The organism is Paenibacillus sp. cl141a (assembly GCF_900109305.1).
GTDB classification, from domain to species: domain Bacteria; phylum Bacillota; class Bacilli; order Paenibacillales; family Paenibacillaceae; genus Paenibacillus_AQ; species Paenibacillus_AQ lautus_A.
In genome coordinates, this window is the sequence record NZ_FNZO01000008.1 from 115,343 (window position 1) to 281,838 (window position 166,496).

General features: G+C 50.6%; 160 protein-coding genes and 1 pseudogene. 34 read left to right on the forward strand and 127 right to left on the reverse strand.

Translation table 11 applies throughout. The features are described 5' to 3' along the window. Window positions 1-121: 121 nt before the first annotated feature. On the reverse strand, window positions 122-2,047 hold the full coding sequence (locus BMX45_RS20965) for an LTA synthase family protein (RefSeq protein ID WP_090911502.1): 1,926 nt from the start codon (window positions 2,045-2,047) through the stop codon (window positions 122-124). Between the two features lie 173 nt (window positions 2,048-2,220). Between BMX45_RS20965 and BMX45_RS20970 the strand changes: the two genes are divergently transcribed. Continuing rightward, window positions 2,221-3,162: an NAD-dependent epimerase/dehydratase family protein gene (locus BMX45_RS20970; RefSeq protein ID WP_090911504.1), complete on the forward strand. Its 942-nt coding sequence runs from the start codon at window positions 2,221-2,223 to the stop codon at window positions 3,160-3,162. Window positions 3,163-3,243: 81 nt separating this feature from the next. Here BMX45_RS20970 and BMX45_RS20975 read toward each other — a convergent pair whose 3' ends face one another. From BMX45_RS20975 to BMX45_RS20990, 4 genes are all read right to left on the reverse strand, one after another. Then, window positions 3,244-3,570, reverse strand: coding sequence for an AzlD domain-containing protein (locus tag BMX45_RS20975; RefSeq protein ID WP_090911506.1), 327 nt, complete (start codon window positions 3,568-3,570; stop codon window positions 3,244-3,246). Further along, window positions 3,561-4,295 carry an AzlC family ABC transporter permease gene (locus BMX45_RS20980; protein ID WP_090911765.1) on the reverse strand — a complete coding sequence of 245 codons (735 nt, stop codon included), beginning with the start codon at window positions 4,293-4,295 and terminating at the stop codon, window positions 3,561-3,563. The genes BMX45_RS20975 and BMX45_RS20980 overlap by 10 nt, the downstream gene beginning before the upstream one ends. Before the next feature lie 166 nt (window positions 4,296-4,461). Beyond that, window positions 4,462-5,598 (reverse strand): alcohol dehydrogenase catalytic domain-containing protein, encoded by a 1,137-nt coding sequence (locus BMX45_RS20985; protein ID WP_090911767.1) that lies wholly within the window; start codon window positions 5,596-5,598, stop codon window positions 4,462-4,464. Between the two features lie 111 nt (window positions 5,599-5,709). Continuing rightward, a complete protein-coding gene (locus BMX45_RS20990; protein WP_090911508.1) occupies window positions 5,710-6,627 on the reverse strand; it encodes a DMT family transporter in 918 nt (305 codons plus the stop codon). A gap of 77 nt (window positions 6,628-6,704) precedes the next feature. On the opposite strand from BMX45_RS20990, the gene BMX45_RS20995 reads away from it, so the two are divergent. Then, window positions 6,705-8,057, forward strand: a complete 1,353-nt coding sequence (locus BMX45_RS20995) for a TrkH family potassium uptake protein (protein ID WP_090911510.1) — start codon at window positions 6,705-6,707, stop codon at window positions 8,055-8,057. A gap of 87 nt (window positions 8,058-8,144) precedes the next feature. Here the strand turns inward: BMX45_RS20995 and BMX45_RS21000 are convergent, their stop codons facing one another. Further along, window positions 8,145-8,432, reverse strand: coding sequence for a hypothetical protein (locus BMX45_RS21000; protein ID WP_090911512.1), 288 nt, complete (start codon window positions 8,430-8,432; stop codon window positions 8,145-8,147). Window positions 8,433-8,577: 145 nt separating this feature from the next. On the opposite strand from BMX45_RS21000, the gene BMX45_RS21005 reads away from it, so the two are divergent. The 4 genes from BMX45_RS21005 (at window position 8,578) to BMX45_RS21020 (ending at window position 12,956) form a co-directional block, all read left to right on the forward strand. Next, complete coding sequence (locus BMX45_RS21005; protein WP_090911514.1) at window positions 8,578-9,810, forward strand: aminopeptidase; 1,233 nt, start codon at window positions 8,578-8,580, stop codon at window positions 9,808-9,810. 169 nt (window positions 9,811-9,979) lie between these two features. Beyond that, entirely contained in the window at window positions 9,980-11,209 is a 1,230-nt protein-coding gene (locus BMX45_RS21010; RefSeq protein ID WP_090911516.1) for an aminopeptidase, read from the forward strand. Window positions 11,210-11,569: 360 nt separating this feature from the next. Next, complete coding sequence (locus tag BMX45_RS21015) at window positions 11,570-12,160, forward strand: RNA polymerase sigma factor (RefSeq protein ID WP_090911769.1); 591 nt, start codon at window positions 11,570-11,572, stop codon at window positions 12,158-12,160. Further along, on the forward strand, window positions 12,138-12,956 hold the full coding sequence (locus tag BMX45_RS21020; RefSeq protein WP_090911518.1) for a DUF4367 domain-containing protein: 819 nt from the start codon (window positions 12,138-12,140) through the stop codon (window positions 12,954-12,956). Before BMX45_RS21015 ends, BMX45_RS21020 begins: the two co-directional genes overlap by 23 nt. 66 nt (window positions 12,957-13,022) lie before the next feature. On the opposite strand, the gene BMX45_RS21025 is transcribed toward BMX45_RS21020, so the two are convergent. The 5 genes from BMX45_RS21025 to BMX45_RS21045 form a co-directional block, all read right to left on the reverse strand. Continuing rightward, window positions 13,023-13,520, reverse strand: a complete 498-nt coding sequence (locus BMX45_RS21025; RefSeq protein WP_090911519.1) for a hypothetical protein — start codon at window positions 13,518-13,520, stop codon at window positions 13,023-13,025. A 162-nt stretch (window positions 13,521-13,682) separates the two neighbouring features. Continuing rightward, a complete protein-coding gene (locus BMX45_RS21030) occupies window positions 13,683-15,002 on the reverse strand; it encodes a hemolysin family protein (protein ID WP_090911521.1) in 1,320 nt (439 codons plus the stop codon). 442 nt (window positions 15,003-15,444) lie between these two features. Then, window positions 15,445-15,879, reverse strand: a complete 435-nt coding sequence (gerQ, locus tag BMX45_RS21035) for a spore coat protein GerQ (RefSeq protein ID WP_090911523.1) — start codon at window positions 15,877-15,879, stop codon at window positions 15,445-15,447. Window positions 15,880-15,934: 55 nt separating this feature from the next. Next, complete coding sequence (locus tag BMX45_RS21040; RefSeq protein WP_090911525.1) at window positions 15,935-16,357, reverse strand: cell wall hydrolase; 423 nt, start codon at window positions 16,355-16,357, stop codon at window positions 15,935-15,937. A 131-nt stretch (window positions 16,358-16,488) separates the two neighbouring features. After that, on the reverse strand, window positions 16,489-19,173 hold the full coding sequence (locus tag BMX45_RS21045) for a glycoside hydrolase family 78 protein (protein WP_090911527.1): 2,685 nt from the start codon (window positions 19,171-19,173) through the stop codon (window positions 16,489-16,491). A gap of 200 nt (window positions 19,174-19,373) precedes the next feature. Here BMX45_RS21045 and BMX45_RS21050 point away from each other — a divergent pair, with 200 nt between their 5' ends. Next, window positions 19,374-20,246, forward strand: coding sequence for an AraC family transcriptional regulator (locus BMX45_RS21050; RefSeq protein ID WP_090911529.1), 873 nt, complete (start codon window positions 19,374-19,376; stop codon window positions 20,244-20,246). A gap of 235 nt (window positions 20,247-20,481) precedes the next feature. Here BMX45_RS21050 and BMX45_RS21055 read toward each other — a convergent pair whose 3' ends face one another. The 7 genes from BMX45_RS21055 to BMX45_RS21085 form a co-directional block, all read right to left on the reverse strand. After that, on the reverse strand, window positions 20,482-21,570 hold the full coding sequence (locus BMX45_RS21055; RefSeq protein ID WP_090911531.1) for a copper resistance D family protein: 1,089 nt from the start codon (window positions 21,568-21,570) through the stop codon (window positions 20,482-20,484). Continuing rightward, window positions 21,570-22,196: a copper resistance CopC family protein gene (locus BMX45_RS21060; RefSeq protein WP_090911533.1), complete on the reverse strand. Its 627-nt coding sequence runs from the start codon at window positions 22,194-22,196 to the stop codon at window positions 21,570-21,572. Before BMX45_RS21060 ends, BMX45_RS21055 begins: the two co-directional genes overlap by 1 nt. A gap of 173 nt (window positions 22,197-22,369) precedes the next feature. Then, window positions 22,370-23,497 carry a glycoside hydrolase family 88 protein gene (locus BMX45_RS21065; RefSeq protein ID WP_090911535.1) on the reverse strand — a complete coding sequence of 376 codons (1,128 nt, stop codon included), beginning with the start codon at window positions 23,495-23,497 and terminating at the stop codon, window positions 22,370-22,372. A gap of 14 nt (window positions 23,498-23,511) precedes the next feature. Continuing rightward, window positions 23,512-24,393 carry a carbohydrate ABC transporter permease gene (locus BMX45_RS21070; protein ID WP_036665327.1) on the reverse strand — a complete coding sequence of 294 codons (882 nt, stop codon included), beginning with the start codon at window positions 24,391-24,393 and terminating at the stop codon, window positions 23,512-23,514. 13 nt (window positions 24,394-24,406) lie between these two features. Next, entirely contained in the window at window positions 24,407-25,366 is a 960-nt protein-coding gene (locus BMX45_RS21075) for an ABC transporter permease (protein WP_090911771.1), read from the reverse strand. A gap of 84 nt (window positions 25,367-25,450) precedes the next feature. Then, complete coding sequence (locus tag BMX45_RS21080) at window positions 25,451-27,082, reverse strand: extracellular solute-binding protein (RefSeq protein WP_090911537.1); 1,632 nt, start codon at window positions 27,080-27,082, stop codon at window positions 25,451-25,453. Between the two features lie 137 nt (window positions 27,083-27,219). Continuing rightward, window positions 27,220-29,553, reverse strand: a complete 2,334-nt coding sequence (locus tag BMX45_RS21085) for an AraC family transcriptional regulator (protein WP_090911539.1) — start codon at window positions 29,551-29,553, stop codon at window positions 27,220-27,222. 215 nt (window positions 29,554-29,768) lie between these two features. Between BMX45_RS21085 and BMX45_RS21090 the strand changes: the two genes are divergently transcribed. Beyond that, a complete protein-coding gene (locus BMX45_RS21090) occupies window positions 29,769-30,317 on the forward strand; it encodes a carbohydrate binding domain-containing protein (RefSeq protein WP_254778182.1) in 549 nt (182 codons plus the stop codon). Between the two features lie 90 nt (window positions 30,318-30,407). On the opposite strand, the gene BMX45_RS21095 is transcribed toward BMX45_RS21090, so the two are convergent. The 4 genes from BMX45_RS21095 to BMX45_RS21110 all read right to left on the reverse strand — a co-directional run bounded on the left by BMX45_RS21095 (window position 30,408) and on the right by BMX45_RS21110 (window position 33,548). Further along, a complete protein-coding gene (locus BMX45_RS21095) occupies window positions 30,408-31,157 on the reverse strand; it encodes an SDR family NAD(P)-dependent oxidoreductase (RefSeq protein WP_090911542.1) in 750 nt (249 codons plus the stop codon). A 65-nt stretch (window positions 31,158-31,222) separates the two neighbouring features. Next, the gene (locus tag BMX45_RS21100; RefSeq protein ID WP_009589448.1) at window positions 31,223-31,639 is read right to left on the reverse strand and encodes a DUF2500 domain-containing protein; all 417 of its coding nucleotides are present in this window, start codon (window positions 31,637-31,639) and stop codon (window positions 31,223-31,225) included. 218 nt (window positions 31,640-31,857) lie between these two features. After that, window positions 31,858-32,040 (reverse strand): hypothetical protein, encoded by a 183-nt coding sequence (locus tag BMX45_RS21105; protein WP_009589477.1) that lies wholly within the window; start codon window positions 32,038-32,040, stop codon window positions 31,858-31,860. A gap of 209 nt (window positions 32,041-32,249) precedes the next feature. Further along, a complete protein-coding gene (locus BMX45_RS21110) occupies window positions 32,250-33,548 on the reverse strand; it encodes a YCF48-related protein (RefSeq protein WP_090911546.1) in 1,299 nt (432 codons plus the stop codon). A 222-nt stretch (window positions 33,549-33,770) separates the two neighbouring features. Between BMX45_RS21110 and tlp the strand changes: the two genes are divergently transcribed. Next, window positions 33,771-33,998 carry a small acid-soluble spore protein Tlp gene (gene tlp / locus BMX45_RS21115; protein WP_009589405.1) on the forward strand — a complete coding sequence of 76 codons (228 nt, stop codon included), beginning with the start codon at window positions 33,771-33,773 and terminating at the stop codon, window positions 33,996-33,998. A gap of 57 nt (window positions 33,999-34,055) precedes the next feature. Here tlp and BMX45_RS21120 read toward each other — a convergent pair whose 3' ends face one another. Genes BMX45_RS21120 through BMX45_RS21140 form a run of 5 tightly spaced genes read right to left on the reverse strand, consistent with a single transcriptional unit; the run spans window position 34,056 to window position 35,764 of the window. Further along, entirely contained in the window at window positions 34,056-34,475 is a 420-nt protein-coding gene (locus tag BMX45_RS21120) for a spore germination protein GerPE (protein WP_090911548.1), read from the reverse strand. Next, window positions 34,472-34,657 carry a spore gernimation protein GerPD gene (locus BMX45_RS21125; protein ID WP_090911550.1) on the reverse strand — a complete coding sequence of 62 codons (186 nt, stop codon included), beginning with the start codon at window positions 34,655-34,657 and terminating at the stop codon, window positions 34,472-34,474. The genes BMX45_RS21120 and BMX45_RS21125 overlap by 4 nt, the downstream gene beginning before the upstream one ends. Then, a complete protein-coding gene (gene gerPC, locus BMX45_RS21130; RefSeq protein ID WP_090911552.1) occupies window positions 34,635-35,249 on the reverse strand; it encodes a spore germination protein GerPC in 615 nt (204 codons plus the stop codon). The genes BMX45_RS21125 and gerPC overlap by 23 nt, the downstream gene beginning before the upstream one ends. Before the next feature lie 47 nt (window positions 35,250-35,296). Further along, complete coding sequence (locus BMX45_RS21135) at window positions 35,297-35,524, reverse strand: spore germination protein GerPB (RefSeq protein ID WP_090911554.1); 228 nt, start codon at window positions 35,522-35,524, stop codon at window positions 35,297-35,299. An 18-nt stretch (window positions 35,525-35,542) separates the two neighbouring features. Further along, on the reverse strand, window positions 35,543-35,764 hold the full coding sequence (locus BMX45_RS21140; protein WP_090911556.1) for a spore germination protein: 222 nt from the start codon (window positions 35,762-35,764) through the stop codon (window positions 35,543-35,545). 121 nt (window positions 35,765-35,885) lie between these two features. Between BMX45_RS21140 and BMX45_RS21145 the strand changes: the two genes are divergently transcribed. Continuing rightward, the gene (locus BMX45_RS21145) at window positions 35,886-36,347 is read left to right on the forward strand and encodes an alpha-crystallin domain-containing protein (RefSeq protein ID WP_090911558.1); all 462 of its coding nucleotides are present in this window, start codon (window positions 35,886-35,888) and stop codon (window positions 36,345-36,347) included. 350 nt (window positions 36,348-36,697) lie between these two features. On the opposite strand, the gene BMX45_RS21150 is transcribed toward BMX45_RS21145, so the two are convergent. The 8 genes from BMX45_RS21150 to BMX45_RS21185 all read right to left on the reverse strand — a co-directional run bounded on the left by BMX45_RS21150 (window position 36,698) and on the right by BMX45_RS21185 (window position 44,296). Further along, a complete protein-coding gene (locus tag BMX45_RS21150; RefSeq protein WP_090911560.1) occupies window positions 36,698-37,333 on the reverse strand; it encodes an NAD(P)-dependent oxidoreductase in 636 nt (211 codons plus the stop codon). 56 nt (window positions 37,334-37,389) lie between these two features. Further along, the gene (locus BMX45_RS21155) at window positions 37,390-37,824 is read right to left on the reverse strand and encodes a MarR family winged helix-turn-helix transcriptional regulator (RefSeq protein WP_090911562.1); all 435 of its coding nucleotides are present in this window, start codon (window positions 37,822-37,824) and stop codon (window positions 37,390-37,392) included. Window positions 37,825-38,177: 353 nt separating this feature from the next. Further along, on the reverse strand, window positions 38,178-39,050 hold the full coding sequence (locus tag BMX45_RS21160) for a carbohydrate ABC transporter permease (RefSeq protein ID WP_090911563.1): 873 nt from the start codon (window positions 39,048-39,050) through the stop codon (window positions 38,178-38,180). Between the two features lie 21 nt (window positions 39,051-39,071). Further along, window positions 39,072-39,929 carry a carbohydrate ABC transporter permease gene (locus tag BMX45_RS21165; RefSeq protein WP_009589479.1) on the reverse strand — a complete coding sequence of 286 codons (858 nt, stop codon included), beginning with the start codon at window positions 39,927-39,929 and terminating at the stop codon, window positions 39,072-39,074. Window positions 39,930-40,046: 117 nt separating this feature from the next. Continuing rightward, window positions 40,047-41,393 (reverse strand): ABC transporter substrate-binding protein, encoded by a 1,347-nt coding sequence (locus tag BMX45_RS21170; RefSeq protein ID WP_090911566.1) that lies wholly within the window; start codon window positions 41,391-41,393, stop codon window positions 40,047-40,049. 532 nt (window positions 41,394-41,925) lie between these two features. Continuing rightward, the gene (locus BMX45_RS21175; RefSeq protein WP_090911773.1) at window positions 41,926-42,813 is read right to left on the reverse strand and encodes an aldo/keto reductase; all 888 of its coding nucleotides are present in this window, start codon (window positions 42,811-42,813) and stop codon (window positions 41,926-41,928) included. A gap of 124 nt (window positions 42,814-42,937) precedes the next feature. Next, complete coding sequence (locus tag BMX45_RS21180) at window positions 42,938-43,711, reverse strand: SDR family NAD(P)-dependent oxidoreductase (protein WP_090911568.1); 774 nt, start codon at window positions 43,709-43,711, stop codon at window positions 42,938-42,940. Window positions 43,712-43,792: 81 nt separating this feature from the next. After that, window positions 43,793-44,296 carry a GNAT family N-acetyltransferase gene (locus BMX45_RS21185; protein WP_090911570.1) on the reverse strand — a complete coding sequence of 168 codons (504 nt, stop codon included), beginning with the start codon at window positions 44,294-44,296 and terminating at the stop codon, window positions 43,793-43,795. A 180-nt stretch (window positions 44,297-44,476) separates the two neighbouring features. Here BMX45_RS21185 and xerS point away from each other — a divergent pair, with 180 nt between their 5' ends. Beyond that, window positions 44,477-45,559 (forward strand): tyrosine recombinase XerS, encoded by a 1,083-nt coding sequence (gene xerS / locus BMX45_RS21190; RefSeq protein ID WP_090911573.1) that lies wholly within the window; start codon window positions 44,477-44,479, stop codon window positions 45,557-45,559. 10 nt (window positions 45,560-45,569) lie between these two features. Here the strand turns inward: xerS and mobB are convergent, their stop codons facing one another. The 7 genes from mobB to BMX45_RS21225 form a co-directional block, all read right to left on the reverse strand. Beyond that, window positions 45,570-46,073: a molybdopterin-guanine dinucleotide biosynthesis protein B gene (mobB, locus tag BMX45_RS21195; protein ID WP_090911576.1), complete on the reverse strand. Its 504-nt coding sequence runs from the start codon at window positions 46,071-46,073 to the stop codon at window positions 45,570-45,572. Beyond that, entirely contained in the window at window positions 46,070-47,359 is a 1,290-nt protein-coding gene (glp, locus tag BMX45_RS21200; RefSeq protein ID WP_090911578.1) for a molybdopterin molybdotransferase MoeA, read from the reverse strand. The genes mobB and glp overlap by 4 nt, the downstream gene beginning before the upstream one ends. A gap of 188 nt (window positions 47,360-47,547) precedes the next feature. Beyond that, window positions 47,548-48,279 carry a DUF4247 domain-containing protein gene (locus tag BMX45_RS21205; RefSeq protein ID WP_090911580.1) on the reverse strand — a complete coding sequence of 244 codons (732 nt, stop codon included), beginning with the start codon at window positions 48,277-48,279 and terminating at the stop codon, window positions 47,548-47,550. A 10-nt stretch (window positions 48,280-48,289) separates the two neighbouring features. Next, window positions 48,290-48,796, reverse strand: coding sequence for a DUF4178 domain-containing protein (locus tag BMX45_RS21210; protein ID WP_009589430.1), 507 nt, complete (start codon window positions 48,794-48,796; stop codon window positions 48,290-48,292). A gap of 31 nt (window positions 48,797-48,827) precedes the next feature. Then, the gene (locus tag BMX45_RS21215) at window positions 48,828-49,232 is read right to left on the reverse strand and encodes a DUF350 domain-containing protein (RefSeq protein WP_090911581.1); all 405 of its coding nucleotides are present in this window, start codon (window positions 49,230-49,232) and stop codon (window positions 48,828-48,830) included. Window positions 49,233-49,431: 199 nt separating this feature from the next. Further along, entirely contained in the window at window positions 49,432-50,100 is a 669-nt protein-coding gene (locus tag BMX45_RS21220; protein WP_009589445.1) for a PspA/IM30 family protein, read from the reverse strand. Between the two features lie 162 nt (window positions 50,101-50,262). Continuing rightward, the gene (locus BMX45_RS21225) at window positions 50,263-51,285 is read right to left on the reverse strand and encodes an NADH:flavin oxidoreductase/NADH oxidase (RefSeq protein WP_090911583.1); all 1,023 of its coding nucleotides are present in this window, start codon (window positions 51,283-51,285) and stop codon (window positions 50,263-50,265) included. 166 nt (window positions 51,286-51,451) lie between these two features. Between BMX45_RS21225 and BMX45_RS21230 the strand changes: the two genes are divergently transcribed. After that, window positions 51,452-52,300 (forward strand): polysaccharide deacetylase family protein, encoded by an 849-nt coding sequence (locus BMX45_RS21230; RefSeq protein ID WP_090911585.1) that lies wholly within the window; start codon window positions 51,452-51,454, stop codon window positions 52,298-52,300. 79 nt (window positions 52,301-52,379) lie between these two features. On the opposite strand, the gene BMX45_RS21235 is transcribed toward BMX45_RS21230, so the two are convergent. From BMX45_RS21235 to BMX45_RS21245, 3 genes are all read right to left on the reverse strand, one after another. Continuing rightward, a complete protein-coding gene (locus BMX45_RS21235) occupies window positions 52,380-53,111 on the reverse strand; it encodes a 3D domain-containing protein (RefSeq protein WP_090911587.1) in 732 nt (243 codons plus the stop codon). Between the two features lie 185 nt (window positions 53,112-53,296). Then, entirely contained in the window at window positions 53,297-54,019 is a 723-nt protein-coding gene (locus tag BMX45_RS21240; RefSeq protein WP_175495177.1) for an amino acid ABC transporter ATP-binding protein, read from the reverse strand. Then, window positions 54,006-55,448, reverse strand: a complete 1,443-nt coding sequence (locus tag BMX45_RS21245; protein ID WP_090911591.1) for an ABC transporter substrate-binding protein/permease — start codon at window positions 55,446-55,448, stop codon at window positions 54,006-54,008. Before BMX45_RS21245 ends, BMX45_RS21240 begins: the two co-directional genes overlap by 14 nt. Before the next feature lie 576 nt (window positions 55,449-56,024). Here BMX45_RS21245 and BMX45_RS21250 point away from each other — a divergent pair. After that, entirely contained in the window at window positions 56,025-57,773 is a 1,749-nt protein-coding gene (locus tag BMX45_RS21250) for an alpha-glycosidase (protein ID WP_090911593.1), read from the forward strand. A 91-nt stretch (window positions 57,774-57,864) separates the two neighbouring features. On the opposite strand, the gene glgA is transcribed toward BMX45_RS21250, so the two are convergent. Continuing rightward, window positions 57,865-59,298, reverse strand: coding sequence for a glycogen synthase GlgA (gene glgA / locus BMX45_RS21255; protein WP_090911595.1), 1,434 nt, complete (start codon window positions 59,296-59,298; stop codon window positions 57,865-57,867). Further along, window positions 59,295-61,274: a 1,4-alpha-glucan branching protein GlgB gene (gene glgB / locus BMX45_RS21260; protein ID WP_090911597.1), complete on the reverse strand. Its 1,980-nt coding sequence runs from the start codon at window positions 61,272-61,274 to the stop codon at window positions 59,295-59,297. Before glgB ends, glgA begins: the two co-directional genes overlap by 4 nt. Before the next feature lie 223 nt (window positions 61,275-61,497). Here glgB and BMX45_RS21265 point away from each other — a divergent pair, with 223 nt between their 5' ends. Further along, on the forward strand, window positions 61,498-62,712 hold the full coding sequence (locus BMX45_RS21265) for a glucose-1-phosphate adenylyltransferase (RefSeq protein WP_090911599.1): 1,215 nt from the start codon (window positions 61,498-61,500) through the stop codon (window positions 62,710-62,712). 129 nt (window positions 62,713-62,841) lie between these two features. On the opposite strand, the gene BMX45_RS21270 is transcribed toward BMX45_RS21265, so the two are convergent. The 6 genes from BMX45_RS21270 to BMX45_RS21295 all read right to left on the reverse strand — a co-directional run bounded on the left by BMX45_RS21270 (window position 62,842) and on the right by BMX45_RS21295 (window position 69,009). Beyond that, window positions 62,842-63,369: a GNAT family N-acetyltransferase gene (locus BMX45_RS21270; RefSeq protein WP_090911601.1), complete on the reverse strand. Its 528-nt coding sequence runs from the start codon at window positions 63,367-63,369 to the stop codon at window positions 62,842-62,844. A gap of 117 nt (window positions 63,370-63,486) precedes the next feature. Next, window positions 63,487-64,941 (reverse strand): sensor histidine kinase, encoded by a 1,455-nt coding sequence (locus BMX45_RS21275; protein WP_090911603.1) that lies wholly within the window; start codon window positions 64,939-64,941, stop codon window positions 63,487-63,489. After that, entirely contained in the window at window positions 64,938-65,636 is a 699-nt protein-coding gene (locus BMX45_RS21280; RefSeq protein WP_009589197.1) for a response regulator transcription factor, read from the reverse strand. The genes BMX45_RS21275 and BMX45_RS21280 overlap by 4 nt, the downstream gene beginning before the upstream one ends. 3 nt (window positions 65,637-65,639) lie before the next feature. After that, window positions 65,640-66,974, reverse strand: coding sequence for a VCBS repeat-containing protein (locus tag BMX45_RS21285; protein ID WP_254778176.1), 1,335 nt, complete (start codon window positions 66,972-66,974; stop codon window positions 65,640-65,642). Between the two features lie 50 nt (window positions 66,975-67,024). After that, window positions 67,025-67,744, reverse strand: a complete 720-nt coding sequence (locus BMX45_RS21290; protein WP_009589188.1) for a phosphonate ABC transporter ATP-binding protein — start codon at window positions 67,742-67,744, stop codon at window positions 67,025-67,027. A gap of 83 nt (window positions 67,745-67,827) precedes the next feature. Next, window positions 67,828-69,009, reverse strand: a complete 1,182-nt coding sequence (locus tag BMX45_RS21295; RefSeq protein WP_090911605.1) for an MFS transporter — start codon at window positions 69,007-69,009, stop codon at window positions 67,828-67,830. Window positions 69,010-69,138: 129 nt separating this feature from the next. On the opposite strand from BMX45_RS21295, the gene BMX45_RS21300 reads away from it, so the two are divergent. Next, window positions 69,139-70,056, forward strand: coding sequence for an ArsR/SmtB family transcription factor (locus tag BMX45_RS21300; RefSeq protein ID WP_090911607.1), 918 nt, complete (start codon window positions 69,139-69,141; stop codon window positions 70,054-70,056). Window positions 70,057-70,072: 16 nt separating this feature from the next. Then, entirely contained in the window at window positions 70,073-70,810 is a 738-nt protein-coding gene (locus tag BMX45_RS21305; RefSeq protein WP_090911779.1) for an HAD family hydrolase, read from the forward strand. A gap of 72 nt (window positions 70,811-70,882) precedes the next feature. On the opposite strand, the gene BMX45_RS21310 is transcribed toward BMX45_RS21305, so the two are convergent. From BMX45_RS21310 to pdhA, 8 genes are all read right to left on the reverse strand, one after another. Beyond that, window positions 70,883-73,171: a type IA DNA topoisomerase gene (locus BMX45_RS21310; protein WP_090911609.1), complete on the reverse strand. Its 2,289-nt coding sequence runs from the start codon at window positions 73,169-73,171 to the stop codon at window positions 70,883-70,885. A gap of 115 nt (window positions 73,172-73,286) precedes the next feature. Next, window positions 73,287-74,774 (reverse strand): glutamate synthase subunit beta, encoded by a 1,488-nt coding sequence (locus tag BMX45_RS21315; protein ID WP_009589191.1) that lies wholly within the window; start codon window positions 74,772-74,774, stop codon window positions 73,287-73,289. A gap of 341 nt (window positions 74,775-75,115) precedes the next feature. After that, complete coding sequence (locus BMX45_RS21320) at window positions 75,116-75,604, reverse strand: dihydrofolate reductase (protein ID WP_090911611.1); 489 nt, start codon at window positions 75,602-75,604, stop codon at window positions 75,116-75,118. Window positions 75,605-75,671: 67 nt separating this feature from the next. After that, on the reverse strand, window positions 75,672-76,466 hold the full coding sequence (gene thyA / locus BMX45_RS21325) for a thymidylate synthase (RefSeq protein ID WP_090911613.1): 795 nt from the start codon (window positions 76,464-76,466) through the stop codon (window positions 75,672-75,674). Window positions 76,467-76,662: 196 nt separating this feature from the next. Next, entirely contained in the window at window positions 76,663-78,078 is a 1,416-nt protein-coding gene (lpdA, locus tag BMX45_RS21330; protein ID WP_009589200.1) for a dihydrolipoyl dehydrogenase, read from the reverse strand. Between the two features lie 3 nt (window positions 78,079-78,081). After that, window positions 78,082-79,404 (reverse strand): dihydrolipoamide acetyltransferase family protein, encoded by a 1,323-nt coding sequence (locus BMX45_RS21335; protein WP_090911615.1) that lies wholly within the window; start codon window positions 79,402-79,404, stop codon window positions 78,082-78,084. 29 nt (window positions 79,405-79,433) lie between these two features. Continuing rightward, complete coding sequence (locus tag BMX45_RS21340; protein ID WP_090911616.1) at window positions 79,434-80,411, reverse strand: alpha-ketoacid dehydrogenase subunit beta; 978 nt, start codon at window positions 80,409-80,411, stop codon at window positions 79,434-79,436. Window positions 80,412-80,577: 166 nt separating this feature from the next. After that, complete coding sequence (gene pdhA / locus BMX45_RS21345) at window positions 80,578-81,645, reverse strand: pyruvate dehydrogenase (acetyl-transferring) E1 component subunit alpha (protein ID WP_036665657.1); 1,068 nt, start codon at window positions 81,643-81,645, stop codon at window positions 80,578-80,580. Window positions 81,646-81,901: 256 nt separating this feature from the next. Here pdhA and BMX45_RS21350 point away from each other — a divergent pair, with 256 nt between their 5' ends. After that, on the forward strand, window positions 81,902-82,630 hold the full coding sequence (locus BMX45_RS21350; RefSeq protein WP_090911618.1) for an alpha/beta hydrolase: 729 nt from the start codon (window positions 81,902-81,904) through the stop codon (window positions 82,628-82,630). 304 nt (window positions 82,631-82,934) lie between these two features. Here BMX45_RS21350 and BMX45_RS21355 read toward each other — a convergent pair whose 3' ends face one another. Continuing rightward, window positions 82,935-83,399 (reverse strand): low molecular weight protein-tyrosine-phosphatase, encoded by a 465-nt coding sequence (locus BMX45_RS21355; protein WP_090911620.1) that lies wholly within the window; start codon window positions 83,397-83,399, stop codon window positions 82,935-82,937. Between the two features lie 72 nt (window positions 83,400-83,471). Then, window positions 83,472-84,119, reverse strand: coding sequence for a trimeric intracellular cation channel family protein (locus tag BMX45_RS21360; RefSeq protein ID WP_090911781.1), 648 nt, complete (start codon window positions 84,117-84,119; stop codon window positions 83,472-83,474). A gap of 137 nt (window positions 84,120-84,256) precedes the next feature. Here BMX45_RS21360 and BMX45_RS21365 point away from each other — a divergent pair, with 137 nt between their 5' ends. Together BMX45_RS21365 and BMX45_RS21370 are read left to right on the forward strand one after the other, a co-directional pair. Next, a complete protein-coding gene (locus BMX45_RS21365; protein ID WP_009595987.1) occupies window positions 84,257-84,901 on the forward strand; it encodes a thiamine diphosphokinase in 645 nt (214 codons plus the stop codon). A 265-nt stretch (window positions 84,902-85,166) separates the two neighbouring features. Continuing rightward, window positions 85,167-85,661 carry a C40 family peptidase gene (locus BMX45_RS21370; protein WP_090911622.1) on the forward strand — a complete coding sequence of 165 codons (495 nt, stop codon included), beginning with the start codon at window positions 85,167-85,169 and terminating at the stop codon, window positions 85,659-85,661. Window positions 85,662-85,701: 40 nt separating this feature from the next. On the opposite strand, the gene BMX45_RS21375 is transcribed toward BMX45_RS21370, so the two are convergent. After that, window positions 85,702-86,421 carry a response regulator transcription factor gene (locus tag BMX45_RS21375; protein WP_090911625.1) on the reverse strand — a complete coding sequence of 240 codons (720 nt, stop codon included), beginning with the start codon at window positions 86,419-86,421 and terminating at the stop codon, window positions 85,702-85,704. Between the two features lie 267 nt (window positions 86,422-86,688). Between BMX45_RS21375 and BMX45_RS21380 the strand changes: the two genes are divergently transcribed. Then, entirely contained in the window at window positions 86,689-90,051 is a 3,363-nt protein-coding gene (locus tag BMX45_RS21380) for a discoidin domain-containing protein (RefSeq protein ID WP_090911627.1), read from the forward strand. 84 nt (window positions 90,052-90,135) lie between these two features. Here BMX45_RS21380 and BMX45_RS21385 read toward each other — a convergent pair whose 3' ends face one another. The 20 genes from BMX45_RS21385 to BMX45_RS21480 all read right to left on the reverse strand — a co-directional run bounded on the left by BMX45_RS21385 (window position 90,136) and on the right by BMX45_RS21480 (window position 110,079). Further along, window positions 90,136-91,212 carry a ThiF family adenylyltransferase gene (locus tag BMX45_RS21385; RefSeq protein ID WP_090911783.1) on the reverse strand — a complete coding sequence of 359 codons (1,077 nt, stop codon included), beginning with the start codon at window positions 91,210-91,212 and terminating at the stop codon, window positions 90,136-90,138. Between the two features lie 183 nt (window positions 91,213-91,395). Continuing rightward, the gene (locus tag BMX45_RS21390) at window positions 91,396-92,205 is read right to left on the reverse strand and encodes an aminoglycoside phosphotransferase family protein (protein ID WP_090911628.1); all 810 of its coding nucleotides are present in this window, start codon (window positions 92,203-92,205) and stop codon (window positions 91,396-91,398) included. 312 nt (window positions 92,206-92,517) lie between these two features. Continuing rightward, on the reverse strand, window positions 92,518-94,071 hold the full coding sequence (locus BMX45_RS21395; protein WP_009596021.1) for an ABC-F family ATP-binding cassette domain-containing protein: 1,554 nt from the start codon (window positions 94,069-94,071) through the stop codon (window positions 92,518-92,520). 122 nt (window positions 94,072-94,193) lie between these two features. Beyond that, complete coding sequence (locus BMX45_RS21400; protein WP_090911630.1) at window positions 94,194-95,183, reverse strand: hypothetical protein; 990 nt, start codon at window positions 95,181-95,183, stop codon at window positions 94,194-94,196. Beyond that, the gene (locus BMX45_RS21405; protein WP_090911632.1) at window positions 95,170-95,724 is read right to left on the reverse strand and encodes a hypothetical protein; all 555 of its coding nucleotides are present in this window, start codon (window positions 95,722-95,724) and stop codon (window positions 95,170-95,172) included. Before BMX45_RS21405 ends, BMX45_RS21400 begins: the two co-directional genes overlap by 14 nt. Window positions 95,725-95,729: 5 nt before the next feature. Beyond that, complete coding sequence (locus BMX45_RS21410; RefSeq protein WP_254778177.1) at window positions 95,730-96,125, reverse strand: hypothetical protein; 396 nt, start codon at window positions 96,123-96,125, stop codon at window positions 95,730-95,732. 24 nt (window positions 96,126-96,149) lie between these two features. Then, window positions 96,150-96,608, reverse strand: coding sequence for a hypothetical protein (locus BMX45_RS21415; protein WP_009596009.1), 459 nt, complete (start codon window positions 96,606-96,608; stop codon window positions 96,150-96,152). Window positions 96,609-96,690: 82 nt separating this feature from the next. Next, window positions 96,691-98,763: a hypothetical protein gene (locus tag BMX45_RS21420; RefSeq protein WP_090911634.1), complete on the reverse strand. Its 2,073-nt coding sequence runs from the start codon at window positions 98,761-98,763 to the stop codon at window positions 96,691-96,693. Beyond that, window positions 98,753-100,657 (reverse strand): ATPase, T2SS/T4P/T4SS family, encoded by a 1,905-nt coding sequence (locus tag BMX45_RS21425; protein WP_090911636.1) that lies wholly within the window; start codon window positions 100,655-100,657, stop codon window positions 98,753-98,755. The genes BMX45_RS21420 and BMX45_RS21425 overlap by 11 nt, the downstream gene beginning before the upstream one ends. Continuing rightward, window positions 100,644-101,513 (reverse strand): CpaE/TadZ family protein, encoded by an 870-nt coding sequence (locus BMX45_RS21430; RefSeq protein ID WP_090911638.1) that lies wholly within the window; start codon window positions 101,511-101,513, stop codon window positions 100,644-100,646. Before BMX45_RS21430 ends, BMX45_RS21425 begins: the two co-directional genes overlap by 14 nt. Continuing rightward, on the reverse strand, window positions 101,510-102,217 hold the full coding sequence (locus BMX45_RS21435) for a hypothetical protein (RefSeq protein WP_090911640.1): 708 nt from the start codon (window positions 102,215-102,217) through the stop codon (window positions 101,510-101,512). The genes BMX45_RS21430 and BMX45_RS21435 overlap by 4 nt, the downstream gene beginning before the upstream one ends. Window positions 102,218-102,271: 54 nt before the next feature. Then, on the reverse strand, window positions 102,272-103,375 hold the full coding sequence (locus tag BMX45_RS21440) for an SAF domain-containing protein (protein WP_090911642.1): 1,104 nt from the start codon (window positions 103,373-103,375) through the stop codon (window positions 102,272-102,274). Between the two features lie 28 nt (window positions 103,376-103,403). Beyond that, window positions 103,404-104,870 (reverse strand): serine/threonine protein kinase, encoded by a 1,467-nt coding sequence (locus tag BMX45_RS21445; RefSeq protein ID WP_090911644.1) that lies wholly within the window; start codon window positions 104,868-104,870, stop codon window positions 103,404-103,406. Window positions 104,871-105,030: 160 nt separating this feature from the next. Next, entirely contained in the window at window positions 105,031-106,107 is a 1,077-nt protein-coding gene (locus BMX45_RS21450; RefSeq protein WP_090911647.1) for an SAM-dependent methyltransferase, read from the reverse strand. 5 nt (window positions 106,108-106,112) lie between these two features. Further along, window positions 106,113-106,886 (reverse strand): ABC transporter ATP-binding protein, encoded by a 774-nt coding sequence (locus BMX45_RS21455; RefSeq protein WP_090911649.1) that lies wholly within the window; start codon window positions 106,884-106,886, stop codon window positions 106,113-106,115. After that, the gene (locus BMX45_RS21460) at window positions 106,883-107,230 is read right to left on the reverse strand and encodes a thioredoxin family protein (protein ID WP_090911651.1); all 348 of its coding nucleotides are present in this window, start codon (window positions 107,228-107,230) and stop codon (window positions 106,883-106,885) included. Before BMX45_RS21460 ends, BMX45_RS21455 begins: the two co-directional genes overlap by 4 nt. Further along, the gene (locus BMX45_RS21465; RefSeq protein ID WP_015734679.1) at window positions 107,227-107,565 is read right to left on the reverse strand and encodes a cyclic-phosphate processing receiver domain-containing protein; all 339 of its coding nucleotides are present in this window, start codon (window positions 107,563-107,565) and stop codon (window positions 107,227-107,229) included. The genes BMX45_RS21460 and BMX45_RS21465 overlap by 4 nt, the downstream gene beginning before the upstream one ends. Window positions 107,566-107,580: 15 nt before the next feature. Beyond that, window positions 107,581-108,429 carry a deoxyribonuclease IV gene (locus tag BMX45_RS21470; protein WP_090911653.1) on the reverse strand — a complete coding sequence of 283 codons (849 nt, stop codon included), beginning with the start codon at window positions 108,427-108,429 and terminating at the stop codon, window positions 107,581-107,583. After that, window positions 108,419-109,237 (reverse strand): Fpg/Nei family DNA glycosylase, encoded by an 819-nt coding sequence (locus tag BMX45_RS21475; protein ID WP_090911655.1) that lies wholly within the window; start codon window positions 109,235-109,237, stop codon window positions 108,419-108,421. Before BMX45_RS21475 ends, BMX45_RS21470 begins: the two co-directional genes overlap by 11 nt. A 53-nt stretch (window positions 109,238-109,290) precedes the next feature. After that, on the reverse strand, window positions 109,291-110,079 hold the full coding sequence (locus BMX45_RS21480; RefSeq protein WP_090911657.1) for a TIGR01457 family HAD-type hydrolase: 789 nt from the start codon (window positions 110,077-110,079) through the stop codon (window positions 109,291-109,293). On the opposite strand from BMX45_RS21480, the gene BMX45_RS31415 reads away from it, so the two are divergent. Beyond that, the gene (locus BMX45_RS31415; RefSeq protein ID WP_175495178.1) at window positions 110,078-110,392 is read left to right on the forward strand and encodes a hypothetical protein; all 315 of its coding nucleotides are present in this window, start codon (window positions 110,078-110,080) and stop codon (window positions 110,390-110,392) included. The two genes, BMX45_RS21480 and BMX45_RS31415, sit on opposite strands and share 2 nt — an antisense overlap. A gap of 48 nt (window positions 110,393-110,440) precedes the next feature. Here BMX45_RS31415 and rnz read toward each other — a convergent pair whose 3' ends face one another. Continuing rightward, complete coding sequence (gene rnz, locus BMX45_RS21490; RefSeq protein ID WP_090911661.1) at window positions 110,441-111,367, reverse strand: ribonuclease Z; 927 nt, start codon at window positions 111,365-111,367, stop codon at window positions 110,441-110,443. 86 nt (window positions 111,368-111,453) lie between these two features. Beyond that, a complete protein-coding gene (gene metH, locus BMX45_RS21495; protein WP_090911663.1) occupies window positions 111,454-114,894 on the reverse strand; it encodes a methionine synthase in 3,441 nt (1,146 codons plus the stop codon). Between the two features lie 169 nt (window positions 114,895-115,063). On the opposite strand from metH, the gene BMX45_RS21500 reads away from it, so the two are divergent. Further along, window positions 115,064-115,600 carry a cupin domain-containing protein gene (locus BMX45_RS21500; protein ID WP_090911665.1) on the forward strand — a complete coding sequence of 179 codons (537 nt, stop codon included), beginning with the start codon at window positions 115,064-115,066 and terminating at the stop codon, window positions 115,598-115,600. Window positions 115,601-115,699: 99 nt separating this feature from the next. On the opposite strand, the gene BMX45_RS21505 is transcribed toward BMX45_RS21500, so the two are convergent. The 5 genes from BMX45_RS21505 to BMX45_RS21525 all read right to left on the reverse strand — a co-directional run bounded on the left by BMX45_RS21505 (window position 115,700) and on the right by BMX45_RS21525 (window position 118,774). Next, entirely contained in the window at window positions 115,700-116,104 is a 405-nt protein-coding gene (locus BMX45_RS21505; RefSeq protein ID WP_090911668.1) for a FixH family protein, read from the reverse strand. 281 nt (window positions 116,105-116,385) lie between these two features. After that, window positions 116,386-117,177 (reverse strand): HAD family hydrolase, encoded by a 792-nt coding sequence (locus tag BMX45_RS21510; RefSeq protein WP_090911670.1) that lies wholly within the window; start codon window positions 117,175-117,177, stop codon window positions 116,386-116,388. Window positions 117,178-117,220: 43 nt separating this feature from the next. Further along, window positions 117,221-117,745: a hypothetical protein gene (locus BMX45_RS21515; protein ID WP_090911672.1), complete on the reverse strand. Its 525-nt coding sequence runs from the start codon at window positions 117,743-117,745 to the stop codon at window positions 117,221-117,223. A gap of 159 nt (window positions 117,746-117,904) precedes the next feature. Next, window positions 117,905-118,111, reverse strand: coding sequence for a DUF896 domain-containing protein (locus tag BMX45_RS21520; protein WP_015734670.1), 207 nt, complete (start codon window positions 118,109-118,111; stop codon window positions 117,905-117,907). Between the two features lie 291 nt (window positions 118,112-118,402). Beyond that, window positions 118,403-118,774: a LysM peptidoglycan-binding domain-containing protein gene (locus BMX45_RS21525; RefSeq protein WP_090911787.1), complete on the reverse strand. Its 372-nt coding sequence runs from the start codon at window positions 118,772-118,774 to the stop codon at window positions 118,403-118,405. Window positions 118,775-118,950: 176 nt separating this feature from the next. On the opposite strand from BMX45_RS21525, the gene lexA reads away from it, so the two are divergent. Beyond that, a complete protein-coding gene (gene lexA, locus BMX45_RS21530; protein WP_009596010.1) occupies window positions 118,951-119,577 on the forward strand; it encodes a transcriptional repressor LexA in 627 nt (208 codons plus the stop codon). A gap of 67 nt (window positions 119,578-119,644) precedes the next feature. Here lexA and BMX45_RS21535 read toward each other — a convergent pair whose 3' ends face one another. The 22 genes from BMX45_RS21535 to BMX45_RS21640 all read right to left on the reverse strand — a co-directional run bounded on the left by BMX45_RS21535 (window position 119,645) and on the right by BMX45_RS21640 (window position 145,686). Then, window positions 119,645-120,451 carry a hypothetical protein gene (locus tag BMX45_RS21535; RefSeq protein ID WP_090911674.1) on the reverse strand — a complete coding sequence of 269 codons (807 nt, stop codon included), beginning with the start codon at window positions 120,449-120,451 and terminating at the stop codon, window positions 119,645-119,647. Beyond that, on the reverse strand, window positions 120,444-120,980 hold the full coding sequence (locus BMX45_RS21540; protein WP_090911676.1) for an RNA polymerase sigma factor: 537 nt from the start codon (window positions 120,978-120,980) through the stop codon (window positions 120,444-120,446). Before BMX45_RS21540 ends, BMX45_RS21535 begins: the two co-directional genes overlap by 8 nt. A gap of 320 nt (window positions 120,981-121,300) precedes the next feature. Then, window positions 121,301-122,629, reverse strand: coding sequence for a type I glutamate--ammonia ligase (gene glnA / locus BMX45_RS21545; RefSeq protein WP_015734665.1), 1,329 nt, complete (start codon window positions 122,627-122,629; stop codon window positions 121,301-121,303). Window positions 122,630-122,689: 60 nt separating this feature from the next. Next, complete coding sequence (locus BMX45_RS21550) at window positions 122,690-123,100, reverse strand: MerR family transcriptional regulator (protein WP_006209652.1); 411 nt, start codon at window positions 123,098-123,100, stop codon at window positions 122,690-122,692. An 81-nt stretch (window positions 123,101-123,181) separates the two neighbouring features. After that, the gene (locus BMX45_RS21555; RefSeq protein WP_090911678.1) at window positions 123,182-124,435 is read right to left on the reverse strand and encodes a methionine gamma-lyase family protein; all 1,254 of its coding nucleotides are present in this window, start codon (window positions 124,433-124,435) and stop codon (window positions 123,182-123,184) included. Window positions 124,436-124,582: 147 nt separating this feature from the next. Then, a complete protein-coding gene (gene hflX, locus BMX45_RS21560) occupies window positions 124,583-125,875 on the reverse strand; it encodes a GTPase HflX (RefSeq protein WP_090911680.1) in 1,293 nt (430 codons plus the stop codon). Between the two features lie 121 nt (window positions 125,876-125,996). Continuing rightward, window positions 125,997-126,980, reverse strand: a complete 984-nt coding sequence (locus tag BMX45_RS21565) for an AAA family ATPase (protein ID WP_090911682.1) — start codon at window positions 126,978-126,980, stop codon at window positions 125,997-125,999. A gap of 82 nt (window positions 126,981-127,062) precedes the next feature. After that, the gene (locus BMX45_RS21570) at window positions 127,063-127,716 is read right to left on the reverse strand and encodes a YdcF family protein (protein WP_090911684.1); all 654 of its coding nucleotides are present in this window, start codon (window positions 127,714-127,716) and stop codon (window positions 127,063-127,065) included. After that, window positions 127,716-128,273 (reverse strand): ribonuclease FAU-1 family protein, encoded by a 558-nt coding sequence (locus BMX45_RS21575; protein ID WP_015734660.1) that lies wholly within the window; start codon window positions 128,271-128,273, stop codon window positions 127,716-127,718. The genes BMX45_RS21570 and BMX45_RS21575 overlap by 1 nt, the downstream gene beginning before the upstream one ends. Window positions 128,274-128,372: 99 nt before the next feature. Then, a complete protein-coding gene (locus tag BMX45_RS21580; protein WP_090911686.1) occupies window positions 128,373-131,060 on the reverse strand; it encodes a PBP1A family penicillin-binding protein in 2,688 nt (895 codons plus the stop codon). A 186-nt stretch (window positions 131,061-131,246) separates the two neighbouring features. Then, on the reverse strand, window positions 131,247-131,486 hold the full coding sequence (gene hfq, locus BMX45_RS21585) for an RNA chaperone Hfq (RefSeq protein WP_009590863.1): 240 nt from the start codon (window positions 131,484-131,486) through the stop codon (window positions 131,247-131,249). Between the two features lie 53 nt (window positions 131,487-131,539). Next, window positions 131,540-132,487, reverse strand: a complete 948-nt coding sequence (miaA, locus tag BMX45_RS21590; protein ID WP_090911688.1) for a tRNA (adenosine(37)-N6)-dimethylallyltransferase MiaA — start codon at window positions 132,485-132,487, stop codon at window positions 131,540-131,542. Continuing rightward, entirely contained in the window at window positions 132,477-133,256 is a 780-nt protein-coding gene (locus BMX45_RS21595) for a class I SAM-dependent methyltransferase (RefSeq protein WP_090911690.1), read from the reverse strand. The genes miaA and BMX45_RS21595 overlap by 11 nt, the downstream gene beginning before the upstream one ends. A 17-nt stretch (window positions 133,257-133,273) precedes the next feature. After that, window positions 133,274-135,250 (reverse strand): DNA mismatch repair endonuclease MutL, encoded by a 1,977-nt coding sequence (mutL, locus tag BMX45_RS21600; RefSeq protein ID WP_090911692.1) that lies wholly within the window; start codon window positions 135,248-135,250, stop codon window positions 133,274-133,276. A gap of 38 nt (window positions 135,251-135,288) precedes the next feature. Beyond that, the gene (gene mutS, locus BMX45_RS21605) at window positions 135,289-138,060 is read right to left on the reverse strand and encodes a DNA mismatch repair protein MutS (RefSeq protein ID WP_090911694.1); all 2,772 of its coding nucleotides are present in this window, start codon (window positions 138,058-138,060) and stop codon (window positions 135,289-135,291) included. 61 nt (window positions 138,061-138,121) lie between these two features. Continuing rightward, entirely contained in the window at window positions 138,122-139,387 is a 1,266-nt protein-coding gene (locus BMX45_RS21610; RefSeq protein ID WP_090911696.1) for a putative amidoligase domain-containing protein, read from the reverse strand. 106 nt (window positions 139,388-139,493) lie between these two features. Next, entirely contained in the window at window positions 139,494-140,054 is a 561-nt protein-coding gene (locus BMX45_RS21615) for an outer spore coat protein CotE (RefSeq protein ID WP_090911698.1), read from the reverse strand. A 128-nt stretch (window positions 140,055-140,182) separates the two neighbouring features. Next, window positions 140,183-141,163, reverse strand: coding sequence for an aromatic acid exporter family protein (locus BMX45_RS21620; RefSeq protein WP_090911700.1), 981 nt, complete (start codon window positions 141,161-141,163; stop codon window positions 140,183-140,185). A gap of 146 nt (window positions 141,164-141,309) precedes the next feature. After that, window positions 141,310-142,143, reverse strand: a complete 834-nt coding sequence (locus BMX45_RS21625; RefSeq protein WP_090911703.1) for an ABC transporter permease — start codon at window positions 142,141-142,143, stop codon at window positions 141,310-141,312. A gap of 5 nt (window positions 142,144-142,148) precedes the next feature. After that, window positions 142,149-142,922, reverse strand: coding sequence for an ABC transporter ATP-binding protein (locus tag BMX45_RS21630; RefSeq protein ID WP_015734650.1), 774 nt, complete (start codon window positions 142,920-142,922; stop codon window positions 142,149-142,151). A gap of 41 nt (window positions 142,923-142,963) precedes the next feature. Beyond that, a complete protein-coding gene (locus tag BMX45_RS21635) occupies window positions 142,964-143,968 on the reverse strand; it encodes an ABC transporter substrate-binding protein (RefSeq protein ID WP_090911705.1) in 1,005 nt (334 codons plus the stop codon). A 200-nt stretch (window positions 143,969-144,168) separates the two neighbouring features. Beyond that, on the reverse strand, window positions 144,169-145,686 hold the full coding sequence (locus BMX45_RS21640) for a carboxypeptidase M32 (RefSeq protein ID WP_090911707.1): 1,518 nt from the start codon (window positions 145,684-145,686) through the stop codon (window positions 144,169-144,171). Window positions 145,687-145,815: 129 nt separating this feature from the next. Between BMX45_RS21640 and BMX45_RS21645 the strand changes: the two genes are divergently transcribed. The 5 genes from BMX45_RS21645 (at window position 145,816) to BMX45_RS21665 (ending at window position 148,331) form a co-directional block, all read left to right on the forward strand. Then, window positions 145,816-146,145, forward strand: a complete 330-nt coding sequence (locus tag BMX45_RS21645; protein WP_090911709.1) for an iron-sulfur cluster biosynthesis family protein — start codon at window positions 145,816-145,818, stop codon at window positions 146,143-146,145. A gap of 49 nt (window positions 146,146-146,194) precedes the next feature. Then, window positions 146,195-146,764 (forward strand): beta-class carbonic anhydrase, encoded by a 570-nt coding sequence (locus BMX45_RS21650; protein ID WP_090911712.1) that lies wholly within the window; start codon window positions 146,195-146,197, stop codon window positions 146,762-146,764. A 204-nt stretch (window positions 146,765-146,968) separates the two neighbouring features. Beyond that, on the forward strand, window positions 146,969-147,547 hold the full coding sequence (locus tag BMX45_RS21655; protein ID WP_015734646.1) for a PadR family transcriptional regulator: 579 nt from the start codon (window positions 146,969-146,971) through the stop codon (window positions 147,545-147,547). A gap of 55 nt (window positions 147,548-147,602) precedes the next feature. After that, window positions 147,603-148,049, forward strand: a complete 447-nt coding sequence (locus BMX45_RS21660; protein ID WP_090911714.1) for a hypothetical protein — start codon at window positions 147,603-147,605, stop codon at window positions 148,047-148,049. A gap of 3 nt (window positions 148,050-148,052) precedes the next feature. Beyond that, window positions 148,053-148,331: a YxcD family protein gene (locus BMX45_RS21665; protein ID WP_090911716.1), complete on the forward strand. Its 279-nt coding sequence runs from the start codon at window positions 148,053-148,055 to the stop codon at window positions 148,329-148,331. Window positions 148,332-148,626: 295 nt separating this feature from the next. On the opposite strand, the gene BMX45_RS21670 is transcribed toward BMX45_RS21665, so the two are convergent. Continuing rightward, window positions 148,627-149,088, reverse strand: a complete 462-nt coding sequence (locus BMX45_RS21670; RefSeq protein WP_090911718.1) for a hypothetical protein — start codon at window positions 149,086-149,088, stop codon at window positions 148,627-148,629. 409 nt (window positions 149,089-149,497) lie between these two features. Here BMX45_RS21670 and BMX45_RS21675 point away from each other — a divergent pair, with 409 nt between their 5' ends. Beyond that, window positions 149,498-151,336 carry a UbiD family decarboxylase gene (locus BMX45_RS21675; protein ID WP_090911720.1) on the forward strand — a complete coding sequence of 613 codons (1,839 nt, stop codon included), beginning with the start codon at window positions 149,498-149,500 and terminating at the stop codon, window positions 151,334-151,336. 211 nt (window positions 151,337-151,547) lie between these two features. Further along, window positions 151,548-152,075 carry a GNAT family N-acetyltransferase gene (locus BMX45_RS21680; protein WP_090911722.1) on the forward strand — a complete coding sequence of 176 codons (528 nt, stop codon included), beginning with the start codon at window positions 151,548-151,550 and terminating at the stop codon, window positions 152,073-152,075. Window positions 152,076-152,103: 28 nt separating this feature from the next. On the opposite strand, the gene BMX45_RS21685 is transcribed toward BMX45_RS21680, so the two are convergent. Further along, window positions 152,104-152,901: a formate/nitrite transporter family protein gene (locus tag BMX45_RS21685; RefSeq protein ID WP_090911724.1), complete on the reverse strand. Its 798-nt coding sequence runs from the start codon at window positions 152,899-152,901 to the stop codon at window positions 152,104-152,106. Window positions 152,902-153,229: 328 nt separating this feature from the next. Between BMX45_RS21685 and BMX45_RS21690 the strand changes: the two genes are divergently transcribed. After that, entirely contained in the window at window positions 153,230-153,826 is a 597-nt protein-coding gene (locus BMX45_RS21690) for a YjgB family protein (protein ID WP_009591384.1), read from the forward strand. A gap of 89 nt (window positions 153,827-153,915) precedes the next feature. Here the strand turns inward: BMX45_RS21690 and BMX45_RS21695 are convergent, their stop codons facing one another. The 3 genes from BMX45_RS21695 to BMX45_RS21705 all read right to left on the reverse strand — a co-directional run bounded on the left by BMX45_RS21695 (window position 153,916) and on the right by BMX45_RS21705 (window position 157,578). Then, the gene (locus BMX45_RS21695; protein WP_090911726.1) at window positions 153,916-154,917 is read right to left on the reverse strand and encodes a phosphotransferase enzyme family protein; all 1,002 of its coding nucleotides are present in this window, start codon (window positions 154,915-154,917) and stop codon (window positions 153,916-153,918) included. 129 nt (window positions 154,918-155,046) lie between these two features. Next, window positions 155,047-156,033: a formylglycine-generating enzyme family protein gene (locus tag BMX45_RS21700; RefSeq protein WP_090911728.1), complete on the reverse strand. Its 987-nt coding sequence runs from the start codon at window positions 156,031-156,033 to the stop codon at window positions 155,047-155,049. A gap of 84 nt (window positions 156,034-156,117) precedes the next feature. Continuing rightward, window positions 156,118-157,578: a sulfatase family protein gene (locus tag BMX45_RS21705; RefSeq protein ID WP_090911730.1), complete on the reverse strand. Its 1,461-nt coding sequence runs from the start codon at window positions 157,576-157,578 to the stop codon at window positions 156,118-156,120. 257 nt (window positions 157,579-157,835) lie between these two features. On the opposite strand from BMX45_RS21705, the gene BMX45_RS21710 reads away from it, so the two are divergent. Then, entirely contained in the window at window positions 157,836-158,627 is a 792-nt protein-coding gene (locus BMX45_RS21710; RefSeq protein ID WP_254778178.1) for a helix-turn-helix domain-containing protein, read from the forward strand. Between the two features lie 17 nt (window positions 158,628-158,644). Here BMX45_RS21710 and BMX45_RS21715 read toward each other — a convergent pair whose 3' ends face one another. The 9 genes from BMX45_RS21715 to BMX45_RS21755 all read right to left on the reverse strand — a co-directional run bounded on the left by BMX45_RS21715 (window position 158,645) and on the right by BMX45_RS21755 (window position 164,182). Further along, the gene (locus tag BMX45_RS21715) at window positions 158,645-159,250 is read right to left on the reverse strand and encodes a class I SAM-dependent methyltransferase (protein ID WP_090911734.1); all 606 of its coding nucleotides are present in this window, start codon (window positions 159,248-159,250) and stop codon (window positions 158,645-158,647) included. A 113-nt stretch (window positions 159,251-159,363) separates the two neighbouring features. After that, window positions 159,364-160,146, reverse strand: a complete 783-nt coding sequence (locus tag BMX45_RS21720; protein WP_090911736.1) for a sulfite exporter TauE/SafE family protein — start codon at window positions 160,144-160,146, stop codon at window positions 159,364-159,366. A 174-nt stretch (window positions 160,147-160,320) separates the two neighbouring features. Then, entirely contained in the window at window positions 160,321-161,448 is a 1,128-nt protein-coding gene (locus BMX45_RS21725) for an MBL fold metallo-hydrolase (RefSeq protein WP_090911738.1), read from the reverse strand. Window positions 161,449-161,557: 109 nt separating this feature from the next. After that, entirely contained in the window at window positions 161,558-162,145 is a 588-nt protein-coding gene (locus BMX45_RS21730; RefSeq protein ID WP_090911740.1) for a sulfurtransferase TusA family protein, read from the reverse strand. A gap of 110 nt (window positions 162,146-162,255) precedes the next feature. Continuing rightward, the gene (locus BMX45_RS21735; protein ID WP_090911742.1) at window positions 162,256-162,552 is read right to left on the reverse strand and encodes a rhodanese-like domain-containing protein; all 297 of its coding nucleotides are present in this window, start codon (window positions 162,550-162,552) and stop codon (window positions 162,256-162,258) included. A gap of 29 nt (window positions 162,553-162,581) precedes the next feature. After that, on the reverse strand, window positions 162,582-162,947 hold the full coding sequence (locus BMX45_RS21740; RefSeq protein WP_090911744.1) for a rhodanese-like domain-containing protein: 366 nt from the start codon (window positions 162,945-162,947) through the stop codon (window positions 162,582-162,584). A 45-nt stretch (window positions 162,948-162,992) separates the two neighbouring features. Continuing rightward, complete coding sequence (locus tag BMX45_RS21745; protein WP_015734628.1) at window positions 162,993-163,478, reverse strand: DsrE/DsrF/DrsH-like family protein; 486 nt, start codon at window positions 163,476-163,478, stop codon at window positions 162,993-162,995. 88 nt (window positions 163,479-163,566) lie between these two features. Then, window positions 163,567-163,794, reverse strand: a complete 228-nt coding sequence (locus BMX45_RS21750) for a sulfurtransferase TusA family protein (protein ID WP_090911746.1) — start codon at window positions 163,792-163,794, stop codon at window positions 163,567-163,569. Window positions 163,795-163,921: 127 nt separating this feature from the next. Then, a complete protein-coding gene (locus BMX45_RS21755) occupies window positions 163,922-164,182 on the reverse strand; it encodes a metal-sensitive transcriptional regulator (RefSeq protein ID WP_009591350.1) in 261 nt (86 codons plus the stop codon). 260 nt (window positions 164,183-164,442) lie between these two features. On the opposite strand from BMX45_RS21755, the gene BMX45_RS21760 reads away from it, so the two are divergent. Continuing rightward, entirely contained in the window at window positions 164,443-166,095 is a 1,653-nt protein-coding gene (locus BMX45_RS21760) for a CoA-disulfide reductase (protein ID WP_090911748.1), read from the forward strand. A gap of 130 nt (window positions 166,096-166,225) precedes the next feature. Further along, a pseudogene (locus tag BMX45_RS21765) lies at window positions 166,226-166,496 on the forward strand (helix-turn-helix domain-containing protein); the annotation flags it as partial.

Below are 166,496 nucleotides of genomic sequence, written 5' to 3' on the forward strand. Positions count from 1 at the left end.
CAGGCCACGAAAGTGAGGCAATCCTCCATTGAAGCCTCCGCAAAAAAATAGGGACTGCTTCATCAAAGCCGGCATCCGGCTTAATGAAACAATCCCTTTCCTATTTAACGAATTGTTGGCTTTACGGTGCCCGCTTGGGCAGCATTTTCACGTACTCATCGGACATTTTCATCAGCTGCAATATATAGTCGTAATCGCTGCGGTATTTTTCGAAATCCGTTACGGGCTCAAGCGTCTGCAGGGATACTGCGGTACCGTCCTCAAACCCGTCACCCGGCACGAACAGAATGTCGTTATTAAAGAAAGATCCCGTCGGCAAATAATACCTCATCCCGATTACGTTGCGGTCCACGTTCAGCAGGTCATGCCCAAACGCGTTGAACCCCTCCTCATCGAGCGAGACGCCCAGAAGGTTTGCGACGGTAGGCAGAATATCCACCTGTCCCCCCACCTGCTCAACGACCTTCCCTTCCTTCATGCCGGGAACATGAATGATGAGCGGTATGTTAAATCGACTGACGCGCTCATGGTAAGGAATACCCAGCGTTGACGAGATCATATCCGCATCCGCTTCTGCCGGATTGATGCCAAAGTGATCTCCATATACGACCAGGACGGTTTCATCCCACAGCCCGTTCTGCTTCAGGCGGTCTACCAGCGTTCCCAGCGCATAATCGGAATAGTTCACCGACTTCAGATAGTTTCCCAAATGGGTCCCTTCCAGCTCGGCAGGCAAGGTGATTTTCGCGAATTCATCCTTCACATGGTATGGAGAATGATTGGAGACCGTGATGTAATGGGCATAGGTAGGTTTATTCTGCTGTTGGTTCTCCAGCAGCTTGTCTACGCCGACTCGGAACAGCTCTTCATCGGAAGGACCGAATTCATTGAAGTTATCATTCGTAAAACACGGCTTGTCGTAATAATGCTGAAAATCAAGCGCCGGGTACATCTTGCTGCGATCCCAGAACTTCACGTCATTCACGTGGAATGTGCCGGTTGCATAGCCATGCTTGTTCAAGAGCCGCGGAAGGCCCGGCAGCTCCTTATTTCCGAAACCGGTGGACATGGCAACCGTTCCTGTCGGATAGATCGAGGTATTCACCGCAAATTCGGCATCCGATGTATTGCCTTGGCCGATCTGTTGGAAGACGTGTGGGAAATACAGGCCGCCTTCCGCAAGTTCGTTCATCACCGGGGTCAATTCCTGGCCATTCAGGGATTGACCCACCGGAAAGTTCTGCAAGGACTCCATCTGGACGATGATCAGATTTTTGCCTTTTGCAGCGCCGAAATAGTCCGGCTTTTTCTTTGCTTCCTTGACGTAAGGATACGTCGCCAGCAGCTGCTGGGACCGCAGGATGGTGTCCTGCAGACTTCCCTCGGCCAGCGCACGTTTCTCCTGCGAGTTACGCACGACAGCAGACACCTGGTAGTTCATGAACCCCATTTGCTCCGCCCGCACGATTTCATTCTCGATTCCCCATTCTTTGCGAATGATCAGTCCGGACAGAACAACCGCTACGATAAGAACAACGGTCATGGAAGTACGCCACATCAGACCAGGCCTGCGTGAGTAGGTTACGGAATAGCCGGAACGAGCTCCACCGAAATGCAAGCCCCTTTGGGAGCGCGAACGAATTTTTCGGACCGCCCATATGACCAGCAGAAGCAGCAGGTCCAGGAAGAAGAGAAAATGCTCCGGCTCTAGCAAAGCTGTAATGCTGGCCCGTACCTGATTTACTTGACCGATACCCGCAAGCGCGGTATACGTCGGTATGGACCCAAAATGAACGTTATAAACAGCCGATGCAAACATGATGAAAGATAAGACGATATTTAGGATCACATAGACCGTCTTTTTCCCTCTGACCGGCAGCAGCAGTTCCAGAAAACTAATCAGGGCGAGGAGCGACAGTGCGTCGGTAAGCACCTTCCCCCATGCAATCCCATTAAACAGAAACACTCTTAGAAGGATCAGCTTGACTAAGAGCGTCAAAAAAACGAGCACACATAATTTCAACCTTTGTTCAAGGTAGCGTTCCATTTCCCATTCCCTCTTTTGTAAAAGTAATGTTAATTTGCAGCTTCCATTATAACAGGAATGTAAACACCGATCTATTCCGCCCATTCCTTCGCTCCCCCGTCAAGTGTCCAATGCATGATCCATCCGTACCACGTAGGATAATGCATCCCAATCAAAGGCTGGAGGGTTTATGCATGAAGATGGTTGTAACCGGCGGAGCGGGCTTCATCGGCTCCCACCTGGTAAACGGACTCGTTAATCAAGGCTATGAAGTCCATGTAATTGATAACCTGACAACCGGAGATCCAGGTCGCCTTCACAGTGAGGCGATTTTACATGTAGCTGATGTTAACAGTCAGCAGACAACGGCATACATCTCGGTGCTGAAGCCGGAAGTCGTCTTTCATTTGGCCGCACAGGCCGAGGTGCAGCGATCGATCCAGGAACCTCGGCTTGATGCGGATGCCAATGTCATGGGTACGATAAACATACTGGATGCTTGCCGTAAGGCCGGCGTTCGTAAGATCGTGTTTGCTTCGACAGCCGGTGTGTATGGAGACCTCGAGAGATCTCAGCTAACGGAAGACGATCCGGTTAACCCCGTCACCTTCTATGCGCTATCGAAAGCAGCAGGCGAACAATATATCCGTCTTTATTACCACTTCTTCGGCCTGCAATACACCATTCTTCGTTATGGGAACGTCTACGGGCCGGGTCAGACCGCAAAGGGAGAAGGCGGTGTCGTGGCGGTTTTCGGCGAACGTCTGTATCAAGGCGCGCCGCTCCCAATATACGGCGATGGTCTGCAGACCCGGGATTTCATTTACGTCAAAGATGTGGTTGACGCGACCCTTGCCTCCATCCTTCATGGTGATCAAAGTGTGCTTCATGTTAGCACCGGCACCGACCATTCTGTCAATACGCTCGTCGATCTCATCAGAAGGCTGCACCCAGACCGCATCGATGTCGATTATCTGCCCGCCAAGATCGGCGATATTCGGCACAGCTGCCTGAATAATGAAAAGACCCGGGAGCGGCTGCGGTGGAGTCCGTTGTTCAGCCTGGAAGAAGGCATGGAAGAAACCTACCGTCACTGGCTTGGCACACCAGTTTCCCAAAGTGACTTTAGCAAATGAACATAAAACAGCCGTATTCCTCGTCATTCGAAGGAATACGGCTGTTTGTAAGCGTTCCGGTTTACATAACGCTTCCTTTGGTCAAATCAGCAATCGGAGCACCACCAACGTCAGGATCCCGACAATGACGGTAGCAAACAGGCTTTTCGTAAGAAATGCGGTCAGAAAAGCAGGGACAGCCGCTACCAGTTCCAGTGTATGGCCCCCCGGATCCACGCGTCCATCACTAACGAGCAGCTCCTGCGCTAAAAGCGCCGCCATGACCGCGATCGGCACATGATCCAGCCAACGGATCATCAATTCCGGAATGCGGAGCTTGCTCAGAATCATGAGCGGCAGAACCCTTGGAATCAGGGTGACGACAGCGCATCCGATAATCAGTATGGCGATATGCCATCTTATTTCCATCGTTCGATCACCATCCCTGCTGTAGCCGCAACCATGATCGCAGCGATGACCGCTGCGCTTCCCGGCATGAACGTACTCATCGCAATTACCGAAACGGCGGCAACCATAATCACCATGAAGTCCAGTTTATACTTCTTTCGGCTGATCCATTGCAGGGCCAGCAATCCGATAAACATCCCAGGCAATGCAAAATCAAGGCCAAACTTCTCCGGCTCCGGTATCCACGCTCCGACAAGACCTCCCGCAACGTTCGCTGCACACCAGAACAGATACGCTGTGATATTCAGTCCCACCATCCACCGATAACCCAGCCTCTTCTGCTCGGCCGCCTTGGATGCCGCCACACCGAACGTTTCGTCGGTTAGCAGGGAACCGATGAAGAAGCTTTTTCCCGAGGACAACCCTTTAAAATACGGTGCAATCGCTGCGCTTAACAGCAGATGCCTGGCATTGACGAAAAATATCGTGACAATAATGGATAAGACCGGGCTTGCGGCGGCCACCATCCCCGCGGCGATGAATTGTCCGGAGCCCGCATAGAGCAGCAGCGAAAGGAGCGCGATCTCGAGCAGGCTGAAACCTGCGGTACGCTCGACGACGCCTGCCGCAAAACCAATGCTCAGGTATCCCAGCAGTGTTGGTATGCAATCCTTGAATCCTTGTAGATAGGAATTGGCCTGGTTTCCCTCGATATCGGCGGGAAGCCGTTCTGACTTGGTGCTCATCTGTGTTCGATTCCTCTCTCCCTCTACAATTCTATTTTTCATTACTATGAATATTTCTTGCTGGCTTGTCAACGCCAGGGATCGTTTTTTTCCATACAAATAAAAAAGCGTTCCGGACGTGCTGCTCATCTTCCGAAACGCTCCTCGTTTTAATTGGATGCGTGGTCTAAGGCTTCAGGATGACTTTGATACAGCCATCCTTCCTCTCATTGAAAATATCATAGCCAAGGGCAGCCTTCTCCATCGGAAACCGGTGGGTAATGATATCCGAAGGATCCACTGTCCCCTCTTTCAACATTTGATACAGGCGGGGCATGTAATGAATGACCGGGGCAAGACCCATTTTCAACGTAATATTGCGTTCAAACAGCTCTCCTAACGGAAATGCATTGTAGATAAGCCCATATACGCCCGTAAGCTGGATGGTCCCATATTTGCGCACCATTCTCGCAGCCATGCGAAAAGCTCCCAAGGAGCCCCCCTGAAGCTTCAGTATGCTACCCAGCATCTCAACGCCGGTCCGTTTGGCATCCAGTCCTACGCAATCGATAACAACATCAGCGCCGCCCTTGGTTATCTCAAGGATATAGTTCTCGATCTCGGGTATCTTCTCAAAGTTGTAGGTTTCCACATGATTGGTGCGGCTGGCATGCGCCAGCCTGTAGTCCACATGGTCGATGGCGATGACCCGCTTCGCTCCTTTCAGCCATGCAAACTTCTGCGTTAACAGTCCTATCGGGCCGCATCCGAGGATAATGACGACATCGCCGGGCTTAACTCCTCCGTTCTCCACGCTCCACATGGCGGTTGGCAGTGCATCGGACAGCAAGAGGAGCTTTTCATCCTCCATCTCGGCAACCTTCGGAATGACAAAGGGCATGAAATTTCCGTAAGGTACCCGCAGCAGTTCCGCCTGCGCGCCTTGAAAGCCGCCGTACGCGTCGCTGTATCCCAAAAAACCGCCGGTATTCTTTGCTTCGTTCGCATAATCGCATTGGCTCTCCATTTGATTCTGGCAGAAGATGCATTTGCCGCAGGACACGATAAAAGGAATGATCACACGATCTCCCACTTTGACCCTGCTTACTTCTGGCCCTGCATCCACGACGACCCCCATCGGCTCATGGCCGATAACGTAATCATCGTTAAGCTGCTTCAGCTCGCCGTTATATAAATGCAAGTCAGATCCGCAGATGGCCGTGGTGGTAACCCGAATCAAGATATCGTCGCTGTGCTGAAGAACGGCGTCCTTCATTTCCTTCACTTTGATCCGATGTCTGCCTTGATAAGTGACTGCTTTCACACGCGCCCCCATTCCAAGCCTTCATCCCATAAATGTAATAATTTGGCTTTTTTATGTTCAGTGTGCGCTATTTTTGCGGGAACTAGTCCATCAAGGCAAAAAAATGCGGAATCAGCCCAGCACTTCAGGCTGGATGTCGACCGGCTGCTTTTTGGTCCTGCCGACTTTCAAGAACAATACCAGCCCTAACAGCACCAGCGCTCCGCCTGCGGCTTGCAGTGAATTCATCGACTCATTCAGCAGGAGAAAAGCCAGCAGACTCGCTCCAACCGGCTCTCCGAGAACGCTCATCGACACGGTGGAGGCCGTCGCATACTTCATCAGCCAATTGAATAACAGATGACCGAATACCGTGGGCACGACGGCCAACAAGGCGAATATCCCCCACTCGCGAGCGGAATACCCGGTCAGCGGAATCTGCATGCCCACGTTATATACCGCCAATACGGCAGCAGCTACCGCAAAAACCAGCCAGCTGTACAGGAATGACGGCAGCCGTCTGAGCAGCAGTTGTCCGAGCAGCATATGGACGGCCACCGCGGCCGTCCCCAGCAAAGACATGATATCGCCGGTCAGATGCCCCTTGCTCCCGCTGAAGCCGCTGCTGCCAATGAGAAGGAACACGCCGAGAAAGGCGATGGCCATGCCTCCTATAGCCGCCAGCGACGTTTTCTCCTTAAACCAGATGTAGGCGCCGATCATCACGAATACCGGCTGAAGGGCCAGGATGATCGTAGAACTGGCTACGCTCGTCCACTTCAGGGAACCCATCCATAACAAAAAGTGCAGAGCCAGCATCGCGCCGGACAGAATCAGCAGAAGCGCTTCGGAGCGCTTCAGCGATCGGATAACGGGCATGTATCTTCCTGCGAACGGCAGCATGATCAGAAACGTAATCACTAATCGGTACATGGCCTGAATGGAAACGGGACTGCCGGACCATTTTACGAAAATCGATGAAAAGGATATGGCTATAATCCCTATAAATAACGGGATAAAAACGGGAATCGGTGCTCGGTTCGAATTCATGATGGTTAAATGATTCACCTTTCGTGTTATATTAGAGATTGATTTCAAAATTAAACTTTCGGTAAAGGATAATCGGCATGAAAAAGAAAGACCTACGCAATCAAATGACGCCTCCTAAATTTCTGGCGATCGGTTTCGCATCGATCACACTGATCGGAACTTTTCTGCTTAAGCTCCCTATCGCTACCGCCGACGGGACTTCGACTCCGCTGGTAGATGCTCTCTTTACGGCCGTGTCTGCCATTAGCGTGACGGGGTTAACCGTCGTGGATACGGGCACCCACTGGTCGATATTTGGACAAATTGTCATGCTTATGCTGGTTCAGCTTGGCGGCTTGGGGTTTATGACCTCGGCCACCTGGATTGCATTGATGTTCAACCGCAGAATCTCGCTTCGGGAGCGTATGATCCTTCAGGAAGCGATGGGACAATACCAAATACAAGGCATCGTGGATCTCATCCGAAGAGTGCTGGTCTACACGCTGATCATAGAAGGCGCGGGCGCCTTGCTGCTGGCGCTCAGGTTCTCTGCCATCATGCCGCTTTCCGATGCGGCGTACTTCGGCATTTTCCAGAGCATCTCCATCTTCAACAATGCAGGCTTTGATCTCTTTGGCCAAATTCACGGACCCTTCTCAGGGTTTGCCACCTATGTAGCGGATCCTTTCGTGAATATTATCCTGATGTTGTTGATCTTCCTTGGGGGCATCGGCTTCATCGTTATTTTTGATCTCATCGAGTATCCGAAATGCAAAAAGCTTTCCCTTCATTCCAAGGTTGTCTTGACAGTGACTTCCCTGTTAATCGTGATCGGGGCGGTCATGATCTTTATTCTGGAGCACAGCAATCCCAAAACCTTGGGGCCTCTTTCGTATCCGGTTAAGATCATGGCTTCCATATTCCAATCGATCACGCCTCGTTCGGGTGGCGTCAGTACCCTGGACATTGCGAGTTTGGAACAATCGTCCCAGTTCTTCATGATTCTCCTGATGTTCATCGGGGCAGCGCCCGGATCGACCGGAGGCGGCATCAAGGTGACGACCTTCGCCGTGCTGATCGGTGCCGTCGTCACGATGATTCAGGGAAAACGCGATGTGGTGCTCTATCGCAACCGCATCTCCCAAGCCCTGGTTTACCGCTCCATTACGCTGACGATTCTATCGCTGCTGCTATTGGTAGGCGCTTCGATGTTCCTGTCCGTTACGGAGTCAGGCGAGTTCTTAAGGATTCTGTTCGAAGCCGTATCCGCCTTCGGCACGGCCGGGTTATCCATGGGTCTTACCACTGAGCTCTCCGGGGTTGGCAAGGTTACCATTGCCATGCTCATGTTCCTCGGCCGGCTGGGACCGCTAACGCTTGCGTACGCGCTTAGCCGCAAAAATAACAAGGAGCTGTACCGGCATCCCGAGGGACGAATCACAATCGGGTAAGCATCCGGCACGCTCATCGCCCCATGAAAACAAACCGTACGCCTCGATTGAAGAGAGGTGTACGGTTTGTTTCTTAAATACGTTTCTTTAATCCGCCCCTGATTCCCCGAACTCGCTGGCATCAATGGCTGCATCCAGCAAATCGTCAAACAGCTCGTCATCGTTTTCGATCCGCTCGTCTATTTGGAGAAACTGCTCCTCGATTCCCGGCTCCCCGGCAAAGTTCAGACTGTAATCCCAATCCCGGCCGTTCTTGCTCAGGAAGGTAATCTCGTAGGATGAGGCATGTCCATCTATAGAAAATACGGTATATCCCACGAATTGATCGGCATCATCCCGCTTCATATCCGCACGCTCGATTCGGACTTGTGACACGTTTTCACGCTCCTTCGTTACGTTGTAAAGCACTCACCAGACTCAGTATATCACTTTTCTTGATCGCTGATTATGGTTTTTCTTATACAGTTCGATCTAGTATAATATGGGGTGTTACATTATTAATTGCATAGGAGGGTTCCAAATGTCCGATTTCAATACATACCTGCACAAATATGCCGAGTTGGCCGTAAAGGTTGGAGTCAACATACAGGAAGGGCAAACGCTGGTGGTCCATGCTCCTGTCGATTCCGCCGAGTTTACCCGCTTGATCGCGAAGAAGGCATACGAAGCGGGGGCCCGCCTCGTTAAGATCCTGTGGACCGACGAAACGATAACAAGGCTTCAATTCGAAAAAGCTGCGGATGACGTGTTTACCGAAGCGCCAAAATGGTATGCCGGAGAAATGACCGAGCTGGTCGAGAACGGGGCAGCCGTTCTGCACGTGCTGGCCGAGAACCCCGACCTGCTCAGCGGCATCGATTCCGAGCGCATCGGAAACTTCTACAAGGCGCGCGGCGAAGCATTGAAGCAGTACCGTGCCTATCAGCAGTCCGACAAGTTCAGCTGGTGCCTGGTCGCAGTTCCTTCGGCGGCGTGGGCCGCGAAGGTATTCCCGGATGCTCCGGAATCCGAGCAGGTCGGCAAATTGTGGGATGCGATTTTCCACACCGTACGTGTGGACCAGGAGAACCCGGTAGAGGCTTGGAACCAACATCTCGAAGTGCTTGAAGCCAAATCCTCCGTGCTGAACGCCAAGAAATACAAGAAGCTCCACTATGTTGCGCCGGGAACCGATCTTACCATCGAGCTGCCGGAAGGACACATTTGGGCACAAGGCGACAGCATCAACGAACGTGGACACTCCTTCGTGGCTAACATGCCGACAGAGGAAGTCTTTACCGCTCCTCTCAAAACAGGCGTCAACGGCACCGTACATAGTACGAAGCCATTGAGTTATGCCGGTAACATCATAAACAACTTCTCCCTTACTTTTGCAGAAGGCAAGGTGGTCAGCTTCACGGCGGAGCAAGGGTATGAGACTTTGGAGCGTCTCCTGAACATGGATGAAGGTGCCCGTTACCTTGGTGAAGTGGCGCTTGTGCCGCATCAATCCCCGATCTCGGAGTCGAACATCCTGTATTACAACACGTTGTTTGACGAGAATGCCTCCAATCACCTGGCGCTCGGCAGCGCTTATGCTTTCTGTCTCGAGGGCGGCAAGGACATGAATCAGGAGCAGCTGATTCAGAGCGGTCTCAATACGAGCGTAACCCACGTCGACTTCATGATCGGCTCCGGCGACATGGATATTTTCGGCGTTACGGCAGATGGCAAGGAAGAACCCGTATTCCTGAAAGGAAACTGGGCATTTTAAGAATAGATGCAGCATAGAGCAGCTATTTCTCGCGAAGTAGCTGCTTTCTTTTAAACTTTTTCGGACTTTAATTGACCCGAGGTTGATTTACAAACTTAAAAATTGTGCGATAATCTAAACAACGCTTGAAGTTGCTATGAGGCAGCATATAAGAAATGGAGGGTCTGTCATGTCCAGCTTTGAACAAAAATTGGAACGCTATGCGGAACTAGCAGTCAAGGTCGGCGCCAACGTGCAGCCGGGACAAACGCTGGTGGTTAACGCTATGATCGAGGCGGCGCCACTGGTGCGTCTGATCGTGAAGAAAGCCTACGAAACGGGTGCCAAGCAAGTGAAAGTGAATTACAGTGACGAGATCGTGAATCGGATTCGGTACGATCTGGCGCCCGACGAAGTTTTTTTGGAACCGCCGACTTATTACGCAGATGAAGTAACCGAACTAGCCGAACAAGGAGCCGCTTTCTTGACGATTCTCTCCTCGAACCCCGACCTGTTAAAAGGTGTAGATCCCGAGCGTATATCCAATTATCAACGTACATATGGCGCAGCCATGTCGAAATACCGGCAATACCAGCAGGCCGACAAAATGAGCTGGACCGGCATCGCGTACGCTTCCCCCGATTGGGCTGCCAAGGTGTTTCCTGACGTTCCTGCCGGCCAGCAGGTGGACAAAATGTGGGACGCGATTTTCCACGCGGTTCGCGCGGACCTGGAAGATCCTATTGGGGCGTGGGAGGAGCATATCCATACCCTTCAACGCAAATCGGATGAGCTCAATGCCAAGAAATATCACAAGCTCCGGTTCACTTCACCTGGAACCGATCTGACGATCGAGCTGCCGGAGGGTCATATATGGGCCCAGGCGGGCAGCCACAACGAAAAAGGCGAGCGCTTCGTTGCCAACATCCCGACGGAGGAAGTATTCACCGCCCCTCTCAAAACCGGCGTCAACGGCACCGTACGCAGCACGAAGCCTTTGAGCTACGGCGGCAACATCATCGACAATTTCTCGATTACCTTCGAGAACGGGCGCATCGTCGATTTTTCAGCCGAACAAGGCCAGGATACTTTAACCCGACTGATCTCCATGGACGAAGGGTCGCATTATCTGGGCGAGGTGGCTCTTGTCCCCCACCGCTCCCCGATCTCGGAAAGCGGCATCCTGTATTACAACACGCTGTTTGATGAAAATGCATCCTGTCACCTGGCCATCGGGAGCGCATATGCCTTCAACCTTGAAGGCGGCAAGACCATGACGTCCGAACAGCTCCAGGCAAGCGGCCTGAACACCAGCATTACCCACGTCGACTTCATGATGGGCTCCAAGGAACTTCAGATTACGGGAATCACGCATGATGGCAAGGAAGAGCCGGTCTTCATCGATGGCAACTGGGCATAATCGCTATATTTCCCGTTACCATGACTAGCAACTCCGCATTCGATTAAGAACGATCAACAGGGCAGCCTGATTCTCAAAGGCTGCCCTGTTTTTTATCTGGTCCATCCCCGCCCTTTCTCTTGCCGAGTCAATCCCAGATTCGATTAATACCCGCAGATGGCCGAGCATATGATGAAGAGATGGGCGCAGCTCATTGGCTTGCCGATCACAGAGGCGAAAAGCGGGCCCAATACCAAGATAAGCCGGGATGCCTACGGTCTCCAGAGTCGGCTGTTACTAGAATTTGTAGGGCTTTTTTACCCGATATGTTGTAAAATGATGAGAGAAATAGGATGGTTACACCAGAGAGGGGATTATCGCGTGTCCAACCGATTACAGCTCCTCCTTGCAGCAGATTTCGCTGATTTGAGCGAACCTATTCAGGAAGAAATCTATTATGAATTCTATGACCTCGTTTATGGGCAAATACTGTATGTCGTACGGGATCATGCTGCTGTTGAGGATATCATTCAGGAGTCCTTTATCAAAGTGATCACAAGCAAGCCGAAGTTCGAAACGGAAAGCAAGATGCGGGGATGGCTCCGTGTCGTCGCCAAAAACTCAACCATGAATTATTTAAGAAAAAATAAAAAATACCGTAACCAAGTGGATGTCGATAGTGTTTTTATTAATGAAGAGGACGTGGTAGTTTCTTCCACGAACGTCGAACACCAGGTGGAATCGAATTTGCTGGAGGAGTCGATCGGGCAGTACCTCGACCAATTGAAGCCTGAATACAAGCTATTGATTGAGTATCGTTGGAAGCACAGCCTGACCTACAGGGAAATCGCGGATCTGCTGAATACTCGCGAAGAGATCGTGAAGCAGCGTTTGTTCCGGGCCAGGGAATCCGTTAAGAAAATGCTGTATAGAGAGTGGGGTGAATTGGATGAGCAACGAAAAATACGATGATTGGTTTGACGAGGCCTTTGATGAAGCCTTTGATCGTGCAGCTTCACGTTCCTCACTCCCTACTGACAACGAATCCAAGCGACAATCCTGGCAGCAAGTCAAGCTGCAGGTCGAGAAACTTAACAAACGGAAACAGCGACGCCGCAGCTTTCAGTTGGCCGGTGTTATCGCAGCTTCCATGGCATTCGGTGCATTCGTGTTCTCCCAGCCTGCCGTCACGCAAGCCGTATCACCAATCTATCAGCAGATCGTGGATTGGGGCAATGGCATTACGGGCCAGATATTCGGCAAGAAAGAGCCCGTCGATCCCAGCAAGGCCCTTACTGCGCCTCCGCCGGAGATAAGCCCTGCGCCAGATAACGCCGATCAAGTTCCGCCCGCTGAATTGGTGGAAACCGAAGACGTTCCCTTTACGGATTCCGACGAATCCTTAATCGAATCGCAAAAGCGCGTATTATTCAAGATACCCGAAATCGGCTATATCCCGCCAGGCTTTGAGTTCCATGAGGCGACGGGAATCGCGGAAAGCGAAAGCGCACCGATCCTGGATCTTCATCTTCACTACAAGAATGCGGATGAGAAGGTATTCTACATCGATTTAATCGACATGACGGCTGAACGGTCCATCGGCCTTGGAGGAAAGGTTACCGAGACGCTGAAGCTGAAATCCGGAGCCGTAGCCTACCTGACTGAAACCAACCTCCGCTTTTTGCATGACAATGACAAAATATTGGTGAATATCAGCGGATTGTTCTCTAGAGAAGAATTCATTAAAATCGCCAACAGCATACACTAAAACCATACCTGCACACACAAAGAAGGACACTTGCATAAAGTGTCCTTCTTTGATAACCTATCGAAATTACTGCTCTACTAATATCGAGTTCGTATAATAAGTGCCTTCCTCATATGTACCGTTCTCATTAATCCAATGAATGGTTTTGCCACGGTAATAGTAGCCTGCCTGAACGTTGAAATTTTTGGTCCCGCTAAGCGAAAGCTTGTTGGATCCATTTTCATATGCACTGCCAGCATCCACCCAAGCCGACCCTGTCCAGCGCTGTAGAACATAATTAATGCCGATGCTATCCACGGCTTGTCCAGCGCCCGTAAATCCGTTGATGCTCACTTGGGTGCCGCTTGCCTTGCTAATCGTAGAATAGTAGTTGATCAAATATTTATTCGCTAGGAGGCTGTTGGAAGAATTCAAATTCATTTCAACCGGAGGCGGAGTCGTTAAAGCACCGGGTGCAATGTCTGCAGCGGAGTCCGCGTAAGCCCCTCCTGCCAGGGATAAACTTAATAAAACGTTGACTGCAAGTGCTGAAGCTATACGTTTTGGACTGCGTACTTTCGACATAATATCACCTTTCTTTCAATATGATAGGAACATCCATATTTTAACACGCCGTGTCAGCGTAAAAGTTTCTAATTTTTCACGGTTTGATATAATTTTTGAAACTTTTCTGCAAATAAAAAGAAGCAACGACATTTAATGTCGTTGCTTCTTCTAATATCCAGTTTAAGCGCCCGCTTCTTCCTGTATCAGCTGCTGCTCTTGCCTGATCAGGCGTATCCGGGATATGCGTTTATTCTCGGTCTCCTCAATCACAAATCGACAGTCTTCGTATATAACAGACTGGCCTTTGTGCGGAAGCAGCACCTCCAGGCGCGCAGACAGCCATCCACCGATGGTATCGTAATCTTCTGTATCCACATTCAGACCAAATTGGTCATTGATTTCATCGATCAGCATCAATCCATCAATGGAGTATTCATCCTCCCCCACCTTTTCAATGCCAGGACGCTCTTCGTCAAACTCGTCTTGAATTTCACCGACGATTTCTTCCATGATGTCCTCCAGGGTCACGAGGCCCGAGGTACCGCCGTATTCATCGATAAGAATGGCGATTTGCGTCTTGCTCCGCTGCATTCTTCGCAGCAGTTCGCTGATCTTGATCGACTCAGGAACAGCAATGATCGGGCGAATCAGGGAAAGCTGGTCGCCAGCGAAGCCGCGCATCAGATCTTTAATGTGAATAAAGCCAATGATATGATCCTTGTCTTCGTCGCAGATCGGATAACGGGTTCGCATGCCCTCGCTTGCAATCTTCAGATTTTCTTCCAATGAAAGATTGTTGTATAAGCAGATCATTTCTGTACGGGGGATCATGATCTCCCTTGCCGTCGTATCGGCAAATTCAAAAATGTTGTCTACCAGTGTCATCTCCGTGCTATCCATCAATCCGCTCTCGCTGCTCTCTTTCATCATATCCCGCAGTTCTTCTTCTGTATGAACATTGCGTTCAACCACCGGCTTCATCCGGAATATGCGGAGAACGTTATTGGAAAGCCCATTGGCAAACCAGATAAACGGGAACATGATGGTGTAAAATACCCGCAGCGGGCCTGCGGACAGCAGCGTGATTTGTTCCGCCTTGCGTACGGCCACCGTCTTAGGCGCTAATGCACCGAATACGATATGCATGAGTGCGATCAAGATGAAGGCTACTACCAAGGACACCGCATGAACGGCTGTGTTGCTCCATCCTATTCCGTTGAACCAAGGCGTAATCATGGCGGAAATCGTTCTCTCGCCGATCCAGCCAAGGCCGATGGACACGATGGTAATCCCAAACTGGCAAGCGGATATATATCCGTCCAGGTTCTTCAGTATGTTCTGCGCAAATTGTGCACGTCTATGTCCTTCTTCGACCAGAGCGTCAATCCGGCTGCTCTTCACTTTAACAAAAGCCAATTCAGCCGATACAAAAAATCCGTTTAATAGGACGAGAATCAATACCAAGGTTAAACTTATCAAACTCGGTAAGGGGTCACTCAATCGATCTCCTACCCGCCATACAGCATGCTATGACGAATAGGAACACCTCCTTCGGTTATTAAAAATGTGTGGTGCCATCAAGCATAACAGCGTGTTCGGACTACGCATCAACTTCCCAATGGTCTCATCTCCTTGTCTTATTCCGACTTATCAAGCTATATAAGTAATTATATAGTACTACGATACACAGTCAAACGTTGTCTTATGACATTAATCATCGTTGTTATGAGCTTTAATTTGATTCTCAGCCCTTAACACTCGTTTTCCGATGAATTGAACGATTCTATGAATAATAAACATTCAGAATGTTAAAATAATACGATGCGGCCGCGCGCAGTGGCGTTAGAAAAACGCATGCCATTGAATATTCTGCCAAGGCCAAATGAAATAACCCCCGTCTACGCCTAAGTAAACGAAGGTTATTATGCATATGCGAATCGATTTATCTAGCCGTTGGAGGCGGGTTTCCGATAACGCCCGGATATTGATAATGAAGCGGCTCGTCGAACACGACATAATCCAGGTTTACCATAAGCAGGATGATACGGCGTCCTGTCGACCGTTCGCTGATGATAATATGATCCCGTCCGGCGGCTTCGATCACGCCTGTGAACACTTTGGCATTCCACTGCGAATTATTTTCATACGTCATGTAAAAGGTTCCCTGTTTGCCGAGGTTCAGCCGAAGAATATTCTCCACGTAAGATTGTTCGAATTGCGGCGGTGCCGGAACTACGGTGCCTCCTGGAGTCATCGGGCTTCCGCTAGGCACCTGCGGTGGAACGTTCGCCGTATAACCAGCCGTCCCGCGGTTCGGCACTCCCGGATAACGGATTCCATTCATGAAGTTCACAGGCGGCACACCTTGATTGTACATAAGTAATTTCCTCCTTTAATGTATATCTCCCGCCTAAGCGGTTGAGTAACGTGAATCAAAAGACTGTCGGACAGTCGGCATATGTCGGGGTAAAGAAACAATGTGCTTTGAATCGGCCTGTGTTCTGCTGATTGTACCAGGTTGCCGGGCAATCCCCGGCCGGACGGAAAAACCACAGCGCGTTGCTGGCCGGCCATATCCGCTCCCCATTGATCACTCTTTGGGCAAGCCGACGATCCCGATCCCTGGCCCGTTGATAAAAATAGCCCTTTTGTGTTGCTTCAAAACCGCCCGGGTTCTGAAAAACCATATCGTTCATGTTGCGGATGTTTTGAAAATCCAGGCAGTTGCCCAGTATCCGGTTCACGCCGACATTCCCGACCATGAGCATACCCTGCTCGCCTTCACCTTCTGCCTCTGCGCGGATCAATCTTGCCAGAAGATCCACATCACTCGAATTCGTTTTGATGACTGCCACAGAGTTCCCCTCGCTTCCTTAAGATCACTTTGTATCGTATGTGCATTCGCCCATAAATGTGCCTGGATACGAAAAAAAGTTCTTTACCGCGTCCATCGCGGTAAAGAACTTTAGTCTCCTGCTATCATGCCTTACTTCGCTTTAGGATTGTTGTATACATAACGGAACGTATACTCCCCCGATCCCGCTTGAATCACAACACCCGCTTCGCCATCAACCGCAGAATGGATCCCCTTTGCTTCGTTTAGAGGGAGCGTGCTGCCTTCCTTAACGTTTGAAACGTCAAAAACACCCGGCAGACAAATTTCAGCAGTCGTATTAGGCGGAATGCACACTTCCAGCTGAAACTCGCCATCATCTTCCATCCGCCAGCATGACCGGACGGTTCCATACATCGTATCGATTTTGCCTTCCGCCCATGTCAGGCCTTCGCCCGGTACAGGCGCAATCCGGATAAGTTTATAACCCGGCGCATCCTCCACGGTCTGTATGCCGGCAACCGAACGATACAGCCATTCGCCAATGGCTCCGTATGCATAATGATTGAATGAATTCATGTCGCGGCTCCAGAAGCTGCCGTCTTGCTTGATGCCGTCCCAATGCTCCCATATCGTCGTGGCGCCTTTCGTTACCGGATACAGCCATGAAGGATAGTCCTGCTGCAGCAACAGCTTATACGCCGCATCATGCATGCCGTACCGGCTTAACACATGATTAATATAAGGCGTGCCCACAAAACCGGTCGTTAAATGAAAGCGGCTCTCCTCCAGCAATGCATAAAGACGATCCGCCGCGCGGTTTTCCGCCGCCTCATCCAGCAGCCCGAACATAAGCGCAAGCACATGCGCGGTCTGAGTCGATGCCGCGAGCCTTCCGGACAGGGTCACGAATTCCTTACGGAATGCTACGGCAACCTTTTCTTTTAGCTCGGCATACAAGGCAGCGTCTTGTTCTCGTCCCAATACGACCGCGGTTTTCCTAAGCAGTTCCACCGAATAACCATAAAACGCCGAAGCGATGAAGTCCCGTTCCGTAGCCCCAACATAGTCCCCGGATTTCGCGTCCAGTCCCAGCCAATCGCCGAAATGGAAGCCGGTATTCCACAGATATTCGTGCTCCCCTTGAGCTTGAATGTAGGAGACCCAGCGCTTCATGCTCTCATATTGACGCTCCAATATCCGTCGATCGCCAAAATTGACATACACCGTCCATGGGCAAATGACCGCTGCATCTCCCCATGCGGCCGAAGCATAGGCTTCATCGCCGAGCACATGCGGAACAACGAACGGAACCGCTCCGTCATCGCGCTGTTCCGCGGCCAGGTCCGACAGCCACTTCGTGAAGAAAGGTGCCACGTTGGCAAGATAGGCCGCCGTCCCGATGAACATCTGCGCATCGCCGGTCCAGCCAAGCCGCTCGTCACGCTGCGGGCAATCCGTGGGCACGTCGAGGAAATTCCCCTTTAGTCCCCATCGAATGTTGCTCTGCAATTGATTCACCATGGGATCCGAGCATTGAAAAGTTCCGGTTTCTTGGAAATCCGAATGGAGCACGACCGCTTCGAAATGCCGGAGGTCCAGCTGCTCTTCCGTGAAACCGTCTAAACGCACGTATCGGAAGCCTTGAAACGTAAAATGAGGTTCATGGATTTCCTTCCCGCCGCCTTTTAACGTGTATTGAATCGTTTGTTTAGCGGTTCGGAGATTCTCCGTATAAAAGTTGCCTTCAGCATCCAGGATTTCCGCATGCTGCAACGTCACCGTTGTGCCCTCCGCACCGGACACGCTAAAACGGACCCAGCCTACCAAATTCTGCCCGAAGTCGATGACGGTTTCACCTTTGGGCGTGGTCAGATATTCCACGGGCCGAACCGTTTGAACGGCTCTCACGGGTTCGTTGATCTGGGGCTTCAGCTTGTCGTAACCTTGGTCGATCGTTTCCACGCCATGCCAATCATCGGAGTTATAACCTGCCGAACTGAAACCGTCCAGTTCGAGCCGCGCATCATAGGTTTCGCCATGGTATAGCTCCGACATGGTGATCGGGCCTTTGGCCGACTGCCAGCTTGAATCGGTTGCCATCACTTCTTCGCTGCCGTCAGCATACGTGATATGCAGCTCCAGCAAAAGCGCTAATCGATCTCCATAAATCGCGTGCCGATTCTCCCAGCCCAGCTGTCCCTTGTACCAACCGTTACCGAGCCAAGCGCCGATCGCGTTTTGGCCTGATTTCAGCATCTCGGTCACGTCATAGGTCTGCGTCTGAATCGTATGATCGTAACTCGTCCAGCCTGGCGTGAAATAACAGTCTCCTACTCTCTGTCCGTTAAGCTCAAGTTCATAAAGGCCCAGCGCCGTAACATATATTCTTGCTTTCGTAATGGGCGACTTTAAGCTGAAGCTCTTGCGGAGCAGCGGGAGGTGACCGGCTTCAACAGGCAGCAAGGATCGTGGTGCAGATATCCATTGTCCGACCCATGGCTCCCCTTCCAGTTTTCCTGTCTCCCAGTAGGCCGTGTCGGACCATTCCGTCAATTCCCCGGCCTGGTTCCAGGCACGCACGCGATAGAAATAGCGCTTACATGATGTTGCGCTCAGCCCCGTTAATTCCACATGAACCGACTGCGACGAGGCTGTTTTCCCTGATGTCCAGCAGGGCTTGGCAAATTCCTTCTCGTTGGAAACCTCAATCTCATAAGCGGTTTGGCTGACGGCTCTTTCGTCCGAGGCTAACCTCCAACTGATGCGCGGCTTTCGCTCTCCGATACCTATCGGTTGATGAAGATATTCGCATCGTACATCCGTTACGCTGAACATGCCCATTCCTCCGTTCACTTCAAGAAGGCTGCTTCAACAATCCGTTTGAATTAGCCGCTTGGCTTGATATACGCTTTCATTTCTGTACCTGTTTCAACTATTATTATAAGTGAACTTACAAGCAGGATAATGGGGATAACGGACAATTTAATGTGGTAGAACAGACATCCATCCTCGATCAATGAAAAGGAGCAAGCAGGATGAAACGACCGATGGAAACCTATTACGGAGATTATTTTTTTCGGGATGACACCCTGATGTATGTAAATCGTAACGCGGAGAATTTTTCGGGGTCTTACCATAACCATGATTTTCTGGAAATTGCGTATATTGCAGAGGGAGAAGGCTTCCATCACATGGAGAGCTCGGTGCAGCGGGTTCGCAAAGGTCATATGTTCTATATACCGCTCGGAATGCCTCACGTCTTTCGGCCTACCTCTTCGAACGGGAATCCGCTCATCGTGAACAATTGCATATTCTCCGTTAAACTCCTGCCGAAACTGATTGCCTTTGCTTCCGATTCGAAGACAGCCTCCTTATTGAAACAGATGGAAGACGGCTCGCTTGGGTACCGCGTTATTACGGATCAGCATGACCGTTTCGAGAAGCTGTTCGTCTCCCTCTATGAACAATATGCCATTCAAATTAGCGGCTCAGCCGTCTATTTGCATACGCTGCTGTTACAGTTGATTATTGAGTTCAGCCGGGCCATCGAGCAATCGTTGCCTAAGAGCTCGGAGCCTTCGCCTCCCTCTTTTCATGATGTCCTTCAATACGTGGAGGGACACTACATGCATGAGCTCACGCTGACGCGTCTTGCGCAGAACAGCGGCTTCAGCGAACGCCATCTTCAGCGATTGTTCCGCAGATATACAGGCCAGAGCTGGCATCATTATCTGCAGACCGTACGCATTCGAATGAGCCGCGAGCTGCTGCGAACCACGACAGACAAAATCAGTATGATCGCCGAAAGGGTCGGTTACAAGGACATGCATTCCTTCAATTCGGTATTCAAGCGAAGCACAGGACTCACGCCGGGTCAATATCGCTCCGAAACCCGGCATCATGGATAAATGACCGAATTCTCCAGCAAATAAAGAAAGCATGGCCAGTACGGATGCATCAGTAGGAGATGCTAAGCGAATAAATTTCACTTTTTCCATATCATAACTTCCCCCAGTTCAAGAGTCGGTGCATGTTCGATCTTCAACCCAAGTATATCACCTTTATCCAGCCATCTATCATTGCTCCCATACCAAAAAAAGGCCCTGCTGACTAAACAGCAAGGACCTTTCACATAAAAACAAATTAAACGGCGGTAACCGAGAACATCAGGCCGCAATAAATCAGCACAACGGCGCCTATCCCGCTTAACAGCCCAACGGCTGCTGCCCGGTTCCTGCGAAATACGTTCACGACATTCCAGAGGAGACCAAGCCCAAGGCACAGGCAGAGTATCCCGATCCAGCTCCACGTAAAGGCCAATTCACCGATCGTAAATCCGGGATGGAACCAAACAAACGTTGCTGCAGGGCCATATGACGCCAATGTATCCACGACCTCGTGCGGCGCCGGCTGCTGGTTCATGTAACCAGTGACGATAAAAATCAGCCAGATCAGGATTCCTTCGCTTCGTGCCCATGCCGCAGGTCGATAGCTTATATCCCTGCGCAGCTTGCGCTTGACGAGATAACCGTTAACGAACGCGAACACCAGCAGCGGCAGAATAAGTATATGCTTGACCAGCAGGGCCTGACCGTAGGATAACGTCCAGCTGTTTACGGGTTCCGGCGTCACGGCCGTCATCAGGAACAGACCCGATCCGATGACAAGGATGACGCAGGCGATGGCTAATGGATGGAACCATCGGAGAAACGCAATCCAGCGATCATGTTCCGTGCTGTACCATCCCGTAAGCAGCAGCGTTCCCGTCCATATGGCCATCGCCGTGAAATGGCCGAAGAAAGCAAGCTGACCAACGCCGTCAAACAGGGATGCAGCGTGGTTGAACGATGACATGGCGACGGCAATACCCAACATAACAGCGGGCATAAGCCAGCGTAAGGGAGAGCCGGGTTTTCGGCGGACGATCAGGGTCAGTACCGCCATTAGGATCGAAAGAACCAGTATCCAGGCATAACGCTCGCCCTCGCTGAATTTGAACATGATGCTGTTAAAGGACTGCCAGAATCCGATATCATCCTTGAAGAACATGATGATTTGCAGCAACGGCACAAATCCGAATAGGATGATGGCCGCCCCCGCCGCTGGCCCGAGCCAGGCCGGAACCGAAATGTCCGGCTTATAAGCCTTCGGTACCAGGGACAGCACCGTGATCCCGGCCAGAATGGCGTATGCTAAATATAAAAACGGCTCGCTTAACCAATAATAAGACATTACTTTCTTTTCCGGGATGCTTTAATTCCAAAGTATCCTGCGACAACGGCCACGATGACGATAATCACGATCCACACCGTCGACCCGTTTCCTTCGGATGTGTCATTAACCGGCGTATTCTCCGCCTGCTGATTCGGGTCCGCCGTCTGATCTGCGTTGTCTGCGTTGTCTGCGGCTGTATCATCCGCCGGTGCTGTTTCATCCGGTGTATTTCCTGTATCCGCAGGCGTTTCTTCGGTATCGGCAGAAGTCTCCGGAGCATCAACTTCGAAAGCATACGTTCCGTCAACGGGATGTCCATCTCCCCCAACGATCTTCCATTCCACCGTGTAAGAACTGGATGGAAGCGGTGCTGCCAGCGTTCCGGCCATGGTGTTCTGGTTAACCTTGATTTCCGATACTTCTACCTCTTCGCCTTGCGCATTCTTCACCTTGAGGGTGCTTAAGTTTTCATCGATATTTTCATTGAATGACAGATTGACTTCCTTCACGCTTTCCGTGATCTTGGCGTCTGCCGCGGGCGTACTGGATTCCAGCTTGGAATGCGCCCACGTTGCTGTCGGGAACACCAGTACAAGCAGCAGACCCAAGGTCAGCAGAACCGAAGTTTTCACATGTTTCAACATGCCTATCTCCTCCAAACCATTTATCTTAAATTTGAATCTTCCCCATCATAACAAAGACGTTCTCTCAATGCTAATGAGTATATTGTGAACAATGATCCTATCCTATTTTACACAAAAAAGGGAACGCCGCACAGATTGCGGCATCCCCGTTATAGTTCACGGATTCGGTTCTACTATCCTCTCTCGTACCAATAGCCAGGTATCCCTTTGGTCAGTCGCAGCAAGGCCTCGAGATAATAATAATCCCCCCAGATCATGTAATCGTCCGGTCCCATCCCGCCTCTGACATAATAGGAACCATGCTTGATCAAGCCTTCCTCGGCAGCTTCACCGATGGTGGAATAACGGTTTACTAGGGAGATCATGGACTTCTCGACGGCGTCTGTCAATAGCCCTTTATTGCCATCTTCCTCTTCCAGGTGTTCCAAGATCTCCAGCATCCCGCATGCGGCGATGGCGGAAGCGGAACTGTCGCGAGGCGTACCCGCTTCGATCGGAACGTCAAAATCCCAATAGGCGACATGGTCTTCCGGCAAATGCTCGATAAAATAGCGGGCGGCTCGCACGGCGGTATCCAAATATTTCGGATCTCGGGTATAACGGTAGGAAAGCGCAAATCCGTAGATGGCCCATGCTTGCCCGCGCGTCCAGGTGGAGCCGTCGTGATATCCTTGGTGCGTCCCACCGCCGATGGGCTTCCCGTCCGACGGCAGGAAGTAGAAGGTATGGTACGAAGAATCATCCCCTCGCATTAAATAACGGCGGCTCTTCTCCGCGTGCGCGACGGCCACGCGATTGTAGCGTTCGTCGCCAGTTTGGTCATACGCCCAAAACAGCAGCGGTATGTTCATCATGCAGTCGATGATAATGCGGCCGCCGTTCTTCTCGTCGCCCTTCCGGCCCCAGGCCTGAATATACTGGCCTTCTTCCCGCCAGCGCAGCATCAGATGGTCTGCTGCTTTTAGGGCCAGCTGCTTGCCCTCTTCATGTTCATCCACAATCCACGCAGCCAATGCGGAGGGCAGGTACAGAAATCCGATATCATGATGATCCAGATGCCGCTTTTCCTCCAGCCGCGCCTTGTAATCCTCCAATTGAGCGATTGCCGTATCCTTAAACAGCGGGTCTTTCGTATATTCATAACACAGCCAGATCATTCCGGTGTAGAATCCTTCAATCCAGTCATTGCTTTCTCCCCACTCGTATCGCTTCTCCGCCGTGATGTGAGGGAATTTCATCGGAAATAAACCGATGTTCCTCTTGGTCTTTTCTACCGCATCCATGATGGCCTGTTCCCACATGGTTCACATACCTCCTATTCTTTGATGGCGCCGATCATGACGCCCTTCACGAAATATTTCTGCAAGAACGGATACAGAAACAAGATCGGCAGCGTCGCCACCATAATCGTTGCATACTTAATCGTTTCGCCAACCGGCATCCGATCCCCCCCTCCTACCGAGGTCATCATGCTGCTGGTATCGTTCTGGATCAGAATCTCGCGCAGGATCAACTGCAGCGGAAACAAGTCCCGATCCCTTAAATAGATGAGGGCATCAAACCATTTATTCCAATGCCACACCCCGTAAAAGAGCACCATGACCGCAATGACCGGCAGCGATAACGGGATGATGATCCGGAACAGAATGGTCCAGTCGGTGGCTCCGTCGATCCGCGCGGATTCCTCGAGCGCATCGGGCACCCCTTGAAATGCCGTTCGCATAATAATCAAGTTCCATGTCGTCATGGCGCTTGGAATAATCAATGCCCAGTACGTATCAAGCAGACCCATATTTTTCACGAGCAGGTATTTCGGGATGAGCCCGCCGTCAAAAAACATCGTCATCACGATCAGCATCATGATGGCGCCTTTCCACATCACGTTTTTCCTGGATAAACCATAGGCTCCGAGAGCCGTCATCAGAATGTTCAGCGTCGTGCCGACGACCACATAAAATATCGTGTTCAGATAACTTCGTATGATATTCGGGTTCTCGAATACCATACGATAGGAGTCCAGCGAGAAGCCCTTGGGCCACAGCAGGATGCCCCGGTGCTGAACGAATTCGGCCGGCGTGCTGATCGAAGCAAACAATACGTAGAGAAACGGATATAACGTTATGATCGATAACAAACACAATAGAATGACATTCGCAGAATCAAACAGGACTTCACTGACCGATCTAGTAGTTCGCATGAGATCCCCCTCTCTACCACAGCTTCGTGTCGGTAAACCGCTTGCTGAGATAATTGGCTCCAATGAGCAGCGCAAAGTTAATCAAAGAATTGAACATGCCGACAGCGGCGCTGAAGCTGTAGCTTGCCTCCAGTATCCCCTTGCGGTAGACATATGTCCCGATCACGTCTGCCGTCTCGTAGATGACCGGGTTGTACATGATCAGGATCTTCTCATCCTGCAGCGCCATAAAGGAACCGATCCGCAAGATGAGCAGAATGATCACGGTCGGCAGGATGCCCGGGAGGGTAATTTGAAGCATCTGCTTCCAGCGGCCGGCACCGTCCACTTTCGCCGCCTCATACAGGGACGGATCGATATTGGAAATGGCCGCCAGATATATGATGGAGCCCCACCCAATCCCTTGCCAGATAGCGGACGAGGTATAGATGGTGCGGAACCATTCCGGCAGCCGCATGAACGAAATCGGCTTGCCGCCGAAGTAGGTGATGATATGGTTGATCAGGCCGTCCACCGCCAAAAAATCCACCAGCATCCCGACAACAACGACAACAGAAATGAAATGGGGAATATACGTAATGGATTGTACGGTCCGCTTAAAGATCCGATGTCGCACCTCGTTCAGCATCAAGGCCAGCACGATGGAGGCGGGAAATACGAAGATAAGATCGTACGCGCCAAGGATAATGGTATTGGAAACGACCCGCTCAAAGAAAAATCCGTTAAAAAAATCGCTGAAATGTTGAAAGCCGGCCCAAGGGCTATTCCAGATGCCGAGCCCTGCGGAGAAGTTCTTGAACGCAATCTGCAGGCCGTATAACGGTCCGTAATGAAACACGGCATAAAACGCCACAACCGGCAGCAGCATCAGGTAGATCGTGGTATTCCGGCGAAAGTCCTTCGCTGCTCTTGCGCTGAAACGCTCGGGTTTGCTCTGGATCGTCATGCGTTTGGTTTCTTCCTTTGGCTGCACCATATGCCCTCCTCTGTGAAAAATAACCCGCATGAAGAAGGATACGGCTCGCCCGTTTGCTCCCTCTTCATGCGCTTCTACAACTTACCGGCTGTTAAAACGGTCCAGCGCAGACTGCTGAATCTGAAGGGCTTCTTCAATGCCCATTCCCTGCACCGTTTGGACAAATTGATCGAAGCCGCTGATCGGCTCCACGCCCATAATGAATTTGTTGACCATCTCTTCGTAATACGTATTAATATCGTTCATGATCGAGGCATAACGCGTGCTCTCTTCTGCCGTCGGCGAAATAATCGGCATTAAACGGTCGTTCTCCGCCTTCATCCATGTCTCAATGGCCGCTTTTTGCTGAGGAAGCGCGGAATACTGCTCGACGTAACGGCGATCCTGGACGAAAGGTCCCGAATAACTAGCCAGGTTGTATTTCGACAGCGCCTGGGTGATCGATAGCCCACCAGGATTCTTCATCACTTCGTCGGTATAGGTCGGGTACCCGTCCTTCATCTCGTAGCTGACTCCCTCAACTCCAAAATTAAACAGCATGTGCCCTTCTTCCCCATATTTGTAATCGAGCCATTTCACCGTTTCCGCCGGGAACTTGTTCGCTTTCGTCACAGCTGCCCCAAACCCGTTGAACGGCGAATCCTTCTGTCCAAGAAGCGGCGTGTCCCCCTTCTTTAGCACAACGTTCGGTGCGCCCGCAAAATTGACGTCCGGATTGCTTTTTAACATGAGTTCGGAATAGCGGCCGAGGCTGCTGCCCATGTATCCGGAGAAGGCACCCACTTGATTGTTGGTCACTTTGGCATCTTTGAGCGTCCCGTCCGTTGCCGCATAATCCTGATCGATCAGGCCTTCGGCATACCATTGGCTCATCGTCTCCAAATAAGATTTGAATTCCGGTTGGATGGGGCCGTACTGTACCTTCCCGTCCACCTGATAAAATCCTGTCGTAATTCCCCACGCGCCGACAAATGCATGGTTAATGCCCGTCATATCCATATCAAGCAGAAGCGGGATTTCATCCGCCTGGCCGTTCCCGTTGGGATCCTGGGTCTTGATCGCTTTTAATACTTCATACCACTCGTCAATCGTTTCCGGCACTTGCAGATTGAGCTGATCCAGCCAGTCCTTGCGGATGATAAGGCCGTTAAAGGTCAGCAGATACTCGTCGCCGCGGATGAACGGGAATACGTAAATGTTTCCGCCATCCGTCGTAATCAGCTTTTTGTATTCCGGGTGTTCGTTCAGCAGTTTCGATAGATTCGGAGCATGCTCTTCAATCAGCTCATTCAGGCGAATGATCGAACCGTCCGATATCGCTTTATCCGGCCCTCCGGATACGTTCGCCCAGCCATGCTCCACGACATCCGGCAAATTGCCCGACGAAACCATAATATTGAAGGCGTCTGCCTCCTGCCCTGCCGGCGGATGTTGGAACTTAACCTTGGTTCCTGTCAATTTCTCCATTTCCTGATAGGCGGCGATGCCGTTCATATCCTGCATCGTGGCCGATGCGTTGGCATTCAGCGATACCCAATAGGTCAGCTGGCCGGGATACCCCGTTTCTCCGCCTGAGGCAACGCCCGCTCCTTCCTTGCCTTTGTCGCCGGCGGGCTCCTCGGCTCCCGAGCCTTTTCCGCTGCACCCGGCAATCATAGCCACAATCAGCATGAAGATGGCCAGTCTCGTCATACGTTTCCGGTTTGTTTTCAAATCACGACGCCTCCCTTTTTTCCTAATGAATGATCATCCGAAATGTCCAGGCCGAGTTGATGCCAGCCCTGCCTCAAATATTAATGCTTAAGCGCTTTTAACGTATATCGTACAGTTTCAGGATCCATATACAGCGATTAAGAATTGAGATGATCATTTCTTAAGGTTGATGATAGGGAATGCAGGGTTTCCTTGTATTTTCCCGGGGTGATCCCTTCGTATTTCTTGAATACCCGGATAAAACCGACATCGCTGGTATAACCGACGGAACGGGCGATGTGCGAGATCGTATTTTTGGCATCCCGCATCATTTCCTTGGAGCGCTCGATCCGAATTTTGGCCAGGTAATCGGTCAGATTGGTCCCGCTGTTCTTCTTGAAGAAGGCCGACAGATAGGGCGGCGTGATATCGAATTGCTCGGCAATGGAAGCCAGGCTGATCATGGCATCGTCGTGATGCTCCGCAATGTAGCTTTTTATCTTATCCAGGAGCTGCGAGGAGGAATCGCCTCTCTGGTCTCTTACGTACAGGCAGACCTGGCCGAACATCCATTTCACTTCCCGGTACAGCTCCTCTACCGTGCTGCCTTCGGTAATGTCTTCGATCGATTTGCCTGCCTCGCCGAATACGTCCTCGTATTTCAAATTTAAAGCATTGAGCAGCTTGAACATCGTGCTGAGCAGGTTCGCGAACATGAGTCGGCCGAGCTCGGGCGAGATGGATTGACCGCTGAAGTTGTTGTGGTACAGACGTTGAATGATATCCTGAGCCTTATCCGGATCCCCGCTTTTCATGGCGTTAATGAGCTGGATTTCCGTCTCAATGGGAAAATCATAATACACCCCTGTTTTCTGCTTCATTTCATCGTAGAATAAAATCGGTTTATAGGCCGTAAAAATGGAATATTCCAGCGCCTTCAAGCTTTCGGTATATCCGCTGGCCAAACATCCAAGATCCGAACGGATATCGCTGATCGCGATCGTAATCTCGGATTTGAAACGCTGTTCGATAACCAGCTTCACTTGTTCCGCCCAATCGTACAGCTCGCCCGCCTTGTCCTGCAGAGGTTCCGGCATATTCAGAATCATGGCAACCTGGTTCTTCTCCAAATCCACGGAATACGCGGTAAAGGGATGAATTTCTTCGGCCACCTTCCCGGTGACGAAGCGGATCAGGGCCCATTCGCTTTCCCGTTCGTTATGTATGAACCCGCTGGCATCCCTCAGCTCGATCAGGACAACGGCAAAGCCGGGATGCGGAAACGATATCCCCATGAATTCCAGGGCACGCTTCGACATATCGGCCGCATCCACGTTTCCCTTCAATAAACGCTGCAAAAAGTTGGAACGGATCACCGGCGTTTGCCTCGACAATTGCTCCTTCATCTCCGTCTGTTTGCCAAAGGAATCGGCCATCGTGGATTTGATGAAATCATATTCGTTGCGTACCTTTCCCTCCTTGGCCGGATGGGACTGGCGGATGAAGCGGATAATGTCGCGCAGGGGATAATACGCCCGGTACGTCATATACGCGCAAGCGGCAACGCCGGCGGCCAGGCAGATGACCAGAACGCCGGCGGCCATTCGTTTGACCATATTGACCTTTTCCATAAACACTTTTTCCGGCACGACCGACACGTACTCCCATCCGCTGCGCGCGGATCTGGACGACACCGTCATGACGGCCTGCTTATCCTCCGCTTTCCCCATATTGGATACCTCGGTATCACCGGCACGCAGGATCACTTGACCGCTGGCATCCTTAATGGATATCGTTCCGTTGTTGGTTTTCACGATCTCCTCGAGCAAGCCTGTAATCTGCCTTTCGTCGATCAGCATGACAAGAGCGCCTTTGGGGTTGCTTTTCTCGCCAAATGGAAGCGTTTGCATATATGTGAGCATTCGTTTCTGGTTCAGGCCTTTGCCAACCTCCGTTACGGGCAGATACCGGTTGAAATGAACGCCGCGCAGTATATCCGCTTGGTATTGTTGAAAGGTTAAGCTTTCATATCCGTAGATATCGGAGAACAAGACGCTGGACGTCGTTTTTAAGGTTGGGCTGAGAACCGTATCGCTCTCATCAAGATATACATAAAAATCGGTGATAAAACTGCTGCTGTTCCGGTACCGCTGCATTTCCTGCATGAAGGTGTAGTAATTGTAATGCTCCGCTCCGGTTTGAGGGGATCCTGCCTTTAACAGCGCATCCAGTCTCGGATGTGAAGTAATGTTTCGGGAAATCAAATGCATTTCATCCAATCGGCTGTCCACGACCTGCTTGGCCTGTTCGATGAGTGCCATGTTGGAGTTGTTGGCATTCTCGATCATAATTCGCTCGATTTGGGTATACAGACCCCAGAACACGATGACCGGGATCAGCAGTACCACAAGATAGGACATGAGCAACGTAACGAACACGGATACGCGATTGGAGCGCTCATTTCTTGCAGTGGTTGTCGTCAATTTCCCCATACCCTCATTCCTTCCATTCTTTAGATGTGTTCTTTCCGTACTTACATTAATTACATCATACTGTTTTTATTTAACATGAACAGGTTTTCTTCAAAAATGTTAATGCATCACAAAATCGTATCATACTCGAACGCTGCGGCTTTCTCTACGATGGAAGTGTTCCGGTTTCATGGCCGGAAATCGAGAACAGTCGCGAGGGAATGGATGTGAAACGAATGGCTCTGATTGTACTCATGCTGATTACGGGGCTTCATGGCTTTTTGCCGTCCCCATTGGCATGGGCAGAGAGCGAACGAGATCAGGTACAGGAGGGTTTGCTTGTGAACAGCGGTTTTGAGGCAACGAAGGCGGGGGCCAGTTGGTCAGGCGGAATCAAGCCGGCAAATTGGGGACAGTGGCTTCCAACAGGCTCGCCCATATTGGAAGTAGATTCGGGAATATTCAAATCCGGGAAACAATCGGTCAGCATCGAAGGTCCCGCAGGAACGTCCAGCCGGGCAGCCATAACCCTGTCCATCCCCGTAGTGGTCGGGAAAACGTATCGGATCAGCGGCTGGGTCAAAACGGAGCCCGTCAGCAATGCTGCGCTCATCCGATATCAAATGAAGCGAACCGGAACGGGCAAAGCTTGGTTTGACGATGTGTTGGTTAAGGGAGCCGCTTCAATCCATCGCGATCGAACCGGATGTGGCCTATCTGAATACGAGCGAGACCACATAACACCTTCCGTCCGTTATGAGCCAGGTTCGTCACCTCCCCCTTGAGATATTCGCCACTGTTTTGCTCATACGGGTTATAACCAGAAGAGGATCGTCCACCGGGGGACGATCCTCTTTTTATTTAATCGTAACAAGTTAAGGTTCATATATCATTTTGCGGGTCATGCCGCCGTCCACCACCAGATGGGACCCAGTTACAAAGTCATTGTCCGGATCGGTAAAATAAAAGCAGGCTTTGGCGATATCGGCCGGAATCCCGACCCGACCCGCAGGGTGCTGCTTATGGTCCTCGGACCGAAGCTCTTCATAATCCCCGGTTTCAATCCAGCCCGGGCTTACGCAATTCACCCGAATTCCATCGGGCCCCAGACTAACGGCCATGGCATGGCTCAACGCAACGATGGCTCCCTTGGAAGCCGCATAAGCTTCCGAATTCGGCTCGGACATGATGGAACGCGTGGAGGATATATTGACGACAGCCCCGCCATTCCCACTCTTTTTCATATATGCGGCAGCTTCGCGGGTAGCCAAAAAACAGCTTCTGGCGTTCGTGTTGATGACGTCGTCCCATTCTCCCACCGTAAGCTCATATGGTGATTTCCATCGGGAGACCCCGGCGTTGTTTATTAAGATATCGATGGTGCCCCCATATTGGGCCGCTTGGTTCATCAGTCGTTTAATCTCTTCTTCCTTCCTAACGTCGCAGGGGATGAAGACGGCATGGAATCCTTGATCCTTCAAGGTGTTTGCCGTCAGGTTGCCCTGCTCTTCTTGAACATCGCTTACGATCACTCGAGCTCCGCTAGCCGCATAAGCTTCAGCCAATCCGCGGCCTATCCCGTTCGCAGCGCCCGTTATCACGACCGTTTTATCTTGAAATTTCATAGGCAGCTCCTCCTTCTCCAACATTATATACCACAGGAGAAGGCATCATAAAATGAACCAGCCTCTTATTTAGGTTGTTCATAACCCCGGACCACATGAAGATGCGCTCTGGGGTGCCTGACGAATCCGTAGTACCGGGTTCCCTGAAAACGAAGCAGTCCCTCGTCCCCCTCCGCGCACATGCCGAATTCCTCGCCGTTTACGGCAAATTCCATGCGATCTCCGCTCTCCACTTCGAATGTCAAGTAATAGGTGGTACGAGTACGGCTCGACATCGTATCATCCGTCTGCTGTGTATGTTTCACTTCCGTTCGTTTGCTCACAATTTTGGAATCGACCGCTAGCAAAGGCTGTCGGTTATTCTGACTCCATTGCAGGATTCCCTTACCGGCCGACAGCAAAATGATCCCGATGACGACGATGAAAAACACGGGCATAACGCTGCCGAAAAAATCGAACATCCAATCTGACCCCGATCCCATACGGCTCCCCCCTCCACCTTGTCTTGAAATATGTATATGCTTTATGTCGGACAATTTAACTCATACATCATGGAAAGTTTGATTGAAATTTTAAAGAACTTGTCCCTTTCTGGGAGCGTCAAAAAAAGCTGATGCCGGCAATTTGCCAGTCATCAGCTTCTTCATGGAACTTTATAACGCCCTGATCCATTCATTGTCTTCATCTTGTTCATACCCGCTTAATCGTAAGCCAATCTCATCCATTTCATCGTTTCTTCTTGTCCCGTCATTTCATGGTCCTGCGGTGTCATGTCCTGCTCATTCCAGCAAGCCAGACATTGCTCCTCCGTCTGACATAAACATGCATCATCGCAATGGTAGCACAAGCGAAGGAAATTTATCGTCATTTGATCGGTATGCATAAGGATCGTCCCCTTCTAAACATTTTGACGTACCTGATTACATCTTTATAGTAGCATACAGGTTGAATTTTATTTGTGATTTATTTCACAATATATCGTGTTTATAAAGGCTTTATCGGAACCGTTGGTTTTAGCCGATAAAGCCTTTGTTATCGAGCAAGTCATCTTGATTAGCAATTCTGATCCTGCTTGCATGTTATTAGTCGGTATTACAACCCCTGCCAGGTTACGCCGCCGTCACTGCTTTTCATCAGGCGCGATCGGTTTTTGTCCGCCGTTTCAATTAGCATCCAACCGACATCCGACGATGTGAATTGCATTTTGACCACATTCGGATATTTTGCAAGATTATCGGTCAACAGCTTGCTTCTCGGGAATGGCGTCCAGGTCTTGCCCATGTCACTCGTATGATAGACAATGCCGTTCACCATTCTCCATCCGTCATGCAGACGACGGAAGACAGGCTGGAGGGTTCCCTTCCCGCTATTCCCCGTCATGGGAAACGAAACCAAATTCCATGATTTCCCCGTATCGGCCGTAAAGTAACCCAAATAGTTCGCCTGATCTTCCTTCACGCAGGTAACCGGTATATAAACCTCGCTTCCGCTTCCGCCTTTGCCCAGATACATGGGAGTCCCGGCAAAAACGGAACCGCACGCATCCAGCAGCTTGCTTTTGAATACTTGCCCGGAAGACTTCCACTTCTGGCCTCCGTCACGTGTTATATACAACTTGGATGATTGCATTTCACGGATGGTCGCAAACCCGATAAGCGAATCCGTAAACGTTAATCCGATGACGGATCCGGTTCGCGGAATGACACTTCCTGGAATTCGGGATGTTGGATACTCCGTATTCTGCATAATCTCATCCCATACTCCGCCATTATTGCTGGTGTGAAACAGCGACTTCTCTTCCGATCCCTTGGAGAGATTGCCTTTAGCCATGATCCATCCCTGCTGGGATGAAACGAAGGACATTGCCGTGACGACTCCCGTCTCCGGAAGCGAAGAGAGCTTCCAACTGCCGCCCCCGTCAGTCGTATTGAGCAGGATTGTTTCGGCCGATCTCTGTTTGTTTCGTATAATCCAACCATGATTTTTATCCGTGAACACGATGTCTTTCCCATACTCCAGCTTGTCAACGAATTGGACATTGGATGATGGAGAGATATCGACCCAGGTCTCACCGTAATCTTGGGTCTGATAGAGACGCAGTTCTGTGTTCGTGATCCCCCAAGCAATCCCCGTTGACTCATTGAGCAGATGGAAATCCGTTAACCGTGTATGTATCTGATATTTGCTTTTTTCCTCTGGTGCTTTCATGGCCGTATCCGGTGTTACTAGTGTGATGGTCTGACCTTCTTCTTCATCTTCAATCGATTCAGGAGGGTCTTCTACAGTAGAAGTTTGCTGTTGTTGTTTTATCGGTTCTGAGTTACAAGCTGCTAACATGAGTACAATCATGATTAGCATGCCGAGCCAGAATATAAAACGTCTAGATATCAAGAATTCTTCCTCCTCTTATTCGATGTCATGCCGGCAAGTCTGCTTTTTCGACATTATAACATATTACATCCTACGGAAATGTAAAGAACCGGCTTGCAAAATTTACAATACTGTAGCTTTTTTGATAGCGTTATTCTCAGATGCATAAGGATGTTTCTATTATGGAAGACTTTTGAGGTGTGTGAATGAGCAAGATCATTACATATAAGGAGGTGAACTTTCATGGCTAAACCTGATAATCGCGAAGACAATGTCGAACATTTGCAGCAGGCGGTCCAAAACACCATCGAGAACTTCCGTGAAGCAGAAGATTATCTACAGGAGTTCGGAGATGAGATACCCGCAAGCGAGAAAGAACAGATTCAAGACCGCAATGCTCGTCGCGAAAAGAGTATTTCCGGCTTCCGTGAAGAGATTAAAGACGAGGCTGCCCATCAGCAAGGAGAATAATCTGCAGATCGCAAAAAACAGGAGGAGCTTCATAAGCTCCTCCTGTTTTTTGCCGCACTAGAGTGGGCTCTTTCTGACAATGACGCCTGTATAATTCTTTAATTCTTGGGACGCATCCGTAATAAAGTGCCTGATCGCCTTCACCCTTGATTCCATTTCCATCGTATCGTTCGAACCTACCTGCACAACCGATGAAGACGCTGTCGCTATCACGTCCAGGCATCCCACATGAATCGTTTTATAGTCATGTATAACGTCTAAGTCTACTTCTGACGGAAGCTGCCATGCAGGTATGGATCTCGAAAAAATCGGATAGTCCTCATAGTTGCCTTCGTCCTCAAAAAAAACCGGAACTTGACGTTGAATCGCCAATGCTCGGGTATAGGCATCGATATGTCCGGAATCGCCGCAAATGCATGCCGAACTATTTGAAATATTGATGATATATACGTTATCAACCAGTACATGGCGCTTCATGGCGCGGTACCCGATGATAACGGAACGAGCGGGGTGATCTGCAGGGATTCGGAAGGTGTATCGTAGATGGAACTGCTATTAATGACCCGGGTATCTCCGATCAACAGCACGGATGAGCTGGAAATCGCCGTAATACGGATCGAACCAACCCGAAGCTCTTTATTGATGACCGTCATTTTCATTCGTATTCCTCTTTCCTTGTTGCAAATGATGAAGATGCTGCTCGACTGCCGTATCGATTTCTTTTTTTATTTGATTTGCGATCGTTTGCTCAACATCACCCGGATTCATCGAGGCGCTGTTCGTTTGATATTGCTGTAAGTAAACATTGATGCGATCTTCGAGTTGTTTTCGGATATCTTCTATCATCACCGCAGCATATTGATCTCCAAGTTCGTGATTGGACTGGGGATTCATTTCGAGTCGCGCCGGCACCGCATGTTCCAAGTGGCTTGAAACTTGCTGATATATGTTTGAGTATAGATTCCTTCCGGCAGCTCCCGCCTGGATTTGTTCTGCGGGCTGGCCATTGACGGTGATATCCCCCAGAGACTTCCCATCTGAGGGTGTTACTCCAATATTTAAGGTCCCTTCCAATTTTTCGATTTTCAATAAATCAAATTTATATTCGACGTGATCCGTCGGCTTTTGATTGCCCTGTTGTAATTGATTTATATCATTACGCATTTCTTTTAGCATTTGTTCCATTCTGTTAAGCTGCTCCGACTGGGACTGAAGACAATGGAACAATTGCTGGATATGGTATTGATACATGGCATCTCCCCCCGTTCCCTAATGATTGTATGCGTAAGTTATGAGCCTCATTCTGGCCGATATAGATCTTCAATCGGCGCAGATAACGGAACCAGTGGATTGTTATTAGGCTGAGGCTCAAATTCAGGAGCAGGGCCCGTAAAACCACCCGTGTTATAAATGTTGGATAACGCGCGGATCTCGCCTGCAGTTCCAATCTGAAGCACCGAGGAATTGGTCACCGCGCCCACTCGAAGCTGCTGTATATTAATGCATTGGTGTACCGTTAGATTCACAGAGGATCACAACCTTAATTAAACATTTGGCGAATCAATAAGGTCCGGATCGAATGTATTCGTGCTGCTGGCCTGGTTGTTTGTAGTATTCACACCAATAGTATCGCCGGTGGTGAACGAGTTGGCGCCGGAATAAGCTTTTGTCGTGCTGTTTAAATCGATGACTCCTGTATTTCCAACTAATACCGTAGAACTGGGGCCCACGTTTACGATTTTCATATTGCCGATAATTGAAACCACAATTCCACCTCTTTATTCAAAATCGTCCGCTTCGATTTATTCTATGTGGTCGGATGCCCAGATGTCACTATAACATTCCTTCGCCCATACACTGGAAGCAAAGAACGTAGGAGGGATTATCGTGAGCTCAAGATCCAAAAAGCCGGACTGGTTGACACAGGACTCTTTCTTTAACAACAATTCCTTTCCATTTAAGGATCTGAATCATCTCAATGAGGATTATCAGTTGGATCCCACGATCATTGAGGATTATGTAAAGGATACGATCCGAAAAGCGACTGCCGGAAACGAAATTCTACCGGACCCGCACTCGCTTCGCTATGAAACGTTTGATACTCATAACTTTCTGGTCGTGAAATGTTATGTGCCCAAACGCATCCATCCGGAAAATTTATGGATTCAGCTGAACCGGACGCAGATCAAAATCAACGGCTTGCCAAAAGAACAACACCAAACCATATCATTACCAGTCCCCATTCTGCCTGCGCAATCCATCGCGACCTATAGACAGCCTACGCTTCAAATTAAGATGCCGAAAATGTCTTCCGGCCGCCTGCGCGATATCAATATTCGTTTCTTGTGAGATCAGACGGTTAACGACAAGGACAGCCGACAGAAACACCATTCAAAACAACCTGGATGCATTATCCGTTGCATGCAGGTTGTTTTGATTCATCTTATCTAATACTTTTAGATGCCTAGATGCCTAAATTGCGATCTCGTAATGAGGGTTTTTCTTTGTTTAAACCTTTATCATAGCTGCTTTGTAAGTGGTCGGGCTGTATTTATAAGGATGTAGCTAGATATAGTTTGAGGTGTTTACTATTGTGAATTTTTCATATGCTGAAATAACATAACATAAAAAACAAGCTGATTTCAGTTACGAAACCAGCTTATTCAAGGATCTATATGAAGGCCGCATGCCCGGGACTGTTATGCCTCGGATACGACCGTATAGCGCTCGTTGAGATGTTTAGGCTGCTCAAGTTCATCCAATACCGCGATGACGTAATCGGCATAGCTGATGTAGCTTTTACCGCTAGCGTTGCCAAAGACGTGATCTTTGCCCTCCTGATAGCTGCCCGTCCGCCGACCTTCCGGATTAAAGAACGCAGCCGGACTTAGATACGTCCATTTTACATCCGACGTTTGTTCCAGGTCCTTCAAATTCTCGCCGGCGTGGAATGCCGTCGGATAATATTCCTTGGGAAAATCAGGCGTTTCCAACAGTCGAAGAGTTTTGGCTTCGTCCACAAACAAGCTGCCGGCTCCTCCGACAACAAACAGTCTGGTATTCGTGCCTTTTAGTGCTTGTATCAACACCCGGCCTACTTCCACATATTGAGTCTCCTGCCCTGGCGCCGCGCCAAATGCATTCACGACAACGTCGAACTGCTGAAGATCTGCGCCTGTCAGATCCAGCACGTTCTTCTCCAAAATGTTTATGCTGGAATCGGAGATTCTGGATGCATCACGCACGATCGCCGTTACTTCATGACCGCGTGCTTGCGCCTCCTTGAGAATCAGACTTCCCGCTTTCCCTGTCGCACCGATAATACCAATCTGCATTTCGAATCTCTCCTTTATCAATTGTATGTGCAAATGAGTGGTGAAAAAGACAGAGGCTACTTTCCCCTTTTCAGCAATTCGCTGGATTCATGGAGAAGTTTCGCTAACTGTTCGCTATGCTCCTTCCCCAAGAGGGTGACATACTCTCCGTATAGCTTTTCAAAATATTGGTTCAGCTCCTGATATAACGCCATCCCCTCGTCCGTCAAGAAAATATGCGTTTCTTTCCATTCGGATTTGCGCTTTACCAGAAGTTTCTCCTCCAGCTTATCAATGAATCGGGTGCTTGTGGATGGAGCAATCGACAATTTATCGCTAAGCTCTTTCTGCGTAATTCCGGGATATTGATGGATGACCACCAGCACATAGGAGTACGTTGGGGATAAGCCGGCTTTTGCAAATGCATCCTCCGCCATCTTAGTCATGGAACGTGCAAACCGATTTGACGTAAAGAACAGGCATGAGCTTAAAATGGAATCATCGATGTTCATATCCAGCCACCTCTCATTTGTATATACAAATTAACATTGAACTGTGTTATTGTCAATAACTTTATTTTAGTTAGTTTAAATACTTTTTATTCTTTCGTTTGTCGATAAGTTCGGATTTAACCGTAAGCATGCTCCACAGAAGGCAGAACGTGTTATTAGTGCTTTTGTGAATTTTTCATATATTGAAATATTATTCTCTCCTATTGGATTATAAACAAACCGTTGACCTTGACATTACTGTCAAGATCCACACTGTATTCGAAGCAACTGAAATCTAACAACGAATAGGCAAGTCAAACAGGCGACTTCATGTCCCCTTTTGACTTGCCTATTCGTTAAGTTCGCCGTTTTCCTTAGCCTTTGACGGCCCCCTCGGTCAGACCTTTCTGGATATATTTCGAGATAAACAGATATACAATCAGAACCGGAATCACCGTCAATGATACTGCCGTCGCCATCAGACCAAAGTCCGTTCCGTATTGCGAGCTGATCTCATTGAGCAAAGCAACGATTGGACGGACATTCTCTTTGTTCACAAAGATCAATGCCGAGAACAAATCGTTATACGACCACATAAACACGAAGATGCTTGCCGACGCGAATACGGGCTGAGAGATCGGAACGAAGATCTTCACAAACATCTGCCATCGGTTGCAGCCGTCCATGAATGCCGCTTCTTCAAGCTCTTTCGGAATGGTTGCCATGTAACCGGCAATAACCAAGGTCGCAAACGTCAGATTGCCTGCCGTTTGGGGAAAGATCAAACCCCAGTATGTATTGACCAGACTGGTTTTGATAAGCAGCTCATATACCGGAACCACGGTTGCAAACGCAGGAATCAGCAGCGTCGCATACAAAATGGAATAAATGGTTCTCTTGCCTCGAAAGTTGAACCTGGACAACACATAAGCAGCTAATCCTCCAAGCAATAATACCAAAAATACAGTGCTGAAGGACATCACCAAACTATTCATATAACTTCTTCCGATATTAATGCGGTCAAATGCGTTCTGATAGTTAACAAACACCGGTTCCCAGGCGATGCCAAAGGAATTATTCATCACATCGCGGGATACTTTGAACGAGTTGTTCACGATCCAGAATAACGGATAGATGGTTGTTAAGGACCACGCTGTCAAAATCACGTACATCAACGTGGTGCCTAGACTAAACCGACGCTTCCTAACGCGCTGAGTTTTGTGTTCAACGACGATGGTTGGCTCCATAACAGTACACCCCTATAATGCTTAGTATGTAATCTCGTCTCTTTTCAACAAACGGTTGGCAATCAACGCAAGCAGCACGCCAAAGACCACCATGTATATCGCAACCGCTGATCCGTAACCAAAGTTCTGGTCCACCATGGCCTTTTTGTACATGTACGTCCCCAGCACCTCGGTTCCGTTCTGGCCGCTTGTGATGACCCAGATGAACTCGAACACCTTCAACGTACCCGTAATGGCAAGGGTAATAACGACCTTGATGTCACTCATGATAAGCGGAATTGTAAGCATCGTTGTTTTTTTGAGGCCCGTGATTCCTTCCAATTTTGCGGCTTCATAATAATCCGAAGGTATTTTGGACATGGCAGTCAAGAACAGAACGAAATAAAAGCCCACATAATGCCATACCGTCGGGATCGATACCGCTTTAAGCGCATTTTTCGCATCCAGCCACAATACCTTCTCGATGTTGAAATTCGCCAGCAAGTTGTTCAGCAAACCGAAGTTGTAGTTGTAGAAGAGCACAAACAACAAAGATATGGCTGTACCGGATATAACCACCGGGAAGAAGAATACGGTTCGATAAAACCCTTTCAGTTTCGAAATATTATCTACCAGGACAGCCAGCACAAGCGCAATTCCCACTTGGAATACGATCACATAGAGCATAATTTCCAGCGTGTGCAGCGTTGCAGCGCCAAGCAGCTTATCCGTAACGAGTCTCTCATAGTTAGCCCAGCCCACAAACTTTTTATCGAAAAAGCCGCTTGTGCGATAAAAGCTGAGATACAAACTCTTAAAGAACGGATAATATAGAAAGATTGTCATGATGGCTGCTGCGGGTAATAAAAACAGCACAATGTACTTGCGATCACCCTTCATATTAATCACCCTTGATGTTTATTTTTCTTCATCGTCCATGCCGAAATGACTACGCCGCCCGAATGAAAGCAGAGGGGCGGCGTACGTCACTTTTATTTCTACCGTTTCTGATAACAACTATTTTTTGTTGGCATCCTCGGTTTTCTTCGCTTCTTCGATCGCTTGAGTAGGAGTTTTCTTGCCTTCCACTACAGGCTGAACGCTGGCGCGCAGGTTGCCGAACGTTTCTTGCGAAACTTTACTGTCAACCGGTGCGCTGATGGAAGCTGCTTTTGCTGCCATAGCGAAACCGTCGAGTGCGACTTGCGGCAATCCGGTCACTTCAACGTCAGCAGCAGGTGTGCCGCCGTTAGCTGAAGCGATTTTTTGAATGGACGCCGGGGAAGTCAAATGTTTCAGCAATGCGATGGCTGTTTCTTTTTTGGCTGCATCGTCATAAGTGGCTTTGGAGAGGTAGAAGCCGGAACCGAATCCGCCTACGATATCGTTGCCGCTGCCCACGCCGCCAGGAACCGTCGGGAATGGCACAACCGTGGAATTGTCGCGAGTATCGTCGCTCCAGCCGCCGATGGCCCAGGATCCTTCAATGGTCATGGCAGCCAGGCCTTCGCTGTAATAGTTTCCGGACATACTCAGGTCGATCGTTGCGGCATCTTTAGGGAATGCGCCAAGATCATACAATTCTTTCATAGCGGCATAAGCTTTTTCCCAGTTTGGATCGATGCCATCGAGCAGGCCTTTATTTTGTCCTTCAGGGCCAGCCGCAGACAAAATGGTGTGCTCGATCAGGTAGTGCGATTGGTCAAACGGTACGGACAAAGGAATAATGCCTTTTGCGGACAATGCCTTAACGGCCGTGGTCAGCTTCGCCCAATCGGTTGGGAGCTCCAGACCATTTTCTTCCAAGATTTTTTTGTTAACGAACAAGCCTTCGTAGAAGCCAGTCAATGGTGCAGCGTAAATGTTGCCGTCTTTCTGCTTGGCAAGCTCAAGCGCATCAGGAATGAATCCGTTCTTCCAGTCAGCGTCAGCGTCGAGAACTTCGTTCAGCGGCACGACTTTGCCGGCATTGACGAACCCTTCTGCGTCAGCCCCGATGAAGTAGAACAACAGGTCTGGCTCGTTGCCGCTGTTCATATCGGTGTTGACTTTCGTTCTGAAACCGTCATCATTAGCTGACATGGTGTCGTTATCAATCTTTACGTTTGGATGCTCTTTCGTGAATTCATCCAACGCCGCCTGGAAGGCTTCGCGAGCTGCGTCAGTTCCTCCGAACGTCGAGAACACGCGAAGTGAAACCGGAGCGGCTTCATCCTTCTTCTCTTCAGCCGGCGGAGTTGTTTCCGTCTTCGACGTATCTCCTTCAGCAGCAGGAGTGTTGGTGCCACCGCTGTTTCCGCAGGCTGCGAGGAACATGGAGAGCAGCAACATGACACTCATGAGTAACATGGAAGTCCTTTTCATTTCTAATCCCCCTAAGTATGTTTTCAGAACCTGATGTAAACACTTGCTGTCTACCAGAATTTTATTCCAAGCCCTATGGCTTTCAAAGGGGGACATTCATCTTTAGCAGGGGGAAATATTTCCATGTCAACTTTTCTTCGCATCCTATCTCATCTTTTGACCATGTCATTGTGCTAGGTTAAAGCATAGTGAAGCAGGAACATCGGAGCGGCAAAAGTAACGAAAGTGGTCGGCATTTCTCTATTGTGAATTTTTCATATGTTGAATTAATATAATTATTTACCATGTGAAACGCCCATTCTCTTTTATTCGACAAAAAAAGACCCGCCACTCGCATGGCCGGCCTTCTCCGGAAACATCATCCCACTTCGTCTCGATCGATCTGCCGAAGCGCGGCATCCGCGATCTCATCACTGCAAAAGAGCTTGTCAAGAAATCTTGACAAGCTCTTCCGGGATACCATACGGTATTTATGGCGCATCAACCTCTTACTCTATTCGGTCTGAATCTCAGGTTCTAAGCAAGCCGCGATCTACACCTTACCCACCCAGTCGGATCCGGCAACCTCTCTCCAGCGGCCGCGGATGGATTCGTAAACCTCCTCCGGCAATTTCCCCTTCTCGAGCAGTGCGGCATTTTGCCCCCACAGGTCTGGATTTGCCGTACCCACGATGGCCGTCGCTACGCCCGGCGTGCTCAATGTGAACCGTAATGCCGTCTCAACGCCTTGCTGAACGTCTGAGAGGAAATCGTAATTCAGCTCGCCGAGTCGAACCCAGTATGGATAGGCATAGTCCCGCTCGCTTAATGTTTCATGCTTCCAGGCTACGTTGGCTACGGGACGTTTGGCAATAACCCCTATTCCCTGCTTCATGGCAAGTGGAATCGTGAGGTCGATTGCCTCCTGGTCCGCAATGTTCAACGAAGTTTCAAAGCTGTCGAACGCGCCGGTTTGAAGGGCGTAAAGTGCATCCGTCGAATCGCCGCTGTAGCCGATATACCGCGTCTTCCCCTGCTCTTTTGCTTTTTTCAACACCTCGATCACGGCGCCCTGCCGCAGAATTTCCTCCGAGCAGCTGTGAAGGTGAATGACATCAACGTGGTCCACCTTCAGCCGCTTCAAGCTTCGGTCAATGCTCTGTTCAAGCATCACCGGATCCCAATCCGGGTAGTCCAGTCCGGAGGCGTGCCCGCATTTCGTAAACAAGTAATAATCATCTCTGCGGCCCGACAGCGCTTTGCCGATCAATTCCTCGCTATGGCCGTAACATTCCGCGGTATCAATCATGTTAAGGCCTGCGTCAATCGCGCTGTGCAGCAGCCGGTCCACCGTCTTCTGATCCGACTGGCCGATCTCGGCACCGCCGAAACCCAATACACTGACCTGCATATCCGTCCGTCCAAAAGCTCTACGTTCCATCGTCATCCACTCTCCTCCCTATGATTACCATTCATCATTACCCGATATGGATAATCTTGAAAGCTTTGTTCCGATAACATTGCCAAAGGATTCAAGCATCTGCATCCATGAAAAGAATCCCCTATCAAAATCCATAAATGCTAAGCCCGCCGTCCACCAGCAGCGTCTGCCCGGTCATGTAATTGGCGGCTTCGGAAGCCAGGAAAACAACGGGCCCCACCACTTCTTCCAGGTTTCCTACGCGTTTTAGCGGCGTCCGGTCCAGGATAGCCTGCATGTAAGTCTCGTCATTCAGCAGCTTCTCGGTCAGCGGCGTCCGGAAATACCAAGGCCCGACGGCGTTGACCTGGATTCCATACTGCGCCCACTCCATCGCCAGCACCTTGGTCATATGGATTAGAGCAGCCTTGGTCGATCCATAGACAACGCCCGTGCGTAGGGCGGTATGGCCGCCTACGGAAGAAATGTTGATGATTCTTCCATTCCCCTGCTCCTTCATATAACGGGCAGCGGTTTGAGATGCGACAAACGCCGATTTCAAATTGGTCTGTACGATTAAGTCCCATTCGTCATCGGTCACTTCCAGCGCCGGCGTACGAATGTTCATGCCGGCATTGTTCACCAATATATCGATTTGCCCCGCCTGGTCCACAAATTTGCGGATCGCCGCCTCCATCTCTTCCCGAATTGTCAGATCGCCTGGCAGCACATAGGCTTGACCTTTTTTCAAGCCGGCAATCAGACCCGCGGTCTCCTCCAGATCGCTTCGGGTTCGGGACATCAGGCCAACGTCGCATCCGGCCTCCGCCAAGCCTACGGCTATCGCGCGCCCGATTCCCCGCCCCGCCCCTGTTACAAAGGCTTTTTTTCCTTCCAGATGAAAGCTGGGCAAATACATTCGAATCCCTCCAAGTTATAGATATGCAAACAGCTCAGGTATTCAATTGAAACACGTCATGGTTGATTTCATGCTGACTTACTAGGAATTGAAATATTGCGAAGGATTAAAACGAACCGGGTCCACGTATTCCTCATAACGCCCGCCCGTATAGGACTCGATGACTTTTCGCCAGAAAGCCTGGGCCGGTATATTGCTGCTGACCTGCGTCACCTTCCAGCGTCCCTGGAATTGATCGAACAGCCAGGTCGCGGCCCAAGTCCCCAATCCCGTACGCCTGTATTTTTGCATAACGAAAAATTCCGTCATGTAATAGTCGGCTTCCGCGGCGTTGTCCATACGCTCGATCAAGGCAAAACCGGCCGGCCGTTGATCAAACGTAATCAGAAACGGATATTTCCGTTCCCGCTTTTTCCAGAACTCATCGAGATCCGGATAGGGTAAAAACAATCCTTGATCGTTCACCGAGATATCCAGGTATTTAGTAAAATCGTACAAGTACAGTTGCATCAAGTTTACGATAACGGCTTGCTTCCGTTTGGGAACCAGCTCAATTCCCATGCGTTCCGCTCGTTCTGAAATCATGCTGCCGCCTCCCTAGGCATTTCACTATCATATTAAATGCTTCCCATCTTCATCATAGTATCCGTCTATGTTGAAACACAAGCAGCCATCGGATCGAGGAGACGATCGTGTGAGGCATTAAGCACGACGGACTTTCCATATGTTACACTAGTATATAATGACAATCATTCGAGGTGGAACATGAATATACAAAAAGATATCGACCGCGCAAGACTCGATGAGAAAGCGCCGGCCATGCCTTGGTTTGTGCAGCAATTTATCGACTACAAACTTCCGGATCTCTCCCCCTCCACGCTGCTCGAATATGTAAGGGACTATGAAACGTTTTTTAATTGGCTCCGGTCGGAAGGGCTCTCACATGCCGCCTCTAACCGAGACGTGACGCTGCTTGAGCTGGAGACCCTCCGCATGGACAGCATCACAGGTTACCGATTATATTTGACCACGCGCCGGGAAGGCACCAACTCCCGAATTACGGTTTCCCGCAAACTGTCATCGCTTCGCTCTCTGTTCCATTATTTAAGCCAGATTGCGGAGGATGAGGATTTTTACCCGCTCCTTAAGCGCAACATCATGGCGAAAGTGGAGATCAAACGAATTCACAAGCCCAAAGATACGGCTGCCAAGTTGAAAGGAAAAATACTGGAAGAAGAAGAGCTTCAGGATTTCATCACTTACATTCACGAAGGATACGGACAAGATGTGGAAAATAACAAACAGGCTCTATACGCTCATGAACAGAACAAAGTCCGAGATGCCTGCATTGCCAGCCTTATTCTAAACTCCGGTCTTCGCGTATCCGAAGTGGTCAACTTGAATCTTGCAGACATCGACCTGAACAATAAAATGCTGCATGTGTATCGTAAGGGCAATAACGATGAAACCTTCAAAACCCCGGTCTACTTCCGGGCGCAGGCCAAAGACGATCTCGAGCATTATCTGCAGATGCGGCAGACCCGCTATAAGGTGCCGAAAAAAGAAAAAGCTCTTTTCGTCGCGCTGCGCAACGGCCAGAATGAAGGACAGCGCATGACGAAACGGGCAATTCAGGCAATGATCATTAAATACGCCAAGCGTTTTGGCAAGCCGTCCCTGACCGTGCACAAGCTGCGGCACTCGTTTGCAACGGATTACTATCTTCAAAATGACATATATAAAACGAAAGAACAATTGGGGCACGCTTCCACCGAAACGACCGAAGTATATGCCCATTTGACGGACAAAACGATGTCCGAGGCGATAGAGCGGCGTTCCGACGAATAATTATGGTTTTTTACAATGATAGTATAAGCGACGCGATCCGCTCCGTCTCATTCCAAGTAAACAAAGGAACCGCCAGCCGATGCTGAATCTCCTGCACGCCGGGCGGTTCCTTTAGCATGTCGGGATTCACGACGATGCCCCGGATCTCCTCGACCTGATCCAGCAGCCCCCTGTCCTCCATTCCCCGCAGCAGTACCAGTTTCGGGTAAGGCATCCTCTTATACCCTTCGACCAGCATCATGTCATAATCAGTGTACATATGTATCAACGTATCGAGGTCCAGCTCCGTTTCCCTCAGCATGGCCGTCCGGCCCGGCGAGGCAATGGCAACCCCCTCGGCTCCGGCCTCGCGGAATTTGTACGTATCCGTCCCTTCCCGGTCCATGTCAAAGCCATGCCCATCATGCTTGATGACGGCTAACCTGATGCCTTGTCGTTTCAATTGTGGAATCAGAGCCGCAATGAGCGTGGTTTTGCCGCTGTTCTTATACCCGCAGAACTGGAAGACCTTCATGACCAACCCCCTGGAAGAACGAGCACCTGCACGGCTTGGCCTTTAACCGCTCCTCTAAGCTCTGGCGGTATAACAATCAAACAGTCGCTGTCCTTGATCGTGATCATGACACTTGATTCATCCAGGGTGGCGGGCGTGGCTACAAGTTTGCCGTTTACCGCTTGGAGACTGCCCCTGACAAAACGGGTAAAATTATTCACCTTTGCATAATCCGAACCCAGCTCGGCTGTCCATTCGGTTAAATACAGCTGCTCCATGCCCAGCATTTTTCGAATCGAAGGTCTGACAAACAACAGAAATCCGACAAAGCATGCCCCAGGATTACCGGAGAGCGCGAAGAGCAGCTTCCCCTCCTTCACCGCCGCGGTTGTCACGCTGCCCGGACGCATCGTGACTTTATTGAACAACATGTCCAATCCGCCGGATGTCACCAGCTCCCCCATAATATCGTAATCGCCTACGGAGACGCCGCCTGTCGTAACCACGATGTCATAATTCTGGAGCGCTTCCTCCACCTTCTGACGGGCAAGCTCGATATGATCGGGAATGGCCTCCATGATCACCGGAACGCCGCCCGCTTCCCGAATTTGCGATGCAAGCATATAGGTGTTGCTGTTACGGATTTTACCGGGCTCAAGCGGCTCGGTTATGTCGAGCAGCTCGGTTCCCGTCGAGAAGATTCCCACGACCGGTTGACGATACACGCCAACCTTATGTATGCCAAACGTAGCCAGAACCGAAATCTCTCCCGGCCCGATGCGAGTCCCTCGGCGGAGAATCATATCGCCTTCCTGGAGTTCGAACCCGAGAGGGGTAATATTCTTTCCCTTCTCGATGGAACGCTTAAAGCCTACATAGGTTATACCATCCTCCACGCGAAGCTCCGTCGCTTCAAGCATCACGACAGCGTCCGCGCCTTCGGGCACCTGGGCGCCCGTCATGATACGGGAAGCCTTCCCTTGTACGATCGGCACGGAGGAGACATACCCGCACGGGATATGGTCGACGACCTCAAGCCAAACCTTTTCCCCCTGATCGCATGGCGCCAAATCCGCTGACGACACCGCATAGCCGTCCATGCCCGAACGGGCAAAAGCCGGGAACGGGTGGGGAGCGACGACATCCGAAGCAAGCACCCGGCCATCGCTGTCCTGCAGCCGAATGAGCTCCTCCTGGCCGCAATCCGCATAAGAAGTTGCTAACGCTTGCGCGTCTGATACCTGTAGTGCGCGCCGATCGAATTTATGGTTTGGTTTCTTGGGCGATATCGGTTCCTGATCATTCACAACGCATTCCTCGCTTTCTGACTATATCCCAGACTGATAATCTTACTGTACTACATTCTGAGCGATCTTCAAACCGAGCGGCTGATCTCCAAGCAATCGCTTGTACGTATCTGACCAGTTGTATATTTTCGTTTCGAAACAGTAAAAAACGCATGGCCCTTAGACCATGCGCATGAAGCGTATTGTTCTTATCTTCGGCCCCTTCGGGAAATCTTACCGGATCCGATCCGGGTCTTGGGCTTCTTGTACGATTTCTTCGGCGAATCGAACAAACTTCCGCCGCTTTCGCCGCGTTTGATCGAGCCGCGGTCACCACTCGAATCCGGATTGCGTCTGAACAGGCTTCCGCCCGTGCCGACCGTATCCTGACCGCGCCGTGTAATTTTCCCGCTCCGGTCAACCGTCAACGGCGGAGCGATCTTCTTATCTTGGCTTGTCGGCTTTTTATAGTTCCCTTGAGCCGGTTTATGCACATCCTTGCTGGTATAGCCGCGATAGCCCCCGCCGCCCATCGAATCAAACAAATTCCCGATAAGGACGGCGGTCAAGTATCCCTGCAGGAAATTGGAATCGTAATTGCGCTGAACGTATTCCTTGGAATCGATTTCGATCAGCGTATCGGCCGGCTTCTGGGGATCCTGCTGCAAATGGTAATACTCATCGCCATACACCAGGAACATTCGCTCCGGATCCTCGGGAGACGATTGATCCGGCGAATTCGCCGCCATGAGCTCGCCCGCCACTTCGGGAACGCTTTTATCAGCTGCCCGATACACATAGGATGTTGCATTTCCGTCCCGATTGACGGACTCCAGCGGATACGTCTCCTTGATATTCGGCGCTCCGCATCCGCTTAATAATGATACGAACAGACTCAGTACCAGTATGATTTTTACAGATAAAAAAGAGCGTTCCTTCATGCCACCACTCCTAAGTCGCCCGGATAACCCTTACGTCCCCCGGTATCACTTTCTCACCTTCATAGAGCATAAACCGTCCATTCTGCCATTCGATTCGCAGCAGCTTGTAATCATCCGATTGGTACTGCCATACGTGCTGCTCCCCGCTTTGCATAAACGCGGTACGGCCGGATATCGAAACATGTCCGCCGTATTCCTCTTCCAAATGAAACACATGATCGTCCAGATCGATGATGGACGGCACCTCGTCCGGCGAATCCAGGCGTCCATCGATGGGCGCATAGAGTGCATATTGAACCGTCTCGCGTTCTTCGATGTGAAGATAAGCAATGGTGCTGCCATCCTGGAGCGTCAGTACGACCGCGTTGCGGCCTCGATTGTGCACGCGGCCCGTAACTTCGTAAGTAACCAGAGACACTTCGCAAATATCGCCCGGAGCCAGCTGCAACATGCTCTTCTCTACCTTGGGCGGCTCGGGCTTGCTAAATAAATTGCTGATTCTTTTCCACATACTCATCTTTCCTAATCCCCTATCTCCATTATGCGTTCTATAGGCAAGCGGTAATAATTAACGCTCCGACCACATGCAGCGATCCTGCGAACAAACCGTAACCGGTTTTGCCCTCGCGGGTTCCCTTATCCAGGTTCAGCTTGCCGAAATTGCGAAGCATGATCTCTGTCAACGCTTCGAGAACAAACAAAATGATAAACGAAACAACCGATACCACAATCGCCTCCAGCAGGTGATAGGATGTTCCGATCGACACGGATAAAATATATCCTTGGGCGACCAGCTTGAGGATCAGCCTTGTGGTTACCGCCATGTTACCCGCTTTCACTTCTTCAAGATCGTTATATTTCGTGAACAGGGAATCCACGAACATCAATACAAACAACAGCAGCCCTCCGACAGCTGTCCAAAGCAATACACGCAAGATCATATCAAAATCCATCTCTAAGCCTCCACACATTCAACATACATATCAACTTGCCCTGATCAGACTGCTTTCATTGAAGATAGACAATCTTAAAGGGGGAGTCCCGTATATATCCGGTACCAAACAAAAGCGAAGGAGAAGCACAGTAGTATTCAGCCCTGCTGCGTCTCCCTCGCCATCGATACTATTTACCTGTCAGACCACCAGACCCGGATTACTTGTTCTCGTACTGCTTCATCAAGGCTGCAAGCTCATCCTCAACGGCTTTGTCCTTGCCGAGGTTCTCGAACTCTTCATCGAGGGATTTCTCGCGCGTCGACATTTCGTTGCTTGCTTCGGCACGCGCTTCCATGGCCAGCATCTTTTCTTCCATCCGCTTCAACCCGGCCGAAGCCGTGTCAGAACCGAAACCGTTCATTGCTTTGTTGATCTCGGTTTGCGCTTTAGCCGCATTATAACGGGCAACCAGCGTCTCGCGCTTGTTCTTCATCGCTGTAAGCTGCTTGCGCATTTCCTCCAGCTTGCCGCGCAGGTTGTCGGCTGCCAGCTTGTTCTGATCGTAACTTGCTTTGTACTCGTCGCGCTTGGCTTCAGCTGCCTTCTTCTCTTCCAGCGCACGGCGGGCAAGTTCAACGTTTTGCGCCTGCGCTGCCGTATGAGCCTGCTGCGTGCGTTTTTCCACGAGAGCAGCCTGCTCCTCATAAAGGGCTTTGAAGCGTTTCTCGATGGCGATTTGAGCGGCTACCGCTTTCTCGGCATCTTCAAGGTCTTCGGTCATATCGCGAATGTACTGGTCCGTCATCTTGATCGGGTCTTCTGCCTTGTCGATAATCGCGTTAATATTGGACATGGTCAAGTCACGCAATCTTTTAAATATGGACATCGTTCTCTTCCTCTCGCTTTCGCTTTAAAATACTGGTATATGTTAAATGTTTACGTTGCATGATCCCAAACGGTTTCAAAATTTTTAAGAGGTTGTTCAAAAAGTCATGTTTTGATCACCTTTTCGGTGCTGAAAACCTGAAATTTTGATCATGTACTACTTTTAATATCCACGTTCATACTGCTTCGGAACTTTCTGTTCTTCATCAAGCGCTTTGGCAGCATGAACCGCCCAGTACGGATCCCGCAGCATGCCCCTTCCAATCGCCACCATATCCGCCTTGCCCGATAAAACCACCTCTTGGGCGACATTGTAATCGTCAAGCAGCCCTACCGCAATTACGGGGACCTTCAGCAGTTGTTTGAACTCGGCAGCCAGATCGACCTGATAACCCGGCTTCGCTTCCGGACCGCCATTGGAACCGACTCCCCCTTCTCCACCTGAGGAGATATGAAAAATATCGACCCCGGCATCCCGGTATCGTTTGCAGATTTCCGCACAGTACTGCACATCATAACCGCCGTCCACATATTCTTTTGCAGACACCCGCATGATGATCGGCATGCCTTCGGGCAGCGCTTCCTTAACGGCCTGGACAACCCGTTCACCGAACAGGGGAAGGTCTCGGCCATATTCGTCACTGCGTTGATTCGTCAGGGGCGAATGAAACTGATGGATCAGGTAACCATGCGCGCCATGAATCTCAACCGTGTCGAATCCGGCTTCAACAGCCCGTCGAGCTCCTTCCTTGAAGGCCAGAATGAGATCTTCCACTTCGGCAGCGGAGAGTGCCTTCGGCATTTTGTAATGGGAACTGAACGGGATTGCCGAGGGGGCTACCGACGGCTCGGCATCCTGCGCCTTTCGGCCGGCATGGCCGAGCTGGATGCCAATCTTCGTTCCGTAAGAATGCACGGCATCGACAATACGCCGGTAAGCAGGAATTTGATTGTCGTCCCAGATCCCGGTATCCTGATTCGTTATGCGTCCGTCCGGGTGAACGCCCGTCATTTCCACGATAATTAAACCAGTGCCTCCCACGGCACGGCTGACGTAATGCACAAAATGCCAATCATTCGGAATCCCGTCCCCGGCCTGAACGGAATATTGACACATCGGTGGCATAACAATGCGGTTCTTGAGGGTCAAATTCTTGAAATTGTAGGGTGTAAACAAGTCAGCCAAGCGATTATCTCCTTCCACATCCAAATGATTAAGATGTAATAAAATCTGTTAGGGGTTATTATACACCTTTCCGAGGGAAAACTAAAAACTCTCGGTTTCCCATATTGAGGATAATTGTTTGTCCAACTGGGCATACCATACTAAAAAGCTAAAGGGGCCGATCGTGATGTTCAAAAGATGCCGTGCAGGAATCTGCCTGCTCTGGATCCTATCATTCTTTATCGTTGTGCCGGGCATCCCGGTAAACGCGTCCGCGCTACATAATCAATCACAACAACCTCAGGATGCTACCGTCATGTCGGAGTCCGGCCAAGCCATGGATCATTCGAAACGAAATAAGAGCAAGCCATCAGATGGCGCGCCGTCTTTAAGCCAATTGCTGCGAAAATACCCGGACACGTTTCGCGCAAGCGGACCACGGGTCAAACAGGTCGCGCTTACCTTTGATGATGTACCGGACCCCCGATTTACCGGAAAAGTACTCGATGTGCTGAAGGAACAGCAGGTGAAGGCCACCTTTTTTGCGGTAGGAGAACGTGCCAAGAAACACCCCGAGCTCATGAAACGCATCCATGAAGAAGGTCATGCCATTGGCAATCACTCTTACAATCATGCCCAACTAAACAAGCTGAGCCTGGAGAAATTCATAAGCCAAATTGAGCGTACCAACACGATTTTGAAGTCGCTGACCGGCGTCCACCCGCGGCTGATCCGTCCTCCTTATGGCGATATTAATGAAGAACAGCTGCAGTGGGCTCGTAAAAACGGGTACAAGGTCGTGAATTGGAATGTCGATTCCCTCGATTGGAAGGGACTGCAAAAGGAAGAGGTCAAAAGCAATATTTTATCTGCGGTCGGTCCCGGCTCGATCATTCTTCAGCATGCGGGAGGCGGCGTGGGATCCAATCTATCCGGGACTATTGAAGCGCTCCCCGACATCATAACGGAACTTCGAAACAAGGGGTACAGCTTCGTGACGCTTCCGGATATGTTAAACGTGCCGGAATCGCAATAATGTCTGAATGAATGCCAAAAGACGGCTGACTGGGAGTTGACCAATCAAGCCGTCTTTACGATTCCTAACGATATATGAATTAATCGATAATGAACAATTTGATATCCTGGATGCCGAATTGATTTACGGATGATTGGGAGCCTGGGATGAAGATATCAATCTTATTCCCTTTTATGGCTCCGCCGATATCACGTGCTTCTGCTACAAATGCCTTTTTAGGCAGTCCTGGATGCTCATGTCCTGTTACAAGCACCTTGGTACCGAGCGGAATTACCTTGGGATCAACGGCGATGGTGCCAAGCTTAAGGGAATTCCCGAAATAGTCAACCGCGCCCCAACCGCCGTTCTCGCTTGCAGCAGAGGAATACGCTGTAGCTTTAACGGACAAAGTTTTGCTGTAATTAAACGTCTTGCCCCATGCTTCGACTACGTTATTCTGCGGGATAACATTCAAGCTTGGGGTGAAACCGGAGTTTCCTGGAGCGATGGGCGCCGCGGATGCCGCCGAGTTCATCGATACCGTCCCTGGTATGTTGATTTTGAGCCCCTGGTAAATATTCGTTGCCTTAATTGTTGGGTTAGCTTTCATCAGCTTGTCCATATTAACGCCGTACTGTTTGGACAAGAAATAGAACGTATCGCCGTTCTTGGCAACATGCACGGAGCTTGCATGTGCTTGCAGCCCGCCTCCGGCAAAAGTCAGTCCGAGTGCCACGGCTGTAACGGCAAACCATTTTGCTGTTCTTCCAGCGATCTTATTATTTTTGTTAAGTCCACGATTTCTTGTCCAAGATTTCATTTGTTGTAACATCTTAAGATGCCTCCCTTATATGTAGCTTGGTAAATCGGATGTAGTATGTCAACGAACATGAATATATCACAATTTTGTAACCTATACTGCAAGCAATTGTTACCAACACACAAAGAAAAACAGCGCCCTGCCTGAAACACCAGGCTAGGCGCTGTTTTTAATTTGTTACATTCAGGATGAAAAAGTTACAACACCTTGCTTAAAAACTCTTGCGTTCGGGGATGGGTCGGATTGCCGAACAGTTGGTCCGGCGTGCCTTCCTCCACGATATTGCCGCCGTCCATGAACAGGATCCGATCTCCCACTTCGCGGGCGAAGCCCATCTCATGGGTCACGATGACCATCGTCATTCCGCCTTCGGCAAGCTTCTTCATCACTTCCAAAACCTCGCCCACCATCTCGGGATCGAGTGCGGAGGTCGGCTCGTCAAACAGCATGACATGGGGCTGCATCGCGAGTGCTCGCGCAATGGCAATTCTCTGCTTCTGTCCGCCGGACAGCTGGGAAGGATAAGCCTCCTTCTTGTCTTGCAGTCCGACCGACTTCAGCAGCTCGTCGGCAGTCGCCTCCGCTTCCTTGGCGGAGACCCCTTTTACTTGGATAGGGGCGAGCGTGATGTTATCGATGACCTTTTTGTGCGGAAACAGGTTAAACTGCTGAAATACCATCCCCATTTTCTCGCGGGTGGCATTGATATTGTGGTTCTTGGCGGTGATCAGCTCACCCTCGAATGAAATTTCGCCGCTGGTCGGCACTTCCAGCAGATTGAGACAGCGCAAGAAGGTGCTTTTGCCGGAGCCGCTCGGTCCGATGACAACCACCACTTCACCCTTTGCGATCTCGATATTGATGCCTTTCAATATGTCCAGCTTGCCAAACGATTTATGAAGATCCTTAACGGTTATCACTTGCACTCAACTTCCTTTCCCAGACACCCAGAAGCTTCGAAAGAACGAATGTCAGAATAAAGTAGATCATGGCCGCCACAAGCAGCGGATTCAGCGGGGCAAAGGTTGAACCGCGCAAAATCTGAGCTTGGTACATAATATCGAATACCCCGATGAACGATACGATGGAGGATTCCTTGATGATGACAACAAACTCATTGCCGATGGCAGGCAGAACGCCCTTTAACGCTTGCGGCAAAATAATGTGGCGCATGGCTTTGCCCTTGGTCATCCCGAGCGAGCGTGCAGCCTCCAGTTGTCCCCGATCCACGCCCTGGATGCCTGCTCGGAATATTTCGGCCAAATAGGCAGCGCTGTTGATGGAGAGCGTTAAAATACCCGACTGGATCGGCGAGAATTTAATATCAAACGCCGCCAAGCTGTAATGGATAATAAACAGCTGGACCAGCATCGGCGTGCCGCGAATGATTTCAATATATGCGGTAGCCAAGAACTTAAGGATTTTTACGCCGGACATCCGCATTAATGCGATAATCAATCCGAGAATGAATCCGAAAAATACGCCGAGGGCCGAAATAAGCAACGTAAATTGAATGCCTTTGGCATAATAGTCGCGATATTTCCAGAAAAATTCAAAGGTATTCAAATTCTCTGCTGTTCGTCCTGCAGCCAAATCGCTGGCATCGTCGACAAATTTCTGGATCTGGTTATTTTCTTTTAAGCGCTCGAGCGTAGCATTAATGCTGCCAAGCAGCTCTTCGTTTCCTTTGCGGACCCCGATGGCATATGCGTCGTTCTCCGCCGTCGGCTTGGCCTCCGTGATGGCCATGGTCGCTTCGTTCATGTTGGCCTTTGCGATCGGATACTCCGCAAGGACGACATCCACGCGCTCGGATTCCAGCTGCAGCAGCAAATCCGGGATTTTATCGAGGGAAACTACATTGGCATTCGGTATCGTTTTTGCGATGGATTCCTGAATAGAGCTTTTCTGAACTCCGATCCGGGCTCCTTCCAAGCTTTCAAGCGTATTGAATTTCAGGGCGTCTTCCTTGCGGACTACGACCGATTGTTCCGCAGCGTAATAAGGCTCCGAGAAATCAATGCTTTTTCGGCGGTCTTCCGTTGGATTCATGCCCGATATGACGAAATCCACGCGGCCGCTCGTCAGCTCCGGCAAGAGCGCATCAAAGGACGTATCCTTGATGATGAGCTCTGCGCCAAGATCCTTGGCGATTTCCTTCGCGATATCGATATCAAATCCGACGATGGTATCCACGCCATCTATCGTTTTATGGAACTCATATGGCGCATAGTCGGCACTGGTGCCGAGAATCACCGTCTTTTTCTCGCCCTCCGCATGGACGATGCTGCCGAAAGACAGCACGACCACCAGGAACAGGGTCATCCACGCTGTAAATTTACGTTTCATATGTCTCGTTTCTCCCCTAACTGTTACAAATAGATTAAACCTTTAGAAAAAAAGCAACTGAGTCATTATAAAACAAGATGCATGAATATGCAATGAAAATTGATGGTTTCCAATTTGCAACTTACAAACAAGATCAGCTTGTAGTAGCATGTCACTCCACTATTTTAATACAACGGTCAAATCATCATACTTAAAGTGATCATGTCACACATGATTCAGTCTGTGAAGTGTATCTATTATTAAAATAAACAAGCGGGCTTGAACCATTCAATCCCAATAATAATGGGATTTAATGTTAATCACTTATCCTATCCGCAATCTTCTCATCTCCTAGCATTAAAATGTAAACACAGGGCTTTAGAATCATCCAAAATAGGAATTAAGAGTGTGGAATATACGAATGGAACACTTTATGGACGGATGCATAATCTATCGGCTGCCTTCCCATCTTATAGAAAGCGCATGATTTCGGTCCATCTACGTTGCAAGCCGCCTGTCTCATTCACTGTCTGATTCAGGCAAGCCAGCAGCTGGTTATTAATTAGCTATAGCTTTACTCATATAGGAGGTGTAACCATGCTGTTAGAAGCGCTGTATCATGTTCCTAGGGATAAATGGGCCTATGCTTACGATACACATACCATTCATCTTCGGATTCGAACCAAGAAGAACGACATTGATTCAGTTGTTGCCATGACGGGCGACAAATATGATTGGGACCGTACGTACTTCGAAATCACCATGGAAAAGGCCGCCTCTGACGACATGTTTGATTACTGGGAATGCGGAGTCAGGCCCAAATACAAAAGGTTGTCATACGGATTCCGGATTCATGCGGGAGATGAAACGGTGTATATGGTGGACAGCGGAATCGGATGGGATTACCCCTATCCGCCGGCAGGCTACTTTGAATTTCCGTACATACATGAAGTCGATGTATTCAAAGTACCGGAATGGGCCAAAGAAGCCGTATTCTACCAAATCATGACGGAACGCTTTGCCAACGGGAACCCGGCCATCAGTCCTGATGGAACCGAAGCCTGGGGCGGCAAGCCGGAGGTGGACAATTTCTTCGGCGGTGACCTGCAGGGCGTGCTGGATCATCTGGATGATCTGGTTGACCTGGGCATTAACGCCATTTATTTTACCCCCCTCTTCCTCTCCCCCTCCAATCATAAATACGACACGGTAGATTACAAGCAGGTGGATCCGCACTTTGGCGACAACGATCTGTTGAAAAAGGTAGTGGATACTTGCCACGCGAAAGGCATTCGAGTGATTCTGGATGCGGTATTCAATCACTGCAGCGAGGAGTTCCCGCCCTTTCAGGACGTTCTGAAGCATGGCGAGAAGTCCAAATATGCCGAGTGGTTTCATGTGAACCGGTTTCCTTGCGAAATCAAGGACGGCATACCGACATACGACACCTTCGGCTTCTTCGGAAACATGCCGAAATTCAATACCGCCAATCCCGAAGTCAAGGCGTACTTGCTGGGCGTCGCCGAGTATTGGATTAAGGAGATCAATCTTGACGGCTGGCGTTTGGATGTTGCGAATGAAATCGACCATCATTTCTGGCGGGATTTCAGGCAGGTTGTCAAGAAGGCGAAACCCGAGGCTTACATCGTGGGCGAGGTTTGGTCCGACTCGTTGATCTGGCTGCAAGGCGACCAGTTCGATTCCGTGATGAATTACCCTTTTGCCGATAAGGTGCTGGAGTTTTTCAACGGCAACATGGACGGACTCACCTTCGCCAACCGTATCGGCTCGATCCTGATGCGTTATCCGCAGCAGACGAACGAAGTGGTATTCAACCTGCTTTGCAGCCACGATACGCCAAGGCTGCTTACCCGCGTGGGAGAAGATATCCGGCGCATGAAACTCACCGTCGTATTCCTGTTCACCTTCATGGGCACGCCGTGCATCTTTTACGGGGATGAAATCGGCTTGACCGGGGATGGAGACCCGGATTGCCGCAAATGCATGGAATGGGATCCCAAGAAGCGAAACCAGGAGCTGTATGCATTTTATCAAGGCATGATCGCGCTGCGGAAAGAGCATAAGGCCTTGCGGCAAGGTCGCTTCCGCTTCCTGCAGGCGAATCTTCATGATCCTTGCATCGTGTACGAACGTGCCGACGAAACCATGCATTTTATCGTCTGGATCAACAACAGCGACTCGAAGCGTACCCTATCGCATCCCATCGTCACGACCGATTGGATCGATGCCGAAACCCAAGAGCCTGTAAAACCGGTAAACGGTACGATGCATATCGATTTGGAACCGTACGCGTACCGCATTTTATGCCGGGAGTTGAAACATTAGCTTCGATCATATTCAAACAGCACAGGGGTGCCTGGATAGCTTGTTATTCCTTCGCTATCCGGGCACCCCTGCGTCCTGAAAGCCATGGTTATCATCGGCTGGTGATCTGATGATAGATTTCCTGATATTCCTTCGCCGAAACGTTCCAGCTGTAATCCCCGCCGAGAGCATTCTTGCTCACTTTACGCCAGTGCTCGGGCATGCGATATATGGAGGTCGCGCGGCGGATGGTGTTCATCATGTCATGCGCATTGTAATCCTTGAAGGAGAAGCCGTTCCCTTCGCCCGTATACTCGTTGTATGCCTGAACCGTATCGTTCAGTCCGCCCGTTTCCCGGACAATGGGGACGCTGCCGTACCGCATGGCAATCAGCTGGCTGATGCCGCACGGTTCGAATTTGGAAGGCATCAGGAACAGGTCGCTGCCGGCATAAAAACGCCGCGATAACGGCTCATTGAACCGGATCTGGGCCGACATTTTGGTGGGATAGCGATTTGCCGCTTCCCTGAACCAATGCTCATAGGAAGGATCTCCCGTTCCCAGGACAACGAACTGAATCTCATCATAGTAGAGCAGTTCATCCAGAATGCGAATAACCAAATCGAGTCCTTTCGAATCGACCAATCGCGTTACCATCGACATCAATGGAATATGCGGCGCCACGGGAAGATTCAGCTCTTCCTGTAAGGCGATTTTGTTCTGCGTTTTTTTGTTCAATCCGCTCCGGAACTTCGTGGCGATATGCGGATCTGTCGCCGGATTGTAGCTTTTGGTATCAATGCCGTTCACAATCCCGCTCAATCTCGAGCCTTGGGCCGACAGAAGCCCGTCAAGTCCGTATCCGTAATAACCCGTCTGGATTTCCGTGGCATAGGTAGGGCTGACCGTCGTTACGTGATCTGCGTAAACGATGCCCGCTTTCATGAAATTCACGTTTCCGTAATACTCCACGCCTTCGGCCGTGAAATGCCGGCTGTGAATGCCGAGCAGATCAACCAGCACCTCGTACGGGTACACGCCCTGATACAACAGATTATGGATCGTGAACACGGTTCGAATCCCCGCATAGAAGGGATCATGATGATAGACGTCTTCAAGAAGCAGCGGAATCATGGCGGTATGCCAGTCGTGACAGTGAAGCACATCCGGCTGGAATCCGATTACCGGCAGAACCTCAAGCACGGCACGGTTGAAGAAAGAGAAGCGTTCGCCATCGTCCATGTAACCATAAATGCCGTCTCGGCCAAAATAGTACTCATTATCCACGAAATAGATCGTTACGCCGTCTTCCACCAGGGACTCGATGCCGCAATATTGCTCGCGCCAGCCAACCCGCACCCGGGTTTCTCCCACATGCTCCATTCGCTTCCTGTATTCTTCCGGAATGCCGCGATATTTCGGCAGCACGACTCGAATATCCTCGCCCATGCCGCGAAGGGATTTAGGCAAAGCCGCGATCACATCCGCCAGTCCGCCTGTCTTGATGTATGGTCCGCATTCCGAAGCTGCAAATAACAATTTCAATCCTGCTTCCCCCTTTTGCTCCGTTTCGTTTTTTGTTCTGTTTTCTCTCTTGCCGCTGCCGCCTTCAGCGACGCGTCCGATCGATCTTGCGATTTCCTCGATCGAGGCGGCTTTTTCTTTAAAACAACCATGCCTAATGGAGGCAGCTTGATCTCCAGGCTGTGGGTTTGGCCATGCCAGGTCTTCTTCTCCGCTTTCATCTCAGCGTCGTTCAGCAGTCCGGAGCCGCCGTAATCGGCATGATCGGAATTGAGAATTTCCACATATTGCCCCGCTCTCGGCAAACCGATCCGATATTGGTCATATGCCTTTGGCTGAAAATTAATGACGATGATCAGCGTATCGCCGGGCTTGGTGCCCATTCTCATATACGATACGACACTCTGCTCATGATCATCTGCGCTGAGCCATTCAAAGCCTTCCCATCGATGATCCTGCTCCCATAGCGCCTTTTCATCCACGTACATGCGGTTTAGAGCTGCCGTATATGCCAACTGCTTGCGGTGGCTTTCATAGTCCAGCAGCAGCCAGTCGAGCTGCTCCTGATCCTTCCATTCGATAAACTGGCCGAACTCTCCCCCCATGAACAGCAGCTTCTTCCCGGGCTGGGTGATCTGGTATCCAAGCAAAATCCGCAGTCCCGCAAACTTTTGTTCATAGCTTCCCGGCATTTTATTAAGCAGCGATTTCTTTCCATGGACGACTTCATCGTGTGAAAGCGGCAATGTAAAATTCTCCGAATAGGCATAACAAATGGGAAATGTAAGTAAATTATGATGGGTAGGCCGCTGATCGAACTCTTGTTCAATATAAGACAGCGTGTCATTCATCCAGCCCATATTCCATTTGTAATTGAAGCCAAGACCCCCTTCATGCACAGGTGCCGTAACCCCCGCCCATGCGCTCGACTCCTCGGCCATCATCAAAGCATTCGGGTAATATCGAAACACGGCTTTATTCAATTCCTGTAGAAAGGATATCGCCTCCAGGTTTTCCAAGCCTCCGTGCTCGTTAAGGCTGTACTGACCCTCACGCTTCTCAAAATCAAGACGGATCATGCTCGTCACGGCATCAACGCGAAGACCATCAATATGATACATATCCATCCAAAATAAGGCATTGGAGATGAGGAATGAAATTACCTCCGGCTTGGCATAATCGAAAGACAATGTTCCCCAGCCCGGTTTCTCGGCTTTTTGGGGGTCTTCGTACTCATAAAGAGGCGCCCCGTCAAACTGCCGAAGCCCGTGGGCATCCTTGGCAAAATGTGCGGGCACCCAGTCGAGCAGCACGCCGATGCCGGCTTGGTGCAGCTGGTCGACGAGGTACATGAAATCATGGGGAGTTCCGTATCTGCTCGTCAGCGCATAAAATCCGGTGCCCTGATAGCCCCACGAAAGATCGTAGGGATGCTCCGCCAAGGGCATAAATTCTACGTGGGTATAACTCATTTCCTGCAAATAAGGAATCAGCTGATCGGCCAATTCCCGATATGTAAAGAACGAACCGTCCTCTTTTTGCCGCCAGGTTCCGAAGTGCATTTCATAAATGTTCACCGGCTTGGCATATGGGGATTTGTTCTTCCTTCTCCATGCGGCATCATTCCAGCGATATCCTGAGAGGTCGGTCACCACCGATGCCGTTGCAGGTCGTACTTCGGCATGAAATGCATAAGGATCGGCCTTTAGGAATGTTTCTCCGAAGGGCCCCGTGATCTGATATTTGTAAAAAGTTCCAGTCTCCATCCCAGGGAAAAACCGACTCCAAATTCCCGAATCGGGCATCCTATATAACGGGTCTTGGGAACCATCCCAGCCGTTCCAGTCTCCGGCAAGTCCTACCTGCCTGGCATTCGGAGCCCACACCGTAAAACGCACGCCCTCTTCTCCTTCTTCTGTGGCAAGGTGTGCACCCATACATTGGTAACTGTGAAACCAGGTTCCTTCATGAAATAAATACACTTGTTCCGGAGTCATGTTTCCTTCCCTAACTGCTTGGTTCAATCGTCGTCACCTGCTTTTTCTTAAAAATCCAATATTATTAATGCTATTACCCCATTCTAACCAGGTTGAAAATAAAAAATGTCCCTGAAAAATAATTTTGTAATTTTCAAATTACTTTTTCAATATAATCGTTTCAAACCCCGGGAATGTCGTTTATGTAATGAACAACGTGAAAATACATTGGGAGGGAAACGTGATGAAGAAAAAAGACTGTATTGCTATGCTTCTGGCGGGTGGAGAAGGTAAACGATTGGCTCCCCTTACGTCCAGGCTGGCAAAACCCGCCGTTCCGTTTGGCGGACATTATCGTATAATCGATTTTCCTCTCAGCAATTGTGTAAACTCCGGAATCGATACGGTTGGAGTGCTTACGCAATATGAGGCAGAATCATTACACGAACATATCGGCGAAGGCGAACCCTGGGGATTAACACATACAGGACGTGAAGGCATTACCCTTCTTCCATCCAACAGCACACACCAAGACGGGTACTTGGGAACGGCAGATGCCATTTATAAAAACATTCAATACATCGATGATCAAAATCCAGAGCATGTACTCATTTTGTCCGGGGACCACATTTACCAGATGGATTACCGGGAGATGCTTGAAGCCCATATGAAGCAAGGGGCTCCTGCCACGATCTCCGTGATGGAAGTACCTTGGGAAGACGCCAGCCGATTTGGCGTCATGAGCGTTGACGATAATCTCAATATCATTGAATTTGCCGAAAAACCGGCAGAACCGCAAAGCAATCTTGCCTCCATGGGCATTTATTTGTTCCGTTGGGACTATCTGAAGCAGCACCTGATCGAAGATGCGTCTGACCCGAACTCCAGCCATGATTTCGGAAAGGATGTCATCCCTAAGATGCTGTCCGGAGAAGAGTCGCTGCTAGCATTCCGCTTCCAGGGCTACTGGCGCGATGTCGGCACCGTAGAAAGCCTCTGGGAAGCCCATATGGATGTGCTTAGCCAAAATGAGCTAGTCCTTGAGAGAGCCGATTGGCCTATGTATACGCGCGCTTGGAAAACCAAGCTGTCGGCAGCACGGACCCGAAATGTGGAGCATACGGACTGCCTGATTCATGACCAATGCACCTTCGAAGGAAAAGCCAAAAGCTCCGTTATCTTCTGCGGATCAGAAATCGGCAAATACTCCATCGTGAAGGATAGCGTGGTCATGCCGAACGCCAAAATCGGCAAAGGCGTCCATATCGAGCACGCCATCATCGGGGAAGGTGCAGTGATCAAGGACGGCGCCGTTGTGAAAGGGGCTCCCGGCAACGTCGTGGTCGTAGGACCGTACGAGACGGTGCTTCCGAAACCAACTGTTCGTACCCAGCCAGCCCGGCTCCTTCAGGATGTATACGAAAAAGGACGCTTGCGTGCCAATGTCTCTTCATCCTGAACGAATGTCATGAACAGAATAGAGCTCTGAGAATTTCTAACACAAAAAAGCGATCCGCTACGGATCGCTTTTTCTCATGTATCGTGCCCTGCTGACTTTGCGCATGCGACGGAGGTTCAAACTTTAGGATCAAGAAACAAAATTCTTTTCATATAAATTCACGATGCGACCGCCCATATCCTGCTCGGCCACGAATTGAAATCCCTGACGCTGGTAAAATCGATTCAGCGTTGGCAAATGGGATACGCAATCCAATCGGAAGCCCCGTTTTCCTTTGGAAACCAAATACGATTCCGCAAAGGAAATCATTTTGTTCCCAAGCTCCAGCCCCCGATAAGCGAAGCGCACGGTCAGCCGATGCAAATAACCGTATGACGGATCGTCCCGCTTCCCCCAGTAGTCAGGATCCCCGTACTGCAGCGTAAACATGCCGGCCGCCTTGTCTTCATGCCACAGGATGAATACTTCGCGCTCTTCCAGGTACTGTTTCATGAGGTCCAGGGAAAAAAGCGAGGGACTCCACTGCTTGCGCCCTTGCTGCTCCATCACCTCGGCCGCCTCCGTCAGAAGCGCCAGCATCGCTCCTGCATGTACGGCTTCTGCCCGTCGTAGTTCAAACCGCCCCTGCTCCGTTGAAAACATGGCTTGCGATTCCACTCCTCTACTCCCCCTCTATAAAAATGCCCCACACAGTGGAGCCTATGCTCCGATCCTTAATCCAAATACTTTGCGGGTGAAAAGTTGAGAAAAGCTTTGCCGGATTACCGGCAAAGCTTAGGCCATCGGCCCGGCTGCGTCTTCCTCACCGTTCTCCAACCCGCCGGCCATCGGTATTTTCCCCTCGGGCAGCGGCAGCTTGACGATCACGGCGGTTCCGTGCCCAAGCTCGCTTTCCATTTCCATCGTGCCCCCGTGAAGCTCAACGAGCTGCTGCGTGATCGCTAATCCCAGTCCCGTTCCCCCGTTAAGAGGATTCACCTGGAAGAACCGATCCTTTACCCGCCGAAGATGCTCGTCCGAGATGCCAATCCCCTGATCTTGTACGGTAACGATAACAAACTTCTCTTCCATCGCGAAGGACAGGTTGATTACCCCGTTCTCATGCGAGAATTTAACCGCGTTGTCCACGATATTCAGGAATACCTGCTTCAAGCGGTTGACATCCCCATAGATAATCGGCTTCTCGTCGGACTCCAATTTGATCTGAACGCCCTTCTTCTCGGCTTTCGTCCACAGATTGAGCATGATCTCTTGCAGCAGCTCCCGTAAATTCACGATGCCCTTCACCAGCTTCATCTCATTCTGCTGGAGCTTGGAAAAATCCAGCAGTTCTTCGACAAGGCCGATCAACCGATCGGTTTCCTTCGTGATGATCTGCATTCCGATTTTCGTTTCTTCCGGATCGTAGCCGCCGGAGTCAAGCGTTTCGCTCCAGCCCTTGATGCTTGTGAGCGGTGTTCGCAGCTCATGCGAGATCGAGGAGATAAAGTCATCCTTCACCTGATTGCTTCGCACAATCTCCTGCGCCATGTAGTTCAAGGTCGACGAAAGCTCACCAAGTTCGTATTTGTAATCGCCCTTGATCCGTACGTTGAACTTGCCTTTGGCCATCTGAGCGGACACCGTGGTAATGTTGTTGAGCGGCTTTACGATGGAATTGGCCAGCCCAATGCTGAAAGCAAGCACGATCGCCAGAACGGCCGCCCCGATGCTGATGGCAAACAGCGTCATTTTCATCAGCTTGTCGTTTACGTATTCCAGCGAAGTCACGTAACGGAGAATATACGTATTTTCAAAACCGTTCGAAACGGACTGGGACACCGCCATCACGATCTGGCCCGTCCCTTGCTGTTTGCCGATCCAACGGCTCGTATTCCCTGCAAGCGCCTGGGTGACATCGCTGGTCTTGATGGTTTGTTCTATTTCGAAGCCGGTCGAAGTCGAGAGAACTTGACCAGCCGGGTTCAAAATTTGAAGCTCTGTATTATACAGTTCAAAATGGCGAACCATCTCGCTCAGCTGATTGACGTTGTCCGACGAGGTCAGTCGAAAGGGCTGATAGAAATCGTTGGCGGTACGGATATGGTTCACCATATGGTTGTACACCGTATCGTAATAATACGATCGTAAAGCGATTAGAAAAATAACCTCAATCAGCAGCAAGGCGATGAACACTACCAGGAAGTAGTGCAGCACGATTTGCCGCCGAATGCCTTTTTTGATGATCATTGTCCCTGACCCTTCCATTTATAGCCGTGTCCCCATACCGTCTGGAGGTATTCCGGCTCGGAAGGATTGCCTTCGATTTTTTGGCGCAGTCTCCGAATGTTCACGTCCACGATTTTGGGATCGCCCATATATTCTTTGCCCCATACGTGATCAAGCAGCACATCACGGCTAAGCGGCGTGTTTTCTTTTTCCAGGAAGAACTGCACCAGCGAGAACTCCGTAGGCGTCAGCTCCACCGGCTGCCCGTTCTTCTTGAATTGCTTGGAAATCAGATCCAGCGTGAACGGACCCGATTGAAAGGATACCTTGGCGGCACCCGCACGCTGAACGTTCACCCTGCGCAGAAGGGATTGCAGCCGGGCGATCAGTTCCGTCGGGCTGAACGGTTTGCTTACGTGGTCATCCGCTCCGACGGATAGGGCATACACTTTGTCCTGCTCCTGAACTTTTGCCGTCAGAAAAATAATGCCGATCCGCTCGTTCGTTTCCCGGATTCTGCGGCATACTTCAAAGCCGTCGATTCCCGGAACCATGACGTCGAGCAAGGCGATATCGATATCTGGCGTCGTTTGCAGCAAGCGAAGGGCCTCATTGCCGTTCTCGGTCTCCAGCACCTCAAAGCCGTTCCGTTTCAGATTAATTACGATAAAACTGCGAATGGATTCTTCATCTTCTAATATGAGCACTTTACTCAAGGTCTAGTTCCCCTTTCTTTCGATAGGAGCCACATTATTGCTGCTTGGCTTTTTATCTTTTTTACTCAATTTCAGATCGCCATGGCTTCGATAAGCGATGACGCGGTTTTTCTCCTTCACTAAGATCTCCCAATCGGATTCGGCTTTCCCCCACTGGGCCGTGGAGAAAAACTTGATTTCTGCGACGGACTCTCCCGTGTCGGTCAGGACAAAATTCAGGTAAGCATTTTTGTTGGATTCCGGCGTAATGGTAATTTTATTGTACATATCCGGCGGAAAATCCAGATAGAAGCGATTATTCATATCGTAGTATCTTTGGAGCACGAATTGAAGACCTTCTACTTCGTTGCTCTCTCGGACCTCTCCGTCCCACTGGAAGTACGTGGTGAAGAACGGGATTTCCTCCAAGATCAGCCGATCTTCCCAGCCGCTTGGCCTTGTAAGCACGCCAAATTCTAAAATGCCGTCATCGTTTACGTCCTCGCTCTCCACCGGCAGTTCCTTGTACGTAAGCAGTTCATCCTGGAGCACGTCAATAAACTTGTTGTCCTCCATGATAATGAGCTTGGAATAGGAAGAGTTGGACACGACCGAAGCATCCAAGATGATACCTTCTTTGTTTTTGGCCACTTTACCTGCGACAACATTGTAATAACTTTCGATATTTGGTCCCAAATCCAGTTTGTTCAGCTCAACGAAAGCATCCTCGAATTTGTCGTATTGATAGGTGCTGATATACGAGAGCTCCTTCTGCTGGAGGTATACCACCGTAATATCCTTGACCTTGTCCCCGTTCATGTCTCCGATATTGAAGTGCGTATACGGCAAAGCCGGGATTTTTTCGAGCGAATCCCCGGAGAATGAATACACGGCCAGCAGATTCTGAAGATTCTCTTCTCCGCGGGAGAAACCGGCTACGATGTCAACCTTGCCGTCGTTTGTGAAATCAACGAAATCAAATGACTCCAGAACCGTCCCTTCTCCGTCGAAATCGAGGCTCTTCACCCAGGTATCACCCTGCTGCTGCATGATCATGCCGTGGATTTTCACCTCTTCATCCGGCGTCTGATAGAAGACGACGGCTTCCATAACGCCGTCGTTGTCCAGGTCATGAATTCGGATCGAACTGCTGTCGACGTCGCTTCGCGGCCGAATGATAGCGCCGTTGTCCAGTTTGATCTTCTGGAGCGCGGACTGGATAGCGCCGTTCAGCGTCGCTTTGTCCGTCGGCAGATCCGGTCGCTTCATTAAAGACACCGGATCCTGGATAAAGGTACAGCCGCTTATGATAAATAGTAACAAGCCGGCCAAGAGGGCTTGCATCACTCTATATTTCAATAAGTATCAACTCATTTCTATGCTTTCGCCTTGCGTCAAGTGATCGATAATTACAGTCTTGACTTCTCGCCATGGGTTAAACGTCTTCCGGTCACATCCACTACCAGCTGGCCGCCCGACAGCCCCATGATACGGGTGCAGTATTTCTCCGCAAGCTCCAGCGGGATGACGGTAAATACCGTCAGGCGCTCTTCCTCGCACAAGGTTTTTAGCGTCTTCAAAACATGCTCGGCAGAGGCCGGATCGAGTCCCGTGACAGGCTCGTCCGCCAAAATCACCTTAGCGCCGTGAACGAGCGCCCTCGCAATGGCAATCCGCTGCTTCTCGCCGCCGCTCAGCTCGCCGGCTTTGCGTTTTGCCTTATCCAGCAAACCCAGGTGCTCGATCGTATCCATAGCTCCCATATAATCATCAGACCGGACCATCCCGGTAACCATCCGCCACAGCGGCGTTTGGCTGGATTGCCCGATCAAAACATTCTTAAGCGCCGTTCGATTTACGTTTAGGGAAGGATTCTGCTCGAGATAAGCCCATTCCCGTCGAATTCTTCGTTTTCCGGCTGGATTCATCATATCTTCGCCGTCAATCGTCAGTTTGCCGCCGTCCCATTTTTGCTGCATCGACAGACAGCTCATCAGCAAACTTTTTCCGCTTCCGCTCGCACCGATCAGACCGATCATTTCCCCGTGTTCCATCTGAAATGTGATATCCTTTAACACCGGCGTACGTTCAGGACCCATCGTTTTCTTCAGCCGATCCACTTTAATCATGTTATCGTCTCTCCCGTCAAGTGCATATTCCTACTCTCTAGTTTAGAAGAAAGCGAAAGCAATTGCCATGAGAACGCATGTTTCTATTTGTCGGGTGAAACGCGGTTGCCTTTGAACCATAAACCCGTGCACGCAAACAGAATATACAAGCCGCCGAGCAAAACGAAGATTCCCCCGTTCCACCCGGTTTCCATGATAGCGCCGCCCGCATTCGGCCCTGCGATACTGCCGGCATTGAAATGAAAGGAAGCCACGACGTTGGCCGCCGGCAGCAGAACCCGGGGAAGGATGTCCGCGGCATAGGCCAGACCGAGGGAGAAGAAAGATCCGACCAAGCCGCCGGCCATCGTCAGTAATAGTAAGGTTGCCCAGAAATTCGTTCCGGCTACCGGAATCAGCAGGAAACAGCAGCCCCCCACGATCCCCGCGATCGTCAGCACCCGCTTGCGTCCGAATTTATCGCTCCAAATGCCGAGGGGAAGCTGCAGCAGGAGTCCGCCGATGCCGACAAAGGGCAGCAATGTCGAAATTTCGCCTAGAGTGAACCCGCTTCTTAACCCATAGACCGGGAAATTGCTGTTAATCCCCGCTTCCATGTATCCGTACAAAAATGCAGGAATCAAAGCAAACCAGGCCAGCCGGTAGCTTTTGAGATAGCGGCCTGCCGGCTGCTGCTCTCCTTGCTCGTTTTTTTCCGGCTTCAAATTCGGAAGTTTGAATAGAACGACCAGCAGAATGAACAAGAACAGCACAGCCAGAATCAGAAACGGTACCGCTTCGCCGTATTTCAGAAGAGGAATGCCGAGCGGCCCTACACTAAATCCCAGACCGTAGGACATGCCGTAAAAGGAAATGCTCCGCCCCCGGTTCTTCACGGTTGACATCATCAGCACCCACAGCTGAGCGGCATAATGCAGCGCGCTATCGCCGATGCCCACAAGCACCCGCAGCACAAACCAGACGGCTACGCTCGGAATCAACGGGAAAGCGACCAGCGACAGCATCACCAGCACGAGACCCGATACAATCAGTTTTTTGAAACCGACCCAGCCGAGAAGCCGTTCCGCAACCAGCGTCATGGCAAATGAGCCTACATATAAAGCAGCCGCGTTCAATCCGTTCATGGAGGATGAGATGCCCATCCGTTCCAAAAAAATAGCCAGCACAGGCAATAGCAGTCCCTGGCTTAAACCAGCCGCAACCACGACGGCAATTAAAATAAAATAATGAGTTCTCCCTTGACGGGGGGTAACAGCTTCTGTCACTGAAATATAGTCCTCCTCTAATATGAAAAAACGATGAATTTAAACAGCCAAATGAACATTATAGTGGACAAGCCCAATCGATACAAGCCATAATAATAACAATGCCATCAATTGGGAGGGTATCCGTTCATGAAATATAAAGTTAGTATCGATGTATCCATGGTGTATGAGCTGCTGGGCAGCTTCATGATATATGCAACAAGGAAATGGACCGATAACCTGGATATTGGAAAACAGCTGATAACGGAGATGGATGAGCGATTGCCGCAGCATGTACGTGTCCAGTTCAGTGGAGCCCGCTCATGGCCGCTCGCGGATTACGATGTCTTGTACGCCCTGATCATGCTTCGAGGAGAGCACCTTGAAATCCCTGATTTTCTGGGCTGGATCGAATCTTCCCCGGTGGAAGAGCTTCAAGCCCTGCTTCAGCCTCACTTGCCGTCCCTCACGCGGGATGAAACGTCCAGAATTCGAGAAAACTACACACCGTTGATGAAGCTGTGGTATGAGCACTACTTTTCCGAAGTGGAGCCTGACCTGTACCATCTTCTGGAGGAAGATGCCGAAGAGAAACGAATGCTGCTTCCGAAAATGGACGACGAAAATCTGATCGAATATGCTTCCAGCGGAGTCATTCTGGATAACGTGCCGCAAGAAAACGTGGTCTTGTTCCCGGGTACGCATTTTCGTCCGATCAATACCTATTGCTTCTATGATAATGTACTCCTGCTGCAGTACCCTATTGATATACCGGAAGAAGATGAGGATGAACCGCCCGTCGTTCTCCTGCGCATGACCGAGGCTCTCGCGGATCCGGAACGTCTGCGTTTGCTTAGATATATTGCGGATGAGCCGAAGGCCGTGTCCGAAATGGCGGCCGAATTGGGACAGCCCTATGAGCAATTGATGCACCACCTGATGATCTTGAGGGCGGCAGGCCTGCTGCGCTCCCATCTGAAATCCGAAAATAACGAAAGATTCAGCCTGCGGCCGGATGGTGCGGCCGAGCTGCAAATGTTCCTGGAGACTTACATTCGACTTTCCTAGTATGAAGGAGCGTACCATGAGTAAAACATCACAGCATATTATCTTCGACATGGATGATACATTAATACATTGCAACAAGTATTTCGACCTGATTCTCGGCGATTATTTCGAATGGATGACCGAGTGGTTTCAGCCGTATGGAGTAACCACCCAAGAAGTCCGAGCCAAGCAAATGGAAATCGACGTAGCCGGCATCGACAAGCTGGGATTCGCGAGTGCGAACTTCCCACAGTCCCTGATCGATACATACCATTTTTTCGGCCAAATTCACGGGAGGGATAGCTCGCCTAAGGAAGAGGAGCTTCTCTACCAGTTGGGGCTCAGCGTGTACGAGCAGGAGATTGAAGCCTACCCCGGCATGGTCGAAACGCTGGAGAAGCTTCAAGAGGATGGCCACTGCCTCTATCTCTATACCGGGGGCGAAACCACAATACAGAAGCGAAAAATCGAACAGATGAAGCTGTCGGACTATTTTAAAGACCGAATTTATATCCGCCAGCATAAAAACCTCACGGCGCTTGAGGAGATCCTCGGCATGGGGTCGTTCGTACGCTCTGATACGTGGATGATCGGCAACTCGCTCCGCACGGATGTCGTTCCAGCATTGACGGCGGGCATTAACAGCATCTACATCAAGCAGCAGCGCGAGTGGCAGTATAATCTGGTCGAGCTGAAGCAAGAGCCGCATAATGTGCTCTATACCGTTTCGTCATTGACCGAAGTGCCGGAAGTCATTGAAGAGCATTTAACTTAATCGAACGGACAAAGAGCCCATCCTGGAGTGATATCCCGGATCGGCTCTTTATTTTGGCGTACCCTCGACGTCTTACGATTTAACGGCCGCACTGGAGTCTACGGCCTGAACGGCCAGCTGCCCGTTACCGCCCGCAGCAAGGATAAGCCTGCCCTTATACGTGCTGCCGTCCTCGTTCTTAAAGGATAACACTTGGGTCTTTCCCTGAAGCAGCAAGGATTTCAGCATCGCATGAGAAATTTGTTTACCGGCAAATTCCTTCCAGATGACGTAGCTGCAGCCGGTTTTGAAATTCGCGCAGCCGTAACCTTTGCGTCCTTCAATAATATGCCCGTCACATCCGGGTCTTGGGCAGCGCCCCAAGGGAGATCGTACAGACGGCGCTTCATTTGAAGCGGCAGGCGCTGATTTCGGAGTGGGCTTGCTCGTGCGCTCAACCTTCGCTTTCGAGGCTGGGGCCGCTTTAGACGCGCTTCGCTTCCCTCTTCCTTTGGACTTGTCCTCATCTCCGCCGAAAAGCGACGAAGGCGCCGGACGCTGCGAGGAGACCTTGTTTATGATCGAAACGGTGAACTTCTGCACGTTTTGCATGAATACGTCAGCAGAAGCTTCGCCTTTGGAGATCTGGTGGAGGCGCCGCTCCCATTGGCCTGTCATCTCGGGCGAAGCCAGCAATTCGACGCCGGCATGCCGAATCAGCTCCACCGCCGTTCTACCTTTTTGCGTTACGGTGATTTTTTTGCCCTGCATCGTAATATATCCGACCTTTTTCAAACGCTCGATGGTGGCTGCCCGGGTTGCCGGCGTTCCAAGACCGCTATCCTTCATTGCATCCCGAAGCGCTTCATCCTCAATGGACTTACCGGCGCTTTCCATGGCCTTCAGCAGCGTGCCTTCCGTATAATTTTTTGGCGGCTGGGTAGCCTTTTCCTTCACTTCGGATTTTTTGCATTGCACCGGCTTGTCGGGAGTAAGGTCAAAGGCACGGTCGTTCCATTCCTGGTTCTCCTCTTCCTCGTCCTCCTTCCCTTTCTTGGAAGATTTGGATTTCTTCTTATCCGTATCCTGAATTAACACCTTCCATCCAAGCGACAAAAGCTCCTTGATTCCCGTCTTGAATGTTTCCCCCTCGACCTCGGTGAGCACCGTATGCTGCTTGTACATGGCTGGAGGATAAAAATGCGACAGAAACCGGGTGATGACCAGATCGTAGATATGCTGCTCTTCCTTGCTGAGCGTGCCCGGCCGCTTTAATGTCGGCAGAATGGCATGGTGATCCTCCACCCGCTGCGGATTGCATACCGCTTTGTTGTTGACGTGCACCCGGCTCGGATCCGCTCCTGCGGCCATTGATGCATACGAGGTCGATTTGAGCATATGAAGGGCCTTGTGCATGCCTTCGATATTCTGTTCATTCACATAGTTGGAGTTCGTACGCGGATAGGAAATCACCTTGTGGCGTTCATATAACGCTTGCGCAAGATCCAGCGTTTTTTTGGCAGAGTAACCGTACTTGGCATTGGCTTCACGCTGAAGCAGGGTCAAATCATACAATTTGAACGGATATTCCTTCGTTTCCTTCACTTCATATTTAGTGATCGTGCCGTTCTTGCCATGGACCTTGGCTGCAATCGTCTCTGCTTTCTCCTGCGAGGTCAGCCGCTCTCCCTGCCAGGTTCCCGTATACTCCAGCTGATCCTGCTTGAACAAAGCTTTCACGTCGTAGAACGTTTGCGATTCGAAGGCTTCGATCTCCTTCTGCCGGTCATAGATCAGTGCCAGCACCGGCGTCTGCACCCGGCCAACCGACAGCAACGTCTGATGGCGGGTCGTAAAGGCACGCGACGCATTCATGCCGATCAACCAATCGGCTTCGCTGCGTGCGCGCGCAGCTTGCGTTAAATTCTCGAATTCGACGCTGTCCTTGAGCTCCGCAAAGCCGCGGCCAATGCTTTCCGGCGTTAAATCCGAGATCCATAGTCTTTTTACAGGCTGTTTCAGTTTTAATTGTTGTTGGATTAGTGCGAAAATATATTGTCCTTCTCGTCCCGCATCACAGGCATTCACGATATGGCTGCAGCGCTTGGCTACTTCTCCAATGACCTTCAACTGATCCTTGGTTTTCGGATTCGGGATGATTTTGAATTGCTCCGGAATGATAGGCAGGTCCCGCAAATTCCAGCGTTTGTACTTCGGATCATATGCATCCGGCTCCGCCAGCCCAACCAGATGTCCGATAGCCCAAGTTATGATGTATTGCTCACCTTCAAGATATGTACGGTTGTTCTTGGCCCGCGGCTCGATGACCGCAGCGATATTCCGTCCCATATCCGGCTTTTCGGCAATGACCAACGTTTTCAAATGACATTCTCCTCCCCGATGAGCAGCCTGGCGCGGAGGCTAACTCCAAAAAGGACTTCGCTCTCGCGAAGTCCCTTTAACTACTATATTCATGATAGCATATTTAGGAGAAGGATTAAACCAGTACGGTCGCGCCCATCAGATATTTGTCTACCTCGCGTGCCACCTCGCGGCCTTCATTGATCGCCCACACGACAAGGCTTTGTCCGCGGCGCATGTCGCCGGCTGCAAATACTTTATCCACATTCGTCGTATATTTGCCATACGGCGCTTTAACATTGGAACGACGGTCCGTTTCAAGTCCAAGCTGTTCTACCAGCGTCTGCTCCGGTCCGTCAAAACCGATCGCGATGAACGCCATTTGTGCCGGAAACGCTTTTTCCGTTCCTGGAATCGGCTGATACACTTTACGGCCGGTTTCATCTACAATGCGCTCGATTTGAACGGTATGAAGCTCTTTCAGATTCCCTTCATCATCCCCGACGAATTTCGTGGTCATAATGGAGAATTCCCGCGGATCGTTGCCAAACAGCGCTTTGGCTTCCTCATGGGCGTAATCCAGTGTATACACGTTCGGGAATTGCGGCCAAGGGTTCGCAATCGGATCACGCTGCAGCGGAGCCTGTTTATGCGTACCGAACTGGGTAACGCTGCTGCAGCCGTGACGCAGCGCTGTCGCCACGCAGTCGGAGCCGGTGTCGCCGCCGCCGATGACGATAACGTCCTTGTCTTTTGCCGACAAGTAGTTGCCGTCTTCAAGACCGGAATCCAGCAGGCTCTTGATCGTTCCGTTCAGGTAATCCATCGCGTAATGAATGCCCTTGAGATCACTGCCCTCAATGTTGAATTCGCGCGGCTTTGTTGCACCGCCGCAAAGTACGACGGCATCATAATCTTCCATCAGCTGCTTGGCGGGAATATCCTTGCCGATCTCGGTGTTCACAACAAATTCGACGCCTTCCGCCGCGAGCAGATCGACACGGCGCTGCACGATACCCTTGTCCAGCTTCATGGACGGTATCCCGTAGGTCAACAAGCCGCCAATGCGGTCTGCACGCTCGTAGACGGTGACGGAATGGCCCGCTTTGTTCAGCTGTGCTGCTGCCGCCAGTCCTGCCGGACCGGAACCGACAACGGCTACGCGTCTTCCCGTGCGCTTCTCGGGCGGCTCCGGAACGACCCAGCCTTCTTCAAAGCCCTTGTCGATAATCGCCTGCTCGATGGATTTGATCGTAACCGGCTCCCCGATCAAGCCGACGGTACAAGAACCCTCGCAAGGCGCTGGACAAACGCGTCCGGTAAACTCAGGGAAATTGTTCGTTTTGTGGAGACGCTCCAGAGCTTCTCTCCACAAGCCCCGATATACAAGATTGTTCCATTCCGGGATCAGGTTGTGGATCGGGCAGCCCGATGTGCCGCCGATCATATCGATTCCTGTATGGCAGTATGGCGTACCGCAGTCCATGCAGCGTGCTCCCTGGGTCTGGAGCTCATCTTCTTCTAAATGTTTATGAAACTCTTCCCAGTCTTTAACTCGTTCAGCCGGGCTCCGGTCTGCCGGAAGCTGGCGCTGATATTCCATAAATCCTGTTGGTGTAGACATACTGCTTTACCCCCATCCGTTCTATCCATGCTGATTACCATGTACAATTTATCATATCATAAATCATCCGACATCGATCGTCAGATGAGCCAAGAAACAGGTTTCAGCCTGATTTATTTTTTCTATTTATGCTAAAAAAATTTTTATCAAAGCATGAACCCCCACTACTTGCGGCTATTTAAGCAGGCATTTGCATAAACATTAGAAATATAGTAGCATTTCGCTTTTCGCCTGTTAAATGGACTATATGCATGATCATTTGTATTATCCTACTATGAAAGCATTGTCAACATGGACGGAAGGCAGTAAGTCTATCCCTCCGAATCGTGCCATCGAGCTGTTTATTTGCGTTCAAACGTAACGAAACGGTAGGCATACGGATTTTTTTCATCCGTGATGCCGGGAACTTCTTCGACGATCTTCCATTCAGCCCAGTTCACTTCGGGAAAGTACGTATCCCCTTCAAAACTCTCGTCAATGAACGTGCAGTACAGACGATCCGCTTTCGGCAGCATCAATTCATAAATCTGCGATCCGCCAATCACCATCAGTTCCTCGTTCTTCGAATAGGGCAGCGCGTTCTCGATGTCATGGATCACGATGCCTTGATCCTCCGTCAACGTAAAGCTCTCATCTCTCGTCAGCACGATGTTCTTTCGGTGAGGCAGCGGCTTGCCGCCAAAGGAATCCCAAGTCTTGCGCCCCATCAGGATCGTTTTATGGAGGGTTTTCTCCTTGAAGAAGGCCATATCCCGCGGCAAGCGCCACGGCATCGTGCCGTTCAGCCCGATCACCTGATCCTTGCCCATTGCCCATATCATCGATATCATTACACAGTCTCTCCTTCTATTAATCTTATGGATGTCACGCATGGAGCCTCCATAACCCAATTTATACTTATACGGCTACCGTCGCCTTAATGGTAGGATGATACTGATAACCCTCAAATTCAAAATCCTCGAACGTATAATCAAAAATGCTGTCCGGCTTGCGTTTGATCACCAGCTTCGGCAGCGCATACGGTTCGCGTTCAAGCTGCGTTCTAACCTGCTCCATATGGTTGGAATAGATATGGACATCGCCGCCCGACCAGATGAATTCACCCGGCTCCAGGTCGCACTGCTGGGCAACCATATGGGTTAGCAGCGCATAACTGGCAATGTTGAACGGCAGCCCGAGGAAGCTGTCCACCGAGCGCATGGTAAGCATACAGGAAAGCTTCCCGCCCGCCACGTAGAACTGGAATACAAAATGGCACGGAGGCAGCTTCATGTTATCAATCTCCGCCACGTTCCACGCACTGACGATATGGCGTCTGGAATCGGGATTATTCTTAATCGAATCGATGACATTGGCGATCTGATCGATATGGCGTCCATCCGGCGTTTCCCATGCCCGCCACTGCGAGCCGTAGACAGGTCCCAAATCCCCGTTTTCATCCGCCCATTCGTCCCATATCCGCACACCGTTCTCTTTTAGGTACCGGATATTCGTTTCACCGCTCAAGAACCACAGAAGCTCATGTACGACCGATTTCAGGTGAATCCGCTTGGTTGTCATTAGCGGAAACCCTTGGGATAGGTCAAAACGCAGCTGTCTTCCGAATACGGACAACGTTCCCGTTCCCGTCCGGTCTCCCTTCTCTACGCCATGATCCAGTATGTCCTGCAGCAGCTCCAAATATTGTTTCATCTCATAGTCACCTCACTAAAATCTCATATCCTCAGTCTACCATGTTCACGGAATGTTTGGGATGCTTAAAATAACCCTGCCCGGAGGGGGCGGATATCCGTTGGCCTATCTGCATAAAAAAACAGGAGGCAGAAACCGCCTGCGCGTTCTCTGCCTCCTGGCTGAATATATAATGACTCGAAAATTCGTCTTCGGATTAACGGGCAATGATGTGGATCGGATGACCCATAACCAATTCCGCCGCTTCCATTACGATCTCTCCCAGTGTCGGATGCGCATGGATGGTCAAAGCTACATCTTCAAGCGTAGCGCCCATCTCAATAGCAAGGCCGAGCTCGGCAATCAGGTTGGAAGCTTCCAGACCCACGATTTGCGCTCCGAGAATAAGCCCTGTTCCCTCTTCGGCCACGATTTTCACGAAGCCTTCCGGATGGTTCAAGGATACGGAACGTCCGTTGCCTGCGTAAGGGAATTTGCCAGCTTTCACTTTATGGCCTTTTTCCTTCGCTTGAGCTTCGGTGTAACCTACGCTGGAGCATTCAGGATCCGTGAACACAACGGCCGGGATACATTTGTAATCCACGACGGACGGCATTCCGGAGATCGCTTCAGCAGCCACTTTACCTTCGTAGGAAGCTTTGTGTGCAAGCGCCAGACCGGACACGATATCCCCAATCGCGAAGATATGCGGAATGCTGGTGCGTCCTTGATGGTCGACTTTCACGAATCCGCGCTCATCCATATCGAGGCCGATCAGGTCCAGACCAAGCTCTCCGTCCGTGTTCGGACGACGGCCAACCGTAACCAGCAAGTAATCTGCTGTTACTTCTTTGGTTTCGCCATTCACGGAGTACTTCACGGTAACTTCTTTATCATTTTGCTCAGCACTTTCAGCTTTAGCGCCTGTGATAATTTCGATACCGGTTTTCTTCATGTTCTTGGTAACGAGGCTTGTCATGTCTTTGTCGAAACCAGCCAGAACGCTGTCCAGACCTTCGATGATCGTTACTTTGGAACCGAATTTGGAGTACATTTGACCCAGCTCGGCACCGATGTAGCCGCCGCCGATGACAATCATGCTCTTCGGTACTTCAGGCAGGTTCAATGCTTCGGTGGAAGACAAGATGCGTCCGCCAAACGGGAATGGCTTCAGTTCGATTGGACGGGAACCCGTAGCAATGATGCAGTTCTTGAAGCGGTAACGCGGAGATTCATGATCATTGAATACACGCGCTTCGTTTTCGTTGATGAACATGCACTCGCCGTTGAAAACTTCCACTTTGTTGCCTTTCAGCAAACCGGCTACGCCGCCGGTCATTTTTTTGACAACGCCGTTTTTGAATTCCTGCGTTTTCGCGAAATCAACCGTTACGTTCTCCACGGAAATACCGAAAGCATCGGCATGCTTCGCGGATTCGAACTGATGAGCTGCAGCGATCAAAGCCTTGGAAGGAATACAACCACGGTTCAAGCAAACGCCGCCGAGTTCCGATTTATCCACGATCAGAACCTTTTGACCCAGCTGGGCGGCACGAATCGCCGCCACATAACCACCAGGACCAGCACCAATGACTAGAGTATCAATATCTAAAGAAGCATCTCCAACTACCATTAGTTACACCTCCATAACAAGCAGCTCAGGGTTAGCGAGCAGTTGTTTAATATAGTTCATAAAGTTTTGAGCCGTTGCGCCGTCGATGATACGGTGGTCAAAGCTCAAGGACAATGCCATAACAGGTGCTGCTACAATCTCGCCGTTCTTCACAACCGCTTTTTCACTGATGCGGCCGGTACCGAGGATAGCAACCTCTGGGAAGTTGATGATTGGTGTAAAGAACATGCCGCCTGCGGAACCGATGTTCGTGATGGAAATCGTGCTGCCCTTCATTTCGTTAGGAGCCAGTTTGCCCTCACGGCCGCGTGCAGCCAGGTCACGGATGCTGTCAGCGATCATCCAGATGCTCTTACGATCCGCATCTTTGATAACCGGTACGATCAAGCCGTTATCTGTATCCGTGGCGATACCGATGTTGTAGTACTTTTTGTACACGATTTCGTTCGCTTCTTCGTCGATCATCGCGTTCAAAGCAGGGAATTGACGGCTTGCCGCAACAAGTGCTTTAACGATGAATGGCAGATACGTAACTTTCGTGCCCTTCTTCTCAGCGATCGGTTTCATGCGGGTACGGAACGCTACCAGCTCAGTTACGTCCACTTCGTCCATGATCGTAACGTGAGGAGCCGTGTAAGCCGATTTAACCATAGCATTCGAGATCGCTTTGCGGATACCTTTGAATGGTACGCGCTCTTCTTCTGCACGAGTATCCACCGCTGCGGATGCTGCTGCAGGAGCCCCTTTCGTCTTCGAAGCCGCTTCTTGCGCCGGAGCCGCTGCCGCTTGGCCGCCACCGTTCTTGAAGGCTTCCACATCTTCGCGAGTCACTTTTCCGTTGTTGCCGGAGCCTTGAACTTGTGCGATGTCAACGCCTTGCTCGCGAGCGAATTTGCGCACGCTTGGCGTAGCCAGAACTTCACGGTTAGGTGCTGCAGGCGTCGCTGCTTCGCCGTTTCCGCCTTGTTTAGCATCAGCCGGAGCATCTTGAGCCGGGGAAGAAGTCGTATCTGCGCTGCCTTTCGCTGCGTCAGCTTCTTGAGCGGACTGCTCTTCGGCAGGAGCCTCTTGCTCAGGAATGTCGCCTTCAGCATCGATGATTGCAACCACTTCACCGACACGGCATACTTGACCGTCCTTGGCAAAAACTTCTTGAACCGTACCGTTCACGGGACAAGGAACTTCTACGACCGCCTTGTCGTTCTGCACTTCCATGATGATGTCGTCGTCTGTTACTTTGTCGCCCGGCTTGATATGCATTTTGATGATTTCACCTTCATGCAAACCTTCGCCCAGCTCTGGAAAACGATATTCAAATTTTGCCAACTGAAAAACCTCCCTAGAAATTGCTGCTATTAGAAATTCAATACTTTATTTACGGCATCAACGATACGGGCCGGAGTAGGCAACCAAGCGTCCTCGATTTGAGCGAATGGGTACACGGTGTCTGGCGGCGTAACGCGAAGCACCGGTGCTTCCAGGTGGAGAATCGCTTTCTCGTTGATTTGAGCGATCACTTCTGCGGCTACGCCGGCAGATTTCTGCGCTTCTTGAACCACGATGGCGCGGTTGGTTTTCTTGACCGAAGCCAGCACGGTATCGATGTCGATTGGAGAAATGGTGCGCAGGTCGATGATTTCGGCTTTGATTCCGTTCTTCTCAAGCTCGTCTGCCGCTTTCGTAGCAGTATGAACCATCAGGCCGTAAGCGATGATCGTAACGTCCGTTCCTTCGCGAACCACGTTAGCCTTGCCAAGCTCAACGGTGTAATCACCTTCAGGAACTTCAGCGCGGAACGCATGGTACAGGTTCAAGTGCTCCATGAAGAATACAGGGTCATTGTCGCGAATCGCTGCGATCATGAGTCCTTTTGCATCATAAGGATTGGAAGGTACTACAACTTTAATACCCGGGGTTTGTGTGATCAAACCTTCGAGTGCGTCGGTATGCAGCTCAGCCGCTTTTACTCCGCCGCCGAATGGTGTACGGAACACGATCGGGGAGTTGTAGCGTCCGCCGGAACGGTAACGCATGCGCGCTGCTTGAACGACGATTTGGTCAAGAGCTTCAAAGATGAATCCAACGAATTGAATTTCTGCGATCGGACGGAAGCCTTGGATGCCGAGACCTACTGCCAAACCGCCGATAGCGGACTCTGCCAGCGGCGTATCGAATACGCGCTCTTCCCCGAATTCTTTTTGAAGGCCTTCCGTTACCCGGAAAACACCGCCGACATTACCTACGTCTTCACCGAAGATGACAACGTTAGGGTCACGGCTCAATTCAACGCGCATGGCGTCGCGAATCGCTTCTTTCATGTTCATTTGTGCCATTGCTTCATTTCCTCCTTAAGAAATACAGTTCACTGTTCTTCCAGTGTGATGCCTTATAAGGCTGTATATCGATGTTAAACGTTATTTAAAAACAAGACCTGATGCGCCCATGACAAACCGGATGATCATCCAGGATCAACCTCTGACAATCATCGGCCCGTCATTCTTATTGGAAATCGGCTTTCTGTTCTTCCAAATGTTTCGGCGTTTGCTCGAACATGCTGTCGATCAAACCAGGTACCGTCATTTTTTCCGTTTGTTCTGCTTTTTTGATTTGCTCGTTGACTTTCGCTTTCGCTTCTTCTTTCACGCGAGCTGTATCTTCTTCTGTCCAGAGGCCTTTCGCTTCCAGGTACTTCGCAAGACGCGCGATCGGATCCTTCTCGTTCCACTCGCCCTCTTCTTCCTTCGTACGATATTTCGTAGCGTCGTCAGACAAGGAATGCGGACGGAAACGGTATGTCACGGCTTCGATCAGCGTTGCGCCTTCACCGTTGCGGCCGCGCTCTGCAGCATCCTGAACCGCTTTGATCACCGCGAGTACGTCCATGCCGTCTACTTTAACGCCTTTGATGCCGGCTGCAACAGCTTTGTGCGCGATAGACAACGCTGCTGTTTGCTTGGAGAACGGAGTCGTGATTGCATAGCCGTTGTTTTGTACGAAGAAGATGACCGGCAGTTTGTACACGCCTGCATAGTTCAGGCCTTCGTAGAAGTCGCCCTCGGAAGAGCCGCCGTCACCGGTATACGTAATCACCACTTGTTTTTGCTTCTTCAATTTGTAGCCCATAGCTATACCCATGGCATGCAGGATTTGCGCGCCGATGATGATCTGAGGCATCAATACGTTAACGCCTTCGGGAATTTGTCCGCCATGCTGATGTCCTCGGGAATAAAGGAATGCTTGGTAAAGCGGAAGTCCATGCCATACGATTTGCGGCATATCGCGGTAGCCCGGGCAGATAAAGTCGTCTTTCTCAAGCGCGAACTCGCTGCCTACCATCGTAGCTTCTTGACCGGATACAGGAGCGTAGAAACCGAGACGTCCTTGACGGCCGAGGTTAACGGCGCGGTCGTCCCAAGTACGGGTAAATACCATGCGGTACATAATTTCTTTCAGTTGATCGTCCGACAATTCAGGCAGAAGATCTTTGTTTACGATTTTGCCATCCGGGGAAAGTACAGATAGAGTACCTACTTCCTCGGTATATACTTCATAAGGAACCTTGGTCATTTTTTTCACCTCAATAAATATTTGAATATCAAGTTCCGCTGTTATAGAATTATTATACACCTGTTTCACTCCATTCGTCAAAGAAATACGGGATAAAATTTCATATTCCTTTACGTTTGTATGTATAACAGTTGACGAATAATACTATAACAGTATGACAAACATCATAGAACAGCAGACAACTTCAACATGTCAGGGTAATTTTAACTTATTGTTTACCGCATTTCAAAAACTAACCCGAAAAAGGTGACGAATGATGACGAATGAACGTTTATTGAAGCGAACCATCGTAAAAGAAGTGATTGACAGCAAGTTTTTGCAGGAGACTCGAACGCTGCGCATCTATCTTCCTCCCGGATACAATGAAATCCTCAGCTATCCCGTCGTTTACTGTCAGGACGGAGAGGAATTTTTCAACTTCGGCCGCATCGCGACCTGGGCCAACCAGCTCATCCTCGAAGAAGGCGTGGAGCCGTTCATCATTGTGGGCGTGGAAGTGAACACCAAGGTACGAACCGAGGAGTACGCGCCGTTCGGCAACCGCTTCGATGCTTACCTGTCCTGCTTCGCCGAAGAGATTATTCCCTTCGTGGAGCAAAAATATCCCGTGCGCAAAGAGCCTGCGGAAAGAGTGCTGGCCGGCGACTCCCTTGGGGGAAGCGTCTCCGTGCATTTGGCGTTGCGTTATCCGCATCTTTTCACAAGAATCATCAGCTTGTCCGGGGCCTACTATGAGAAGACCCAGAACATGATTCAGGAAGAGCGTGATTTGTCCTGGCTCGACATTTACATGATTGTAGGCTTGCAAGAAGACAACTACGCAACTGATACAGGTGTCTATAACTTCGTCGAATTAAATCGCTCAACAAAGGCTTTGCTGGAAGAACGGGGTGCCACCGTATCATATCTGGAAAAAGAAGGTCGTCACCTATGGGGATTTTGGCAAAAAGAGCTCCCTGCTGCCCTTATGTACTTCCTTGGTTAAATGTATGAATCGGCAAAATCCATGGGCTATATAAATGACCTGTTACTGCAAAATGGTTTAGCTGTCCCACTCAAGGACTACACGCGTTACGATTGAAATCCGTTGGCAAAAAAGAATACCTGTGAGGCAAGCTCTGACGTGATCGCCCTAAGCTTCTGCCCCACTCCAAAAAAAGATGAACAACCGCGCATTTTTTATGGAATGTGCATTGTTCATCTTTTATGTTCAGCAGCCCGTTCTTCTTGGTATCGCTTTCAATGATGTTCGTCAAAAAAGCGGCTGATTCACCGCTTGTTCGAATCGATTATAGCTTTTCTTCCATGATTTTGTCCAGTAAGATGTCGCACCCCGCATCAATCAGCCGGTACACTTCGTCAAAGTTTCCGGTGAAATACGGATCGGGCACCTCGCGCAATTTTTCGTTCGGCAGCAAATCCATGAACTTCAGAATCTCAGCCTGATCGCCTCCCGCTAACTTGCGGATATTCGCTACATTCGAATCATCCATGCCGATAACGTAATCGAAACGTTCAAGGTCCTCGCTGACGACCTTGCGCGCGACCATTCCTTCATAACTGATTCGCCAGCTGTCGAGCAGCTTTCTCGTGCCTTCATGGGGAACGCTGCCGATATGCCAATCTCCGGTGCCGGCTGAATCCACGCTTATTTGATCCTGCAGCCCGCGTTTTACAATTTTATGCCGCAGCACCGCTTCCGCCATGGGCGAGCGGCAGATATTGCCCAAACATACAAACAAAACGGATACCATGGTCCTTCCACCTCCACGCTATGATGAATCGCATTCGAGAAATTTTTTGTTTATTCTGTTCCATACCTTATATTAACCGGATCTGACTTCTTTTCCGCTGGCTGCCGAAGGCTGGGCTGCATGCAGCGACCTTCTCGGCAATCTCCATTTATATAGAACGGACAACATCCTGAAAATGATGACTATAACAAATAAGGTCAACAGCTGCCAGGTCTTGGTGGCGACCCCTAAGCCGAGAGCGACACCTGCTGCCATGGCCCAGACCGCGTAAATCTCGTCGCGCAGCACGAGCGGCTTCCGCCCGGCCAGCAAATCGCGGACCATTCCCCCGCCGCTGCCCGTCAGCACAGCCGCCACGATGACCGCGCTCAATGGGTGATTCATTTGCGTAGCATATAACGCTCCTTGAATCGCGAAGGCGGATAGCCCGATCGCATCAAACAAGGCCTCCGTTTTCTTCCAATGCTGAATTAAGCCAAGCGGCAGCACAAACGCCACGAAAACCGAAATCATCGCCAGCATGATTAAATCTCCCTGACCCCACAGGGTGGTAACCGGCACGCCAATCAGGACGTTTCTTATAATACCCCCGCCGAAGGCCGTGACCAATCCAAGCACCACAACCCCCAAAATATCGTATTCCTCTTCCATTGCCACAAAAGCTCCGGACATGGCAAACGCAATGGTGCCAATGATGCTGAATACGTCAAACACATGCATGTCCAAAATTCAGTTCCCCCGCTCCCCCGTCAATTTACATACTACATTGTAGCCGCGCCTAATAAAATTGTGCAAGCATGAAAACTGCACTATACTAGAATTCAATGACAATTCTCTTGAAAAAGGAGGAATATATAATGAAACACACTCGCGTCCTGATCTTCACAGGTGGGGAGTTGTCAACGGGATTCCTGAATGAGGTCCAAGAAGGGGATTTCATTATAGGAGCCGATCGCGGCGCTCTCTTCTTGATTGAGCATGGAATCAAACCCGATCTATCCGTCGGAGATTTCGATTCCATTCCGCCCGAACAGATGGATCGTGTCCACTCTATGAGCGGAAAGGTCATCGATTGTGACCCGATCGATAAAAATTTGACCGATACCGAGCTTGCCTTCGAACTGGCTATGGAACGCTCGCCCGAATCCATCATGATTCTGGGGGCTACGGGCACGCGCCTGGATCATACGCTGGCGAATATCCACATGCTCATACGCGGCCTTCAGCATCATATCCCGTGTTCTATATTAGATGAAAATAATTTTATTACCCTGACGGGCTCCAGCTGTCTTGTCGAGAACAAAGGGTTTACATATGTCTCCCTGCTGCCGCTCACCACGGAAGTTACCGGCATTTATCTCGAAGGTTTTCAGTATCCGCTCCAAGATGCCACATTGCGATTGGGACAGTCGCTCGGAGTCAGCAACAGGCTGGCCGAGGAGAAAGGAACGGTTCGGATCGAAGGCGGTCTGCTGCTCATTATTCAAAGCAAGGATCGCTAATCATTACTATTTTGTCATCTTTAATCGCAAAATTTTTACCACGTAATTCTTTTGAAAAACCCTTGTATATCAAGGGTTTTTCTTGTTTTCAACTCGTGAATCAGTCGCAATTCTTAATTTTTTGTTACTTTTAATGATATTTTAATAATTCGCTTTCATTTCATGCGGCCCAAGGACTTGCGGCGATTATCCAAAATATAGTCGGTTTCAAATCTGATATACTCGGTTCATCGCAACAAACAAAACTGCTTGGAGGTCATACAACATGAATCGACAGAATTGGATTAAGAAGGCCGTAGTGATCAGCTTGAGCGCAACTTTGGGCGTAGGCGCAGTACTAACTGTTGCACCGCCGGCACCTGTTGAAGCAGCATCCGTAAGCACAGGAACTCGAGTTGTTAACTTTGGTAAACAATATATGGGAACACCTTATAAATTCGGAGCATCCACATCCACGACAAGAGTGTTTGATTGCTCTTCCTTCATGAAACATATCTTTAAACAATACGGCGTGAACCTGCCGCGTACGTCCGCTGCCCAATCCAAGGTCGGCAAGGCCGTTTCGAAATCGAATCTGAGAGCCGGCGATCTGGTATTCTTCTCGAGCGGAAGCCGTGCGAATGGCAGAAACGTAACACACGTTGCCGTTTATATGGGCAACAACAAAATCTTGCACACTTACGGCAAGCCTGGCGTAACGATCTCCAGCCTGTCCGGCAACTGGAGCAAGACTTACCTGAAAGCTCGTCGCGTACTGTAGTCTTATTCTCCACTTATCATATCGAAGACCGTCTTTCCGCTCAGGGAAGGCGGTCTTTTTTGCTTGCATCGATTTCTTCCTGGGACAAAAGCTTATAACCGGCTCCCCGTATCGTACGCAGCAGTTTTTGCTTGCGCCCTTTATCGATCTTCTCTCTCAAATGGAGAATGTAAACATCGACCACGTTGGTGCCCGTATGAAAATCATAATCCCATACCTGTTTTAAAATATCCTCACGCGTGCATACCTGCCCCTGCCTTCGAGCCAAAAACAACAGCAAATTGTACTCGCGATGAGTCAGTTCCACGGGCTCCTCTTCCCGAATTACATTGCGGCTCAAAGGATCGATCACCAGATCTCCGATTCGGATGATCTCCTCCTGTTCCGCGCGTCCCGTCTGAAAAAGCCTCAGCAAATTGGCAATTCGCGCCAAAAGCTCCCTCTCATCCCTGTCATTTGGGATGTAGTCATGGGCTCCAGCCTCCAAAGCATGAATCGCTTCATTAGAACCGTCGCTTCCGATGACAATGATCGGGAGCTGCTCCCCTCTGCCCGTCAGTCGCTCCACGAGATTGAATTGGTTCATACCCGGCAGTCTGCTGTCGATGAGCAGCAGGTCTGCGCCTGCGCGCTGCAAAGCGGCAACCACTTCCGAATAATTCGCAGCGTCTGTCACCTTATAGCCCGCTTGTTCTAGTATCTCCGTTAGCGTCTGGATCCGAGCTTGATTGTCTGCCGCGATCAAAATGACTTTGTCCACGGGTTCTCCCCCGCTTTCATCGCTTAATAATGTAAGTATGTCTGTTTCATCCTGCTTTCACTCCTGCAATGGATGATGAACAACCAGAACTCATTTTCTTACAAAAATTCAAGCTGGATCCAAAAGATGCTGGGATCGCATACGATTTCCGTAGAATTGCATCTTATTTCGGTCGAGACGTTATTTTTATAATGGATATAAGATCAGGAAAGGGGGATATCTTTACTCGGTAGAACTCATCAACCATGATGAAGGAGGAAAAATAATATGCGCAACAAACTCGTGGGATGGCCTCTTGTCGTAGTCATGCTGGTATCCATTGTATTCACGGCCGCAGGGCCTCCCGCTAAGGCTTCTGCAGCAGGCGGAACAAACCTATCCATCGGTAAAAACGTGACGGCTAGCGGCCAATCCCAAACCTACGGGCCGTCCAACGTAAACGATGGCAATCCAAATTCGTACTGGGAAAGCACCAACCATGCGTTCCCGCAATGGATACAAGTTGATCTCGGTACCGCCACCAGCATCAACGAATTCGTCCTAAAACTTCCTGCCAGCTGGGAGCCGCGGACTCAAACGCTGAGCGTACAAGGCAGCTTGAACGGCACGACATTCACAAATATCAAAGGTCCGTCCGACTATGCATTCGACCCTGCCGAAGGAAATTCTGTGACCGTCAGCTTTGACGAAACGAGCACGAGATATGTTCGTTTAAGCGTAACCAACAATACGACATGGCCGGCTGCGCAGCTGTCTGAATTTGAAATTTATGGACCATCGGTCTCCCCGCCGACGCCTCCAACGGGAAACAATATCGCGAGCGGCAAACCGATCACCGCCTCCTCAAGCACATTTACGTATGTAGCGTCCTATGCTAACGACAACAACGTCCAAACTTACTGGGAAGGCGGCAGCAATCCCAGTACACTGACCCTGGACCTGGAATCAAACCATGATATTACCTCCATTGTACTGAAACTGAATCCGTCTCCGGAATGGAGCGTCCGCACGCAAACCATACAAGTTCTTGGGCATGACCAAACTACAACGACCTTTAGTAATCTGGTGTCGGCGCAGTCCTATACGTTCGCCCCCGCTTCCGGCAATTTCGTAACGATCCCGGTAAATGCAACGGTTAAACGTCTGCAATTGAATATAACATCGAATTCCGGCGCCCCCGCGGGACAGATTGCCGAAATTGAAGTGTATGGCACCGCCGGCGAGAATCCGGACCTTACCATTACGGATATGACCTGGACCCCGTCTTCTCCGAGCGAAAACGATGAGATCACACTGCATGCCACGGTTAAAAACATTGGAAGTTCGGAAGCCGACGCTACGACGGTCAATTTTTACCTGAATGACGCTAAAGCAGGCTCCTCTCCGGTGGGGCCGCTTGCAGCAGGAGCTTCCGCCACGGTATCCCTGCAAGCTGGAGCCCAAGCGGCAGCATCGTATGCACTCAGCGCTAAGGTCGACGAGGATGACGACATCATCGAGCTAAACGATGGGAACAACAGCTATTCCCATTCGTCCCCTTTGGTTATTGGCAGCGCGGATAGCTCCGATTTGGTAGGAACGATACAGTGGGCCCCAACCACGCCTATGGCCGGCAATGCCGTAGCCTTCACCGTCAATCTTAAGAACCAAGGCAACAAAGCCACGGCTAGCGGCTCACATGCGATTTCCGTTGCACTGAAGAATCCGGCCGGCTCAACGATCCAGACCTTTAACGGTAGCTACCATGGTGCCCTTGCCGCAGGCGCATCCGCCACCGTCCAAATTCCCGGCACATGGACCGCTGCGAACGGCAGCTATACATTAACAACCTCCGTGGCACCCGATGCTAACGAAGTACCGGTTAAACGGGAGAACAATGTCAGTCATGCCAACCTAACCGTGTACTCATCACGCGGTGCCAGCATGCCGTATACCCGCTATGATACCGATGACGCCATACGCGGCGGCGGCGCATTGCTAAAGTCAGCGCCCACGTTCGATCAAGCGCTCACGGCATCGGAAGCATCCGGACAACGTTATGTTGCTCTCCCTACAAGCGGATCCAACCTCGAATGGACGGTTCGAGAAGGCGAAGGGGGCGCCGGTATCACCATGCGATATACGATGCCGGACTCATCGGACGGCATGGGATTAAACGGCTCGCTCGACGTCTATGTAAACGGTTCGAAGAAGAAGACGGTTCCATTAACGTCTTACTACAGCTGGCAGTATTTTTCCAGCGATCATCCGGCAGATGCGCCTGGAGGAGGACGTCCTCTATTCCGTTTCGATGAAGTACACTGGAAACTGGATACGCCGCTTCAGCCGGGAGACAAAATCCGTATTCAAAAGTCTAATGCGGATAACCTGGAATACGGCGTTGATTTCATCGAAATCGAGCCGGTACCTGCCGCTATCGCCCGTCCTGCCAACTCGGTCTCCGTCACGGATTTCGGTGCGATCCCGAACGATGGCCAAGATGACCTAACGGCATTCGAGGCTGCCGTGCAGGCAGCGGCCTCATCAGGCAAAACCCTATACATTCCTGAGGGGACGTTCCATTTGGGCAATATGTGGAAGATTGGCTCGGTCGGCAATCTGATCGATGACATGAAGATTATGGGGGCAGGCATCTGGCACACCAACATCCAATTTACCAACCCGAATGCGGCTTCCGGGGGGATCTCGCTTCGAATCGCGGGCCAGCTGGATTTCAGCCATATCTACCTCAACTCGAATCTGCGGTCCCGATATAATCAGAATGCCATTTACAAAGGATTCATGGACAATTTCGGCACCAACTCCAAGATTCACAATGTGTGGGTGGAGCATTTCGAATGCGGATTCTGGGTTGGCGATTATGCCCATACGCCGGCCAAGATCGCAGAAGGGCTGGTCATAGAAAACAGCCGGATCCGCAACAACTTAGCGGATGGGGTTAATTTTGCGCAGGGGACCAGCCATTCGACGGTGCGCAACAGCAGCATTCGAAATAACGGCGACGATGGACTCGCTGTCTGGACGAGTAACGTGAACGGTGCACCAGTGGGTGTTAACAACACCTTCTCCTATAACACCATCGAAAACAACTGGCGCGCGGCGGCCATCGCTTTCTTTGGGGGAAGCGGTCACAAGGCCACTCACAATTTGATTGTAGACACCGTTGGCGGTTCCGGCATCCGAATGAACACGGTATTCCCGGGATACCATTTCCAGAACAATACCGGCATTCTGTTCTCCGACACCACCATCATGGGCAGTGGTACCAGTAAAGACTTGTACAACGGAGAGCGCGGCGCCATCGATCTTGAAGCATCGAGTGATCCGATCCGCAATGTTACGTTTACCAACATCGATATTCTGAACACCCAGCGCAGTGCGGTACAGTTCGGTTATGGCGGCGGGTTTGAGAACATCGTGTTTAACCATATCCGTATAGACGGTACGGGACTTGACGGAATAACGTCCTCGAGATTCTCGAGTCCGCATCCGGGTGCGGCGATCTACACGTACACGGGCAACGGGTCCGCAACATTCAACAATCTGACCATGCAGAATATCGCTCACCCTGATCTGTATTTCATCCAGAACGGTTTCCATTTAATTTTGAATGAAGCGATTGGGGATTAAACGATAAAAGGAGTGGGCCTGTGAGGCTCACTCCTTTGTCGTTTACGATGTTGGATGAAGCACGTTAGCTTTACTCCTTCTTATTTAACCGCCAACGTATTGATTATATAGCGATCTAGCCTTGGCGATATCCGATGTGCCATGCACCAGGGTTCTGCCGTCTTGAAATATAACCAAACGGTGCGGACTTGCCTGAAAAATGATCATATATGGGGTAACGGTAGCTTTTCCTTGACGCAGGCTGTTCAATCGATCCGCCATCTCCTCCAGTTGAAGCTGCATGGGTCTGCCCGGCCTGATCTGCACGGTGTCCCTGCCGCACAGCACTTCGCTTTTATCGGCATGTTCAGCCGACAGATATGGGTATGTCGGTTCCTCGCCGCATGTGGAGCAGTCCGATTTTTTCGCACGGTCTACTCCAAATTCCAACTGTTCGTTACGCCATAAATCAAAAGACAACATCTTTTTCCTCAGGGCTTGACGGTTTCCGGATAACAGCTTCAGCGCCTCCATCGTTTGATGGGCAGCGACCATCTGTACCGCTTGGGGGAGAATGCCGTTAATGTCGCAAGTGTCGCCGCCTGAAGGAATCACTCCAAGCAAGCAGTTCAAACATGGGGTTTCTCCCGGTAAAAACGTATAACTCATCCCGGAGCTCCCGACACATCCCCCGTAAATCCACGGAATTCCATGCTTGAAACCGATGTCGTTCAAGATCAGCCGGGTACCAAAATTATCGGTAGCGTCCATCATCAAGTCAACGCCTTGGCACAGCACCGACAATTCGTGGGCTCGTACATCCATAACGACACCCTCCACGCTGACGTCCGAGTTGATCTCGGATAACCGCTTGGCAGCAGCTACGGCCTTTGGCAGCCGGTGGATGGCATCCTGCTCGGTAAACAGCTGCTGACGCTGCAAATTGCTCCATTCCACGTAATCCCGGTCCACGATGGTCACGTGTCCGACGCCTGCGCGAACCAAGGTCTCCGACACGGCGCTTCCCAGCGCCCCTGCGCCGAGAACGAGCACGCGGCTGTTCCGGAGGCGAAGCTGTCCTTCCTTTCCCAATGGCGTGAACCGCTCTTGCCTGGAATACCGATCCTCTCTTTCCGCTTTAGCAGCCTCCTTGCCCTCCGAGGACTCCAAAGCAGTGTTCATTTGGTGTCCCTCGAGGGTTGCCTTCCCCCTGTTATCATGTAATCCAGACATGTAGGTTTCCTCCCGATCCATTTCTCCGAACATGCTAATGAAGTTTGACTTTCATAAAATCTGACTAAAAGCTATTCATGATCAAAAATACCCATCCTGCTAAAGAGGATGGGCGGTTTAACGAATTTCGCCTTAATACAATCGGGTATTCAGCGCCTTCTCAAGGATACTACGATGACGCAGTATCCAGGCAGCGCTCCGAGCTCTCCAGGCGATCCCCCACAACAGACCTTCCGTTTCCGGCGATACCTGCTGCTCTATGGCTTCTTCAGCCGTTTCCCGCACGACCACCTCTACGATCATATTCAACAAGTCCGTTCGAAGAGAAGGATCGACGCCATAAGCGTCAACCAATAAACGGAGCTGCCTTGCACGGGCATTAGCATCCGGCAAGCCGACTCTTTCGGCAACATCATCATCGTGCAGCTGCGGGAAGAGCCAGCATACCCGGGCTAATTCAACAAGCGGATGTACAGGTCCCGCGAATTCCCAGTCAATTAAAGCGTAAGGCATCCCATCGCGGGTAACCATATTCCAAGGTGCAATATCACCATGGCTATATACAACCCCGGCATCGCCCATTTCACGAAGAAACCACGGTTTCCATACTCCGTGGGTACCCGGCGAGAATGTAGCGGAAGCGTCATGAAGCTGACGTAACAATTGTCCTACAGCGACGATGGCTTCATCGCTCCAAGGTCCGGGATGAACAAATTCCCCCTCTACATAACTTAACGTCTCTTGACCTTCCTCATTCCAACCCGAGCCAATAATATCGGGCAGGGACGTAAACCCTGCATGCTTCAAATGCCTTAATAAGGAGTGTACGGACGGGGTCCATTCCCCGCAGGGGCGATACACAACCTGACCTCGTCGTACAACCGACTTCTCAGCGGAGAGAATAAGGCCCTCTCCCTGTCCTGTTGGATTTTCCGAATTCATGAACTCGTCTCCCCTTCGGAAGGGGATAACACGGTTAATGGGGCTATGGAAGTGTATTCCCTTCATATATTGATGCCCCGATGGTCAAATCCATGTCTTCCATCAACATCTCCTCCGTTCATGTCAAGTTGCTTCTAGCATATCATAAAAAAGGATTCATCCATAGCAGGACCGAGAGCCGAAGACGATCGAGTACGCCAAAAAGGATGACCAGCAGCGTGCTTCCGGTCATCCTTAAGGAAAAACGATAAAACTCGTTTAGATTCAGGTTCATCATCCAACTTGTGAGCAGGATCGTGATCGTCGATAGGGTCAAGCGTTCTGGTTGGACCAATCTTCGACGTTCCAGATCTTCGTTACCCAATCTTCATAAAATTCAGGTTCGTGGGAAACCAACAGGATGGTGCCTTTGTATTCCTTCAAGGCACGTTTTAGTTCCTCTTTGGCCACAACGTCAAGATGGTTTGTCGGTTCGTCAAACAGAATCCAGTTGCTCTCTCGCATCAGAAGTTTACACAGACGGACTTTTGCCTGTTCGCCACCGCTAAGCGCCTTCATCGGACGGGTAATATGCTCGTTTTTGAGTCCGCAGCGAGCAAGGGCCGCACGAACCTCGTGCTGGTTCAAATGTGAGAATTCGTTCCACACGTCATCAATCGGCGTGATATTCCCCGGACGTACTTCCTGCTCGAAATAAGCGGGCACGAGAAAGTCCCCCTGATATGTCTTGCCCGAGAAGGCCGGGATTTTCCCTAAAATGGTCTTGAGCAGCGTTGATTTACCCACACCATTACATCCGACAATGGCAATCTTCTCTCCGCGTTCGATCATGATGCTCATTTTGGGAAGCAATGGCCGATCGTAGCCGATCTCAAAATCAATGCCCTCAAATACCGTTTTACCGCTGGCGCGGGCTTCCTTGAAGTTAAACACGGGTTTAGCCGCTTCCTCAGGACGGTCAATCCGATCCAAGCGATCCAACTGCTTCTCCCGGCTCTTTGCTCGGCCGGACGTGGAGTAGCGGGCCTTGTTCCGCTGAATGAAATCTTCCTGTTTCTTAATGAACTCCTGCTGCTTCTCGTAGGCATCGATATGCTGATTCTTGTTGATATCGGCCATTTCCAGAAACTTCTCGTAGTTCGCTGTATAACGCGTTAATTTCGCAAATTCCAAATGATAGATGACGTCGACCACCTGGTTCATAAATTCCGTATCATGGGAAATCAAAATGAACGCATAAGGGTACTGCTTCAAATATTGAGTCAGCCATTCAATGTGCTCGACATCCAGATAGTTGGTAGGCTCGTCCAATAGAAGAACGTTAGGCTTCTCCAGCAGAAGCTTTGCCAGCAGCACCTTGGTGCGCTGTCCTCCGCTTAATGTCGCTACATCGCGATCCAGGCCAATCACGGACAACCCAAGACCGTTCGCCATTTCTTCAACCTTTACGTCCAGCATGTAGAAATCCCCGATGTCCAGCTGCTCCTGAATCTCACCCATCTGTTCGAGCAGAAGCTCCAGCTCTTCAGGCGTTGCATCACTCATCTTATTGGTGATTTCCATCATTTCTTTTTCCAGTTCCAGCAGGGGGAGAAAGGCATCCTTCAGTACATCGCGCACCGTTTTGCCCGGTGTCAGCTTGGTATGCTGATCCAAGTATCCGTAACGGATTTTCGGCGTCCACTCTACCTTGCCGCTGTCTTTAAGCAGCTGACCCGTCAAAATATTCATTAACGTTGATTTGCCTACGCCGTTTGCTCCAACAAGACCGACATGTTCGCCGGCCAGCAAACGAAAAGATACATTCTTGAATAGAGTACGATCCCCGAAATTATGCGATACGTTCTCTACGGTCAATAAACTCATGGCTATAGTAACTCCTGTCTGTATAAAATGAACTTATTTCATGTTAATTTAGCGAATTGTACACAGTCAAGAGTTTATTGTAACATATCCTCGAGTCCGGTCGAAACTACGATTTTCGGGGATCACGGGATACCGGGATTATAACAGCTTTTCTCATGATAACCGGCTGCCGCTGCTTCCTTGGCACTCGGAAACACCTCCTCCACCCGATCGTTGAATGAGCAGGCATCCCGATAATAATAGGGGAACCCCTCGTCATCCACCGCGCCGAAATAGGTGGGGGCTTTAACGAGTCGGCCGCCTCCAAGCGCGTAGTTATTGTAATATTGCTCGCCCATGGGAATGCCTTGAATGAAAGCCATCATACCGATATCGTCAATCGTATTTACCCACTCTTCCTGAGAAATCAAAGGCAGCGTAAACGTATAAGAGATTCCGTTCCGCAGCGCCACTTGATTGTGACGCTGTATGTAATGGGCAAGACGCTCTTGAACCGTATTCACGATGGTGATCCGCCGGACTTGTTCAAACATATCCTCATGATCCAACAAAGCCACGCCTGTTCTGCCAATAAGATCCTTCCGAAATCCAGAATGCCAGATAGAGGAATTGGATTCATATACCTGAACGTAAGAATCCAGCGTAAACTGAATGCTGTTGCCGCTGCCATCATTCCAGGCATAAGGAATTTTGGGAGTCCATCGATGCTCCACAAGCTCCTCGCCGTCATCGTCAACATAGGGCTGTGATACATACAAATAATACCCGTCATAGTCCAGCACAACGATGGCAGGAATGTACCACCATAAGGCAGCTTGTGCAGCCGTGTCATCTCCGATCCCCATGTTGATATACAATGTCCGGGAAAATGACTCCAGCGCTTGTTCTTTATCCGCACGCATATACTTCACGGAATCATAAGCCGACTCCTTGGACTGCGTCTCGTTATCGTTCAGTTTCATCCCGCCGTCTTGAACGGCCGTGCGAAGAGCACCCGAATATTTCATCTCGGCAAACCGGACATCCTCCAGGCTGTCGGCTCGCATGCCTAGAATGAGAAACATGGGGAAGAACACGGCAGTAAACACAATGGCAAGATCAGTAATCTTCATTCAGAACCAATCCTCCGTAAGGGAATGCAATGGCTGCTGTTCCTCCTGAGTTGGATCCTGTCAACGTATCGAATATCACCAATCCGGGTGTGCGATTCAAGCTGGTGACGCTAACCTGAAAGTGATCGCCGGCAGTTAGACGGTAGCGGCGGCTTTCATCGCTTTTATCCAGATTCGAGTCCGGGAACAGATAACCCATTAGATCATCCTGATAATAAGCATCATATACAACTGAATAACGGTTCAGGAATGATCCGGGATCCGAAGGATCGGCATATTCCGGGTGGTATTTCTTGTGATGATGCTCCATCTCCACATTGTAAATGTTCCCTGTGGCCGCCAACTCTTGCAGGAAGTCATTGTACATGATCGGGGTAATATATCCCTTAGTGCGAACACTGTCTACGAATTTGGTAACGGATTGATAAACGATAAGTCGTGCCAGATCATCCTGTCTTCTTGCCATCTCGCCAGCGGGAACCAAATATAACAGAAGGAGCGCAAGAAATGCCGCAAACCATTTCGATACCGAATTTGACATGGTTGTTACCTCACTTTTACAAACTGGATCCGTTTTATTTCCCCATCCACTCCCCGAATGTATTCCGCATAATACCGTGCGTTCAAGTCGATGATCGAAACATCCAGTTCCTCCGGATGACTGCCGGAATGAAACACCGTTCCATCCACATCAACAGTAAAGTGGCCTGCCTCTAATTCTCGCAGCGTAAACAAGACTTCGCTTCCTTCATAGGTCAGCTTCCCGTTCTCGTTTGTCATCTTTACGGTTGTCACTCCGGCATGCTGCTCTTGGGTCATTCGGTCCGCGGCTGTTATCCCGTCACCAACCATTGCCTGAATATTGAATGCATACAAGGATGCGCCGAGAAACAATGCCACCCCCGCAGCCAATTCAAGCATGCTTATTGTTGCTTCGCGCAAGTTTATTCACCTTTCTATTCATAACTATTGATCGAATTTAATGCCCCGGATCACGTTGGAGTTGTCTTTCACGATGGTCGCCCTAAACTTCCCGCTTGGATTAACGTACTCTGGGCTTTTTTCATCCATGACGAGGTTGATGTTCCCTTGCCTGGAATCCGGATTCAGGATTGACCCGTCCGACTCCAGTACGTTGCCGTACCATTGCCCTGCTTTATTTTTACCTGTTGCAATGAATACGCCGAACTGATCTTTGTCCTTATATTTTCGCAATGCATTCGTAACTTGAGAACCGCTGATCGTTGTTCCGTCATACACGGTAAAGGCTGCCTGAGACAGCTCCGTCTGTATATCCGAAAAATTGTTCTGGGCGGTTTTAGTAGCCTCCTGGGCCGAAATAAACAAAATGACAACGATCGTAATCAGGGCAATGGTCAAAAATATGCCTGCTGCAACCTTTAATGCGGATGATGCATTATTCATTGAAATCTCCCTCATTTCCCATATTGATTTTTATATGAACCTAGTGATTATCGTTTCAGTAATGCTTAAGCCTTGGATTGCTTCATAGTCGTTGAATTTGCTCATAGTACGCTTCCATTTGGGAGAAACTCATGCCGATCAGCGGAATGACAAGATACATAAAGATCAGCGCATACATCGGAGTAAAACCGATCATCCGCGCCCATGCGGCTTTCGTGTCGATCATCGCTTCATATTCCTGCTTGCGCTGCTCGAAGCTGAATATCATCTCCCCGTCGAGATCGTCGAATACGTCCTTGATCGGAACTTTATCCACCGCAAGGATCAGCTTGTCCACCAACCGTTGAAATTCGGGTAACCAGACGTCTTCCTTCAACTCCAGTAAAGCCAACTGCGCGCCATGTTCATAGTGAAGCAGGCTTTTTTGAATGGGAACCTTGAAAATAACGGCGAACCGGTTAAGCCATTCCAATATAACTTCAACCGTGATTCGCTCCATACCGCGAAGGATCGATATGACCGTCTGAAACTGATATACTTCATGCCGCATTTCCATGTTTCGCACTTTCCGGTGAAAATACAGCAGCCACAGGGGCGCCCCATAACCGGCAATACCTGCCATGAAGGAGAGCAGCAGCTCCCACCATTTCAAATACTCGCTATCATACCGCTTCAGTTTGCTCATGATTCGATCGGCTGCAATCTCAATTTGTTCCTTGGTCAAACCAACAGAATCTGTATCTTTTACGGCCTGTTGGACCTGGTCATGCGTTGCTTTCGTTGACATCTGCAGCTGCTCCATGATTACCCGATCCCGCTGGGCAGTCTCCTCTGCCTGCAAGCGCTCAACATCATTCATCTGTCCGAACAGAGAATGATTTAATGGAACGGGGAAATTCAACAAATGATGTCTAGACTGTACATGCAGGCCAACGGCCAGCGACAGCGCTATGAAGAAACCGAGGAAAAAAAACGTTACCCTTCTGATATACAGCCACTCGAATTTGATTTTCGCATTGCTCTCCTTCAGCAGCCGAACCCGGCTGTCATATTTCATCGTGCCTGGGATCGGGGTCATGATTCCTACAAGCCAGCGAATCATAGGAATTCGGTACATTCTTTCTTCCCACGTCACTTTGCCTGCCATTGCCCGGTAATCGGTTTCCCGATTTTGCTGGAGTTTCTGGAGCAAGATGTAAGAAATCAGGATAATGACGTAAATGGATATCTTGGTCACAAATCCAAGCTTGCTCATGTAAAACTCATCCATCGACGGAAAACTGCTTCTCGCCCACCGTTCGATCGGTTTCGTAAAAAAAACAGGGGCCAGCGCAATTGCATTCAAGCCCTTCATCAAGTAATCAAGCTTGTCTCTTCGCAATATTTCCAATTGGATTTCCTTGGTCAATCCGCTAAGCCCAAGAAGATAAATAGAGCCTTGTTTTCTCGCATGATCGCCGAACTCCATTACCAGATGGGAAATGCCCGCAAACGCCTTTAAATACCGATTAGGCGCTACCTCATAATATCGCTCCAGCTCATCGTTAGGATCTTGGGATACGAGGGCATTATAGATCCGCTGGGCATGTATGGAGATTTCATGTCCCGAAGCCTCTGCCCCCTCATACAAAGCCTCCTCCACCATTCCATGCTGCTGATAGTGATGACGAACGAGGGAGAACAATTCAACCGATTGAACAAGCAGCTTGCGCTCCAGCCGGTTAATGAACATCTCAACAAGCATATTGTTAATAACCACGGCGGCAAGGATGACTATCACGATAAACCCCAGGTCCGGATGACTCCATATCAGCAGAAGGGCCGTTAACCCGATAATCCCTGTAATCGCGCAGACAAGCTTCACCGTCTCATACCGGAGCGAAATTTCATCGTAAGGATGGATGATTGCGATTCTCTGTCTGATTCGTTTGATATACGATTGGACGAGCGGGAGTTTCGCTCCATACATATAAGCCAATTGGAACCATTGGCGGTATATACCGCGAAACGGCTTTGCTTCACCCGCATCGAACTTTCCGGCAAAATCCCCACGGTTTCCTCGTCTTCTGGACATCCACGACACCAAACCGAACGTAATCGAGAACAGTGTCAGGGATGTAATGAATATCAGGATTAACACTTCTTTAGAGGTCACGTTGTTCCCCCCAACCCGAGTCCAGGAATACTCTAAATTCCTCCGCATCCTCCGGATGCATCTGCTCCGTCATTTCGCGAATGCTGATTTCGGATAGTTTGGCGCAAGCCGTATATCCACCGTCCCTGTATTCAATCACATTGCGGGACACATAGCAGCGGTCCTCGTTCAGCCTCCGCATATGCTCTGCGCTTAAATGAAAATACTCCTCCATGCTGCTCTTCCAATCCGTAGAATCTTTGAATTGCGGCAGAGCCCCCTTATCCACCGGAATGCACTCTGTAATTCGCTCTATGTAACGGTTTCCGAAAGCGTCTCTTCTCAAATGAATGTCAAAGTTGATCACGCTGACCACCTGCTGCTCGGCAATGTGTTCTTGCCTGAACGCGCCGCTCTTGAGCAGGGAGTTGCGCAGGGATTGAACCAAATCCCTGAATGTCTTGGCATGATGGGTAAACACGGTAAACAGACTTGCCACTTGTGACATCTGTATCATCCATGACGCAACCTCGTCGCTGGCAACCTCACCAAGGATATTGACCGTACCGTCCGTTTTCTTCTGCAGATCCAGCCCTGTCTGCCCGCTGATATGCTCCGTTTCCCTGAAGCTGAGAATGTTCCTGCGGCTGTAGATTTTCCTTAAGTGAAGCTCGAAGGCCATCTCCTGAACCCGGAGGGTATAGGAGGCATAGATATGGCCAACCATTGCCATCAGCAGCGTGGTTTTTCCTGATCCTTGAGCACCGGTAATCGCCGTAATCCGGCTGCCTCTCATCAAATATTTCAATAAACCGATCACTAGCTCCGAGCCGCTCCCCGTAATCAATTGATCAAGCGTAGCCTTGGGCAGATCGAACTTGCGTACAAAGAATGCCCAGGATTCGGCAAACGGGGGCCTTACCACAACAACCCTGGAGCCATCCTTCATCTCATTCACTTTGTAACCGCTGGCTTCCGAAAGCTGTCCCGGATGATTATATTTGTATATGTTTTGACATACCCGCTTAAGCTCCAGCATCGAACCAAACGATAAAAAAGCAAGATGAAGCGAAACACCCCGGTAAAAAATCCAAACGCTCTCACAGCCTGATGCAGGCAATTCGGCATTCGAAAGACCTAACCCCAAAAAATCATCCGGTCCGTAAAAGGTATCCTGTCCGCTATCACGGTCGACGGGAACGCCGCTGACTCCCCCACTGATCCCGTCAATCCGCTGATCCCTGATTTCGTCTACGACGGAAAATCCTTTGTACTGCTGATAAATGCGCTGAACGACGATATCCAGCTTCTCCTGAAACAAAAGCGGGCGCTGCTCTGACTCATAAATATAAGCAATGTCTTCCGCGGTAACCGCATAAACGCTGCCCTCCCCGTAACCAGGAATGACGCGAGGCTGTGCAAGATCGTATGTCTCCAGAAGTACGGAAAAAGCATCCTCCCCGTGTTGCTGCTTGTACAGATACAATAGGATCTCGAATTGATCCTGGGCCGTTAATTCGGTTAGGCTTTCAAACGGAATGGCTGCATCAATGTTGGACTCGTTCAATCCCAAATCCTTGACAAGCAGCTGCTTTAAAAAACTCTTAACGTACGCCTTGTCCATCGCATCACCGGATACGCAGCCCTTAAGCGCGCTTCGCAACTCGCTCCGCTTGTTCAGCCTGCGGCGATACGCTTCTTCGTGCAGACCTAAATCAGACAACTGGCTGTGTGTCAGCTGATGCAGGCTTTCCTTAACAAATGCCGTCATGGCTTCGATCGAATAGGGATCCGAGCCCCGCGTTACAGCAGCCGCCGGTTTACGGGTATCCATATAACGCAGATAGACAAACAACATGACTAACAAAACCAGGATGATGATCCACATGGTGTTCAAGGCGTTACCCAAAAGCATGCAGGCCCCCCGCTTTCGAACGGCCGGACGGAAGTCCGAGGTGTACAGCCGACGCATCAGCCAGGTGACGGACGGCATTATACAGTGAATTCAAACCTTTCAGGTCCGCTCCCCCACGGTTGCGCTGCATGTAGGGAATAATCGAACTCATATTCCATGCATCCGTCATACTGGAGCAATACGGAACGCCAACCGCCATCGTTTTGATTCCAAAGCGGCGCTTCATATTTTGCAGTGTGCAGCTGCTCTCCCGATCATATTTGCCGATCATATACAAGCAGTCTTTTTCCTTCAGCTCCGGAGGAAGTCTTTCCTTCTCAAGCACTCTCTTCAGGACGTGCAAATTCTGATTCAATCCAACAATGATCAAGTCTGCCGCTTGAAGTATTGCACGATCCGCAGCTCGGGGAACACCATTGCCGGCATCCGCTACGGTAACGTCATAACTTCGTTTGGAGGACGCCAAGACCTTGAACATCAGTTCAGTCCGATTCACGCCTTCCGCATGTCTTGCAGCACTGAAATCATTGACCGACGTCGGCTTCGGTCCGCATAAAATATCTAGCCGATCAGACAGCAGCGGCCGAGCATAATTGCGGACATTATCCGGATTCAACCTCCCGCTTGCATTGAGCCGTTCGAGGGCATCCAATCCGGTATCCTGAAACGCCGTCATATAATCGAACGCTTCCTCCTTCAGCGCAAAGGCCTGTTCCACTCGTTCTCCAGCTTGTCCACCATGGGCAAGCAGCACTTTGACCTGATATTCAAACGCCAATACGATCGGTAAACACGAGGCCAACAGCGTGCTGCCGCTCCCGCTTTTTAACGGGCTCCATACAGCAATCAGACTCATGCATGCCTCCTTCCCGCCTGCCTAAACGCCCGTCGGATATGCCGCTGCTCCATCTCCGTCAGGATCCGAATCAATTCGGTAAGCGACCGCTTATACTGTCTTGACAATGGCTTGATGCCCAGTCTCCCTGCGTGTTCGTTTTTTATTTTCAGCGCAAAAAACAATTCATCCCAAGGCATCTTTACAGGGGGACCCAGCCATTGAATCCGGCTATCCTCCATAAAGCCTTCAATATAGGACCCGTCCGCCAGGTCTTCGATAACCTGTACGTATACGCGATGGAAAGGGGGCAGCGGGTCGTTTGTTCTTGCGGCTCTTAGTTCATCCAGCAAGGCCGCGCTCTTTCGCAATCCCGTTACTTCGAATCCGCTGACCCAAACATGGGCATCCGCCGTATCCCACTGAGCCTTGTCCATAAATTGCGGCTTCTCCACGTCCATCACAATATAGTCATATTTCTTCTCGTTCGTTTCTTCCAGATAATCCATCAGTGACGTATAACTCCCAAATCCGGTTGCCACGTCGAAACCGGCAAACTCCATGACCGGCAGCTGGGGATGCATTACGCTAATGCAATGTCTGTACTTCGCATCTATCGCGCCATCGACGAGCAGCACCCTGCTGTCTCCATTGGCTAGTATTTTGCACATGTACAGGAGCATATCGCTCTTGTCGCAGATGCCCGAAAATATCCACCTCTTCACTTTGGTTACACTCCTTCGCTTACCAACTGTTCTCCGGGGCTCACTTTGCCATGCCTACGGACTCGAGAATATGATATCAGCCTCTGGCGGTGTCTTATCACTGTCGTTCTGGGTATCTATCCTCCCGGTTGACCCCAAAATCTGCTCGGCCTCCGAAGCCTTCTCCTCCCGAAGCGTTACCTCCGTATTCACGTCATCGTCCGGGAGAATGCCATCGGAATTCATTCCGGTAGCGGATTTCGCAGGGGGATTTATATGGGATGCCGGGCTCCAAGAATCCGGACTCCTGGCTCCGCCAGCATAGGCGGAATTAGGAGGCACGTCGGACACTTGCGCCTGCTGACTCGGCTGGAGTTTGCTTAAATCGTCTTCCAGCGTGTTTCGGAGCGTAAGCTCCAATTGCTTCTCGGCTTTCTTCACGATATTCGGGTTGCTAGCAATCAGCTTCGTCACCTCCGCGTTCGGCGGATAGTTCGCAATCGCTCTCTCTTGCAGCTCGGGTTCTACATAGGTAAGCGCATAGAGCGTAGCATCATGCAGATAAGCATCGACCAATGCGCTGGAGAGCAATAAGATTTCCTGTTCGCTTAACGTTGTCCAAAATGCCGGATTTTGGAGCCTGTGGATCTTCTTTTTGGATAAAACGATGTAATCCTGTCCGGTTGGAAATTGGACCCTAACATCAATGACATCCCCCTTGCGCAAGTCGCTTGGCAGATATACGGATTTCATCTCCCGGTGACGGAGATCGGGCCGCGTCGGCTCCTCTTCAAAGAGCATCGCGCCGGTAATCGGCATTCCCTGAAGCAGCGCGATCTTGGCGCCCTTCCCCGCGATCTCTTCCCTGCCCGAGAAGAGATTGCCGGACGTGCCGTCATACGGCAAACGCACTTCCTTGATGTCCTTGTCCTCTATGAAATGACCAGGCGGAATATCTCTTACCGGGACCCATGCCGCCTGCATCGAATTGAGCTGCTGCAGCTGGGTCTCTTCAAGCTCCGCGATTCGCTGCTCGTATTGGGTCCGCTCCACGTGCCGCTGTTCTTTAGAGCCGTGCACATAATACAACATGGCGCCGGCACATACAGCCCCAGTTACGGCTGCGCCGGCAAGTCCGGCAAATATCAGTTTGCGGCTTCGCCTCCTGATAATCGGCATGGCTTCATCTCCTTCAGTTCAAATGCGGTCAATTCTTAAGAAACCTGAATCTTCGCTTCCGTTCAGCCTGCGGCAAGTAGTCCTGAAAGAGCCGGGCGAACGCCTGCCGACTACTGTCAGGTATTTCGAAAGGGTCCAATTGCAAGGGCAAGGCATAAACCTTATTCGTGCCTAGCGTTTTCCTCATCTCCTGAATCGTTTCTTCACCGGCAAGGGGCAGGGCATAGATCCGGCCCGGCTGCGGGTGCCTGGACAGCATCCGGGCCAGCGTCGCCACATCATGCCGCCTCCACTCCGCTCCCGACCCGATAACAATCGGCAGATCGGCCCGCAGGAATTCCTCAAGCCTTTCGCTGTCCCTGTACGCCCCCAAATCCAATACAACCGCATCGTAACTGCCCCCGAGCAGCGAAATCACTTCCGTCCTCGCTGTTTGGCGCCAAAAGTGGATCCCGTTAATCTCGAATTTGCGGATAGAGCCGAGCCTTCCGCCCTCCGCTATTTCCTGTATGCGGCTGAACGAGGTGGATTTGGCGCTCATTTCAACGACGGCTACCTTTCCGTACCTTGAAGCAAGGAAATGTCCGAAGGCGATGCAGCTATGCGTGGTTCCTACGCCGGACGATGCACCTAGTACGGCCGCAACAAGCGTCCCGGGCACCGTGCTGGTTTGAACCGCAGATAGATTCGCGGAAATCAAATGCTGCCGCTTCAGCGCGGACCGAACTTCAGCTGTCGATTGATATCGATGCTCCGGAGCATATTGAAGCAGCTTTCGGATAACGGGTACTAACTCTCTTGGCAAATCGCCGCGAATATGGCGCTCCACTCCCGTGATCCATTCGCTGAATTTGCCGCCGGTCGAGAGATAAAGCAGGAGCGCCCCCAATCCGTACAAATCCGATCTGGCATCGCTTTGCCTGCCTCCGTATTGCTCCGGTGCCGCAAATCCGACCGTGCCGAGCTTGACCGTATCCTCCCCGCTCTCATGCTTGTAGCTTCTCGCGATTCCGAAATCGATGAGTCGGACTTCCAGCTGATCGGTCAGCATGATGTTCGAAGGCTTTAAATCCCTGAATATGACTTGGGGCTCGTGATGATGAAGATATTCCAGGACGTCCAGCAGCTGCTCCGTCAGGTCCATGATGAAGTCCGGATTCACGTTTCCACGGTAACCCCGGAAATATTTTTCCAATGTCATGCCTTGAATGTAATCCATAACCAAATAGGTATAGCCGTTGTCCTCATCACGAAAAAAATCGACGATGCGAGGCAGACGCGGATGGCTCAGTTTGATCAGAAGCTGTGCCTCATCCTGAACGGTGCGCTGCATACCCGGTTCAGACAAAGTCTCCTTCACCGCCCATTGTTTCCCGGGCAGCTTCAGATCTTCGGCCAGATATACACAGCTCATGCCCCCTTCGCCGATGACGCGGTCAATGACGTAACGCTCACCCAGTACATCCCCATGCACCAATTTGCAAGACTGATTCATCTCAATGCCCTCTCCTCTGACTTACAAGCACAACAAAAAAAGGAAAGCACTCCGCCGTATCACTGAAACGTGATCATAGCGGGATGCTTTCCCTTTAAGTTGCCGTTGGTTAATTTTGGAATCATTATAGAACAAAACACTTGAACTTGTAAAGGCTTTTTTAATACTTAATCATATAGAGCGTAATTTCGTCCCGATTATGGAACAACTGCTTCGCTCCCTGAATCTGCATTCTGGCCGCTTCAAATACCGACATGATCTCCTTCACCAATGCCATTGGCTTCTTGGTCAGCAGCTTGACCGTAACGACGGCCGTGCCGCCCGTTTCAAGGCTGTGCAGCAGCCCGGTCACCATTTTGGCCATCAGTTTGGGGCTCCAGCTCATATCGCATACCAGCAGATCGAATTCATGCTCTCTAAACGTTACGTCCGCAGCATTCTTGTGGATGACACGCAGGTTTTTATGCCCATCCAGGGAGGGGTGCATTTTTGCCGGATCCACCGCCGTAACCTGCAAGCCGCGTTCCAATAAAAAGGATGTCCAGCCTCCCGGCGCTGCACCGATATCGACAGCCTTGCGGAACGTATCGAAGGGTATCCCAAACTGCTTCTCGGCTTCAAGCAGCTTAAATTTGGCTCTTGAGATTTGACCCTCTTCCCGCTGAAAACGGACTGCGCCTCCGTTCCAATCCGACAGGTTGTCCTCCGGACGCGACACACCGGCATACCAGACATTGTCAGCAGCGAATAGTGAAATGATCCATTCGGGTGCCTGGACCGTGTATTCCAGCTCAAGCGGTGCCAAGCGAAGCTGCAAATCGTCCCGAAGGGCTGCAGGGCTCTCCGTCCATGAGCTGTTCTCCGTCTTGCGGATTTGGATGGATGCTCGGCTTTGACTAATCTCCTCCCGCTTCAGCACATGATCTGCTGTCAATTGCAGCGCTGCGTCTACGGATTCGGCCGCGATTTCCCATTGTACCGGAAAGAGATGCCGCAGGAAAATAGGCGGTTTTGACGTAATCAGCCGCTTAGCCTCAGTTTCGGAGCTGCCGAGTGTCATCAAAAACACCTCGCCTGGCATCACCATGGTGCTTTTTAGGCTGCCAAACATCCGGCGCAGCTCTTCTTGGGCATACGGAGCGAAACCATGATTTGCCGTGCATACCCATTTACTGTGAAAATCCTGATGGTTCTGATTCTGTTCCTCATGTTCCTGCATTACATTTAATTCGTCCAAACGGATTAACCTCCAGAAATAACTTTGATCCAGGGACGTCCGCCATCCCATTCCAGCTGAGCGTCGATATCATAAGTTTGTTTGATAAGTTCATGGTTCAATACTTCATCTTTGCGTCCCGCGGCCGTCAACCGCCCGTCTTTAATAAGCGCCACATGAGTAAATAAAGGGACGATCTCCTCGACATGATGCGTGACGTACACGACCGTAATATTACGCTGCCTTAGCCGGTCAATCTCATGCAGCATCTTCTCCCGTTCATACAAATCCAAACCGGCACACGGTTCATCCATAATCAGAATCTTCGGATTGGACATGAGGGAGCGCGCCAGCATCACTTTTTTCCGTTCCCCTTGGGACAAGGTCCCGAGAGGCAGCTCCGCCAAGCGGCCGAAATCCATTTCGTTCAGCAGGCTGTAGGCTAAACTTCTGGCCTCTTCCGGAATGTCCTGATAAAAGCGTAAAAAGGCATACGCCCCTGTTGCAACAACCTCCCACACCGGGTCGCTTAGCGATAATTTCTCCAGCAGCGATTGGCTGATATAACCGATGGATTTACGAACCTCACGAACGTCACATTGGCCGTATACTTGTCCCAGCACTTCTACGCGTCCACTGGAGGGGAACATATATCCCGTCATCATTTCCAGCAGCGTCGTTTTGCCGGATCCGTTCCTGCCCAGAATCACCCAATTTTCACCCGGCTTCATTTCAATGCTGACATCATTCAAAATGTGGCGGTTCCCACGAATGAGCGACAGGTGCTGCAGAGAAATCATGGCTTCACGCTCCTTACAAAACTGACGATATCCTGCACGGAGCCCATCCGATAAAGCACTTCAGGGTTTGCACCAGGGCTTGATGGGATCGCGAGCAGCGCCGGAACGCTTCGAATTTGATACCTTTCCACGATGCCCGGAAGGAAGTTCACGTCCGCTGCCAGCAGCTGTACATCGGGCACCACAAACTCCACGACATCCAGCATCTTACGCGCAGCCGCGCAAGTACCGCATAATGGCGTATGCAAAAATACGATGACAGGATCCGCCTTCGCGTCACGCTTCATCAGACGATCCTGCCATTCCAGCCTCTCCAACAGTTCGCGCTGCGTAACCTCAATCATCTTGAACCTTGGGCGACTTCCCGCAGGACGGATTCGGGCATCGGCCCATTGTGGACCTTGACGCTTTTTGGCATGTGCTCATACAGCAGCTCATACATTTTTCTTCTGCCCGACGGGCTTGAGGTGTGCAAATAAATTTCATTAGCCTGTAGATTCTCGGCAATCATGGCTGCAACGACGTCGCCGCCGTTCATTTGGCCATGCCCGAGTTCAAAATCAAGCGACAGAACGTCCACTTCGCATTCGCGGAGCATCAGCAAACATTCTTCCCCGTTTCGAGCCAGCGCGAATCCTTTCGGATTGGGGCGCCAGTCGTCTAAATAAAGATGAATCATTCTACCCTCTCCCTATCAGGACCAGGACAGCACCTTGGCGATGTCTTCCCGATGCGTGCCGTCAGCTCCTTTTTCACTTTCCAGTACAAATGCCTTACCCGCAAGTTCCGGTGCCAGAACCAGGCGCTTCAATGCTTCTGTTCCTATCATGCCTTGCCCGATGCGGGCATGGCGATCCTTTCTTGAGCCGGCTCCATATTTCGAATCGTTTAAATGAACGGCTACCGCCGATTCCCAATAGGCTAGCGACTTGCCTCTGGCAAGGAGCTCATCCGTATTCGATATGTCCCAACCTCCGGCGGCAAACAAGTGGCAGGTATCCAGACAGAAGCCTATTTTTTCCGGATAATCGGCAAGCTGCCTAACCTTTACGCACTCTTCAAGCGTCATTCCCATGGCTCCATGGTCTCCCGCCTGATTCTCGATCAGCAGCTTGGCCCTGCCCGCCCAGGAAGCCAGCACATCATTCATGCATCGAATAATGTTCTGGTACCCTTCAAGCACGTCCTGGCTCTTGAGATGCCCAAAATGTACAACGATGCCCAGCGACCCGCAAGCCTCGGCAATCATGAGATCATTCTTAAGGGAATCCACGGTCAACCGATAGAATTCTTCTCCCCGGGTCAAACCAACCGCCATATTCGTTGGATAAGGCGTGTGCGCGATCGAGACGAGACCCTGCTCCTGACAAAATTTCGCACAAGCCTCAGCATTGCGGACATCCGGCGTCTTCAAATGAAGACTGCGCGGATTTTTCGGGAAATACTGATACGCCAGTGAACCGATCCCGGCTGCATGCTGGGCTGCCGCGAGAAATCCGCCCCGCGTGCTGACATGGCTTCCAATCCGGACTTTAGACTTCATGCTGGCAATTCGGGCAAAAGAAAACTTTGCGCGAGGCGTGCTCCGCCTTCACGATCGGCGTACCGCAGCGAACGCAGGGCTCTCCTTCACGGTCGTACACTTTGCATTCGTCATTATAAGCACCTGTCAGCAGATCCCCTTCCTGAAAGGGCATTTCCATGTATCCTCCGCCGTCCGTTGCCTCGTGCATCACTTTGACGGTGCTGTCGTACAGCTGCTCTAGTGACTCCTCCGACAAATCCTGAATTTTGGATAGCGGGTGGATTTGGGCATCAAAAGCGATCTCGTCCGCATAACAGTTGCCGATGCCGGCGACGACTTGTTGATTGACCAGCGTCGTTTTTAAGGCGCCCCGCCGTTTTCCAATGAGTTCGACGAAACGCGCTTTGGTCATTCGCCGATCCAGAAGCTCAGGACCAAGGTCTTTTAGGGCGTTCTCAGTTTCCCTCGCTGTTAGAAAATGCAGATAACCCAGGCGAAGGCCGATAAAATACAGCACCTGGTCACCGAACGTGATCTCGACCTGGGTCGAACGGGAAGGGCGCTCCTCATCCCTGCGTCCCAGATACAAAATGCCCCCCAGCATCAGGTGCAGCAGGAGTCTGCCTCCGTTATGCAAATGGAATTTGAGGTGTTTGCCTCTCCGCTCCACAAAAATGACCTTGCTTCCCTTCAGGGCCGAAGTAAACTCGTCAATCGTCACATTCAAGGATTTTTCGCGGTTCACGACCACATCGGTGATCGGCACATTCAGAATGCTCTGGGATAACAATCTTCGGTAATTCTCCATTTCCGGCAGTTCCGGCATGATTCATCTTCCCTTTCGTCAACACACAAGTTTATGTATAATACTATTGCTTATCATGAACACAGCAGGCTGATCACTTCGTTCAAATCCCGGCATATATAGTCTGGCGTGACGCCGGCGGCTTCCATATGCGCTTCCATATTGCGATCGGTCGTGATTCCGGTCATGACGAGAACCGTCTTGCAGCCGGCATGCACGCCAGCGGCAATATCCGTACGGATATTATCTCCGATTACATAAGTTTCTTCCGGAGCTAAACCCAAGCGATCCGAGGCATACTTCATCAAGATCGAGGACGGCTTACCAATCACCGTCGGCTTAACTCCCGAAGCGGCCTCGACCGCAGCCCCAAGCGAGCCAGCACCAGGCATCAGGCCCGTATCGGATGGCAGCTGCAGATCCGGATTGGTCAAGATCGACACAGCTCCCTCCTGAATCCAGCGAACGGCGCGGGTTAACTTCTCGTAATCAAACGAGCGGTCGATTCCTTGAATGACGTATTCAGGGGACTGCTCCACGATGGTAAGGCCAGCGGACAACAGCGCTTCGCGAAGTCCCTCTTCGCCGAGCATCGCCACCTTGGCACCGGGCGACTCTTCAGCGATATATTTAGCTGCAGCGAGGGAGGATGTGCATACTTCCTCCGGCAAGGCAGGAATCCCCATCTCCACCAGGTGAGCCGCCACCTGCTCCGGCGTGCGTGAAGAATTGTTCGTTACATACAGGAACGGAATCTGCAGTTCTTTCAACCGCTCGATCAGCAGGTCAGCCCCCTCGATCCGATTCCGGCCATGGTACAGCGTTCCGTCCAGGTCAATCAGCAATCCTTTTGGTTTTTCCATGAATACATGCACCTTCTTTATTTCTTTCCTTCACGGCATAAATGATTCATCTGATGAAAAGGTGACCATTCAAGGCCGTGTCGTAAGGGTTAATCATCATAAATATATGTATGGCTACGGGCATTCAGCTGTCCTTTACTATAATGAACTTAGAAATACCGATAGTATTATTGTAAAGAAGCCCATTACCGGTTGCAAGGTTGATGCCGATCGCCTCATTCTGACCGTCGACGCGTCGAAAGAAATCGAAGACTGTCCAAGCCTTGGCGTTTATGAATCGCTTTGTCGCATCCTGCGCTTTCCCGGAAAATAATGCTCCCCGACCACCCGGTATTTCCACGTAATTCACCGCTGTGCGTGCCTAGGAACGCTGGATAGGATACAACCCGAAATCCTCCGCCAATCGCGTATTCGCAAATATCTCCCGCGCTTCGTTTAGCAGCGGCTGTAAATGATCGATATCCTTATACCGGGAGCTGAAGTGGGTCAAGAACAGCGCTTTTACCCCAGCCCGTTTAGCCGCTTCCGCCGCCTGTTTGGCGGTACTGTGATAGTATTCGTGCGCGAGCTCCGACAGATCCTCCATGAACGTGGCCTCATGGACCAGGAGATCCGCGTCCTTGGCCAAAGCCTCCACGCCTGCGCATGGCCGCGTATCCCCGAGAATCGTGACCACCCTCCCTTTTTTCGGTGTCAGGAGCACATCCGAGGCATGAATCCATCGGCCGTCGCCGAGTTCCACGCTTTCCCCTCTTTTCAGCTTGCCATAGAGCGGCCCTGGCTTGAGTCCATAGTCCGCCAACCGTTTCAGGTCCAGACTGCCGGGGAGATCCTTCTCCACGACACGGTAGCCGTAACTCTCGGCCCTGTGATCCAGCTTGGCCGATTCCACGAGGAAATTATCGTCCTCAAACAACATGCCACCGGTGTGCTCAATGACCTCCATCGTATAAGGGACGCGCGATTGGCTGATGCTGAGCGTAGTTTCAATGAAGACTTTAATGCCTGGGGGACCATATATCGTCAGGGGTGATGTTACCCCTTGGGCACCTCGGCTGGATAGCAAACCTGGCAACCCGAATACATGATCACCATGCATATGGGTAATGAATACCTTTTCAAGCTTGGACAGCTTGAGCGGGGACTTTAATATTTGATGCTGCGTGCCTTCTCCACAATCAAACAGCCACAGACTTCTTCGTTCTTCCAGCATTCGCAGTGCAATCGAGGTCACGTTACGCTGCAGCGTCGGAACCCCCGCATTTGTTCCTAGAAAATAGAGTTCCATCCCTCTTCTCCCCTTTCGGTTGTAAACCGGAGAAATCCCCCGAAACATTCGGAGGATTTCAAACCGGCTGTACCGGTATTCAAATGTTAAGCTTTATCCACGTTAAAATAATGAGCCTCCGGATGGCTGAACACCATCGCGGATACCGACGCCTCCGGTTCCATCATGAAACCTTCGGTAAGATGAACGCCGATATCTTCCGGCTTCATCAATTTGAATAAAGGCTCCTGATCCTCCAGATCCGGGCATGCCGGATATCCGAAGGATACGCGAATGCCTTGGTATCTCGCTCCCAGGCGCTGTTTCATCGTCATGTCTGCCGGATCGGGGTATCCCCACGTATCCCGCATCATATGGTGGATTCGCTCTGCCAGCCCTTCAGCCGTTTCCAGGGCAACCGATTGAAGTGCATGGGAACGGAGATAGTCGCCTTTATCCTTCCATTCCCCGGACAATTTCCCGACGCCGTGCCCTGCCGTAACGACCAGGAACCCGACGTAATCCATCACCCCGCTATCTACGGATTTCAGGAAGTCCGCCAAGCACAGATACGGCTCCACCTGCTGTCTTGGAAACGTAAAGGTATGCAGTATTTTCGATGCATCCTTTGGATCGTATATGATAATATCATTTCCTCGCGACTGCGCCGGGAAGAAACGGTACATGGCATGTGCCTGTATGATTCCCGATTGGACAGCCTCTTCCAGAATGCCGTCAACGGTTTCCTTAAGCGATACCGCCTTCGGATCATTGGCTTTGAGCAGCTGTTCCACGGAACCTTTGAGGCCTAAATGATGTCCCAACAGCATCTGCATGTTGATATAAGGCAGGATGTGCGAAATCGGATAATTCCGGAGCACATGCCGCTCCATATCCGGCGGTATATACACCGGGGCCTCGGTCGATATTTTGGATCGGAGTCCTTCAGACAGCTTCGGCATTACTTTTACAACCTGTGGTGCCGCTGCATCCGCTTCCTGCTCCGCCTTAATCTCTTCCGCCATTTGGGTGCGCAGCACCGGATCGCTCAGCTGGTTGGCCAATGCAAGCCCGTCCATCGCGTCCTTCGCGTAGAGCACCATTCCGTCATATTCGGGGCGGATGCGCGTCTTCGTGAACTTCCGCGTCAGCGCGGCCCCGCCAACCATGATCGGAACGCTAATGCCCGCGTTTTTCAAATCCTGGGCGGTGGATACCATCTGCTGTGCCGATTTGACCAACAAACCGGACAACCCGATGGCATCAGGCTGTTCCCGCCGGTAAGCCTCGATAATTTGCTCCGGTGGTACTTTTATACCCAAATTAATGATTTGGTAACCATTGTTGGACAAGATGATCTCCACCAGGTTTTTACCGATATCATGGACGTCGCCCTTCACGGTGGCCAGCATGATTTTCCCTTTGACCGACGACTCGTTTTTCTCCATAAAGGATTCCAAATACGCCACGGAGGCTTTCATCACTTCGGCGCTTTGCAGCACCTCCGCCACAATGAGCTCGTTGTTGTTAAACAAGCGACCAACCTCGGTCATCCCTGCCATTAGCGGGCCATTAATGATCTCCAGCGCGCCGTATTTGGTCAAGGCTTCATCCAAATCCGGAATAAGGCCTTCCTTGGAGCCTTCCACCACATAAGAGGCAAGTCTTTCCTCCAGCGTCAGATTGGATACCTTTACCTTCTTCTCTACCTTTTTATCCCGGAACGCGGCGACGAATGCGGCCAGCGTCTCATCATTGGTTCGATAAATCAAATCCTCCGCCAGACGCCGCTCTTCCTCCGGAATGGAGGCATAGCGCTCGAGCTTTTCCGTGTTCACGATCGCGTAGTCCAATCCGGCCTTCGTGCATTCGTACAGATACACGGAGTTCAGCACTTCACGGCCCGCTTCCGGCAATCCGAAGGAAACGTTGCTGATGCCGAGGATCGTATGCACTTTAGGCATGGCTTCTTTTATCATGCGAATGCCCTCAATCGTTTCCTTGGCTGATCCGATGTACTGCTCGTCACCCGTACCTACAGGGAACACAAGCGTGTCGAAAATAATATCCTCAGGCGAAATGCCGTATTTGTTCACCAAGAGATCATAAGACCGCTGCGCCACCTTGAGCTTGTCGTCGCGATGAATCGCTTGACCGCTCTCATCGATGGTCCCTACGACGACCGCAGCCCCGTATTTGTGCACCAACGGAGTCACATGCTCAAATTTCTCCTCGCCGTCTTCAAGGTTAATGGAGTTAATGATCGCTTTCCCTTGCGAATATTGCAGGGCCAAGTCAATGACCGCCGGATCGGTTGTATCGATCATCAGCGGCACCTTCACCTTTTTGACCACCAGCTCCAGGAATTGGATCATATCCTCGGCTTCTTCGCGATCCGGATCCTGTACGCATACGTCAATGACATGGGCGCCATTCTTGACTTGAGCACGAGCGATCTCGGAGGCTTCCTCATATTTTCCTTCCACGATCAAACGCTTAAATTTGCGTGAACCTAGAACGTTTGTTCTCTCGCCCACCATATACGGGCGGTTTTCCTGCTCGATATATACCGGCTCGATGCCAGACAAAGCCGGCAAGTGCCCGCCCTCAAGCGGACGTGGGGCGAAGCCATCCATCGTTTGTTTTAAAGACCGGATGTGGTCAGGTGTTGTACCGCAGCATCCCCCTGCGATGTTAAGCCAACCTTTTTCAGCAAATGCCCCCATCTTTTGGGCAAGCGATTCAGGGGATTCATGGTATTGACCATTCTCGTCAGGCAGACCCGCATTCGGATAACAGCTGATCGCGCTTCTCGACATTTCGGACAAGGAACGGATATGGTCGCGCATGAACTCCGGACCCGTTGCACAGTTCAGGCCGATGGAGACCGGATTCAAGTGTTCCAAAGAAATGTAAAACGCCTCGATGTTCTGTCCCGCAAGCGTTGTTCCCATCGGTTCGATTGTGCCGGATATCATGATGGGAAGGGTGACGCCTGTCTTATCAAACGCTTGTCGAATCCCAATGCTCCCCGCTTTTACGTTTAGCGTATCCTGCGAAGTTTCGAGCAACAGCGCATCCACGCCGCCTTCAATCAAGGCCACGGCTTGCTCTTCGTAACTCTCGATCAATTCGGCGAAGGTCACGCCGCCGGTAACCGACAGTGTCTTGGTTGTCGGCCCCATCGCACCCACGACATAACGCGGGCTGTCCGGCGTGGAATATTTCTCAACTGCAGCGCGGGCCAGATGAGCCGCTTTCAGGTTGATTTCCCGGGCAAGTTCAGGTATATCGTATTCAGCAAGCACAACGGACGTTGCGCCAAATGTATTGGTTTCAATCAGGTCAGCACCTGCTTCAAGATATTGTTCATGTATTTTTTGAATGACGTCGGGCCGATGAATGACCAGCATTTCATTGCAGCCATCCAGCTCCGGGCCGCCAAAATCTTCAGCCGAGAGGTCCTCTTGCTGGATCATCGTGCCCATGGCACCGTCAAGAATTAATATTCGTTCTTTAAGCACTTCTTGTAAGCTAGGCTTGTTCAACTCATAAACCTCCCCCGAAAACGTTAAATCTTAGTGTATCAGAATACTTTTCAATAGAAAAGTCGAAATATTGCGCAGCTATCGGTACAAATCAACATTTGCAGATGACAAATGCGGTGATGGGGGCTATAATACATATTAATCCAACGGGAGAAAGAGGGTTAAAGCTATGGCAGAAATCGTGATTCGCAACACGAACGAACGCATTACTGGGGAAGAAAATGTTCGGGAATTCCTGAATAACCAAGAGGTTGTTTATGAGCATTGGAATATGGATAAACTCCCGGCAGATCTTCAAGAAAATTTCAAGCTGAGTGATGAAGATAAGCAGCGCATTTTGGACACTTTTGACGAAGAAATTCGCGACCTGGCTGCAAGACGCGGCTACAAAATCTGGGATGTCATCACGCTTTCCGAGTCCACGCCCAATATAGAGGACCTGCTTAAAAAATTCGAAGAAGTTCACACCCACTCGGAAGACGAAATCCGTGCGATCGTTGGCGGTAAAGGGATTTTCATTATTAAAGGCTCCGACGATGTCGGATACTTTAACGTAGAGCTAGAGCCGGGCGACGTGATCTCCGTACCGGAAAACACGCCTCATTTCTTCACGCTGATGGAGAACAAGCAGATCATCGCGGTTCGTCTCTTTATTGAAGAGAACGGCTGGGTAGCTACTCCGGTAGAAGATCCCCAATTCCAATAAGCCTTAAGCGGTTGACTGAATAGGAAAATGGAATAAGGCAGCGCATGATCCGCCCAACGGATGGATGCGCTGCCTTATTTATTGGCTGTGTATGGTGTATTACTCGGTTACCGTCAGTTCCTTCAGCGGCATGGAGTGCTGCCCTCTTGCCGTGACATGGGAAACGATGCGATAGGTTCCCGCTTCCTCGAAGGTTTTCTCCATTTTGTAGACCCCGCCCTGATCATGCTTGACCGGTACCTTTGCCTGAACGCCTCCGCCTTCCAGTGTCACTTCGAATTCCACGTCGTTTGCATCTTCGACCGGGCTGCCGGCTTGTGTTACCTTCGCTTCGATCAACACCTTCTCGCCTGCCTTAATGCTCTCTGGCGTCAGAGAGAGCTCTACGATGATCGGCTCCGCCATCACGTCATCACTGGGCTCCGCCTTGCTGTCATTGCATGCGGCAAGCGCAACCGCCATCAACACCATGGCTGCAATAAAGGCCATCTTTTTCCTGGTCATCCAACCACCTCTTTTACGAATTCATGCTATGTATGATTTATTCACGTAATGGTCCATTCCAAAGAGCGTCATTTTACTAACTCATTATATCGTATTATTCTTTAACTTCTATCTCATGCAGCTTACAATTGTGTGACGTTTGTCACTGCCAACATACTCTTTCCTTTGCAAACATGGCAACCAACAAAAAAACAGCCCCGAATCGCAGCAGCTGCTGCCAGGACTGTTCCTATGTAGCTAATATATCTTGTAGAGTAGTTGTGAGTTCTTCATCACGTCATTTATAAGGACGCCACAATAGCATGCAGCTCGGATAAATGTTTGATCTCAAACTTCGGCTGAATGGCCGGATCATGAGGCCGGTCTACCCGATTGATCCAAACCGTATGCAGTCCTGCGGCATTCCCGCCTTTAATATCTGTGGTCAACTTATCTCCCACCATCACGGCCTGATCCGCTTCAACGCCTAACAGATCAAGTGCATGCTTGAATATGGAAACATCCGGCTTGCCTTTGCCGAAATCACCCGAGATTATAATGTGGTCAAAATAAGGGACCAGTTCCGGAACGCCATCAAGCTTCTCCTGCTGCAAATCCGGACTTCCGTTCGTTAGAAGCAGCAGCTTCACGTTACCCTGCAATTCTTTCAGCACTTCAAAGGTTTCTTCATAAACGTAAGGTCTTGTTCTGCGTTCCGCCGCAAATTGCGCTGCCAATTTCTCCGCCAACGCTTCATTATCAACGCCAAGGCGATGAAGTCCGCGCCGCCAGGATTCTTTGCGGTAAACGGGAGCCAATTCTTGCAGCTTTCGGAATTCGGGCTGGGATCCAGCCGTAAAATTAGCCCACAAGCCCTCAAACGGATTGATCCCGATCATCTTGGTAAACGCAAAAGTATCATAGGATTCATACAATGCTCTTGCTTCCTCACGCACCGCGGCTAAAAGCGCGCCGGCATCAACGCCGGTTGCCGTCGCTCCGGCTCGGCAAGTCACTTCAAACGCTTCTTCTACACTGCGTTCATCCCACAATAACGTATCGTCTAAATCAAACAAAACCGCAGCAATCGGCATTTCTCTCCCACTCCTCATCTACATTGTGATCTACTCTATCGGGTTAGTTGTGCTCCACTGGAATTTGATGAGTCTTTGCAAACTCTTCCAATCTTTCGCCCATGGCTTTGGTATCGTAAAGATTCATCATTCGTGAGAACACCCAGTTGCCTGCTTTTCCCTTGCCTTGGATCACGACGGAACCCGAAGCCAATTTGATTTTCTCGATATCGGATACGGCCAGACGGCGTTCCCGGTTGAACTTCATGGTCGACACGGAGGCGCGCTCAATCTTCAAATAAGGCTTGCGGAGAAATATCATGAGCGCCAACAGGATATACAAGCTGACGCCAACCCAATTCAATACATCATTGCTTCCGCCGGCTGCCTGTGAAGTTGCCGTTCCGAGAAGCGCATACAAACCGGCCAATGCAACAAGCACTAACGGAAGTACATACTTACGACCCTTAAACACGTCATGCTTATCACTAATCGCAGACCCTTGATACGAGGTCAATCCCTGCTTTTTGCGCTGTTTGTTAAGCTGCGACATATTTTTGCTGACTTTTCTTTCCCATGAACGTGACATTTGGTTCCCCCTGAACTCATAATCAAAATGTTTATAAACCATATAAACTTGGGGTAACCGTAATCGATTATCCGAATGACCGGTACCCCAAGTATTATTATGCTATCCTTCTATCTGTTCACGGATCCGCTGAATATAAATCCTTGAACGGTTAATCGACTAGTGCTTTAATCGCGGGCCGCCTTTTTGTTCGTTTTCATCAACCCATTCAATCGATTCCAGCTGTTGTCTAAAGTTACTGCGAATATTGTTAAGGTATATTTCCCGAAGCTCGGCCCGTTCTTTTAGCTCCTCCTCGGTCAACCCTTCATTCTTCTTCTTTCTTGCTAATACATTGATGCGTTCTACCAAAGTATCGATGTCCATGACTTCTCCTCCAATTTCGATATCATGTATAACTAAAACATGTGAAAAAGAGCTTGTCAAGGCAACTGGGCCCTTGCAAGCTCGTCTAAGAATAAATATGAACATATGTTGCGTATAAATGGATACCGTCTATGGAGAGGTAATCCATAGTCATCTATTGTAAACGCGCTATTACGCGTAAAAGATTCAATCTGATAAGCAGAATATGATGTTCAGTAAACAGGAAGCAACCAACAGTACTTGGTGAATATTATGGAGAATGATTGCCTATAGGTTAGGAGCACCGTCAAATCACCAAACCGGCAATGACAGCACTTCTCCAGCCTGTATGTCAGGACCCTTCAATCCGTTCATTCTTCGAATGCTATCCAAATATACGCGCGTATCCATATCCGCCGGTTTATGAAGGGAAGCAATTCGCCACAAGCTATCGCCATATTGAACGATCACCTGCTTCTCTCCAGTCGGCCTCTCTGTCCCACCGGCAAAAACGGAATATGCACCTGTCCAAAAGATGGCCACAATTAGCAGGGTGAACAACAGTTTATTCAAAGGGATCGAAGCTATCTTCGATTTCAAGTAAATGCCCCAATTCTTCGATGATTGTTCTGTTACCACCGGAACGTTCTCATAAATGCTGCGGTATGTACTGTATTTCAACATGGAATCATCATCTCCCAAACAAGTGTTCTCTTATGGATTCATCTTAACACGAACACTTGTTTGATTCAATACCCAAAAGAACATTTGTTCTATTTTTATTTTAGAACTTATGTTTGTACGAACGGTAGTTCTATGTTATAATTTTCCCAAACGTTACTAAATGGGGTTGATACGGCATGTCGAAAATATCCAGCCGCCAGCTGGCGATCTTAGAGTTTATCCGCAACGAAGTTCGTAGCAAGGGTTACCCGCCTTCTGTCCGGGAAATCGGCGAGGCTGTCGGACTAGCCTCCAGTTCTACGGTCCATGGTCATCTGGACCGTTTGGAGAAGAAAGGCCTGATCCGCCGTGACCCTACGAAACCAAGAGCGATCGAGTTGCTTGGCCAAGAAGAATCCGAAAGCGCGAATCTGTTTACGCACACCATTGCCAGAGTGCCTGTCGTCGGGAAAGTCACAGCAGGCGTACCGATTACGGCCATGGAGAACATTGAAGATTATTTCCCGCTCCCGCAGCATTACGTGGGCGACGATAAGGTGTTCATGTTGTCCGTAGTCGGCGACAGTATGATTGAAGCCGGTATTCACAGCGGTGACTACGTCATCGTTCGCCAGCAGCAAACCGCGGACAATGGTGACATTGTCGTAGCAATGACAGAAGAAGATGAAGCAACCGTGAAGACCTTCTACAAGGAGAAGGATCATGTACGATTGCAGCCGGAGAATCCTACCTATGAGCCGCTGCGCTTGAACCATGTAACGATTCTCGGGAAAGTGATCGGTCTCTTCAGGGACGTGCACTAATTTCATAGATTTATGAATAAGAGGTTACCTTCCTTAATGGATGGTAACCTCTTTTTTAGGACATGCACTAGAACGTTCCGGTCTTACGCAACCCTAGAACCAACGCATTTTGCGTAAGATCTAATTGATACCTTCTTTCAGAAACATAATCCGGCGCACCTTCGCCTCCCGGTCCCTCGGTAGACTGCAGAACAAGCTTATTCTCCTTCACCTCAGGGACCGTACCGGGTCTATAATAGGAAAAGTAGGATGCCAAGGATTCATCCTGAAATCGAAGCTGAACGGCTTTACCCGTTTCATGCTCTACGGCGAACGCATAGATTTGTATGCCATGACAGTCCCTATATTGCGGTGCGAGTATAAATACATCGGCATCTTGAAACGGCAGGCGAATCATATCAACCGGAGCAGATGTCGGTTGAATAAATGTAAGACCCTCCAGCGTAGTGACTTCATTTGTACCTTGGTTAGTACTATACTGCACGCTGTAGTTTCCGGTAAACGACCGATCCGTTTCGATCCCGAAGCAGCTCGGTGCACCCAATGTCGTTATTTTTTCCTGTCCAACTGCAATAACGTTTAACCTTCCTTCATCCGTTACCCCTTGTGCCCGGATTGTCTCCTCCCTATAAGGAGGCATAGTCCCTGCTCTCTCTTGTTCCTGACTGCCAAAAGGCAACTGAAAGGCTAATAAAATAATCAGAAGCATGAACCCGCCAGCCAATCCAACTTGTAGGTACTTTCGACGTCTAGGCTTACTGTCGGTGAAAATCACGGACCTATGCACGTTTTTTTTCATTTCGGACGTGAACTTTTCATCTGAAAAGGGAGCTTTTTTAGCCCGGCTGTACCAGTCTGGTTTATCCTCACTCATCGTTCTTCTCCTTCATTAGGTTTTGTACTTTTTTCCTGGCCCGATGCAATCTGGATTTTACGGTGCCTGTCGCAATATGAAGCAGCTCCGCTATCTCATGCATTGGCATTTCATAGTATAAGTCCAGGACCAACACTTCCCTAAGCTTGCTCGGCAAAGTCATAATCATTGCCCATATTTCATCCGTATACTGCTCGTCCAAATATTCCGCTTCCGCTGACCGGCTTGACGAACTGGCGATAAGCTTGTCTTTAAGGATGACTTTCCGAAAGAAAAAAGCCTGTTTGTACCGGAACGCCGTATGTCGCGTGATCGTCAGCAGCCACGTTTTCAGCGTCGCGTGACCGCGAAAGGTATGTATGCCGTAATAGGCCTTAATAAAGGCTTCTTGTGCAATATCGTCTGCCAAGGCATGCTGTTTGGTCAAAAAATACGCATAATTCCATACATCATTTCCATATTCGTTCATGATTTTATCCAGCGTCTGGCTGTCCATGACCGTCATCTGCTTCAAGTATTCGAGCTCCAACCGATTCACCTCATCTAATTAGAGTCATGGAAGCGAGGAAAGGTTCCTTTTTTCGCAAAAAAAGAATCTCCCCGTAGGTAAGGGAAGATTCTATTCTATAAAGTATAAACAATCCGATCTTTCTATTGCGCTAAAATGTTGATATAAAGATACTACTTAACATATCCACTTACAATCCTAATATTGGGCTTCAATATATGAGAACTATACCGACTCACAAATCATGCTGTTTACTAATGAATTTTAAATGCTGAAATCATGTCTGCTCATGTCTGCATTTAAAAAATCCCCGCTGCCACTTGGCAGCGGGGATCCCTCTATTAATACATTGTAATGTACTGATCGCGTTCCCATTGGTGAACTTGCGTTCTATACATATCCCATTCGATCTCTTTCAGCTCGTAGAAGTGAGCCAGCGCATGGTCACCGAGTGCATCCGAGATGACTTCGCTGCGGATCAATTCGTTGAGCGCTTCTTTCAGGTTTGCCGGCAAGCTTGGGATGCCTTCCTCGATGCGCTCTTCTTCCGTCATCACGTAGATGTTGCGGTCGATCGGTGCCGGAAGCGACAGCTCACGCTTAACACCGTCCAAGCCAGCTTTCAGCATGACAGCCAGAGCCAGATACGGATTCGCCGCCGGATCCGGGTTACGCACTTCAATGCGCGTGCTCAGACCGCGGGATGCTGGAATACGAATCATCGGGCTGCGGTTGCTTGCAGACCATGCCACGTAGCAAGGTGCTTCGTAACCAGGCACGAGACGCTTGTACGAGTTCACCGTCGGGTTCGTGATCGCAGCAAACGCGCGTGCATGCTTAAGAATACCCGCCATATAGTTCCGAGCCGTTACGCTCAGGCCAAGCTCGTCGCTCTCATCAACGAACGCGTTCTCGCCGCCTTTGAACAGCGATTGGTTGCAGTGCATGCCGGAGCCGTTTACGCCGAATAACGGTTTTGGCATAAAGGTTGCAATCAGTCCATGCTGACGAGCGATCGTCTTAACAACCAATTTAAAGGTTTGAATCTGGTCAGCCGCTTTGATCGCATCTGCGTACTTGAAGTCAATTTCGTGCTGGCCCGGTGCTACCTCATGGTGAGAAGCTTCGATTTCGAAGCCCATCTCTTCCAGCGTCAACACGATGTCGCGGCGGCAGTTCTCGCCGAGATCGGTAGGCGCCAGGTCAAAGTATCCGCCTTGGTCATTCAGCTCCATGGTCGGATTGCCTTTTTCGTCGGTTTTGAACAGGAAGAATTCCGGCTCCGGACCGACATTCATGGAAGTGAAGCCCATCTCTTCGGCTTCCTTCAGTGCTCTCTTCAGAATCCCGCGCGGATCTCCTGCAAACGGGGTGCCGTCCGGCATGTAAACATCACAGATCAGACGTGCGACGCGGTCCTCGGATACCCAAGGGAAGATCATGAAGGTATCCAGATCCGGGTACAGGTACATATCGGATTCCTCGATACGAACATACCCTTCGATGGAAGAACCGTCAAACATCATTTTATTATCAAGCGCTTTAGGCAGCTGGCTTACCGGAATTTCAACGTTTTTGATCGTTCCAAGCAAATCTGTAAATTGCAAGCGGATAAATCGAACATTTTCTTCTTTGGCGATGCGTAGAATGTCCTCTCTGGTATAACTCACTTTATCCTCTCCTTTTTAAATAAAAACTAGACTCCATGAAGAATGACAGCATGGCAATCCTTATTTATTAAAAAACCGGGATAATTCCCCTTGAATCAATGAAACCTGACCCGGTCTTTTAGCGGTAATCAATTCCTGCTTCAGCAAACGGCGCAGCTGCGACTCCGACATCTCACGGCGTCTGTTCTCCGTATCCGGCGTAATGACGGTAGCCTCTTCAGACTCTTTCGTGACCGGGTTCATGACTTGTTTAATGCCGGCAATGTTCACGCCTTTTTCAATCAAAGCCTTAATCTCTAGCAGTCGCTCCACATCATTGAAGGAAAACAGGCGTTGGTTGCCCGACGTACGGGCTGGGACAATTAAATTATGCTGCTCATAATAGCGAATTTGTCTGGCAGATAGATCCGTAAGCTTCATAACAATGCCTATCGGAAATAACGCCATATTCCTCCGAATCTCATCACCCATATCTCATCAACCTTCCAAGTGGTTATTCTGATCCTATTGTACATTTCCTGATCAGCCACGTCAACCGCATGTAAGGATAACTCACAATAGTTTACGATCTTTCATGTTTTGGAGTGCCATAAGTACCCCATATTTAACATGAGAATAAGTCAAACCACCCTGCATGTAGCCGATATAGGGTGAACGGATAGGCGCATCCGCGGACAATTCCAGGCTTCCTCCCTGAATGAACGTGCCTGCCGCCATGATCACCGGATGCTCATATCCCGGCATATCCCAAGGTTCGGGAACCACATGGCTGTCCACGGCCGCGGCCCGTTGTATCCCTTGAACAAAAGCGATCAGATGTTCCGCTCCGCTAAAAGATACCGCCTGGATCAAATCGGTACGCTCATCCTGCCAGCCCGGCTTGGTCGTAAATCCCACGGCTTCAAACATCGCGGCAGCATAGACGCTCCCCTTGATGGCTTGCCCGACGGTGGAAGGTGCCAGGAATAAGCCCTGATAGATTCCTCGAGTCGTTCCCAGCATAGCTCCGACTTCACGTCCGATTCCGGGTGCAGTCAACCGATACGCCGCCTGCTCGACATAGGCTGCTTTGCCGCATATGTAGCCGCCGGTTTCGGCAATGCCGCCGCCAGGATTTTTGATTAGAGAACCCGCCATCAGATCAACGCCGACCTCCGTCGGTTCCAGACGCTCCGTAAACTCACCGTAGCAGTTATCCACAAACACGATTACATCCTCGCGAATGGACCGTATACGGCTTACCATCTCGCCAATTTGGGCAACGGTAAACGAAGACCGCCAATCATACCCCCGGGAGCGTTGGATACCGATAACTTTCGTTGAAGGCACGATGGCACTCTCGACCCGCTCCCAGTCAATGTCCCCTTGTTCTGTCAGCGCCACCTCACGATAGCCGATACCGAAATCGCGCAGCGATCCGGTGCCGTCCCCGGGCTTGCCAATGACTTTATGCAGCGTGTCGTAGGGACGACCAGTAATGTAAAGCAGCTCATCTCCCGGTCGTAATACACCAAACAAGGCTGTCGAGATCGTATGGGTTCCAGAGGCAAAATGGGGCCGCACCAGTGCCGATTCGGCTCTGAATACCTCAGCGTAAACTTCATCCAGCACTTCACGGCCACGATCATTATAGGCATAGCCGGTGGAACCCGCAAAATGGAAATCACTCACCTGAAACTTCTGGAAAGCATCAATGACCTTCCACTGATTAAAATCAACAATGGTGTCAATCTCCCGTACACGCCGACTGATTTTGGACTCAATCTCACTGCTCAATTCAAGTATATCTTGCGAAAATCTTGCCATGACGAACTGCTCTCTCCTCTTATACACATGATGTCTCACATCTTAACACATATTTTTATTACATAGAACTCATCAACGTTTCAAAACCGCCCCGAACACGCAATATAAGCCCCTGAACAGGGGCATATGCGCATTTACTACCTATGCTTAAGATCCATTCTGAACGTAATCATGAAGCAAATAACCCATCTTTTCATAATCCGCTTTATTGATCCGGACCTCATAGAGGATATCATTCTCGTCAAAAGACTGCTCCAGCACGTCTCCGACCCGGTATACTACCGAGTTCAAATCGCCGCGGTCGGCCGGAATCCGGAACGTGACGTTGCCTCCGGAGAGCCGGTCCTGTATCGCTTCGCGCACCGATTCCAAATCCTCATCGACGTACGCGCTGATCTTTAATTGCCCCTCACCCGTCGGCAGCATTTCCAGCTGGCCAGGCTCACAAGCATCCTTTTTGTTAAACAGGACGATTTGAGGTTTATCGGCGGCTCCCAAATCCTGAAGAATGGACTGAACCACCGCCATCTGTTCGTCCCGCATAGGTGAAGAAGCATCCACGACATGAAGGATCAGATCGGCTTCGTTGGCTTCTTCCAGCGTCGCACGGAATGCAGCCACCAAATCATGGGGAAGATTCTGTATGAATCCTACGGTATCCGTCAGCACGACTTCTTTGCCGCTTGGCAGCTCCAGCACGCGCGAAGTGGGGTCCAGCGTCGCAAACAATTGATTTTCAATATAAACGTCAGCGGCCGTTAACCGATTCAACAAAGTCGATTTGCCGGCATTGGTGTAACCAACAAGCGCAACCTGCACGGCCCCGCTCTTCTTCCGGCGCTCCCGATGGAGCGTCCGATGCCGGGTGACTTCATCCAACTGCCGCTTTAAGTCGCTGATTCTGTCGCGAATATGCCTGCGGTCGGTTTCGAGCTTGCTCTCCCCCGGCCCGCGCGTCCCGATTCCCGCTCCGAGCCTGGACAGATTTTTGCCATGTCCCGACAACCTCGGGAGCAGGTACGTAAGCTGGGCCAGCTCCACCTGGATAATCCCCTCACGGGTTTTCGCCCGCTGCGCGAAAATGTCCAGAATCAATTGAGTCCGGTCGATAATCTTGACATCAAGCGATTCTTCCAGATTTCGAACCTGCGCCCCCGATAGTTCCTGGTCGAATATGGCCGTGGTAGCGCCTAAGCCATCAATCGCCATGCGCAGCTCTTCGACTTTCCCTTTGCCGATAAACCACTTGGAATCCGGCACTTCCCGATTTTGCGTAATGACATCCAGCACCTCTACTCCAGCGGTTTCGGCCAGCTGGACCAGCTCCTGCAGCGAGTGTTCCGGATTAATCCCGGTGCGTTTAACCGCGTCCGTAACCAAACTGACCAGAACGGCTTTATCTTCGATCTCTGTCCGGGTATCATGCGTTATATTTGTCATATAGCCAACTCCTTCTAACGATACGTCTACTAATTTAACTAACCGCTGCTGCCTGCAATAAACATTATGATCCAAAGAAAGCAGTGTTACCCCTTCATTATGTTCGAAGACAAGCTTAAATTCATTGTAATTTTCCGTTTAACTTAAAGTCCTCCGGCCGCAGGGTCATAAGCTCCAGCTTGCCCGGGTTGCCCGTTACGTATTGATTCAACAGCCGGACCGATTGATTCCTTATCGATTTCTCGATGACATTCCGTACATAACGCGCGTTGCTGAAGGCGTGCAGCCCATGGTCCTTCTCCAGCTGCAGGTGGTCCTTCAGCTTGCTCAGCGACTGCGGCATCAAGATGTAGTCTCTCTCCTTCGCCATCAGCTCCGAAATCTGGATCAATTGATCCAGATTGTAATCCGGGAAGTCCATCTGGATCGGAAAACGGGAATGCAAACCGGGATTCGTATCCATAAAAAAATCAATCTCGTCACTGTAACCTGCCAGAATAAGAATGAACTGGTTTTTATGATCCTCCATGGCTTTGACAAGCGTATCGATCGCTTCCTTGCCAAAATCCTTCTCGCCTCCGCGGGCGAGGCTGTAGGCCTCGTCGATGAACAAAATGCCACCCAACGCCTTCTTGACCAGTTCCCTGGTCTTTTGTGCCGTGTGGCCGATATATTCGCCAACGAGGTCCGCCCGCTCCACTTCGACCAGGTGGCCCTTATTCAGCACGCCCATCTTCTGAAACAGCTTCGCTACGATGCGGGCGACCGTCGTTTTGCCCGTACCGGGATTTCCTTTGAAAATCATATGGTATACATGACCGCCGCTTAATAAGCCTGCTTCCGAACGCATCTGGGCTACTTGAAGCAGAGCATAGATTTCAAACACCAAGTCTTTGATCTGTTCTAGACCTACCAGCTGATCCAGCTCTTTTTGTATTTCTTGGAATAGACTGTGCTGGGAAACAGGGTTCGGCGAAGGGGCCGGTTCGCGTTCCGGAACCGCACTGCTGATGAGTGGGGGTTCCGCGCTGCGGAGCACGACATTTATCTGCCGGGATGGCCGTCCTTCAGATCGGCCGTTAGCGGCCGTTACACGCCCGTTCATTGCTCCTCACCTCTTTATCCAAAGGGCTGACTATCTATTCCAATGTATTCTATTTACAGCCTGCTTATTAGAAGTTTCGTCCTCATAGGACACCCATGGCGATCAACAGCCGATCGGCCGTCCATTTCGTATAAGCCAGCACTTCCCGGGACTTGTGCTTAGCCATGGGCAGAACGGTAGATTCTGTCAGCGACATCGAGGGTTGATCGTAGCCAAGGGCTGTTGCGACCTCCATGGCCCTAGTCCCGTGATAATCATGGGTTACAATGATAGCGGTGTTCCACCCGTGCTCCTCCATGATCGCTTGGCTGTATAGCAAATTCTCGTAAGTGCTCGTAGCTTCGTTCTCAAGGAAGATTCGTTCTTGAGGCACCCCTGCCTCGACCAGGAAGTTTCTCATCCCCTCGGCTTCGGTATAATTGTACTCGGGTTTATCCAGACCGCCTGTAACAATGAAGGTATCGAATCGACCGGCATTATACTCAACCAGCGCATGCTCAAGGCGTTCGCGAAGGCCGGGACTTGGTTGATCCCCCCACATGGAGGCGCCCAAAATGATGCCGACGTCCGCTTTCTCCGCAGGTCTGCTGATGGCGCTTTCGATTTTCCAATACGCATAACCTGACCATAAAACTCCGAGAACGACGAGCGAGAGCAGGGCATACATCCCTCGCCGATACCATGCTCTCTTTCTTGTGCCTGCGGTCGGCAGGCCTTTATGTATTTCCTGACGCATTATTTCTTCCTCCTGAACTCTCCGTTATGAAATAACTGGTCGCGATGCTTCAGTGACATCATAAAATAAGGAAATTCATGTGCGTCGATGGCCCGAAGCAGGTTTCGTGCAGTCACCTTGGCAAGCCTGTAATCATCCCGGGTGATATCATTCCGGCGCAGGGCATCCTCAAGCTCATCTTCATCCAGCAAGAACACTTCGCCATTCTTGACGACCACAACGTCCAGGTATAGATCGTCAAACCATGGGACGCCCTGATCGGTTACACCTTGTTTCTTGCAAATATCGATATACCATTGAACAATATTCCGCTTGTCGTCAAACATGGCCGTAACGATGTAATGGCTGTCCTTGGGATAATACTGCAGCCATGAATAGCCTTTGTCCGCGATTCGGTAAGTATGACGGCCATACGTCTTCCACAACGGTTCTTTCAGGCCATAGATGGTATATAACGTGAGATACCCTGTAAATTGCTCACATTCCACATACCGGGAAGTGAAGTGCCGGCGGGTGATACGGCGCCAATTCGCCCGATCTCCGAATTTACGTTTCATGGAACTTTTCCTCCCCATTCGTATTCCCAGCTTACCACATTTGGGTAACACACTCAAAACAAAGAAGCCTCCGCAATCATGCGGAGGCTTCTGAATTTATTATGGGCTGTCTTGGGACTGGTCAGACGTGTTCGCCGGATCCGACGGATCCACGATCGTTCCCGGAACCGTAGGGATATTGCCGGTATCCGTGTCGGTTCCTCCCGTGCCACCGTCACCGGTGCTCGTTCCATCTCCTGAGCCATCCGTTCCGTCGCCGGGATTTTGGCCATCCTGACCATTCCCAGCTCCGTTTCCATTGTCAGGCGGAGTCGTACCGTTTCCGTTTCCGTTTCCATTCCCATGGCCATTGCCCGGTTCGCCCGAACCGTTGCCGTTACCATTACCATTACCATTACCATTACCATTACCGTTGCCGTTACCATTCTCATTACCCGGCATCTCGTTTCCTTCCCCGTTCTCACCATTATCCACCGGAGGCGGTTCTTGAGTGTCTCCTGGATCGGGTTCCAGATCCTCAGGCGGCAATTCCTCGGAAACAGCCACGATCTGCAAAATGTTTGAAGGTTCCGATTCATCGCCGGTTGATGGATCGAAGGCCGTTACGTAATAATCGTATGTCAATCCTTCCATCGCACTCATATCCTCAATGGAGGTTCCGCCCAAAGAATCGAGGATGCGCGTGTACTCGGACTCGGACGTTTCCTTACGGTATATGCGGTACTGAACATTGCCTTGAACCGGATTCCAGCTCAGTGATACGGTCTGGGTCTCCCCGTTATAAGAGCCCGTCAAACCGTTGACTGCGCTTAATGCCGGTTCTTCTACAGGCGGCTGTACCGGCTGGACATTCGGGAAATTCTTCGCCTCATAGCCTTGAACCGCCTTCTCCATCACTTTGCCCCATAAGGAAGCAGAGATCGAGCTGCTTCGTTTCAGCAGATGCTGGCGATCAGGATTATCGTAGCCCATCCATACAGCTGCCGTTAATTCCGGCGTATAACCGACAAACCATACGTCGCGGTTCGAGCTGACGCCCTTGTAGCCGCTCTGCGTGGTTCCCGTCTTACCGGCTACCGGACGGCTGATCCGGGCATTCTTACCCGTTCCGTCCTCTACGACGCGACGCATCATGTCCGTCATTTGCGAAGCCGTCGTCTCGCTCATCACGCGCTTCCCTTTGCTGCCCTTGTTCTCATGCACAACCTTGCCTTTGTTGTCTTTAATTTGTTTGATGGCAAAAGCCTCTTTGAATTCTCCGCCATTGGCAAAGGCACTGAAAGCTTGAGCCATCTCGAAGGTGTTCGTACCGGTATCCATGCCGCCCAGGGCCAAGGATAGGTTCGCATCCCCTTCGGACATCTTGATGCCGAGGCTTTGCGCAAAATCAAATCCGGTTTTCACGCCGATTTCGTTCAACAGCCATACGGCCGGGATGTTCTCGGAACGCTGAATCGCTTCCGGCATGCCGATCGTCTCCGAGTAACCGTGCAGGTTATTCGGACAGTAATTGCTGCCGAAACACTGCTTCTTGTTGCTGAGTCTCGAATCCTTCGTAAATTTGCCGGATTCAAGCGCCGGCGCGTAGGATACAATCGGCTTCAAAGCGGAGCCCGGCTGACGACGGCTGTCGGTAGCCCGGCTGAACCCGCCGCGCGTATACTCCCGACCGCCGACCATGGCGACGATCCCGCCGGTCTCTTGGTTAATGATGACCATGGAGCCTTCAACCTGCACGTCATCCGGACTTTCCTCGAAGTTGGCCGGATTATTGAATTCCTCTTCCATGGCCGTTTGGGCATTCACGTCCATCGTGGTATAAATCTGATAACCGCCAATGTTAACGTCATCCTCGGTAAGGCCCCACTTCTCTTCGGCCTCTTCCATGACATAATCGATAAACGCCGTATACTTCTGTTGTCTTTCAGGCGGCGTATAGGCATAGTCCACCTTCTTGGCTTCCGCTGCCTCTTCGGCCGTGATATATCCCTGTTGTTCCATCAGGGTAAGGACGACCGCGCGCCGCTCTTTGGAAAGGTCGGGATTCTTGAGCGGATTATAGCGGGACGGCCCTTTCGGCATTGCCGCAAGCGTCGCCATTTCCCATAAATCCAGCTCTTTCAGATCCGACTTGCCGAAATAACGCTCGGATGCGGCTTTGATGCCGTAATATGGTCCACCGAAGTTAATCCGGTTCAAATACATCTCGATAATTTCTTGTTTGCTATGCTGACGCTCAAGCGCCAGCGCGATCGACATTTCAGTCGCCTTTCGGAAGAATGTTTTGTCCCGGGTCAGGAATATATTCTTCGCCAGCTGCTGCGTGATCGTGCTTCCGCCTTCCACCATGGACCGGGCCATGATATCCTTTACTGCTGCACGGCCGATCGACCACATGTCCACGCCGTTATGCTCCATGAACCGTTTATCCTCAGTTGCAATGAATGCTTGTATCAATTTCTCCGGAATATCCTCGTACTTCACGGGATCGCTCTTCTGCAGGGACAACTCGCCCATCAGCGTGCCGTTGCGGTCATATACTTTGGAAGTACCGTAAGCGGTCAATTTATCCTGATTCTGTTCCAGCAGCTTTTCTCCGCTGATCAGGATGAACAAATAACCTGCAAGCGCGCAGAAAATCGCAATGACGGCCGTGAAAAACAGCGCCCATGCAATTCGCTTTCCCTTGCCCTTTTTCTTCTTTGCATTCGGTTTCGTGGTTTTGGATGTCTTCGAGTTGTCTTTGTTTTTATTCAAACGAGACATCTGATTATCTTTTCCAGCCATTTGTCCCCCTCCTTACTCCCTTGCGGGATCAAACCTTCTGACTCTCGAGTCGTGCCTCGGAAAGAAAAGAACAACCCTCTCAGGTTGCTCTCTGCACTCCTTATAAGCTAAACGAATTATAAACCAAAAAGTTTCAAATTAATCAAAGGCGGTATGATTTTGCTCTCTATGAATCCATTCTAAAATCTATTGTTCGCTGTTGTTATCCTGCATCAGGGACACATTACGCTGCGGCATGAACGTGGAGATGGCATGCTTGTACACCATTTGCTGACGGCCGTCGCTGTCAATCACGATGGTAAAATTGTCAAAAGCTTTGATCGTTCCACGGATCTGAAAGCCGTTTGTAAGGTATACCGTGGCCGGAATGTTCTCTTTGCGCAGTTGGTTCAAGAACGTGTCTTGGATGTTAATGGACTTGTTCATTAGCCGTACCCCCAATGGTTCAATTAGATTGTTTTGAAAATATATTCAAGATTTCAGTGAAACTTTCCTGCTATTATAGCACGGATTTTTTGATAGTTAGCAGAAAAATTTCCCGAGTCGGTGACGTCTACCCACTCGATGTCCTTCATGTGGCGAAACCAAGATAGCTGCCGCTTAGCGAAACGGCGCGTATCGCGCTTAAGCAGCACGACGGCCTCCTCGTAGCTGAACTCCCCTTTAAGGTACGACACGATTTCCTTGTAACCCAGCCCTTGCATGGATACTAGCCCCGGAGCGAACCCTTTGTCCATGAGCGCCGCCACCTCATCAACAAGTCCTTGGCTCAGCATAAGGTCAATTCGCTCTTCAATACGGTTATATAGCATTTGCCTGTCCATTGTCAAACCGACCAAGCATAAGTCATAGGGAGACTGCTTGGTTTGAGGCGCTAGCTGGGCCGAAAGTGGGACGCCAGTCACATGAAATACTTCCAAAGCACGAACGACCCGGCGTAGGTCGTTAGGGTGAAGCCGCTCGGCCGTTTCAGGATCTACTCCTGCCAATTTCTGATGGAGAGCCTCTGCACCATGTTCATTGGCGTAGCGGAACTGCTCCTCCCGAAAAACTTCATCCGCTCCGGTCTCGCTGAACTGATAACCGTAGCATACCGACTCTACGTAAAGCCCGGTTCCGCCAACGAGGAACGGAAGCTTCCCCCGCTCCGTGATCTCGGCGATCAGCCGCTGGCATTGCTCTTGAAATTCGGCCACCGAGTACGGGTGATCAGGCTCGTGAATGTCAATGAGATGGTGGGGCACGCCTTCCATTTCCTCCTCGGTAATTTTGGCCGTGCCAATATCCATGCCCCGGTATACCTGCATCGAATCGCCGGATATAATCTCGCATCCGAATTCCTTTGCAATTTCAATGCTCATTTTGGTTTTGCCTACCGCTGTCGGTCCAATGAGAACCAGCAGTTTCAGTTTGGTATTATCTGTCAATGGGAATCACTCCGTACGTTATTTTGGATTTTCCCCGTTCAGGCAGCGCAAAGCCGAGCCGTTCGAATTCTCCGCTGGATCGCGCTTCTTTCATGACGACGGTTTTGCGCGCGACCCTGATCGCTTCCCTCACGCTTTCCGCATCCAGAGGCTCGCCGTTTGCATAATGCCTTAACGGGTTGATGGAAGCCGAGTCGGTGATCGGTTCACGGAACATCGGGTCAAAGTAGACAATGTCGAAACTTTGGTCCGGCAGCGATTTCAAATAATCCAGGTGATGGCCGTGCCTGACCTCGATTCGCCGCATCGCCTGATCGCTGGCTTCCAGATGGCTTTCATAGGTCCGTAGCCCCTCTTTCAGCAGCGCAAACAAAGGCAGCGAGCTTTCCAGGGCGGTGATCCGGCTGTTCGCCCCTCCCTTGCCCGAGAATACCAAGGCGTCCGCTCCAAGGCCCGCCGTGCAATCCAGCACGGAGTCCCCCTCCTCCATTCCCGATGCCTCCAGCATGGGATCGGGTTTTCCGTTCAGCACCCGTTTCAATCGGACAAAGCCCATGCTCGGGTGAAATTCCATGACAGAGCCGCCAGGTCCGCTCAAACGCACATGTCCGTTCAGTACCACCAGTACGTCGTCGTCCCCGAACCTGCGGGCTAATTTTCGCAATGAATGGCCGCCGCGCTGGACGTAACGGCAGCCGGTTTCCTGGGCTAAACGTTTGGCGCGCTCGACGATGTCCGGCGCTTCCGCTTCTCCAGTTGTAATGATCATGAAGGTCCTCCTTGCTGTTACATGACGCGCTTAAACATTTTCTCCAAATCATATGCCGAGAACGAAACCACGATCGGTCGTCCGTGCGGACAGGTGTAAGGCTGCCGGCAGGCGCCCAAACGCTGGATCAACGTCATCGCCTCCTGTTCCGTCAGCTTCTGATTGGCTTTGATGGAAGCTTTGCACGAACACATGATCGATGAGGTTTCTCTCAGCTTGGCGATATCGATATTACGCTCATTCAGCACCCATTCGGCCATCTCTTCGATGATGGCCTTCTCTTCGCCCTTAGGGAACCAGAAGGGATGCGAACGGACCAGGAAGGTATGGCCGCCAAAAAACTCCATATAAACGCCGACCTTCTCGAACCAATGCAGCCGTTCCTTTACCTTCTCCGATTCCGAGGGCGTGAATTCCAGCGTGATCGGCAGGAGCAGCTCCTGCGATGCGTCCGCCGGGTTGCCGAACTGCTCGTAGTAATACTCGTAGTTAATCCGCTCATGCGCGGCATGCTGATCGATCAGATATAGACCGGTATCATTCTGCGCAATGAGATAGGTGCCGTGATGCTGGCCGATAAGCGTTAGTTCCGGAAAAGGCGGAATTTCGGGAGCTGGCCCTGAAACGGCCTGCAGCCACTCCTTCGTCACGACATTTCCGCGGCTTCTGGCCTCATTGCGGTAATCGCTCCGATAAGAAGAGGAAGCAGCCGTCTCACGCATCTGCGATGCCGCGGCTGATCCTGCTGTTACGTCCCCGTAAGAACGCGTGATACCGGATGGGGACGGTGCAAGCGACTGTTTGTCAGGCCACGCTGCAGGCGGCGTTGGAAGCGGCGTGTTTCCGCCCGCGGATCGATCGCCGCTGCCAGGGATCTCACGATCCTGATCCTGCCCGCCGCGGGCCGCTCCGGCATACCCTTCTGCCTGTGGAAATGACAGCTGTTCCTGGATATACGCATTGTCGCTTTTGCCGATATTCTGTTTGGCCGGACGCGGGATGAGGATTTCCTGCTGCAGCACCTTGCGAACCTCTTCCTCCACGAAAGCGAACAGCTCCTGCTCTTTGCTGAACCGCACCTCCAGCTTGGAAGGATGCACATTCACATCGATCAATGAAGGATGCATGGACAGCTGAATGACGACAAGCGGAAACCGGTTGATCGGCAGCAGCGTATGATAACCTCTCAATATCGCCTGCATTAAGCCGTAATTCCGGACATAACGCCCGTTTATGATGAGCGACATGCCGTTCCGGTTGGCCCGGGTATAGTCCGGACGGCTGATATACCCGCTTAACGTATAGTCCATATTCTCGGCTTCGAACGGCAGCATGGCTTTGGCCGATTGGGTGCCGTATACGGCCGCTATGACCTGAAGGGCATCGCCGTTGCCCAGCGTCTGCAGCAGCGAGTTCCCGTTATGCCGGAGCGTAAAAGCGATATCCGGCCTCGAAAGCGCCAAGCGGTACATATAATCGGATATATGCCCTAATTCGGTCTGGATCGTTTTCATATATTTCAGCCTTGCCGGCGTATTGTAAAACAATTCCTTCACTAGGAAATCCGTTCCTCTGGGTGCGGCCGTCTCTTCGTTCACCCGCAGATGGCCGCCTTCGATTTCGATCTTCCGTCCGCGGCCATCCTGGGCATTGGACGTAACGAGGCGCACCTTCGATACAGCTGCTATGGACGGCAGGGCTTCTCCCCGGAAACCAAGGCTGGTGATCTGAAACAAATCGCGTCCCTCGGCAATTTTACTTGTCGCATGGCGATAAAAAGCCGTCTCGCAATCCTCCGGATCGATGCCCGCGCCGTTATCCGTTACGCGAATGCTGTCCAGACCGCCCTCTTCGACCGAAACGTCGATCTTGGTGCTCCCGGCATCAATGGCGTTCTCGACCAGCTCCTTGACAACGGAGGCAGGCCGCTCCACCACCTCGCCGGCAGCAATCTGGTTTGCAATATGCTCGTCCAAAATCCGAATAATCCCCATTGTTCCTACCTCCGTTCCTTTTCATTCCCATGCCAATATCACATATCCTTCGCTTGAAGCTTCAGGTCATTCAGGAACTGCATCGCCTGAAGCGGCGTCATGTTCATGACGTCGGCACCTTTGACGGCATCTATGATGCTCTTAACAGCAGGATCGTGAGCAGCTTCTTGCGGAGAAGAGTGCTGATCCTTGCCCATCTTGGCGTTCCGGGCTTCAGGCACTTCCTCCTCGCCGAAAATGGAGAGCTGCACCACGCCAACTTTCGGGTCTGCTCCGTTCAGGCTGCCGGTATACGCTATCGTCTCTTCACGGAATTCATGCAGAGCTTCCGGTCCGCTGCGCCTCACATCGGAAGAGGCATCGGACGCCGGCTCCTTCCGATGGACCGCGACCCCTTGCTCCGATGCCACTGCGGCCAGGGAAGCCATCTCCAGGCCCTGCAGCAGCCCATAAGCGCGATCAATGATGCTGCCGGGCAAACCTGCCAGTCTGGCACAATAAATGCCGTAGCTGCTGTCCGCCGCGCCAGGAATCAGCTTGCGGAGAAAATGCACCTTGTCGCCGCTTTCCTGAACCGCCATGGAATAATTCTTAAGTCCGCCAAGGCTCTCCTGAAGGTGAGCCAGCTCATGGAAATGCGTCGATACCAATGCCTTGCAGCCGATATGATCATGCACGTATTCAATCACGGCTTGCGCAATGGCCATGCCTTCGCTCGTGGACGTACCGCGCCCAAGCTCATCAATGATGATCAGGCTGCGTGGCGTCGCTTTTTCGGTCATGACCTGGATATCCGCCATTTCCACCATGAAGGTGCTCTGACCGCCGATCAGGTCGTCGGCGGCGCCGATGCGAGTAAAGATCCGGTCGACCAGCGGGATAACCGCGCGCTCCGCCGGGACAAAGCAGCCCATCTGCGCCAATATGGATAACAGAGCCACCTGGCGCATGTACGTGCTTTTGCCGGCCATATTCGGACCCGTTATGAGCAGGATCGAAGAGCCGTCCTTGCGCAAATCCGTTCCGTTCGCGATAAACGACGAATCCTTCATAACGGCTTCCACCACCGGATGACGGCCGCCTTCAACGATATAATCATAGCCCTCGCTCAGCTCCGGCTTGACGAACCTGTACTCCGCGCTGACGGCAGCCAGCGACTGATAGACGTCAATCTCGGCGATGCGCTCGGCGAGTTTCTGCAGCCGGCTCACTTGGGTATTCAGCTTATCCCTCAGCTCGGTAAAGAGCGCATACTCCAGATCCACCATTTTCTCCTGGGCTTCCAGGATCAGTCCTTCCTTCTCCTTCAGTTCGGGCGTGACGTAACGCTCCGCGTTGGCCAGCGTCTGCTTGCGCTCATAGCGGCCTTCCGGCAGGGATGACAGATTGGATTTGGTGACCTCGATATAATAGCCGAACACCTTGTTATAACCGATTTTCAAAGACTTGATCCCGGTAGCAGCACGTTCCTTGGCCTCCAGCTCGGCGATCCAGCGTTTGCCGCTGGTGCTCGCTTCCCGAAACTCATCCAGCCGTTCGTGGTACCCCGGCTTGATGATTCCTCCGTCGCGCACAGACACCGGCGGCTCATCCACAATCGCATTCTCGATCAGTTCGCACAGATCGTCGCAAACATCGGTATCCGCTGCCACGCGCCGCAGCGTCTCGGAAGGCGACTGGGCACACAGCTCCTTCAGGGAAGGAATTTGCCTCAATGACAGCTTGAGCGCATTCAAATCGCGTCCGTTCGCGCTGCCGAACGCGATCCGGCCGACCAGCCGCTCCAAATCGTAAATCTCTTTCAGCGCCATCCGCAAATCTTCGCGCAGTATGTACTGGTTATACAAATGCTCAACGGCCTCCAGCCGCTCCTCGATCCGGCTTCGGGACAGCAGCGGTTTATCGATTCGCCGCCGCAGAAGTCTGGCTCCCATGGAGGTTTCCGTACGATCCAGAAGCCATAGGAGGGACCCTTTCTTCGAGCGTTCACGAACCGTCTCCACCAGCTCCAGATTCCGCCTGGTGAACGGATCCAGAACCATGTATTGTCCCGGCTCGTAGGAAGCGATTTGAGTCAGCTGCCCCAGCGACCGCTTCTGCGTCTCGCTTAAATACGAGATGAGCAGGGATACGCAGGCTCTTCTCTCCTCTTCGAGGCGGGCCCATGCCGCTTCTCCGAATTGGGTCCTAACCAATGCGTCTTCTCTTCGATCCCAGGCCGTATATACGATATTCCGGCTGCCTGGCAGCGCCTGCGATGAGATGATCGCCAGCAGCGACGCATCCCCGATTATTTCGGAAGGTTCATAAATGCCAATCTCGTCCCTCAGCCATTCCTCCGATGAAGGCACCGACGTCACGTAAAGCTCGCCGGTGGACAAATCGCATGCGGATAAGGACATCAAGCCGCCCGCTTCCGTCACGCATACCATGTAATTGTTCGATTTGTCGTGAACGACCTTGCCGTCCATGATGGTTCCCGGCGTAACGACCCTGACGATTTCCCGCCGCACCATGCCTTTGGTGACCGAAGCATCCTCCATCTGTTCGCAGATGGCGACTTTGTACCCCTTTTCAATCAACCGTTGGATATAACCTTCAGCGGAATGATAAGGAACCCCGCACATCGGTATTTTCTCTGCACCGCCGCCTTCGCGGCCGGTCAGCGTAATCTCCAATTCCTTCGACGCAAGGATCGCGTCATCGAAAAACATTTCGTAAAAATCGCCCAAGCGGAAAAAAAGAAACGCATCGCGCGCTTGTTCTTTGACTTTCAAATATTGTTCAATCATCGGCGTATATTTAGCCATGACGTACCTCCATTACCTTTCTAGCTTGACCTCCATTATAACAGAAATTGACCGTAAGGCATCACGGCTTGGTTGGAATATTCCACAGCGGCCGGATATCCCTGCTCTCATCCCATGTTCGTCCCGTCTCCATGTACGCTAGAGCCCGCTCGATTTCACGGGCAAAATCCGGGTACTCCGGCAGTGCCGACAGATCCCTGTGCCAGCTTGCAATACACTCTTTGAGCACGGATTGATCGCCTTCGTAATAGGCACGGTGATACCGTTCGGTGTTTAACGGCCTCCCCGGCAGGCGATCGCTGTAGCGGGCAGCCAGGTAGGCCACGCCCAGCGACACCTTCGCGACGAGCGGCGAGACGAGAAAGCTGGGCAGCGTACGGTATTCAAACCCGCCGTAAGGCTGCCTCCGGAAATCCCCAAGGAAACCGTATCGTGGCCTCCGCAAACGCCCATTGGGGTCTTCGAGCAGGGACAGCGGCAGAGCCACATAATTATCCAGGGTCTGAAGAAGAGACAGGGACAGCGGTACGCCGCTGAAGTGAATATGGCCTCCCAGCGGAAAATCGCGATGCGGCAGTGCGCCTGCCTTCCATGCCAGTGAACGATCCTGAATCAGGAGATGAGCTTCACGCAGAGCTCTTTGCATTTCAAGCAGCAATTCCTTCGGATTCGCCTTGGGCGACGGCCTGAGCTCGGCAATAGGGTAAATCACCTCGCCCCGTAAACGAACGGCATCGCTTCCGACCGACCCGCCGCGTTCCATAAATTCGGATGCAAACACGATGTCTCCGTTATCCTTCATCAGCACAAACTCCGGATCCATGCCCATGAGTAACGATGAAACAAGAGGAGAACCGCCTTCTTCGTTGTAAGCAGGGTACCCTTCCGTCCGCCGTGCCCCCTGACCCTTGGCACTCATTACGGCTTTGTTGCGGTCAGCTGGCATGCGGATATCCTCCACTACGTATCTTCGACCGGGGCGGGCCGTAATGATGACCTCCCCTCCATCGACGCCCAATGTATACAGCGACCGCAGGGCCGCTTTCTCCAATCTTCGATGCAGGCCATCTTCATATTTTCCGCTCTCGGGATCGGGCAAGAACACCGTTTCGCTGCCGCCCATTTGATGTTGGCGGATCTTGGCTGCAGCCAGCCGGTCAACATGCACCGCGTACCTGGCGGCGTAACGTTTCTCCTCGACTGAACCCGAATGCAAACCACACGGAATCCCGGATCGGATCAACCGCGCTTGCGCCAGGAGCGAAGCCGATCCCTGCAGCGACACATATTTTGTTTCGGCCGCTGGTTGTACGATCATTCTAGCCATCCCCATTCCCCCTGCAAATAAAAATAAAAAAGAGGGCATCCGCCCTCCGCAAAGCTGCCCTCGCTGCATATGCTAAGATTATAATCATTCCTACAGGAGGGTTAACTTACAGTTCATCCTCCAGACCTTCGTAATCTTCGTAATCATCGACGTCGTCTCCCAGGACGTAGTCGAATTCTTTGTCTTCGTAGTCGCCGTGAGGTTGGCTGCATACTTTGACAATGACCTTGGTTTCGGCTACCAGTTCCACCGCGTACTCTCTCTCTACCCGCAGAATGACGCTCGTGCCATTCGAGGATACGCTAGCCTCGACACAGCTCGGCTCCTGCGTCGCTTCAGCCGACACCTCCACCGTGGATGCACGATGCTTCGGATCCAGATAGGAAAGAGGCACGCGTTCTACATACGATACCGTTTCTTTCGCCACATCGGTCTGCGAATTTTTGTCATAGGAATACCAGATGTTTACATCGTAAGTACCAATAACTTCAATTCCGTCTCCGGCGGCAACCGCCTCGTACTGATGGTTTATAATCCAAGCCCCCAAAATACTGGTCGGATTATTAGGCGGAGTCACGGTATGTGTTACGGTAGAGAACTTACGACCCTTGCCGCAGATCGCCTTCGTGATGATTTCTCTACATTGGTGTTTATGACTCAATGACATCTTCGAACCTCCTCCATACAATCATTCCATACATGTGTATGCAAGACATGGGCGAATGTTGAATGAAGTGGTCCAAATAAATTCATATGATGCTAAAAATATCAGATTTATTTTTGAAAATTGCTAAGCTATACGGCCGAATCCGCGCGCTTCTGCGGTTTTTTAGCCGTGGGCGCTTTATACTTTTTCGAAATATTCAAATAGTATTCCAGCTCGTGGCAGAGCTGCAAAATCGCAGAGCGGACCTCGAATTCCTCGCGGGTCGTCGGGAGCTCCATCTCTTTGAACCTGTCCTCCAGCTCAATCAGCAGTCCTTCGGACTTCCCCGTATAGCCCTCGGCAGCGACATCCTGGCTTAACTGATCGAAAATTTCAGCCGTCAGCACACCGTGCGGAAGCCGCTCGTACACCTGGGAGATCTGATGCATCATGCTCTGGATATTCTCCATCTGTTCCTTACGCATATAAAAATAGATGTTCCATGAGCCGTCCGGATGAATCATCTGGTTCTCCGAAGCCCGCTTCGCTTCCTCTATCCCTTTTTCGATCTGCCGATTGGCCTCGATCAGCTCTTTTCCGTCCCATATATGTTCGGGATTTCGAAGCGTCAGCGAAAAATGATGGAAAATGACAGAGAAAAGCCCGTCCACCTTGCGGCGGATTTCCATCATCGCCCCCTCGCTGTTCGGCATATAAACCAGGTTCACGAGCATGGCCGACCCGAGGCCGATAATCAAAAGTTCGATTTGCGTGAGCAATATGCCGAGTCCGATCTCTTCCCCCTGAAACACCCGAAACACCACAACCGAGCTGGTCACGATGCCTTCCTTGAAATTAGCCCTCGATATCGCGGGAAATGCAAGCAATATGTACAAGGCCAGCACCCAGTAATGAAAACCGAGAAAATAAAATAAAATGCACGCCAGCACAAGTCCCAGCAATGACGCAAAAAATCGGGACGATATGGAACGCACGCTCCGTTTGCGCGTAACGTCAACGCCGAGTATAGCAAGAAGACCGGCGGACGTAGCCCCCGGTATGTTCAAAGCATCTGTAATTAAAATGGCAAGCAGGCTGGCCGCTGCTGTTTTGATGACACGAAATCCCATGTGATGAAAAGCCTCCAGGCGAGTTGTTGATGGCTATATCTGCTTCTTTATCATGTTAGCCGCATATACGCATATATAAGGTATCTTCATCCTAGCTTATTTTTATGCCGTTAACAACCATGCCTGACGCCGCAGGTGATGCCTGCCTAGCGGTGGGTCAACAATTTCCTTTCTATATATACCACGATTTGATACATGGCCGTTGCAACAACGGCAATGATAAGCAGACTCGATAACACGAGCGTGAAGTTGAATACCTGAAAACCGTACATAATCAAGTAACCGAGACCCGATTTGGCCACCAAAAATTCGCCGACGATGACGCCGACCCATGCCATGCCCACGTTAACCTTGAGGGTCGATACGATCGCGGGATAGGAAGCCGGCAAGATGACCCGTTGAAATACCTGGCGCTTGGTTCCGCCGAACGTGCGGACGACCTTGATCAGATTGGAATCCACCTCGTTAAAGCTATTGTATACGACGAGCGTGGTCACAATGACCGTAATGGATAGCGTTGTGACGACAATGGCGGTAAAGCCGGCGCCGAACATCACGATGAATATGGGACCCAGCGCCACTTTCGGCATGCTGTTGAACACGACCATATAAGGATCCAGCACTTTATTGAGAAACGGGGACCACCAGATCAATACGGCCATCAGCGTGCCAACGAGCGTGCCGAGCAGGAATCCAACAACCGTCTCCCCTACCGTGACCCCCAGGTGTCCCCATAACTCGCCGCTGATCATGTTATCCCATATGTTCGCAAAGATTTTGGTAGGGTAGCTGAACAGCAGCACGTCGATCCATTTGAATCTGCCCGCCGCTTCCCACCAGATAAAGAACAGCAGCAGCAGGCTGAGCTGAACGGTCAGTACCCGGTTTTGCATGCTTTTCTTTCGCTTCATATGAGTGGCATAGATATTCTGGAGCCAGCCCTTCGAAGAAGAAGCTGACGGCTCATCCCTTGATGTCATAGGCTTCACTCCTTCCCGATCGTTTGCATTTCGCCCCAGATTTCATGAAACAATTCATTGAACCCCGGCTCCTTGCGGGCAAAAAACGGCTGCGCCCGGCGGATGTTGTCGGGGATATCAAACAAACGGTGAACCCGCCCGGGATTACGGTTCAAGAGAATGACCCGGTCGCTCATCGCAATCGCTTCGGATAAATCATGAGTGACCAGGATGGCCGTCTTCCCCCGCTCCTTCAGGGTTTCCACGATCAAATCCTCAAGCTGCAGCTTCGTCTGGTAGTCCAGCGCGGAGAAAGGTTCATCCAGCAACAGCAGTCCCGGATCCGTAGCTAAGGTCCTGACGAGCGCTACCCGCTGCCTCATCCCGCCTGACAGCTGCGCCGGATACAGATTACCGCTCTCCCCGAGCCCCATTTCCCTGAGCAGATTCCCTACGACGCTTCGGCTTTGCGGATTCAGCCTCTCCGTCAATTCCAATCCGATCAAGGCGTTATCCATGATGGTCCGCCAAGGAAATAAATAGTCCTGCTGCAGCATGTACCCGACTTCCGGCGACGGTCCGTTTACCGGTTTGCCGTTTACGTAAGCAGCCCCTTTGGAGGGGGCAAGCAGGCCGGCAATGACCGACAAAATGGTCGTTTTCCCGCAACCGCTAGGCCCTACCAGACTGATGAACTCCCCCGGCTCCACCTTCAAATGAATTCCCTCCACAGCCAGAGAGGCTTCCCGATCGGTGACATATACATGAGCGATATCATTCAATTCAACTACCGGTACCATGGTGCTCTCTCCTTTCGTTCTATGGATCAGGAGTGCGTGATTTATTTAGCTTGCTTTGCTTTTTCGGCAAAGCTGTTGTTGACGATGGCATCCGGCGCTACCCGTTCCTTCAGTTCCCCGGCCTGCTCCATCACGTCCAGCAGATTGTTCCACTCCGCCTCATCCACGATCGGATCGCCGGCGTAACTGCCCTGCTCTTTGTAGCGCTTGACCGAGGACACCACGATGTCGCGGTCGCTGTCTTTAAAATAAGGCTGGATCGCATCCGCGATATCTTCGGGACTGCTCGCATCCACCCATTGCTGTGCCTTGTACAGGGCGTTCGTAAACTTCTGCACCGTGGCATCGTTTTTGTCGATATAGCTTTGCTTTGTCATAAACACGGTGTACGGCAGATGCCCGCTTTCTACGCCAAAGGAAGCCACCACTTTGCCACGGCCTTCTTTTTCAAATATGGAGGCCTGCGGCTCAAAGAGCTGGACAAACTCACCCGTACCGGAAGCATACGCCGAAGCGATGTTCGCAAAATCGATGTTCTGAATCAGCTCCAGGTCCGCATGCGGATCGATTCCTTTTTTACGGAGCGTAAACTCGCCTGCCATCTGCGGCATTCCGCCCTTACGCTGACCGAGGAATACTTTGCCCTTCAGGCTGTTCCAGTCAAAATCACCCGATCCATCCCTGGCCATCAGAAACGTGCCGTCCGTCTGCGTCACCTGCCCGAAATTGATGACCGGGTCTTCAGAGCCCTGTTGGTACACATAAATCGAAGTTTCCGAGCCGACAAGCGCCACGTCGATGGCTCCGGACAGCAGAGCCGTCATCGTTTTGTCACCGCCCGGGGTCGTCTGCAGCTCGACATCCAGCCCCTCTTCTTTGAAAAATCCTTTCTCCAATGCGACATACTGCGGCGCATAGAAGATCGAACGCGTCACTTCGCCGATCTTGACTTTCGTGGCCGATCCGCCGCCCCCGCACCCGGCAAGCGCAGCTCCGCATACAAGAAGCAAGGATAAAGCTAGCCCCCACCATTTTTGACGCTTCATTCGATAACCCTCCATTCCCATAGACCCAATGTTTCTTTTCAGCATATGCAAGCGTCAGCCCAAAGGTTAAAAGCCTGGTTAGAGCATGCCGGCATATTTGGATAGGCCCACTTACGCAGGGAACGAATAAAAAGAACCCGGTTTCAAAACTCTTCCGAATAAAAAAAGCGCAGCCTCTCGGGCTGCGCTTCTCGCGATCATTACAGTTTGTAGATCTCTTTATATTTCTCTTCGAGATAATCGGCCAGATAATCCGGATTCAGTTCTTCACCGGTGACGCGTTCGATGATCTCGGACGGCTTCTCGCTCTTTCCGTATTTGTATACCTTGTCCGTCAGCCACTCCTTGATCGGAGCCAGGTTCCCGGCCTCGATGAGCTGGTCCAGATTCGGCAGCTCTTTGCGCATGGTGTGCAGCATCTGGGCCGCATACATGTTGCCAAGGGAGTACGAGGCGAAATACCCGAAATCCCCGCCGGACCAGTGAACGTCCTGAAGCACGCCCATCCCATCGTTCGGCGGCATAATGCCGAGGTATTCTTTATACTTCGCATTCCAGGTCTCCGGAAGATCCTTCACCGCCAAACCTTCGTTAAAGAGTTTCTTCTCGATCTCATAACGAATGATGATGTGCAGGTTATAAGTAAGCTCATCTGCCTCAATTCGAATCAGAGAGTTCTCTACCTTGTTCGCGGCCAGGTAGAAGTCCTCTACGTCCACGTCCTTCAACTGTTCCGGGAAGTGCTGCTGCAAATCCGCGAAATAGCGGCGCCAGAACGGACGGCTGCGGCCGATCATATTTTCCCACAGACGGGATTGGGATTCATGGATGCCCATGGAGGTACCGCCGGAAAGCGGTGTCCCCGCGAGTTCCTTGTCGATATTCTGCTCGTAAAGGGCATGGCCTCCCTCGTGCAGGGAGCTGAATACCGCACTAAGCACATCGTCCGGAAGGTACATGGTCGTAATGCGCACGTCTCCCGGGTTCAAGCCCGTGGCAAATGGATGCACGCTCTCGTCCAAGCGTCCCGCTTCAAAGTCATAGCCCATCTGCTCCAGCAGGAACAAGCTGAATTTCTCCTGCTGTTTTTTCGGAAACAACTGCTTCAAGAAGTCTGCTTTCGGCTTGAAGGGCGCTTCCTGGATCGCCTGGACCAGCGGTACCAGACGCGCTTTCAAGCGGTCAAAGATGGCATCCACCTTTTCCACCGTTAAATCCGGCTCATACATATCAAGGAGCGTATCGTACCTGGTGTTTTTCACGCCCCAATAATCAATAAACTCTTGCTTGAACGCAACGATCTTCGTTAAGTAAGGTTCGAAGCCTTCAAAATCGCTGTTCTTTTTCGCTTCCTCCCACTTCGTCTCCGATTGGGCGGCGAGAATGGAATATTCCTGGAAGCGCTCTGGCGGAATGGACTTGCTCTGGTCGTATACCTTGCGCACCTCTTCGATCATGCGGCGTTTGCGATCATCCAACTGCTCAGCTTGTTCCGGCTTGGCAAAGAAAGACAACAGCTCTCCCATTTCTTCCGATATTTGCAGTTTAAATGCCTCTGTGGAGAGAACCCCGATCGTTTCCGAGCGGATCTCGGTTCCTTTGCGCGGAGCGCCTGTCCGTAAATCCCAATGAAGTAGGCCAATAGCTTCGTAGTAACTCATGATTTTGCGAACCAATCGTTCAAATTGTTCCCATTGCTGTAAATGTTGTACTGCCATACCGGCACACCTTCTTTTTTTTATGATAGGATTCTTGTTTACTCTATTGATGATACTTTTTACAAGGTATATAATCAACTTCCAGAAAGAATAAATAACAATCTACATATAAAGGAGTGTCAGGATGGCGTGAATATTCAACTCACCCCGCAAGCCGAGCTGAAGCTGAGGGACAAACTCGGGGACAAGCCGGGCGCAATCAGGCTGATCTATGACACGGAGGGATGCGGATGTGCCGTCAACGGCGTCCCAGGCCTGCGTATTGTAGATGAGCCGGCGTCGGATGATCTTGCTGTCGAAACGGACAGCCCGGTAACGTTTATCGTGAACCGCAAGCAGGCAGTTTTCTTTGAAGAGAAAATGAAACTCGATGCCGATCCGGCCGCCTACGCCTTCCGTCTGGACAGCAGCGGACAGCATTATGGCACCAATATCCAGGTAGTGGATACCAGAGCGTGAGCAGCAGCATTCTAAATGAATACTAGATACAAAAGGAGAGAATAAATCGATGGAAAAACACCTTAACAGCATACTGGAACACAATCGCAGCTTTGTAGAGAATAAAGAATACGAATCCTATCTGACAGGGCGTTTTCCTGAGAAGAAACTCGTGATTATCACCTGTATGGATACGCGCTTGGTCGAACTTCTGCCGAAAGCGATGAATTTCAAGAATGGCGATGTCAAAATCATCAAAAACGCCGGTGCAATCATTTCCCAGCCTTTCGGGAGCGTGATGCGGAGCGTCATGGTTGCGCTGTACGAGCTTCACGCGGAAGAAGTCATCGTTGTGGGCCACTATGAATGCGGCATGGCATCCCTGAACGCAGAGGATATGATCCAGCATATGAGAGACCGCGGCATTTCCGATGAAGTGCTGTCCACGCTGGAAAACTCCGGCATCCGGTTATCCAAATGGCTTCGCGGTTTCGATAACATTACGGACGGCGTAAAAAATACGGTCAACCTGATTAAAAACCACCCGCTCCTTCCTCCAAACGTACCCGTCCATGGCATGGTCATCGACCCCAATACCGGTGCGCTTGATCTCGTCGTGGAAGGATACGAGAACGAATAAATCAACCAAAGTCAAATGGAAGCACAAACGCGCACGCGTTTGTGCTTTTTTAGTCACAATTTTGCCAAAAGCAGAGAGAAAGCCCCCTCCCCCGGTTGTCAAACCATACAGTTTCAGTGTACACTTTTTAACAACCGGACCGATAGGCGGATTATCATTCCTGCCTTGGCGTCCACGATATGCGTTTCAAAGGGAGTTATGTCCATGAATACGTTGTCATACGGCTTGTTAGGATTACTAGCAAGAAGAGAATCATCAGGATACGATTTGATGCTTCGCATACAGCCTTTTTGGCAAGCCAAACACAGTCAAATCTATCCGCTGCTGTCCAGCATGGAGGAGAAACAGCTGTTGTCCTCGCACTGGGTTCAGCAAAGCGATAAACCGGACAAAAAAATTTATGCGATTACAGAAAAAGGCATGCAGAAGCTGCGTGAATGGATGTACCAACCGATTGCGCCTGCAGTCACCAAGGATGAGCTTTCTCTTCGGACCTTTTGCCTGTGGTTGACGGAGATCGGCATCGCCGTCGATATTTTCGAGGACCGCAGAATTGGGTATCTGGAGAAAAAGCGTTACTATGAGCAGATTTTAGCGGGGATTCCGGAGGACACCCGCGAGATCGGAAGCAAGGCGTTCAGCAATTATGTGCTCGCTACCAAAGGACTGATGATGGCTGAAACCGAGCTGAAATGGTGCGATTGGGTACTGGAATTACTGAGACAGCAGCAGCGCGCTACAGCCTCAAACCATGGCCGCACAAATTTTGAAACCTTATCGTGACTCGTCCGTATTACTCTTTATACTCTAAATTAATTGGGAGGTTCGACAGAACACAATGAAAAAAGTATTGACGATTCTAGTAGCGATTACACTGTTCTTTGTAGCGCTGACGCCTGATTCCGCAGATGCCAGAAGAGGTGGCGGAGGTTTCAAATCCGGAACCAAGTCATACAACAGCACTCCGAAAAAGAATGATACCAATAATGTGCAACAATCGAACAACCGATCCAATACCTCTGGAGCAGCAGGCAACACGGCAAACCGCGGATTCTTCAGCGGCGGCGGCTTGATGAAAGGTCTTATGATCGGTGGTCTGGCTGGCTTGCTCTTCGGCAGCATGTTCGCCGGCATGGGCTTCATGGGCGAAATCATGGGATTGCTCATTAACCTGATCGCAATCTGGGCTTTGATTATGATCGTTATGGCTGTTGTACGCGCCGTGAAGAATCGTCGTAAACAAAACGAGCCTCGCGACAACAACAATCACAATAACCGGTACTAATCCATGGTTCTAAGCATGGACGAAATCATCAATGCGGTCTGCCTTCACCAAGCGGAACGCAGAGGCGTCAAACCAACGGACGTATCGCTTGAGCTTAGCTGGGACGAAGATACGGGATATACGGCCGAAGTATGGGTCAACGGAAGAACTCAGTATTTGATTGAGGCCAACCTCATCGAGGCCATTCTCCGCTACCTTCACTCCGAGTACAATATCCGCGCATACAGCGAGCAGGTAAGACTTGAGCTGGAAGATGAAATTATCGCCATTGTTCAGCAATAAGGCGATGAATTTAATAAAGCAGCCCTTCGCCATTGTGCGAGGGGCTGCTTTTTTGAATTGTCAACATGAAGAGCCGTTCGTACACCGCATGAAGCATCCGTCCAAGAAAAGCACTTCAACCATATCGGCGCCATTCCTCATACTGTCCACCGATCTGAAGAAAGGATTCATTGATCATGTCCTTCTTTTATAGGATCTCATCCTCGGTACACTTCAAGTCGGTGGTTACATTATCCGCTTTTCATACCGAATGCCGCTTGCCAGGTTGATCCGGCAATTCAGATAACGAAGCAAATTAGTCCCTATGCAAGATTCGTTTGTACTCTCTCAAACTGTTCGGGATATGACCTGCGGCAAAAACGATGCTGAACATAAACAACAGGACGGAATGCAAAACCACCGAACCAGCCAGAAAATAAAGGACCGGACTTATCGCTAGTGGTACCGGAATGCACATAACCGGCTTGAATAACAGCCCATAGTCCCTGTCGTTCAAAAAGTATCGGCACCATCCCCCATAGTATAGCAATAGCGATAGAATCATTACGATGAGCGAGATGATTTCGTACCCGTTCCGGAGCTGGACCGTAAAAAATATAGGGACAATCATGGTCCCGATTCGCCCGATCCCTTCGGCCACCGAGAAGATCAAGCTTGGATTGGGCTGACCGGACATGTTATGCGGCGAGCGTCTAAAGAACAAGAGATTAGGAAGCAGAACCATAAAAGGCATGAAGAGGCTCGCTGGATGAAACAAAACCGTTTCCTCCTTTACTAGTGAAGCAGCGCTTCAGTTTGCTCGTCTATTCCCCCATTATACGATCCAATGAGAAACTACGCGGGGCTTCCCTTACCGCATTTCATCTACGCGAAATATCTGGTATTGCCTGCGGTATTCTCCCGCGTCGCTCCTTCTCATCCATTTATCCCTGCGGATCATGTACATTACTAAACAGATCCCGATTGATCAAACTATTTCATAGCTATTCTGTTGTGAGGCATGAAGAATATAGCAACGCCCTGACCTATTGCATGTTTTATCAGAAAGACGATTTTTAATGATGGAGCCGTTCGTCCATTCTATATCGTGTGTCATTGACCTGCGCATTGAGATTGTCGATAATAGTAGAATAAGTTCACTATCTACAAGGGATTGGAGCTATGTAATGAAATATACTAATCTGGAAGAATGCATCATTGATTTGGAGCGACATGGGCATTTGGTTCGTATACATGAAGAGGTCGATCCTCATTTGGAAATGGCAGCCATACATATGAAGGTTTATGAGGCAGGCGGCCCGGCACTCCTGTTTGAGAATGTAAAAGGTTCAAAGTTCCGTGCGGCATCCAACCTGTTCGGCACGATCGAGCGCAGCAAATTCATTTTTCGGGAAACCTTCCAATCTACGCAAGACGTTATCGCGCTGCGCAACGATCCGATGAAGGCGCTCAAAAATCCTTTTAAATATATCGGGACGGGACTGGCAGCTAAATCTGCACTGCCGATCAAAAAAACAGGTGCCCTGCCACCCGGATTTCAGGAAATCCAAATTTCCGATCTGCCGCTCATTAAGCACTGGAAGGACGACGGCGGCGCTTTCGTCACGCTGCCCCAAGTGTATTCCGAAGACCCGGAGAAGCCGGGCGTCATGAATTCCAATCTAGGCATGTACCGGGTTCAGCTCACAGGCAATGAATATGAACTGAACAAGGAAGTCGGCATCCATTACCAAATCCACCGGGGTATCGGCATCCATCAAGCGAAGGCGAATAAGCTGGGTCAGCCGCTGAAAGTAAGCTGTTTTATCGGGGGGCCCCCTGCCCATACGATTTCAGCGGTGATGCCTCTGCCGGAAGGCATGAGCGAGCTTACCTTTGCCGGACTGCTGTCGGGACGACATTTCCGGTACAGCTATGTGGATGGTTACTGCATCAGCCACGATGCGGATTTTGTTATTACGGGGGAGATCCACCCCGGCGAAACCAAGCCCGAGGGACCTTTTGGCGATCATCTGGGTTATTACAGCCTGGTCCATCCGTTTCCCGTCATGCGAGTGCATAAAGTCTATGCCAAGCAGCAGGCCATCTATCCGTTTACGGTCGTCGGGAGACCGCCGCAGGAAGATACGTCCTTCGGGGAGCTGATTCATGAGCTGACCGGCGGGGCGATCCGGCAAGAAATTCCGGGGGTCAAGGAAGTCCATGCGGTTGATGCTGCCGGGGTACACCCCCTGCTCTTTGCCATCGGCAGCGAACGGTATACACCATATCAACAAGTAAAGCAGCCGGCCGAGCTTCTCACCATCTCCAACCGGATACTGGGCACGGGCCAATTAAGTTTGGCCAAGTATTTATTCATTGCAGCTGAAGAGAAACAGCCTTTAAGCACGCATCGCATCGAGGACTTCTTGACCTATATATTGGAACGCATCGATCTGAAACGGGACATCCATTTTCAGACCAATACCACGATCGATACGCTCGATTATTCCGGAACCGGACTCAACACCGGCAGCAAGGTCGTATTTGCGGCGGTCGGTGATAAAAAAAGGGATTTGTGCCAAGCAGTGCCTGAGGCGTTAATGGAGCTTCCCGGATATGCGCCCGCAAAATGGATTATGCCTGGCATTGTCGCCATCCAGGGAGCCCCCTTTACGAGTTATTCCGAAGTGGCGCAGGAAATGTCGAGCCTTAGCGATGCCATCCGGGAACGAGGTTCACTTCCTTCTTGCCCGATGATCATTCTGTGCGATGACAGTGAATTCATGAGCGCAACGCTCAACAATTTTCTCTGGGCAACCTTTACGCGCAGCAATCCTTCCCACGACATTCACGGCGTGAACAGCCGCTATGAGCACAAGCATTGGGGCTGCGACACGGTCATTATCGATGCCCGGACGAAACCGCACCAAGCCCCTCCGTTAATACCGGACGCGGAGGTTGAACGCAGCATCCAGCGTTTGTTTGCGAACGGCGGCAGTTTAAGCCGCATTTCGCTGCGTTAAGAGTTAAGAACGCGGTTGAGCCTGTATCAGGAAGTAAAGGGATAAAATTGTAAAGGGCTGGTCCAACGTCCATTTGACTTTGCGACCAGCCCTTTATTTTTTAATAGCAATAACGCGAATTCCGTGCAATCCTCTTCTCTTTATCAATACATCTTATATATAATGAAATCTAATCCTTATTAGTCAATACGCTCATCCAGGGAGGGTAAACATGTTTCCAGAACTACAGACTCAACGATTATGGCTGCGTGAAATCCGGCTTCAGGACGCCGAGGCCATCTACAGCTGCTTCTCGCATGAGCAGGTGACCCGCTATTACGGTCAAGACACGTTGACCAGCCCCGAGCAAGCTCGTCGATTCATTGAGCTGTTCGCCAACAATTACGCAGAGCAGCGCGGGATTCGATGGGGTATCGAAAGAAAAGAAGCCCACGGCCTGATCGGGACGATTGGATATAACGCATGGTCCCCACGGCATAGAAGAGCAGAAATCGGATATGAGCTTCATCCCGACTTCTGGAGGCAAGGCTATGCCCGCGAAGCGGCCTCCGCCATCCTGGCATATGGATTTCAGGAGCTTGGCCTAACCCGCATCGGTGCCGTCGTTTTTATCGAGAACCAGGCTTCCCATGCACTGCTGGCCAAGCTCGGATTCGAAGCGGAAGGAACCCTGCGCCAGTATATCTATCAGAACGGCACGGCACACGATACGCGGGTGTATTCATTGTTGCAAGGCTAGCGGAGCTAAGCTTGCGCGCTTCCAAACCTTATTCACCAGAGGATTCCTTCGCATCCAGAAAAGGCTTGTTCACAAAATAATACATAAAGCCCATTAATAGAACGCCGCCGATCAAATTGCCGAACGTTACCGGAATCAGATTATGCAATACGCCATCAAACGAAATCGTGCCCGGATGATTCAGCACGAGCGCTATGGCAAAGGTGCACATGTTCGCAACACTGTGCTCGTATCCGGAGATGAAAAAGCAGAACACAAACAGCATCATGGCAAACATTTTGGCTCCGTCGCCCTTCAGGGACATGGGAATGAAAAAGGCAAGGCATACGAGCCAGTTGCACAGAATCGCTCTAAAAAAAAGCTGCATCGTCGGGGTGGTCATTTTGTGTTCCACCACATTGAGCAGAAATCCGTTCACGGAGGAATCGGTGAATAATCCCGTTAAGAAAATCAACAGCGCAAACGTGCAGGCACCCAGGATGTTTCCGGCATAACTGAAAATCCATAGCTTGACTACTTCCAGCCACTTTAATTTCTTGCGGAGAGCGGCATACGTGTAATAAAACGTATTCCCTGTAAACAAATCCCCTCCCCCGTACGCGATCAGGATAATCGCCGCACCAAACGTAAGAGCAGCCATCGGATAAGTCAGCGGGGAATGCTCCAGATAAAAAAAGTTCCCCGTCTTAAAAGCGACAATGACGCCAAAGCCGATAAACATGCTGGCGAGCATGGAGCGGGCGATGTAGCGCAGCTGGCTTTGTTTAAAAATTTTGTGTTTTTTGAGAGCAAGCTGCTCCACCTTGAGTAAGGATTCGGTTTCCATAATTCCTCCTGAAAAAGTCGGTTCTATATAGATTACACGATTTTTCCAAAAAATCATATCACCCCTGTACTATTACCCATTTTCCGAATAAGCTCAGGTCATGGACGGATTCATCAATGTTCGTCCGATTGGCGTACCCGATTCATCGTTCAAACCATTAGTATCCTGCAAGGCGTATTATTTCCAGGTATCAAATCTGCAATGTCATCTTCATAGAATCGTAACCCATTGCCCTTAAGCATCAACTATCATGGGAAGATAAGTCAGGATCCGTTGTTTGATACACAGCACATGTGGTAAGTAGTTGTTACAAAGGAGAGGATGCAACATGAACTTGAAACAACCAGCTAAAAAAGCAATCGTCACCTTGACTATGGCGGGCGTCGTCGGCCTTAGTGCATTCGGAGCCAATCATGCTGTTTTGCCGCTGCAGCAGGCTGAAGCCGCCACGGCGGCAAGCGCCGAGGATTATGCTGCCGAGCACGCGCTCAAGACGCTCAACAGCTTTTATAAACCTGCATTGAAGGGACAATTCCCCGGTGCGGTCAGCGGATTAACGATCGGTAAAAGCACTAAGCAGGACGTGTACAAGGCCATTGGCGAGCCTCCCGTGCCCGGCAAGGATGCCGATGCCTTCGACGTATACGGGGCAAACATGGGGAATCCGGGCTACGCCTTCTCCTACAAGCTGAATAAAATTCGCGAAATGCGTTATTTTGGCACCAATGTGGAACGACAGACGAACATCGGCGGCATCACCATGAAAATGCTGAAGAAAAATTGGTTTGCTCCGGATGCAACCACCACATTCAAGAACGGAAAAACGAAGCAAACCAAGCTGACTTACCATCGTGGAGCATATAAGCTGGAGTTTATCTTCAACAGCAGCACGGACCTGGATCATATTAATTTGCTGAAAAAATAAAGTTGAATAAATTCATTTTATTTTTCTTGTATTACGGTTCGCCACATTAAGAAAAACCCCGGTCTCTTGAAGAGATCGGGGTTTTTGGCTTACATCAAATACTGTGTTAACACGTCTTCCATCCATGCCTGACTTTGCTCCAGCCGCTTCAATCCGGCTGCCAGCATATCGATCTGCTCCTGCAGCACATGGGACTCATCGGTCCCTTCCCGATAGCGGCTCAAAAAATGCAAGAAAACGTCAACCAAACGTAAGCGCAGCAGTAACGGTACGGCAGCAATCTCCTCTTCGGTCAGCCGTACGCGGCTGGCAAAGCCTTCGCAGAACTGCCGGATAGCGTCCTTCTCCTCCGCCATTCCCAAAAATCCCGAAATGACGACCGCCGGTTCCATCGCCCTGACATCCTTTGTGCAAAACTCGAAGTCAAGCAAAGCGATGACCTTGCCCGATTGTTCCGAATCTACGAGCAGGTTCGAAAAGTTCAGGTCCCCGTGGACCAGCTGCTGCGGCAGATTTTTCAGGGATTCCAGCCTGCCGGATATCTCGGTATACGCTTCTTGAAGGATTTGCAGCGCGTTTCCTTGTTCCTGGAACTCGACGGGCGGTTGCTTGCAGAAATCCTGAATGAATGCCCTGCTGCATGAAGGATACGATTGAAGCAGCTCGTAATAGGGCGGATACACCGGCTCCATTCCAATCGAACAATCCGCAAGTGCACGTACCAGTTCTCCCGTTTTTTCACCGAAGGAATAAGTCGCTTGGATGCTCTCTTCATCCGGTCGCGCTCCTTCAATGTATTCGAATAGGCAAGCGTATCGATCACTTCCGTCCTGAACCCGAACCATCTTATCGCCAGACGTTGATGGAAGAGGCGTTGGGACTTTAAAGCTAAGGGGTGCCCGCTGGAGCGAGTCCAAAACCGCAAACTCGAATTCGATCCTTGCCTTGTCACGATGCGTATTGTAAATGCGCATGACCGAACGCCGATGCGGGTTATGAATAAAAAGGGTCGTATTGTTCCAGCCCGTAGGGCCGTTTAACGTATCTCCGTACCACTCGGGCCAATACGTTTGCAGAAGCTGCTCAATCATGATCAATCCTCTCTTACCTATATAAATCCTATCGTAATCCGAATATATCATCATTTCTGCAAAATTTCTTTTGTTTTTGCAATTATGACCTATACGCCAAGATGCATCGTCTATTAACAACAATAAGCCCTATAACACCGCATCCCTCACCACCCGGAAACCGCAGTTGCCCGTCGAGCTGTCGGGTGTATTCCCGCTCCGCGCCGCGACTCGATACCGGTTGCAGTAGGATCTGTGGCACAGGTACGAGCCCCCGCGCATCGACCTTCTGCCGGTAGGCTCCCCATAGAACGGATTGTTCGCCGAGGTCTGTTGATGATACGACGGGCTGAACCAATCGCCGCACCATTCCCATACGTTGCCGGACATGTTGTACAATCCGTAACCGTTCGGTTTGTAGGCATCCACCGGCGCGGTTCCGATGTACCCGTCGCTGGCGTTATTTTTGACCGGAAATTTGCCCTGCCATATGTTGCATTGATGCTCTCCGTCCTGTTTCAGCAGATCTCCCCACGGATAGGTCCTGCCCTCCAAACCGCCGCGAGCCGCATATTCCCATTCCGCTTCCGTCGGAAGCCGCACGCCGGCCCATTGACAGTAAGCTGCGGCATCGTTCCAGGATATATGTACGACCGGATGGTCCATCCGATCTTCGATGCTGGAATCCGCCCCCTCGGGTGCTGCCCAGTAAGCCCCTTCGACCACCAGCCACCAAGGCACCTCTTGCGGCACCTGGGCTACTGCTGCCTTCGTTTCCTCCGAAGCCAGCAGTTCAAACACAAACGACCAGCCGAACCGTTCCGCTTCCGTCACATAACCGGTGGCTTCCACAAACCGTTGATATTCCTCATTCGTTACGGCATAGGGCGAGATCTCGAATCCGGAGACGGTTACGCTGCGAGCCGGCCCTTCGCCGTCACGAGGGAAACCTTCATTCGAATTCGTGCCCATCGTAAACGTCCCTCCAGGCAGCGTGATCATATCGGTATGAAGATCAGGATGAGAATGTTCATCATACTTATCATCTCTTGTAGTGCCAAGAAGATCCTTCTGGCCGGATCCCGCCAACTGCACGTGCGCTCTGGAGCCTGCGCAGCAGGAATGTGGTTCTCCCATGTTATTTGTTCCTCCAATCCTTGATACGGAGAACAGGACAACCGCGTTCAAAGCGGTTATCCTGCTCCAACCTTGCTATTGCGATTACACGAACTCCCGAGGATGGCGGCGCATCAGCTCCGGCACCGCTTCTCCCCGGCCCGTGTTCTTCAAACGCTCGATATACCGGGGCAAATGGCCTTTGGCATGGTAAGGTCCCCCCTCTTTCATGACCGTCCACAAGGGATCCACGTCAAACGGCATCGTCGACATCATATGATCATGCCACTCATTCAGCAGGTAGACGGCCTCCCGGCAAAGATCCGGTCTTTGAGACGCCTGGTTGTGCTGTTCATAAACGTCCTCGGTGATATGGAACAGCATTTCTTTGTCGAACAGATGAAAGCCGTCATGATAGGTTCGAATGTACAGCCAATCTCCAAATCGCACGCTTCGCTGGCAGACGTGTGCACATTGGGATACCACCAGATACTCCCTGCCGCTCTCGCGTCCGCTTCGCAGGGTCTCGGCATAACTGATTCCATCCCAGCTTCTTGCCGGTGCCACGTTCATATATTCCGCCATCGTAGGCAGAAGATCCAGATGATAGTGCAGATTGCGATCCGATATCCCTTGCATGATGCCGGGCCCTCGGATAATCATCGGAATGCGGCAGGTTCCCTGATCCGCTGTGCCATGTTCGCCATAAATCCCAAGCTCCCCCATGTTCTCGCCATGATCCGCCGTTATGATTACGATCAAGTCATCCATAACGCCCTTGGATTCCAGCAGCTCGAAGATGGCCCCGATATGCTTGTCCATATGCCGAATGCCGCAATCATAGCCGTCCACCATCGTCCGCAAATCCTCCATCGTCCGAATCTCTCCGGGATGACGCGGGTAATCGGGGGATACATCACTATTATACATGTTAATTTCGTTTACACCATGCGGGCCGACCTTCTTCTGATGCTCCTGAAGCACGTCTTCGGATAACCACTCCGGAAGAGGATCATGCTCGAACGGATTGCCCAGCGACTGAGGTGCACGATACGGCGTATGCGGATCCCAGAAGTTCACATAGAGCATCCAATTATCTTCATCGGCGTTGCGATCCAGCCAGTCCAGGACCACCGGAGACACTTCTTCAGCCGACTCCAAGCCGCCTTTGCCTGTATTATACATTTCATTGAAGCCCGCATAGAAGGTCCAGGCGGAATGGCGCTCTCCGAACGGACTGATCAACGCGGTTTTCATGCCGGCCCGGCGGAAAATGGCGGGAAAGCTCTCCGAAGCCAGCTTGTCGCGGAAATCCCGCGTAATGCCTTCATGCCGCACGTCCGCTGCCGAGCCTCCATGGCCCACGACCCCGTTATGAATGCCGAACCTGCCGGTCATCAGCGCGGTTCTAGAAGGAAAACATGGAGCGTCGGAGGTATAGTAATTGTCGAAGCGTACGCCTTCCGCCGCTATCCGGTCAATGTTGGGCGACGTATTCCGATGGTATCCATAACACCCTAAATGATCCGGTCTGGTCGAGTCCAAATCCAGCAATAATACTCTCATTCACGCATCGCTTCCTTCCTCATCCCTTTTCTCTTACCCTTACATGTCAGCGTTTACAAAATGACTGCTTTTGACAGAAATTATAGGCCAATGCTTCCTGTTGAGTCGATGTACATTTCGTTAATTTGTTGTACGATTCTCCTTCGATTTTGGTTAGCAGACCTGTAAATACCAACAAACAGCTACTCATTGGCAGCATGGATATGCTAGGCTATAGGTATAAAATCACTACGAGGTGCTTGTCTGTGATCCAATTAATGAGCGTGAATTTTGATGATCATATCCCGAACTGGCGGACTCAGCTTGAGACGCTCCGTTACAACGTGCTCGTTGTGGTAAGAGAAGGTAAAGTGAGGTATGAAATCAACGGGGAAGAGATCATTGCGGAAGAGGAAGACGTGCTCTTCATCCCGCAATCGACGAAACGGAGCGGCGGCAACTGGAATGATATCCCCCATCGGAAATACACTATTCTCTTTACGATGGATCCTCAGGTAACCACAGGCATTCCGTTTCTGGATGGAGGGCAATTCCGCAAATTCAACCTTGCGCATATTCAGTATGCCTACCGCCGCTGCGAGCGATTATTCGAGGAAATGCGCGGCGGCAAAAGCTACCGCTCCATGATCTGTCAGGGCATCATGCAGGAGCTGCTCGGCATGCTGGCCCGGGAACTCGAGAAGACCGAGCTGCCGCCAAGCAAAAGAAATTATGCGGATACCATCAAATCGTATCTGTTGGACCATTACCGCGAACCGATCGAAATCGAAAAACTCGCAAAGTTAATCCATCGTTCCCCCAATTATGCCACCGCCCTCTTCAAGGAGGTGTACGGTCATTCCCCGATTCGGTACATGCACCAGCTGCGCGTGCTGGAAGCGTGCGGCCTGCTGCTTCATTCCGACATGACAATCGCTCATATCGCCCACTATCTGGGTTATTATGATACGTCCTATTTTTATCGCATGTTTAAAAAATACACCGGTCTGTCACCCTCCGACTATGTGAAACAGGGCGATCGGTCCGATGTATCCAAGCTGTTCACCTAATGCTTATTCGCAAATATTCATTTGATGGACGGCTTTTGCCCCGCAAACTGAATGACATGGGACAAGCCCTGATGCCCCTGTCCTTCCTGCCGAACGACCTCACCCATGAAAAAATGGACGATTCGCCAATCCGCAAAAGCTTCAAGGAAATCGCCGGGCGCGTATAAAAACAGAGGATCTTGCGGCCCCCCGCTGCGATAAGGAATCTGGTACGGGGAATACACCTCGGTGAGAAAATATCCTCCCGGCTTCACCGCGGTTTTCACGCCTTCCAGCGTCCTTGTTCTCAATTCTTTGGGAAAATGTCCGAACACGCAAATGATCTCATCCCATTGCTCCTTCGTCCACTGCGCTTCCCTAAGGTCCACAAGCTCGGTGCGAATCTCAACGCCGCTGGCTTCGGCCAGCTTATTGGCTTTGTTCAGGCCGGACTCCGCATAATCCCACACGGTTACGTTCATGCCTTCGCGAGCCAGAAACACCGCATTTCGTCCTTCGCCCTCCGCGATCGCAAGCGCATTACCCGTTAATGCCAACCTCTTATGCATGTCGGCTATAAATACATTGGGCTCGGTTCCGAAGACATAGTCTTCGCCCTGAAACCGTTCATTCCATGGATTCATTATTGGATCCCCCTATTGATCATCAGTTACTTGGATAACATTGGGCATATCACCATATTACCATGCCTGTTTCATCCTCTGCAGCATCACGTCTTACTTAAACGATAGAACCATCATAGAATGTCCAGCCATATTTTGATAGCCGTTGCCAGGATCAAAACGGCCAAAATGATCTGCAGAATCTTTGTGTTCATTTTCTTGCCCGCGGCCGCACCGAGTGGAGAAGCGATCAAGCTGGCAACAACCATAATAAGGGCCGGGATATAATCCACTTGCCCCGTTGTCAGCTTGCCAACCGTCGAACCGATGGATGAGATGAAGGTAATCGCAAGCGAGGTGGCAATGGTCATCCTCGTCGGTATTTTCAATACAACCAGCATGATCGGAACGAGCAGGAACGCACCAGCCGCTCCGACGATGCCAGCTCCGATTCCGACCACAAGAGCCAGCAAAGCGGCCAGCCATTTATTGAACTTGACCTGATCCAGGGGAATATCGTCCACCCCTTTGTTCGGGATGAACATCATCACGGCCGCAATCAGCGCCAATATGCCATAGATGAGATTGATGCCGCCTTCGCTCATCATCTTGGAGCCGAAACCGCCGATGAAGCTGCCGAGCAATATGGCCGAACCCATATAGATAATGAGCGTTTTGTTCAGATATCCGCCCTTGCGGTATGCCCACACGCCCCCAATCGTGGCAAAGAATACCTGTACGGCGCTTATGCCCGATACTTCATGCGTGGTGAAAGCCGCAAGGCCGAATAACGGCGGGATATACAGCAGCATCGGGTATTTGATGATCGAGCCGCCAATGCCAACCATTCCTGATATATATGAGCCAATGAATCCGATTAAAAATATCGTAATGATGAAGGATATACTTAGTTCCATCGTGCTGCCCCCTTATTTCTCTTTAGAAAAGAAGGGAACCTGTCCGGTTCCCTTGGATCTCTTTATATCTTGTTTCATCCGTTTATATCAATGGCCGATCTTGTTATCGACCCTTGCCATAGCTCTTAATCATGAATAATCCTGCCTCTTAGCATTAGAGTGTCGTGGTCCAAATTAACGTACCGCACAGCGGTTCGGCCCAATCTCCATCTCACGCTGCCGCTCGGTGTCAGGGTTCATTTTCCCCATGTTGGTTTGACGAATTTCCTGATAGCTGTTAGGCTGCGGCGGCAGATTCTGCGTTACCAATGTTCGAAATTCCGTCTCTTCGGCGATGCTGAGGCCATGGTTTTCCCGATACAGCTCTCCCAATTTCTTCGCGACCGTCCCGTCCTCGTTCAATTCGTCCATGATCATGAAATGCGCCGGCAGTACGATCAAATCATCGGATAGTTGGGTGTAGCGGGCATAGAGCGTCTCCCGCAAATCGCCGACCCAATCGTCTGCCAGCCCCGCCAGATCCGGACGGCCGATGGAATCGATAAACAGAATATCGCCTGTCAGCAGGTAGCGGTCATCTATGACAAACGAAGTGGAGCCGATGGTATGACCCGGAGAATGGAGCGCATCGATGCGGATGGTGCTCCCGCCAATCGCCACTTGATCGCCGTTCTTCAACGGCTCGTATTTAAACACGACCTCGCTGGCATCCTCTGGCGGAAGCCAGTATACGGCTCCTGTCTGCTCAGCAATCATTCGACCGCCGGAAATATGGTCTGCATGGAGATGGGTATCAAACACATGCTTGATTTGGGCATCCACGCTTTCGGCAAATTCAAGATATACCTCCGTCATGCGGGTAGCGTCAAACAATGCCGCTTCGCCGTTCGATACCGCCATATAAGACAAACAGCCTTTGCCGATACGAACAAACTGATATAGCGTGCCGCCATCCGCCAAGCTGCCGATCTTCAGCGGGACAAGATGTTCGCTCCAGGCTTTCATCCCCCCTTTTAAGTACGCGACATTCCGTCCTTGCTCGGCCAGCATCTCGGCCACCATGACCGACGACCCTTCCTTGGCGCATACAACCAGCACTTCTTGATCCTCCGGGATTTGATCCAATATTTCTTCCACGCCGTCAATCAAATCAAAATAAGGGATATTCAAATGCCGAACTCCTTCGCCCTCAATCTTCCAATCCTCAAAATCCGAAGGGTTCCGCACGTCCAATAGAAACAGGCTCTCTTTGCGAATCACCTTCATGGCCACTTCTTGCGCTTTCATTTCTCTCATTGTCATGGTGCTCTTCCTCCTCTTAAATTCAGTCATTGGATCTGATAAATTGCACATTCCTTCCGGCTGCCTATTGCAAATACGAAGTGCTAAGCATGCTTATTGGACAGCCATCTTAAGAATCTGCGCGATCATTCAAGCCTAACGTTTCTCCTCTCCAGCCGCTCATGCCCGGCACCACGTTTATAATGCTTGCATAGCCTTTAGCTGAGAGCTTTTGCGCAGCGAGGTCACTCCGCGTCCCGGTACGGCAGATGACATAGATTTCATCCTCTTTGTTCAGCTCAGCCATACGTTCATCCAGTTCGCCAAGCGGAATCGATACGGCATTGCGAATATGCCTGAAAGCAAACTCCGTCGCTTCCCTCACATCCAAGACGATGATTGGCGCTCCGGACGCAAGTTTCTCCTCCAGCTGATCATTAGACGCTACATGTGGATAGCTTCGTTCTGCCGTTTCTTCCCCTGACGATTTACGGAGGTAGTGTTTCAGCACATCCCCCTCTTCAACCGTTCCGAGATATTGATGGCCCGTGCTTTCCGCCCATGCCTGCATGTCGGCCTTGGAACCTTTGTCGGTCGCCTCTACCTCCAGCACATAGCCGGCTTCAAGATCCTTCATCGCTTTTTTTGTGCGGACGATGGGCATCGGGCATGCCAGCCCCTTAGCGTCCAACTTCATATTCGATTCAATTGCTGCCATATCACATCGAACCTCCATTGTTTTGTTTGTCAGATCCTTTATACCCTAAGGGGTATATTTCGTTTCAAAAAAAGGTGACGAACACACCCATTCTTTTCAAATAGACACGGTTACTCTGTTTCGCCCTCCCATGCGAGCATGCCGCCCGTCATATTGATGACTTGATAGCCTTGGCCTTCCAAATAATCGGCTGCACGGCCGCTGCGTCCACCGGAACGGCATACCATGATATATTCTTTCGACCGATCAAGATCCTGCTTGCGGAATTCAATCAGACCGAGGGGAATATTAACGGCGCCCGGAATTTTACCTTCCGCGACTTCTTCCACTTCTCGCACATCAATGATATTCACGGCTGTCCCGTCACTCAACATCCGCTCTAGTTCTTTTGGAGAAATTTCTCTCACGTTGATCAGCACTCCTTTTACTTTTAAGTTTAAGACCAGGCATTCATGCCGCCCTTCACATTGGTCACCTTCACAAAGCCTGATTTCTTTAATGTTTTGCTCGCTTTGTTGCTTCGCATACCGCTTTGGCAGATCAATACCACTTCCCTTTCTTTGGAGAGCAACTCGCTACTCAACAAAATCTGATCCAGCGGAATATTGCGGAAACCCCGAATGTGATTTCCCTTGAATTCTCCCGGCGTCCGGACATCGATGAACTGCTTGTTCGCATTGGCATCCTTCAGCTCATGGTTTAGCTGAGCCGCGGTAATTTGCCTGACTCCTTTGGCGGGGAGAATTCTCCAAACGACAAACAGAATGAGAAGTGCAATGAACAATACATTGAGAATATCCATCTTTATTCCCTCTCTTTATTACAGCAGCCTTCGCCGCTGTTTTTCTTAAATGAACAAGTTAACATTGCCATCCTGAGCGTCGCCCAAATACGCCGCAACGCCCGCATACTCGATGCCGTCCAGCAGTTCTTCTTGCTGCAGCCCAAGCAGATCCATCGTCATCGTGCATGCAACCAGCTTCACGTCCTGCTCCTGTGCCATCTCGATCAATTGCGGAAGCGGAACGGCGTTGTGTTTCTTGATGACGTCCTTGATCATTTTGGGACCCATCCCGGCAAAATTCATTTTGGAAAGTCCCATGTGGTTGGATCCGCGCGGCATCATTTTTCCGAACATCTTCTCGATGAAGCTTTTTTTCTTGGGCAGCAGGACATCCTCATCCTTCCGCAATGCGTTCAGCCCCCAGAAGGTGTGGAAAATCGTCACCTCATGGTCGTATGCGGCCGCACCGTTGGCGATAATATAGGCAGCCATTGCTTTGTCATAATCGCCGCTGAATAATACGATCGTTGTCTTTTTTGTTTCTGTCACGTCATGATCTCCCCCTGTAATGCGTTTATTAATAGATCCAATAGCAAAGTCTTTTATACCCCTATGGGTATTGAAGCACTCAAAAAAATTATCCCTTCCTAATCCAAAACTTCAGCACGCCGCCATCCTCTTGATGTTCCAGCATCTCGTTGCCCGTCGATTTGGCCCAAGCCATCAAGTCGCTCTTCGCGCCTTGATCCGTTGCATGAATCTCAAGCACTTGACCTTGTTCCATTTCTTTCATCTGTTTCTTTGTTTTCACGATCGGCATGGGACAGGCCAAGCCTTTAACGTCCAATAGTTTATCCGCGTTCATCATGATTCCTCCTTAAAATGAATGAGTATATGGTCCGATAATACCCCTTGGGGTATATTAAACGATATCCAAGGTCCTGTCAATCTTATTGGTGGATCCTGATATTAAAATGAGGGACACTTCCCCGTTATCTGCTCTTAACTAGCAGATTTACCGCTTCAACCACAAGCTTCTCCGTATCCTGCCCGGTCTCTGCGGCCTGCTGTACGCATTCCACAAGATTTGAGCTGACGACAACGCCGATCGTCCGATCGATCGCCGTCCGCGTCGCAGACAACTGGGTGATCACTTCCTTGCAATCCTGGTTCTCCTCCATCATTTTCAGAATGCCGCGCAGCTGCCCTTCAATGCGTTTCACCCGATTCTTCATCTGATCATTGTAATCCATCTGGATCCCCCTCCTGTCTGTGTACTATTATTAGGATGCATGATTTAAAGCATATAGGTTGCATGTCCTTAATATATACCCCCATGGGTATTTTGTCAAGTTTCGGCTGCCACAGCTTCATTGAGATGAGCTCTAACTTGTCGCTTAACAGACATTTCTGATATTTGTAACACCTTTTCTATGCTGCTCCATGTTATGATACCCCATAGGGTATACATTAATCCATACGTAATTTACACCAACTCAGGGAGGAATATTCGATGGGCAAAAAAATCGTCATTGTCGGCGGCGTAGCAGGCGGCGCCTCGGCAGCTGCCAGACTGCGGAGATTGGATGAGAGCTCTGCCATTGTTTTAGTGGAACGCGGGGAATATATTTCGTTTGCCAACTGCGGTCTGCCCTACTATATAGGAGAAACTATAACCGACCGCAATAAGCTTATGGTGCAGACCGTACCCGGCCTCAGCCGCCGCTACGAGCTGGATATTCGGAATCTCAGCGAAGTTACGTCCATTCTGCGTGATAAAAAAATGGTTGCGATTAAAAACCTTGCTACCGGCGAAACCTACACCGAGAGCTATGATTATCTGATTCTGTCACCCGGCGCGAAGCCCGTGGTGCCGGATATTCCCGGCTTGTCCGAAGCTCGTAACGTATTCACGTTGCGGAATATCCCGGACACGGACCGAATTAAGCGGTACGTGGATGAAGTCCAGCCGAAGGAAGCCGTTATTGTCGGGGGCGGGTTTATCGGGCTGGAAATGGCCGAGAATCTGGAGGATCGCGGCGTTCAGGTTACAGTCGTCGAAATGGCCAACCAGGTGATGGCTCCGCTGGATTACGAAATGGCCGCGATCGTTCAGTCGCACCTTAAAGAAAAAGGAGTTCGTCTGATTCTTGAGGGTGGCGTAGAAGCTTTTCATGACGGCGGCCAACAAATCGAGCTTTCCAGCGGCAAACGAATATCAACCGAGATGACGTTGCTTTCGATAGGCGTTCGGCCAGAGAGCATGCTGGCGTCAGCTGCCGGACTTCCCGTCAATGATCGCGGCGGAATTCAAGTTAACGAATATATGCAGACCGCCGACCCGAGCATTTATGCCATCGGCGATGCGATTGAGGGAAAGGATTATGTCCTTCAGACCCAGACCTTTATCCCGCTCGCCGGTCCTGCCAATCGGCAGGGACGCTTGGTTGCGGATCATATCTATGGTAAAAACAATCGTTACAAAGGCACGCTCGGTTCGTCGATTGCCAAGGTATTTGATCTAACGGTTGCTGCGACAGGTGTTAACGAAAAGCGCCTGAAGCAGATGAACCTACCTTATCACGCCATCCATATTCACCCTTCGTCGCATGCCGGGTATTACCCCGGGGCGTATCCCATCTCCTTGAAGCTGTTATTCCATTCGGAAACAGGTCAAATCTATGGGGCGCAAGCGATTGGAGCAGATGGCGTGGACAAGCGAATCGATGTCATTGCTACAGCAATCATGGGAAACCTCAATGTATGGGACTTGACGGAGCTGGAGCTGTCCTACGCGCCCCCTTATTCCTCCGCCAAAGACCCGGTTAACTATGCCGGATATGTTGCCGCCAACATCTTGGATGGCTTGGTCGAAACGGTCCAATGGCATGAAATCGACGATCTGGTTGGAAAAGGCGCAACCCTGATCGACGTCCGCGAACCTAAGGAAAGGGAAGCAGGATATATCCAAGGTTCCATCAACATTCCGCTTAACGATCTCCGCAGCCGATTGAAGGTACTGCCGGAGAATGAAACGCTGTACGTAACTTGCCAGGTTGGGCTGCGCGGATACTTGGCGGCGCGTATTTTGGCCGGGCATGGCTTCCGGGTTAAGAATCTGGACGGCGGCTGGAAAACATACTCCTCCGCGTATAAGCCGTCCTAATCGATCCCAACTGAAACTGCCTTGAATCGATAGACAAACGGATTGCCATTCAAAACAACAAAAAAAAGCCCCGCCAATGAACTGCACCCCAATTGTTAGACACATCTAACAGTTGGAGGTGCAGTTTTTTATGACTAAATTTACTAAGGACAGCAAATTGGCATTAATTCAAGGGTATGACTCGGGTCTTCTATCTCAGTCAGAATACGCAAATCAAATGCGCGTTACCAAGTCTCAATTCCAATATTGGTTAAAGCTCTATGAGATGCATGGTGAGGCCGTCTTTACTAACGGCTATACAAATTATCCGGCAAGCTTTAAACTGGACGTACTCAATCATATGGCTCAATCAGACGCTTCTCTCATGGATACCGCTGCATTGTTTAAGCTTCCGGACTTCT

What these genes read in the sequence shown, in the direction of transcription:
- BMX45_RS21180 (WP_090911568.1), bottom strand. Translation starts at nt 43,711, where the DNA reads ATGTATTTGCCCAGCTTTCATCTGGAAGGAAAAAAAGCCTTTGTAACA.
- BMX45_RS21120 (WP_090911548.1), bottom strand. Translation starts at nt 34,475, where the DNA reads ATGAAGCGCCATGTACTGGTTGATAACGTATATATCATCAATATTTCA.
- BMX45_RS21695 (WP_090911726.1), bottom strand. Translation starts at nt 154,917, where the DNA reads ATGATTGAGCAGCTTCTGCAAACGTATTGGCCCGAGTGGTACGGAGAT.
- lexA (WP_009596010.1), top strand. Translation starts at nt 118,951, where the DNA reads ATGTCGAAAATATCCAGCCGCCAGCTGGCGATCTTAGAGTTTATCCGC.
- BMX45_RS21760 (WP_090911748.1), top strand. Translation starts at nt 164,443, where the DNA reads ATGGGCAAAAAAATCGTCATTGTCGGCGGCGTAGCAGGCGGCGCCTCG.
- BMX45_RS31415 (WP_175495178.1), top strand. Translation starts at nt 110,078, where the DNA reads ATGAATACATGCACCTTCTTTATTTCTTTCCTTCACGGCATAAATGAT.
- BMX45_RS21475 (WP_090911655.1), bottom strand. Translation starts at nt 109,237, where the DNA reads ATGCCGGAACTGCCGGAAATGGAGAATTACCGAAGATTGTTATCCCAG.
- BMX45_RS21415 (WP_009596009.1), bottom strand. Translation starts at nt 96,608, where the DNA reads ATGAATAATGCATCATCCGCATTAAAGGTTGCAGCAGGCATATTTTTG.
- BMX45_RS21750 (WP_090911746.1), bottom strand. Translation starts at nt 163,794, where the DNA reads ATGAACGCGGATAAACTATTGGACGTTAAAGGCTTGGCCTGTCCCATG.
- BMX45_RS21675 (WP_090911720.1), top strand. Translation starts at nt 149,498, where the DNA reads ATGAAATATACTAATCTGGAAGAATGCATCATTGATTTGGAGCGACAT.
- BMX45_RS21365 (WP_009595987.1), top strand. Translation starts at nt 84,257, where the DNA reads ATGAAACACACTCGCGTCCTGATCTTCACAGGTGGGGAGTTGTCAACG.
- BMX45_RS21470 (WP_090911653.1), bottom strand. Translation starts at nt 108,429, where the DNA reads ATGAAGTCTAAAGTCCGGATTGGAAGCCATGTCAGCACGCGGGGCGGA.
- BMX45_RS21055 (WP_090911531.1), bottom strand. Translation starts at nt 21,570, where the DNA reads ATGTCTTATTATTGGTTAAGCGAGCCGTTTTTATATTTAGCATACGCC.
- BMX45_RS21170 (WP_090911566.1), bottom strand. Translation starts at nt 41,393, where the DNA reads ATGAAAAGGACTTCCATGTTACTCATGAGTGTCATGTTGCTGCTCTCC.
- BMX45_RS21460 (WP_090911651.1), bottom strand. Translation starts at nt 107,230, where the DNA reads ATGATTGAGGTTACGCAGCGCGAACTGTTGGAGAGGCTGGAATGGCAG.
- BMX45_RS21685 (WP_090911724.1), bottom strand. Translation starts at nt 152,901, where the DNA reads ATGGAAACCGAATCCTTACTCAAGGTGGAGCAGCTTGCTCTCAAAAAA.
- BMX45_RS21740 (WP_090911744.1), bottom strand. Translation starts at nt 162,947, where the DNA reads ATGGATATTCTCAATGTATTGTTCATTGCACTTCTCATTCTGTTTGTC.
- BMX45_RS21465 (WP_015734679.1), bottom strand. Translation starts at nt 107,565, where the DNA reads ATGATTCATCTTTATTTAGACGACTGGCGCCCCAATCCGAAAGGATTC.
- BMX45_RS21185 (WP_090911570.1), bottom strand. Translation starts at nt 44,296, where the DNA reads ATGATTTCAGAACGAGCGGAACGCATGGGAATTGAGCTGGTTCCCAAA.
- BMX45_RS21440 (WP_090911642.1), bottom strand. Translation starts at nt 103,375, where the DNA reads ATGCCGATTATCAGGAGGCGAAGCCGCAAACTGATATTTGCCGGACTT.
- BMX45_RS21610 (WP_090911696.1), bottom strand. Translation starts at nt 139,387, where the DNA reads ATGGCTAGAATGATCGTACAACCAGCGGCCGAAACAAAATATGTGTCG.
- BMX45_RS20980 (WP_090911765.1), bottom strand. Translation starts at nt 4,295, where the DNA reads ATGAGCACCAAGTCAGAACGGCTTCCCGCCGATATCGAGGGAAACCAG.
- BMX45_RS21090 (WP_254778182.1), top strand. Translation starts at nt 29,769, where the DNA reads ATGGCTCTGATTGTACTCATGCTGATTACGGGGCTTCATGGCTTTTTG.
- BMX45_RS21480 (WP_090911657.1), bottom strand. Translation starts at nt 110,079, where the DNA reads ATGGAAAAACCAAAAGGATTGCTGATTGACCTGGACGGAACGCTGTAC.
- BMX45_RS21165 (WP_009589479.1), bottom strand. Translation starts at nt 39,929, where the DNA reads ATGAAGGGTGATCGCAAGTACATTGTGCTGTTTTTATTACCCGCAGCA.
- BMX45_RS21665 (WP_090911716.1), top strand. Translation starts at nt 148,053, where the DNA reads ATGGTTCTAAGCATGGACGAAATCATCAATGCGGTCTGCCTTCACCAA.
- BMX45_RS21660 (WP_090911714.1), top strand. Translation starts at nt 147,603, where the DNA reads ATGAAAAAAGTATTGACGATTCTAGTAGCGATTACACTGTTCTTTGTA.
- BMX45_RS21425 (WP_090911636.1), bottom strand. Translation starts at nt 100,657, where the DNA reads ATGCTTTTGGGTAACGCCTTGAACACCATGTGGATCATCATCCTGGTT.
- BMX45_RS21445 (WP_090911644.1), bottom strand. Translation starts at nt 104,870, where the DNA reads ATGAATCAGTCTTGCAAATTGGTGCATGGGGATGTACTGGGTGAGCGT.
- BMX45_RS21220 (WP_009589445.1), bottom strand. Translation starts at nt 50,100, where the DNA reads ATGTCCATATTTAAAAGATTGCGTGACTTGACCATGTCCAATATTAAC.
- BMX45_RS21235 (WP_090911587.1), bottom strand. Translation starts at nt 53,111, where the DNA reads ATGTTACAACAAATGAAATCTTGGACAAGAAATCGTGGACTTAACAAA.
- BMX45_RS21550 (WP_006209652.1), bottom strand. Translation starts at nt 123,100, where the DNA reads ATGGGTGATGAGATTCGGAGGAATATGGCGTTATTTCCGATAGGCATT.
- BMX45_RS21340 (WP_090911616.1), bottom strand. Translation starts at nt 80,411, where the DNA reads ATGGCACAAATGAACATGAAAGAAGCGATTCGCGACGCCATGCGCGTT.
- BMX45_RS21275 (WP_090911603.1), bottom strand. Translation starts at nt 64,941, where the DNA reads ATGATCATCAAAAAAGGCATTCGGCGGCAAATCGTGCTGCACTACTTC.
- BMX45_RS21300 (WP_090911607.1), top strand. Translation starts at nt 69,139, where the DNA reads ATGAAATATAAAGTTAGTATCGATGTATCCATGGTGTATGAGCTGCTG.
- BMX45_RS21355 (WP_090911620.1), bottom strand. Translation starts at nt 83,399, where the DNA reads ATGGTATCCGTTTTGTTTGTATGTTTGGGCAATATCTGCCGCTCGCCC.
- pdhA (WP_036665657.1), bottom strand. Translation starts at nt 81,645, where the DNA reads ATGACCAAGGTTCCTTATGAAGTATATACCGAGGAAGTAGGTACTCTA.
- BMX45_RS21630 (WP_015734650.1), bottom strand. Translation starts at nt 142,922, where the DNA reads ATGGTACCGGTAGTTGAATTGAATGATATCGCTCATGTATATGTCACC.
- BMX45_RS21070 (WP_036665327.1), bottom strand. Translation starts at nt 24,393, where the DNA reads ATGCGAACTACTAGATCGGTCAGTGAAGTCCTGTTTGATTCTGCGAAT.
- BMX45_RS21705 (WP_090911730.1), bottom strand. Translation starts at nt 157,578, where the DNA reads ATGAGAGTATTATTGCTGGATTTGGACTCGACCAGACCGGATCATTTA.
- BMX45_RS21715 (WP_090911734.1), bottom strand. Translation starts at nt 159,250, where the DNA reads ATGAATCCATGGAATGAACGGTTTCAGGGCGAAGACTATGTCTTCGGA.
- BMX45_RS20990 (WP_090911508.1), bottom strand. Translation starts at nt 6,627, where the DNA reads ATGAATTCGAACCGAGCACCGATTCCCGTTTTTATCCCGTTATTTATA.
- BMX45_RS21065 (WP_090911535.1), bottom strand. Translation starts at nt 23,497, where the DNA reads ATGTGGGAACAGGCCATCATGGATGCGGTAGAAAAGACCAAGAGGAAC.
- BMX45_RS21105 (WP_009589477.1), bottom strand. Translation starts at nt 32,040, where the DNA reads ATGCATACCGATCAAATGACGATAAATTTCCTTCGCTTGTGCTACCAT.
- BMX45_RS21730 (WP_090911740.1), bottom strand. Translation starts at nt 162,145, where the DNA reads ATGGCAGCAATTGAATCGAATATGAAGTTGGACGCTAAGGGGCTGGCA.
- BMX45_RS21315 (WP_009589191.1), bottom strand. Translation starts at nt 74,774, where the DNA reads ATGTCTACACCAACAGGATTTATGGAATATCAGCGCCAGCTTCCGGCA.
- BMX45_RS21565 (WP_090911682.1), bottom strand. Translation starts at nt 126,980, where the DNA reads ATGAACGGGCGTGTAACGGCCGCTAACGGCCGATCTGAAGGACGGCCA.
- gerPC (WP_090911552.1), bottom strand. Translation starts at nt 35,249, where the DNA reads ATGTATCAATACCATATCCAGCAATTGTTCCATTGTCTTCAGTCCCAG.
- BMX45_RS21680 (WP_090911722.1), top strand. Translation starts at nt 151,548, where the DNA reads ATGTTTCCAGAACTACAGACTCAACGATTATGGCTGCGTGAAATCCGG.
- BMX45_RS21615 (WP_090911698.1), bottom strand. Translation starts at nt 140,054, where the DNA reads ATGTCATTGAGTCATAAACACCAATGTAGAGAAATCATCACGAAGGCG.
- BMX45_RS21320 (WP_090911611.1), bottom strand. Translation starts at nt 75,604, where the DNA reads ATGATATCGATGATATGGGCAATGGGCAAGGATCAGGTGATCGGGCTG.
- BMX45_RS21755 (WP_009591350.1), bottom strand. Translation starts at nt 164,182, where the DNA reads ATGGATTACAATGATCAGATGAAGAATCGGGTGAAACGCATTGAAGGG.
- hflX (WP_090911680.1), bottom strand. Translation starts at nt 125,875, where the DNA reads ATGACAAATATAACGCATGATACCCGGACAGAGATCGAAGATAAAGCC.
- hfq (WP_009590863.1), bottom strand. Translation starts at nt 131,486, where the DNA reads ATGAACAAGTCCATTAACATCCAAGACACGTTCTTGAACCAACTGCGC.
- BMX45_RS21525 (WP_090911787.1), bottom strand. Translation starts at nt 118,774, where the DNA reads ATGTTGAAATACAGTACATACCGCAGCATTTATGAGAACGTTCCGGTG.
- BMX45_RS21400 (WP_090911630.1), bottom strand. Translation starts at nt 95,183, where the DNA reads ATGAAGATTACTGATCTTGCCATTGTGTTTACTGCCGTGTTCTTCCCC.
- BMX45_RS21370 (WP_090911622.1), top strand. Translation starts at nt 85,167, where the DNA reads ATGAATCGACAGAATTGGATTAAGAAGGCCGTAGTGATCAGCTTGAGC.
- BMX45_RS20975 (WP_090911506.1), bottom strand. Translation starts at nt 3,570, where the DNA reads ATGGAAATAAGATGGCATATCGCCATACTGATTATCGGATGCGCTGTC.
- BMX45_RS21580 (WP_090911686.1), bottom strand. Translation starts at nt 131,060, where the DNA reads ATGGCTGGAAAAGATAATCAGATGTCTCGTTTGAATAAAAACAAAGAC.
- BMX45_RS21570 (WP_090911684.1), bottom strand. Translation starts at nt 127,716, where the DNA reads ATGCGTCAGGAAATACATAAAGGCCTGCCGACCGCAGGCACAAGAAAG.
- BMX45_RS21245 (WP_090911591.1), bottom strand. Translation starts at nt 55,448, where the DNA reads ATGAAACGTAAATTTACAGCGTGGATGACCCTGTTCCTGGTGGTCGTG.
- BMX45_RS21595 (WP_090911690.1), bottom strand. Translation starts at nt 133,256, where the DNA reads ATGATCATTACAACTGGAGAAGCGGAAGCGCCGGACATCGTCGAGCGC.
- BMX45_RS21430 (WP_090911638.1), bottom strand. Translation starts at nt 101,513, where the DNA reads ATGAGTCTGATTGCTGTATGGAGCCCGTTAAAAAGCGGGAGCGGCAGC.
- BMX45_RS21085 (WP_090911539.1), bottom strand. Translation starts at nt 29,553, where the DNA reads ATGGGGAAATTGACGACAACCACTGCAAGAAATGAGCGCTCCAATCGC.
- lpdA (WP_009589200.1), bottom strand. Translation starts at nt 78,078, where the DNA reads ATGGTAGTTGGAGATGCTTCTTTAGATATTGATACTCTAGTCATTGGT.
- BMX45_RS20965 (WP_090911502.1), bottom strand. Translation starts at nt 2,047, where the DNA reads ATGGAACGCTACCTTGAACAAAGGTTGAAATTATGTGTGCTCGTTTTT.
- BMX45_RS21265 (WP_090911599.1), top strand. Translation starts at nt 61,498, where the DNA reads ATGAAGAAAAAAGACTGTATTGCTATGCTTCTGGCGGGTGGAGAAGGT.
- BMX45_RS21500 (WP_090911665.1), top strand. Translation starts at nt 115,064, where the DNA reads ATGGCAGAAATCGTGATTCGCAACACGAACGAACGCATTACTGGGGAA.
- rnz (WP_090911661.1), bottom strand. Translation starts at nt 111,367, where the DNA reads ATGGAACTCTATTTTCTAGGAACAAATGCGGGGGTTCCGACGCTGCAG.
- BMX45_RS21710 (WP_254778178.1), top strand. Translation starts at nt 157,836, where the DNA reads ATGAGCGTGAATTTTGATGATCATATCCCGAACTGGCGGACTCAGCTT.
- BMX45_RS20970 (WP_090911504.1), top strand. Translation starts at nt 2,221, where the DNA reads ATGAAGATGGTTGTAACCGGCGGAGCGGGCTTCATCGGCTCCCACCTG.
- gerQ (WP_090911523.1), bottom strand. Translation starts at nt 15,879, where the DNA reads ATGTACAATCAAGGTGTGCCGCCTGTGAACTTCATGAATGGAATCCGT.
- BMX45_RS21515 (WP_090911672.1), bottom strand. Translation starts at nt 117,745, where the DNA reads ATGTCACGTTCATGGGAAAGAAAAGTCAGCAAAAATATGTCGCAGCTT.
- BMX45_RS21215 (WP_090911581.1), bottom strand. Translation starts at nt 49,232, where the DNA reads ATGGATTTTGATATGATCTTGCGTGTATTGCTTTGGACAGCTGTCGGA.
- mobB (WP_090911576.1), bottom strand. Translation starts at nt 46,073, where the DNA reads ATGAAGGTCTTCCAGTTCTGCGGGTATAAGAACAGCGGCAAAACCACG.
- BMX45_RS21520 (WP_015734670.1), bottom strand. Translation starts at nt 118,111, where the DNA reads ATGGACATCGATACTTTGGTAGAACGCATCAATGTATTAGCAAGAAAG.
- BMX45_RS21510 (WP_090911670.1), bottom strand. Translation starts at nt 117,177, where the DNA reads ATGCCGATTGCTGCGGTTTTGTTTGATTTAGACGATACGTTATTGTGG.
- BMX45_RS21020 (WP_090911518.1), top strand. Translation starts at nt 12,138, where the DNA reads ATGAGCAACGAAAAATACGATGATTGGTTTGACGAGGCCTTTGATGAA.
- BMX45_RS21505 (WP_090911668.1), bottom strand. Translation starts at nt 116,104, where the DNA reads ATGACCAGGAAAAAGATGGCCTTTATTGCAGCCATGGTGTTGATGGCG.
- BMX45_RS21160 (WP_090911563.1), bottom strand. Translation starts at nt 39,050, where the DNA reads ATGGAGCCAACCATCGTCGTTGAACACAAAACTCAGCGCGTTAGGAAG.
- BMX45_RS21555 (WP_090911678.1), bottom strand. Translation starts at nt 124,435, where the DNA reads ATGGCAAGATTTTCGCAAGATATACTTGAATTGAGCAGTGAGATTGAG.
- BMX45_RS21010 (WP_090911516.1), top strand. Translation starts at nt 9,980, where the DNA reads ATGTCCAGCTTTGAACAAAAATTGGAACGCTATGCGGAACTAGCAGTC.
- BMX45_RS21720 (WP_090911736.1), bottom strand. Translation starts at nt 160,146, where the DNA reads ATGGAACTAAGTATATCCTTCATCATTACGATATTTTTAATCGGATTC.
- BMX45_RS21655 (WP_015734646.1), top strand. Translation starts at nt 146,969, where the DNA reads ATGAATACGTTGTCATACGGCTTGTTAGGATTACTAGCAAGAAGAGAA.
- BMX45_RS21025 (WP_090911519.1), bottom strand. Translation starts at nt 13,520, where the DNA reads ATGTCGAAAGTACGCAGTCCAAAACGTATAGCTTCAGCACTTGCAGTC.
- BMX45_RS21205 (WP_090911580.1), bottom strand. Translation starts at nt 48,279, where the DNA reads ATGAAGGAACGCTCTTTTTTATCTGTAAAAATCATACTGGTACTGAGT.
- thyA (WP_090911613.1), bottom strand. Translation starts at nt 76,466, where the DNA reads ATGAAACAATATTTGGAGCTGCTGCAGGACATACTGGATCATGGCGTA.
- BMX45_RS20995 (WP_090911510.1), top strand. Translation starts at nt 6,705, where the DNA reads ATGAAAAAGAAAGACCTACGCAATCAAATGACGCCTCCTAAATTTCTG.
- BMX45_RS21455 (WP_090911649.1), bottom strand. Translation starts at nt 106,886, where the DNA reads ATGATTTCTCTGCAGCACCTGTCGCTCATTCGTGGGAACCGCCACATT.
- BMX45_RS21045 (WP_090911527.1), bottom strand. Translation starts at nt 19,173, where the DNA reads ATGTTCAGCGTAACGGATGTACGATGCGAATATCTTCATCAACCGATA.
- BMX45_RS21060 (WP_090911533.1), bottom strand. Translation starts at nt 22,196, where the DNA reads ATGTTGAAACATGTGAAAACTTCGGTTCTGCTGACCTTGGGTCTGCTG.
- BMX45_RS21575 (WP_015734660.1), bottom strand. Translation starts at nt 128,273, where the DNA reads ATGAAACGTAAATTCGGAGATCGGGCGAATTGGCGCCGTATCACCCGC.
- mutS (WP_090911694.1), bottom strand. Translation starts at nt 138,060, where the DNA reads ATGGCTAAATATACGCCGATGATTGAACAATATTTGAAAGTCAAAGAA.
- BMX45_RS21640 (WP_090911707.1), bottom strand. Translation starts at nt 145,686, where the DNA reads ATGGCAGTACAACATTTACAGCAATGGGAACAATTTGAACGATTGGTT.
- BMX45_RS21620 (WP_090911700.1), bottom strand. Translation starts at nt 141,163, where the DNA reads ATGGGATTTCGTGTCATCAAAACAGCAGCGGCCAGCCTGCTTGCCATT.
- mutL (WP_090911692.1), bottom strand. Translation starts at nt 135,250, where the DNA reads ATGGGGATTATTCGGATTTTGGACGAGCATATTGCAAACCAGATTGCT.
- BMX45_RS21175 (WP_090911773.1), bottom strand. Translation starts at nt 42,813, where the DNA reads ATGGAACGTAGAGCTTTTGGACGGACGGATATGCAGGTCAGTGTATTG.
- BMX45_RS21095 (WP_090911542.1), bottom strand. Translation starts at nt 31,157, where the DNA reads ATGAAATTTCAAGATAAAACGGTCGTGATAACGGGCGCTGCGAACGGG.
- BMX45_RS21230 (WP_090911585.1), top strand. Translation starts at nt 51,452, where the DNA reads ATGTTCAAAAGATGCCGTGCAGGAATCTGCCTGCTCTGGATCCTATCA.
- BMX45_RS21635 (WP_090911705.1), bottom strand. Translation starts at nt 143,968, where the DNA reads ATGAAGCGTCAAAAATGGTGGGGGCTAGCTTTATCCTTGCTTCTTGTA.
- BMX45_RS21350 (WP_090911618.1), top strand. Translation starts at nt 81,902, where the DNA reads ATGACGAATGAACGTTTATTGAAGCGAACCATCGTAAAAGAAGTGATT.
- BMX45_RS21155 (WP_090911562.1), bottom strand. Translation starts at nt 37,824, where the DNA reads ATGAACATCGATGATTCCATTTTAAGCTCATGCCTGTTCTTTACGTCA.
- BMX45_RS21005 (WP_090911514.1), top strand. Translation starts at nt 8,578, where the DNA reads ATGTCCGATTTCAATACATACCTGCACAAATATGCCGAGTTGGCCGTA.
- BMX45_RS21405 (WP_090911632.1), bottom strand. Translation starts at nt 95,724, where the DNA reads ATGTCAAATTCGGTATCGAAATGGTTTGCGGCATTTCTTGCGCTCCTT.
- BMX45_RS21210 (WP_009589430.1), bottom strand. Translation starts at nt 48,796, where the DNA reads ATGAGTATGTGGAAAAGAATCAGCAATTTATTTAGCAAGCCCGAGCCG.
- BMX45_RS21290 (WP_009589188.1), bottom strand. Translation starts at nt 67,744, where the DNA reads ATGATTAAAGTGGATCGGCTGAAGAAAACGATGGGTCCTGAACGTACG.
- BMX45_RS21360 (WP_090911781.1), bottom strand. Translation starts at nt 84,119, where the DNA reads ATGCATGTGTTTGACGTATTCAGCATCATTGGCACCATTGCGTTTGCC.
- BMX45_RS21690 (WP_009591384.1), top strand. Translation starts at nt 153,230, where the DNA reads ATGAACTTGAAACAACCAGCTAAAAAAGCAATCGTCACCTTGACTATG.
- BMX45_RS21535 (WP_090911674.1), bottom strand. Translation starts at nt 120,451, where the DNA reads ATGAGTGAGGATAAACCAGACTGGTACAGCCGGGCTAAAAAAGCTCCC.
- BMX45_RS21050 (WP_090911529.1), top strand. Translation starts at nt 19,374, where the DNA reads ATGAAACGACCGATGGAAACCTATTACGGAGATTATTTTTTTCGGGAT.
- BMX45_RS21725 (WP_090911738.1), bottom strand. Translation starts at nt 161,448, where the DNA reads ATGACAATGAGAGAAATGAAAGCGCAAGAAGTGGCCATGAAGGTGATT.
- BMX45_RS21390 (WP_090911628.1), bottom strand. Translation starts at nt 92,205, where the DNA reads ATGAATTCGGAAAATCCAACAGGACAGGGAGAGGGCCTTATTCTCTCC.
- tlp (WP_009589405.1), top strand. Translation starts at nt 33,771, where the DNA reads ATGGCTAAACCTGATAATCGCGAAGACAATGTCGAACATTTGCAGCAG.
- BMX45_RS21395 (WP_009596021.1), bottom strand. Translation starts at nt 94,071, where the DNA reads ATGAGTTTATTGACCGTAGAGAACGTATCGCATAATTTCGGGGATCGT.
- BMX45_RS21625 (WP_090911703.1), bottom strand. Translation starts at nt 142,143, where the DNA reads ATGACATCAAGGGATGAGCCGTCAGCTTCTTCTTCGAAGGGCTGGCTC.
- BMX45_RS21150 (WP_090911560.1), bottom strand. Translation starts at nt 37,333, where the DNA reads ATGCAGATTGGTATTATCGGTGCGACAGGGAAAGCGGGAAGTCTGATT.
- glgB (WP_090911597.1), bottom strand. Translation starts at nt 61,274, where the DNA reads ATGACTCCGGAACAAGTGTATTTATTTCATGAAGGAACCTGGTTTCAC.
- xerS (WP_090911573.1), top strand. Translation starts at nt 44,477, where the DNA reads ATGAATATACAAAAAGATATCGACCGCGCAAGACTCGATGAGAAAGCG.
- BMX45_RS21700 (WP_090911728.1), bottom strand. Translation starts at nt 156,033, where the DNA reads ATGGGAGAACCACATTCCTGCTGCGCAGGCTCCAGAGCGCACGTGCAG.
- BMX45_RS21385 (WP_090911783.1), bottom strand. Translation starts at nt 91,212, where the DNA reads ATGAACACTGCTTTGGAGTCCTCGGAGGGCAAGGAGGCTGCTAAAGCG.
- BMX45_RS21380 (WP_090911627.1), top strand. Translation starts at nt 86,689, where the DNA reads ATGCGCAACAAACTCGTGGGATGGCCTCTTGTCGTAGTCATGCTGGTA.
- BMX45_RS21100 (WP_009589448.1), bottom strand. Translation starts at nt 31,639, where the DNA reads ATGGGATCGGGGTCAGATTGGATGTTCGATTTTTTCGGCAGCGTTATG.
- BMX45_RS21250 (WP_090911593.1), top strand. Translation starts at nt 56,025, where the DNA reads ATGCTGTTAGAAGCGCTGTATCATGTTCCTAGGGATAAATGGGCCTAT.
- BMX45_RS21125 (WP_090911550.1), bottom strand. Translation starts at nt 34,657, where the DNA reads ATGAAAATGACGGTCATCAATAAAGAGCTTCGGGTTGGTTCGATCCGT.
- BMX45_RS21305 (WP_090911779.1), top strand. Translation starts at nt 70,073, where the DNA reads ATGAGTAAAACATCACAGCATATTATCTTCGACATGGATGATACATTA.
- BMX45_RS21650 (WP_090911712.1), top strand. Translation starts at nt 146,195, where the DNA reads ATGGAAAAACACCTTAACAGCATACTGGAACACAATCGCAGCTTTGTA.